The 225,524-nt window shown below is 64.5% G+C and carries 221 protein-coding genes, 1 tRNA gene and 4 pseudogenes (2 of these 226 running past the window's edge); 88 read left to right on the forward strand and 138 right to left on the reverse strand.

The window, feature by feature from the left end; all coding sequences use genetic code 11:
• Together XH90_RS21085 and ndk are read right to left on the reverse strand one after the other, a co-directional pair.
• A protein-coding gene (locus XH90_RS21085; RefSeq protein WP_194476264.1) for a TerC family protein crosses the window boundary here: on the reverse strand, positions 1-381 show its 5' end (the start). 480 nt of this gene lie to the left of the window's left edge; only the first 381 of its 861 coding nucleotides appear in the window; its start codon is at positions 379-381; the stop codon falls past the left edge of the window.
• A 42-nt stretch (positions 382-423) separates the two neighbouring features.
• A complete protein-coding gene (gene ndk, locus XH90_RS21090; RefSeq protein ID WP_018645406.1) occupies positions 424-846 on the reverse strand; it encodes a nucleoside-diphosphate kinase in 423 nt (140 codons plus the stop codon).
• Between the two features lie 319 nt (positions 847-1,165).
• On the opposite strand from ndk, the gene XH90_RS21095 reads away from it, so the two are divergent.
• The 3 genes from XH90_RS21095 (at position 1,166) to XH90_RS21105 (ending at position 3,741) form a co-directional block, all read left to right on the forward strand.
• Positions 1,166-1,426, forward strand: coding sequence for a sulfur globule protein precursor (locus tag XH90_RS21095; protein WP_194476265.1), 261 nt, complete (start codon positions 1,166-1,168; stop codon positions 1,424-1,426).
• Positions 1,427-1,648: 222 nt separating this feature from the next.
• Positions 1,649-1,822 carry a hypothetical protein gene (locus XH90_RS21100; protein WP_194476266.1) on the forward strand — a complete coding sequence of 58 codons (174 nt, stop codon included), beginning with the start codon at positions 1,649-1,651 and terminating at the stop codon, positions 1,820-1,822.
• 56 nt (positions 1,823-1,878) lie between these two features.
• On the forward strand, positions 1,879-3,741 hold the full coding sequence (locus XH90_RS21105; protein ID WP_194476267.1) for an ABC-F family ATP-binding cassette domain-containing protein: 1,863 nt from the start codon (positions 1,879-1,881) through the stop codon (positions 3,739-3,741).
• A 6-nt stretch (positions 3,742-3,747) separates the two neighbouring features.
• Here XH90_RS21105 and XH90_RS21110 read toward each other — a convergent pair whose 3' ends face one another.
• Entirely contained in the window at positions 3,748-4,290 is a 543-nt protein-coding gene (locus tag XH90_RS21110) for an ABC transporter substrate binding protein (protein ID WP_194476268.1), read from the reverse strand.
• An 85-nt stretch (positions 4,291-4,375) separates the two neighbouring features.
• Between XH90_RS21110 and XH90_RS21115 the strand changes: the two genes are divergently transcribed.
• The gene (locus XH90_RS21115) at positions 4,376-5,164 is read left to right on the forward strand and encodes a class I SAM-dependent methyltransferase (protein ID WP_194476269.1); all 789 of its coding nucleotides are present in this window, start codon (positions 4,376-4,378) and stop codon (positions 5,162-5,164) included.
• Between the two features lie 31 nt (positions 5,165-5,195).
• On the opposite strand, the gene XH90_RS21120 is transcribed toward XH90_RS21115, so the two are convergent.
• The 3 genes from XH90_RS21120 to XH90_RS21130 form a co-directional block, all read right to left on the reverse strand.
• Complete coding sequence (locus XH90_RS21120) at positions 5,196-5,696, reverse strand: hypothetical protein (protein ID WP_194482754.1); 501 nt, start codon at positions 5,694-5,696, stop codon at positions 5,196-5,198.
• Positions 5,697-5,862: 166 nt separating this feature from the next.
• Positions 5,863-6,315 carry a DNA polymerase III subunit chi gene (locus XH90_RS21125; protein WP_194476270.1) on the reverse strand — a complete coding sequence of 151 codons (453 nt, stop codon included), beginning with the start codon at positions 6,313-6,315 and terminating at the stop codon, positions 5,863-5,865.
• A 6-nt stretch (positions 6,316-6,321) separates the two neighbouring features.
• Positions 6,322-7,821 carry a leucyl aminopeptidase gene (locus XH90_RS21130; protein ID WP_194476271.1) on the reverse strand — a complete coding sequence of 500 codons (1,500 nt, stop codon included), beginning with the start codon at positions 7,819-7,821 and terminating at the stop codon, positions 6,322-6,324.
• Between the two features lie 338 nt (positions 7,822-8,159).
• On the opposite strand from XH90_RS21130, the gene lptF reads away from it, so the two are divergent.
• The 16 genes from lptF to XH90_RS21210 all read left to right on the forward strand — a co-directional run bounded on the left by lptF (position 8,160) and on the right by XH90_RS21210 (position 23,701).
• Positions 8,160-9,329 carry an LPS export ABC transporter permease LptF gene (lptF, locus tag XH90_RS21135; protein WP_194476272.1) on the forward strand — a complete coding sequence of 390 codons (1,170 nt, stop codon included), beginning with the start codon at positions 8,160-8,162 and terminating at the stop codon, positions 9,327-9,329.
• A complete protein-coding gene (gene lptG / locus XH90_RS21140; protein ID WP_194476273.1) occupies positions 9,326-10,423 on the forward strand; it encodes an LPS export ABC transporter permease LptG in 1,098 nt (365 codons plus the stop codon). Before lptF ends, lptG begins: the two co-directional genes overlap by 4 nt.
• Positions 10,423-12,909 carry an LPS-assembly protein LptD gene (locus XH90_RS21145; RefSeq protein WP_194476274.1) on the forward strand — a complete coding sequence of 829 codons (2,487 nt, stop codon included), beginning with the start codon at positions 10,423-10,425 and terminating at the stop codon, positions 12,907-12,909. The genes lptG and XH90_RS21145 overlap by 1 nt, the downstream gene beginning before the upstream one ends.
• A 69-nt stretch (positions 12,910-12,978) precedes the next feature.
• Positions 12,979-13,911 (forward strand): SurA N-terminal domain-containing protein, encoded by a 933-nt coding sequence (locus tag XH90_RS21150; protein WP_194476275.1) that lies wholly within the window; start codon positions 12,979-12,981, stop codon positions 13,909-13,911.
• On the forward strand, positions 13,911-14,924 hold the full coding sequence (pdxA, locus tag XH90_RS21155; RefSeq protein WP_194476276.1) for a 4-hydroxythreonine-4-phosphate dehydrogenase PdxA: 1,014 nt from the start codon (positions 13,911-13,913) through the stop codon (positions 14,922-14,924). Before XH90_RS21150 ends, pdxA (XH90_RS21155) begins: the two co-directional genes overlap by 1 nt.
• Positions 14,924-15,778 (forward strand): 16S rRNA (adenine(1518)-N(6)/adenine(1519)-N(6))-dimethyltransferase RsmA, encoded by an 855-nt coding sequence (rsmA, locus tag XH90_RS21160; RefSeq protein ID WP_194476277.1) that lies wholly within the window; start codon positions 14,924-14,926, stop codon positions 15,776-15,778. Before pdxA (XH90_RS21155) ends, rsmA begins: the two co-directional genes overlap by 1 nt.
• Before the next feature lie 25 nt (positions 15,779-15,803).
• Positions 15,804-16,862 (forward strand): alcohol dehydrogenase, encoded by a 1,059-nt coding sequence (locus XH90_RS21165; RefSeq protein WP_194476278.1) that lies wholly within the window; start codon positions 15,804-15,806, stop codon positions 16,860-16,862.
• A gap of 74 nt (positions 16,863-16,936) precedes the next feature.
• Complete coding sequence (locus XH90_RS21170; protein WP_194476279.1) at positions 16,937-17,164, forward strand: hypothetical protein; 228 nt, start codon at positions 16,937-16,939, stop codon at positions 17,162-17,164.
• A gap of 135 nt (positions 17,165-17,299) precedes the next feature.
• A complete protein-coding gene (locus XH90_RS21175; protein WP_194476280.1) occupies positions 17,300-18,004 on the forward strand; it encodes a Crp/Fnr family transcriptional regulator in 705 nt (234 codons plus the stop codon).
• A 21-nt stretch (positions 18,005-18,025) separates the two neighbouring features.
• Entirely contained in the window at positions 18,026-18,277 is a 252-nt protein-coding gene (locus XH90_RS21180; RefSeq protein WP_246755541.1) for a tRNA 5-methylaminomethyl-2-thiouridine synthase, read from the forward strand.
• 228 nt (positions 18,278-18,505) lie between these two features.
• Positions 18,506-18,925 (forward strand): phosphonate metabolism protein PhnM, encoded by a 420-nt coding sequence (locus tag XH90_RS21185; protein WP_194476281.1) that lies wholly within the window; start codon positions 18,506-18,508, stop codon positions 18,923-18,925.
• Positions 18,926-19,026: 101 nt separating this feature from the next.
• A complete protein-coding gene (locus XH90_RS21190; protein ID WP_194476282.1) occupies positions 19,027-19,218 on the forward strand; it encodes a hypothetical protein in 192 nt (63 codons plus the stop codon).
• Positions 19,219-19,253: 35 nt separating this feature from the next.
• Positions 19,254-19,430: a hypothetical protein gene (locus XH90_RS21195; RefSeq protein ID WP_194476283.1), complete on the forward strand. Its 177-nt coding sequence runs from the start codon at positions 19,254-19,256 to the stop codon at positions 19,428-19,430.
• A gap of 966 nt (positions 19,431-20,396) precedes the next feature.
• Positions 20,397-21,740 carry a caspase family protein gene (locus tag XH90_RS21200; protein WP_194476284.1) on the forward strand — a complete coding sequence of 448 codons (1,344 nt, stop codon included), beginning with the start codon at positions 20,397-20,399 and terminating at the stop codon, positions 21,738-21,740.
• 36 nt (positions 21,741-21,776) lie between these two features.
• Positions 21,777-22,286 carry a hypothetical protein gene (locus XH90_RS21205; protein WP_194476285.1) on the forward strand — a complete coding sequence of 170 codons (510 nt, stop codon included), beginning with the start codon at positions 21,777-21,779 and terminating at the stop codon, positions 22,284-22,286.
• A 131-nt stretch (positions 22,287-22,417) separates the two neighbouring features.
• Entirely contained in the window at positions 22,418-23,701 is a 1,284-nt protein-coding gene (locus XH90_RS21210) for a hypothetical protein (RefSeq protein ID WP_246755542.1), read from the forward strand.
• Here XH90_RS21210 and gmk read toward each other — a convergent pair.
• The 9 genes from gmk to XH90_RS21255 form a co-directional block, all read right to left on the reverse strand.
• Entirely contained in the window at positions 23,634-24,293 is a 660-nt protein-coding gene (gene gmk / locus XH90_RS21215) for a guanylate kinase (RefSeq protein WP_194476287.1), read from the reverse strand. The two genes, XH90_RS21210 and gmk, sit on opposite strands and share 68 nt — an antisense overlap.
• 3 nt (positions 24,294-24,296) lie before the next feature.
• Entirely contained in the window at positions 24,297-25,184 is an 888-nt protein-coding gene (locus XH90_RS21220) for a YicC/YloC family endoribonuclease (protein WP_194476288.1), read from the reverse strand.
• Between the two features lie 131 nt (positions 25,185-25,315).
• Positions 25,316-26,587 carry an endolytic transglycosylase MltG gene (gene mltG / locus XH90_RS21225; RefSeq protein ID WP_194476289.1) on the reverse strand — a complete coding sequence of 424 codons (1,272 nt, stop codon included), beginning with the start codon at positions 26,585-26,587 and terminating at the stop codon, positions 25,316-25,318.
• A gap of 125 nt (positions 26,588-26,712) precedes the next feature.
• Positions 26,713-27,978: a beta-ketoacyl-ACP synthase II gene (gene fabF, locus XH90_RS21230; RefSeq protein ID WP_194476290.1), complete on the reverse strand. Its 1,266-nt coding sequence runs from the start codon at positions 27,976-27,978 to the stop codon at positions 26,713-26,715.
• Positions 27,979-28,086: 108 nt separating this feature from the next.
• Positions 28,087-28,326, reverse strand: coding sequence for an acyl carrier protein (locus XH90_RS21235; protein WP_008130699.1), 240 nt, complete (start codon positions 28,324-28,326; stop codon positions 28,087-28,089).
• 314 nt (positions 28,327-28,640) lie between these two features.
• Positions 28,641-29,378, reverse strand: a complete 738-nt coding sequence (gene fabG, locus XH90_RS21240) for a 3-oxoacyl-[acyl-carrier-protein] reductase (RefSeq protein ID WP_194476291.1) — start codon at positions 29,376-29,378, stop codon at positions 28,641-28,643.
• A gap of 10 nt (positions 29,379-29,388) precedes the next feature.
• Complete coding sequence (gene fabD, locus XH90_RS21245; protein ID WP_194476292.1) at positions 29,389-30,348, reverse strand: ACP S-malonyltransferase; 960 nt, start codon at positions 30,346-30,348, stop codon at positions 29,389-29,391.
• Positions 30,349-30,522: 174 nt separating this feature from the next.
• On the reverse strand, positions 30,523-31,548 hold the full coding sequence (locus XH90_RS21250; RefSeq protein WP_194476293.1) for a fatty acid desaturase family protein: 1,026 nt from the start codon (positions 31,546-31,548) through the stop codon (positions 30,523-30,525).
• A 3-nt stretch (positions 31,549-31,551) separates the two neighbouring features.
• A complete protein-coding gene (locus XH90_RS21255; protein WP_194476294.1) occupies positions 31,552-32,256 on the reverse strand; it encodes a TetR/AcrR family transcriptional regulator C-terminal domain-containing protein in 705 nt (234 codons plus the stop codon).
• 345 nt (positions 32,257-32,601) lie between these two features.
• Between XH90_RS21255 and rpsF the strand changes: the two genes are divergently transcribed.
• The 4 genes from rpsF (at position 32,602) to rplI (ending at position 35,098) form a co-directional block, all read left to right on the forward strand.
• Positions 32,602-33,099, forward strand: coding sequence for a 30S ribosomal protein S6 (gene rpsF / locus XH90_RS21260; protein ID WP_194476295.1), 498 nt, complete (start codon positions 32,602-32,604; stop codon positions 33,097-33,099).
• A 5-nt stretch (positions 33,100-33,104) separates the two neighbouring features.
• The gene (gene rpsR, locus XH90_RS21265) at positions 33,105-33,344 is read left to right on the forward strand and encodes a 30S ribosomal protein S18 (RefSeq protein WP_007592020.1); all 240 of its coding nucleotides are present in this window, start codon (positions 33,105-33,107) and stop codon (positions 33,342-33,344) included.
• Positions 33,345-33,472: 128 nt separating this feature from the next.
• Entirely contained in the window at positions 33,473-34,450 is a 978-nt protein-coding gene (locus XH90_RS21270; protein ID WP_194476296.1) for a DUF2232 domain-containing protein, read from the forward strand.
• A gap of 48 nt (positions 34,451-34,498) precedes the next feature.
• The gene (rplI, locus tag XH90_RS21275; RefSeq protein ID WP_194476297.1) at positions 34,499-35,098 is read left to right on the forward strand and encodes a 50S ribosomal protein L9; all 600 of its coding nucleotides are present in this window, start codon (positions 34,499-34,501) and stop codon (positions 35,096-35,098) included.
• A 36-nt stretch (positions 35,099-35,134) separates the two neighbouring features.
• Here rplI and XH90_RS21280 read toward each other — a convergent pair whose 3' ends face one another.
• The 3 genes from XH90_RS21280 to XH90_RS21290 form a co-directional block, all read right to left on the reverse strand.
• On the reverse strand, positions 35,135-35,596 hold the full coding sequence (locus tag XH90_RS21280; protein WP_194476298.1) for a PaaI family thioesterase: 462 nt from the start codon (positions 35,594-35,596) through the stop codon (positions 35,135-35,137).
• Positions 35,593-36,204, reverse strand: coding sequence for a TetR/AcrR family transcriptional regulator (locus XH90_RS21285; protein ID WP_194476299.1), 612 nt, complete (start codon positions 36,202-36,204; stop codon positions 35,593-35,595). The genes XH90_RS21280 and XH90_RS21285 overlap by 4 nt, the downstream gene beginning before the upstream one ends.
• Before the next feature lie 103 nt (positions 36,205-36,307).
• Complete coding sequence (locus XH90_RS21290) at positions 36,308-37,333, reverse strand: hypothetical protein (RefSeq protein ID WP_194476300.1); 1,026 nt, start codon at positions 37,331-37,333, stop codon at positions 36,308-36,310.
• Between the two features lie 272 nt (positions 37,334-37,605).
• Between XH90_RS21290 and XH90_RS21295 the strand changes: the two genes are divergently transcribed.
• A complete protein-coding gene (locus XH90_RS21295; RefSeq protein ID WP_194476301.1) occupies positions 37,606-38,856 on the forward strand; it encodes a cyclopropane-fatty-acyl-phospholipid synthase family protein in 1,251 nt (416 codons plus the stop codon).
• Between the two features lie 3 nt (positions 38,857-38,859).
• Here XH90_RS21295 and XH90_RS21300 read toward each other — a convergent pair whose 3' ends face one another.
• A complete protein-coding gene (locus XH90_RS21300; protein WP_194476302.1) occupies positions 38,860-39,066 on the reverse strand; it encodes a transcriptional regulator in 207 nt (68 codons plus the stop codon).
• A gap of 546 nt (positions 39,067-39,612) precedes the next feature.
• Between XH90_RS21300 and XH90_RS21305 the strand changes: the two genes are divergently transcribed.
• Both XH90_RS21305 and alr read left to right on the forward strand, forming a co-directional pair.
• Positions 39,613-41,124 (forward strand): replicative DNA helicase, encoded by a 1,512-nt coding sequence (locus XH90_RS21305; RefSeq protein ID WP_194476303.1) that lies wholly within the window; start codon positions 39,613-39,615, stop codon positions 41,122-41,124.
• A 64-nt stretch (positions 41,125-41,188) separates the two neighbouring features.
• Positions 41,189-42,460, forward strand: a complete 1,272-nt coding sequence (alr, locus tag XH90_RS21310; protein WP_194482756.1) for an alanine racemase — start codon at positions 41,189-41,191, stop codon at positions 42,458-42,460.
• A 12-nt stretch (positions 42,461-42,472) separates the two neighbouring features.
• Here alr and XH90_RS21315 read toward each other — a convergent pair whose 3' ends face one another.
• On the reverse strand, positions 42,473-42,691 hold the full coding sequence (locus tag XH90_RS21315; protein ID WP_194476304.1) for a cysteine rich repeat-containing protein: 219 nt from the start codon (positions 42,689-42,691) through the stop codon (positions 42,473-42,475).
• 40 nt (positions 42,692-42,731) lie between these two features.
• On the opposite strand from XH90_RS21315, the gene XH90_RS21320 reads away from it, so the two are divergent.
• Positions 42,732-43,505, forward strand: coding sequence for an exodeoxyribonuclease III (locus tag XH90_RS21320; protein WP_194476305.1), 774 nt, complete (start codon positions 42,732-42,734; stop codon positions 43,503-43,505).
• Here the strand turns inward: XH90_RS21320 and XH90_RS21325 are convergent, their stop codons facing one another.
• A complete protein-coding gene (locus XH90_RS21325; RefSeq protein WP_194476306.1) occupies positions 43,506-43,874 on the reverse strand; it encodes a GFA family protein in 369 nt (122 codons plus the stop codon).
• Between the two features lie 248 nt (positions 43,875-44,122).
• Between XH90_RS21325 and XH90_RS21330 the strand changes: the two genes are divergently transcribed.
• On the forward strand, positions 44,123-44,848 hold the full coding sequence (locus XH90_RS21330; protein WP_194476307.1) for a sulfite exporter TauE/SafE family protein: 726 nt from the start codon (positions 44,123-44,125) through the stop codon (positions 44,846-44,848).
• Between the two features lie 3 nt (positions 44,849-44,851).
• Here XH90_RS21330 and XH90_RS21335 read toward each other — a convergent pair whose 3' ends face one another.
• Together XH90_RS21335 and XH90_RS21340 are read right to left on the reverse strand one after the other, a co-directional pair.
• Complete coding sequence (locus XH90_RS21335; RefSeq protein WP_246755544.1) at positions 44,852-46,888, reverse strand: bifunctional diguanylate cyclase/phosphodiesterase; 2,037 nt, start codon at positions 46,886-46,888, stop codon at positions 44,852-44,854.
• Positions 46,889-46,905: 17 nt separating this feature from the next.
• A complete protein-coding gene (locus XH90_RS21340) occupies positions 46,906-48,063 on the reverse strand; it encodes an ABC transporter substrate-binding protein (RefSeq protein ID WP_194476308.1) in 1,158 nt (385 codons plus the stop codon).
• Between the two features lie 202 nt (positions 48,064-48,265).
• Between XH90_RS21340 and radA the strand changes: the two genes are divergently transcribed.
• The 5 genes from radA to XH90_RS21365 all read left to right on the forward strand — a co-directional run bounded on the left by radA (position 48,266) and on the right by XH90_RS21365 (position 54,405).
• Entirely contained in the window at positions 48,266-49,714 is a 1,449-nt protein-coding gene (gene radA / locus XH90_RS21345; RefSeq protein WP_194476309.1) for a DNA repair protein RadA, read from the forward strand.
• A gap of 168 nt (positions 49,715-49,882) precedes the next feature.
• Complete coding sequence (locus XH90_RS21350; RefSeq protein WP_194476310.1) at positions 49,883-50,512, forward strand: CvpA family protein; 630 nt, start codon at positions 49,883-49,885, stop codon at positions 50,510-50,512.
• A gap of 28 nt (positions 50,513-50,540) precedes the next feature.
• Positions 50,541-52,052 (forward strand): amidophosphoribosyltransferase, encoded by a 1,512-nt coding sequence (gene purF, locus XH90_RS21355; RefSeq protein WP_194476311.1) that lies wholly within the window; start codon positions 50,541-50,543, stop codon positions 52,050-52,052.
• A 157-nt stretch (positions 52,053-52,209) separates the two neighbouring features.
• Complete coding sequence (locus XH90_RS21360; protein WP_194476312.1) at positions 52,210-52,953, forward strand: SDR family NAD(P)-dependent oxidoreductase; 744 nt, start codon at positions 52,210-52,212, stop codon at positions 52,951-52,953.
• Between the two features lie 225 nt (positions 52,954-53,178).
• Positions 53,179-54,405, forward strand: a complete 1,227-nt coding sequence (locus tag XH90_RS21365; protein ID WP_194476313.1) for an ABC transporter substrate-binding protein — start codon at positions 53,179-53,181, stop codon at positions 54,403-54,405.
• Positions 54,406-54,536: 131 nt separating this feature from the next.
• Here XH90_RS21365 and der read toward each other — a convergent pair whose 3' ends face one another.
• From der to XH90_RS21400, 7 genes are all read right to left on the reverse strand, one after another.
• Positions 54,537-55,919 (reverse strand): ribosome biogenesis GTPase Der, encoded by a 1,383-nt coding sequence (der, locus tag XH90_RS21370; RefSeq protein ID WP_194476314.1) that lies wholly within the window; start codon positions 55,917-55,919, stop codon positions 54,537-54,539.
• Between the two features lie 50 nt (positions 55,920-55,969).
• On the reverse strand, positions 55,970-56,518 hold the full coding sequence (locus XH90_RS21375; protein WP_194476315.1) for a hypothetical protein: 549 nt from the start codon (positions 56,516-56,518) through the stop codon (positions 55,970-55,972).
• A 54-nt stretch (positions 56,519-56,572) separates the two neighbouring features.
• On the reverse strand, positions 56,573-57,226 hold the full coding sequence (locus XH90_RS21380) for a tetratricopeptide repeat protein (protein ID WP_194476316.1): 654 nt from the start codon (positions 57,224-57,226) through the stop codon (positions 56,573-56,575).
• A gap of 171 nt (positions 57,227-57,397) precedes the next feature.
• Positions 57,398-58,993 (reverse strand): class I adenylate-forming enzyme family protein, encoded by a 1,596-nt coding sequence (locus XH90_RS21385; protein WP_194476317.1) that lies wholly within the window; start codon positions 58,991-58,993, stop codon positions 57,398-57,400.
• A gap of 74 nt (positions 58,994-59,067) precedes the next feature.
• Positions 59,068-59,652, reverse strand: a complete 585-nt coding sequence (locus tag XH90_RS21390) for an NnrU family protein (RefSeq protein WP_194476318.1) — start codon at positions 59,650-59,652, stop codon at positions 59,068-59,070.
• A gap of 70 nt (positions 59,653-59,722) precedes the next feature.
• The gene (locus XH90_RS21395; protein WP_194476319.1) at positions 59,723-60,301 is read right to left on the reverse strand and encodes a hypothetical protein; all 579 of its coding nucleotides are present in this window, start codon (positions 60,299-60,301) and stop codon (positions 59,723-59,725) included.
• Positions 60,302-60,404: 103 nt separating this feature from the next.
• On the reverse strand, positions 60,405-62,027 hold the full coding sequence (locus tag XH90_RS21400) for a peptide chain release factor 3 (RefSeq protein WP_194476320.1): 1,623 nt from the start codon (positions 62,025-62,027) through the stop codon (positions 60,405-60,407).
• A 174-nt stretch (positions 62,028-62,201) separates the two neighbouring features.
• Here XH90_RS21400 and sugE point away from each other — a divergent pair, with 174 nt between their 5' ends.
• Positions 62,202-62,516, forward strand: coding sequence for a quaternary ammonium compound efflux SMR transporter SugE (gene sugE / locus XH90_RS21405; protein WP_194476321.1), 315 nt, complete (start codon positions 62,202-62,204; stop codon positions 62,514-62,516).
• On the opposite strand, the gene XH90_RS21410 is transcribed toward sugE, so the two are convergent.
• From XH90_RS21410 to XH90_RS21440, 7 genes are all read right to left on the reverse strand, one after another.
• On the reverse strand, positions 62,509-63,513 hold the full coding sequence (locus XH90_RS21410; protein ID WP_194476322.1) for an inorganic phosphate transporter: 1,005 nt from the start codon (positions 63,511-63,513) through the stop codon (positions 62,509-62,511). The genes sugE and XH90_RS21410 overlap by 8 nt on opposite strands.
• Before the next feature lie 15 nt (positions 63,514-63,528).
• On the reverse strand, positions 63,529-64,173 hold the full coding sequence (locus tag XH90_RS21415) for a DUF47 domain-containing protein (protein ID WP_194476323.1): 645 nt from the start codon (positions 64,171-64,173) through the stop codon (positions 63,529-63,531).
• Between the two features lie 156 nt (positions 64,174-64,329).
• On the reverse strand, positions 64,330-65,298 hold the full coding sequence (locus XH90_RS21420; protein ID WP_194476324.1) for a branched-chain amino acid ABC transporter permease: 969 nt from the start codon (positions 65,296-65,298) through the stop codon (positions 64,330-64,332).
• Position 65,299: 1 nt separating this feature from the next.
• Complete coding sequence (locus XH90_RS21425) at positions 65,300-66,163, reverse strand: branched-chain amino acid ABC transporter permease (protein WP_194476325.1); 864 nt, start codon at positions 66,161-66,163, stop codon at positions 65,300-65,302.
• A 71-nt stretch (positions 66,164-66,234) separates the two neighbouring features.
• Positions 66,235-67,455 carry an ABC transporter substrate-binding protein gene (locus XH90_RS21430; RefSeq protein WP_194476326.1) on the reverse strand — a complete coding sequence of 407 codons (1,221 nt, stop codon included), beginning with the start codon at positions 67,453-67,455 and terminating at the stop codon, positions 66,235-66,237.
• Between the two features lie 60 nt (positions 67,456-67,515).
• Positions 67,516-68,262 carry an ABC transporter ATP-binding protein gene (locus XH90_RS21435; protein ID WP_194476327.1) on the reverse strand — a complete coding sequence of 249 codons (747 nt, stop codon included), beginning with the start codon at positions 68,260-68,262 and terminating at the stop codon, positions 67,516-67,518.
• Positions 68,255-69,010 carry an ABC transporter ATP-binding protein gene (locus XH90_RS21440; RefSeq protein ID WP_063983735.1) on the reverse strand — a complete coding sequence of 252 codons (756 nt, stop codon included), beginning with the start codon at positions 69,008-69,010 and terminating at the stop codon, positions 68,255-68,257. The genes XH90_RS21435 and XH90_RS21440 overlap by 8 nt, the downstream gene beginning before the upstream one ends.
• 337 nt (positions 69,011-69,347) lie before the next feature.
• Here XH90_RS21440 and XH90_RS21445 point away from each other — a divergent pair, with 337 nt between their 5' ends.
• A complete protein-coding gene (locus XH90_RS21445) occupies positions 69,348-69,998 on the forward strand; it encodes a hypothetical protein (protein WP_194476328.1) in 651 nt (216 codons plus the stop codon).
• Here XH90_RS21445 and XH90_RS21450 read toward each other — a convergent pair.
• The gene (locus XH90_RS21450) at positions 69,995-70,360 is read right to left on the reverse strand and encodes an ArsC family reductase (RefSeq protein ID WP_194476329.1); all 366 of its coding nucleotides are present in this window, start codon (positions 70,358-70,360) and stop codon (positions 69,995-69,997) included. The two genes, XH90_RS21445 and XH90_RS21450, sit on opposite strands and share 4 nt — an antisense overlap.
• Positions 70,361-70,467: 107 nt before the next feature.
• Between XH90_RS21450 and XH90_RS21455 the strand changes: the two genes are divergently transcribed.
• From XH90_RS21455 to XH90_RS21465, 3 genes are all read left to right on the forward strand, one after another.
• Positions 70,468-70,839, forward strand: a complete 372-nt coding sequence (locus XH90_RS21455) for a tRNA-binding protein (RefSeq protein WP_194476330.1) — start codon at positions 70,468-70,470, stop codon at positions 70,837-70,839.
• Positions 70,840-71,038: 199 nt separating this feature from the next.
• The gene (locus XH90_RS21460) at positions 71,039-71,671 is read left to right on the forward strand and encodes a TetR/AcrR family transcriptional regulator (protein WP_194476331.1); all 633 of its coding nucleotides are present in this window, start codon (positions 71,039-71,041) and stop codon (positions 71,669-71,671) included.
• 3 nt (positions 71,672-71,674) lie between these two features.
• The gene (locus XH90_RS21465; RefSeq protein ID WP_194476332.1) at positions 71,675-72,457 is read left to right on the forward strand and encodes a sulfite exporter TauE/SafE family protein; all 783 of its coding nucleotides are present in this window, start codon (positions 71,675-71,677) and stop codon (positions 72,455-72,457) included.
• Positions 72,458-72,459: 2 nt separating this feature from the next.
• Here XH90_RS21465 and XH90_RS21470 read toward each other — a convergent pair whose 3' ends face one another.
• The 6 genes from XH90_RS21470 to XH90_RS21495 form a co-directional block, all read right to left on the reverse strand.
• A complete protein-coding gene (locus tag XH90_RS21470) occupies positions 72,460-73,164 on the reverse strand; it encodes a glutathione S-transferase family protein (RefSeq protein ID WP_194476333.1) in 705 nt (234 codons plus the stop codon).
• A gap of 77 nt (positions 73,165-73,241) precedes the next feature.
• Entirely contained in the window at positions 73,242-73,385 is a 144-nt protein-coding gene (locus tag XH90_RS21475) for a hypothetical protein (protein ID WP_194476334.1), read from the reverse strand.
• A gap of 111 nt (positions 73,386-73,496) precedes the next feature.
• The gene (locus tag XH90_RS21480) at positions 73,497-74,162 is read right to left on the reverse strand and encodes a DUF429 domain-containing protein (RefSeq protein WP_194476335.1); all 666 of its coding nucleotides are present in this window, start codon (positions 74,160-74,162) and stop codon (positions 73,497-73,499) included.
• 98 nt (positions 74,163-74,260) lie between these two features.
• Complete coding sequence (locus tag XH90_RS21485; RefSeq protein WP_194476336.1) at positions 74,261-74,782, reverse strand: RNA polymerase sigma factor; 522 nt, start codon at positions 74,780-74,782, stop codon at positions 74,261-74,263.
• Positions 74,779-74,988, reverse strand: a complete 210-nt coding sequence (locus tag XH90_RS21490; protein WP_194476337.1) for a DUF2892 domain-containing protein — start codon at positions 74,986-74,988, stop codon at positions 74,779-74,781. The genes XH90_RS21485 and XH90_RS21490 overlap by 4 nt, the downstream gene beginning before the upstream one ends.
• 95 nt (positions 74,989-75,083) lie before the next feature.
• Positions 75,084-76,268: a serine hydrolase gene (locus tag XH90_RS21495; protein WP_194476338.1), complete on the reverse strand. Its 1,185-nt coding sequence runs from the start codon at positions 76,266-76,268 to the stop codon at positions 75,084-75,086.
• 246 nt (positions 76,269-76,514) lie between these two features.
• Here XH90_RS21495 and XH90_RS21500 point away from each other — a divergent pair, with 246 nt between their 5' ends.
• On the forward strand, positions 76,515-77,078 hold the full coding sequence (locus tag XH90_RS21500; RefSeq protein WP_194476339.1) for a hypothetical protein: 564 nt from the start codon (positions 76,515-76,517) through the stop codon (positions 77,076-77,078).
• Positions 77,079-77,109: 31 nt separating this feature from the next.
• On the opposite strand, the gene XH90_RS21505 is transcribed toward XH90_RS21500, so the two are convergent.
• From XH90_RS21505 to XH90_RS21530, 6 genes are all read right to left on the reverse strand, one after another.
• Positions 77,110-77,799 carry a GNAT family N-acetyltransferase gene (locus tag XH90_RS21505; RefSeq protein WP_194476340.1) on the reverse strand — a complete coding sequence of 230 codons (690 nt, stop codon included), beginning with the start codon at positions 77,797-77,799 and terminating at the stop codon, positions 77,110-77,112.
• Positions 77,800-77,803: 4 nt separating this feature from the next.
• Positions 77,804-78,151: a Lin0512 family protein gene (locus tag XH90_RS21510; protein ID WP_018646107.1), complete on the reverse strand. Its 348-nt coding sequence runs from the start codon at positions 78,149-78,151 to the stop codon at positions 77,804-77,806.
• Between the two features lie 24 nt (positions 78,152-78,175).
• Entirely contained in the window at positions 78,176-80,002 is a 1,827-nt protein-coding gene (locus XH90_RS21515; RefSeq protein ID WP_194476341.1) for a chloride channel protein, read from the reverse strand.
• 106 nt (positions 80,003-80,108) lie between these two features.
• A complete protein-coding gene (locus tag XH90_RS21520) occupies positions 80,109-81,764 on the reverse strand; it encodes an acetolactate synthase large subunit (protein WP_194476342.1) in 1,656 nt (551 codons plus the stop codon).
• Positions 81,765-81,978: 214 nt separating this feature from the next.
• Positions 81,979-82,605 (reverse strand): PadR family transcriptional regulator, encoded by a 627-nt coding sequence (locus tag XH90_RS21525; protein ID WP_194476343.1) that lies wholly within the window; start codon positions 82,603-82,605, stop codon positions 81,979-81,981.
• A gap of 104 nt (positions 82,606-82,709) precedes the next feature.
• On the reverse strand, positions 82,710-83,261 hold the full coding sequence (locus tag XH90_RS21530; protein WP_194476344.1) for a carboxymuconolactone decarboxylase family protein: 552 nt from the start codon (positions 83,259-83,261) through the stop codon (positions 82,710-82,712).
• A 189-nt stretch (positions 83,262-83,450) separates the two neighbouring features.
• On the opposite strand from XH90_RS21530, the gene XH90_RS21535 reads away from it, so the two are divergent.
• Entirely contained in the window at positions 83,451-84,329 is an 879-nt protein-coding gene (locus XH90_RS21535) for a helix-turn-helix domain-containing GNAT family N-acetyltransferase (protein WP_194476345.1), read from the forward strand.
• A gap of 6 nt (positions 84,330-84,335) precedes the next feature.
• On the opposite strand, the gene XH90_RS21540 is transcribed toward XH90_RS21535, so the two are convergent.
• The 4 genes and pseudogenes from XH90_RS21540 to XH90_RS21550 form a co-directional block, all read right to left on the reverse strand.
• A complete protein-coding gene (locus XH90_RS21540) occupies positions 84,336-85,562 on the reverse strand; it encodes an MFS transporter (RefSeq protein WP_194476346.1) in 1,227 nt (408 codons plus the stop codon).
• Between the two features lie 367 nt (positions 85,563-85,929).
• Positions 85,930-86,208: pseudogene (locus XH90_RS39085) on the reverse strand (hypothetical protein); the annotation flags it as partial.
• A gap of 12 nt (positions 86,209-86,220) precedes the next feature.
• Positions 86,221-86,403, reverse strand: a complete 183-nt coding sequence (locus XH90_RS39090; protein WP_246755546.1) for a hypothetical protein — start codon at positions 86,401-86,403, stop codon at positions 86,221-86,223.
• A 19-nt stretch (positions 86,404-86,422) separates the two neighbouring features.
• Positions 86,423-86,956, reverse strand: a complete 534-nt coding sequence (locus tag XH90_RS21550; protein ID WP_194476347.1) for an alpha/beta hydrolase — start codon at positions 86,954-86,956, stop codon at positions 86,423-86,425.
• Positions 86,957-87,093: 137 nt separating this feature from the next.
• Here XH90_RS21550 and XH90_RS21555 point away from each other — a divergent pair, with 137 nt between their 5' ends.
• Together XH90_RS21555 and XH90_RS21560 are read left to right on the forward strand one after the other, a co-directional pair.
• Positions 87,094-87,543, forward strand: a complete 450-nt coding sequence (locus tag XH90_RS21555; protein ID WP_246755547.1) for an Lrp/AsnC family transcriptional regulator — start codon at positions 87,094-87,096, stop codon at positions 87,541-87,543.
• A 10-nt stretch (positions 87,544-87,553) separates the two neighbouring features.
• Positions 87,554-88,051: a peptide deformylase gene (locus XH90_RS21560; RefSeq protein ID WP_194476349.1), complete on the forward strand. Its 498-nt coding sequence runs from the start codon at positions 87,554-87,556 to the stop codon at positions 88,049-88,051.
• Positions 88,052-88,068: 17 nt separating this feature from the next.
• Here XH90_RS21560 and XH90_RS21565 read toward each other — a convergent pair whose 3' ends face one another.
• Both XH90_RS21565 and XH90_RS21570 read right to left on the reverse strand, forming a co-directional pair.
• Positions 88,069-88,749 carry a hypothetical protein gene (locus XH90_RS21565; protein ID WP_194476350.1) on the reverse strand — a complete coding sequence of 227 codons (681 nt, stop codon included), beginning with the start codon at positions 88,747-88,749 and terminating at the stop codon, positions 88,069-88,071.
• A complete protein-coding gene (locus tag XH90_RS21570) occupies positions 88,746-90,005 on the reverse strand; it encodes a serine hydrolase (RefSeq protein ID WP_194476351.1) in 1,260 nt (419 codons plus the stop codon). Before XH90_RS21570 ends, XH90_RS21565 begins: the two co-directional genes overlap by 4 nt.
• Positions 90,006-90,230: 225 nt before the next feature.
• Between XH90_RS21570 and XH90_RS39860 the strand changes: the two are divergent.
• Positions 90,231-90,485 (forward strand): annotated as a pseudogene (locus XH90_RS39860) (hypothetical protein); the annotation flags it as partial.
• Positions 90,486-90,490: 5 nt separating this feature from the next.
• Here the strand turns inward: XH90_RS39860 and XH90_RS39095 are convergent.
• Positions 90,491-91,039, reverse strand: coding sequence for a hypothetical protein (locus tag XH90_RS39095; protein WP_246755548.1), 549 nt, complete (start codon positions 91,037-91,039; stop codon positions 90,491-90,493).
• 12 nt (positions 91,040-91,051) lie between these two features.
• Entirely contained in the window at positions 91,052-92,650 is a 1,599-nt protein-coding gene (guaA, locus tag XH90_RS21580) for a glutamine-hydrolyzing GMP synthase (RefSeq protein WP_194476353.1), read from the reverse strand.
• 149 nt (positions 92,651-92,799) lie between these two features.
• Here guaA and XH90_RS21585 point away from each other — a divergent pair, with 149 nt between their 5' ends.
• From XH90_RS21585 to XH90_RS21595, 3 genes are all read left to right on the forward strand, one after another.
• The gene (locus XH90_RS21585) at positions 92,800-93,171 is read left to right on the forward strand and encodes a nuclear transport factor 2 family protein (protein WP_194476354.1); all 372 of its coding nucleotides are present in this window, start codon (positions 92,800-92,802) and stop codon (positions 93,169-93,171) included.
• Between the two features lie 240 nt (positions 93,172-93,411).
• Positions 93,412-93,744, forward strand: a complete 333-nt coding sequence (locus XH90_RS21590; protein WP_194476355.1) for a DHCW motif cupin fold protein — start codon at positions 93,412-93,414, stop codon at positions 93,742-93,744.
• A gap of 263 nt (positions 93,745-94,007) precedes the next feature.
• The gene (locus XH90_RS21595) at positions 94,008-94,217 is read left to right on the forward strand and encodes a cold-shock protein (protein ID WP_194482758.1); all 210 of its coding nucleotides are present in this window, start codon (positions 94,008-94,010) and stop codon (positions 94,215-94,217) included.
• Positions 94,218-94,372: 155 nt separating this feature from the next.
• On the opposite strand, the gene XH90_RS21600 is transcribed toward XH90_RS21595, so the two are convergent.
• Both XH90_RS21600 and XH90_RS21605 read right to left on the reverse strand, forming a co-directional pair.
• Entirely contained in the window at positions 94,373-95,674 is a 1,302-nt protein-coding gene (locus XH90_RS21600; protein ID WP_194476356.1) for an RsmB/NOP family class I SAM-dependent RNA methyltransferase, read from the reverse strand.
• 34 nt (positions 95,675-95,708) lie between these two features.
• On the reverse strand, positions 95,709-96,131 hold the full coding sequence (locus XH90_RS21605) for an MAPEG family protein (protein ID WP_194476357.1): 423 nt from the start codon (positions 96,129-96,131) through the stop codon (positions 95,709-95,711).
• 164 nt (positions 96,132-96,295) lie between these two features.
• Between XH90_RS21605 and XH90_RS21610 the strand changes: the two genes are divergently transcribed.
• The gene (locus tag XH90_RS21610) at positions 96,296-96,913 is read left to right on the forward strand and encodes an acriflavin resistance protein (protein WP_194476358.1); all 618 of its coding nucleotides are present in this window, start codon (positions 96,296-96,298) and stop codon (positions 96,911-96,913) included.
• Between the two features lie 68 nt (positions 96,914-96,981).
• A complete protein-coding gene (locus tag XH90_RS21615; RefSeq protein WP_194476359.1) occupies positions 96,982-97,824 on the forward strand; it encodes a metallophosphoesterase in 843 nt (280 codons plus the stop codon).
• 16 nt (positions 97,825-97,840) lie between these two features.
• Here the strand turns inward: XH90_RS21615 and XH90_RS21620 are convergent, their stop codons facing one another.
• The 3 genes from XH90_RS21620 to guaB all read right to left on the reverse strand — a co-directional run bounded on the left by XH90_RS21620 (position 97,841) and on the right by guaB (position 101,084).
• On the reverse strand, positions 97,841-98,140 hold the full coding sequence (locus XH90_RS21620; RefSeq protein WP_194476360.1) for a hypothetical protein: 300 nt from the start codon (positions 98,138-98,140) through the stop codon (positions 97,841-97,843).
• Positions 98,141-98,334: 194 nt separating this feature from the next.
• Positions 98,335-99,357: an NADP-dependent oxidoreductase gene (locus XH90_RS21625; RefSeq protein WP_194476361.1), complete on the reverse strand. Its 1,023-nt coding sequence runs from the start codon at positions 99,355-99,357 to the stop codon at positions 98,335-98,337.
• A 233-nt stretch (positions 99,358-99,590) separates the two neighbouring features.
• On the reverse strand, positions 99,591-101,084 hold the full coding sequence (gene guaB, locus XH90_RS21630; RefSeq protein WP_194476362.1) for an IMP dehydrogenase: 1,494 nt from the start codon (positions 101,082-101,084) through the stop codon (positions 99,591-99,593).
• 371 nt (positions 101,085-101,455) lie between these two features.
• Here guaB and XH90_RS21635 point away from each other — a divergent pair, with 371 nt between their 5' ends.
• On the forward strand, positions 101,456-102,946 hold the full coding sequence (locus tag XH90_RS21635; RefSeq protein ID WP_194476363.1) for an MFS transporter: 1,491 nt from the start codon (positions 101,456-101,458) through the stop codon (positions 102,944-102,946).
• Between the two features lie 522 nt (positions 102,947-103,468).
• Here XH90_RS21635 and XH90_RS21640 read toward each other — a convergent pair.
• Positions 103,469-104,284: a class I SAM-dependent methyltransferase gene (locus XH90_RS21640; protein WP_194476364.1), complete on the reverse strand. Its 816-nt coding sequence runs from the start codon at positions 104,282-104,284 to the stop codon at positions 103,469-103,471.
• Positions 104,285-104,480: 196 nt separating this feature from the next.
• On the opposite strand from XH90_RS21640, the gene XH90_RS21645 reads away from it, so the two are divergent.
• Positions 104,481-105,179 (forward strand): helix-turn-helix domain-containing protein, encoded by a 699-nt coding sequence (locus XH90_RS21645; protein ID WP_194476365.1) that lies wholly within the window; start codon positions 104,481-104,483, stop codon positions 105,177-105,179.
• A 48-nt stretch (positions 105,180-105,227) separates the two neighbouring features.
• Here the strand turns inward: XH90_RS21645 and XH90_RS21650 are convergent, their stop codons facing one another.
• Both XH90_RS21650 and XH90_RS21655 read right to left on the reverse strand, forming a co-directional pair.
• Positions 105,228-105,908 carry an RlmE family RNA methyltransferase gene (locus tag XH90_RS21650; protein ID WP_194476366.1) on the reverse strand — a complete coding sequence of 227 codons (681 nt, stop codon included), beginning with the start codon at positions 105,906-105,908 and terminating at the stop codon, positions 105,228-105,230.
• A gap of 1 nt (position 105,909) precedes the next feature.
• Entirely contained in the window at positions 105,910-106,980 is a 1,071-nt protein-coding gene (locus XH90_RS21655) for a Ppx/GppA phosphatase family protein (protein WP_194476367.1), read from the reverse strand.
• Between the two features lie 210 nt (positions 106,981-107,190).
• Here XH90_RS21655 and XH90_RS21660 point away from each other — a divergent pair, with 210 nt between their 5' ends.
• Positions 107,191-109,560, forward strand: coding sequence for a xanthine dehydrogenase family protein molybdopterin-binding subunit (locus tag XH90_RS21660; RefSeq protein WP_194476368.1), 2,370 nt, complete (start codon positions 107,191-107,193; stop codon positions 109,558-109,560).
• Between the two features lie 162 nt (positions 109,561-109,722).
• Here XH90_RS21660 and XH90_RS21665 read toward each other — a convergent pair whose 3' ends face one another.
• Entirely contained in the window at positions 109,723-110,523 is an 801-nt protein-coding gene (locus XH90_RS21665; RefSeq protein WP_194476369.1) for a hypothetical protein, read from the reverse strand.
• Between the two features lie 107 nt (positions 110,524-110,630).
• On the opposite strand from XH90_RS21665, the gene XH90_RS21670 reads away from it, so the two are divergent.
• The 3 genes from XH90_RS21670 to XH90_RS21680 are packed head-to-tail and all read left to right on the forward strand — an operon-like array spanning position 110,631 to position 114,019.
• Complete coding sequence (locus XH90_RS21670; RefSeq protein WP_194476370.1) at positions 110,631-111,122, forward strand: YaiI/YqxD family protein; 492 nt, start codon at positions 110,631-110,633, stop codon at positions 111,120-111,122.
• Between the two features lie 2 nt (positions 111,123-111,124).
• Positions 111,125-112,936, forward strand: a complete 1,812-nt coding sequence (locus XH90_RS21675; RefSeq protein WP_194476371.1) for an ABC-F family ATP-binding cassette domain-containing protein — start codon at positions 111,125-111,127, stop codon at positions 112,934-112,936.
• Positions 112,937-112,939: 3 nt separating this feature from the next.
• Positions 112,940-114,019 carry a D-TA family PLP-dependent enzyme gene (locus XH90_RS21680; protein ID WP_194476372.1) on the forward strand — a complete coding sequence of 360 codons (1,080 nt, stop codon included), beginning with the start codon at positions 112,940-112,942 and terminating at the stop codon, positions 114,017-114,019.
• Between the two features lie 75 nt (positions 114,020-114,094).
• Here the strand turns inward: XH90_RS21680 and XH90_RS21685 are convergent, their stop codons facing one another.
• From XH90_RS21685 to XH90_RS21715, 8 genes and pseudogenes are all read right to left on the reverse strand, one after another.
• Positions 114,095-115,312 (reverse strand): TIGR03862 family flavoprotein, encoded by a 1,218-nt coding sequence (locus XH90_RS21685; protein WP_256442520.1) that lies wholly within the window; start codon positions 115,310-115,312, stop codon positions 114,095-114,097.
• Positions 115,309-116,226, reverse strand: a complete 918-nt coding sequence (locus XH90_RS39100; RefSeq protein WP_246755550.1) for an SDR family NAD(P)-dependent oxidoreductase — start codon at positions 116,224-116,226, stop codon at positions 115,309-115,311. Before XH90_RS39100 ends, XH90_RS21685 begins: the two co-directional genes overlap by 4 nt.
• A 114-nt stretch (positions 116,227-116,340) precedes the next feature.
• The gene (locus XH90_RS21690; protein ID WP_194476374.1) at positions 116,341-116,820 is read right to left on the reverse strand and encodes a MaoC family dehydratase; all 480 of its coding nucleotides are present in this window, start codon (positions 116,818-116,820) and stop codon (positions 116,341-116,343) included.
• A 6-nt stretch (positions 116,821-116,826) separates the two neighbouring features.
• The gene (locus tag XH90_RS21695) at positions 116,827-118,545 is read right to left on the reverse strand and encodes an AMP-binding protein (protein WP_194476375.1); all 1,719 of its coding nucleotides are present in this window, start codon (positions 118,543-118,545) and stop codon (positions 116,827-116,829) included.
• Positions 118,545-119,438 (reverse strand): annotated as a pseudogene (gene mmsB, locus XH90_RS21700) (3-hydroxyisobutyrate dehydrogenase); the annotation flags it as partial. The gene XH90_RS21695 and the pseudogene mmsB, both read right to left, overlap by 1 nt.
• 24 nt (positions 119,439-119,462) lie before the next feature.
• Positions 119,463-120,530 carry an enoyl-CoA hydratase/isomerase family protein gene (locus XH90_RS21705; RefSeq protein WP_194476377.1) on the reverse strand — a complete coding sequence of 356 codons (1,068 nt, stop codon included), beginning with the start codon at positions 120,528-120,530 and terminating at the stop codon, positions 119,463-119,465.
• On the reverse strand, positions 120,527-121,672 hold the full coding sequence (locus XH90_RS21710; protein ID WP_194476378.1) for an isobutyryl-CoA dehydrogenase: 1,146 nt from the start codon (positions 121,670-121,672) through the stop codon (positions 120,527-120,529). Before XH90_RS21710 ends, XH90_RS21705 begins: the two co-directional genes overlap by 4 nt.
• A gap of 22 nt (positions 121,673-121,694) precedes the next feature.
• On the reverse strand, positions 121,695-123,191 hold the full coding sequence (locus XH90_RS21715) for a CoA-acylating methylmalonate-semialdehyde dehydrogenase (RefSeq protein WP_194476379.1): 1,497 nt from the start codon (positions 123,189-123,191) through the stop codon (positions 121,695-121,697).
• A gap of 100 nt (positions 123,192-123,291) precedes the next feature.
• Here XH90_RS21715 and XH90_RS21720 point away from each other — a divergent pair, with 100 nt between their 5' ends.
• Positions 123,292-124,200: a LysR family transcriptional regulator gene (locus XH90_RS21720; protein ID WP_194476380.1), complete on the forward strand. Its 909-nt coding sequence runs from the start codon at positions 123,292-123,294 to the stop codon at positions 124,198-124,200.
• 25 nt (positions 124,201-124,225) lie between these two features.
• Here XH90_RS21720 and XH90_RS21725 read toward each other — a convergent pair whose 3' ends face one another.
• Both XH90_RS21725 and XH90_RS21730 read right to left on the reverse strand, forming a co-directional pair.
• Positions 124,226-124,846: a TetR/AcrR family transcriptional regulator gene (locus XH90_RS21725; protein ID WP_194476381.1), complete on the reverse strand. Its 621-nt coding sequence runs from the start codon at positions 124,844-124,846 to the stop codon at positions 124,226-124,228.
• A gap of 59 nt (positions 124,847-124,905) precedes the next feature.
• Positions 124,906-125,445: a PaaI family thioesterase gene (locus XH90_RS21730; RefSeq protein WP_194476382.1), complete on the reverse strand. Its 540-nt coding sequence runs from the start codon at positions 125,443-125,445 to the stop codon at positions 124,906-124,908.
• A gap of 153 nt (positions 125,446-125,598) precedes the next feature.
• On the opposite strand from XH90_RS21730, the gene XH90_RS21735 reads away from it, so the two are divergent.
• The 4 genes from XH90_RS21735 (at position 125,599) to XH90_RS21750 (ending at position 130,833) form a co-directional block, all read left to right on the forward strand.
• Complete coding sequence (locus XH90_RS21735; protein WP_194476383.1) at positions 125,599-126,369, forward strand: enoyl-CoA hydratase; 771 nt, start codon at positions 125,599-125,601, stop codon at positions 126,367-126,369.
• A gap of 132 nt (positions 126,370-126,501) precedes the next feature.
• On the forward strand, positions 126,502-127,698 hold the full coding sequence (locus XH90_RS21740; protein ID WP_194476384.1) for an acetyl-CoA C-acyltransferase: 1,197 nt from the start codon (positions 126,502-126,504) through the stop codon (positions 127,696-127,698).
• A 111-nt stretch (positions 127,699-127,809) separates the two neighbouring features.
• Positions 127,810-129,105, forward strand: a complete 1,296-nt coding sequence (locus XH90_RS21745; protein ID WP_194476385.1) for an MFS transporter — start codon at positions 127,810-127,812, stop codon at positions 129,103-129,105.
• A gap of 252 nt (positions 129,106-129,357) precedes the next feature.
• The gene (locus XH90_RS21750) at positions 129,358-130,833 is read left to right on the forward strand and encodes an FAD-binding oxidoreductase (protein WP_194476386.1); all 1,476 of its coding nucleotides are present in this window, start codon (positions 129,358-129,360) and stop codon (positions 130,831-130,833) included.
• A 268-nt stretch (positions 130,834-131,101) separates the two neighbouring features.
• Here XH90_RS21750 and XH90_RS21755 read toward each other — a convergent pair whose 3' ends face one another.
• Positions 131,102-131,647, reverse strand: a complete 546-nt coding sequence (locus tag XH90_RS21755; protein WP_194476387.1) for a hypothetical protein — start codon at positions 131,645-131,647, stop codon at positions 131,102-131,104.
• 64 nt (positions 131,648-131,711) lie between these two features.
• Here XH90_RS21755 and XH90_RS21760 point away from each other — a divergent pair, with 64 nt between their 5' ends.
• The gene (locus tag XH90_RS21760; protein ID WP_194476388.1) at positions 131,712-131,924 is read left to right on the forward strand and encodes a hypothetical protein; all 213 of its coding nucleotides are present in this window, start codon (positions 131,712-131,714) and stop codon (positions 131,922-131,924) included.
• A gap of 27 nt (positions 131,925-131,951) precedes the next feature.
• Here the strand turns inward: XH90_RS21760 and XH90_RS21765 are convergent, their stop codons facing one another.
• Positions 131,952-133,511 carry an acyl-CoA carboxylase subunit beta gene (locus XH90_RS21765; RefSeq protein ID WP_194476389.1) on the reverse strand — a complete coding sequence of 520 codons (1,560 nt, stop codon included), beginning with the start codon at positions 133,509-133,511 and terminating at the stop codon, positions 131,952-131,954.
• Positions 133,441-134,415, reverse strand: a complete 975-nt coding sequence (locus XH90_RS21770; RefSeq protein WP_194476390.1) for an IclR family transcriptional regulator — start codon at positions 134,413-134,415, stop codon at positions 133,441-133,443. Before XH90_RS21770 ends, XH90_RS21765 begins: the two co-directional genes overlap by 71 nt.
• A 95-nt stretch (positions 134,416-134,510) precedes the next feature.
• Between XH90_RS21770 and XH90_RS21775 the strand changes: the two are divergent.
• The 4 genes and pseudogenes from XH90_RS21775 to glsA all read left to right on the forward strand — a co-directional run bounded on the left by XH90_RS21775 (position 134,511) and on the right by glsA (position 140,124).
• A pseudogene (locus XH90_RS21775) lies at positions 134,511-134,731 on the forward strand (acetyl-CoA carboxylase biotin carboxyl carrier protein subunit).
• 146 nt (positions 134,732-134,877) lie between these two features.
• Positions 134,878-136,041 (forward strand): TAXI family TRAP transporter solute-binding subunit, encoded by a 1,164-nt coding sequence (locus tag XH90_RS21780; protein WP_194476391.1) that lies wholly within the window; start codon positions 134,878-134,880, stop codon positions 136,039-136,041.
• 144 nt (positions 136,042-136,185) lie between these two features.
• Entirely contained in the window at positions 136,186-138,258 is a 2,073-nt protein-coding gene (locus XH90_RS21785; RefSeq protein WP_194476392.1) for a TRAP transporter permease, read from the forward strand.
• Positions 138,259-138,279: 21 nt separating this feature from the next.
• A complete protein-coding gene (glsA, locus tag XH90_RS21790; RefSeq protein WP_194476393.1) occupies positions 138,280-140,124 on the forward strand; it encodes a glutaminase A in 1,845 nt (614 codons plus the stop codon).
• A gap of 65 nt (positions 140,125-140,189) precedes the next feature.
• On the opposite strand, the gene XH90_RS21795 is transcribed toward glsA, so the two are convergent.
• From XH90_RS21795 to XH90_RS21860, 14 genes are all read right to left on the reverse strand, one after another.
• The gene (locus XH90_RS21795; RefSeq protein ID WP_057759035.1) at positions 140,190-140,492 is read right to left on the reverse strand and encodes a nucleoside triphosphate pyrophosphohydrolase family protein; all 303 of its coding nucleotides are present in this window, start codon (positions 140,490-140,492) and stop codon (positions 140,190-140,192) included.
• A 26-nt stretch (positions 140,493-140,518) separates the two neighbouring features.
• The gene (locus XH90_RS21800; RefSeq protein ID WP_194476394.1) at positions 140,519-141,046 is read right to left on the reverse strand and encodes a carboxymuconolactone decarboxylase family protein; all 528 of its coding nucleotides are present in this window, start codon (positions 141,044-141,046) and stop codon (positions 140,519-140,521) included.
• Between the two features lie 495 nt (positions 141,047-141,541).
• Positions 141,542-141,901: a Zn-ribbon domain-containing OB-fold protein gene (locus XH90_RS21805; protein ID WP_194476395.1), complete on the reverse strand. Its 360-nt coding sequence runs from the start codon at positions 141,899-141,901 to the stop codon at positions 141,542-141,544.
• Complete coding sequence (locus tag XH90_RS21810; protein WP_194476396.1) at positions 141,898-143,034, reverse strand: thiolase family protein; 1,137 nt, start codon at positions 143,032-143,034, stop codon at positions 141,898-141,900. Before XH90_RS21810 ends, XH90_RS21805 begins: the two co-directional genes overlap by 4 nt.
• 50 nt (positions 143,035-143,084) lie before the next feature.
• A complete protein-coding gene (locus XH90_RS21815; RefSeq protein ID WP_194476397.1) occupies positions 143,085-144,284 on the reverse strand; it encodes a CaiB/BaiF CoA-transferase family protein in 1,200 nt (399 codons plus the stop codon).
• 121 nt (positions 144,285-144,405) lie between these two features.
• Positions 144,406-144,612 (reverse strand): hypothetical protein, encoded by a 207-nt coding sequence (locus tag XH90_RS21820; RefSeq protein ID WP_194476398.1) that lies wholly within the window; start codon positions 144,610-144,612, stop codon positions 144,406-144,408.
• Between the two features lie 118 nt (positions 144,613-144,730).
• Entirely contained in the window at positions 144,731-145,900 is a 1,170-nt protein-coding gene (locus tag XH90_RS21825) for an acetyl-CoA acetyltransferase (RefSeq protein WP_194476399.1), read from the reverse strand.
• A 60-nt stretch (positions 145,901-145,960) separates the two neighbouring features.
• Entirely contained in the window at positions 145,961-146,611 is a 651-nt protein-coding gene (gene eda / locus XH90_RS21830) for a bifunctional 4-hydroxy-2-oxoglutarate aldolase/2-dehydro-3-deoxy-phosphogluconate aldolase (RefSeq protein ID WP_194476400.1), read from the reverse strand.
• 16 nt (positions 146,612-146,627) lie between these two features.
• Positions 146,628-147,590 (reverse strand): sugar kinase, encoded by a 963-nt coding sequence (locus tag XH90_RS21835; protein WP_194476401.1) that lies wholly within the window; start codon positions 147,588-147,590, stop codon positions 146,628-146,630.
• Between the two features lie 30 nt (positions 147,591-147,620).
• The gene (denD, locus tag XH90_RS21840; protein ID WP_194476402.1) at positions 147,621-148,607 is read right to left on the reverse strand and encodes a D-erythronate dehydrogenase; all 987 of its coding nucleotides are present in this window, start codon (positions 148,605-148,607) and stop codon (positions 147,621-147,623) included.
• Between the two features lie 77 nt (positions 148,608-148,684).
• Complete coding sequence (locus tag XH90_RS21845) at positions 148,685-149,560, reverse strand: carbohydrate ABC transporter permease (RefSeq protein ID WP_194476403.1); 876 nt, start codon at positions 149,558-149,560, stop codon at positions 148,685-148,687.
• A gap of 2 nt (positions 149,561-149,562) precedes the next feature.
• On the reverse strand, positions 149,563-150,510 hold the full coding sequence (locus XH90_RS21850; RefSeq protein WP_194476404.1) for a carbohydrate ABC transporter permease: 948 nt from the start codon (positions 150,508-150,510) through the stop codon (positions 149,563-149,565).
• Positions 150,511-150,575: 65 nt separating this feature from the next.
• On the reverse strand, positions 150,576-151,889 hold the full coding sequence (locus tag XH90_RS21855; RefSeq protein ID WP_194476405.1) for an ABC transporter substrate-binding protein: 1,314 nt from the start codon (positions 151,887-151,889) through the stop codon (positions 150,576-150,578).
• A 46-nt stretch (positions 151,890-151,935) separates the two neighbouring features.
• A complete protein-coding gene (locus XH90_RS21860; protein WP_194476406.1) occupies positions 151,936-152,997 on the reverse strand; it encodes an ABC transporter ATP-binding protein in 1,062 nt (353 codons plus the stop codon).
• Positions 152,998-153,202: 205 nt separating this feature from the next.
• Between XH90_RS21860 and XH90_RS21865 the strand changes: the two genes are divergently transcribed.
• The 7 genes from XH90_RS21865 to XH90_RS21895 all read left to right on the forward strand — a co-directional run bounded on the left by XH90_RS21865 (position 153,203) and on the right by XH90_RS21895 (position 159,596).
• Positions 153,203-154,300 (forward strand): LacI family DNA-binding transcriptional regulator, encoded by a 1,098-nt coding sequence (locus XH90_RS21865; RefSeq protein ID WP_194476407.1) that lies wholly within the window; start codon positions 153,203-153,205, stop codon positions 154,298-154,300.
• 127 nt (positions 154,301-154,427) lie between these two features.
• Entirely contained in the window at positions 154,428-156,257 is a 1,830-nt protein-coding gene (locus XH90_RS21870; RefSeq protein ID WP_194476408.1) for an IlvD/Edd family dehydratase, read from the forward strand.
• A gap of 129 nt (positions 156,258-156,386) precedes the next feature.
• The gene (locus XH90_RS21875; protein ID WP_194476409.1) at positions 156,387-157,118 is read left to right on the forward strand and encodes an SDR family oxidoreductase; all 732 of its coding nucleotides are present in this window, start codon (positions 156,387-156,389) and stop codon (positions 157,116-157,118) included.
• 30 nt (positions 157,119-157,148) lie between these two features.
• Entirely contained in the window at positions 157,149-157,895 is a 747-nt protein-coding gene (locus tag XH90_RS21880) for an SDR family NAD(P)-dependent oxidoreductase (RefSeq protein ID WP_194476410.1), read from the forward strand.
• 7 nt (positions 157,896-157,902) lie between these two features.
• A complete protein-coding gene (locus tag XH90_RS21885) occupies positions 157,903-158,295 on the forward strand; it encodes a GFA family protein (protein ID WP_194476411.1) in 393 nt (130 codons plus the stop codon).
• Between the two features lie 121 nt (positions 158,296-158,416).
• Positions 158,417-159,097 carry a site-2 protease family protein gene (locus tag XH90_RS21890; protein WP_194482759.1) on the forward strand — a complete coding sequence of 227 codons (681 nt, stop codon included), beginning with the start codon at positions 158,417-158,419 and terminating at the stop codon, positions 159,095-159,097.
• Between the two features lie 76 nt (positions 159,098-159,173).
• Entirely contained in the window at positions 159,174-159,596 is a 423-nt protein-coding gene (locus tag XH90_RS21895; RefSeq protein WP_194482760.1) for a hypothetical protein, read from the forward strand.
• A gap of 7 nt (positions 159,597-159,603) precedes the next feature.
• On the opposite strand, the gene XH90_RS21900 is transcribed toward XH90_RS21895, so the two are convergent.
• The 7 genes from XH90_RS21900 to XH90_RS21930 form a co-directional block, all read right to left on the reverse strand.
• Positions 159,604-160,395, reverse strand: coding sequence for an energy transducer TonB (locus XH90_RS21900; RefSeq protein ID WP_194476412.1), 792 nt, complete (start codon positions 160,393-160,395; stop codon positions 159,604-159,606).
• Positions 160,396-160,405: 10 nt separating this feature from the next.
• Positions 160,406-160,867: a TonB system transport protein ExbD gene (gene exbD, locus XH90_RS21905; RefSeq protein WP_194476413.1), complete on the reverse strand. Its 462-nt coding sequence runs from the start codon at positions 160,865-160,867 to the stop codon at positions 160,406-160,408.
• Between the two features lie 3 nt (positions 160,868-160,870).
• Complete coding sequence (gene exbB, locus XH90_RS21910) at positions 160,871-161,881, reverse strand: tonB-system energizer ExbB (RefSeq protein WP_194476414.1); 1,011 nt, start codon at positions 161,879-161,881, stop codon at positions 160,871-160,873.
• A complete protein-coding gene (locus XH90_RS21915) occupies positions 161,878-162,567 on the reverse strand; it encodes a Fe2+-dependent dioxygenase (RefSeq protein ID WP_194476415.1) in 690 nt (229 codons plus the stop codon). The genes exbB and XH90_RS21915 overlap by 4 nt, the downstream gene beginning before the upstream one ends.
• Positions 162,568-162,587: 20 nt before the next feature.
• A complete protein-coding gene (locus XH90_RS21920; RefSeq protein ID WP_194476416.1) occupies positions 162,588-165,146 on the reverse strand; it encodes a TonB-dependent siderophore receptor in 2,559 nt (852 codons plus the stop codon).
• A 305-nt stretch (positions 165,147-165,451) separates the two neighbouring features.
• Positions 165,452-167,860: a TonB-dependent siderophore receptor gene (locus tag XH90_RS21925; RefSeq protein WP_194476417.1), complete on the reverse strand. Its 2,409-nt coding sequence runs from the start codon at positions 167,858-167,860 to the stop codon at positions 165,452-165,454.
• Positions 167,861-168,093: 233 nt separating this feature from the next.
• Positions 168,094-168,333, reverse strand: a complete 240-nt coding sequence (locus XH90_RS21930) for a hypothetical protein (RefSeq protein ID WP_194476418.1) — start codon at positions 168,331-168,333, stop codon at positions 168,094-168,096.
• 390 nt (positions 168,334-168,723) lie between these two features.
• Here XH90_RS21930 and XH90_RS21935 point away from each other — a divergent pair, with 390 nt between their 5' ends.
• From XH90_RS21935 to XH90_RS21945, 3 genes are all read left to right on the forward strand, one after another.
• Entirely contained in the window at positions 168,724-169,899 is a 1,176-nt protein-coding gene (locus tag XH90_RS21935; RefSeq protein WP_194476419.1) for an efflux RND transporter periplasmic adaptor subunit, read from the forward strand.
• A complete protein-coding gene (locus tag XH90_RS21940; protein WP_194476420.1) occupies positions 169,896-173,033 on the forward strand; it encodes a multidrug efflux RND transporter permease subunit in 3,138 nt (1,045 codons plus the stop codon). Before XH90_RS21935 ends, XH90_RS21940 begins: the two co-directional genes overlap by 4 nt.
• Positions 173,034-173,098: 65 nt before the next feature.
• The gene (locus tag XH90_RS21945; RefSeq protein ID WP_194476421.1) at positions 173,099-173,671 is read left to right on the forward strand and encodes an invasion associated locus B family protein; all 573 of its coding nucleotides are present in this window, start codon (positions 173,099-173,101) and stop codon (positions 173,669-173,671) included.
• Between the two features lie 16 nt (positions 173,672-173,687).
• Here XH90_RS21945 and XH90_RS21950 read toward each other — a convergent pair whose 3' ends face one another.
• On the reverse strand, positions 173,688-175,976 hold the full coding sequence (locus XH90_RS21950) for an arylsulfatase (RefSeq protein WP_194476422.1): 2,289 nt from the start codon (positions 175,974-175,976) through the stop codon (positions 173,688-173,690).
• An 89-nt stretch (positions 175,977-176,065) separates the two neighbouring features.
• Here XH90_RS21950 and XH90_RS21955 point away from each other — a divergent pair, with 89 nt between their 5' ends.
• Positions 176,066-176,731, forward strand: a complete 666-nt coding sequence (locus tag XH90_RS21955; protein ID WP_194476423.1) for a TetR/AcrR family transcriptional regulator — start codon at positions 176,066-176,068, stop codon at positions 176,729-176,731.
• On the opposite strand, the gene XH90_RS21960 is transcribed toward XH90_RS21955, so the two are convergent.
• Together XH90_RS21960 and XH90_RS21965 are read right to left on the reverse strand one after the other, a co-directional pair.
• Positions 176,728-177,087 (reverse strand): DUF1428 domain-containing protein, encoded by a 360-nt coding sequence (locus XH90_RS21960; RefSeq protein ID WP_194476424.1) that lies wholly within the window; start codon positions 177,085-177,087, stop codon positions 176,728-176,730. The genes XH90_RS21955 and XH90_RS21960 overlap by 4 nt on opposite strands.
• A gap of 156 nt (positions 177,088-177,243) precedes the next feature.
• Positions 177,244-177,317, reverse strand: a tRNA-Gln gene (locus XH90_RS21965).
• 238 nt (positions 177,318-177,555) lie between these two features.
• Here XH90_RS21965 and XH90_RS21970 point away from each other — a divergent pair.
• Entirely contained in the window at positions 177,556-178,494 is a 939-nt protein-coding gene (locus XH90_RS21970; RefSeq protein WP_194476425.1) for an IS630 family transposase, read from the forward strand.
• A gap of 12 nt (positions 178,495-178,506) precedes the next feature.
• Here XH90_RS21970 and XH90_RS21975 read toward each other — a convergent pair whose 3' ends face one another.
• The 6 genes from XH90_RS21975 to XH90_RS22000 are packed head-to-tail and all read right to left on the reverse strand — an operon-like array spanning position 178,507 to position 185,204.
• Positions 178,507-179,478, reverse strand: a complete 972-nt coding sequence (locus XH90_RS21975; protein ID WP_194476426.1) for a tripartite tricarboxylate transporter substrate binding protein — start codon at positions 179,476-179,478, stop codon at positions 178,507-178,509.
• 57 nt (positions 179,479-179,535) lie between these two features.
• The gene (locus XH90_RS21980; protein WP_194476427.1) at positions 179,536-180,666 is read right to left on the reverse strand and encodes an iron-containing alcohol dehydrogenase; all 1,131 of its coding nucleotides are present in this window, start codon (positions 180,664-180,666) and stop codon (positions 179,536-179,538) included.
• A gap of 16 nt (positions 180,667-180,682) precedes the next feature.
• A complete protein-coding gene (gene pdxA, locus XH90_RS21985) occupies positions 180,683-181,711 on the reverse strand; it encodes a 4-hydroxythreonine-4-phosphate dehydrogenase PdxA (RefSeq protein WP_194476428.1) in 1,029 nt (342 codons plus the stop codon).
• Positions 181,708-182,814, reverse strand: coding sequence for a four-carbon acid sugar kinase family protein (locus XH90_RS21990; protein WP_194482761.1), 1,107 nt, complete (start codon positions 182,812-182,814; stop codon positions 181,708-181,710). The genes pdxA (XH90_RS21985) and XH90_RS21990 overlap by 4 nt, the downstream gene beginning before the upstream one ends.
• Positions 182,815-182,816: 2 nt before the next feature.
• The gene (locus XH90_RS21995; RefSeq protein WP_194476429.1) at positions 182,817-184,256 is read right to left on the reverse strand and encodes an FAD-binding oxidoreductase; all 1,440 of its coding nucleotides are present in this window, start codon (positions 184,254-184,256) and stop codon (positions 182,817-182,819) included.
• Positions 184,257-184,283: 27 nt separating this feature from the next.
• Positions 184,284-185,204, reverse strand: a complete 921-nt coding sequence (locus XH90_RS22000; RefSeq protein ID WP_194482762.1) for a dihydrodipicolinate synthase family protein — start codon at positions 185,202-185,204, stop codon at positions 184,284-184,286.
• A 139-nt stretch (positions 185,205-185,343) separates the two neighbouring features.
• On the opposite strand from XH90_RS22000, the gene XH90_RS22005 reads away from it, so the two are divergent.
• Positions 185,344-186,192, forward strand: a complete 849-nt coding sequence (locus tag XH90_RS22005) for an IclR family transcriptional regulator (RefSeq protein WP_194476430.1) — start codon at positions 185,344-185,346, stop codon at positions 186,190-186,192.
• Between the two features lie 64 nt (positions 186,193-186,256).
• Here XH90_RS22005 and rnz read toward each other — a convergent pair whose 3' ends face one another.
• Positions 186,257-187,162: a ribonuclease Z gene (rnz, locus tag XH90_RS22010; RefSeq protein WP_194476431.1), complete on the reverse strand. Its 906-nt coding sequence runs from the start codon at positions 187,160-187,162 to the stop codon at positions 186,257-186,259.
• A gap of 174 nt (positions 187,163-187,336) precedes the next feature.
• Positions 187,337-187,945, reverse strand: a complete 609-nt coding sequence (locus XH90_RS22015; protein ID WP_194476432.1) for a TetR/AcrR family transcriptional regulator — start codon at positions 187,943-187,945, stop codon at positions 187,337-187,339.
• A gap of 198 nt (positions 187,946-188,143) precedes the next feature.
• On the opposite strand from XH90_RS22015, the gene XH90_RS22020 reads away from it, so the two are divergent.
• Together XH90_RS22020 and XH90_RS22025 are read left to right on the forward strand one after the other, a co-directional pair.
• Positions 188,144-189,379, forward strand: coding sequence for an efflux RND transporter periplasmic adaptor subunit (locus XH90_RS22020; RefSeq protein WP_194476433.1), 1,236 nt, complete (start codon positions 188,144-188,146; stop codon positions 189,377-189,379).
• A 139-nt stretch (positions 189,380-189,518) separates the two neighbouring features.
• Entirely contained in the window at positions 189,519-192,707 is a 3,189-nt protein-coding gene (locus tag XH90_RS22025; protein ID WP_194476434.1) for an efflux RND transporter permease subunit, read from the forward strand.
• A gap of 106 nt (positions 192,708-192,813) precedes the next feature.
• Here XH90_RS22025 and XH90_RS22030 read toward each other — a convergent pair whose 3' ends face one another.
• From XH90_RS22030 to XH90_RS22055, 6 genes are all read right to left on the reverse strand, one after another.
• Positions 192,814-193,260 (reverse strand): MaoC family dehydratase, encoded by a 447-nt coding sequence (locus tag XH90_RS22030; protein ID WP_194476435.1) that lies wholly within the window; start codon positions 193,258-193,260, stop codon positions 192,814-192,816.
• Positions 193,261-193,645: 385 nt separating this feature from the next.
• Positions 193,646-194,068, reverse strand: coding sequence for a hypothetical protein (locus XH90_RS22035; RefSeq protein ID WP_194476436.1), 423 nt, complete (start codon positions 194,066-194,068; stop codon positions 193,646-193,648).
• Between the two features lie 12 nt (positions 194,069-194,080).
• Entirely contained in the window at positions 194,081-194,302 is a 222-nt protein-coding gene (locus XH90_RS22040) for a hypothetical protein (RefSeq protein ID WP_194476437.1), read from the reverse strand.
• Between the two features lie 111 nt (positions 194,303-194,413).
• Complete coding sequence (locus tag XH90_RS22045) at positions 194,414-195,229, reverse strand: lytic transglycosylase domain-containing protein (protein ID WP_194476438.1); 816 nt, start codon at positions 195,227-195,229, stop codon at positions 194,414-194,416.
• A gap of 127 nt (positions 195,230-195,356) precedes the next feature.
• Positions 195,357-196,163, reverse strand: coding sequence for a shikimate dehydrogenase (locus XH90_RS22050; RefSeq protein WP_194482763.1), 807 nt, complete (start codon positions 196,161-196,163; stop codon positions 195,357-195,359).
• Positions 196,164-196,168: 5 nt separating this feature from the next.
• Entirely contained in the window at positions 196,169-198,028 is a 1,860-nt protein-coding gene (locus tag XH90_RS22055) for an NAD(P)/FAD-dependent oxidoreductase (protein ID WP_194476439.1), read from the reverse strand.
• Positions 198,029-198,218: 190 nt separating this feature from the next.
• On the opposite strand from XH90_RS22055, the gene XH90_RS22060 reads away from it, so the two are divergent.
• Together XH90_RS22060 and XH90_RS22065 are read left to right on the forward strand one after the other, a co-directional pair.
• Positions 198,219-199,844: a long-chain fatty acid--CoA ligase gene (locus XH90_RS22060; protein WP_194476440.1), complete on the forward strand. Its 1,626-nt coding sequence runs from the start codon at positions 198,219-198,221 to the stop codon at positions 199,842-199,844.
• Positions 199,845-199,898: 54 nt separating this feature from the next.
• Positions 199,899-201,110 carry an acyl-CoA dehydrogenase family protein gene (locus tag XH90_RS22065; RefSeq protein ID WP_194476441.1) on the forward strand — a complete coding sequence of 404 codons (1,212 nt, stop codon included), beginning with the start codon at positions 199,899-199,901 and terminating at the stop codon, positions 201,108-201,110.
• 6 nt (positions 201,111-201,116) lie between these two features.
• Here the strand turns inward: XH90_RS22065 and XH90_RS22070 are convergent, their stop codons facing one another.
• Genes XH90_RS22070 through XH90_RS22085 form a run of 4 tightly spaced genes read right to left on the reverse strand, consistent with a single transcriptional unit; the run spans position 201,117 to position 204,710 of the window.
• On the reverse strand, positions 201,117-201,983 hold the full coding sequence (locus tag XH90_RS22070; RefSeq protein WP_194476442.1) for an HlyD family secretion protein: 867 nt from the start codon (positions 201,981-201,983) through the stop codon (positions 201,117-201,119).
• On the reverse strand, positions 201,980-202,186 hold the full coding sequence (locus XH90_RS22075; RefSeq protein WP_194476443.1) for a DUF1656 domain-containing protein: 207 nt from the start codon (positions 202,184-202,186) through the stop codon (positions 201,980-201,982). Before XH90_RS22075 ends, XH90_RS22070 begins: the two co-directional genes overlap by 4 nt.
• On the reverse strand, positions 202,183-204,234 hold the full coding sequence (locus XH90_RS22080) for an FUSC family protein (RefSeq protein ID WP_194476444.1): 2,052 nt from the start codon (positions 204,232-204,234) through the stop codon (positions 202,183-202,185). Before XH90_RS22080 ends, XH90_RS22075 begins: the two co-directional genes overlap by 4 nt.
• 2 nt (positions 204,235-204,236) lie before the next feature.
• Entirely contained in the window at positions 204,237-204,710 is a 474-nt protein-coding gene (locus XH90_RS22085; protein WP_194482764.1) for a MarR family winged helix-turn-helix transcriptional regulator, read from the reverse strand.
• A gap of 345 nt (positions 204,711-205,055) precedes the next feature.
• Between XH90_RS22085 and XH90_RS22090 the strand changes: the two genes are divergently transcribed.
• The 3 genes from XH90_RS22090 (at position 205,056) to XH90_RS22100 (ending at position 208,016) form a co-directional block, all read left to right on the forward strand.
• A complete protein-coding gene (locus XH90_RS22090; protein WP_194476445.1) occupies positions 205,056-206,297 on the forward strand; it encodes an amidohydrolase family protein in 1,242 nt (413 codons plus the stop codon).
• Between the two features lie 39 nt (positions 206,298-206,336).
• A complete protein-coding gene (locus XH90_RS22095) occupies positions 206,337-207,542 on the forward strand; it encodes an amidohydrolase family protein (protein WP_194476446.1) in 1,206 nt (401 codons plus the stop codon).
• Between the two features lie 156 nt (positions 207,543-207,698).
• Complete coding sequence (locus tag XH90_RS22100) at positions 207,699-208,016, forward strand: hypothetical protein (RefSeq protein ID WP_194482765.1); 318 nt, start codon at positions 207,699-207,701, stop codon at positions 208,014-208,016.
• 16 nt (positions 208,017-208,032) lie between these two features.
• Here the strand turns inward: XH90_RS22100 and XH90_RS22105 are convergent, their stop codons facing one another.
• The 8 genes from XH90_RS22105 to XH90_RS22140 all read right to left on the reverse strand — a co-directional run bounded on the left by XH90_RS22105 (position 208,033) and on the right by XH90_RS22140 (position 215,223).
• Positions 208,033-208,947: a DUF1932 domain-containing protein gene (locus XH90_RS22105; protein ID WP_371748258.1), complete on the reverse strand. Its 915-nt coding sequence runs from the start codon at positions 208,945-208,947 to the stop codon at positions 208,033-208,035.
• Entirely contained in the window at positions 208,947-209,816 is an 870-nt protein-coding gene (locus tag XH90_RS22110; RefSeq protein ID WP_194476447.1) for a hypothetical protein, read from the reverse strand. Before XH90_RS22110 ends, XH90_RS22105 begins: the two co-directional genes overlap by 1 nt.
• Positions 209,817-209,836: 20 nt before the next feature.
• Complete coding sequence (locus XH90_RS22115; protein ID WP_194476448.1) at positions 209,837-210,520, reverse strand: 4-carboxy-4-hydroxy-2-oxoadipate aldolase/oxaloacetate decarboxylase; 684 nt, start codon at positions 210,518-210,520, stop codon at positions 209,837-209,839.
• Positions 210,517-211,230 carry a PIG-L deacetylase family protein gene (locus tag XH90_RS22120; protein WP_194476449.1) on the reverse strand — a complete coding sequence of 238 codons (714 nt, stop codon included), beginning with the start codon at positions 211,228-211,230 and terminating at the stop codon, positions 210,517-210,519. The genes XH90_RS22115 and XH90_RS22120 overlap by 4 nt, the downstream gene beginning before the upstream one ends.
• A gap of 67 nt (positions 211,231-211,297) precedes the next feature.
• Positions 211,298-212,599, reverse strand: a complete 1,302-nt coding sequence (gene dctA, locus XH90_RS22125; RefSeq protein ID WP_194476450.1) for a C4-dicarboxylate transporter DctA — start codon at positions 212,597-212,599, stop codon at positions 211,298-211,300.
• Positions 212,596-213,474 (reverse strand): amidohydrolase, encoded by an 879-nt coding sequence (locus tag XH90_RS22130; RefSeq protein WP_194476451.1) that lies wholly within the window; start codon positions 213,472-213,474, stop codon positions 212,596-212,598. Before XH90_RS22130 ends, dctA begins: the two co-directional genes overlap by 4 nt.
• Before the next feature lie 5 nt (positions 213,475-213,479).
• Complete coding sequence (locus XH90_RS22135; protein ID WP_194476452.1) at positions 213,480-214,439, reverse strand: amidohydrolase; 960 nt, start codon at positions 214,437-214,439, stop codon at positions 213,480-213,482.
• Between the two features lie 73 nt (positions 214,440-214,512).
• Positions 214,513-215,223 (reverse strand): TetR/AcrR family transcriptional regulator, encoded by a 711-nt coding sequence (locus XH90_RS22140; protein WP_194476453.1) that lies wholly within the window; start codon positions 215,221-215,223, stop codon positions 214,513-214,515.
• Positions 215,224-215,339: 116 nt separating this feature from the next.
• Here XH90_RS22140 and XH90_RS22145 point away from each other — a divergent pair, with 116 nt between their 5' ends.
• The gene (locus XH90_RS22145) at positions 215,340-216,320 is read left to right on the forward strand and encodes a tripartite tricarboxylate transporter substrate binding protein (protein ID WP_194476454.1); all 981 of its coding nucleotides are present in this window, start codon (positions 215,340-215,342) and stop codon (positions 216,318-216,320) included.
• 39 nt (positions 216,321-216,359) lie between these two features.
• On the opposite strand, the gene XH90_RS22150 is transcribed toward XH90_RS22145, so the two are convergent.
• Positions 216,360-217,505 (reverse strand): mechanosensitive ion channel family protein, encoded by a 1,146-nt coding sequence (locus tag XH90_RS22150; protein ID WP_194476455.1) that lies wholly within the window; start codon positions 217,503-217,505, stop codon positions 216,360-216,362.
• A gap of 127 nt (positions 217,506-217,632) precedes the next feature.
• Between XH90_RS22150 and XH90_RS22155 the strand changes: the two genes are divergently transcribed.
• On the forward strand, positions 217,633-218,883 hold the full coding sequence (locus XH90_RS22155; protein ID WP_194476456.1) for a DUF763 domain-containing protein: 1,251 nt from the start codon (positions 217,633-217,635) through the stop codon (positions 218,881-218,883).
• Here the strand turns inward: XH90_RS22155 and XH90_RS22160 are convergent.
• From XH90_RS22160 to XH90_RS22170, 3 genes are all read right to left on the reverse strand, one after another.
• Positions 218,784-220,091, reverse strand: coding sequence for a cytochrome P450 (locus XH90_RS22160; protein WP_194476457.1), 1,308 nt, complete (start codon positions 220,089-220,091; stop codon positions 218,784-218,786). The genes XH90_RS22155 and XH90_RS22160 overlap by 100 nt on opposite strands.
• A 99-nt stretch (positions 220,092-220,190) precedes the next feature.
• Positions 220,191-220,517, reverse strand: a complete 327-nt coding sequence (locus XH90_RS22165) for a hypothetical protein (RefSeq protein WP_194476458.1) — start codon at positions 220,515-220,517, stop codon at positions 220,191-220,193.
• A gap of 106 nt (positions 220,518-220,623) precedes the next feature.
• Positions 220,624-221,397: a ferredoxin--NADP reductase gene (locus XH90_RS22170; RefSeq protein ID WP_194476459.1), complete on the reverse strand. Its 774-nt coding sequence runs from the start codon at positions 221,395-221,397 to the stop codon at positions 220,624-220,626.
• A gap of 157 nt (positions 221,398-221,554) precedes the next feature.
• Here XH90_RS22170 and XH90_RS22175 point away from each other — a divergent pair, with 157 nt between their 5' ends.
• Positions 221,555-222,751: an amidohydrolase family protein gene (locus tag XH90_RS22175; RefSeq protein ID WP_194476460.1), complete on the forward strand. Its 1,197-nt coding sequence runs from the start codon at positions 221,555-221,557 to the stop codon at positions 222,749-222,751.
• 66 nt (positions 222,752-222,817) lie between these two features.
• Here the strand turns inward: XH90_RS22175 and XH90_RS22180 are convergent, their stop codons facing one another.
• The 4 genes in view from XH90_RS22180 to XH90_RS22195 are tightly spaced (at most 25 nt apart) and all read right to left on the reverse strand, a layout consistent with a single transcriptional unit that may run on beyond the window.
• Positions 222,818-223,273, reverse strand: a complete 456-nt coding sequence (locus XH90_RS22180; protein WP_194476461.1) for a MarR family winged helix-turn-helix transcriptional regulator — start codon at positions 223,271-223,273, stop codon at positions 222,818-222,820.
• Between the two features lie 25 nt (positions 223,274-223,298).
• Positions 223,299-224,003, reverse strand: a complete 705-nt coding sequence (locus tag XH90_RS22185; RefSeq protein ID WP_194476462.1) for an ABC transporter ATP-binding protein — start codon at positions 224,001-224,003, stop codon at positions 223,299-223,301.
• Complete coding sequence (locus XH90_RS22190) at positions 224,000-224,791, reverse strand: ABC transporter ATP-binding protein (protein WP_194476463.1); 792 nt, start codon at positions 224,789-224,791, stop codon at positions 224,000-224,002. Before XH90_RS22190 ends, XH90_RS22185 begins: the two co-directional genes overlap by 4 nt.
• Positions 224,788-225,524, reverse strand: partial view of an ABC transporter permease gene (locus XH90_RS22195; protein ID WP_194476464.1) — the 3' end only. Its footprint extends 1,153 nt past the window's final position; the window shows 737 of its 1,890 coding nt (coding positions 1,154-1,890); the start codon falls outside the window, past its right edge — the gene reads right to left on this strand; its stop codon occupies positions 224,788-224,790. The genes XH90_RS22190 and XH90_RS22195 overlap by 4 nt, the downstream gene beginning before the upstream one ends.

The raw sequence follows: 225,524 nt of genomic DNA on the forward strand, positions 1-225,524 counted from the left end.
CTGCCACAGATGCGAGGCGGACTCGACGCCCTCCTCCTCGTTCTCAGGCACCAGCAGCTTGGCCGCGATCACGATCAGCGCGAGTCCGCCGGCCAGCTTGAGGTACGGCAGAGCCATCAGGCTCGCGACGATACCGGTGAAGACGATCCGCAGCAGCACCGCGGCGCCCGCGCCGAGCACCATGCCCCACAGCCGATGCCGCGGCTTCAGGCCGCGGCAGGCAAGCGCGATGACCAGCGCGTTGTCGCCGGACAAAAGGACGTTGATCCAGATGATCTTGCCGACCGCGATCCAGAAGGTCGGTTCGGCCATCTCATTGCGGAACTGGGTGAAGAATGCCCCGATCGTGGCGGGATCGAAGATCTGCCAGAGCCAGTTCACAATGAGTCCTTATCGCCCCGTCGAATTAGTTCGCCGGCTGGGTCAGCCGACGATCTCGTTGCCCGAGAAGAACTGCGCGATTTCGATCGCGGCGGTTTCCGGAGCGTCCGAGCCGTGCGCGGAGTTCTCGCCGATCGACTTGGCGTAGAGCTTGCGGATGGTGCCCTCGGCCGCCTTCGACGGATCGGTCGCGCCCATCGCATCGCGGTACTTGGCGATGGCGTTTTCGGCTTCCAGCACCTGCACCACGACCGGGCCGGAGGTCATGAACTCGACCAGTTCGCCGAAGAACGGACGCGCCTTGTGGACGGCGTAGAAGGTCTCGGCCTGTTCCTTGGTCATGCGGATGCGCTTCTGCGCGACGATGCGCAGGCCCGCCTTCTCGATCACGGCGTTCACGGCGCCGGTCAGGTTACGCGCGGTGGCGTCGGGCTTGATGATCGAGAAAGTGCGTTCGATGGCCATGATCTTGTCCTTGAAGAGAAAAAGGTGGTTTGGAGTTGCGGGGCTTATATCGGCGCCTTGGCGATCCGGCAAGCGAGTGCCGGGACGCACCGAAGGCTGCTTCGCCGCAGGCCGAGGCCCGAATTCCCGGCCGGATTCCAACATGGATTACAACGATTTCACCCAGATGAACCCAATCTGAAGGCCCTGTCAGGGTTTGGTTCAGCCTCGCCGGCGTAACGTCAGCTCCATCGAAACCAAGCCTTCCCCCGAGGCGGACCGTTTCGGCGGCCTTTCCATCGACGCGATGCCCCGCGCCGGCAGTTCTGAGGAGATCACCATGTTGAGGAAACTTTCGCTCGCTGCAGTCGCCGCGGTCGCGCTGGGTGCCGCACTGGCCCCCACCTCCGCCTCCGCTCACTGGCACGGCGGCGGCTGGGGCTGGCACGGCGGTGGCGGCTGGCATCACGGCGGCTGGGGCTGGGGCGGACCGCGCGTCTACGCCGCCCCCGTGGCCTATGGTTACGGCGGCTGCTACGTGCGCCGGCTGGTCCCGACCCCCTGGGGACCCCGTTGGCGGCTGGTCAACCGCTGCTACTGAGCCCGACAGCGCCTTCCTGAATTACCAGAGGTACCGTTCCCCCTGCGGTACCTTCCAAGAGAGGCCCCGGCGTTCCCCCCGCCGGGGCCTTGTATTTGGGCAGATACGACGAATTCATACAATTTTTACTAGAATGCCAGCCATTCCCCGCGGCCTGCGAAACCATTTCGGGGGCCAATGACTTGGTACCGTGTCGTAACCTTGCACACACGGAACCCCGCGATGGCTGGCCTCTTTGCCAATGACAGCGAACAGATCGACCGGCGTACCAGCCGCTCGATTTGCGATGCCGTAGGCGAGCGGCTCCAGCAGAGCATACGCCCCGAACCGCGCCTCCCGACGCATCTCGAGCGGCTCCTCAACGAGCTGAAACAGCGCGACCGCGACTCGCACTGACGAAGGGTCACGGAAAAACGGGTTGCGTTTGATCTCGCCTGCGGTGACAAGGCCGCATGCTCTCCATCACCGACCTCTCCATCCGCCTCGCCGGACGTCTTCTGATCGATAATAGCTCCGTGCAGATCACGCCCGGCTCGCGCGTCGGCATGGTCGGACGCAACGGCACCGGCAAATCGACGCTGTTCAAGGTGATCCGGGGCGAGCTTTCGGCCGAGCACGGCTCGGTCACCTTGCCGCCGCGCTGGCGGGTCGGCAGCCTGGCGCAGGAGGCGCCGAACGGGCCGGAAAGCCTGATCTCGGTCGTGCTCAAGGCCGACCTCGAGCGCGAAGCGTTGCTCACTGAAGCCGAGAACGCCACTGACCCGCACCGGATCGCCGAGATCCAAACCCGCCTCGTCGACATCGACGCGCATTCAGCGCCGAGCCGCGCCGCCGCGATCCTTTCCGGCCTCGGCTTTTCCGCCGCCGACCAGCTGCGTCCCTGCGCCGAATTCTCCGGCGGCTGGCGCATGCGCGTCGCGCTGGCCGCAACGCTGTTCGCGGCGCCGGATCTCCTGCTGCTCGACGAGCCCACCAACTATCTCGACCTCGAAGGCACGCTGTGGCTGGAGGATCACCTCGCGCATTATCCGCGCACCGTGATCGTGATCAGCCACGACCGCGACCTGCTGGAGAGCTCGGTCGACCAGATTTTGCACCTGGAGCGCGGCAAGCTCACGCTCTACAAGGGCACCTATTCCTCGTTCGAGGAGCAGCGCGCCGCGCGCGAGCTGCTCGATGCCAAGGCCGTCAAACGCCAGGAGGCCGAGCGCGCCCGCCTCCAGGCCTTCGTCGACCGCTTCAAGGCCAAGGCCTCGAAAGCGCGCCAGGCCCAGTCTCGCGTGAAAATGCTGGAGCGGCTGAAGCCGATCACGGCGCTGGTGACGGAGGACGTGCGCGAGATCACTTTTCCGGCGCCGGAAAAACTGCTGTCGCCGCCGATCATCGCCGTCGACAATGCCTCCGTCGGCTATGATCCGGCGACTCCCGTGCTCAGCCGCGTGACGCTGCGCATCGACAACGACGACCGCATCGCGCTTCTCGGCGCCAACGGCAACGGCAAGTCGACCCTCGTCAAGCTGCTCGCTGCCCGTCTTGCGCCCTTCTCGGGCAAGGTGACGCGCGCCGACAAGCTGTCGATCGCCTATTTCGCCCAGCACCAGCTCGACGAGCTGAACGAGGACGCCTCCGCCTACGACCACGTCCGCAAGCTGATGGGCGATGCGCCCGAAGCCAAGGTACGCGCCCGCGCCGGCGCGATCGGCTTCTCCGGCAAGGCGGCCGACACCAAGGCAGGAAAACTATCCGGCGGCGAGAAGGCGCGGCTGTTGCTGGGCCTCGCGACCTTCTTCGGCCCCAACATGATCATCCTGGACGAGCCGACCAACCATCTCGACATCGACAGCCGCGCAGCGCTCGCCGAAGCGATCAACGAGTTTCCCGGCGCGATCATCATGGTCTCGCACGACCGCTATCTGATCGAGGCCTGCGCCGACCAGCTCTGGATCGTCGCCGACCGCACCGTGACCAATTACGACGGCGACCTCGACGAGTACCGCCGCCTGGTGCTGTCCTCGCGCAATGCCGAGCCCGCCCCGCGCGAGCGCAGCGCTCAGATCGAAAAGCCGCAGCGTCCCAAGTCGGACAATCGCGGCTCGCTGAAGAAGCGCATCGCGGAAGCCGAAAGCGAGATCGCCCGCGTCACCGAGATCATCGCCAAGATCGACACCGCGCTCGCCCTGCCCGACATCTTTACGCGTGATCCAAAGCAAGCCGCGCAGCTCTCGAAGGCGCGGGCCAATGCCGCCGATGCGCTGGCGCGCGCGGAAGAACAGTGGCTCGAAGCGAGCGCGCAGTTCGACGAGGCGGCGGGGTAGCTCTTTCTATTCGATCACGCGATCGGCGCGCGCGAGCAGCACGGGCGGCACATCGACGCCGAGCGCCTTCGCCGTCTTCAGGTTGACGACCAGCTCGTAGCGCCGCGGCGCCTGGATCGGCAGATCGCGCGGCGAAGCCCCCTTCAGGATGCGATCGATGTAGTCGACGGGTGCGCTGACCAGTTCGTCCCAGACGAATGTATAGGACATCAGCGCCCCGCTATCGACGGCGCCCAGCACCGAATTAAGTGCCGGCACGCGAAAGTGGGCACATTGCGCGACGATGTGGTCGCGATGCCCGTTGGTGAACGGCTCTGGAATGACGAGCAGGCTGCCGTTGCCCGCACGGCTGAACGCTTCGAGCCGGGCCTCGGTCTCGCCGTCATCGTGCGTCCGCATCTCGACCACCTCGATGCCGGATGCAGCGTCCCTCGCGGCGGCAACGAGGCCAGGCGCATAGGGTGCGGTATCCGGATTGAACAGGATGGCAACGCGGGCAAGCTTCGGATCGAGCTCGCTCAACGGAATTTGTAGCGGCTCGTCGCGCATCGTGCGGCTTTCGTGCTACGAAGCAAGCCCTGACCTTTTCGGCCAGAACAATATTTTGAATAGGCAATCTCGAGGGAAATCGCAGATGCCGTCACCCGAACCAATCAAATTCACCGACGGCGCGGCCTATGAGCGCTTCATGTCCCCCTGGAGCCGATCGGCGGGGACACTTTTCCTGGATTGGCTGACGCCGGGCTCTGGACAGGCCTGGGTTGATGTTGGCGCCGGCAATGGTGCGTTCACCGAGCTCCTGCTTGCGAAATCCGCCCCTTCCTCCGTTTGCGCGATCGACCCCTCCGATGCACAGATTGCGACGGCGCGCCAAAAGTTTGCGGGAAAGCCGGTCGAGTTGTCGATTGGCGATGCGATGGCCCTTCTCTATGACGCCAACCGCTTCGACATCGCCGTGATGGCACTGGTGCTATTCTTCGTCCCCGACGCGCGCAAAGGTGCTTCGGAAATGGTCCGCGTCACCAAGCCCGGCGGCATGGTTGCATCCTACACCTGGGACATTGTGCGCGGCGGCACGCCGACGCAACCGCTGTGGGAGGAGTTGGATGCCCTTGGCATTCCCGCAGCGCGTCCACCGAGCGCGGACATCTCGCGCTTCGAGGCGCTGAAAGCACTCTGGGCGGAGCTTGGTCTGCGCGAGATCGAAACCCGCGAGTTGGTCGTCGAGCGGACATTCGCCGACTTCGACGACTACTGGCTGTCGATGGTCGTCAGCAGCCCGAGCGGCGTGATCGCAAAGCTGTCTGAAAGCCAGGGCGCGGAGCTCAAGAGCCGGCTTCAGGCGCGACTGCCCGCAAGCGCGACCGGAGCGATCACCGTTCATGCCTCGGCCACTGCGATCAAGGGTCGCAAAGCTGCATAGCGATGTCGATGGGTGAAAGGCCGACGGCGCGTTACGTCGCCGCCTTCTTCTTCGCCTTCGGCTTCACGGGCTTCGCAACCACCGGCGGCTCGGGCGTGCCCTCGATTGCGGACAGGCGTCCTGACGTGAAGGTGTAGATGCCGGCACGCGGACCCGCGGTCCAGGTCACCACCGCGACGCGACGGCCGGCGGGATCAGTGGAGAGATTGACGGTAGAGGGTGCGCCGATGCCGCGCACGACGTCGCATTCGGTGTGGCCGAGTGCGACCGTGCCGCCCACGGGCGCCGGCGCCGTCGTCGACGCATTGGCGTCTGCAGGTCCGGGCGGCGGTGCCATGCCGGGGCAAGCACCGTCGGCGCTGACGAGGTCTTCGGCCCTCACGGGCTTGTCAGGGGTCAGCGGCGGCGACTCGATCGAGATGTTCTTGATGAACAGGCGGCTCGGCTTGTTGAACCATTCGGCGTCTTTGGCAGACGCCAGCAGATCAGTTCCGCCCGAGCAGCCCGCGATCAGCGGCGCGACCGCGGCCAACGCAACTATGAGCGACTTTGGAAGCTTTTGATGTCGCACGATAAACTAGGTTCCCAGCATGAAGGAGCAGCCCTAAGCGATTGTCCCAACATCACTTTGCGGCACGAAGGTGGCCGAAACCAGTCTGTCCGCGAAAGTCCAAATTATCATTAATTGCGCGGGGGCGCTAATTCCGCCGCTGCCACCGGCCCCGTTCGTCCGCCTGCCAATAGGTGACCTCAAATCCGCGCGCCTTGCAATCGGTCCAAGTGCTGCGGGCAGATGCAAGCGCGTCCGGATCGTCGCCGTTGAACAGCAGTACCATCCGCTCATAACGTTCCGTGTCCTCCGGCAACGCGGCGTTGTCGACCAGGAAGCGAACATTGGCGCCGTTCGGATTGTCCGCCTCGATCGCCAGCACGATCGGCTGCTCGGCCGCATCGTTCACTCGCCATGTCGCGTGCGGCAGGAAGGAATCGTCGCGATAGGTCCACAAGTGAGCGTCGAGTGCATCGGCGCGCTCCGGCGAGGTCGACTGCACCACGACGCGCCAGCCGCGCTCGAGCGACTTCTCGAGAAGCGGCGGCAAGACGTTCTCAACCGTCATGTTTTGCAGATGGTAGAACAGGACTTCGGTCATCTCACGTCATTTGCGCTCGTAGTGATCGGCCACCAGGCGGTCGAGCAGCCTGACGCCATAGCCGGACCCCCAGCTCTGGTTGATGTCGGTCTTGGGCGCGCCCATCGCGGTGCCGGCGATGTCGAGATGCGCCCAGGGCGTGCCATCGACGAAGCGCTGCAGGAACTGCGCCGCGGTGATCGAGCCGCCGTGACGGCCGCCGGTGTTCTTCATGTCGGCGAACTGGGAATCGATCAGCTTGTCGTATTCGGGACCGAGCGGCAGGCGCCAGACCTTCTCGCCGCTCTCGATGCCGGCCGCGAGCAGGCGCTCGGCGAGTTCGTCATTGTTGGAGAACATGCCGGCGTGATCGGTGCCGAGCGCGACCACGATCGCGCCTGTCAGCGTCGCGAGATCCACCATGAACTTCGGCTTGGTCTTCTTGGCGACGTACCAGAGCACGTCGGCCAGCACGAGGCGGCCTTCCGCGTCGGTGTTGATGATCTCGATGGTCTGGCCCGACATCGAGGTGACGATGTCGCCCGGCCGCTGCGCGTTGCCGTCGGGCATGTTCTCGACAAGGCCGATGGCGCCGACCACGTTGACCTTGGCCTTGCGCGCCGCGAGCGCGTGCATCAGGCCGACGACGCAAGCAGCGCCACCCATGTCGCCCTTCATGTCCTCCATGCTGCCGGCCGGCTTGATCGAGATGCCGCCAGTGTCGAAGCAGACGCCCTTGCCGACGAAGGCGACCGGAGCATCGCCCTTCTTAGCCCCGTCCCAGCGCATGATCACGGTGCGGCTCGGCCGCGCCGAGCCCTGGCCGACGCCGAGCAGCGCGCCCATGCCGAGCTTCTGCATCGCCTTGACGTCTAAAATCTCGATCTTGACGCCGAGCTTGCGCAGCTGACTGGCGCGGCGCGCGAACTCCTCGGGATACAGCACGTTCGGCGGCTCGTTGACGAGATCGCGCGCGATGACCACGCCGTCGACCACCGCGCCGGCGGAGGCAAAGGCCTTCTTCGCAGCGGCAACGTCGTCGACCGCGAGCGAGATGTCGGCGCGCAGCGCGCCCTCCTCGCCGTCCTTCTTCTTGGTCTTGTAGCGGTCGAACTTGTAGGCGCGCAGGCGCAGGCCCGAGGCGATCGCCACCGCCTGCTCGGTGCTCATGGCGCCGCCGGCCATTTCGGCCATGATGGTCATGGCCGCGGAACCCGGCTTGAGCTTGCTGGCGGCCATGCCGCCGAATTTGAGGAAGTCGTTGCCTTTCAGGCTCGAGGCCTTGCCGGTCCCGATCACGATCAGGCGCTCGGCCTTCAGCCCCTCCGGGGCGAGGATGTCCAGGGCGGCGCCGCTTTTGCCCTTGAACGAGGCGGCGGCGGCCGCCCGCTTCACGAGTTCGCTCGCCCCGCCGAGCGCCTTGGCCGTCGCCGGGCCGACCTTCAGAGCGTCGTCACAGAACACGACCAGAATGCCACGGGCGGCGGGCGCCATCGGGACAAAGCCGACCTTGATGGCATCGGACATGGGTAACTCCTCGAAAACGTGGGGCTTTTTGCCGATCAACCGGTGCGGCCGAAGGCCGGAGCTGAACGGCGATTCACTCGTCTCGCCCCACTATGGGCCAGAGGCGCGGTCGATGCCAAGCGCGCCCGTGACCGCGACGCCACATCAAGGGAAATATTAACCATATGGAGAGGGTGCCATGGGTCAGCCATTTTGTTGACGGATCAAAGGGATGGTAGTGAGAAAGTGAGCCTCCGGAAGAGGTGATTGGCCGGCCTTGGGGATCCCTGTCAGGGATTGGTCGGACAGCGCGAATTCCGGAACGCGTTGGGGACTTGGTGGGATTCGTGCGGTAGCGCATGGGGTCGATCGACAGGTATATTTTCCGCACGACGCTGGCGTCGTTTGCGCTGGTCCTGGTCAGCCTCACCGGCGTGATCTGGATTACGCAGGCGTTGCGCGGCATCGACCTGATGACGAGCCAGGGTCAGACCATCATGACCTTTCTCGGCATCACCGGGCTCGTGATCCCGGCGCTGGTGCTGATCATCTCACCGATCGCGCTGATGATCGCGATCTCTCACACGCTGAACAAGCTCGCGACCGATTCCGAGATCATCGTGATGAATGCCGCCGGCTTCTCGCCGTTCCGGCTGTTCTATCCGTTCTTCTACGCCACCTGCGTGGTGGCGCTGCTGGTCGCCTTCATCGCCGCCTATCTGGCGCCCGACGGCATGCGCCGGATCAAGCAGTGGGACGCCGAGATCACCGCGGACGTGCTCACCAACATCCTGCAGCCCGGGCGCTTTGCCCAGCTCGACAAGAACCTCACGATCCGCATCCGCGAACGGCTGCCCGGCGGCATCCTCGCCGGAATCTTCATCGACGACCGCCGCGATCCCAATGAGCGTATCTCGATCGTCGCCGAGCAGGGCGAGGTCGTGAAGAACGAGAACGGCTCGTTCCTGGTGCTGAAGGACGGCAACCTCCAGCGCTTCGAGGCCGGCAAGCGCGATCCCGCGCTGGTGGCGTTCGGCCGCTACGGCTTCGACATGTCGAAGTTCGGCAACCAGGGCCACGACGTCACCCTCGGCATTCGCGAACGCTATCTGTGGGAGCTGTTCTCGCCGTCCGAGGACGACCCCGTCTACAAGCAGATCCCCGGGCAGTTCCGCTCGGCACTGCATGACAGCCTGCTGGCGCCGATCTACCCCTTCGCCTTTGCCGTGCTGACCTTCGCCTTCCTGGGCGCGCCGCGCACCACGCGCCAGAGCCGCAACTTCTCGATCGGCTCGTCGATCCTCGCCGTGTTCGGCCTGCGGATGGCGGGCTTCGCCTGTTCGGTCATGTCCGTGAAATCGTCGGGGCCGGTGCTGGTCCAATACGTGATGGTTCTAGGCGCCATCGGCGTCGGGTTGTGGATGGTCATCGGCGGCATCGTGGTCGAGCCGCCGCCCGGTCTGATGGAAACCGTCAACAGGTCGAATGCGCGCATCGCGCGGCTGTTCGGACGGCCGGCCGCCGCATGAGCATGCTCACCAACACGCTCGGGCGCTATTTTGCCGGCCGCTTCGTGGTTGCCGCACTCGGCGTGTTCGCGAGCATTTTCCTGCTGCTGGTGCTGGTCGATTACATCGAGATGGTGCGCAAGACGTCAGGGCTCGCCTCCGCCTCCGCGATCATGGTGGCCGAAACCTCGCTGTTCCGCGTGCCGCAGTTGCTGGAGAAGCTGACGCCGTTCTGCATGCTGATCGGCGCCATGACCTGCTATCTTGCGCTCTCCCGCCGGCTCGAACTCGTGGTGGCGCGCGCCGCCGGCATCTCGGCCTGGCAATTCATCTCGCCGGCGCTCGGCAGCGCGCTTCTGATCGGCGTGATCGCCACCGTCGCCTACAATCCGATGTCGGCCAATTTGCGCGAACTCTCCAAGCGCATGGAGGCGGAGCTGTTCGGCTCGGCGCCCGGCGGCGGCATCCAGGATGCCTCGGGCTTCTGGCTCAACCAGGTCACCAGCGACGGCCAGACCATCATCAACGCCGCACGCAGCGAACAGCAGGGCGTCCGGCTCACCGGGCTCACGCTGTTCCGGTTTGATACAGAGCAGCACTTCAAGGAACGGGTCGAGGCGCGCGAGGCGACCTTGGAGGCCGGTCACTGGCTATTCAAGGGCGTGCGCCGCTTCTCGCTCGACGCTCCCCCGATCGATCAGGCGAGCCTGGAAATTCCGACGACGCTGACCGAGGCGCAGGTTCGCAACAGCTTTTCCACACCCGAGACTGTGTCCTTTTGGCAACTACCGAGCTACATCCGCTCGTCCGAGAGCTCGGGGTTCGCGACAGCGGGATATCGACTCCAGTATCACAAGTTGCTGGCACAGCCGTTTTTGCTCGCCGCCATGGTGATGCTCGCGGCTTCCGTGTCGCTGCGCTTCTTCCGGATGGGCGGCGTACAGAAGATGGTTTTGAGTGGCGTGGGCGCAGGCTTTCTGCTCTACGTTCTGTCGAAAGTGACTGAAGACTTGAGCAAGGCTGAGTTGATGCATCCGATCGCTGCGGCGTGGTTGCCCGTGGTGGTGGGCGGCCTCACCGGCTTTTTGGCCTTGCTTTATCAGGAGGACGGATAGTGACGGCCGTCCGCCGAGGACAACTGGCTGGCTGGGCGCCGCGCACCCTCGTGCGCGCGAACGGATGTCGGCTGTCCATTCGCAGGCTCGTGCTGGCCGTCATCGCCGTCGCCTCGCTCGCCGGCATGATCGATCTTGCCGCGGTGGCGCCCGCTGCCGCCCAGGGCTTCACCTACAATCCGCTGCCGCCCCGTCCGAAGCCGCCGAAGGCCGCCAATGACGGGCAGATGCTCGTGCAGGCGACCGAGGTCGATTACGACTACAACAATTCGCGCGTCTCCGCGGTCGGCAACGTTCAGCTGTTCTACAACGGCACCAGCGTCGAAGCCGACCGCGTCGTCTACGACCAGAAGACGAAGCGGCTTCATGCCGAAGGCAACATCCGCATGACGGATGCCGACGGCAAGATCACCTATGCGGAGATCCTGGATCTCTCCGACGACTATCGCGACGGTTTCGTCGATTCACTGCGCGTGGACACCGCCGACCAGACCCGCATGGCCGCGACCCGCGCCGACCGCTCCAGCGGCAATTACACGGTGTTCGAGAACGGCGTCTACACGGCCTGCGCGCCGTGCAAGGACGATCCGAAGAAGCCGCCGCTCTGGCAGGTCAAGGGTGCCCGCATCATCCACGACCAGCAGGAGAAGATGCTGTATTTCGAGACGGCGCAGCTCGAATTCTTCGGCGTGCCGCTCGCCTACCTGCCCTACTTCTCGACGCCCGATCCGACTGTGAAGCGCAAGACCGGATTCCTGATGCCGGGCTTCACCTCCTACACGGCGTTCGGCTACGGCGTCGAAGTCCCGTTCTACTGGGCGATCGCGCCTGACATGGACGCGACCTTCAGCCCACGCATCACCTCCAAGCAGGGCGTGCTGTTCCAGGCCGAGTTCCGCCAGCGCCTGATGGACGGCGCCTACCAGGTCCGCGTCTACGGCATCGACCAGCTCAACCCCGACAAGTTCGCGGGCCTGCCGGGCGACCGTCAGTTCCGCGGCGGCGTCGAGACCAAGGGCCAGTTCGCGCTCAACGACAAATGGGTCTGGGGCTGGGACGGCGTCCTGCTCTCCGACTACTACTTCATGTCGGACTACCGCCTGTCGGCCTATCGCGATCCGCTCGGCTCGTTCCTGAACCTGCCGACGGATGCGCTGTCGCAGCTCTATCTGACCGGCGTCGGCAATCGCAGCTTCTTCGATGCGCGCACGATGTACTGGCTGAGCTTCTCGGGCAACCAGCAACAGGTCCCGGTCGTCTATCCCGTCATCGACTACTCGAACGTGCTCAACTATCCGATCTTCGGCGGCGAGGTCTCCTACAAGACGAACTTCGTCAATCTGACCCGCAACGACGCGGTGTTCGACCCGATCACGACGCTCGCCAACACCAACAGCCTGTGCACGACGACGTCGGCCGATCCGCTCGCGCGCACGCCGTCACAGTGCCTGCTGCGCGGCTTCCCCGGCACCTACACCCACCTGACGGCGGAGGCGCAGTGGCGCAAGTCCTACACCGATCCGTTCGGCGAGATCTGGACGCCGTTCGCGATCCTGCGCGCCGACGCGATCAACGCCGACGTCTCCAACCAGCCGGGCGTGTCGAACTACCTGCCCACCGGCAACACTCAGGCGCTCCGCCTGATGCCGACCGTTGGCCTCGAATATCGCTACCCCTTCATCAACGTGCAGCCCTGGGGCTCGACCACCATCGAGCCGATCGCGCAGGTCATCATCCGCCCGAACGAGACCTATGCCGGCAGGTTCCCGAACGAGGACGCCCAGAGCATGGTGTTCGACACCTCGAACCTGTTCAGCGTCGACAAGTTCTCCGGCTACGACCGCGTCGAGGGCGGCGGCCGCGCCAATGTCGGCGTGCAGGCCACCACGCAGTTCGACAAGGGCGGCGCGGTCAAGGTGCTGTTCGGACAGTCCTACCAGCTGTTCGGCATGAACTCCTACGCGGTCCAGGATTCGATCAACACGGGCCTGGATTCCGGCCTCGACAAGCCGCGCTCCGATTACGTCGCGAGCGTCGCCTACTCGCCGAACAGCACCTATACGTTCAGCGTTCGCTCCCGCATGGACGAGCAGACTTGGAACGTCCAGCGCTTCGAGGCGGAGGGCCGCGCCAACTTCAATCGCTGGTCGGTCAGCATGATGTACGGCAATTACGCGCCGCAGCCGGAACTCGGCTACCTGACCAGGCGCGAGGGCATCCTGACCTCGGGCTCGATCAAGGTCGCGACCAACTGGGTGGTGACGGGCTCGGCGCGCTGGGACCTCGAGGCCAACAAGATCAACCAATATGTGCTCGGCGCCGGCTATGTCGACGATTGCTTCGTGCTGGCGGCGAACTATGTAACTTCGTATAGCTATTCCGCGGGCACCACGCCGCCCGTGCTGAGCCACGCGTTCATGTTCCAGATCGGCTTGCGCACGCTGGCAACCTCGTCGGGGACCAGCAGTTCCGCCGGCATCCAGTGAACCCGTCTGAATTGCCGGCCGCCTGTTCCCCGTTGCGGGATCATCCCGGCTGACATGCGAGCGAAAACCATGACGACCCGATTGCCTGTCTTCCGCCTCCTCCCCCTCATCCTCGTCGTCGTGCTGACGTTTGTCGGCGCGCCGGCGCGGGCGCAGAACATCGTGGTCATGGTCAATGGCGATCCCATCACCGATTTCGACATCGAGCAGCGCACCAAGCTCGACACGCTGACGACGCAGAAGACTCCGAGCCGGCAGGACGTCATCAACACGCTGATCGACGACAAGCTCAAGATCAAGGAAGGCAAGAAATACGGCGTCGAACCCACCGCTTCCGACATCAACCAGTCCTACGAGGGGATGGCGCAGCGCATGCGCATCTCGCCGGAGATGCTGACCAAGTCGCTCGAGGTCAAGGGCGTGCGCCCCGACACGCTCAAGAGCCGCATGAGGTCCGAGATGGTCTGGACCAGCCTCGTGCGCGGCCGCTTCAAGGAGAAGCTGATCGTCGGCGAGAAGGACGTCGCCGACAAGGTGCGGGAAAGCGGTGATGCAAAGCTCCAGATCGAGGGCACCGAATACAAGATGCAGCCGATCGTCCTGATCGTGCCGCGCGGCTCGTCCGCCGCTTTCCAGGAGACGCGGATGAAGGAGGCCGAACAATATCGCGCGCGTGTCGGAAGCTGCGACGAAGCCAATTCGCTGTTCCGTTCGACCCCGAACGCCACCATCCGCGACAGCGTCACCAAGACCACCGCCGACCTGCCGGAAGCGCTCCGCAAGGTGCTCGACGACACCCCGATCGGCCACCTCACGGCGCCCGAAGTGACCAGGTCAGGCATCGAGATGGTCGTGCTTTGCTCGCGCAAGCCGACCACGATCGATACGCCGAAGAAGCGCGAGATTCGCGACAAGATGTACCAGGAGAAGTACGAGAAGACCCAGCGGGCCTATCTCGACGACCTCCGCAAGGCGGCGATGATCGAATATCACAACCGCTGATGGCCACCGCTCCCGCAAAACCTCTCGCGCTCACGCTCGGAGAACCCGCCGGCATCGGCCCCGACATCACCATCGCAGCCTGGCTCAGGCGCCGCGAGCTGGGACTGCCTGCCTTCTATCTGCTCGGCGACGAAGCGTTGATCGCGCAGCGCGCCAGGATGCTCGAAGCCGAGATCAGGATCGCTGCGGTGAGCCCGGGCGAGGCCGCAACTGCCTTCGCCGACGCCCTGCCCGTGGTTGCGACCGGGGAGCGTGCGACCGCCGTATCAGGCAAGCCGGACGCGTCGAGCGCGCCGGCAGCGCTCGCCTCGATCCGCCAGGCCGTCAGCGACGTGCGCGCTGGATTCGCCAGCGCCGTCGTCACCAACCCGATCGCCAAGAGCGTGCTCTACCGCGCGGGCTTCCGCCATCCCGGCCACACCGAATTCCTCGCCGAACTCGCAGCCACGCAGGCCGGCGTTCCGCAGCCGGTGATGATGCTGTGGTCGCCGCGTCTCGCCGTGGTGCCGGTGACGATCCACGTGTCCTTGCGGGATGCTCTCGCCGAACTCACCAGCGACCTCATCGTCTCGACCGTGCGCATCGTCGCAGCCGAGCTCACGTCCCGCTTCGGCATTGCCCGTCCCCGCATCGCGATATCGGGCCTCAATCCCCATGCCGGCGAGGACGGCTCGCTCGGCCATGAGGAGCAGACCGTGATCGCGCCGGCGCTCAAGGTTCTGCGCAACGACGGCATCGACGCCAGGGGGCCGCTGCCCGCCGACACCATGTTCCACGAAGCCGCACGGCAAACCTATGACTGCGCGGTTTGCATGTACCACGACCAGGCGCTGATTCCGATCAAGACGGTCGCGTTCGACGATGCCGTCAACGTCACGCTCGGCCTGCCCTTCATCCGCACCTCGCCCGATCACGGCACCGCCTTCGACATCGCCGGCACCGGCAAGGCCAATCCGGCGAGCCTTGTTGCTGCGCTCAAGCTGGCGAGCCGCATGGCGGCTGCAAACAGCTGATGGGCGCGATCGACGACCTCCCGCCGCTTCGCGAGGTCATTCGCCAGCACGCGCTGTCGGCCCGCAAATCGCTGGGCCAGAACTTTCTGCTCGATCTCAATCTCACCGCGCGCATCGCGCGTGCGGCAGCGCCGCTCGAAGACAGCGTCATCGTCGAGGTCGGCCCTGGGCCCGGTGGACTGACCCGCGCGCTGCTCGCGCTCGGCGCCAAACGCGTCATCGCGATCGAGCATGACGAGCGCGCGATCCCGGCGTTGAAAGACATCTCAGCGCGCTACCCCGACCGGCTCGAGATCGTGCATGGCGATGCCATGACCTTCGATCCGCGTCCGCTGCTCGCGGGCGAGCGCGCCAAGATCGTCGCCAACCTGCCCTACAACATCGCGACCCAGCTCCTGATCAACTGGCTCACCGTGGAGCCCTGGCCGCCCTGGTACGACATGATGGTGCTGATGTTTCAGCGCGAGGTCGGCGAGCGCATCGTCGCGCGCGAGGACGAGGAGGCCTATGGCCGTCTCGGCGTGCTCGCCAACTGGCGCGCTGAGACGAAAATCCTGTTCGACATTTCGCCGTCCGCCTTCGTGCCGCCGCCGAAAGTCACGTCGTCCGTCGTGCGCCTGGTGCCGCGCGCGGAGCCGCTGCCCTGCGATCGCAAGCTGCTCGAACAGGTCGCGGCCGCTGCCTTCGGCCAGCGCCGGAAAATGCTGCGCCAGAGCCTGAAATCGCTTCAAGCGGACCCCGTGCGACTTGCCGCCGCCGCAGGCGTCGATGCGACGCGGCGCGCCGAGACCATTCCCATCTCGGGCTTTGTTGCCATGGCGCGTGAATTGGCCGATATACGCAACGAAGCGTGACAATTCATATTCCGGAGGAAAGAAAATGGCGTTGATGCGTCGGCAGTCCCTGGTCAAGTTCGATGCGCCGCTGTGCGAGACCATCGTCGACACACCAAGACCGCAGGGCGCCGAGGTGCTGGTGCGCATCGAGCGCTGCGGGCTGTGCCATTCCGACCTGCACATCCAGGACGGCTATGCCGATCTCGGCGGCGGCAAGAAACTCGACACCACGCGCGGCATGACGCTGCCCTTCACGCTCGGCCACGAGATCGCCGGCGTCGTCGACGAAGTGGGCCCCGACGTGCCGGCGAGCCTGGTCGGATCCAAGAAGGCGGTGTTTCCCTGGATCGGTTGCGGCCAGTGCCGCGACTGCAAGAACGGCGACGAGAACCTTTGCGTCAAGCAGCGCTTCCTCGGCGTCTCCATCGACGGCGGCTTCGCCACCCACGTGCTGGTGCCCGACGCGAAATATCTGCTCGATTACGATCCGCTGCCCGTCAACCAGGCCGCGACGCTGATGTGCTCCGGCGTCACCGCCTATGGCGCTCTCAAGCGCCTGGTCGATCGTCCGCGCCAGCGCAACCTGCTGCTGGTCGGTCTCGGCGGCGTCGGCATGATGGGCCTGTCGTTCGCGCAGGCGATGTTCAAGCAGCCGATCACGGTCGCCGATCTCTCGCCGGCCGCGCGCGATACCGCGCTCAAGAACGGCGCAGCCGTCGCCTACGATCCGTCCGAGCCCGACGTGATCAAGCGCATCCTGAAGGAGACCGACGGCGGCTTCGACGAGGTGGTGGATTTCGCCGGCAACGAGAAGTCGATGGCGTTTGCCGTCGCCGTCGCCGCGCGCGGCGGCAAGGTCGTGGTCTCCGGCCTGATGGGCGGACAGTTCACGCTGCCGATGGTGCAGTGGGTCTACAAGCGCCTCACCGTCGAAGGCTTCATGGTCGGCACGCTGGCAGAAGCCCACGAGCTCATGGCGCTCGCCCGCGCCGGCAAGATCAAGCCGACGCCGATGCGCGAAGAGCCGATGGGCGATGTCCAGAAATGGATCGACGAGCTGCGCGCCGGCAAGGTGGTCGGCCGCATCGTGCTGAAGAACTGAGTTTTGATCGGCGGCGGGACAATGGTCTTGCCGCCGCTTACGGAACGGCTGCGGCCGCACTGCGTTGGCAGCGCATGTCCATTCGCTGCACGGTCGAGAGCGCATTCTTCATCGCCTGGAGCTTCCTCGAGAAGACCGGCGAGCTGGGCGCGCCCGACATCTCCGCAAACATCATTCTCGATGCGATCGAGGCACAGCTCAAAACCGGCGAGCGCCGGCCGCTGATGCTCGCCAACAGGGCGATCGACGCCTACCGGCATGCGAGCCGGCTGTCATCCGCGTGCGAGGCGCGCCGCGGCTAGAGGGCTCCCTCGCGTTCGGCGCTGATCTTTTTCGATTTTCCGTAAGCGCTTGTGTGCACTTTGGAACCGTCTGTTCCTGCGCGGAAACGTAGGGTCTCGTCGGTTGCCGATTCCCGGCAGGTAAGAGAAACACGCGTGACCCGCCGGCCCGATAACGAACTCCTCCAGAGGCTCAGCAACCAGGATTTCGAGCTGCTCGCCCCTCATTTGCAATCGATCGACCTCGCTGCGAACCACGTCCTGCATCATGCCGGTGACAGCATCGCCGTTGTTCATTTCCCCTGTGGCCCCGCCTTCGTATCGTTCGCGGTCCCGGTCGAAGATGATCGCGAGGTCGAAAGCCTGCTGGTCGGTCGCGAGGGAGCGGTTGGTCTTCCCTTCGGCCGCGGCCCGTCGCTGGCCTATGCACGCATCGTCGCGAAGGTGGGCGGCACGGTGCTACGCCTGCCGTTGCGCGCGCTCGAACAGGCGCTGCAGAGATCGGCGACCCTCCAGGATCTGTTCGCACGCTACGCCACCTGTCAGCTCACTCAGCTGCTCCAGACCGCAGCATGCAATGCCGCGCATTCGATCGAGCAGCGCGCAGCGAAATGGATCATCGCGGCGCAGGAGCACATCGGCGGCGACGAAATCCCCCTCACCCATGAGCAACTCGCCGGCATGCTCGGCGTCTCCCGCAGCTATGCCAGCCGCGTCATCCAGATGCTGAAGGCAAGGCGCATCCTTGCAACGCGTCGCGGTGCCATCCTGATCCTCGACGCACCAGCGCTTTCCGCCAGCGCCTGCGCCTGCAACCGCGCCGTCAAACGGTATTTCGGCAGAGTGTTGGGCGCGCGCTGACGGCGCTGCCGATCCGCGCGAATGCGGAACATATCGACCTCGCCCGCATTGTCCGACATGCGGCGGTACTTTTTCCATTTCGAGGGGCAGCAGCCTCACACCGACACGACAGGCGAATCGCTCCCCGACGATGAGGCTGCCTGGCGCGAAGCGCTCCGCCTCTCCCGCGACGTCGAGCATGCGCTGCGTCCCGGCGACAGCTGGACGCTCAGCGTGTTCGACGGTACCGAACCGGTCTTCGTACTGGCGATGGTGACGCGGCGGTTTCGGTAGCGGGCTGATCTCGGCACCGGGAGGCAGAATCGGTCCAAGCCGAACCCTCGTTTCGGTTCCTGGGATGGAGCCGGTGCACGCGTCCTTTGGCATCCATTCCTGCCGAATTCCGATAGCAGCTCGCGCTGAAACTCGGGTCTCGTCGAAAGCACGACTTGCATTGGCGCGCGAACGGCCGTTCAATATCCACTTGAATCACCAGCACATTTCTTAACCTTTGGTTTATCGATGCGGACTGTTCTCATCATCCTGGGCATCTGGCTCCTGATCAACGTGCTCTTCGTCGTGATCATGATTCCGCCGCGCAAGCCGCGGAAAGCGGATCAGACGCGATCCGGGAGCGGGCTCGCGCCTGTCCGGATCGGCCGGAATGTCTACGCCTACGATGAAGACGAGAAGGTCTCGCTGCGCCACACCATCATCGCCATTGCGATGGGGACGGTGCTCTCGCTGACGCCGCCCTTGCTGGAGGCCGTCGACGACATCAAGCGGATGATCCGGAAATACCGCAAGCCACCACCACCTGCCGGGGCTGCGGGCGGCGACGGACACCCCCTCGAGACGGCCTTGAGCGAGCTCCGCGCCCGGGAGAACGAGCCCGTCTCCGACCGCTCGTCATCCGGCGGCCACGACGGCGCGAAGCACTAGCGCGCTTCGCATCGCCGCAATTACGTCAGACCCGATCTTGGAACGCCCTGCGCGTCCACCGCGTTGACCCTTCGTCGAGGCAACGACGGAGTCTGAACGATATGACGAAGCCGCTGACAAAGATCGTGCAGCCTGTGCCGGATCAGAACCAAAGCCACAAAGGCGCCGGCAGCACGCCGACTGTTCCCGTCGATACGACCAAAGGCCATCGCGACGACGAGAAACAGAACATCCGTGAGCAGGCCGCCCACGGCAACCTCACCCAAAACACCAGCAACCGGCGCACGGGATAGGCGCAGAACCAGGGGGATGAAGAGGAGATACGAACTTGGTGACGCCCAGCAAATGGTACGATCCGATCTCGGAACGCTGGATCGCACCGCGCGAACTCCACGCCGCAGCTCCCTGCCCCCATGCCAGCGAGAACCACGTGCTCGAGATGCAGAGGTCCATCGAGATCCAGCGCATCTGGCGCTTGCTGGTCGATTGCTGCGCAGGCAAGTGATGCTCCTGCGCGTGCGTGACGGCGGTGACGCGCGCCGTCCGGCGCATTCTTGTTCTCCTGCATGACCGATCCGTCATCCCCAGCAAGGCCCGCCACCATCGCGATCCGCCACCTCGCGATCATCGTCGGCTGCGCCTGCCCGCTCCCACCGCGATCTGCCTTGCCAGCGCATGTCAGGTCTTCATCCAGACCGGCGAGCAGAGATAAGGGCAGCCGGGCAAAACACCAAAACACCGTCAACCCCTTTGCGCAAAAATATTCTCCTTTCCAGAATTTCGGATTTATGGCATAAGCACCCCCATCCCGGCCCTTGCCAAAGGGGCGCTTCGCGATCGTCACGAGATGCGGGCCGGGTTGCGGTGGACGCGGTAGCGCCGGCGCGATTGCGCGATGACAGGGCGGGCAACCGTGAGACGTCACGCAACGCGGCACGACACGGCGCGGTCACAGCGGGTTCGTCGGCGGTCCGGGTGAGCACACGCAAGCCCCGAACGATCAGGCGAAACCGTCCGCGGACGGAGAAGTCGTGTGGTCCTGGCGCCCGGAGCCTGTGCGTCAAGCCTTGCGGTGATGTGGCGGCCCGACCGGGTGCGCGCGTCAGCCATCTGCAAAGCGACGGGGGCAATAGTGCATCGCTCCCCGAGGAGAGCGCGAAGGACACCGTTAAAACCATCCGCGCAGGGAAGGCCGGGCGTTCGGCCAACCTGTGGTCCACCCCGTGTGCATTTCCTGGAGCGCACGGACTTGCGGGTGCCGCCGGCGCCCGGCCTTCCCTGCGCCCTCTGGCTTTCATAGGGCGATGAACGGCAGCAAGGCCCGGACAAACCTGTCGCGGGAACGCGAACCTGTGCGCCTCTCCGATCGCGAGACGTGGCGGGCTCGTTCCGGCCATCCGGCCAAAGTGCCGCACCGCTTTTCGGCCGTGCATCTAGCTGGTAGATTGGCGCCATTATTTGGGGAATTTTGATGCGCGCGAGGATTTTCAATCGCGTCCTGATGCTGGCGGCGTTCGTCGTCGCCACGCTCAACGTCGCGCAGCCGGCGGCGGCCGAGAAGCGCATTGCGCTGGTGGTTGGCAACTCCGCTTACAAGAACATCACGCCGCTCGACAATCCCGCCAAGGACGCCAGCCTGATGGCGCAGACGCTCGGCTCGCTCGGCTTCGTACTGGTCGGCGGCGGCGCACAGCTCGATCTCGACAAGGCCGCGATGGACATTGCGGTACAAAGCTTCGGCCGGCAGGTGCAGGGCGCCGACGTCGCACTGTTCTATTATGCCGGTCACGGTGTGCAGGTGGCGGGCTCGAACTATCTGGTACCTGTCGGCGCCAATCCAACGCGCGAAGCCGACGTCGATTTCCAGATGACCGACGTCAATCTCGTGCTGCGCCAAATGCAGGGTTCGGGCACGCGGCTCAACCTCGTCATCCTCGATGCCTGCCGCAACAACCCATTCGGTTCGCGCGGCTTGCGCTCCTCCGACGGCGGCCTCGCGCAGATGCGTGCGCCCGAGGGCACGCTGATTTCCTACGCGACGCAACCGGGCAACGTCGCGCAGGATGGCAGCGACGGCCACAGCCCCTACACCAAGGCGCTCGCGGCGACGATCCGCACCGCGGGCCTCGACGTCTTCCAGACCTTCAACCAGGTCGGCCTCGCCGTGAAGCGCGCCACCTCGGGCGCACAGCAACCATGGGTGTCGTCCTCGCCGATCGACGGCACATTCTACTTCGTACCCCCGACGCAAGCCGCGCCGCCGCAGGTCGCGGCGATGCAGCCCGATCCGCTGCCGGCGGATCGCCTGCGTGCCGATCCTGACCGAGTGCCGCTGCGCGATGCCGCGCTGCTCAGCGAATTGAGCGAGCGGCTCTACGAGCTCAATTTCGATCCTGATACGCCCGACGGGCTCACGCGCGCGATCACGAAGCTTCAGCAACGGATTTCCATGGCGCCAACGGGTGAAGCGACCGAGGGCCTGCTGCTGCGGATGCGCAAGATGGAGGACCTCAAGCCCTGGGGCTCGATCGTCTACGGCCCCGACAGCAGCAAATGGGGCATCTCGTGGAACCATGCCTCACGGCGCGCGGCGGTCGCGGATGCGCGCGGCAATTGCGGGGGCGCCAAATGCCCGATCGAACTCTCCTTCTACGGCAGAAGCTGCGGCGCGTTCGCAATCTCGGACAAATCCTGGTCGCTGGTCCAGCGCGACAGCGTGGAGCGCGCGAAGGATGCCGCGCTTGACGATTGCGGCAAGGCCGGCAAAGCTTGCCGCATTATTGGAGCCGTCTGTGCCGACGGCTCTGGTCGTTGATTCTGCCGCTGATTTTTCATGATGGATTTCTGGCTCATGTCGAACACCTCAAGCCGCCATTTTGCCCTCGCCTCGCTTCTCCTCACACTCGTCTCGCCATCGGCCTTCGCGCAATCCGGCAGCGCCGGCGGCTCGATCGGCAATGACGAAAAATCGCTGTCCGGCTCGCGCCAGGATGGTTCTTCAGGCCGTTCCGCAGAACCCGCGCCATCGGCGCGCCGGAGCAAGCCGGCCACGGACGAACAACGCTCGTCGGCACGGCGCGGCGGCGGAAGTGGTGGCGGCGGCAGTTTCGACGGTGCCTGGGCCGTCACCAGCGTCGGCTGCGGCGGCACGTCCAGTGGCGCGACCGTCGTGACCTCCGGCCGCGTGATCGGCCAAGGCGTCAGTGGGACGGTCAGCGCAAACGGCTCGGTGCACACGTTCGGACAGGGTGATGGCGGCATCACCTATACCGGCGCCGGCCGCCTGTCCGCGCGCAGCGGGTCCGGCACGTTCCGCCGCTCCGACGGCTGCTCGGGAACCTGGACCGCGAGCAAGCAGTAACGCGCTCGAAATTGCCTCATTCGCGGCGGAACGAACGCCCCGCAGGCCCGATTCAAGCCACATCCTCTCCGGATTTGCGGCTCATTGCCACCCAACTCTTTGCTGAGAAGGGGAAGGTAACGAGTTGCGTCATGCGTAATCGGGAGACCAGGATGGGCAACCGCACCGCAAAGTTCACATCTGCATTGATCGGCAGCATCATCGCCGGCGTACCCCTGGCTGCCGTCTCGCAGAACGCGCCGGTTGCCCCCGGCGCTGCCAGCACGGTGAATCCCGCGAGCGACTGTCTCACCTCGCCGAAGGGCGGCGCACCGCAGGGACAACACTGGCACTATCGCGTGGAGCGCGGGACGAAGCGGCAATGCTGGTATCTGCGCGCTGAAGGCGTCAAGGAACCCGCCAAGGCTGCCACGACCGCGCAGATGGCGAGCAGCACGGCGCAGCCGGATTCACCGCCGCCGCAATCGGTGCAGAATGCGCACGCCGAATACGTCGCGCCGCAGAGCGCCGCCCCGCAGGCAGCGCCCACGGCCGCGACCGCAGTTCCGGTCACTCAGCCTGCGCCCGCTGCGAACGGCGATCCGCAACAGCCGGCCGTCGCCACACGTTGGCCCGACGCTGCACCGGCAGCCGCCTCACCCGCACCGCAGCCGTCGCCTGCAACGACCGACGCACCTGCAGCACCGTCAACCGAGACGAGCGCAACGCCGGCCGCATCCCCCGCCCCGGTGGCGCTCGCCGCAGCCGACGCGCCTGCCGAGAAGCCGACCGGTTCGCTCCAGATGCTTCTGCTCGTCGTCGGCGGCGCGCTGGCGCTCGCTGGCGTCCTCGCCAGCCTGATCTACCGCTTCGCGGGCGGACGCGCGCGCATGCAGACAGCCGATCGCCGCGTCAACTGGGACACCAGGCAAGATTGCGATGACAGCCGCGCACCGTGGCACGGCGAGCCCGTTCCGGCGCCGCGCGTCGAGCGGCCGCTTCCGATCGACTTCGACGCCGTGCGTCCGCAAGCCCGTCAGATCGCCGCTTTCAGCGACGCGATCGGCCGGATCGCAGCGCAAGGCCGTCCCGCCGCCGAGGTTACGGTGGAAGAACCTGACGAGACCGAGATCGACTGTTTCGAGGGCGAATTCGAGATCGAGGCGCCAGCGCCTCAACTCGCGGCCGAGGCTCATCACGAAGAGACGGCCGATCACGATGAGGACGCGCATCAAGAGCACGTCCGCGACGCAGATTCGCATGAGGGGCCCGCGCGCAACGACAATGCGATCGACATCGACATCATCACGGCGATGCTGGAACGGCTCGCGGCCGAAGGGCCGCGGCTGACGCAGCCGAGCTTCGACGCTACCCTTGAAGCTGACCTTGCAGCCCTCGCACGAAGCTCACGAGGCCGGTCCGCCGCTCGCGCTTGAGGCGCTCGGCCTTCAGGATCGACTGGACCTCCGCGAAGGCATCATCGACATTGTGGTTGATGACGATGTAGTCGTACTCGGCCCAATGGCTCATCTCGTGGCTGGCGCGGCTCATGCGCTTGCGGATGACCTCGTCGGAATCCTGCGCGCGTGAATGCAGTCGCTTCTCGAGATCGCCTGCCGAAGGCGGCAGGATGAAGACGCTGACGACGTCGGCGCGGGCCTTCTCGCGGAGCTGCTGCGTGCCCTGCCAGTCGATGTCGAACAGCACGTCCTGCCCGGCCGACAGCGCGGCCTCGACCGGCGCGCGCGGCGTACCGTAGCTGTTGTCGAATACGGTCGCCCATTCCAGCAGCTCGTCACCCTTCACCATCGCGTCGAACCTGGCCTTGTCGACGAACAGATAGTCGCGGCCATCGACCTCGCCGGGCCGCATCGCGCGCGTGGTCGCCGACACCGACATGCGAAGGCCCGGCATGCGGTCGATCAACATCCGCGACAGCGTCGTCTTGCCCGCGCCCGATGGCGAGGACAGTACGAACATCAGTCCGCGCCGCTCGACACCGTCAGTTCCGTGACCGCTCGTCGTCATCGATCACTCCAGATTCTGGACCTGCTCGCGGAATTGCTCGACCACGTTCTTCATGGCGAGCCCGGTATTGGTCAGCTCGATGTCGTTCGACTTCGAGCAGCAGGTGTTGACCTCACGGTGAAACTCCTGCGCCAGGAAATCTAGCTTTCGGCCGATCGGGCCGCCCTTGCCGATCAGTTCGCGCGCCTGTGCGACGTGCGAGGCGATGCGGTCGAGCTCCTCGCGGATGTCGGCCTTGGTGGCGATCAGGATCGCCTCCTGCATCAGACGGTCGGAATCGAAACGGTCCGACGTGTCCAGCAACGCTGCGATCTGCTCGGCGAGCTTCGCCTTGATCGCCTCCGGCCTGCGGCCCGGCGAGCCTTCCGCCTTCTTGGCGAGCTGCTCGATCTCGTCGACCCGCTGGGTCAGTATCTGGCCGAGCGAGGAGCCCTCGCGCTTGCGCATCGCCACGAGTTCGTCGAGCGCCTTGTCGAAAGCCTCCGCTGCGGCAGCGCGCGCGGCCTTGTCCTCCTCTTCGTCGCCCTCGGGCTCGGCAACCTCGACGACGCCCTTGATGGCGAGCAGGCCGTCGATGCTCGGCGCGACGGCGTCGATCTTGCCGGAGATGACGGCGGCCGCCTTCAGCACCGCGTTGAGCACGTCCTCATTGACGCGGACGGTGGCGGCCGCGTTGGCGCGCTTGACGTTGAGATTGGCGTAGACGGTGCCGCGCGACAAAAGCTCGCCCGCGCGCTTCTTGGCGTAGGCCTCGAGCTCGTCGAACCCTTGCGGCAGCCGCACCCTGAGGTCAAAGCCCTTGGCGTTGACCGACTTCAATTCCCATTCGAACGTATACGGCCCGCTTGCGCCGTGGCTTCGGGCAAAGCCGGTCATGGACGACAGCGCCATCAGGTCAAGTTCTCCGACATCATGGGATTCGCAAGGCCATCAGGCCACGCGAAACTTAAGACTATTTTGCAGGAAAGTGGAATCCGCAAAGTCCGCAGGCAGGTCTGCGTGGGCCTGACGCCGGACCGGGCCTAGCGCTGGATTACCGGCGGCGAGGGCTGCACTGCGCCCTGGCGAGCTGGAGCTGCGGGCCGCGCCGGCGGCTTCTTCTGCTGGGTCGGGCGCGCCGGCGGCGTGGTCGCGGTCGGCGCTGTATCTGCGCCAGCGGGCGCGGCGGCGGCCGGCGCCGGCGCATCGTCGGCCGGCTCGACCGTGTCGTTCTGGATCTGCTTCTCCATCGCGCGGAGTTTCGCGACGTTCTTCTGGTGCGCGTCGTAGGTCTCGGTGAACGCATGCCCGCCCGAGCCGTCGGCGACGAAATAGAGGTCGCGGGTGCGGGCCGGGTTGGCGGCGGCCTCCAGCGAGGCGCGGCCGGGATTGGAGATCGGGCCCGGCGGCAGGCCCTCGATCACATAGGTATTGTAGGGCGAAGGCTGGGTGATCTCGCTGCGCTTGATCGGGCGGCCCAGCGTGCCCTTGCCGCCGACGAGGCCGTAAATGATGGTCGGGTCGGACTGGAGCTTGATCTTCTGCTTGAGGCGATTGACGAACACCGCGGCGACGCGGCTGCGCTCGTCCGGCTTGCCGGTCTCCTTCTCGACGATCGAGGCCAGCGTCACCAGTTGCTCCGGCGTCTTGACCGGCAGATCCTGGCTGCGGCGCTCCCAGATCTCCGCGAGCACGCGCTTGTGCGCCTGCTGCATGCGCTGGATCACCTGGTCGCGCGGGGTCCCGCGCGGGAACTTGTAGGTCTCGGGCAGCAGCGTCCCTTCACGCGGCACTTCGCGCACGCTGCCGGTGAAGATGTCGTTGTCGCTCAATCGCGCCACGATCTGCTCGGAGGTCAGCCCTTCCGGAATCGTGACGGCATGCTGCACCACCTTGCCCTCGACGATGGTGGCGATGACGTCGCGCAAGCTCGCGTTCTTCTGGAACGAATATTCACCCGGCTTGAGATCCGAGCTCGCCTTCAGCGCAGCCACGGCGCCGATGAAGATCCATGGATTGACGTCGGTCACGCCTTCCCGGTTCAGGGTCTCGGCGATGTCGCGCTTCCCGGCGCGCTGGGGAATGTTGACGACCTTGTCTTCCTTCAGCGGCCCGGGCGACTCCAGCACCTGCCGGCCGTAATAATAGGCAACACCCGCGCCGATCATGCCGATCAGGAGCAAGGTGATGATGGCGTTGCCGACTACGACGAAGGGATTGCGCGCCCGCTCCGAACGCTTCGGCGGCGGCGGGACCTGCTCCGGCTCGAGCGCTGCCCGCGGACTCCTGGGCGAAATGGGCGGCCTTTCACTCATCGAAGCAACCTGAATCCTGCCGGTTCAATCGCGGCCTGACAATCGCTTGCCGAGCCAAATGCACGCGCCCACAGACATGACTATCGCCGAATACGGCAAAACGGTGGATTCGTCTCAAACGCAAACTATTGGGCCAGGCGCCGGACGATCACCGACGCATTGGTACCGCCGAAACCAAAAGAATTCGACAACGCGACATTGACCTCGCGCTGCTTCGCCTTGTGCGGCACGAGATCGATCGCGGTCTCCACCGACGGGTTGTCCAGGTTGATGGTCGGCGGCACGATATTATCGCGAATCGCGAGGACGGCGAAGATCGCCTCGATCGCGCCGGCCGCACCGAGCAGATGGCCGGTCGACGATTTGGTCGAGGACATCGCAACCTTGGAGGCGGCATTGCCGAGCAGGCGTTCCACGGCCCCGAGCTCGATCTCGTCACCGAGCGGCGTCGAGGTGCCGTGCGCGTTGATGTAGTCGAGATCGGACGCGGTCAGGCCGGCACGCTTGAGCGCAGCCGACATGCTGCGGAAACCGCCATCGCCATCGGGCGACGGCGACGTAATGTGATAGGCATCACCGGACAGACCGTAGCCGATCACCTCGGCATAGATCTTCGCGCCGCGGCGCTGGGCGTGCTCCAGTTCCTCCAGAACGAGGACGCCGGCGCCCTCGCCCATGACAAACCCGTCGCGATCCTTGTCATAGGGACGCGATGCCTTCTCGGGCGTCTCGTTGAAGCCGGTCGAAAGCGCACGCGCGGCGTTGAAGCCGGCGATACCGATGCGGCTGATCGGCGACTCCGCGCCGCCGGCGACCATCACGTCTGCATCGCCGAGCGCGATCAGGCGTGCGGCATCGCCGACCGCGTGAGCGCCGGTCGAGCAGGCCGTGACCACCGAATGGTTCGGCCCCTTCAGCCCATGTGCGATCGAGACGTAGCCGGACGCAAGATTGATCAGGCGGCCGGGAATGAAGAACGGCGACACCCGGCGCGGGCCACGTTCCTTGAGCAGGATCGCGGTGTCGGCGATACCGTTGAGGCCACCGATGCCGGAACCGATCATGGTGCCGGTCGCGCATTTGTCCTCTTCGGTCTCGGGATGCCAATTGGCGTCGTCGAGCGCCTGGCCGGCTGCGGCCATGCCGAAGATGATGAAGTCGTCGACCTTGCGCTGGTCCTTCGGCTCCATCCACTTGTCGGGATTGAAGCTGTCGTTGCTGCCGTCGCCGCGCACGACGGTGCAGGCGATCTTGGTCTGCAGATCGGAGACATCGAAGCTCTCGATCCTGCGCGCACCGCTTTCGCCGTTGAGGATGCGTTTCCAGGTTGGCTCGACGCCGCAGCCGAGTGGCGACACCATGCCGAGACCAGTGACGACAACCCGCCTCATGTCCGAAAACTCCGCATCGAAAGATTCACGGCCAATAACAAGAAACCGGCTGACCGCTGGGAAGCGGCCCGTCCGGTTTCAATGTTGTCCCCGCGAAAATGAAGAGCCTTAGCTCTTCGCGTTCTTCTCGAGAAACTTCGTGGCGTCGCCGACGGTGAGAATCGTCTCGGCGGCGTCATCAGGAATCTCGCACCCGAATTCTTCTTCGAACGCCATCACCAATTCGACGGTGTCCAGACTGTCGGCGCCGAGGTCGTCGATGAAGCTCGCTGCGTCGACAACCTTCTCGGGTTCAACACCAAGGTGTTCGACCACGATCTTCTTAACCCGCTCGCCAATGTCACTCATTGCATAACCTCGTGTTGTTCCCTGTAGACCCGACCCCCCGGGACGATACGAGCCGTCGTGGTCGTGTTACTTGCCTTAATACTTACGAACTTGATTTGGCCCCATCCAAACCGATCCAGGGCCCGGCGAACGACGGCCAAGGCTCCGCATCGCCAATATACAGGGTTTCAAAAACCTGCAATGGCGTTCTTTGCCCATCCGTTGAAGGTCCGGTTATCATACTTCAACTGCCTTGACTACAAGCCTCATTTCGCTCTGGAAACGGCCGTTTGCCGCATCCCGCCCCGCCCATGTGGGCAATGCGGAACGCCGCGTCAGATCATGGCCATGCCGCCGTTGACGTGGATGGTTTGGCCGGTCACGTAGGCCGCTTCGTTCGAACTGAGGTAGACGGCGGCGGCCGCGATGTCCTCGGGCGTGCCCAGGCGGTTGGCCGGAACCTTGCTCAAAATCGTCTCGCGCTGCTTGTCGTTGAGCGCATCGGTCATCGGCGTCTTGATGAAGCCGGGCGCAATGCAATTCGCGGTGACGCCGCGCTTGGCGTATTCGGCGCCCAGCGTCTTGATCATGCCGATCAGCCCGGCCTTCGACGCGGTGTAATTGCCCTGCCCGGGATTCCCTGTCACGCCGACCACCGAGGTAATGGCGATGATGCGGCCGAAGCGCTTGCGCATCATTAATTTGGTGGCGGCGCGCGCCAGGCGGAAGGTCGCCGTCAGGTTGACGTTGATGACCTCGTCCCAGTCCTCGTCGCGCAGCTGAACGAACAGGTTGTCCCGCGTAATGCCGGCGTTCGCGACGAGAATGTCGACCTGGCCCATCGCAGCTTCCGCGGCGGGAACAAGCGCCTCGACTTCATCGGCCTTGGAGAGGTTGCAGGGCAGCACATGGGTACGCTCGCCGAGCTTGCCGGCGAGCTCATCCAGCACTTCCTTGCGCGTTCCGGAGATCGCGACGGTGGCGCCTTGCGCATGCAGCGCCTGCGCGATCGCGCCGCCGATGCCGCCGGTCGCGCCGGTGACGAGCGCCTTTTTGCCAGTCAGATCGAACATCGATAGCTCCTCAACCCTGCTTCGCCGCAGCCAAGGCGTCTTTGGCAGCGGCAATATCGTTCGGTCCGCCGACGGCAACGCCGACGGCGCCGTCGGCGATGCGCTTGACGAGGCCCGTCAACACCTTGCCCGCCCCGATCTCGAAGAAACGGGTGACGCCCTGGCCCGCCATGTAGGCAACCGACTCGCGCCAGCGCACCGTCCCGGTGACCTGCTCAACAAGGCGGCGGCGGATTTCGTCGGGATCGGTGATGGCGCTTGCCAGCACGTTGGAGACCAGCGGCGCTGCCGGCGCCTTGATCGTGACCTTGGACAGCGCTTCCGCCATCGCGTCGGCCGCCGGCTGCATCAGCTGGCAATGGAACGGGGCGGATACCGGCAGCAGCATCGCGCGCTTGGCGCCCTTGGTCTTGGCGATCTCGACGGCGCGATCCACCGCCGCCTTGTCGCCGGAGACGACCACCTGCCCGCCGCCGTTATCATTGGCAGCCTGGCAGACCTGGCCCTGCGCGGCCTCCTTGGCGACCTCCATGGCCGCCTCGTAATCGAGGCCGAGCAGCGCAGCCATGGCGCCGGCTCCAACCGGCACGGCCTTTTGCATTGCGAGACCGCGGGTACGAAGCAGCCGCGCGGTGTCCGAAATCGTCAGACTGCCGGCCGCTGCCAGCGCCGAATATTCGCCGAGCGAGTGACCGGCGACGAAGGCGGCATCCCGCCCCACGGAAAATCCGGCTTCAGCCTCAAGCACCCGCAGAGTGGCCACGGACACTGCCATCAGGGCCGGCTGGGCGTTTTCAGTGAGCTGAAGGGTTTCGGCCGGACCGTCCCAGATCGTGGCCGTCAGCTTCTCTCCAAGTGCGGCATCGACCTCGTCGAACACTGCGCGAGCCGCCGGAAAAGCGTCGGCGAGGGCCTTGCCCATACCGACTGCCTGGGAACCTTGTCCTGGAAATGTGAATGCTGCCGTCATCGGCGCTCCCTGGATCGCTCGAGTCGTGTGCTTCGAGAACCCGGCAGCCGATGACGTCCGGCCCGAGCCTTGGTTCTCGACCATGCTCCGAAAGGGGCCGTAGACACTGTCCGGGGCCGGAATGTCAAGCCAAGATAGGAACTTCGGCCTGCATTCACCTGGGGATGCGGCCCCCTAAAATCCACCATTGGTCTGGTTGGCATCGACCGCCGCCCCCGCATGCGCGCGGCGCGCGCTGTTCACGAGTTGGCCCGGGCGGTCGTCACGATCGGGCTTTGTGGTCGCAAGCCGCAGCACCGCCGCGTAGCCCGGCTGCACCTCCATCCGGCCGGCATGCCGGCTCGCGCTGAGCAGACGATGCACCTTCGGCAGATTGTAGCAAGGCACGTAGAACAGCAGATGATGTTCGAGGTGATAGTTCACGTAGTACGGCGCGATGAACAGACGCTCGAGGACATTGGCGTGCGTGGTGCGCGTGTTGCGCAAGGGATCGCTGCTGTCAGGCACGACAGCATGCTCGGCTATGTTGCGGATGCGAGTAATGACCATCATCCAGGTGAGCAGCGGCACCAGCCAGAGCAACGGGTACGCCCACCACACGCCGGCCGCCGCGAGACCGGCAAACATCGCGGCGTTGAGGAGGCATTGCGGACCGAGCTTCTCCCAGAAATGGGCGGCGCGCTGACGCCACGGCCGGTCCTTCGGTCCGAGCGCGTTGAGGAGTTGCGCCCTGCGCTGCTGGTAGCCGGTCTGCCCGGTAATGTCGCGGATGAACTTGCGGCGGTAGCTCAGCTTCGTGATTGGAAATGGTGCCGACAGCACCAGATCAGGATCATCCTCCTGCTGCGTGCGCGCATGGTGCTGCAGATGATAGCGCCGATAGCTGCGCGTCTCGGCAAACAAAGGATAGGCGCAGAGCCACTGGCTCAGGGCCAGATTGGTCTTCTCGTCAGCGGACAGACACCCATGCGCGCCGTCATGCATGAGAATTGCGAGCCCAAGCTGGCGCGAGCCAATGATGGCAACCGCAAGAACATAGGTAATCGGATTGGGCCACCACGCGACCAGCACGATCGCACCAATGATGAGCGCCCAGGCGTGCGCGATCATCGCGACGCCCTTCCAGGTCACGCGTTGGCGCACATCGGCGAGTTGATCGTCGGTCAGGAAATCGCGGGCACGCATGCGAAGCGCGGTCATGGCCTACCCCTCTCCGTCCGAATGGCTTAATCCATCATTTTCATCGACGAGACGCAGCCGCGCGGTGTCGCCAGTAGACTTCGCCTGCTCGCCGAGCACGCGCAGCATCTCGGCACACAGCGCCTCTGGCGAGCGACCCATGGCGTAGCCTTCGAGAATGACGCCGATAGCGACGGCCCAGAACCGCCGCGAGCTTTCGTCGGGCGCGCGCAGCGAGCGCCAGCCATGGCGCGCCACCTGGCCCGCATAGGCGCGCGCGCCTTCAGCGTGCAGGCGCTCAATCGTGCGCTCGACCAGCGGCGCCAGATCCTGGCGACGCCGCGTCAGCGTCAATGCCTCGGCGAAGAATGCGATCGAATCGCCGGCGGTCACGGTCTCGGCCAGCGCGCGGGTGTACTCCCGTGGCGTGCGCGCCTTCAGCGCCGCCTGCTCGGTCGCACGGCCCAGATAGAGGAGATCGCGGCAGGCACATTCGACGAACAGCGCCTCCTTGGTGCGGAAGTAATAGGTGATCTGGCTCGGGAACGCGTTCGCGGCGGCCGCGATCTCGGTGATCGCAGTGCCCGGCAGCCCCCGCTCCCGAAACAGCGGGCTCGCTGCGTCCAGCAGCAGGGAGCGCATCTTGCGCCCGGCCGAACGCGTCGCCCGCGCGGCATGTTTGGGGTCGCCTGCCGCCTCAAACGGCTCCTGGGCCGGCTTTTCCGCCACTGGGTCCTCTCCTTCATTTATTTGTATGACATACAAACAAATAGATCAAGCCGGATTGTGGTATGGGAGGATCGGTCCCCGCCCCCGGCGCCGCAACGATCCGGGCCGAAACCACGGCCCCAAACCTTGCAAACCCGTCCAAAATCCGTATAACGCGCGCATCCGCAGACCCCGGCCGGGAGCTGAACGGACGGTCTCAGCAAATCCTCAGTGATTTTGGTGTGGCAGGGCCAGTCGGCCCGTCGTCCCGTGTTTCCGCCTTCTGAGCTTGATCCCAGAGTCCTTTCCGAAGGTCTCTTAAGGGCTTGACGCCGGGCAATGCGCCAACACGAGGAAAGGACGACAATGGCTCTCTATGAGCATGTTTTTCTCGCGCGCCAGGACGCGAGCACGCAGCAGGTCGAAGAGCTGACTGCGCAGATGACCGGCATCGTCGAGAGTCTCGGCGGCAAGGTCACCAAGACCGAGAATTGGGGCGTTCGCTCCCTCACCTACCGCATGAACAAGAACCGCAAGGCGCACTTCGTGCTGCTCAACATCGACGCGCCGTCCGCGGCGATCGCCGAGATCGAGCGCCAGGAGCGCATCAGCGAAGACGTGATCCGCTATCTCAGCGTCCGCGTCGAGGAGCTCGAGGAAGGTCCGTCCGCGATGATGCGCAAGGCTGACCGCGATCGCGAGCGTGACGACCGCGGTGGCGGTTTCCGCGGTGAGCGCGAAGGCGGTTTCCGCGGCGACCGTGAAGGCGGTTTCCGTGGTGGCGATCGTGACGGTGGTGGCTTCCGCGGCGATCGCGGCCCGCGCCGTCCGCGCGACGAAGCTGAAACGACGGATGGGGAGTAAGAACAATGGCTGAAGCTGGTGCACGCCGCCCGTTTTTCCGTCGCCGCAAGAGCTGCCCGTTCACGGGAGCCAATGCGCCGAAGATCGACTACAAGGACTCCAAGCTGCTGATGCGTTACGTCTCCGAGCGCGGCAAGATCGTGCCGAGCCGCATCACCGCGGTGTCCGCGAAGAAGCAGCGTGAACTCGCCCGCGCCATCAAGCGCGCGCGGTTCCTGGGCCTGCTGCCCTACGTCATTCGCTAAGACGAATCCGGCCGGCGGCATTCAGGCCGCCGGTCGCGACTTTCTGAACTCATAAGGCTTCCGGGTCGTCCGGTCGCCGATGGTTGGGGCGAAGCGCCTCTAACCGCTCGAAGGGAGCGGGACAGCTGATGATGGTATTTGGACTGATAGCCCTGATCGCCGGCGCTGCGTCGGCCCTGATGTTCGCCTCGATCGTGTCGGGCGCGCTGATCTCGCTCGTCCTGTTCTATCTCGCGCCGCTGCCGCTGATGGTCGCCGCGATCGGCTGGGGGCCGCTCTACGCTAGCCTGGGCGGTATCGCCGCCGCGATCGGCCTCGGCGCCATCTTTGGCCTGCCCTATTGCCTCGCCTTTGCCGTCACCGTCGCACTGCCGGCCTGGTGGCTGGGCCATCTTGTCTTGCTCGGTCGGCACGTCGAGAACACGACGTCTGCCACGGCGGTCGCTGCGCCGGCCGAACCCGACATCGAATGGTATCCCGTCGGCCGCATCCTGTTGTGGATCGCCGGCTTTGCCGCGCTGACCACGATCGCCGCCCTCCTCACGCTCGGTAGCGACGCCGAGACCATCACGGGAACGCTGCGGCGTGGCCTGATGCGTATCCTGCGTGCCGCCGATCCGCAGGCGTCCGGCGAAGCCGACCAGTTTATCGACGCATTGATCCACATCGCTCCGGCTGCTGCCGCCATCGTCTCGATGATGACGCTCACGCTCAATCTTTGGCTCAGCGCCAAAGTGACGGCGACATCGGGCCGGCTGCGGCGCCCATGGCCGGATCTGAAGACGGCCCAACTGCCGGCGATGACGCTAGCGGTGCTCTGCATCGCACTCGCCTTCTGCTTCACCAGTGGCTTGCTCGCGATCGTCGCGCAGATCGCCACGGCGGCGTTGATGATGGCTTACGCGCTGACCGGATTCGCCGTGCTGCATACGCTGACGCTCGCGCTGAAGAGCCGCGCCTTCTGGCTTAGCTCGACCTATGCTGTCGTCCTGGTCTTCGGCTGGCCTGTCATCGCGATGGTGATCCTTGGGCTCGCTGACGCCGTGTTCGGCGTCCGCGAGCGCTTCTTGCGCAATCGGCAACCGCCGCCATTGCCGACATCTTGAGTTCAACCCGAAACCTGAAAACCCAAAGCACTTCAAAGGAGAACGAATATGGAAGTCATTTTGCTGGAACGCGTGAGCAAGCTCGGCCAGATGGGCGAAGTCGTGAAGGTTCGCGACGGCTACGCCCGCAATTTCCTGCTCAAGCGCGGCAAGGCGCTGCGCGCCACCGCGGACAACCGCGCCAAGTACGACGGCATGAAGGCCGACCTCGAAGCTCGCAACCTTGCCTCGAAGGGCGAGGCGTCCAAGGTCGCCGAGAAGATCGAGGGCAAGAACATCATCGTGATCCGTCAGGCTTCTGAAGCCGGCCAGCTGTTCGGTTCGGTCACGGTGCGCGACGTGGTTGCCGCCTTCGAGGCCGACGGCGTTTCGCTGGCTCGTCCGCAGGTTCAGCTCGACGCGCCGATCAAGACCATTGGCAAGCACTCGATCACCGTCGCCGTCCACCCCGAGGTCGAGGTCGAGGTCACCGTCACCGTTGCGCGCAGCCAGGACGAGGCCGAGCGCATCAACCGCGGCGAGGACATCTCGACCCGCAACGAGGACCGCGACGCGGCCGCCGAGGCGATCGCCGCCGCCGGCGAGTTCTTCGATCCGGAAGCCCAGCACGACGACGTCGAGCCGGCTCCGGCTGTGGAAGAGAAGTAAGCCTCGCGCTCAGGCGCAACGCGAAGCCCGGCTGCCTCAGGCAGCCGGGTTTTTCGTTTTCGCACCCACATCCTCGCTCAGCATCGCGATCGAGGCGAGCGCCGTCGCCGTATGTTTCTCGACGCCGTCGTTGACGCAGAACACGTCGGCCGCGACCACGGAAACCTGGCGGCCCGGCTTGATCACCCTCGCCCGGCAAATCAGTTTGTCGCCGACCGCGGGCGACAGCAGATTGAGCTTGTACTCTGCCGTCAGCGCCGGCTGGCCGCGCGAGGTCGCCGCCGCGATGGTCGTGGCGTTGTCGACCAGGAAAGCGGTGACCCCGCCATGGAAGAAGCCGTGCTGCTGCAGCAACTCCGGCCGGCGCTCGACCGCAATCGTGCAGCTGCCCCGCGATATCTCCGACAGCTCCGCGCCGACCAGGTTCATGAAACCCTGGCGGCCGACATTGGCGTGGATTCGTTCGGCGATCTGGGCGAAATCGGGATCGTTGCTCATGACGCACCTCTTTCCTGCTTGTCGACGCGTCCGGGCGGAACCAGCGCGCGGGTGGCGCAAGCGATCAGCGTATCCGCCTCGCCGCGTGGATCGGCGCGGTCGCGTCCGGAGAGAAAGGCGCGGCAGTAGATCTGCGCTGGGCCGATCAGCTGGCTGACGAACATCACCGGTGTCATCGGCCAAAGCTCGCCGCGCGCAACGAGCGGCGCGCGCCAGCGTTCGACGCCTTCGGCGAGCCGCGCATTCTGCGCGCGCTGAGCATCGCGAACATCGTCACCCCACTCATTGCGCGAGATCTCGAAGAGATAACGCGCCTCGCGGCGGCTCAGCACGACCCAGTCGAGATGGGCGCGGATCAGGCCGCCGATCCCCTGCTCCGCATCCAGCGCCGGATCGAGCGCGGCCAGCATTGCGGCGTGATAGTGCCGCAGCACCTCCAGGAATAGCGCGCCCGCAAGCTCCCTCTTCGAGCCGAACACATGGAAGAAGCTGCCATTGGAAGCACGCGCCTTGGCGCGGATCGCGGCCACCGTCGCGCCCTCGAAGCCCAACCGGTCGAACACCGCAAGCCCTGCCACCAACAGATCGTCGCGCATGCCAGATGACATGGATCTCTCCTAGAGTATTACTCTAGAGTAATACTCTAAAATTGGTCAAGACGAGAGAAGGCCGCGCAGGGCGCGGCCTCCAGAGATCGACGAGATGATCTGCCTATCGCGAGATCGGCGGCGCCGGCGGGCCGGAGGACTCGGCGGCTGCAGGTGATGGCGCAGCGACGGGCGCCGACGGCGCGGGCTCAGCGGGCTTGGTCGCCGGCTCGGCGCTGGGCGCGGGCTCGGCTGGTTTGGAGACGGCTGCTTCCGCGGGCTTGGGCGCAGCAGGTTCAGCCGGCTTCGCGACCGCCGGCATGGCTGGTGTCACCTGAGGCACCGGATCGGGGCGCAGCGCCGGCGTCTCGCTGGCGCTCGGCTCGGCCTTGGCGCTCTCCGGCTTGGCCTCTGCAGGCTTCTCGGCAGGCTTGGAGCTGTCTGATTTGCCGCTGTCGGGCTTGGACTCGGAATCGACCTTGGCGCTCTCGCTCTTTGGTTCAGCCTTCGATTCGGCCTTGGGCTCGGTCTTCGGTTCAGTCCTGGACTCGACCTTCGGCGCAGCGGTCTCGTCTGTCTCCGGCTTGCCACGCTTGCTTATGCGCTTGCCCTTGCGGCCCTCGGGCAGTTGTTCGGTGGTCGCCTCCGGCTTCGCACCTTCCTTCGCGCCTTCCTCGCTTGGTCGGGCCGCGCGCTTGTGACGGCCTTCAGCCGCAGGCGCTGAACCCTCGCCCTCGGGCCTCGCGGCCTCCTGTGAGCGCTGGCGGCGCCCCTGATGCTCCAGCGAATGTCCCGGAGGCGTGTTGGCCTCCTTGTCCTTGGCGCCGTCCTTCTTCTCCTTGCCGTCCTTCCCGTCCTTGGCCTGGTAACGGGTATCCGTGGCGCCGTTGGAGATCAGGTAGGAGGCCAGCACGCCAGCCATGTCCGGGCTGGTGGTGTAGTGCTGACGCAGGAAGCCCGGCAGCGAGCCCGGCGACACCGTCTTCAACAGTCCGCGCGGGCTCTTGTGGCAGGCGTTGCAGGTCTGCGCGAACAGCTGGGAAGGGGCCTTGCCGGCCTCGAGGTTCGTCGCCTGCGCCAGGACGGCATCGGTGGCGCCGAAGCCAATCAGAAACAGCACCGTGGCGAGGCTAAGCGCTCGGCTCGACATTCCCATCATCTCCATGAAATCCGACAGATACGGCCGGCATCCGGCGCGGCGGCGGTCACCTTTTAGCCGATTGCGCTGCGAATGGAAGCGCGCTCCACAAGCATGTGAACACGCGATTTTCGAATATCGGGTTTGAACACAACGCATTAGCGGGGCGGGAATTGGCCGCCTAGATTTACATGCGCACGCATTGGAACCAATATACTTCCCAGGTGTCGGTGTGACGGCCGGGTAGTCGCATCTTTTCGGGTTCGCTCGAGAGGTTGGTGCCTATGGACCGCTTGTTGCGTAAGTTCTTGTCCCAATTCATCCGCCGCGGGTCGTTGACGGTGACCTCGGCCGACGGATTGAAATTCAGCGTCGGTGACGGCTCCGGTCAGCCGGTCGAGGTCCGCTTCGTCACGGCCGACGCACAAAGGAAAGTTCTCGTCAATCCCGAGCTCGGGCTTGGCGAGGCGTTTATGAACGGCGAGTTCGTTGTCGAGCGCGGCAGCATCGCTGATGCCCTCGCAATCCTGCTCGATCAATCAGACCTGTTGCCGCACTGGGCAAAACCCTGGTGGCACCTGCGCTATCTCGTCCGCCACCTGAGGCAGTTCAACCCGCGGACGCGCTCGCGCAGCAATGTCGCACATCATTACGATCTCGATGCGCGGCTCTATTCGCTGTTTCTCGACGCGGACAAGCAATATAGCTGCGCCTATTTCGAGACGCCGGACGCCACGCTCGACGACGCGCAGATGGCCAAGAAACGGCACGTCACCGCAAAACTGCGGGTCGACCGCGGCCAGAGCGTGCTCGACATCGGCTCGGGCTGGGGCGGGCTCGGCCTCTATCTCGCCGAGTTCGCAGGCGCCGACGTCACCGGCGTGACGCTATCGACGGAGCAGTTGCAGGTCGCCAACGCGCGTGCCGTTGAAAAGGGACTGACGCGACAGGCGCGCTTCCTGCTCCAGGATTACCGCGACATCGATGGCCCGTTCGACCGCATCGTCTCGGTGGGCATGTTCGAGCATGTCGGAGCCAGATTTTACGACACCTATTTCAAGCGCTGCGCCGAGCTGCTCAGCGACGACGGCGTCATGCTGCTGCATTCGATCGGCCGCTCCCAGGGGCCGGATTCGACCAATCCCTGGATCGCCAAATACATCTTCCCCGGCGGCTACATTCCCTCCCTCTCGGAGGTGCTGCCGTCGATCGAGGACGCCGGCCTGCTGGTCTGCGACATCGAGATCCTGCGCCTGCACTACGCCGAGACGTTGAAGGCATGGAGGGAACGCTTCATGGCGCGTCGCGAGGAGGCCGTGCAGCTCTATGACGAGCGCTTTGCGCTGATGTGGGAGTTTTATCTCGCCGCCTGCGAGATGACGTTCCGCAAGCAGGGCATGATGAACTTCCAAATTCAGCTCACCAAGCGCCAGGGCGTGGTCCCCATGACCCGCGACTATATCGCGCACGAGGAAGCCCGGTTGCGCGGCCTCGAAAGTGGCGCCAAGCCGAAGCTGAAGCTTGCTGGTGAATAGGGTCTAGTGGCGCAAGGTCGATATCTGGGAGGCGCGGTAAGACGCAGTTAACGCCAGTTGAGCCCTCAGTTCGACGACGACCTCGGGCGCGACCGGCTGACGCCGGATTTCGGGCCGCTCGGCATGCTGCATCGCGGCGATCAGCCCGGACAGCCAAAGCCGGCTGCCTGCCTCGCTTCGCCAATTCTGGAGCTGCCGTTCCGGCCGCATCGCTTGCCTCGTTCCCTGCCGGCGGGTCGTGGGAGACAATTCCCGGTCCGCCCGCCTGTTCCCTATCCTACCCCCGAAAGAATCCGGGGAGATGTGATCTGGTTCACATATCTCTCGACGGCCGTGCCGTAGACCGTCGACATGAGCAAAGAGACCCGAACCTCCTTCGACGTGCAGGACGACCTCCGCACCGATTACGCCCTGATCGCCACCGGCGTGGGCGCCGCGCTGGTTGCGCTGGTCTACCTCCTGCTGGTCTGAACCCGCCCCGGAAGCGCCAGCGCGCCATTTCGCGCGCCTTCAAATACGTCTGCACTCAATTCATTAGGTTCATCGTTTCCGGATTATTCCGTGGCGCGATCGCGGCCGCTTCCGGTCCGCCGTGAGTTTCGCGGAAATCCGTCAAGCGCGGCGCATGCTGCGGCAGCTAATCATCCACCGCTTTTAAGATCGGTTGATAGCGACGAGCTTTTGCTTCCGCTTTGGCTTGAGGCGGCGCTTTATCCCGGCCCCGCATCCGCCGCAGAAACTTGCTATCGCTCGACCATGGCCCCGACTGATTCGAACGTCCTCAAACTCGCGCCCGAGCCCGGAACCCCCGCGTATCGGAGCGCGCCACACAACATCGAGGCGGAACAGAGCCTTCTGGGCGCGATCCTGGTCAACAACGATGCTTTCTACCGCGTCTCCGACTTCCTGGAGCCGAAGCACTATTTCGAGCCGCTGCACCAGACGATCTACGAGACCGCCGGCAGCCTGATCCGGATGGGCAAGATCGCCACGCCCGTGACGCTGAAGACCTTCCTGCCCGCCGATACCGACGTCGGCGGCATGACCATCGGCCAATATCTGGCGCGGCTCGCGGCCGAGGCGACCACCATCATCAACGCCCAGGACTACGGTCGCACCATCTACGATCTCGCGCTGCGCCGCGATCTCATCGGCATCGGCGAGGACATGGTGAATGTCGCCTATGACGCGCCGGTCGACTTCGCGCCACGGGCGCAGATCGAGGACGCCGAGCGGCGCCTCTACGAACTCGCCGAGTCCGGCCGCTATGACGGCGGCTTCCAGAAATTCTCGCAGGCACTGGCGGTCGCGGTCGACCTCGCTGCAAAGGCATTCCAGCGCGACGGCAAGCTGTCGGGCATCTCGACGGGCATGCGCGACCTCGACACCAAAATGGGCGGCCTGCAACACTCCGACCTCATCATCGTCGCGGGCCGTCCCGGCATGGGCAAGACATCGCTTGCGACCAACATCGCCTACAATGTCGCACGAGCCTATGTTCCGGAGCTCCAGGCCGACGGCACCACGAAGGCCGCCAATGGCGGCGTGATCGGCTTCTTCTCCTGCGAAATGTCGGCCGACCAGCTCGCCACGCGTATCGTGGCCGAGCGCACCGGCGTTCCCTCCTCCCACATCCGGCGCGGCGGCATCTCGGAAGCCGATTTCGACAAGATCCGGGAGGTCTCGATCGAGCTGCAATCGCTGCCTTTTTATGTCGACGCGACCGGCGGCCTGTCGATCGCGCAGCTGATGGCGCGCGCGCGCCGGCTGAAGCGACAGAAGGGCCTCGACCTGCTCGTGATCGACTACATCCAGCTGTTGTCAGGCTCGGGCAAGCGCGCCAGTGACAGCCGCGTGCAGGAAATCACGGAGATCACGACCAGCCTGAAGGCGCTCGCCAAGGAGCTCAACGTTCCGGTCATCGCGCTGTCCCAGCTCTCGCGCCAGGTCGAATCCCGCGACGACAAACGGCCGCAGCTCTCCGACCTGCGTGAATCCGGATCGATCGAGCAGGACGCCGACGTCGTGCTGTTCGTGTATCGCGAGGAATATTACCTCGCGATGAAGGAGCCGCGCCCGGGCACGCCCGAACACGAGAAGTGGCAGCTTGACATGAGCCTTGCGCATGGCAAAGCCGAGGTCATCATCGGCAAGCAGCGCCACGGCCCGACCGGCACCGTCGATCTGGCGTTCGAAGCCTCGGTCACGCGGTTCGGCGACCTAGCGCCTGACAGTCAGCTGCCGGCTCGCAGCGGCAACGACTACTGAGTTCCTTGAGCCAGCAGAGTTCCTTGAACAGTATCTGCCTCTTGCGTAAAACGGCGCCATGACAATGGCGTCCGACCCGAACATGATCCCGCAATCCGGCCTTCTCTCCGCGGAGGCCAGTCAGGCTGCCGCGCTCGCTGCCTTCGGCGGCGTGCTCACCGTCGATCTCGACGCCATCATCGCCAACTGGCGCAAGCTCGAGAAGACCGCGGTGCCGGCCGAATGCTCGGCGGTGATCAAGGCCGACGCCTATGGCTGCGGCGCCGCGCAGGTCGCGCAGGCGCTGAACAAGGCCGGCTGCAAGACCTTCTTCGTCGCCACCATCGAGGAAGCGCGGACCGCGCGCGCGGCGGTGCCGGACGCTGCGATCTACGTACTCGGCGGCTATTTCCAGAATACCGGCGAGCACTACGCCAAGATCAACTGCCGTCCCGTGATCGGCGACCTCAACGAACTCGCCGAATGGGACGTGTTCTGCCGCCGCACCGGCTGGTCCGGCGGCGCGGCAATCCATATCGACACCGGCATGAACCGGCTCGGGCTGACGCTCCAGGAGGCGCAAGCCATCATCCCCCGCATCAATGCCGGCGATCACGGCATCACGCTGGTGATGAGCCATCTGGTCTCGGCCGAGCAGCTCAACAGTCCCGTCAACGCCAGGCAGCTGGCCGCCTTCCGCGCCATCGCCAGCGAGTTCGCCGGCGTGCCGGCGGCGCTCGCCAATTCCTCAGGTATCTTCCTCGGCGCGCCCTTCCAGTTCGACTTGGTGCGGCCGGGTGCCGCGCTCTACGGCGTCAATCCGACGCCGGAGGCCGACAATCCAATGCAGCCGGTGGTCGACCTCAAGGCGCGCATCGTGCAGATCCGCTCCATCGAGCGCGGTGAGACCGTCGGCTATGGCGGCACCTGGAGCGCACGGCGGCCGACCAAACTCGCGATCATCGCGGTCGGCTATGCCGACGGCTATTTCCGCGCCGCCAGCTCCAACGACGGCACGCGCGGCGCCGAGGTCATCGTCGCCGGCAAGCGCTGCCCGGTCGCGGGCCGCATCTCCATGGACCTGATCGCAATCGACATTACCGATCTTCCGCCCAACTCAGCGCGGCGCGGCCACATGGTGACGCTGCTCGGCGAAGGCATCACCGTCGACGAGCTCGCGCATCATTTCGGCACGATCGGCTACGAGGTGCTGACCAGCCTCGGACATCGCTACGCCCGCGTCTACAAGGGCGGCAATTTCGTCGAGCCGCTGGTGAAGCCGGAGCCCGCGGAGGCCGCCGAACAGCCCCCCTCCCCGCCACCGCTCGAGCAGAAGGCGGCTCCGCCGCCGAGCTGAGCGTCTCGCCGCTTACTTCTTCCGGCTGTCCAGCGCCGCCTTGCAGGTCGCGCTGAGCTGGTCGCGCTTGGCATTGAGGCAGGCGATGATCTTGCCGCCGCCCGGAGCGATGCCGGCGCAGAATTTGTCGTAATCCGCCTTGCACGCACCGCGCGGATCGGCCGATTGTGCCGAAGCGGTCCCGGAGAACCCGACGACGAGTGCGAGAACGGCAAAGCTCAACTTGGACATGGTATCTCCGGATACGAAAGGCGAGAGCCGGTAGCTCTACATGAAGATTGCGACATTCAACATCAACAACATCAATCGCCGCCTGCCCAATCTGCTCGCATGGTTGCGCGCGGCGAAGCCCGATGTCGTCGCGCTTCAGGAATTGAAGGTAAGTGATGGCGAATTTCCGGCGGCGGCGATCGAAAAAGCCGGCTATGGCGCGGTCTGGCGTGGACAGAAGACCTGGAACGGCGTTGCCATTCTCGCCCGCAACGCCGAGCCCATCCTGACGCGCGACCGGCTCCCGGGGCGGCCCGACGACCACGAGGCGCGCTACATCGAGGCTGCCGTGCGCGGCATCATCGTCACCAGCATCTACCTGCCGAACGGCAATCCGCAGCCGGGACCGAAATTCGACTACAAGCTCGACTGGTTTGCGCGGCTGAAACGCCACGCCAGGACCTTCCTCAAGCAGGATCTGCCCGTCGTGCTGGCGGGCGACTACAACGTCGCGCCTGATGAGATCGACATCTATCCGACGCGCTCATGGGACAAGGACGCGCTGATCCAGCCGAAGAGCCGCGCGGCGTTCGCCTCGCTCGTCGAACAAGGCTGGTGCGATGCGATCCGCGAACTGCACGGCGAGGAGCGCATCTACACCTTCTGGGACTACAAGCGGAACCGCTGGCCGCGCGACGCGGGCCTCAGGCTCGACCACCTGCTGCTGAGCCCTGCGCTCGTCTCGCGCCTGTCCAGGGCCGGCGTCGACAAGAAGATTCGCGGCGAAGAGGGCGCGAGCGATCATGCGCCGGCGTGGGTGGTGCTGAGGCGATAGTCACCACAAATTCTTGCCATCGATCATGTTGACCGGCACGGCGTCCAGATCGAAATCGTCGAACAGGCGCGCGTTCACCGCGACCTTGGGATTGTCGAAATCAGGCTTGCCGGTCGACCAATCCGGCGACTCCGAATAGGTGCCGCAGCCGCAATTCGCGCAGTAATGATGCTTGACGGTGCGGCTCCCCCAGAGATAGGTCGCGACGCTGTCGGCGGGCGACAGCAGGCGAAATTGCGCTGGCGCATAATAGGCCCAGAGCGCGCCGCGCTTGGCGCAGAGCGAGCAGGTGCAGCGCGTCACGCTCTCTGGTGCCTCGGTCACCTCGAACACCGTCTCACCGCAATGACAGCTTGCCTCGACCGGCATGATCCGCTCTCCGTTTTGTCAGGAGATGGTCGTAGCCCGCCCCTGCTGCCAACATGCTGTCAGCAGCCTGCTTCCGATGGAGCGCGCCCCAGCGAGCGGGCCATCTGGGCAAAACTTGAAAACAACCCCATGCACAGTAGCCAGCCCCCGCTCGATCCACGCTTTACGCGGATCAAGCAAAGAGCCGTTTGACACGTCGGGCAAAACAGCTGCACCATGCCACCCTTGGAAAATTGCGCCCTGTTCCCTTGGCCTTCCTTTTTGTCCTCAGCGTCGGCCTGATCGCAGGCACCATTTCCGGCATCGTCGGCACGGGCTCGTCGATCATGCTGATGCCGGTCCTGGTCTATGCCTATGGACCGAAGGAGGCCGTGCCGATCATGGCGGTCGCGTCCGTCATGGCGAATTTTTCGCGGATTCTGGCGTGGTGGCGCGAGGTCGACTGGCGGGCCTGCGTGGCCTATTCGGTCACGGGCATTCCGGCCGCGGCGCTGGGCGCCCGGACGCTGCTCGCCCTGCCCTCGCACGCTGTCGATCTCGCCATCGGCATCTTCCTGATCGCGATGGTACCGGTCCGGCACTGGCTGGCGCGGCATGACCTCAAGGCCAATCTCTGGCATCTTGCGATCGGCGGCGCGATCATCGGCTATCTCACCGGCATCGTGGTCTCGACCGGGCCGCTCAGCGTGCCGCTGTTCCTGTTCTACGGCCTCTCCAGGGGCGCCTTTCTCGCGACCGAAGCCGCCGCCTCGCTCGGCCTCTACTTCGCCAAATCAGTGACGTTCGAGCGCTTTGGCGCGCTGACACTGGAAGTCTTCGTCAAGGGCTTGATCGCAGGCTCCTCGCTGATGTCGGGCGCTTTCGTCGCCAAGCGCTTCGTGTTGCACCTGAAGCCGGAGATGTTCCGCCAGGTGATGGATGCGATCATGATCGCGGCCGGGCTCTCGATGCTGTGGAACGCGACGCAGCCTTAGCGCTCAGGCAGCGAATTCCGGTGCGATCGACGGACTGTCGGCCAGCACGCGATCTTCGCCTCCGCCGGCCCTCGCGAGCCCGCGCAGCACGGCATGAAGCGGCTGCGGCTTGTGATAGAGAAAGCCCTGGCCGAGCCTCACGCCCATCTCGCGCATCGCCTGCGCCTGCTCGGCGCGCTCGATGCCTTCCGCGACCAGAGTGAGCTCCAGCGTACCCGCGAGCGAAGCGATGACGCCGACGATCGCCTTGTCCTCGGCGCTTGCAGGGATTTCGCGAATGAACGCCTTGTCGATCTTGACCTTGTCGAGCGGAAAGCGCCTGAGATGCGCCAGCGAGCTGTAGCCCGTGCCGAAATCGTCGAGCGCGATGGTCGCCCCTAGGCGCCGCAACCGGCGCAGCGTGTCGGATGCGCTGGCGATGTTGTTGATCAGCGAGCCCTCCGTGATCTCGAGCTCGAGCAATGCGGGCGCGACGCCGAAGCGCTCGCAGGTCTCCCGCAGTTCGGCCGCGAGAGAGTGATCGGCGAGCTCGGACGGCGGCAGATTGATCGCGATCCTGATCTGCGGCCGGCCGGCAGCGGCCAGTTGTTGCAGCGCGCGGCAGGCGTCGGTCAGCACGTAGCGAGTCAGACGTGCGTTGCTGCCGCTGCGCTCGATCAGCGGCAGGAATTCGCCAGGGCTGATCACGCCGTGTTCGGGATGACGCCAGCGAATGAGCGCCTCGAGGCCAACGACGTCCTGGGTCACCAGATCGACCTGGCTCTGATACCAGACCTCGAACTGGCCCTCGGAGAAACCTGTAGGAATGGCGAGCTCCAGGTCTCTGCGGCGGCGATAGTCGCGCTGGAGCGCTTCGTCCAGCACGGCAACGGTGCCGGGCGCCTTGCTCTTGGCATGATAGAGCGCGATGTCGGCCAGCGCCGGCAAGTGGGACAGTTCAGGATCGCCGGCACGGCGCACCGCAAGGCCGATGCTGGCGCGTGGCACGACCTGCTTGTCATGCAGCAGGATCGGCGCCGAAATCGCCTCCAGCAATTGCCGTGCAAAGGTCCGCGCGGCCGCTTCATTGCTGACCTCAGGGCGAATGACCACGAACTCGTCGCCACCGAGCCGCGCGACCCAATCCTGCGGTTCGACCGTGTTACGAAGCCGCTCAGAGATGTGGACCAGGAATCTGTCGCCGGCATCGTGACCGAAGGTGTCGTTGATACCCTTGAAGTCGTCGAGATCGATGAAATTGAAAGCGATCAGCGCGTCAGGCGAACCGGCATTCCTGCTCAAGGTCACGAGACGCTCGGACAGCGAACGGCGGTTGGGCAGCCCCGTAAGCGGATCGTGCGAGGCCATGTGGCCGAGCCGGTCGAGCGCGCCCGACGTCGTGTGTTGCATCGCATTGAAGGCGTTCGCGAGCTGGCCGAATTCGTTCGACGATTTGACGTCCGCCGGATAGGCGCGGCCGTCCTGCTTGCTTCGCTGGATCGCCGACATCATCGCGGCCAACGGCTTGCCGATGAAGATGTTGGCGGAGATCCGCATCGCGATCACGGTCGCAAGCGTCCCGAGCAAGCCGACGACGAGAAGCAGCCCCAGCCTGCTGCCGGCGCCGACATAGAGCGAGGCGGAAGAATAGGCGATCACGATGCGGCCGGCCTGAACGGCGATGTTGCCGTTGCGGTAGGCGATCGGACGCGAGACCTCGGTGAGAGCCTGAGCCGTCGGCCGCGCCACCACGCGGGCGATCGCGACGCCCGTATCGTCGTAGACGGCGGCGGCTGCGATGGTCTCGTCGTGCATGATCTCGTTGAGCACGCTCGTGACCTGGTCGTAGCGCATTTTCCAGAGCGGCTCGGCAATCAGTTCGGCGCGACTCTCGGCGACACGGGCGATGCGGGCATCGAGCTGCTTGATCTGAGACCAGAAGCTCGAGACCTCGACGCCGGCGGAAGCAAGCAGTTGTACCAGCAGCAGCACGGGCACGGTGGCCCAGATCATGGCGCGGACAACCGAGCGCGATGGCGTCGGCTTCGTCGAATCGTTCATCTCGTCAGCGCCCGGCATCATTCACCGGCGTCGCCCGGCGGCGCTAGCGACGAGATCAGCGTGTCCACCGAGAAGTCGTATCGGCCGCAATGGTCCGGCTTGGCCCTGAACCGCGCAAAATCGATCCGGTCGAAGGCCCGGGTCTTGATCAGCCCGGCAACGGAGCCGAGATTGTCTCGCGTGATCGCCGACGTCTTGACCTCGATGTGCGGCGAAGTGGCTGCGAAGTCGCAACCGTCGGCGTAGTCGCGCAGCAGCACGATCGACCAGCCGCCAAGCAGGAAGTGACCGCCGTCGGTCAGCAGCATGCGGCCGGCCTTGATTTCGCGTAAGGCATCCTCCGACCAGTTGAGGCCGACCACCTGGATATCCTCGCCGGGCGTGATGCCGGCGGCCGCGACAGCCTTGAGTGCGCCGAGCGCCATCGGATCGTTGCCGGCCCAGATCCCTGCGGGACGGATGCCCTTGCGCTGCGCCCAGCTCAGATAGTTTGCAGCGACCTGCTCCGCTTCCGACTGCGTCCAGTTCGCGAAGAGCAATCGGTCCACCACAACGTCGGGCGCAGCCGCGACCGCGAGCTGGAGGCCGGCATTGCGGGCGATCGATGCCGGCGTGGTTTCGTCGCCGCCGATCCCGAGCAGATGGATCTTGCCGTCAGGGCTTTGCCATTTTTCGTTGCGTGCCGCACCGATCAGGGCATTCGCCATCCGCGCGCCGGCGGTCGTCAGATCGGTCGTGATGTCGCCGAGCCAGTTCTTCAGCGTAGCTCGCGGCGGTCCGAGGCGCACCGCATCTTCGCCGATCAGCGTGTTCGACAGCAGCAGCGTCTTGATGCCCGCGACCTCCGCCGCCTCCAGGATCGGAACGGCGGCGGACTCCTCGTTCGAGAGAATGAGGAAGTCGGGCTTGTCGGCGCGCGCGACCACGCCGAGACCGAGCTCCTGCATGGTGCGGTAGTTGCGCTCGCTGGTCAGCACCTCGACATGGGCGTTGAGCTTGCGGCCAGCGGCCTGCATGGTCTGCGCGACCATGTCCCAGTAGACCTCGCCGGTCTTGCCGGGGTTCACGAAGACGATGTTGAGCGGTTTTGCGTCAGCCGCAACGGCGTGGCCGGCTGGCGCGAGAGCGCCAATGGCCATGCCGACAGCGAGCAATATGCGTAAGAGGATCGTCATTCGTTTCGCCACCCCGTCCTGGTTCCGAAGCTGGACCTGCGTCCGCTAACATTTGGCAAAGTCCGGCGCGCCAGGGCGGCGTAGAGCTAACAAAGGGTGTATCGGCCACACGAAATCGGGCTAATGGGAGCGCTCACGGACGCCCGCGCAGCTCACCATTCCGTGCTATCAGCGCATTTGAAACCTCCGACTCACCATACCCATGGCCAAGAACACGCTTTCCTTCGTCTGCCAGAACTGCGGCGCCGCCTATAACCGCTGGCAGGGCAAGTGCGAGTCCTGTGGCGAATGGAATACGCTGGCCGAGGAAGACACCAGCGGCAGCGTGCCGGTCTCGATCCGCTCCAAGCGCAAGGGCCGGACGTTTGCGCTGGAGAGCCTCGCGGGCAAAAGCCCGGATGCACCGCGCATGTCGTCAGGCATGACCGAGCTCGACCGCGTCACCGGCGGCGGCTTCGTCCGCGGCTCGGTGCTGCTGGTCGGTGGCGATCCCGGCATCGGCAAGTCGACGCTGCTGACGCAGGCCACCAGCATGATGGCGCGCGCCGGCCACCGCATCGTCTACATCTCCGGCGAAGAAGCCATCGCCCAGGTGCGCTTGCGCGCCGAGCGACTCGGGCTGTCGGATGCGCCGGTCCAGCTCGCGGCCGAGACTTCAGTCGAGGACATAATCTCGACGCTGTCGGAAGGCGCTGTCCCCCGGCTCATCGTGATCGACTCGATTCAGACCATGTGGACCGACACGGTGGAATCGGCGCCCGGCACGGTGACGCAGGTGCGCGCCTCGGCGCAGGCGCTCATCCGCTTCGCCAAGAAATCAGGTGCGGCCATCATCCTGGTCGGTCACGTCACCAAGGACGGCCAGATCGCGGGCCCCCGCGTCGTCGAGCACATGGTCGATGCCGTGATGTCGTTCGAGGGCGAAGGTTCGCAACAATTCCGCATCCTGCGCGCCGTCAAAAACCGGTTCGGCCCGACCGACGAGATCGGCGTGTTCGAGATGACCGGCCTCGGCCTGCGCGAGGTCACGAACCCCTCCGAATTGTTCCTGTCCGAGCGCGATCTCGGTACGCCCGGCACCGCCGTCTTCGCGGGCATCGAGGGCACAAGGCCGGTTCTGGTCGAATTGCAGGCGCTGGTGGCGCCGACCTCGCTCGGCACTCCGCGGCGGGCCGTGGTCGGCTGGGACCAGAGCCGGCTCTCGATGGTGCTGGCGGTGCTGGAGGCCCATTGCGGGGTCAAGCTGTCCGGCCACGACGTCTATCTGAACGTCGCGGGCGGCCTGCGCATCCACGAGCCGGCGGCCGACATGGCCGCCGCGGCCGCGCTGGTGTCTTCGCTGGTTAATGCGCAGTTACCCACCGATGCCGTTTATTTCGGCGAGATTTCGCTCTCCGGCGTCATCCGTCCGGTGGCGCAGACCCCGGCCCGACTCAAGGAAGCTGCAAAACTCGGCTTCAAGCGCGCCGTCCTGCCCGAATCGGCCCGCGGCGGCGATGCCGGCGGTGACGCCGGATTGACCCTGAACGCGGTCAACAGCCTCACGACCCTGGTCGCTGAAATCGCCGCCAAGGGCTCCCGTCGCGGCGATCAGACCCCGCCGGCGGAGAAAAATGCCACACCGGCAAGATTCCGCCGTGGAGAGGGGTAGCTGGAGGTGACGCCAAGCGTCCCCACCGCTATACAGCCGTCACAAAAGCAGCATGGGATTGCGTGGTTGCGGCCTTGCCGGGAACGTCGTCTGGCCTTCAGTTAGGGCGGCGGCAAAACACCGATTCGCTGAGCACCCTTTGAGCGTACGAGCGGACCAGACCAGCCGATGCCAGTAACACTCCTCGACCTGATCCTGCTCGGTGTGATGCTGATCTCGGGCCTGCTTGCCATGGTCCGCGGCTTCATGCGCGAAATCCTCTCGATCGCGGCCTGGGGCACCGCGGCGATCGTGACGCTGTACTCGTTCTCCAAGCTGCTGCCGACCGCAAAGACCTATTTCAACAACGACACGGTCGCGAGCGTGGTCGTGGTCGCCGGCGTCTTCATCGGCACCCTGGTCGTGGTCTCCGTGATCACGGTCCGGATCTCCGACATGATCCTGGACTCGCGCATCGGCGCGCTGGACCGCACCCTGGGGTTCCTGTTTGGCCTCGCTCGCGGGCTTTTGATCGTGGTGGTCGCCTTCCTGTTCTTCACCTGGCTGGTGCCGGACAAGCAGCGCCCGGACTGGGTCAGCGGGGCCAAGTCCCGCGTGGTGCTCCAGGGAACCGGGGATTGGCTGATGTCCCTCTTGCCTGATGACCCCGAGAACACCATCTTGAAGAGATTCAAGAAAAACAAACCAGATGATGATCAAGCTGACACCGACCAGCAGCCTTCGGGCAGTGGCGACGGCTACAGCAAACCGGCTCGTGACAGCCTGAAGAAGCTGATCGAGAAACCTGCGGCGCGTTGATTGAGCCCTAAAGAGAGGCGCGGACGAGATGCGACACCCTGACCAGGACGCCCATACTGAACTCGATCCCGGCTCCGCCGCGCTAGAGCTTCAGGACGACCTGGAGGGAGATACGGTCCGCGAGGAATGCGGCGTATTCGGCATTTACGGACATCCTGATGCAGCCGCCATCACGGCGCTCGGCCTGCACGCACTCCAACACCGCGGCCAGGAAGCCGCCGGCATCGTCTCCTACGACGGCAGCCGCTTTCACTCCGAACGCCGCCTCGGTCTCGTCGGCGACACCTTTTCCCGCCGCGAGGTGATCGATCGCCTGCCCGGCACCATGGCGGTCGGCCATGTCCGCTACGCCACGACGGGCGCCACCATCCTGCGCAACGTGCAGCCGCTGTTCGCAGAGCTCAATGCCGGCGGCCTCGCGGTCGCTCACAACGGCAACCTCTCCAACGGCCTGACGCTGCGCCGCGAGCTCGTCAAGAACGGCGCGATGATGCAGTCGACCTCCGACACCGAGGTGATCCTGCACCTTGTGGCGCGCTCCAGGCGCGCCCGTTTCATCGAGCGCTATATCGACGCGCTACGCGAGATCGAAGGCGCCTATGCGCTGGTCTCGCTGACCAACAAGAAGCTGGTCGGCGCGCGCGATCCGCGCGGCATCCGCCCCCTGGTGCTCGGCGAACTCGACGGCTGCCCGATCCTGACGTCGGAGACCTGCGCGCTCGACATCATCGGCGCGCGTTTCGTGCGCGACATCGAGCCCGGCGAAGTCATCGTGTTCGACGAGCACGGACAGGACATCCACAAGCCGTTCCCGCCGATGGCGCCACGCCCCTGCATCTTCGAGTACATCTATTTCTCGCGTCCGGATTCCATCGTCCACGGCCGCTCGGTCTACGAGGTGCGCAAGGCCTTTGGCGCGCAGCTGGCGCGCGAGAGCCATGTGCCCGTCGACGTCGTGGTGCCGGTGCCGGATTCCGGCGTGCCCGCAGCGGTCGGCTACAGCCAGCATTCGGGCGTGCCGTTCGAGCTCGGCATCATCCGCAACCACTATGTCGGCCGCACCTTCATCCAGCCGACGCAGGCGATCCGCGAATCCGGCGTGCGCATGAAGCACTCGGCCAACCGCGCCGCGATCGAAGGCAAGCGCATCATCCTGATCGACGACTCGCTGGTGCGCGGGACCACGTCGAAGAAGATCGTGCGCATGATGCGCGATGCCGGCGCCAAGGAAGTGCACTTCCGCCTCGCTTCGCCCCCGATCCTCTACCCTGACTATTACGGCATCGACCTGCCCGACCGCGGCGGCCTGCTGGCCGCAACGCATTCGCTGGAGGAGATGCGCGAGCTCATCGGCGCCGACTCGCTCGCCTTCCTGTCGATCGACGGCATGTACCGTGCGATGGGCGAACCGGGCCGCGACCCCGCCAATCCGAAGTTTGCGGATCACTGCTTCACCGGCGCCTATCCGACCCACCTCACCGACCAGACCCAGACGGAGCCGCAGCCGCGGCAGTTGTCGCTGCTGGCGGAGGCAAGCTGACGGCGCGGGCGTCATTCCGGGGCGGTCCGCAGGACCGAACCCGGGATATCGACGTTGTCTTTCAATCTCCGGATTCCGGGCTCGATGCTTCGCATCGCCCCGGAATGACGGGCACGCGGGGGCTTGTCCCGGCCATCCACGCCTGTAAAACCCCGCCATGACAAAGCCCCTCGCGGACCGCATCGCTCTCGTCACCGGCGCCTCGCGCGGCATCGGTTTTGCCACGGCACTCGCGCTCGCCAGGGCCGGCGCGCATATCGTTGCCACCGCGCGCACGCAGGGCGGGCTGGAGGAGCTCGACGACGAGATCCGGAAAGAGGGCGGCAGCGGCGCCACTCTGGTACCGCTCAACCTCACCGATACCGACGGCATCGCGCGGCTTGGCGCGGGCCTGCACGAGCGTTACGGCAAGCTCGACATTCTCGTCGGCAATGCCGGCGTGCTCGGCCCCTCCTCGCCGGTCGGCCATATCGAGCTGAAGACGTTCAACGATGTCTTGGCAGTCAACGTCTCGGCGAACTTCCAGCTGATCCGTTGCATGGAGCCGCTGCTCAAGCAGTCCGACGCCGGCCGCGCCGTGTTCATCACCTCGGGCGCCGCCAACAAGGCGACCGCCTATGTCAGCCCCTATGCCGCCTCCAAGGCCGCACTGGAGACGCTGGCGCGCGCCTGGGCGCACGAGACCGCGAACACGGCCATCCGCGTCAATCTGTTCAACCCGGGCCCGATCCGCACCCGCATGCGCGCAACCCTGATGCCGGGCGAGGATCCCGCCACGCTCGACACGCCCGAGCAGGTCGCCGAATTCATCGTCCCGATGTGCGCACCCGACTGGACCGAGACCGGAAAGTTCTACGACTACAGGACCCGCAGCCTGATGAGCTTCCGCGCACCGGCGTGATGACCTCGCCTGAACGGCGAATCCAGAGGTTCAAGCAGACCTCGGGCACGCTGAAATAGCGCCTCAACGCATCTTGCCCAGAAGTTAACCAACCGATGACGCTACGACGCAGCATCATCCGGCTTTAAGTGCATTGCCGCCGTCTCTGGGACAGGCTACGGAATTCGCCGGACGAGGCTCCGCAAGAGAGCCGTCCGCATATTTTGACAATGGAGGAAACCTTTTATGACGACGACGTTCGCACGCCGCTCCGCGGCACTTCTGGCCTGCGCCGCTTTCGGTTTTGCCACATCAGCCTACGCCCAGGACAAGACCGTCACGATCGGCGTGCTCAACGACATGTCCAGCCTCTACGCCGATATCGGCGGTCCCAACTCCGTGGTGGCGGTCAAGATGGCGGTTGAGGATTCCGGCCTGCTTGCCAAGGGCTGGAAGATCGAGGTCGTCAGCGGCGATCACCAGAACAAGCCTGACATCGGGGTCAACATCGCGCGGCAGTGGATCGACACCCAGAAGGTCGACATGATCACCGACACGCCGAACTCCGGCGTGGCGCTGGCGGTCAGCAACGTCGCCAAGGAGAAGAACGTCGTCCTGCTCAACAATGGCGGTGCCAGCGCCGACCTCACCGGCAAGGCCTGCAACGCCAACACCATCTCCTACACCTACGACACCTACATGCTGGCCAACGGCACCGGCAAGGCGCTGACCAAGGCGGGCGGCGACAGCTGGTTCTTCCTGACCGCCGACTACGCCTTCGGCGCCGCGCTCGAGCGCGACACCAGTGCCGTCGTCACCGCCAACGGCGGCAAGGTGCTGGGTGGCGTCAAGCATCCGCTCAACACGTCGGACTTCTCGTCCTTCCTGCTCCAGGCGCAGAACTCCAAGGCGAAGATCGTCGGCCTTGCCAACGCCGGCGGCGACACCACCAACGCGATCAAGCAGGCGGCCGAGTTCGGCATCGTCGAAGGCGGCCAGAAGCTCGCAGCGTTGTTGCTCTTCATCAACGACGTCCACTCGCTCGGCCTCAAGACCGCGCATGGCCTGACCTTCACCGAATCCTTCTACTGGGATCTGAACGACAACACCCGCGCCTGGTCCAAGCGCTTCCAGGAGAAGGTGAGCAACCACGCGATGCCGTCGATGACCCAGGCCGGCAACTATGCGGGCGTGATCCATTACCTCAAGGCGCTCGAGGCGCTCGGCGGCAATCCGCATGACGGCGCCAAGGTCGTCGCCAAGATGAAGGAAATCCCGACCGACGATCCGCTGTTCGGCAAGGGCCCGCTCCGCGTGGACGGCCGCCGCATCATCCCGGCCTATCTGTTCGAGGTGAAGAAGCCGGAGGAATCGAAGGGACCGTGGGACTATTACAAGCTGGTCGCGACCATCCCGGCGGAAGATGCCGCCAGGCCGCTCAAGGACAGCGAGTGTCCGCTGGTGAAGAAGTGACCGCGTAGCGGTTTCGCGCTGCTCTGCGACGACGTCATGCCCGGGCTTGTCCCGGGCATCGACGTTTCGGGCTCAGGAAACGCTGCTGCAGGTGGACGAAGCCAAGCGTGCCACCAGTTTCCTGATGTCGCTCAGGACGGCCGCTTGCGCTTGTGCGCGAAGGGATTGGCTTTCTCGCGCAGGGTGATGCGCACCGGCGTGCCCGGCAGGTCGAAGGCTTCACGCATCGAGTTGATGAGGTAGCGCAAATAGGATTGCGGCACGGCGTCCGCACGCGAGCAGAACAGCACGAAGCTCGGCGGGCGCGCCTTGGTCTGGGTGATGTAGTTGAGCTTCAGACGGCGGCCCGAGACGGCCGGCGGCGGATTGGCCTGGATCGCCTGCTCGAACCAGCGATTGAGCGCTGCGGTCGGCACGCGCCTGTTCCAGAGCGCATAGGCGTCCTGGATCGCCTGCATCAGGCGGTCGATGCCCTCGCCCATCAGGCCGGAGACGGCGACGATCGGCACGCCCTTGAGCTGCGGCAGCCAATGGTCGGCATCGCGGCGCAGCCCCGAGATCGCGCCGCCGCCCTTGGTCTCCATCAGATCCCATTTGTTGACGGCGAGCACGACCGCGCGGCCCTCGCGCTCGATCAGGTCGGCAATGCGCAGATCCTGCTCCTCGAAGCGATTCTGCGAATCCATCATCATCACGACGACTTCGGCAAAGCGCACGGCGCGCAGTGCATCCGCCACCGAGAGCTTCTCCAGCTTCTCCTCGATGCGCGAGCGCCGGCGGAGACCGGCGGTGTCGAACACGCGAAAATCGCGGCCCTTCCAGTTGATCTCGACCGCAATGGAATCGCGCGTGGTGCCCGCCTCCGGGCTCGTCAGCAGGCGCTCCTCGCCGAGCAGATGGTTGATCAACGTCGACTTGCCGGCATTGGGACGGCCGACGATGGCCACCCGGATCGGGCGCGTCGCGGCCTCTTCCTCGGAGATCGGCTCGTCGTCCTCGGCCTCATCCTCCTCGACCGGCTCCGGCATCAGCTTGGCGAGCGCGTCGTAGAGCTCACCCATGCCCTCGCCGTGCTCGGCGGAGATCTGGATGGGATCGCCGAGACCAAGCGCAAAGGATTCCATCGCGCCGGCATCGCCGTGCTTGCCCTCGCTCTTGTTGGCGACCAGCAGCACCGGCTTGTTGGCCTTGCGGGCGAAATCGGCGAAGGCGCGGTCGGTCGGCGTGAGGCCGACGCGGGCGTCGATCACGAAGAAGAGCGCATCGGCCTGCGCGATCGCGGTCTCGGTCTGCTCCTGCATGCGCGCCGTCAGCGAGCCCTTGGCGCCCTCGTCGAGACCGGCGGTATCGATGATGGTGAATTCGAGATCACCGAGCCTGGCCTCACCTTCGCGGCGGTCGCGGGTGACGCCGGGCAGATCGTCGACGAGCGCGAGCTTCTGCCCGACCAGACGGTTGAACAGCGTCGACTTGCCGACATTGGGTCGGCCGATGATGGCGATCGTAAAGGACATCGGTCATACGTGCGCTGCGGATGCCGCGCCTGTCAATTCAGTGAAAAATATCAGCGCGAGAAAGTGCCGCTGGGCAGCGGCGCCGGGAAGGCTCCCGGCGTCTGCTGTTGCTGGGTGGTCTGCGCCGGTTGGGCCGGCTGTGCGGATTGCTGGTCCGGCGGAGGCGCGGTGGTGCGCTTGCGGACGATCTTGTGCTTCGGCGGCGGGGCGGCCGGTGCCGGTGCCGCCTCGGGCTGGGCCTCGCCGTCGACCTCGCCGGCCGGCGCTTCAGCGGTGGGAGCCGGCTGCCTGGCCTTCTTGCCCTTGGCGGATTTCGACGATTTCGCGGGCTCGGCGGGCGGCGGCTCGGCCGGCAGTGTGGCTACGTCGGGCGCATCCTGCTGTTGCTGCGCGCCCTTGTACATCTCCTTCGGCACGCCCTGTTCGAGGCCCGGCACGCCTTCGGGAAACACCGGCTTGCGCTCGCCCGGCAGCTTCTTCTTGGTGTCGAGGAAGTCGAGCAGATCGCTCGGATCGAATCCGCCGCTGGAGCAGCCGCCCAGGAGGCCCGTAAAGGCGATCAGGACAGCGGCTGCGATCAAACGTGACGTACGGCGCATATCGGTATCTCGTCTGGGCACTCGGGACCGTCAGCTCGCTCGGCTGCTCTCGGTTCAGCTCTTGGCGACGGGCGGCAGCAGGGCCTGGAGCGCCTCGGCGCGCGAGCGCAGGCCCGGCGGGGTTTCGCCGTCCTCGGCAATGGCGTCGACCCATTTGCGGGCGGCGGTGATGTCGTTGTTGCGCCAGGCCGACAGCGCCAGCAACTCCCGCGCGCTGTGACGGAAGGTCGATTTGGCCTCGGCGGATGTCTCCAGCCGCTGCTGGATGTCGGTGTAGCTCGCGCTGTCCACCAGCAGGCTGGCCGCGCGGATCTTCGCCAGATCCTGCCATTCGCTACCGACACTGCGGTCGGCGGCAATGTCGTCATACATCTTGGCCGCGGCCTTGGGATCGCCGGCCGACGCCTCCGCCGCGGCGCGGAGCCGCGACAGGATGCGGTAGCCAGACGGGGCCTTCGCAGCGAGATCGGCAAAGGCGGTCTCGGCCTCGGCGTGCTTGCCCTGCTCCGACAGTTCGACGGCCTTCTCGAAGGTCGCGCCGGCCTCGGCGGCCTTCTTGGCCTCCAGGTACTGGTAGCCGCGCCAGCCGCCGACGGCCGCAACGATCAGCACCATCAGGGCGATGAAGTAGAGCGAATATTTGTCCCACAGCTTCTTGAGCTGCTCGCGACGTACTTCCTCGTCGACTTCGTCAAATAATTCAGACACTTATGACAATCCCATGCCCGGCCGGGAGCGCGCGCCAGATCGTGCGCGTCTAAAGCCCGTCCCCACGTGGCGGCGGCGATACCCTATCGATATGGCGGTGGCAAGGCAAAGCAAGGCCGATCAAGGCGTTAACGTATGATCCGGGATATCCCGGTACTCGCCCCGGCCCGTTCAGGCCCCGACCAGCAGCTCCCGCAGCTGTCGCTTCACCACCTTGCCATTGGCGTTGCGCGGCAGCGGCTCGGCGGTAACAGTCATGGTCTCCGGCACCTTGTAGTCGGAGAGGCGTTCCGCGCACCAAGCCCGCAGATCGTCGCTGCCGACCTGCACGCGCGTGACCACGACCGCATGGACGCGCTCGCCCAGCACCGGGCACGGCTTGGCGATGATCGCGCTCTCGACCACGGCGGGATGACCGGCCAGCACCGATTCGACCTCGGCCGAATAGATCTTGAGGCCGCCCCGGTTGATCATGTCCTTCTGCCGGTCGAACACGCGGACGAATCCTTCGGCGTCGACCGAGCCGAGATCGCCGGAATGCCAGAAGCCGGCGGTAAAACTCTCCGCCGTGGCCTTCGGGTTGTTCCAATAGCCCTTGATGACGGAGGCGCTGCCGATCCAGAGCTCGCCGATCTCGCCGGGGGGCAGCTCACGCCCATCCGCCCCCATCGCGATGATCCGCGCCCCCGGACATGGCAGGCCGACACTGTCGATATGACTCCCCGTCAACTCGCCCGGCATGATGGTAGACGGCGACGTCGTCTCCGTCGCGCCATAGCAGTTCGCGAGCTTCAGGCCCGGAATCGTCGCCTTCAGCTTCTCGATGGTCGCGACCGGCATCGGCGCGCCGCCAAAGCCGCCGATGCGCCAGCTCGAGAGATCGTAGCTCTCGAAGTCGGGCTGGAGCAGGCAGAGATTGTACATCGCCGGCACCATCACCGTGTAGGTGACGCGCTCGCGCGCGGCGAGCTTGAGATAGTCGGCCGCCTTGAACTCCGGCATGATGATCAGCGCACCACCGCAGCAGATCATCGTCGTGATGTTGGCGACGACGCCCGTGACGTGCCCGAGCGGGACGGCCGCAATCGAACGATCGGCGGCGGTCAACTGCAGGCAGGACACGAACACCATCGAGGAATGCACGATGTTGCAATGGGCGAGCATCGCGCCCTTCGGCTTGCCCGTCGTGCCCGATGTGTAGAGGATCATCGCGGTGTCCTCCTCGCCCACCTCGACCGGCGTTGGCGCCGGGGCGTTGTCGGCGAGCACCGCGAAGCGCGACAGAGCCTGATCATTGTCGATGGCGATGCGATGGGTCACATCGGGGACATCCTGCGCATCGGGCAGCCGTTCGGCGAGCGCAGCCTCGTGGATCAATATCCTGGCGCCGCAATCGGCGAGCACATAGGCGATCTCCGGCTTCTGCTGGCGCGTGCTGAGCAGCACCGTGACCAGCCCCTCATGCGCGGCGGCAAACAGCAGCAGCGGAAATTCAATGCGGTTGCCGAGCAGGATGGCGACACGGTCGCCGCGTTGCAGGCCGAGCTTGCGAAAGCCCGAGGCAATCCGCGCGGCCTGCTCGACCGCCTGCCGCCAGCTCAGCCTGGCACTACCGCAGACGAGCGCTTCGCTGTCACCGCTCCGCGCGGACGCCTCGGCAATCATCGCCCAGACGCTGGCCGGCCGCTCTGCGAAGGCCGGCACCACCCGATCACCAAAACGCGCCTCGCACCGCATCGGCGGAATCTGAGATTGCGACCAGTTCATCGGGTGGCCCTCGTGTTGTTGCTCTTGTCGCCTTCCGCGCATGGGCACGGAGGTGATGCCTCTCGCCGATCCGGCTAGCCGCCCATCACGGGAACACCGATCACGACAGGATGGAACGCAAACGCCAGCGCCAGATAGGCAACGATGCCGACCGCGACCGCGATCAGATCGTTGGTGACGCCGCCCACCGGAATCGGCGGACCGCCGGCATCCTTGCGATGCTTCAGCGAAATGCGGTCATAGACGCCCCAGCCCAGGAATGAGCCGAACAGGATGATGGAGCCGAGATCGCCATTGGCGAGCAGATGCGCAAACGCCCACAGCTTGATGCCGGCGAGCATCGGATGTTTCAGCGTCGCATAGATGCGGCCGCGCAGATAGGACGCGACAACCAGGATGACGGCAGGCAGCATCAGGGCGACCGTGATGTGCTTCATGGCCTTCGGCGGATACCAGACGTCGATCCAGCCGGTCGCACGATAGTGCGCAAAGCCCCAGACGATCAGCGCCAGACCCGCGAGCGAAACCAGCGAATAGAGGATCTTGTAGGTCCCCTCGCCCAGCCGCGCGATCGCCTGCGCACGGGCGTCACGTTTCGTTGTGAAAACATGGGCAGCGAAAAACAGCACCAGCCCCAGGATCATGACCAGCAGACCCACGACATACTCCCCTTAACGAGCGCCCCGCCACTGAGGTATCATCGATTGGCCGCCGCTCGCAACTGACGGGCTACTTTCCGGGCTCCCGATTGTCGACATAGCGGATCGCAATTGGCCGTCCGGCCAAGGCGCCACCAAGGCCGCTGGTGAATTTCAGCGGGAGACAGGCGTTCAAAGATGAATTGATCGCGTTGAGGTAGGTGGTGCGCGTTTCGGCGGGGACGCCCGCAGTCGCAAAGGTCAGCCGCGGCGGGCCGATCAGGCGGCCGGCTTTATTGAAACTGAAGCGAACGGCCACCTGCATGCCCGCGTGCGCATTGTCCGATGGCGGTGACCAGCAAGCGCGCAGCTCGGCAAAGAGATCACCGATCGTATCGAGATCGTGATCCGGCTTTTGATACTTGGCCCGATCAGCCTCCGCCGGCACGCTCTCGATCGTGAGCTGGAGGTTCTGGCCATAGGGATAGTCCATCTCGGGAATGCAGGGACCGGGCTCGAGCGGACTGCAATAGGACGGCGTGCAGGGCCTGTTGTCGAGCACGCTACACGGCTCGTGCGCAAACGGGATCGGATTGATCTGGCGACGCTGCGCGTCGGCGGCAACGGTCGATATCGCCAACAGTGTGAGAAGGAGAATGCCGCGCCGCATGCTTTGAGCTCGCGATATCACGTCGATGAAACGTGGCATCGTTCGTGACAGCGTCAAGCCTGCGCGCGTTCACATGCTCGCGCTCAAGCGGCCGGGCTCCGCCCTACCCCTTCTTCTTGACATCCTTGACGTTGGTGAACTCGATGCCTTCGGCGCGCTCTTTGGTGTAGCCGAGATAGAATTCATTCCGGGCCAGATACACGGGATCGCCATCGACGTCGTCGGCGATGCTCGACGTGTTGGCGGCGATGAAGGTGTCGAGCTTCTTCCGATCATCCGATGAAACCCAGCGCGCGAGCTGGAACTCGCTCACCTCGAATTCGACCGGCAGCGAATATTCCGCTTCGAGCCGTGCCTTCAGCACGTCGAGCTGGAGCGCGCCGACCACGCCGACCAATGCCGGCGCGCCGTCGCGCGGACGGAACACCTGGACGACGCCCTCTTCCGACATCTGCTGAAGCGCTTCCTTCAGCTTCTTGGCCTTCATCGCGTCGGTAAGACGGACACGGCGAACGATTTCAGGGGCAAAACTCGGCACGCCGACGAAGTTGAAATCCTCGCCCTCGGTCAGCGTATCGCCGATGCGCAGCGTGCCGTGATTGGGAATGCCGACGACGTCGCCGGCAAAGGCTTCGTCAGCGACCGAGCGGTCCTGGGCGAAGAAGAATTGCGGGCTCGACAGCGGCATGCTCTTGCCGGTGCGCACCAGCTTCGCCTTCATGCCGCGGCTGAGCCTGCCGGAGCAGAGGCGCGCGAAGGCGATGCGGTCGCGGTGGTTCGGATCCATGTTGGCCTGGATCTTGAATACGAAGGCGCTCATGCGCGGATCGGTCGCCTCGACCTTGCGCTGGTCGCTGTCCTGCGCGCGCGGTTCGGGCGCAAACTTGCCGAGGCCCTCGAGCAGGTCGCCGACGCCGAAATTGCGCAGCGCGCTGCCGAAATAAACCGGCGTCAGATGCCCCTCACGGAACGCTTCGAGCTCGAACGGTTTTGAGGCCTCGGTGACGAGCTCGAGTTCGTCCTTCACCGCGAACACGTCAAGGTTCGCACTGAGCTTGGCCAGTTCTTCGATCTCGATCTGCTGCGCAGCCCCCGTCTTGGCGCCACCGCCTTCGAGCAGGCGCACGCCGCCATTGACGACGTCGTAGGTTCCGAGGAAGTCGCGGCCCCGGCCGACCGGCCAGGTCATCGGCGTCGTGTCGAGCGCCAGCGTCTTCTCGATCTCGTCGAGCAGTTCGAACACGTCGCGGCTCTCGCGGTCCATCTTGTTGATGAACGTGATGATCGGAATGTCGCGCAGGCGGCAAACCTCGAACAGCTTTCGCGTCCGCGCCTCGATGCCCTTGGCGGCGTCGATCACCATGACGGCGGAATCCACCGCCGTCAGGGTGCGATAGGTGTCTTCCGAAAAGTCCTCGTGGCCCGGCGTGTCCAGCAGGTTGAAGACAAGGCCTTCGAACTCGAACGTCATCACCGAGGTCACGACCGAGATGCCGCGCTCGCGCTCGATCTTCATCCAGTCCGAACGGGTGTTGCGCCGCTCACCCTTGGCCTTGACCTGGCCGGCGAGATTGATGGCGCCGCCGAATAACAGGAGCTTTTCGGTCAGCGTGGTCTTGCCGGCGTCCGGGTGCGAGATGATCGCAAAGGTGCGTCGCCGCGACACTTCTGCGGCAAGCGGGGAACGGGCCGGCGATTCGGCTGTGGTGGCGGCAATATCGGACATGGCGGGAGCGTTTGGCAGGGAAAATGGGCTGGATCAAGCCTCATTTGGTGATTGCGGAGCCTCTCGGCCAGCCCCATATCGGCCTTGGCCATGCTGGCCTTGGGGGAGGACGACCTCCCTGCTCATCAGCCTATTGCCTAGCGGGGACGGCCCTGCCTTGAAGGGAGGGTCGTCATGGCCTGGAGCATCCTGTTCGTCGCCGGTCTTCTCGAGATCACCTGGGCGATCGGCCTGAAATATACCGAGGGATTTACCAGGCTTGTTCCATCCGCGATCACGCTCGCGGCCATGGCGGGCAGCGTGGTCCTGCTCGGACTCGCGCTCAAGTCCCTGCCCGTCGGAACCGCCTATGCGGTCTGGACCGGGATCGGGGCAGTCGGCACCGCAACGCTCGGCATCTACCTGTTCGGCGAGCCCGCCACCGCGTTGCGCCTCGCCAGCATCGGGCTGATCGTGGCCGGCATCGTCGGATTGAAGCTGGTTACTTGAAGATCTGCACCGCCCACCAGCTCAGCGCGGCGACGATGGCCGACGCCGGAATCGTGATCACCCAGGCATAGACGATCGAGCTCGCCACGTTCCAGCGCACCGCCGAGACACGGCGGGCAGCGCCGACACCGACGATTGCGCCGGTGATGGTGTGGGTGGTCGAGACGGGGACGCCGAGGAAGGTCGCCATGAACAAGGTCGCCGCGCCGCCGGTCTCGGCGCAAAAACCCTGCATCGGCGTCAATTTGGTGATGCGCAGGCCCATGGTGCGGACGATGCGCCAGCCGCCCATCAGCGTACCCAGCGCCATCGCCGTCTGGCAGGACAGGACCACCCAGAACGGCACCGTGAATTCGCTGCCGAGCTGGCCCTGCGAATAGAGCAGCACGGCGATGATTCCCATCGTCTTCTGCGCGTCATTGCCGCCATGGCCGAGCGAATAGAGCGAGGCCGAGGCGAATTGCAGGATGCGGAAGGCGCGGTCGACCGCGAACGGCGTCGAACGCACCGAGAGCCAGGACACGATCGCGACCAGCATCATCGCGAGCAGGAAACCGACCAGCGGCGACAGCACGATCGCCAACACCGCCTTGGTAAGGCCGCTCCAGACCGCCGCCGAAATTCCGGCCTTGGCCATGCCGCCACCGACAAGGCCGCCGATCAGCGCATGCGAGGAGGAGGACGGAATGCCCAGCCCCCAGGTCACGAGATTCCAGACGATGGCGCCGACCAGTGCGGCGAAGATCACCTGGGCGTCGACGATCGCGGGGTCGATGATGCCGGTGCCGATGGTCTGGGCGACGTGAAGCCCGAACACCATGAAGGCGACGAAATTGAAGAATGCGGCCCAGAACACCGCGAATTGCGGCCGCAGCACCCGTGTCGAGACGATGGTCGCAATCGAATTGGCGGCGTCGTGCAGGCCGTTCAGGAAGTCGAACAGCAGCGCGACGGCGATCAGTCCGACCAGGACGGGAAAACCCAACGCAGCATCCACGGCGCGGCCCCTGCCCTACACTTGCTCGATGACGATGCTGTTGATCTCGTTCGCAACGTCGTCGAAGCGATCCGCCACCTTTTCGAGGTGGTCGTAGATCTCGACGCCGACGATGAAATCCATCGCGTTGCCGTCGCGGTGCTTGAGGAACAACTCCTTCAGGCCAATGTCGTGGAGATCGTCGACGCGGCCCTCGAGCTTGGTCAGTTCCTCCGTGATCGCGGTGAGCATCGCGACGTTCTTGCCGATCTGCTGCATCAAGGGCAGTGCGCGTCCGACCAGGTTGGCGCATTCGATCAGGAGCGCGCCGATTTCGCGCATCGGCGGCTCGAAGGTGCGCACCTCGAACAGCATCACGGCCTTGGCCGTCTGCTGCATCTGGTCGATGGCATCATCCAGCGACGTGATGAGGTTCTTGATGTCGCCCCTATCGAACGGCGTAATGAAAGTGCGGCGCACCGCCGTCAGCACCTCGCGGGTGACGTTATCTGCGTCGTTCTCGAACTGGCTGACGCGCTGGCAATAGACCGGCGTCTCCTCGCCGCCGTTCAGCACGCCCTGGAGCGCGATCGCGCCCTGGATCACGGTCTGGGCGTGGCGGTCGAACAGGTCGAAGAACCGTTCTTCCTTGGGCAGGAAAGCGCGAAACCAACGCATCATGGAAATGGTCTACCGGTTGGAAATCCCCCGGTCCGTACGGACCGTCACAAAACCGTCATAGACCATTTTCGCTCTGCGTGCGTGTCATCTCACGCCCGCGGAGCGGGATCATCCACCGGATTCGCACATCAATTAAATTGATGTGATATCAATGATTTAGAGCGATCGCCGGAAGTAATGGGCGATTTCGCCGATGACGCCGCGGCGGAAGGTGAGCACGCAGATCACGAAGATCGAGCCCTGGATCACCGTCACCCATTGGCCGAAGCCCGCCAGATATTGCTGCATGGCGATGATGACGAAGGCGCCGATCACGGGACCGAAAATGGTGCCGAGACCGCCGACCAGCGTCATCAGTACGACCTCACCCGACATCGACCAATGCACGTCGGTGAGCGAGGCGTTCTGCGCCACGAACACTTTCAGCGCGCCGGCAAAGCCCGCCAACGTCCCCGACAGGACAAACGCCAGGAACTTGTACTGGTCAGTCCGGTAGCCGAGCGAGATGGCGCGCGGCTCGTTCTCGCGGATCGACTTCAGCACCTCACCGAACGGCGAATTGATGATGCGGTAGATCAGCAGGAAGCCCGCGAGGAATCCGGCCAGCACGACGTAATAGAGCACGGTCGCATTGGACAGGTCGAGCACGCCGAACATGTGCCCCTGCGGAATGCCCTGGATGCCGTCCTCGCCATGCGTGAACGGTGCCTGGAGGTAGATGAAGTACAGCAGCTGTGACAGCGCCAGCGTAATCATCGAGAAGTAGATGCCCTGGCGGCGGATCGAGATGTAGCCGGTGATGAGGGACAGCACGAACGCCGCCGCGATGCCGACGAGGACGCCGAGTTCGGGCGGGAGCGCCCAGACCTTCAGTGCATGCGCGCTGCAATAACCGGCAGTGCCCATGAACATGGCGTGACCGAACGACAACAGGCCACCATAGCCGATCAGGAGATTGAAGGCGCACGCAAGCAGCGCAAAGCACAGCGCCTGCATCACGAAGAACGGATAGACTCCCGTGAAAGGCACCGACGCCAGCAGCAGCGCCATCACCACAAACGCGATCATCTCGTCGCGCATCGCGCGCGGGGTTACCGGCAGCGTGTCGTCCGTCAAGGCTGTCATGTCAGGCCGCCCTTCCCGTCAATCCCGTTGGCTTCACCAAGAGCACCAGCACCATCAGCACGAACACGACGGTGTTGGAGGCCTCGGGGTAGAAATATTTGGTCAGGCCTTCGATCACACCGAGCGCGAAGCCGGTGATGATGGAGCCCATGATCGATCCCATGCCGCCGATCACCACCACCGCGAACACGACGATGATGAGGTCGGCGCCCATCAGCGGCCGGACCTGATTGATCGGCGCCGAGAGCACGCCGGCCAGCGCGGCAAGACCGACGCCGAGACCATAGGTCAGCGTGATCATGCGGGGCACGTTGATGCCGAAGGCGCGCACCAGAGTCGGGTTTTCGGTGGCGGCGCGCAGGTAGGCGCCCAGCCGCGTCTTCTCAATCAGGTACCAGGTCGCCAGACACACGACCAGCGAGAAGATCACGACCCAGCCGCGATAGATCGGCAGGAACATGAAGCCGAGATTCATGCCGCCCCTGAGCTGATCCGGAATGGCGTAAGGCAGGCCGGAGGAGCCGAAATAGTTCTGGAACACGCCCTGCACGATCAGTGCGATGCCGAAGGTGAGCAGCAGGCCGTAGAGATGATCGAGGCCGGTCAGCCACTGCAACATGGTCCGTTCCAGGATCATGCCGAAGATGCCGACGATGATCGGCGCCAGCAGCAGCGCCCACCAGTAGTTGATGCCGCCGAGGTTCAGCAGGAAATACGCCATGAAGGCGCCCATCATGTAGAGCGCGCCATGGGCGAAATTGATGATGTTGAGCATGCCGAAGATGACGGCGAGCCCGAGACTGAGCAGCGCGTAAAACGAGCCGTTGATCAGTCCCACAAGTAGCTGTGCGTAGAGAGCCTGCATCGATCCAGCACCCAGTCCCTTCGGCGTTCCCAAAGTTTGCCCGCCGGCTCGAGGCCGGCAGGCTGTTGGTCCTACTTCTTAAGCAGCGCGCACTTGCTCTCGGAGAGCGGCGTGAACGCCTGATCGCCGGGCACCGTGCCGACGAGCTTGTAGAAGTCCCACGGTCCCTTGGACTCGGAGGGCTTCTTCACCTCGAACAGATAGGCGTTGTGGATGGTGCGGCCGTTCGGCTGGATCTCGCCCTTGCCGAACAGATCGTCTTCCGTGGGCATCGACTTCATCTTGTCGACGACCTTGACGCCATCATGCGGATTGCCGCCGAGTGCTTCCAGCGCCTTGAGATAGTGGCGCACACCTGCATAGACGCCCGCCTGTACCATGGTCGGCGGGGCGCTGTTCTTCATCTTTTCGGCGAAGCGCTTGGAGAACGCACGGGTCTTGTCGTTCATGTCCCAGTAGAACGTCTCGGTGAAGTTCAGGCCCTGCGCGGTCTCGAGCCCGATCGCCTTGACGTCGGTGAGGAACAGCAGCAGCGCGGCGAGCTTCTGGCCGCCCTTGACGATGCCGAATTCGGCCGCCTGCTTGATCGTATTGGTGGTGTCGCCGCCGGCATTGGCGAGGCCGATGATCTTGGCCTTGGAAGCCTGCGCCTGGAGCAGGAACGACGAGAAATCCGGCGTATTGAGCGGATGCTTGACGCCGCCGACGACCTTGCCGCCATTGGCGTTGATGACGGCCGTGGTGTCGCGCTCGAGCGCCGCACCGAAGGCATAGTCGGCAGTGAGGAAGAACCAGGTGTCGCCGCCGGCCTTCACCAGCGCCTGGCCCGTGGTGTGGGCCAGCATGTAGGTATCGTAGGTCCAGTGCACGGTGTTTGGCGAGCACTGCGCGTTGGTGAGGTCGGAGGTCGCCGCGCCCGAGTTGATGTAGACGCCGTTCTTTTCCTTGACGACGTTGTTGACCGCGAGCGCCACGCCGGAGTTCGGCACGTCGACGATGGCGTCGACCTTGTCGACGTCGAACCATTGCCGCGCGATCGCGGTGCCGATGTCGGGCTTGTTCTGGTGGTCGCCAGAGATGATGTCGATCTTCCACCCCTTTGCGGCGAGGCCGGAGTCCTCGACGGCCATCTGGGCTGCGAGCGTCGAACCGGGTCCACCGAGGTCGGCATAGAGGCCGGACTGATCGGACAGCGCACCGATCTTGACCGTCTTGTCCTGTGCGAAGGCGACGCCGGCGGCGGTCGCGGCCAACGCCGTGCCGAGCAACAACGATGCAATCGACTTGTTCATACTACTTCCTCGTCAAATCTCTCTTCGTCTTTTCTGTAAGCCGTCCCACTCCGGGCCAGGCTAGACGCCGAGATAGGTGTGGAGCTTGTCCATGTTGGCGGCAAGCTCCGCATTGGAAAATCCGTCAATGATCTTGCCGTGCTCGACGACATAATAACGGTCGGCGACGGTGGATGCGAAGCGGAAGTTCTGCTCGACCAGCAGAATCGTGAACCCTTCCTTCTTGAGCCGCGCAATGGTGTGGCCGATCTGCTGGATGATGACGGGCGCAAGACCTTCGGTCGGCTCGTCCAGCATCAGGAAGCTCGCGCCCGTGCGCAGGATGCGCGCGATCGCGAGCATCTGCTGCTCGCCGCCGGAGAGCTTGGTGCCCTGGCTGCTCAGCCGCTCTTTCAGGTTCGGAAACAGATCGAAAATCTGCTCGAGCGGCAATCCGCCTGCACGAACCACCGGCGGCAGCAGCAAATTCTCCTTCACGTCGAGGCTCGAGAAAATTCCCCGTTCCTCGGGGCAGAACGCGATGCCCATGCGGGCGATCTTGTCGGAGGTCGCGCGGATGATCTCCTGATCGTTGAATTTGATCGAGCCGGCGCGCTTGCCGATGATGCCCATGATCGACTTCAGCGTGGTCGTCTTGCCGGCGCCGTTCCGCCCGAGCAGCGTAACGACCTCGCCCGCATTCACGTCGAAATTGATCCCGTGCAGGATGTGGGACTCGCCGTACCAGGCCTCGAGGTTGCGGACCTGGAGGATGTTGCCGCCGGTTGCGGCCTTCACCGGCGCCTCGGCCATTGCAGTCTCAGGCATGACCGGCTCCCAGATAGGCTTCCTTGACGCGCTCGTCCTTGGTGAGCTCGCTGTAATGGCCCTGCGCGAGCACCTGCCCGCGCGTCAGCACGGTGATGATATCGGAGAGATTGGCGACGACGCTCAAATTATGCTCGACCATCAGGATGGTGTATTTCGCGGAGATCCGCTTGATCAGCGCCGCGATCTTGTCGATATCCTCGTGGCCCATGCCGGCCATCGGCTCGTCCAGAAGCATCATTTCCGGATCGAGTGCGAGCGTGGTCGCGATCTCGAGCGCACGCTTGCGCCCATAGGCCATCTCGACCGCCGGCGTATTCGCAAACTCGCTGAGGCCGACGTCGTTCAACAGTTCGCGCGCACGGTCGTTGAAGCGGTTGAGCACGGACTTGGAGCGCCAGAAATCGAACGAGCTGCCGTGCTGGCGCTGGAGGGCGACACGAACGTTCTCCAGCGCAGTGAGATGCGGAAACACCGCCGAGATCTGGAATGAACGCACCAGTCCCAGGCGCGCGACATCGGCGGGCGCCATCGCGGTGATGTCCTGTCCCTTGTACAGGATTTTTCCGGCAGACGGTTTGAGGAACTTGGTCAGAAGATTGAAGCACGTCGTCTTGCCGGCGCCGTTCGGGCCGATCAACGCGTGAATACTCCCACGGCGAACCTTGAGCGCAACGTCGCGGACGGCGAAGAAGCCCGCGAACTCCTTGGTCAAGCCTTCCGTTTCGAGAATGAACTCATCGGCCAAACAGATTTCCCCCTGCCCGCATCCTGCGCGTGGCTGTCCTTGTTAATTCGGCTTTCCGGAGGCCCTGGAGCCCGTCCCGGACGCCGCCTCCGGGCGCGGAATATGCCGGAGGTGACGGGGGTTAGGCAAGGCGGAAAGCTGAGCAGGTCAGGCCTCCGGCCGGGAGTCTTATGCTCCCTTAGTTGGAGGTTTTACGATGTCGCCTGCCGGCTTCCCGGTTCGCAAGACACCGGTCATCAAGTCGTCGTTAACGGTCTTTGGTCCCGCGCACCAGCCTTCATCAAAAATTTTCCCGCCGCGACGATCATGCGCGGGTTCATTTGCCGGGAATAATGTTTTGGATTTCGCAAGCGCCGCTCCTTCTGTCGTCAAGTCGATCAGGCAGCGTGACCTCCTGAACACGTGGCTGCGACTTTATGCGCGCCAGCAGCTTGCACCGGCGATCTGGGAGTACCAGCCCGACCGACTCGAGGAAGAATTGTCCGATCTCATCTACTACACGGTGGACAATTCGGGGCCGACGCCGAGCCTGACCATCCAGAGCGAGGGCACCCGCATCTCGCGCGCCTACGGCCATACGGGCAAGGGAATCCTGCTGGAGGATTATGTCGGGCCCCGGCTCGCGCCCTTCGTGATGCCGATCTATCATGAATGCGTGGCGCGCGGGCTTCCGGTCTACAGCGTTGCCGACGTCGACGACATCTATGGCCGAGTCGTCGCCTATGAACGGCTGCTGCTGCCTTTCCTGACCGACGATAGGGTCAGCCACGTCATCGCCTCGCTCAAGACCTTCTGCGAGGATGGTGGCTTCGAGATCAAGAATCTGCTGCGCGGAAATGACGCGCTGCCGCGGCCGAAACTGCGCACGGTGATCGATCGCGACCTGTTTCACCGCACACCCGGCCGCATCGTGGCCGCCGGAATCGTCGAATCCGCCGATCAGGCCGGTGGGCCTGACGTGACCGCCGAGATCATCGAGCTGAACTAGCTCTTGCGCGCTTTCGCGCCGACTTCCTTGTCGTAGATATCGGGCTTGAAGCCGACCAGGAGCTTGCCGCCGATTTCGAGCACCGGCCGCTTGATCATCGATGGTTGCGCTAGCATCAGCGCCAGCGCCTTCTTCTCGGTCAGGCCTTCCTTGTCGGCATCGGGCAGCTTCTTGAAGGTGGTGCCGGCGCGATTGAGCAGCATCTCCCAGCCGAGCTTGTCGCTCCATTGCTTGAGCTTGTCCTTCTCCACGCCAGCGGCCTTGTAGTCGTGGAACTCGTAGGCCACGCCATGGGTATCGAGCCAGGCTCGCGCCTTCTTCATGGTGTCGCAGTTCTTGATGCCGTAGATGATGTTGGGCAAGACGGTCCTCGCGCATGCGTCGTGACGTGCCGTGGCGTTGTACGAAACTCCCGATCACGCGACAATATTGCGAACGACGCTTTCGACTTCTTCCGGACGGACACACCATGCACGTCACCCACGATCCCACCGCTGCCGCCTCACCGACCATCGACTTCAACGCGTTCCTTGCGGTCGATATCCGCGTCGGCACCATCGTCGATGCCAAGCCGTTTCCCGAGGCGCGCAAGCCGGCGTGGCGGCTGTGGATCGACTTCGGCCCGGCCATCGGCGTGCGCAAGAGTTCGGCGCAGATCACCGAGAACCATCCGCTCGAGACGCTGGTCGGACAGCAGGTCGCCGCAGTCGTCAATTTCCCGCCGCGCCAGATCGGGCCTGTCGTCTCCGATGTGCTGACGCTCGGCTTCCCCGATGCAGACGGCAAGGTCGTGCTGATGCAGCCCAGCAAGCCGGTGCCGAACGGCGGTCGGCTGTTCTAGACTAGCGTCCTCGCGAGCGGATCTCCCATCACCCGATCCCCTTTGTCCGTCGAGCCAGGGCGCTCGGGACTTGACCCGCATCCGTTCTGCCAATAAAAATGACTGACTGATCGTTTTTTATATAGTCCTGGCTTAGGTCGTGCCGTTTCCGGCTTTCCTCTAAAACGATCGATCTGTCAGCTATTTATGGACGGGACGGATGCCCAAAATCAGCGACAAGAAGCGTGAAGACCGGCGTCAGCAGATCCTCGAAGCCGCGCTCGCCTGCTTTTCCGACGACGGATTTCACCAGACCGGCATGGCCGACATCGTCAAGCGGTCGGGCCTGAGCCACGGCGCGGTCTATCTCTATTTTCAGAGCAAGGACGATCTGATCGAGGCCCTCGCCGATGACCGGCATCGCCGCGAGTCCGTGCTCAACTCGGTGGCGCAGGGATCCGGCGATCCCATCGGGGGACTGCACGCGCTGGTCCGCGTCTACACGCAATGGCTCACCGATCCCGCCGGCGAAGCACGGCGCCGGGTCGGCATCCATGGCTGGTCCGAGGCGCTGCGCAACCGCCGCGTCCGCACCAGCGTCGTCGAGGGCATCGACATGCCGCGCGCGCTGATCGTCGCGCTGGTCGAGCGCGGCCAGCACGACGGCCTGATCAAGCGCGACATCGGCGCCGATGCGATCGCGCGCGTGCTGATCGCGATCTTCCAGGGCTTCGTGCTGCAAAAATGCTGGGGCGAGGATTTTGACGTCGCTGCCTGCATGGCGACTGTCACCACTGTGATCGACGGCTTTCGTACGGCCAAACCCGACGTCAAACGACGGACGAGGACATAAGCGATGTCGGGGATCCACGAGCTCCTCGCCGGCGCCGGCGTCGGTCTCGTCGGCGGACTGACCTCGGGCTTCATGGGGACGAGCCCCGGCGGCGGCCTCGTCATCTTCAGCGTGCTGCTGCTCGGCGCCGAGCAACATGTCGCACAGGGCACCTCGCTGATCACGCAGATCCCGCCGACCGGCCTCGCCGGCGTGCGCCGCTACCGGGAGCATGGCAACCGCAGCCCACTGCTCTGGATCCTCTGGATCGGCCTCGGATTTCTGATCGGTGGCGCCGGCGGCGGCTATGCCGCGGCCGCGGTGACCGACGCGGTGCTGCAATGGACCTACGTCGTCTATCTCGTCGCGCTGATCGCCCTGCTGGTCCTGCGTCGCGACCGCAAGGACAGCGGCAGCGGCGGCGGCGATCAGGACCGCCGGCCCTGGTTCCCCCTGCTCCTCATCGGCGTACTCGCCGGCTTCTCCTCGGGCTTCATGGGCATCGGCGGCGGGCTCGCAATCACGGTCGGCCTCGCTGCCGGCTTGCGCGTGCCGCAGCATCAGGCGCAGCTCGTCAGCCTCGTTTTCTCGGTCATTCCCACCAACATCCCGGCGGCCTGGATCTACTGGAGCAAGGGATTGATGGTCGGCTGGCCGGCCATCCTCGGCATCGTCGCCGGCCTCTGGGTCGGCACCGATCTCGGCGCCCGCGCGGCCAACGGCGTCAGCAAAGCCGTGCTGCGTCGAACCATGATTGGGCTGGTCGCCTTGATGGCGATCTACATGAGCTACAAAGCGCTGGGCTAGCTTCAAGGACGCTTCGGAATGTTGAGCCCACGCTGCACGGCCGGACGCGCAAGCCCGCGTTCGAGCCAGGCGCCGACCGACTTGAACTGGCTGAATGCGACGAGATCGCCGGCTCCATAGAAGCCGATGAGATTGCGCACCCAGCCGAGCATCGAGATGTCGGCGATGGTGTAGTCGTCATCCATGAACCATTGGCGGCCCGCAAGATGCGCCTCCATCACGCCGAGCAGACGCTTGGATTCGCCGACGTAACGCTCGAGCGGACGCTTGTCCTCGAAATCCTTGCCGGCGAATTTGTGGAAGAAGCCGACCTGGCCGAACATCGGCCCGATTCCGCCCATCTGGAAATGCACCCACTGGATGGTCTGGTAGCGCCGCGCGGCATCCTGGGGCAGCAGCTTGCCGGTCTTCTCCGCGAGATATTGCAGGATCGCACCGGATTCGAACAGCGGCAGCGGCTTGCCGCCGGGACCGTTGGGATCGAGGATCGCCGGGATCTTGCCGTTGGGATTGAGCGAGAGGAACTCCGCCGTCTTCTGATCGTCCTTGCCGAAATCGACGAGATGGACCTCATAGGGCAACCCGATCTCCTCCAGCATGATCGAGACCTTCACGCCGTTCGGCGTCGGCAGCGAATAGAGCTGAAGCAATTCGGGATGTTTGGCGGGCCAACGCTTGGTGATCGCAAAGGCGGACAAATCAGACATCAGGACTCCGGCCTCGTTCGTGAGATGCCGCATAATCTAGGCGAGCCATCGCACGGCGCAAGGCCAGACCATTTCGACTACAATGGACGCAGCAGATGGTTCAGCGCGTAGAGCGCTTCGCTCTGGGCGCGCTGCTCGATGAAGAGTTGCCCCGTGACGAGCAATGCTCCGGTGAAAACGAGCGCGAGCATCGCTGTCGCGAACTGGCTGGCATCATTCATCGCACGAACTCTCTCAATTCGGTTCGCACGGGGAACGCGCGCCGGCCATTGTCGGTTCCGGCATGGCTCAAATAATTTGCCTGTTTTTCCCGGACGCCGCACCCGCCGCCCTCAATAGTTGATCTCCATCCGCAGTCCGCGCGGATCGATTTCGTCTCCACCGACACGCTGCGTGCTGTCCCGCGCCGCCACCGCACAGGCGCAGGCATCAATGAGATCGTCGCGGCCGATGCCGGTGCCGTGGCGCCGCGTCAGCCATTTCGGCAGGCGCGTGAAGCCACGTTGTGCCAGTAGTGCAATGCGCTGCTCCCGGCCCTCCGCCGACGTCTTCCTGGCAAGCCGGACTTGTCCCGCGAGATTCCAGAAGATCAATTCCGGATGCGCCTCGCCGATTGTTGCCTGCTGTGCCGGCGTCATGATCTGGTCGACGTCTTTGATCTTGTCTCTGATGTTCCAGAGCTGCGCCGACACGCCCCTGCCCTTGCCTTCCTGCTCCCAGTAGTGGCTGTTGGCCGCGGTCATGTCGGGAAACGTCCAGAGGTCGCGGCGGGCGCCGAGGAATACCGCGGGGCCCACCATCTCGCGCGCCCGCAAGTCGCAGATCCGATAGCCGCTCGGCTTCAACCCGATCGGCATGTCGATCATCGCGCGCGCATGCGGCATCGCGAGCAGGCGCGTCAGACCCGGCGAATAGTCGAATCCATGCTGGCCGCGATCATCGATCCACGCGGCGACCCAGCCGAAACGAAAGCCGTCGAGACCGAGATAATTCTTCACACGTCCCGCCGTGCCTCCAATGAACGCTCGCTCATCTCTCACCCCCATGCCGCGGGGAATCGACTTCCGATCGTCAGAGCTTGACAACAGCTCGTGACTCACCTCGTCAGATACTCGCGCAACAAGGCGCGGGCGCGATGCAGGCGCGCTTTCACGGTCTGCCGCGTGGCCCCAAGCGCCTCGGCAATTTCGTCGATCGTCATCTCCTCGACGTCGCGCATCAGCGCGACATCGCGGTAATGCGGCGGCAGCGCCTCGAAGGCTGCGGCGACGTCTAGCCGCAAATCGGCCTCGGGACGCGACAGCAGCGCAGCCTCCGCTTCGGTATCGTCGATCGACGGCGCAAGGCCCGCCTTGCGGGCGAGCCGGAGGCATTCGCGACGGACCACGCTGAACAGCCAAGCGGACATTGCAAGCAGCGAGCGGATCGTGCCGACATGACGGAACAGGATCCACAGCGCTTCCTGCGCGGCATCCTCGGCATCCGCCGAACTCCGGCAGGTGGCTCGTGCGTAGCGGCGGATGTCCGGCTGCGCCGTTTCGAGCAGGCCGGCGATCGCCTCGATATCGCCGAGCCGCGCTGCCTCGAACTGGTCCAGCGAGATCGCAGCCGCGTTCACGACACGCCTCCCCTGCCGATGCCGGCCATCGCGCACATCGGACAATAGCCGACGAGACCGGTCAGCGCGAAGCCGGCGCCGCCAAGCGCGACCAACCATGCCGCCGGACCAGCGAGATAGACCAATGCCACGACCGCCACCGCGATCCCTGCTGCAACCCGCACCGCCTGGTGCATGCCGCCGATATTCTTCCTGTAAAACGCCATCGCATCCTCCGAGACGAGCCGAGGCTGATAGCCTCGACCACAGAGAGAGCGCGATGGCCAAAAAGGATTCGCCAGGCTGGGCATTTTTTTCGCGGTCAGCCTCCGACGGCCTGGTAGGCAATGCGCTTGAACTCGAAGAAGAACGGGTTCCAGAAGCCCATATGGCGCTGGGCCATCAGGACGCCTGCAGTATTTGCCTGCGGGCAGATCCACCAATGGGTGCCGGCAAGGCCCCCCCACTGGAATTCGCCGGTGGAGTGCGGGGGATCGAACGGCGTCGGCGCGAAGGTCACGGCGCCGCCGAGGCCAAAGCCCTTGCCGGGTATCGGGCCGAGATTGGCGAAACGGATGGTCTGGCCTGCCGGTAGCTGGTTGGTCATCATCTGCCGCAAGGTCTCAGGCTTCAGCAGCGAATCCGGCCCAGGCACCAGCGCCTTCACCAAGGCCAGCATATCCGGCAAGGTCGAGACCAGACCGCCGCCCCCCGACAGCCGCGGGAACGGCCGCCGATAGGCCTGCGGATACGGCAGATTGTCAGCGCGCGTCAGGCCCGGCTTCATCGGATCGAGCACATCCGTCCCGGTGTAATGCGCGACCAGCCTGTCCTGCTGCGCCTCAGGCACGGAGAAGCCGGTATCGGTCATGCCGAGCGGATCGAAGATGCGCACCTTGAGGAAGACATCGAGCGGCTTGCCCGAGACAACCTCCACGACACGGCCGAGCACGTCGGTCGCCACCGAATATTCCCAGGACATGCCGGGATGATAGGACAGCGGCAGATCTGCGAGCTGGTCGATCATGTCGGGCAGCGGCGTCAGCGGATTGAGCACACGCGCGTCGTTGTAGCCCTTGAACAGCACAGTGCCGGGATCGAAGATGCCGTAGCTGAGGCCGGACGTATGGGTCAGCAGGTGCCGGATCGTGATCGGGCTTTTCGCCGGCTCGACATCGGCGAGGCTCGACGCACCCTGCTTCAGCACCTTCCGATTGCCGAGTTGCGGCAGGAATTTCTCGACCGGATCATCGAGCCCGATGCGGCCCTCCTCGACCAGCAGCATGATCGCCGAGGTCACGAAGATCTTGGTGTTGGAGAACGCGCGAAAAATATGGTCGGGCCGCAGCGCCGTCTTCGCCTCGCGATCGGCAAAGCCGACGCATTGCTGATCGACCACCTCGCGCCCGCGCAGCACCGCCCAGGACACGCCGGGAATGATCTCCTGGTCCACGTAGCGCTGCATCGCCGTCCGTGCAGCGGAAAAATCTTGCGTTCTGGCATCCATGGACTGGTCTCTCCCCGACATGATTGCGATGGATATAGCAACGAATCGGCTGCGGGGAAGCCTGTTCGCGTCAGGCGTGGACCGCACCGGCCAGACCCGGATTTTTGTTTCACCGCGTGTTCGTCCCGGCGCGAGCAACACAACGAAAACGCCAGCAATCCCTGCGGCAAGACCTCGTTAAGCGCGCGACCTTTAGCCTCACACCCATGTTCAGCGTATCCACAACTTCACCAGGGGTGACCGGCAATGACCTCGATTTCTGCAACGACCAGCAATTCCTACTCTCCACTCGACCGCCTCAAGAGCGAACTCACCAAGGAAGTCTCGGCGGGCACCATCTCGTCGAGTGATGAATCCGCGCTGTCGTCCGCGCTTGACGACATCGATTCGGCGATGAAGAGCGGCGCATCGAGCACGAGCTCCTCGTCGCCGCCCTCCTCCGACGAGATGCAATCCAAGATCGACGATCTCATCCAGAGCGAAGTGTCGAGCGGCAAGCTGACCAGCGACCAGGCGAGCGAGTTGAAGAACGTGTTCGCCAACACCTTCTCCGGCAGCGCCGATGGCCCAGGTGGACCGCCGCCCCCACCACCGACGGATGGGACCAGCGACTCATCGAGCACGAGCAGTACCGACTCAACCTCCTCGTCCGATTCCTCCTCCAGCTCGTCCTCGACCACCACCGCGGAGCTGATGAAGGAACTGATCTCGCTGCTTCAGAACGCAACCAGCCAGTCGACTTCCTATGGCTCCAGCGGCAATTCCAACTCGTCTTCGGCGAGTTCGCTGCTCGTCGACTACAAGACCTGATCGCAATGGCCCGGCGGACGCCGCCGGGCCATCATTCCTTCATGAAGGCCGTGACGTGCAGGCGGCGGCGGATGCGCATGCCCTGCCGCTCGTACAGCGCGATCGCAGACGTGTTGCTCGAAAACACGTGCAGGAACGGAATTTCGCCACGCGCCTCGATCCGGCGCGCGACGGCCGCGAGCAGCGCCTGCGCATAACCGCGCCCGCGGTAGTCAGGGTGGACGCAGACCGCCGTCATCTCGACGAACTTGCCGGGCTTCATCCGCTCGCCCGTCATCGCGACCAATTCGCCTCCGGCGCGAATGCCGAGGAACGTACCCAGTTCGTGCGTTCGCGCGGCAAACGGCCCCGGCTTGGTCAGCGTCGTCAGCGCCGTCATCGCAGGAACGTCGGCCTTGCCGAGCGTGACGACCTCGGCGTCGCGCAGCGGGCAATCGGCGGGTGAGCCGATCATCTGCTCGCCACTCTCCGCGATCACGACCTTGAATCCAGCGGGAACGTCGACCGGCTCCGGCGTGAACAGCGCGACAACCTGCGACGGCAACATGAGTTCGCCGAGCGCGGCGAAACTCGCCGCGGACAGGTCGACCATGTCGGCGAACGGCGTCATGTCCACGGGATAACGCAGCGCGCGCGGCCCGCCCTCCGCCAGATGCTTCTGGCTCGTCGTCAGTGCACTCCAGATCGGACGATCCAGCAGCGCCTCATCGCTGTCGGACACCGGCTCAGTCCTTGTCGAAGCTGACGATCACGGCCGCATTGGCGATCAGGATGGGGTCGTTGGCTACCTCCGTGGCCGACGGAATCTCCAGCCCGCCCTTGACCGCGGTGACGGTCACGGTGCCGTAGGGCAGCTCCTTCGCGACGGCCTCCTTGTCAACCGCCTCCGGGTTCGGCACCCCGATGGTAACATCGACGAACATGTCGTTCGCGGTCTTGCCGATCATCCGGAAGAAGCCGAGGCTCGAATGCCTGATGGCATCAGAAACGGCACGCTTCGCCGCCTTGGTCGCGTCCCGGCCGTGAACGTCGACGCCCATGCCCATCTCGGTAACACAACGAACGCGAGTCATGTTCATTCCTGTCGGTGCTGGAGTTCAGAGGGGCAGACCTTCCGCGATCCGCGCCTCCGGCACAAGCGCCTTTTCGCGCAGGAAATAGGCGTTGCGGTCCTCCTCCTGCGCGTTCACGACTGCGCGAATTCGCAGCAAATCCTTGCGAGCGACGAGGCCAACGACGCGATGGCTGGCACGATCGACCACCGGCAGCCGCCCGAGATCGGAGGCGACCATGAGATCGGCAACCCGCCCGAGCACGTCGTCGGGATGCGCGACCACGCTGGAGCTGTCCGAGACGACGTCATCCAGCGTCGCCGCCTGATGATTACCCTCGGTGCGCCAGCGCAGCACGTCGGCGCGGGTGACCATGCCGCTCAATCGTCCATCGGCAGCCACGACAGGATAGGATTTGTGACGGCGCTGGTCCGACGTGAAGAAAGCCACGGCCGCGTCGACCGACATGTCGACCGGCAGTGTGTCGACTCTCGTGACCATGACATCGGCCGTGCGCATCAGCTCGAACGGGTCGATCGCGTATTCGCGGGTGATGTGCTGGCCGCGGCGCGCGATCTTCTCGGTCAGGATCGAGCGCTTGAGCAACAGTACCGTGACGGCGTGCGCCGCGCCGGTCGCCGCCAGCAGCGGCAGCAGCATGTCGATATTGCCGGTCAGCTCGATCGCGAACATCACGCCGGTCAGCGGCGAACGCATCGTGCCGCCCATCATCGCCGCCATGCCGACCAGCGCCCAGAACGATGCGCCACCGGGAAGCAACAGCCCCTCCATCCAGCCGGCCGTGCCGCCGAGAATGAGCAGCGGCGCCAGCACGCCGCCCGACGTGCCCGAGCTGAGCGCGACCACCCAGATCACGGACTTCACCAACAAGAGCCGGATCGCCTCGTCGCGCACCATGTGACCGGACAACAGATCCGCAATGACGTCGTAGCCGACGCCGAGCGCGCGGGGATCGATGAGCCCGCCGAGGCCGACGACAAGGCCGCCGAGCATCGGCCACCACATCCAGTGCATCGGCAGATGATCGAACAAATCCTCGATCGCGTAGAGCAGCCGCGTCATCAGGCCGGATTGCAGGCCGGCGACGACGCCGACGCCGATTGCGGCGGCAAGCCCCCACCAGGGCAGATCCGGCCGCTCCGCGAAGGGAAACAGCGGTCCGGTCCCGAACAGCAGCGGGCGCCACGCCGCCGAGACCACCGCTCCCGTCACCACGGGGAGGAAGCTGCGCGGCTTCCATTCGAACAGCAGCAGCTCGACCGCGAGCAGCACCGCCGCAATCGGCGTACCGAAGATCGCCGTCATGCCGGCGGCCGCGCCGGCGACCAGCAGCGTCTTGCGTTCGGCCGCGGTGAGATGGAAGCACTGGGCGAAGATCGAACCGATCGCGCCGCCCGTCATGATGATCGGTCCCTCGGCGCCGAACGGACCGCCGCTTCCGATCGACACCGCCGAGGACAGCGGCTTCAGGATCGCGACCTTCGGCTGCATCCGGCTGCCGCCGATCAGGATCGCCTCGATCGCCTCGGGGATGCCGTGGCCCCGGATCTTCTCCGAGCCGAACCGCGCCATCAATCCGATCACGAGACCGCCGAGCGCTGGTGCCAGCACCATCCATATCCCGGGATGGGCATTGGCCAGCGAGACGTTCCCGGTGCTGACATGGCCGAACCAGACCAGATTGGTCACCAGCGCAATCAGCTTCAGCAGCACCCAGGAGGCCCCAGCACTGATGCTGCCGACCAGCAGCGCCATGCCGATCAGGACCAGCACGCGGCGGTCGGCGGTAAAATCTCCGGGCTTGCCGCGATGACGCGGGAGGCCACCGGTCATGTCGGGAGGCTGGCGCATGAATTGCTCTTGTCGGGAGGATTCTTCGCGCCTGCAATATATCGTAGCACGATATATATCAAGGAATGTCTGGTATGATCCTCCCGGCAATTTCTGAGAGTTTCCCTTATTTCTGCCGCGCCCGCAGCTCGTCGACCAGCACTCGTACGTTCTCCGAATAGTCGATCGGAATCGAAACCAGGTGCACGCCGCCTTCCTTGAATGCCGCGTCGAGGGTCGGACCAAAGCTGTCGATGCTTTCGATACGGTGACCCTTGGCGCCATAGGCCTTGGCATAGAGCGCAAAATCGGGGTTGCCGAACGTCATGCCATAATCGGCAAAGTGGTCGACGGCCTGCTTCCAGCGGATCATGCCGTAAGCGTTGTCCTCCAGCACCAGCACCACCAGATTCAGCTTGAGGCGGACGGCGGTCTCCATCTCCTGGCTGTTCATCATGAAGCCGCCGTCGCCGGCGACCGCGAGCACGCGGCGGTTGGGATAAAGCATTGCGGCCATCATCGCCGACGGCAGGCCGGCACCCATCGTCGCAAGCGCGTTGTCGAGCAAGAGCGTGTTGGCGACACGGGTGCGATAGTTGCGCGCGAACCAGATCTTGTACATCCCGTTGTCGAGCGCGACGATGCCGTTCTCGGGGATGATCTGGCGGATGTCGTGCACGATCCGCTGCGGCGTCGGCGGCCAGCGCGTCTCGGTGGCGCGGTCGGCGATGTGGTTGAGGATCTCTTCGCGGAGCGGCAACAGCGCGGCCGCCTGCGGCAGCTTGCCTTCGAGGCGATCGGCCAGAAGCTCCAGGCTCGGGCCGACATCGCCGACCACCTCGGCATCGGGGAAGTAGACCAGCTCGACGCTGGCGGAAGTGTAGCTGACGTGGATGACCTTCGGCCCCGACGGCCCCATGATGAAGGGCGGCTTCTCGATCGGATCATGGCCGATCGCCACGATCAGGTCGGCGGCGTCGATGGCGTCGTGAACGTAGTCGCGCTCGGACAGCGCCGCGGTGCCCATGTAGAGATTGGTGCCGCCGGGAACGGTGCCCTTGCCCATTTGCGTCGTGAAGAACGGGATGCCGGTTCGCCGCACGAAGCTGGCGATGCCGTGTGTCGAGCGAGGCCGGCTGGTCGCGGCGCCCATCATCACCAGCGGACGCTTTGCGGCCAAGATCATCTCGGCGGCGCGATCGAGCGCGGCACGGTGGGCGACGGGGATCTCGATCGGATGGATCGGGATCACGGGAACAGCTTCGACTTCGTCGCCGGCGATGTCCTCGGGCAGTTCGAGATGCACCGGTCCCGGCCGCTCCTCCATTGCAACGCGAAAGGCGTCGCGCACCACCGTCGGAATTGATGAGGCGCTGACGATCTGCCGCGACAGCTTCGTCAGCGGCTTCATCGTCGCGACCACGTCCACGATCTGGAAACGCGCCTGCCGGCTGCTCATGATCGGCTTCTGGCCGGTGATGAGGATCATCGGCATCGCGCCGAGATGCGCGTAGGCCGCGCCGGTCGACAGGTTGAGCGCGCCGGGGCCGAGGGTCGAGAGACACACTCCGGGCTTGCCGGTCAGCCTTCCGTGGGTCGCCGCCATGAAGGCGGCGGCCTGCTCGTGGCGCGTCAGGACCAGCTCGATCTTGGACGTGCGCAGCGATTCGACGAGGTCGAGGTTCTCCTCGCCGGGCACACCGAAAATGCGGTCGACGCCCTCGTTCTCCAGCGCAGCGACGAACAGGTCCGATCCTTTGACTTTGCGTTCCTGCCCGCTCATGTCGCCTCCGCGGTCGTTAGCTCCCGCTTCCGCCGGGAACCTCGCTCGCATCGTAACCGCGCGGCGCTCGGGCACAACTCACAATGCAGGTGGCTTTTCAGGGTGCACGAATTTTCCGCTGCCGCTCGCCTTGCAGGCGCGCGATCACGGCGTTGACGCGCGGATCTTGAACCGGGCTGTGCGGCCGATCAGTCATTTCCACGCATTCGTATCGTCACTTGCCCATGATTTCCGCTGCCGCGCGCTCCAGGATGCCGGCGATGCGACGTGCTTCGGCGGAGTCGCTGCCGTGCTTGGTCCGCAGCGCGCGCTTGAGGTTGTGGCGGGCGCGATGAAGCTCGTCGGAGGCATCGGCATCGAGATCGCTGACGCCGGCAAAGGCCTCGCGCACCTCGTCCATGCGGCGTCCGATCCGCGACAGCGCCTGGAGGATCGCATCCGCGGTGCCGCGCTGCTCGGCCAAATAAGCCTCGCCCTGCGGCGTGATGCTGTAGAGCTTGCGGCCGCCATCCTGCGCGACGTTCGCGTTGCCGACCTCTTCGAGATAGGTCAGCGCCGGATAGATCACGCCGGGGCTCGGCGTGTAGAATCCCTCCGAGCGCTCCTCGATGATCTTGATCAGTTCGTAGCCATGCGCCGGCTTGTCGGCGAGCAACGCCAGGATCACGAGCTGGAGATCCTGCGAGGATAGCCGCCTTGCGCCCGGAAAGTCGTCGCCGCCCCGCCCAAAAAAGCCATGCCCGCCGCGGCCGAAACGATGCCGTCCGCCGTGCCGACCCATGGCGAAATGGGCGAAGTGCCCGAAGTGGAAGTCTCTGTGGTCTCGGTGCTTACCAAACATATCTTATGTCTCCTTCTCAAAACATATCTTACGATATAATTTGCGATAGTCTCCGCGCAAATCACGGATCCGTGATCGCCGGCCGAAGCAGCGACCGCCGGCCGCTATTCGGCGGCTTCGCTGTGGGGGACGCCCTGCTCGACCTCCAGCTGGAGAATGTCGTTGAAGCGGTTGAAGGCGCCGCACAGCGCGATGCGCCAGGTCAGCTCGACGATCTGGGCTTCCGAGAAGTGCGCGCGCAGGCGCGCAAAGATCTCGTCGCGCGTCCTGTTCCAGACGTTGGTGACGGCGATCGAATACTCGACGACGAGCTTGTCGAGCTCGTCGAGCTCAGGATGATCCTTGTAATCGACGAGGCGCGCTGCGCCTTCCTCCGATACGCCCTGCACCGCAAGTTTCGGCGCGTGGTGCGAGACGCAGTAGTCGCATTTGTTGAGCAGCGACACCGTGACCAGGGCAAGCTCGAGATGGCGCTTCGAGATCATGCCTTCGCTGGCGAGATCGACCAGCAGCGACCACATGTGCTTGAAGATCGGCGCGCGATGCGCCATCACACCGGCCTGGTTCTCGAACGCGCCATAGGTCGTCATCTTGTCCCACAGCGGTCTCAGCGTCTCCGGCAGATCGTTCCTTGTCTTGATCGAAACGCGCGACATGGCCTGTCACCCCCTGTTGGACGATGCATGCTGCCACACGGGCGGGCCCGCGCGCTACCTTTCGATCGCAAACGCATGACACCCAAGACAAGGGCGTCGGCGACGGCGGATGGACAATTTTCATCCTCTTATCGGGAAAATGCCGTGCGGCAATTGACGTCAAACGTAATATCTGACTAAAGTCAGACAATGTTCGATCCAGTCTCCCGCGTCCGCCGCTTCAACCGCGCCGTAACCTCCGCCGTCGGCGCGCTCGACACGTCCTTCCTCGGGCGCGGGCGGCCGCTCGGGGCGGCGCGTGTGCTCAATGCGATCGGCCATGGCCGCTCCGACGTCGGCGAAATCCGCGACTATCTCGGCCTCGATTCCGGGCTGATGAGCCGGCTGTTGCGCAGCCTGGAGGATGAAGGCCTGATCGAGACGCAAGCGCATGAGGACGATGCGCGGCGCCGCGTGGCGCGCCTGACGCGCGCGGGCAAGCGCGAATTCGCAGCCTATGAGGCGATGTCGAACGAGCAAGCCGAAGGCTTCCTCGCTCGAAACTCGCAAGCCGAGGCGCTGCTGGCGGCGATGGATCTGATCGCCTCGGCGCTGACGCGGGATCGTATCGCGCTCACCGACATGGATCCGCGCAGCGACGAGGCGCGCCATTGCCTCGGCGAGTACTACGCCGAGCTCGGCCGCCGCTTCAAACAGGGCTTTGACGTTTCGCTGTCGCGCGATCCTGACGCCAAGGACATGCGCCGGCCGCGCGGAAGCTTCATCGTCGCGATGTCGGACACGCTGCCGATCGGCTGCGTCGGCCTGAAGGGCACCGATCACGGCTATGCCGAGATCAAGCGCCTGTGGGTCGCGCCGGCCGCGCGGGGATTGGGACTCGGCAAGCGCCTGATGGACGTGGCCGAGGATGCCGCGCGCTCGCTCGGCATCGCCCTGTTGCGGCTCGACACCAACAGCGCGCTGCCGGAGGCCGGCCGGCTGTACCGCACCACCGGATGGCGCGAGATCCCGCGCTTCAACGACGATCCGTACCCGGATCTGTTCTTCGAAAAACAGATCCGGGCCTAGGTTCCGTCAGGCCGCAACCGGGGCTGGCGCCGGCTGGCTTTGCGGCTTCGGGAACGGACGGAACGTCATCGCCATCAGGAACGCGCCGAGGCCCATCGCCCAGGAGCCGATATAGAGCCAGGCGTAGCTGGAGAAGGCGTCGTAGATCATGCCGCCGGCGAGCGGGCCGGTCGCCATGCCGAGGCTGCCGGCCATCGCCGTGCCGCCGATCACGGTGCCCATCATGCGCAGCGGAAAGTTCTCGCGGATGATCACCGCGTAGAGCGGCATGGTGCCGGCATAGATGAAGCCGAACACCATCGCGACCGCGTAGAAGGTGGTGAGCTGATGGGCGAAGACGTAGGCGAGCGCGCCGAAGGCCTGCGCGAGCAGGCCCGAGACCAGCACGCGCTTGGCCCCCAGGCGATCGCCCATCAGGCCGAAGGCGATGCGGCCGCCGAGACCGGCGAGGCCCTCGACGCTGTAGATCGTCACCGCGGAGATCAGCGGGATGCCGCAGCTCACGGCATAGCTGACGGTGTGGATGATCGGGCCGGAATGGGTGGCGCAGCAGAAGAAATTGGTGGCGAGCAGGATCAGGAATTGCGGCGAGCGCAGCGCTTCGCTCCTGGACATCTCGGCTTGCGCGCCGCCCTCGCCCATCGCCGCCACCGGCGGATTCGCAAGCGCCGGCGGCCGGCGCACCAAGAGCGCGACCGGGATCATGATGGCGCCGACCACCAGCGCCACGATCTGCATCGACGTACGCCAGTCATGATGAGAGACGAGCCAGGCCGCGAACGGCGACATCGTCATCGGCGCCACGCCCATGCCGGCCGACACCAGTGACACCGCGAGACCGCGATGGGTGTCGAACCAGCCGGTGACGGTTGCCATCATCGGCGCGAAGATCGCGGCGCAGGAGGCGCCGGTCATGAGCCCGAACACGAACTGGAAGGCGATCAGCGAGGTCGCATGGCTCGCGGCGAACAGGCTCAGCGCCAGCACCGTCGATCCCGTCAGCACCACCGGCAGCGGCCCGAACTTGTCCGTCAGCGTGCCCCAGATCATGCTGCTGCAGGCCATCGCAAGAAAGCCGATCGTCATCGCGCTGGAGATGCCGGTCACCGACCAGCCGGTGTCCTTGGCGATCGGCTGCAGGAACACCGGCAGCGAAAACATGCCGCCGATGGCGACGCAGCCGAGCAGGCCGCCGGCGGCGACGATCACCCAGCGATATCTGGAAGCAGGCATTTTTGTCTCCCGTCAGGTCTGTCTCACATGGAAGACGAATGGGAATGCTGGAGACCGACACGCTCGCGTCATTTTTCGTAGCAGGCTTTTGCGGCCCGCCAGGAAAAATATCGAAAACAACCCCATGCACAGTAGCCGGCCCCGCGCGATCAATGACTTACGGGGCGGCCAAATCACATGACTCGGAACTCGCGAGACCACAGCAAATTTGACACGTCGGGCAAAACACTGGCATCCTGTCATGATCCCGAAAGCCTCGTCGCACAAGGACGGCACGCCCTATCCGGACAAGTGTCGCGAGCGATTGACGCCTTCGAAACAGCCAAGTGACCATTGCTCTGGATCGGGTAGCATTGCGGCGCGCGGATCATGATTCTTCCTGCGCTTCTTCGACGACCCGCTTCAGAACCGGAAGGGTCATCCGCCAATAGAATTCGACATGCTTAGCTCCGGAGTCCTCGCCGATCTCCCAATCCGGTCCCCTGCGCACCGGTGACGACGGCACCACTTGCTCCACCGTCAAAATCGTCTCCGCGCCGCTGGCCTCCAGCGTCATGGTGATGGTCGAATGGAATTCGGGATGATCGGGCAGACCTGACACGCTGGACCAATAGGTGTATTGCAGCAATTGGTGCCGCTGAACCTCAACAACCTGCCCTTAGTCGCGGTAGCGCCTCGCTCCGATGTTCGCCTCGATCTCAATGAGGTCACCGGCCTGCCAGCCCGTCCTGAAATGGGCGTTGCGCCAGAGCTCCCCGGCATCGGGACTGATCAGAGCCTCCCACACATCACGCGGTTCGGCTGCAATGCCGATCGACTGAAATACCCTATGAAACGACACGGATTGACCTGCTCATCACCTAGATCCGCGCACAAAACGCTGTGAGAATCTGGCGTCCGTCCGGCCAGTCACCGAGATTGCTCGCACCGTTGATGTGCCCCTTCGCGCCGATATTGACCAGCTCGCTGCCCCACTGCCCTGCCCTTGCCTGCACATAGGGCAGCGACGCGTAGGGATCATTGGTGCTGGCCACGATCATCGAGGGAAAGCGAAAGTGCTCTTCCGGCACGGACGTAAACGCCGCAGCCTCGACCGGGAACGCCGGAGACTGCGGATCGGGCACTGCAACCAGAAGCGCGCCCTGCACCGGCGCAGTCGCTTGCTTCTGCCAATGCGCGACAAGCAGACAGGCCAAACTGTGGGCCACGAGCACCGGCGGCGTTGTTGCCGCGCCGACAGCCCGATCCAACGCCGCGATCCAGTCGGCCAGGTCAGGTCGATCCCAGCTCGCCGGACTGAACCTGCGGATGGTGGGATCCGCGAGCTCCCAGTGGCTTTGCCAATGCGCTTCGCCGGAGTTGCCGATCCCGGGCAAATGGATGAATTGCGTCACACCTGACCTCTCGTCTGTCGCCATGCAGGCGCGGAGCATGGCGATTTACATCGACAAACGGAATTGGCATTCATCGGAAAGCGCAGCGCAATTCCGATAGATTAGAGGTCATGACGCGAAGCCAGGATTTCCAGCCCATGCTCGACCCGACCGATGTTGCAATCATCGAGACGCTTCAGGACGATGGCCGCATCAGCGTCTCGGAGTTAGGACGCAAGGTCGGCCTGTCCCAGCCCGCCACCTCGGAGCGGCTGAAGCGGCTGGAGGAGCGCGGGATCATCAGGGCCTATCGCGCGGTGATCGACCCGGCCTCGGTCGGCCTCAACATGATGGCGGTCATCCGCCTGCGGACGACGCACGAGCACATCAAGGCGTGCCTGAAGCAGTTTGCCGAGATGCCCGAGATCATCGAAGTCCTGAGGCTGACGGGCGAGGATTGCTTTCATCTCAAGGTGATCGTGCCCTCACCCGCGGATCTCGAGAGCATCGTCGATGCGATTGCCCGATACGGCTCCGTCACGACCGCCATCGTCTTGCGGAGCGAGCCGCCGAAGCGGATCGGGCGCGAACTGATCCAGAGGGGCTAGCGCGCCATTCATGACCATTCGTCCCATCGTCCGCTATCCCGACCGCCGGCTCGCGATGCCGGCCCGCCCCGTCACCGCCTTCGACGACGGCTTGCGGGAGCTTGCGGCGGACCTGCTGGAGACCATGCGCGCCGCGCCCGGCATCGGCATCACGGCGCCGCATATCGGCGTGCCGTTGCGGCTCGTCGTGCTCGAGCTCGATGCCGTCGCGGGTCCGCAGACCTACGTCAACCCGCAGATCGAGTGGGCTTCGCCCGAGATGATCATGCACAAGGAGGGCAGCGTCTCGATGCCCGGCGTCAACGACGAGGTGCAGCGCCACGCCCGCGTGCGGATCAGCTATCAGGACCTGGAAGGTGTTGCGCAAAGCGAGGAGTCCGAGGCTCTGCGCGCCGTCTGCCATCAGCACGAGATCGACCAGCTCGACGGGATGTTCTGGATCCAGCGGCTGTCGCGGCTGAAGCGGGATCGGCTGGTGAAGAAGTTCGAGAAGATGGGGCGACCGTAGAGGGAGCTCAACGGATTTCAATGCAACTGCTTGCCGCGCCGCCAGGTCGGCTCCAGGCGCAGAAGACGGCCCTGGCTGCCCCGCTTTTCCGGCGGAAGCCAACGCTTGAAATATTGATCGCGGAAACGGAACGGAATGATCGCTTCGGTGCGGTCGATGAAGTCCCGCACGCGCTCCGCGTCCCAGGGCCCCGGATAGACGAAGAGCGGTTGAAGGAAGAGGCGTTGCTGACCGAGTATGAGGCCTAGCCTCGACATAATTGGTCGCGTCTCCGTTTGTGCCGGCAATGCATCGTCAAACTCGGGCCAGCAAAACTGATATCCGAAAGTGAACCAACAGGGACCCAATTCCTGCTTCGGGAATTTGTCGTCATCGAGTGCGAAATCAATTGCGGCGGGAACCTGCGCTTCGCTCAAGGACCAGCTCGGGTGCGTGCGGTAGGGACCGTTCTGCTGGGCCTCCGCACCGAAGATGCCTCGCGCCTCCTCGACCCTCGACGTCGCACCAGCAAGATTCAGCAGCCCGGGCTCATGACATGTGAGCTGAATGTAGTGGCCGAAGGTCGATCGGGTCAGCTCGGCCAGGAACCTTTGCACCGATGGCCAGGCGCGCCGTGGATCCCGAAGCCGGGATTGATGGCCGAAGGACACGGATTTAGGGGCGCGATAGACCACCCACTCGCTGTGACCGGCACTCATCCGCCCGCCACCAGCGCCTTCGCCAGCGCCATGTAGGCCGGCAGCGTCACCGGATCGTTGGCGGCGTTGCCTGCGACGGGGTGCGAAGCGTAGCGCGCGATCACCATCTCGGCCTTGGGATCGACGTAGATGCCCTGCCCGTGCACGCCGCGCGCCATGTAGGCGCCGTGCGCGTTGTGCGTGACCCACCATTGATTGTGGTAGGACGCGCCTGGGAGCGTCGTGTAGCCGGCCGGCTTGAATTTTTCGGGGTCGCCGCCGCGCGCGATGTCCTCGACGACGGACGACGGCACGATCTGGCGGCCATTGAAGCGGCCGTGATTGCGGATGGTCTCGCCGAAACGGGCGAGATCGCGGAGCGTCGTGGAAAGACCGCCACCGCCGCTCTCGGTGCCGATGCGATCGACGTGATAATGCGCGTCTTCCTCCGCGCCCATCGGTTGCCAGATGCGTTCGGAGAGCAGGTCGGACAGCGTCATCCCGCTGGCGCGCCTGATGATCCAGGCCAGCACGTCGGTGTTGACGGTCTTGTAGGAGAAAGCCTTGCCGTGCTCGCCCTGCTTTGTCTGCGACACCAGGAAATCGAAGATCGTGGTCGGGCCGTCATAGTCGGGCGGGATCGGCGCCATGCCGTTGGCGCGGCGCAGGCCCCAGACGTGCGAGTTCTTGTCGGTGTAGACCTCGGTGTATTCGAGGCCCGTGGTCATATCCATGGCCTCGTGCACGCGCGCATCGCCGAACGCGCTCGCCTTCAGCTCCGGCACATACTCTGTGATCGGCGCCTGCGGATCGATCTTGCCTTCGTTGACAAGAATGCCGGCGAGCACGCCGGTGAACGACTTTGTCACCGACATCGCGATATGCGGCTTGTGCGGCTTCAACGCACCAAAGTAGCGCTCATAGATCAGCTTGCCCCGATGCAGCACCGCGATCCCGTCGGTGTAGGTCTCTTCCAGCATCTTTGCGAACGTCATGGGCCGCCCGTCCATCGTGGTCGAAGCGATCGCGCCGATGTCCTGCTCCGCGCGCGGCAACACCGACGCCGGCTCCGCCCCGCGCCAGACGTTCACGGTGGGCACCAGCTGGCGGATGTTGCTCCAGGCCCAGCGGAGTTCGGGGAAGCTGCGGAAGGAGCCGTCCTGGAAGGTGATGAGGCGGTCAGGAGACGGCGGGAAGCCGTGCATATAGCCGAGGGCTTCGGGGTTGGATGAGATGGAGGTTACGGGCGACTGGATAGAGATGGGTGGGACGGACATCGAAGCGGGCTCCGGCGGGCGATTTGGAGGTCGTAGCACGGAGAACGCGGCCGAGATCCCACGATTGTGCTGGATGCCCCTTGACGGTGCAGCAACTGATCCAACGTAGCTCGATCGTTGCTGATGAACACGATCCAGCCAGACTTCGTGAGCAATCCTTTGCCACCCCTCCTAGGTTGTTGTAGATTACGGGTATACTTTAACGTGTTTTCGAAAGGGGAAAGTATGACGATTGAGGAACTGGTAAAATTCATAGAAAACAGTACGCAGCACCAGTCGCTCTACCATTTCACTGATGAAGCAAACTTACCTTCAATCTCGCAACACGGAATCCTGTCGAAGCAACAGTTGCGCGCACAAGGACTCTGGCCGCCCGCAGCCACCGGCGGGAATGAATTAAGCTGGCAACTCGACCAACACCGTGGCATCGATCCTTACGTGAGCCTATGTATGACTCGAAACCATGGCATGAAATTTCGGGCTCATCAGGACGGAAGGCTTCCTAATCCAAGGTATTTGGCTATTAAACCTGAGATAATGTACTTGGCGCGAATGAGTTCGGTCGCATCAGCGATTCCATGCATGCGACCATCAGGCATGAAACCACAATGCGCCTCAAAGTATGCGTTGAGCGTATTAATCGCTGCTCGCGGGTTGTCCGGCAGGAGATCGAGAACCCAAGTTACCCCTTCCCAAGGAGGCGGAATTTGCTTCTGAGCTAAAGCTCCGAGCAACATAGCCTTTGCGTACAAGATAAGTCGTCTCTGAAATTCGGTGAGCCGCCTAAGTTCACCTTTACTAGCCAGGTGAGCTAGCCAAGAAAACGTGGACTGATCGGCGCCTAGAGAGCCGGACGGAATCAAGAACCGCCTGATTAGATCGATGACTTCTTCATCGGGTCTTTCGGCAATCTCTCCAACATACTCATCTCTCAACTCATCGGTTGGAAATGAAAAATCGATAACGTTGGGCTTCTTGACCTTGAGATCTCCTAGCCAATCTTCAAGAGATTGCTCGGCATCATCTATCGGCACCGGAGCCTCCCCTTACTCCCACTCAATCGTCCCGGGCGGCTTGCTGGTCACGTCGTACACCACCCGGTTCACGCCCTTCACCTCGTTGATGATGCGCGTGGCGGTCTCGCCCAGGAACTTCATATCGAACTGGTAGAAGTCGGCGGTCATGCCGTCGGTGGAGGTGACGGCGCGGAGGCCCACGACGTAGTCGTAGGTGCGGCCGTCGCCCATGACGCCGACGGTCTTGACGGGGAGCAGCACGGCGAAGGCCTGCCAGATGTCGTCGTAGAGGCCGTGCTTGCGGATCTGGTCGATGTAGACGGCATCGGCCTTGCGCAGGATGTCGAGCTTGTCCTTGGTGATGTCGCCGGGGCAGCGGATGGCGAGGCCGGGGCCGGGGAACGGGTGGCGGCCGACGAAGATCTCGGGAAGCCCGAGCTCGTAGCCGAGCTTGCGGACCTCGTCCTTGAACAGCTCGCGCAGGGGCTCGACGAGCTTCATGTTCATGCGCTCGGGCAGACCGCCGACATTGTGGTGCGACTTGATCGTCACCGAGGGGCCGCCGGTGAAGGAGACGCTTTCGATCACGTCAGGATAGAGCGTGCCCTGCGCGAGGAAGTCGGCGCCGCCGATCTTCCTGGCCTCCTGCTCGAACACCTCGATGAAGAGGCGGCCGATGGTCTTGCGCTTCACTTCCGGATCGGTGACGCCTTCGAGTTCGCCGAGGAATTGCTTCGAAGCGTCCACGTGCACGAGCGGGATGTTGTAGTGGTGGCGGAACAGGTCGACGACGGTCTTGGCTTCGTCGAGACGCAGCATGCCGTGATCGACGAACACGCAGGTGAGCTGGTCGCCGATGGCTTCGTGGATCAGCACGGCCGCGACGGCGGAATCGACGCCGCCGGAGAGGCCGCAGATCACCTTGCCCTTGCCGACCTGCGCGCGGATCTTGGCGATCTCTTCCTCGCGGAAGGCGCGCATGGTCCAGTCGCCGGTGAGGCCGGCGATCTTGCGGACGAAATTGCGGATCAGCTTGGCGCCGTCGGGCGTGTGCACCACTTCGGGGTGGAACATCAGGCCGTAGTACTTGCGCGTCTCGTCCTGGATGATCGCGAAGGGGGCGTTCGGCGAGGTGCCGGCGACGGAGAAACCCGGCGGCATCTTGGTGATGCGATCGCCATGGCTCATCCAGACCTGGTTCTTGCTGCCTGACGACCAGACGTCCTCGAACAGCTTGCTGTCGGCTTTCACCTCGACATCGGCGCGGCCGAATTCGCGGTGATGACCGCCCTCGACCTCGCCCCCTAACTGGGCCGCCATGGTCATCTGGCCGTAGCAGATGCCCATCACGGGCACGCCGGAGGCGAAGATCAGCTGCGGGGCGCGGGGCGAGCCGGCCTCATGCACCGACTCGGGACCGCCGGAGAGAATCACCGCTTTCGGCTTCATCTCCTTGAAGGCCTCTTCGGCCTTGTTGAACGGGACGATCTCGCAATAGACGCCGTCCTCGCGCACGCGACGCGCAATCAGCTGCGTCACCTGGCTGCCGAAGTCGACGATGAGAATCTTGTCGTGCGCCGAGGCCACTGAAGGCGTCGACGCGAAGCGGTCGTTCTGTGCTGCTGTCATGGCAAGCAGATACGCGATGAGCCCCCTGCCCGCAACCGCGCAGGTTTGCGCGCCCACATGCTTCTTTGGGCATGGACATCTGGATATAGGTAAGTATTATTGACATAATATGCCCCGCCAACAATCGGGGGCCGATCAGGGAGAACGCCATGTCGAAATTCCATCAGCCATCAACGCTTGCCGCGCTCGGACGGACCTGGGTCGAGGCCTGGAACGCACGCGATCTCGAGCGCGTGCTGACGCTTTACGACAATGCCACGGTGATGACGTCCGACCGCATCCCGGCGATAGGGTTCGATGCCAGCGGGACCGTGCGCGGCAAGGACGAGTTGCGCGCCTATTGGGGCAAGGCGCTCGGGCTTTTGCCGGAGTTGCACTTCACGTTGATCGATGTGTTCGTCAGTCCTGACAGCCTGGTGGTTTTTTACGAGAACGAGCGCGGGAAGAAGATTTGCGAGTATCTGCGCGTGAATGATGCGGGGTTGATCGTGCAGGGCTCGGCGAACCATTTGCCGCATTGAGAGCGTCGTCCACCGCTGTCATTCCCCGCCTTGTGCGCAATTGCGCACTGGAGCGGGGAATCCAGTACGCCGCGGCTCCTCGATGAATCACCGCTGCCTCGGAGTACTGGATCGCCCGATCAAGTCGGGCGATGACAGCGAGAGTGTGTGATACGCGTGCCCCGAGGGCGCAATGACGGAGACTGGTAAGACAGCGTGCGCTAACAACTCTCCGCCGGCACCGACACAGGACCTCTCCCCATGAAACTCCCCACCTCGCCCTTCACCGTCACCGACTGGAGCAAGGTCGAAGCCACCACGCATCCAGGCGAGACCGGGCACGCGCTGTGGCGGACGCTCAACATCGGCGATCTCCGGGTGCGGATGGTGGAGTATTCGCCGGGCTATCTCGCCGATCATTGGTGCGATCGCGGCCACGTGCTCTACGTGCTCGCGGGCGAGCTCGACAGCGAGCTGCGCGACGGGCGCAGGTTCAAGCTGACGCCGGGCATGAGCTATCAGGTATCGGATTTCGGCGACGCTGCGCATCGCTCCTCGACGACGGGGGGTGCGACGCTCTTCATCGTGGATTGACGGAACCATCCTTCGGACGAGGTTTGCAGCGCAAAATAGAAAACTGCTGCCAGCTCGCTGTCAGCGCGTGCCGCCTTGAAGTTGCCCCAAAAAATCGCTAGATTGTGAACATCGATCCTTGGCCGAACGACTGGGCCGCTGCGCCTCATTTTCAATGGGCGAGCACGTTTCAGGTATTTCTCCAAAATCGACCAATCGGGACGTGGGCGCCGACAAGGCGCATTTGTCCCCCTGAGTGCATCGTCAATTGAAAGGACATGACTATGGCAATGGGCACCGTGAAGTGGTTCAACAACCAAAAGGGCTTCGGCTTCATCCAGCCGGATGACGGCGACAAGGACGTGTTCGTCCACATCAGCGCCGTCGAGCGCGCGGGTCTGTCGACCCTCAACGAGGGCCAGAAGGTGTCGTTCGACATCGTCGCGGACCGCCGCAGCGGCAAGTCCGCGGCCGACAACCTCCGCGCCGGCTAGCCAGCCACGCCATTCACGATCTGACCGCGGACGTACCGGCGGATCGTCGAGTTCAGAAACCCCGCGACCGGGATCCGGTTCGCGGGGTTTTTGTTTGAGCCATGCTTCATTCCGCGGTTCGCGCCGCGAAAGCCCGAAACGACGGCGGAACGAGATCAGCCGCCCTTCTTCAGAACCGAGACGAAGAACCCGTCCGTCCCCGTTCGGCGCGGGGTCATCAGCCAGCCCTCAGGCGATTGCAGCGCGGCCTTGGCAAAGTCCTCGGCCTTGTCCCAGAGCACGCTTGCGGTCTGCTCCGGCGGCAGCGTCGAAAACTCCGGATGTTTTGCGACGAACGCCCTTACCTGCTCGTTGTTCTCTTCGGACAGCACCGAGCAGGTGATGTAGGCGATGCGGCCGCCGGTCTTGACCAGCGGAACCGCGCGCTCCAGCACCTCAGCCTGGTCCTTCAGGCGAACCTCCAGCGCGCCTGGCCGCATGCGCCATTTGGCGTCGGGGTTGCGGCGCCAGGTGCCGGTTCCCGTGCAGGGCGCGTCGATCACGACGAGGTCGGCGGTGGCGCTGATGTCGGCGAGCGGATCCGCTTCGCCCTTGGGCGTGCGGACGTCGGCATTGTGGACGCCGGCGCGCGACAGGCGCTCGTGGATCGGGGCAAGCTGGCGCTTGTCGCGGTCGGTCGCGATCAGCCGCCCCTTGCCCTGCATCAGCGCGGCGAGCGCCAGCGTCTTGCCGCCGGCGCCGGCACAGAGATCGATCACCTGCTCGCCGGGTTTGGCCGCGGTGAACAGAGCCGCAAGCTGCGATCCCTCATCCTGCACTTCAATGCCGCCCTTGATGAAATCCTCCTCGGCCTGGATGCCCGGGTTGCGCGCATCCGCCGAAAGCTCGATACGCAGGCCGTTTGGCGACCAGGGCGTCGGTTTCGCATGAAGATGAGCAAGCGCCTTCAGCACCTTGTCGCGATTGGATTTTAGCGTGTTGACGCGCAGATCGAGCGGCGCCCGGCTCGCCATTGCCGCGGCCTCCGCCGCGCGGTCCTCGCCGAACACTTTGGCCAGATGGGAATCGAGCCATTCCGGATAGTCGCCGGCAATCACGGCGGGCGCGTCCTTCAGCGAGCGACGGCTGAGCGCTGCCTCCTCTGCTGCAGTCAGCGGCTCCGGCGCAAACCGGCTGCCGTCGAACATCGCGGCCATGGTCGCGATGTCCATGTTCCGCTCGAGGCGGAGCATGCCGATCAGCCGCGCCCGCGCGCTGTCACCGTCCATGAGGTAGGCGCTCGAGGCATAGCGGCGCAGCACGTCCCAGACGAGGCCGGCAATGGCGGCGCGGTCGCCGGAGCCGGCGAAGCGGTGCGCGGTGCCCCACTCCTTCAGCGCCTTGGCCGCGGGCACGCGGTCGCGTTCGATGATGTCGATCAGTTCGATGGCTGCGGACAGCCGGGCAGCGGGAGTCATTTGAATCTTTCAGATCAAATCGGACCAGCAAGGATCAGATCAGCAACAGGATTTTCAATGCGAAGTAGATCCACATCACCAGCAGCACGAGCACGCCGGCGAGCCAGACCGACGAGCGGTAGCCGAGATCGTTCGAGGTGACGAACACGCCGGCATGGGCAAAGCGGCTCACCACGAACACCCAGGACATCAGCACGATGAGGAGATCGGCATGGCGGAGCGGCAGCGCCAGTGCGATCAGGGCGTAGAACAGTACCGGCAGCTCGAACTGGTTGCGGTAGCAATTGGCGATTTGCGTGGGACCCTTCGGCCAGTTCGGCTCGCCCAGCGCAATGTCGCGAATCCTGGTCTCGCCCGAGACCAGCGCCTTCCGCCGCCCGAACACCATGCCGATCAGCAGCGCGAAGGTGAGGCCGATCTGCACGAAGACCGGCAGCAGGACCATTTGAACGGACATCGGATCTTTCCCGTAAGGCGGATTGCCGCAGACCGTCATTAGCCGCGACTTCTGGCGCTGACAATCAACGAGTTGAACCGGCGTTCCCGCATCTGCGACCAACTGCCGATCGTCAAAGCGATTTCGGCCCCTGGAGCCCGGCGGGATAGCGCCAGGAGAACACCATGAACACCCTGTCCAGCCTTTGGACCGAATCCGCCGACGGCCAGCTCGGCATCTGGATGTCGGCGCTGTCAGGGATCGCGGCGGCCCTCGCCGTCGCTCTGGCGCTGACGGTGTATTTCCGCCTGGGCTACCGAACCTCGCGCGACGTGTTCCGGCACGGTCTGGCCGTGCTGGCTGCCGTCGCCCTGCTCGCCTTCGCCGGCTACGACATGCGCCACGCCGCGCTCGCCTATCTCGGCCTCAACCCCTCCAGGCCCGCGGTCGAGTTCGAGATCCGGATGCCGCGCGAAACGCTCAACGCCGTGTCGGCCGACACCCAGATCGAGCTGCACACCGACCGCAACCAGACCCTCGCCCTGGTCGACGGCGTGACCGACCTTGCCGACGGACGCGCGCTGCTGCGCGGCGCGGTGGCGCTGAACCACCGCACCGCCGACCGGGTGCTGGTGCTGAGCCTGCCCGGCAAGGGCACGTTCGAGTTCCGTCTGCGCCTGCCCGCCGAGCCGCATCGCACCGAGCAGTTCGGCCCCTGGCACCTCGCCGACCGCATCGCCTCGCCGATCGCAAGCGGCGTCGCGCAGCAGGACGCCTACACGATCCGCTATCGCGTGCTTTAAACTTTGTTTCATCGCACGTTTTGCGCACGCGTCATCGTTCCGACGTTTGCGCGCGCGATAGTTTGCGCATGTCCGAATTTCGCCTCACCCAGATTTCCGACACGCATCTCGGCCGGCGCTTTCCGGGCCTGATCGCGAACTTCCATCGCGTCAGCGAGCATATCGACGCCGACAGGCCCGATCTCGTCGTCAACACGGGCGATGTGTCCTTCGACGGGCCAACGAGCCGCGACGATATCGCGTTTGCGAAAAGCCTGCACGCAGCCCTCCCCGTCGCCTGCCGCTACATTCCCGGAAATCACGACATCGGCGACAACCCGACCGCGCTCGGGCCGGCGCCCAAGCCGCCGATCGCGGAAGCGCACCGCCGGCAGTTTTGCGACATCATCGGCGAGGACCATTGGTCGTTCGAGGCCGCCGGCTGGCGCTTCATCGGCATCAACTCGCTGGTGATGAATTCAGGGCTCGCGTTCGAGGCCGAGCAGTTCGACTGGCTCGCCTCCGAGATCTCACGCGCGAACGGCAGGCCGGTCGCGCTGTTCATCCACAAGCCGCTGTTTCTCAACCTGCCCGACGATGCTGAAACACCGGAGACCTCGATCCGCTACGTGCCGCAGCCGGCGCGTGCGCGGTTGATCGAGATGTTTGGCGGGGTGGATCTCCGCCTCATCGCCAGCGGCCACGTGCACCAGCGCCGCGACTTCACGTTCCGCCACGTCAGGCACGTCTGGGCGCCGTCGGCAGGCTTCAGGATCAACGATGCCCGCCAGGACCGGATCGCGATCAAGGAGACCGGCCTCGTCGAATACCGCTTCGCCCCAGACAATTTCGAAGTCCGCCACGTCCGCGCGGCGGGCCAGGTCGATATCGACATCGAAGAGCTGTTCGCCCAGATGGGCGGCGAGCACTAAGCGGCCGCGTCGCCTCTCAGGCGACGCTCTTGAGATCCTGCTGGATTGCAGCCAGCAGCGACTGCAGCGCTTCGCTGGTCACCGGCTGAGCGACCGGAGCATTGGCCGGCACAATGTTGGCGGGCTGGGTCGCGTGCACCGGACGCTTGGGAAAGCGTGGCGGCGGCGCCGGCATCGGAGGCTGCACGAACGCCTCTTCATCCTCGCTATGCACGAACTTGCCATGGATGACGTCATCATGGCGGCCCATGACAAACATCGCCGCCCAATAGCCGGCAGCCAGAAGGATTATGCAGAAAATACCGATCTCAAACATCGCAGCACCTGAAATATGCGCGATGATTCAATGCCTTCGCCCAGACGTCAATGAACCGCCGGTCACACCTTGCGCCTTTTACGGGCAGGTGTGGCCGATCGGTAACTCTTTGTTAACCAATGACGCCCGGGATGTGGCGCCGGGGCAACTTCGCGGCGCCCCAGGCCACCAGCAGACGCTCCAGGCCTTGAAAGTTAAGCCTTATCCGGCCCGACCCGGACGAGCTGCTTGCCGAAATTCGCCCCCTTCAGGAGCCCGATGAAGGCGCCGGGGGCGCTCTCCAGGCCATCGGTGACGAACTCCTTGTACTTCACCTTGCCGTCGCGGACCCATCCCGACATGTCGCGCAGGAAGTCGCCATGGCGGCTGGCGAAGTCGGAGACGATGAAGCCGCGGAAGGTCAGCCGCTTGGTCAGCGTCGCGCGCATCATGGATGCGGCCCATTTCGGCGGCTTGGCCTCGGTGTCGTTGTAATGGGCGATCAGGCCGCAGACCGGCACGCGCGCGAACGGATTGAGCAGCGGGAACACCGCCTCGAACACGGCGCCGCCGACATTCTCGAAATAAACGTCGATGCCTTTAGGGCAGGCGTCCTTCAGCTTCGCAGGCAAATCAGGATCGCGGTGATCGATGCAGGCATCGAAGCCGAGCTCCTTCACCACGTAGTCGCACTTGTCCTTGCCGCCGGCGATGCCGACCGCGCGTGCGCCCTTGATCTTCGCGATCTGGCCGACGGCAGAGCCGACCGCGCCGGAAGCGCCGGCGACGACGACGGTCTCGCCGGCTTGCGGCTTGCCGATATCGAGCAGGCCCGTATAGGCGGTCATGCCGGGCATGCCGAGCACGCCGATCGAGGTCGAGATCGGGCCGAGCCTGGGATCGACCTTGATCAGACCCTTGCCGTTCGAGATCGCATGCGTCTGCCAGCCTGTGCGTGCACGAACGATGTCGCCCACCGCGAAATCAGGATTGCTGGAGGCCGCAACCTCGCTCACCGCCTCGCCTTCCATCACGCCGCCGACCGGCACCGGCGCGGCGTAGGACGGACCGTCGCTCATGCGCCCGCGCATGTAGGGATCGAGCGACAGCCAGATCGTGCGCAGCAGAACTTCGCCGGCGCCGGGCGTCGGCGCCGCGAATTCCTCCAGGCGAAAATCAGACGATTTGGGTTCGCCGACGGGACGCGCGGCGAGAACGATGCGTTTTGCTTGGGACATGATGGCTTCCTCCTGACTGCTTGTTGCAGTCATTTAGGAGGTGCGCGGGAATGAAGCAAATCCACACGCTCGGTGTCATCGCCCGCGAAGGCGGGCGATCCAGTATCCCAGAGACAGCAGTGATTGAACCGAAGGACCGCGGCGTACTGGATGCCCCGCCTTCGCGGGGCATGACACCGTCATTTTGGCGGGCGCGTCGCAATCCGACGCGCAGCCGAAAACAGAGCGGAGAACTAGCCGCCGCCCGGATAGTTCGGGCTCTCGCGCGTGATGGTCACGTCGTGGACGTGGCTTTCGCGCAGGCCCGCGCCGGTGATGCGGACGAACTGTGCCTTGGCGTGCAGCTCGTTCATGTCCTTGGCGCCGACATAGCCCATCGCGGCGCGGAGGCCACCGGCGAGCTGGTGCATGACGTTGCCGACCGGGCCCTTGTACGGCACCTGGCCCTCGATGCCTTCAGGCACGAGCTTGAGCGAATCCTTGATGTCCTGCTGGAAGTAGCGGTCGGCAGATCCCCGCGCCATCGCGCCGACCGAGCCCATGCCGCGATAGGCCTTGTAGGAACGGCCCTGCCACAGGAAGACTTCGCCCGGTGTCTCGTCGGTGCCCGCGAGCAGCGAGCCGACCATCGCGATGTCGGCACCGGCGGCGAGCGCCTTGGCGAGGTCGCCGGAGAACTTGATGCCGCCGTCGGCGATGACGGGGATGTCGGACTTCTTCGCGGCCTCGACCGCATCCATGATCGCGGTGAGTTGCGGCACGCCGACACCGGCGACGATGCGCGTGGTGCAGATCGAACCCGGACCGATGCCGACCTTGATGCAATCAGCGCCCGCATCGATCAGCGCCTGCGCGCCTTCCGACGTCGCGACGTTGCCGGCGACGACCTGCACGGAGTTGGAGAGACGCTTGATGCGGTTGACCGCATGCAGCACGTGACGGGAATGGCCGTGCGCGGTGTCGACGACGACGAGATCGACGCCGGCGTCGATCAGCCGCTCGGTACGCTCGAAGCCGGTGTCACCGACGGTGGTGGCGGCGGCGACGCGGAGGCGGCCCTGCGCGTCCTTGCAGGCGAGCGGATGGGCGACCGCCTTCTCCATGTCCTTCACGGTGATGAGGCCGACGCAGCGATACTGGTCGTCGACGACGAGCAGCTTCTCGATGCGATGCTGGTGCAGCATCCGCCGAGCCTCGTCCTGGCTGACATTCTCCCGCACCGTGACGAGCTTTTCATGCGTCATCAGCTCGGAGACTTTTTGCCGGCGGTCGGTGGCAAACCGCACGTCGCGGTTGGTGAGGATGCCGACCAGCTTGCCTGGCGTGTTCTTGCCGGCGCCGGTGACGACGGGAATGCCGGAGATGCCGTGGTCGCTCATCAGCTTGAGCGCATCGTCGAGCGTGGCCTCGGGGCTGATGGTGAGCGGGTTCACCACCATGCCCGACTCGTAGCGCTTGACCTGCCGGACCTGGGCGGCCTGCCCTTCGGGATCGAAATTGCGGTGGATGACGCCGAGGCCGCCGGCCTGGGCCATGGCGATCGCCATGCGGGCCTCGGTGACGGTGTCCATGGCGGAGGCCATGATCGGGATGTTGAGCGGAATGGCGCGGGTGACGCGGGAGCGGATGTCGACCTCGCCCGGCATGACGTCGGACAGGCCCGGCTTCAACAGCACGTCGTCGAACGTAAAGGCTTCGCGGATGCCTTGAAGTTGCACCGTGGCCATATGCCAACTCCTTCCTGCGGCCCTGCCGCAAATGAGTATGGATGAGCGCCGCCCTCGGCGTACCTTGCGGCATCGCCGGAGAATCGGAGCCCATCGGTGGGGTTGACGCGGGTCGATAGCACGGCCGCGTGACGAATCAAAGCAAATCGGACCGCTGGCCAGCCATGCACAGGCTTTTTTACGTGAATTTCAGCGGGGAAAGCCCATTCCCACCGTCATTCCGGGGCGCGCCGACAGGCGCAAGCCCGGAATGACGAGGGAGTGTCGCGCAGCATTTAGGTGCTATGCGCCGATCCACAATGGTCCGCCGCCGGTGGCGGTGATAAGCCGCAATTCTCGCCCTTCCCACTGATTTCCATTACCAATCCGTCATGGTCGACAAGCAACGCATCATTCCGCTGATCGTGGCCACCGCGCTCTTCATGGAGAACATGGACTCCACGGTGATCGCCACTTCGCTGCCGGCGATCGCGGCCGACATCGGCACCAGCCCGCTGACGCTGAAGCTTGCGATCACCTCGTACCTGCTGTCGCTCGCGGTGTTCATCCCGGCGAGCGGCTGGACCGCCGACCGGTTCGGCGCACGCATGGTGTTCGCGATCGCGGTCGGCGTGTTCATGATCGGCTCGGTCGGCTGCGCGCTCTCGGGGTCGGTGACCGACTTCGTGTTCGCACGCATCCTTCAGGGCATGGGCGGCGCGATGATGACGCCGGTCGGGCGTCTCGTGCTGCTGCGCTCGGTCGACAAGAGCGCGCTCGTCAACGCGATGGCCTGGGTGACGGTGCCTGCCCTGATAGGTCCCGTGATCGGCCCCCCGCTCGGCGGCTTCATCACGACGTATGCGTCGTGGCACTGGATCTTCCTGATCAACATTCCGATCGGGCTGCTCGGCATCTTCATGGCGTTGAAGTTCATCGATCCCATCAAGAGCGAGACGCAGGAGAAGTTCGATCTCTACGGCATGGTGCTCGCCGGCATCGGCCTTGCGGGCATCGCGTTCGGCCTGTCGGTTGCCGGCCTCAATCTGTTGCCCTGGAGCACGGTGGCAGGCCTGGTTGCCGGCGGCGCGATCTCGATGACGCTCTACGTCATTCACGCCCGCCGGACCGGATCGCCGGTGCTGGACTTCTCGCTGCTGCGGCTGCCGACGTTGCGGGCGGCCATCGTCGGCGGCTTCATGTTCCGGCTCGGCATCGGTGCCCTGCCCTTCCTGCTGCCGCTGTTGATGCAGATCGGCTTCGGGCTGTCGCCGTTTCATTCGGGCCTCGTCACCTTCTCCTCCTCGCTCGGCGCGATGGGCATGAAGACGCTGGCGGCGCGTCTCATCCGCGCCTTCGGCTTCCGCAATCTGATGACGGTGAACGCGATCGTCAGCGCGTTCTTCCTCGGCGTCTGTGCGCTGTTCACGGTGACGACCCCGCTCCTGATCATCATGGTCATCCTGGTGGTCGGCGGCTTCTTCCGTTCGCTGGAGTTCACCGCTATCAACACGGTGGCCTATGCCGACGTCGAGAGCCCGCAGATGAGCCGCGCGACCACGCTCGTCAGCGTCAACCAGCAGCTCGCCGTCTCAGCCGGCGTCGCGGTCGGTGCCGCCTCCGTGGAGACGACGATGTGGCTGAACCACGTCAACGAGCTCAACGCCACCGTGTTCATGCCGGCCTTTATCGTGGTGGCGCTGACCTCGGCGGCGTCGAGCTGGTTCTTCTGGCAGATGCCCGCCGACGCCGGCCACGAGATCTCGGGCCGCAAGGCGATCGAGGTCGCAAGCCGCAAGGGCGCGGCCAAGAGCGCCGCAACCGCCGCCGTCAAGACGGCGACGGAAGACACGCAGGACATGCGGGATCAGCGATTGGGGTAGCCCACGATGCCAATCCCTCAAATTCAGGAGCGCGGAAGCCGTTGCGCAATCCACGCCAGGCTCTGAAAAGGGGTTACTCGCCTTTGACCGAGCGACCTCCACGGTGCTCGAACCGAATGGTCATGTCTTGCTTGCCGCAATCTGCTGGATAGGTTGCTTGCCGCATCTGCCTCGCGAGGCTGCCAAACTGCTTGGCGCTTTCCGACATGCGGCGCATCTGAAGTTGAAGATGTGCCAGACCATCCTCAAGCAGAGCGAATTGTTCGAGAAAGCGTTCCCCGATACGTTCTTGTTCAGTGAGACACCTTTGGTTCGTGTCGCGAACGTCAGCACAACATCTCATAGAGTCACTCCTGCGTAGACCATGGATCTGCATGGTCCGAAACGTGACGGTTGCGTAGAGGCCGCTGCCCGTCTGCAGCGAGGCCTCTACCGGTTCGATCCAACGATCACTCAACCCGCCGGGACCTTCGTCAGGCCCACGGACCGGAAGATGTGGTGGCCCCGCCGTTCACCCAGCACTCACGCAATCGTAACGACCACCTCGAGATAAGTGCTGGGAACGACGAGGTCGCCGCGATCGCCCCAATTCGATTTCTCCAGCAGATCGAGAATGTCGGCCTCCAGCGCCGCTGCCTTGTCCGCGTCCAGCGCGGCGAACGCGCGGTTGGTGGGACCGTAGTATGAACGAAACACGTCAAGCCAATGGGCCGGCGACCGGTACCGGAAAGTGAACGTCTGCTCCGAGGCATCGATCTGGTGACGCGGAAACAGCTCGCCGAGCCGCGCGACGGTGCCCCATAGGGTCGGCGACCTAACCCCGGATGGCGGCGGCGCATATTTTCCGACGAGCTTGAGGAGCTGACCGATGAATCCGTCCGGCGTCCAGTTAGCGAGCCCTATCTTTCCACCGCGTCGCACCACACGCACGAGCTCGGCCGCCGCCTTGTCCTGATCCGGGGTGAACATGACGCCGAATGTAGACAACGCAGTATCGAAGCTGACGTCGGGAAACGGCAGCGCCTCGGCATCGGCCTCCTGGAAATCGACGGCGACGCGTTCCGCGGCGGCGCGCTCCCGACCCCGCTCGAGAAGCGCGCCGACATAGTCGGTGGACGTGACTTGCGCGAAGCGGCGCGCGGCGGCGAGCGTCGCGTTTCCATTGCCGGCGGCGACGTCGAGCACACGGCTTCCGGCCCGAAGATCGAGAGTCTCGCACAGCCGCTCGCCCACGATCTGAAGCGTGGTCCCAATCATTGCATAGTCGCCTGCCGACCAGACTGCGCGCTGTCGTTGCTTGATGGAGGTATAGTCGAGGGGGAGCGTCGTCACTGACATCAGTCATCTCCTGTTGCCCGGCAACCCGCCGGAAGCGGCATCGCTTCTCGCGATTGGACGACAGCGAGCCATGACTGCACGAAGGCATCCAGTTCCGTATCTGAACCCCAGCGGTACAGATTCTGTACTGGCCAATCCATCGACTTCCTCCTAGCCTCACGAGCTCGGAAATGACTGGCCGAAAGGAAGCGATCGAATGTCGGATGGCGGCTACAATCAGTTCTGCCCAGTTTCGATGGCAGCCGAGGTCATTTGCTCTCGCTGGACGCTGCTTGTCGTGCGCGAGCTGGTGATGGGATCGACCCGGTTCAACGAGCTGCGGCGAGGCGTGCCCAGCATGTCGCCTGCCCTTCTGTCCAAGCGGCTCAAAGAGCTCGAAGCCGCGGGCATCGTCACCCGCGTCGCCGCCGAGCGCGAGTCCGGCGTCCACGAATATCATCTCACCGAAGCGGGGACCGAGCTGCGTCCAATCATCGAAGCCATCGGCGCCTGGGGCCACAGATGGGTGACGACAGAAGCAACCTTGAAGAACCTCGATGCCAACCTCTTGATGTGGGACGTCAGGCGAACTCTCAATACCGATCCGATGCCGCCACGCCGCAACACCATCCAGTTCATTTTCAAGGACAGACCCAATTCGGAGCGCAACTATTGGCTGATCGTGGAGCCGAACAGGGACGTCGACCTCTGCCTCGTCGATCCAGGCTTCGATGTCGATCTCTACGTGTCAACGGATCTTCAATCGATGACCGAGATTTGGCTTGGATACGCAACTGCCGACCAGATGTCGGATGATGGTCGGCTTGTCCTGACCGGGAGCAGCAAGCTGGCCACAAACCTCCGCGCTTGGTTGAAGCTCAGCGTGTACGCCAATTTCGAGAAGAAAGTGGCCTAAGGCTGGGGCTTTCCGGACGAGTTGCAGCGCCGATGATCGCTGCGCGTCCTAACCGCGCCCCCGAAATCCCGTCGCCAGCACGTAACGCTCGGACGAATCCTGCCGGCTCGCCGCCGGCTTCACATGGCGTACCGTCGCAAAATCGCGCTTGAGCTGCGCGAGCAGATCGGCATCGGCGCCGCTCTGGAACGTCTTGGCGAGGAACGTGCCGCCGGGCTTGAGCACATCGCAGGCAAACGCAGCCGCGGTCTCGACCAGGCCGACGATGCGGAGTTGGTCGGTCTTTCGGTGGCCGGTGGTATTGGCGGCCATGTCGGACATCACGATATCGGCGCCGCCGCCCAGCATGGCTGTAAGCTTTTCCGGCGCGTCGTTGTCCATGAAGTCGAGCTGCGCAAAGTCGACGCCGGGAATCCCGGGCATCTCCAGCAGGTCGATCGCGACGACCTTGCCCTTGCCATCGACCGAGCCGACGCGCTTGGCGGCGATCTGGCTCCAGCCGCCGGGGGCTGCGCCGAGATCGACCACGGCCATGCCGGGCTTGAGCAGGCGGAACTTGTCGTCGATCTCGAGCAGCTTGAACGCTGCGCGCGAGCGATAGCCCGCGGCCTTGGCCTTGGCCACATAGGGATCGTTGAGCTGCCGCTCCAGCCAGAGCTTGGACGACAATTTGCGCTTGCCGCCGGTCTTGACCTGGACGTGCAAGCGGCCGGTGGTGTCTTTCGCCATCTCACCAGCTCCTGAGTGCGCCGTCCTCGCGCATCATCTCGACCAGCATGCCCTCGCGCAGGCCGCGATCGGCGACGCGCAGGCGCGGCAGCGGGAACGCGCGCCTGATCGCATCGAGGATGGCGCAGCCGGCCAGAACGAGATCGGCGCGCTCGACGCTGATGCAGCTGTTGTTGGCGCGGTCCTCATAGCTCATGCCGAGCAGCTTGTTGATGGTCGCGGTGATGTCGGTATCGTTCATCCAGATGCTGTCGATGCGGCGGCGGTCGTAGCGCAGGAGATTGAGATGGATACCGGCGAGCGTCGTCACGGTGCCTGACGTGCCGAGCAGATGCATGTCGGTGAGATCGCGGCCGTGTTGCTCAGCGAAGGGCGCGACGTGGCTTGCGACCGCGCGCTCCATCGCAGTGTAGATTTCGGGCGTCACGTCGCGGCCGCCGAACTGTTCGGCGAGGGTGACCACACCGTAGGGGATCGACATCCATGCCTTGATGCGCGGCTCCGGATTTTGCGGGTCGCGCTCGATCCGCACCAGCTCGGTCGAGCCGCCGCCGATGTCGAACAGGATCGCGCCGCGGCCCTTCGGATCGACCAGCGGCGAGCAGCCGAGCATGGCGAGCGAGGCTTCGGTCTCGCGGTCGATCACCTCGAGCTCGATGCCGGTCTCGGCCGCGACGCGGCTGCGGAAGCCTTCCGCGTTCGAGGCGGCGCGGCAGGCTTCGGTCGCGATCAGCCGCAAACGCTTGGCCTTGCGCAGGTTGATCTTGTCCCGGCAAATGCTGAGCGCGGCGATGGCGCGATCGATAGCAGCCTCGCTGATGCACCCCGTCGCCGAGACGCCCTCGCCGAGCCGGATGATCCGCGAGAAGGAATCGACCACGCGAAAGCCATCGTGGGTCGGACAGGCGATCAGGAGCCTGCAATTGTTGGTGCCGAGGTCCAGCGCCGCATAGACGCCGGTTCCCGCTTGCGCGGGGACGGCCGGTTCAGTGGCCAATGCCACCGCCGCCATCGACCCCTCCAGCTCACCGTGCGGCCCATGGCCGTCGCGGAGCCGCGTGTGGTCATTCATACAAACTGTCTTTCCACGACCCTAAGGGTCGATCCGGAATTGCTTTTTCGCCTGAAACATTAGCAGCGCGGCTGACATGCGCAACAACGCATCACAATGGGACCATGTCCATTCGTGCGTTGTCGTGAACGCGGTGGCGGGTTATCTGAGAGATCCCGGTCTCGAAGGCGCCCATAAAACGCGCAATTGCCGGCTTTTCAGGTCATTTCCATGCAAGAACACACCAAATCCTCGACGCTCGAAAACGCTATTGCACTGCAAAAATACGGCGTCGGGCAGCCGGTCCGCCGCAAGGAAGACGACACGCTGGTGCGCGGCAAGGGCCGCTACACCGACGATTTCAACCTGCCCGGCCAGGCCTATGCCGTGATCGTCCGCTCGACCCACGCTCACGGAATCATCCGCGGCATCGGCACCGACGCCGCCAAGGCAATGCCGGGCGTGCTGGGCGTGTGGACCGGCAAGGACATCGATGCCGCCGGCTATGGCCCCTTCACCTGCGGCCTGCCGCTGAAGAACCGTGACGGCTCACCCCTGCTCCAGACCAACCGCCACCCGCTGGCAACCGACAAGGTCCGCTTCGTCGGCGACCCCGTCGCCTTCGTCGTGGCGGAGACGCTGGCGCAGGCCCGCGATGCGGCCGAAGCCGTCGAGCTCGACATCGAGCCGCTGCCGGCGGTGACCGATCCCGAGGAAGCCGCCAAGCCCGGCGCGCCGCAGCTCTACGACCACATCCCGAACAATGTCGCGCTCGACTATCACTATGGCGACATGGAGAAGGTGAACGCCGCCTTCGCCAGCGCCGCCCACGTCACCAGGATCGACATCGAGAACACCCGCGTCGCCGTGGTCTCGATGGAGCCGCGGGTCGGTCTTGCCTCCTACGACAAGGCCACCGAGCGCTACACCATCCAGATGCCGACGCAGGGCGTCGCGGGCAACCGCGCCAACCTCGCCAAGAACCTGAAAGTGCCGAACGAGAAAGTGCGGATCCTCACCGCCAATGTCGGCGGCTCCTTCGGCATGAAGAACGTCAACTACCCCGAATACATGTGCATCCTGTATGCGGCGAAGGCGCTGGGACGCCCGGTGAAATGGCTCGACGAGCGCTCCACCAGCTTTCTTTCCGACAGCCACGGTCGCGCGCAGAAAATCCATGCCGAGCTCGCGCTCGATGCCGAGGGGCATTTCCTCGCGGCGAAACTCTCCGGCTACGGCAATCTCGGCGCCTACATCACCGGCGTTGCGCCGGGGCCGCTGTCGCTCAACACCGGCAAGAACTTTTCCAGCGTCTACCGCACGCCGCTGATGGGCGTCGACATCAAGACGGTGCTGACCAACACCACGCTGATGGGCGCCTATCGCGGCGCCGGCCGGCCCGAGGCCAACTACTACATGGAGCGGTTGATCGACCGTGCCGCCGACGAGATGGGCATCAACCGGCTGACGATGCGCAAGCGCAACTTCATCAAGCCGAACCAGATGCCGTTTCCGGCGTCATCAGGCGTCACCTATGACAGCGGTGACTTCCAGTCCGTGTTCAACAAGGCGCTGGAAATCTCCGACCACGAGAACTTTGCCAAGCGCAAGAAGGAGAGCAAGAAGGCCGGCAAGCTGCGCGGCATCGCGGTCGGCTCCTATCTCGAGGTCACCGCGCCGCCGAGCCCCGAACTCGGCAAGATCGTGTTCGACCCCGACGGCAGCGTGCAGCTGATCACCGGCACGCTGGATTACGGCCAGGGCCACGCGACGCCGTTCGCGCAGGTGCTGTGCGCACAGCTTGGCGTTCCCTTCGAGAGCGTGAAGCTGGTGCAGGGCGACAGCGACATCGTGCACACCGGCAACGGCACCGGCGGCTCGCGCTCGATCACCGCGACCGGGCAAGCCATCGTGGAATCCTCGAAGCTCGTCATCGAGAAGGGCAAGCGCGCCGCCGCGCACATGCTGGAGGCATCCGAAGCCGACATCGAGTTTGCCGACGGCAGCTTCACCATCGCCGGCACCGACCGCAGCATCGACATCATGGAGCTCGCCAAGAAGCTGCATGACGGCAAGGTGCCGGACGGCGTGCCTGACTCGCTCGACGTCGATCACACCAGCGAGCCGATTCCGTCGGCCTTCCCGAACGGCTGCCACGTCGCCGAGGTCGAGGTCGATCCCGAGACCGGCGTGGTGCAGATCGTGCGTTACAGCGCGGTCAACGACTTCGGCACCGTCATCAACCCGATGCTGGTCGCTGGCCAGCTTCACGGCGGCGTCGTCCAGGGCATCGGCCAGGCGCTGATGGAGCATGTCCGCTACGACGAGAGCGGCCAACCGATCACGGGCTCCCTGATGGACTATGCGCTGCCCCGCGCCGAGGACGTCCCGTTCATGGAGGTCGGTGACCATCCGGTGCCGGCCAAGAGCAATCCCCTGGGCACCAAGGGCTGCGGCGAAGCCGGCTGCGCCGGCAGCCTGTCCACGGTGGTGAACGCGGTGGTGGATGCACTCTCGGACTACGGCATCAAGCACATCGACATGCCGCTGACCCCGGAGCGCGTCTGGCGCGCGATCCAGGATGCGAAGGGCGCGGCGTAAGCGACTGCTGTCTCCAACGCCACACTGTCATCGCCCGCGAAGGCGGGCGATCCAGTACTCCGAGACAGTCATGATCGACCGAGAAGCCGCGGCGTACTGGATTCCCCGCCTTCGCGGGGAATGACACCGAGTGTGCGTGCGGGGTGTGCCCCTTCCGGCGCGCTACGCCGCAGCCTGCTCGCGCGGCTGGTAGATCGCGGTGTGCTGGCAATGTGCAATCGGCGTCGTTCCATTGGCCACGACCAGCGCGTCGAGCTCGACGAAGCGGTGCCCCTTCTTCTCGTAATTCGCAGCGACCTTCGCTCGCGCGGTGATCTCATCGCCGGTGCGCGCGGCGGACAAGAGCTGCATGCGGCTGCCGACGTGAATCCAAGGGCCCAGAATGGTGTTGTCGACCAGCACGCGGTTCATCACGCGCTGGATCAGTCCGGGATGGCCGAGCCCTTCGCGCGCGAAGACCGGATCGGTCTCCCTGACATCGGCAAGATAGTCGGTGGCCGCCTGCCCGGCCCAGCGGCGCGGCGTGGTGCCCAGCCATTTGCCTGTCTCGAACGTCGCGGGGCTGACCGGTTTGCGCTCGGCGACGGCGGGGACCTCGACATAGTCACTCAGTGACACCGCCGGCGCAGCCGCCGGCAGCGACGCAGTCCCGGTCGCGCACAGCTCGGTGCGACTGAAAACCTCGATCGTGAGCAGGCCGTTGTGCTCGGTGGCGTCGACATCGGCGGTCTCGCCATCATAGACCGGCTTGATGAAGCGGGCTTCGATCAGCCCGCGCGACAGGAAATCGCGGCCCCAGCGGGCCACCGGCACGTGCATCATGTAGGCGAAGACATCGACGCCCGGGACCAGCCCGCCGGAGAAGCCGAAGCGGCGCGCCACCGTGTCGTCGTGCATCTTGTTTTCGGACTGTTTGGCGGTGTTGTAGGCCTCGACGCGCCAGGTTTCGAGCCGGTTCGGCATGGCTTGGCTTCCCCTCAGTTCTTGTTGTTTCAGAGCTGATCGTAGGCCCCGGGGAACACCGGTCAATCCCCTCGCCTTTGCGGCCCGAATGGGGTACCACGCGGCGAATGACTGACACCCCCACCCGCATCTATGTCGATGCCGACGCCTGCCCGGTGAAGGACGAGATTTATCGCGTCGCGCTCCGGCACGGCGTGCCCGTCAGCGTGGTCGCCGGCAATTTTATCCGCGTGCCGCAGGACCCGCTGATCGAGCGCATCGCCGCGGGCGCTGGGATGGACGCGGCCGACGACTGGATCGCCGAACGGGCGAGGCCCGGCGACGTCGTTGTCACGTCGGACATTCCGCTGGCGAGCCGCTGCGTGAAAGCCGGAGCCGACGTGATCGCGCCGAACGGCAAGCCGTTTACGGAAGAGTCGATCGGCATGACGCTGGCCGTGCGCAACCTGATGACGGATTTGCGCTCGGCCGGCGAAGTCACCGGCGGCCCGCGCTCGTTCTCGCCCCGGGACCGCTCCGCCTTCCTCTCGGCGCTCGATCAGACGCTGCGCCGGATCCAGCGCCGCCGTGCCGACCAGGCCGCCACGAGTCAGGGCTAGTCATGGCACCCCCGCTGATCCAACTGAAAGACATCAAGCTGACCTTTGGCGGCACGCCGCTGCTGTCGGGCGTCGAGCTCAATGTCGCGCCGTCCGAACGCGTCTGCCTGATCGGCCGCAACGGCTCCGGTAAATCGACGCTGCTCAGAATTGCAGCCGGCCTGGTCGAGCCCGATGACGGTACGCGCTTCGTGCAGCCCGGCGCGACGGTCCGCTATCTGCCGCAGGAGCCCGACTTCGGCGAGTACAAGACCACGCTGGCCTACGTCGAATCCGGGCTCGCCCCCGGCGACGATCAGCACCAGGCGCGCTATCTGCTCGAGCAGCTCGGCCTGACCGGCGAGGAGAACCCGCATAATCTCTCCGGCGGCGAGGCGCGCCGCGCAGCGTTGGCCTATGTGCTCGCGCCCTCGCCCGACATCCTGCTGCTGGACGAGCCGACCAACCATCTCGATCTCTCCACCATCGAATGGCTGGAAAAGGAGCTCGACTCCCGGCGCAGCGCGCTTGTCATCATCAGCCACGACCGCCGCTTCCTCACCAATCTCTCGCGCTCCACCGCCTGGCTCGACCGCGGCAAGATCAAGCAGATCGATCGCGGCTTTGCCTCGTTCGAGACCTGGCGCGACGAGGTGCTGGCGGAGGAGGAACGCGATCAGCACAAGCTCGACCGCAAGATCGTCGACGAGGAGCACTGGCTGCGCCACGGCGTCTCCGGCCGCCGCAAGCGCAACGTCAAGCGGCTCGCCAATCTGCATGCGCTACGCGACCAGCGCCGCAATTATCGCGGCACCGCCGGCACCGCCAGTCTCGCAGCCGCTGAAGCCGAGCAATCCGGCAAGCTGGTGATCGAGGCCAAGGGCATCAGCAAGGCCTATGGCGATCGCGTGATCGTCGACAATTTCTCCACCCGCATCCAGCGCGGCGACCGGCTCGGCATCATCGGCCCGAACGGCGCCGGCAAGACCACGCTGGTCAATCTCTTGACCGGTGCTGCGCAACCAGATTCCGGCACGGTACGGTTAGGAGCCAATCTCGAGACCGCCACGCTCGACCAGCATCGTGAAAGCCTCGATCCCAAGTCGACGCTGGCCGAGGCGCTGACCGGCGGTCGTGGCGATCAAATCATGGTCGGCGGCAAGCCGAAGCACGTCGTCGGCTACATGAAGGACTTCCTGTTCGGCCAGGAGCAGCGTGGCACGCCGGTGGAGGTGCTCTCTGGCGGTGAGCGCGGTCGGCTGATGCTGGCGCGCGCGCTGGCGAAGCCCTCGAACCTCCTGGTGCTGGACGAGCCGACCAACGATCTCGATCTCGAGACGCTCGACGTGCTCGAGGAGATGCTCGGCGACTACGAGGGCACGGTCATCCTGATCAGCCACGACCGCGACTTCCTCGATCGCGTCGTCACCTCCGTGATCGCGCCGGAGGGCAACGGCAAGTGGATCGAATATGCCGGCGGCTACAGCGACATGCTGGCGCAACGCGGCACGGACCTCAAGCGCGAGACCACGAAAGCGCAGCCGACCGCAGAGAAAAAGGAGGAGCGCGTTGCTGCGCCCGCCTCCGCGCCGAAGCGCAAGCTGAGCTTCAACGAGAAGCACGCGCTGGAAACGCTGCCGCAGAAGATGGAATCGTTGCAGGCCGACATCGCCAAGCTGCAGCGCGTGCTTGACGATCCCAATCTCTATGCAAAAGATCGCAAGAAATTCGACGATACCTCGGCCGCCATCGCCAGGGCACATGAAGACCTGTCCGCAGCCGAAGAGCGCTGGCTCGAACTCGAAATGCTCCGCGAAGAGATAGAACAGGCTTGACCCATGACCACTCCCCTCGCCGCAAAAATCGCCCGCGAATACGGCACGCCCTGCGCCGTCATCGACATGGACAGGGTCGAGCGCAACATTGCGCGCATCCAGAAGGCCTGCGACGACGCCGGCATCGCCAACCGGCCGCATATCAAGACGCACAAGAACCCGACGATCGCAAAGATGCAGGTCGCGGCCGGCGCCAAGGGCATCACCTGCCAGAAGATCGGCGAGGCCGAGATCATGGCCAATGCCGGCATCGACGACATCCTGATCAGCTACAATCTGCTCGGCGAGGAAAAGATGGCGCGGCTCGGCGCGCTCAATGCCAAGACCAGGATGACGGTCGCCGCCGACAATTCGACCGTCGTTGCCGGACTGCCCAAGGCCGCCGCGGCCTCGGGCCGTCCGCTCTCGGTCGTGGTCGAATGCGATACGGGGCGCAAGCGCGCGGGCGTCGAGACGCCGGCGGAAGCGATCGCGCTGGCGCGCGAGATCGCCGCGTCGAAGGGGCTCGAATTTGCCGGCTTCATGCTCTACCCGACCGAGACTGGCTGGGGCGATGCGCAGAAATTCTTCGACGAGGCACTGGCCGGCGTGCGCGCGCACGGGCTGGACGCCAAGATCGTCTCGACCGGCGGCACACCGAACCTGGTCAACATCGGCAAGCTCAGGGGCGGCACCGAGCATCGCTTCGGAACCTATATTTACAACGACCGCATGCAGGTCGCAGCCGGCTCCGCCACCTGGGACGATTGCGCGCTGCACGTCTATTCGACGGTGGTGAGCCGCGCCGCCCCCGAGCGCGGCATTCTCGATGCCGGCTCGAAGACATTGACGACCGACACCGGCGGCCTCGACGGCCACGGCCTGATCCTCGAGCACCCCGAGGCCAAGATCGCCAAATTCGCAGAGGAGCACGGCTTCCTCGACCTCTCCCGCAGCAACACACGCCCGAATGTCGGCGATGTCGTCCGCATCGTGCCGAACCACGTCTGCGTCGTCGTCAACATGATGGACGAGGTGGTGATGGTCCGCGGCGATGAGATCATCGGCACGCTTCCGGTGGCGGCGCGCGGGAAGTTGCGATAGCGCACCGGTCTCTCTCCGTCATTGCGAGGCGCCCTTGTGACGAAGCAATCCAGTCTGGATTGCGTCGCTGCGCGGTTAGCGGCTGAGCCACTCCAGCACGCCCCTGCCTGCAGCCGCCCCCGTCGCGAACGATGCTTGGAGCAGATAGCCGCCGGTCGGGGCTTCCCAATCCAGCATCTCGCCGGCGGCGAACACGCCGGGCAATTTGCGCAGCATGAAGCGGTCGTCGAGCTCGTCGAAGGCGATCCCGCCCGCCGTCGAGATCGCGCGATCGATCGGCGCGATGCCGGTGAGCTGAACCGGAATCGCATTCGCCAGGTGCGCAAGCTCCGTCGGTGAGAACGCCGCCAGCGATCGGCCTGAGGCAATGGTCGCCTCCTGCATCAGGCCAATGCCGACCGGCGACAATTGCGCGGCCTTGCGCAGGAAATTTGCGAGCGATTGCTTGCCGCGTGTCCCTGATAGCCGCGTGGTCAGCGCGTCGGCGGTGAGATCCGGCCGCAACGCGATCGTCAAGGTCGCCTGCCCGATCCCGAGCACCGCCTCGCGCAGCTCCGCCGACAACGCGTAGATCGCACCGCCTTCGATGCCGCTGCGGGTGATCATCGCTTCGCCGCGCACCGTGTGCGCGCCGACCGTCAGCGCCACGCCCTTGAGCGGCTGGCCTTCGAAGCGGTCGCGAAAAACGTCGGACCATGCGACCGTGAAGGCGGAATTGGCGGGCCTCAGCTTGGAGATGGCAACACCCTTCGCGGCGAGGCAATCGACCCACGCACCGTCCGAGCCCAATCGCGGCCAGCTCGCACCACCAAGCGCGAGCACGGTTGCCTTGGCCTCGATCGCAAGCAGGCTCTCGGGCGTATGGAATTGCAGCCGCCCCTCCGCATCCCAGCCGGTCCAGCGGTGCCGAAACGCGAACCGCACACCAGATGCATCGAGCCGCCGCAGCCAGGCGCGCAGCAGGGGCGAGGCCTTGAACGTCCTTGGAAACACCCGTCCGCTGCTGCCAACGAAGGTCAGCTGCCCAAGGCCTGCGCTCCAGTCGCGCAGCGCGTCGGGTGGAAACGCTTCGACCGCGGCGCGCAGATGCGGCATCGCTTCGCGATAGCGCTCGAGGAAACCCGCCAGCGGCTCGCTGTGGGTAAGATTGAGGCCACCACGTCCGGCCATCAGGAATTTGCGGCCGGCTGACGGCATCGCATCGTAGACGGTGACGCGGGCCCCGCCCGACGCGAGCACCTCCGCCGCCATCAGCCCGGCGGGACCGGCACCGATGACGGCGATGTCAGTCAGAGCTTGATCCCCGCCCGTGCCGCGGCCTGCGCCACGTATTTCTGCGTCTGCTCGAAAGCACCCGCCAGCGCCTTGGCCTTCGACATGTCGCTGATCTCGGCGAAATGCGCGGCGACCGCATCGGGCGTCCATTCGGACTCCGGCAGGTTGATGCCCTCGCTCTCCAGGATCTTGATTACCGCGAAGGAGCCGGCGCCGGCACCCATGATGGTGCGGGTCGGCGCGTCCTCGCTCAGCATATACTCGACCGCGGGCGTGATCGCGTTCGGCTTCATCAATTGCAGCGCCTGCGGCGGCAGCAGCTCTTCGGTCATGCGGGTCGCCGCCGTCGGCGAGATGATGTTGACGCGGATGTCGTTCTTGCGGCCCTCTTCCGCCAGCACGTTCATCAGGCCGACCATGCCTGATTTCGCCGCGCCGTAATTGGCCTGACCGAAATTGCCGTAGAGGCCGGAGGACGAGGTCGTCAGCACGATGCGGCCGTAATTGCGGTCGCGCATGCCGGCCCAGACCGCCTTGCAGCAGTAGAAGGTGCCGACGAGATGCACGTCGAGCACCTTCTGGAAATCGGCCGCTTCCATCTTGCCGAACGACTTGTCGCGCAGGATGCCGGCATTGGCGCACATGATGTCGACACTGCCCCACTCCTTGGTGGCGCGCTCGACCATGGCGGTGACCTGCTCGAAATTCGAGACGTCGGCGCCGTCGGCCATCGCGGTGCCGCCGGCCTTGCGGATCTCCTCGACCACGGCTTCGGCCGGTGAGAGCGAGGCGCCGGTGCCGTCGCGCGCGCCGCCGAAATCGTTGACCACGACTTTCGCGCCGCGGCTCGCAAGGCCCAGCGCATGCGCCTTGCCGAGACCATTGCCCGCGCCGGTGACGATGGCGACGCGTCCGTCGAACCTGATTGCCATGAAAGCTTTCCTTTCTTCCTTCTCCGCTTGTGGGAGAGGGTGAAATCCGCGAAAATTCGTCAGCTTTTGAGCAGCGATGGATCGCCGGGTCAAGCCCGGCCACGGCGGACGGACTTACGCGAAGTAAGTCAGGCCGAGCCACTCCGCGACCAGCGCGGGCTTGTCCTCGCCTTCGATCTCCACCGTCACGTTGGTACGGGTCTGCAATTCGTTAGGCTTGCGCAGCTTGGCTTCCGCCAGCACGAAGCGGCCACGGACGCGCTTGCCCGAGCGCACCGGCGAGATGAAGCGCAGCTTGTCGAACCCGTAGTTCACGCCCATCGTGGCGCCTGCAACCGCCGGCATCACCTCATAGGACATGATCGACAGCAGCGACATCGTGAGGAATCCGTGCGCGATGGTGGAGCCGAACGCGGTCTCCTTCTTCGCCCTTTCAGGATCGACGTGGATGAATTGGTGATCCTCGATCACGTCGGCATAGGTGTCGATGCGGGGCTGGTCGATCAGGTGCCAGGACGATACGCCGATCTCCTTGCCGACCATGGCCTGATAGGCCTCGAGCGTGATCGGCGGCTTCTTCCAGATTTCGTTCATGTCGCTTCAGGTCTCGCTTCTCGTTTTAGGCAGCTCCGGAAAATCCTCCTCGCGGAATTCCCGGCCACGCAGCGGATCGTCGCGATCGTTGTCGCGTTCGAGCCGTCGTAGCTGCACGCGCCGGATTTTGCCAGAGATCGTCTTCGGCAATTCGGTGACGATTTCGATCCGCCGGATGCGCTTGAAGGGCGCAAGGCGCGTATGCAGGTGCTTGAAGATCGAGAGCGCCGTCTCCGGCGAGCGCTCCGCGCCCGAGGTCAGCAGCACGAAGGCCTTGGGGATCGCGAGCCGGATGGGATCGGGACTCGGCACCACCGCGGCTTCCGCGACAAGTTCGTGCTCCAGCAGCACGCTCTCCAGCTCGAACGGGCTGATGCGATAGTCGGAGGATTTGAACACGTCGTCGGAGCGGCCGACGAAGGTGAGATAGCCATCTTCGTCCGCGAAGACCACGTCGCCGCTGCGATAGAGCTCGCCTTCGGCGCCGGACAGCTTGCCGTCGTCGCCCTGATAGCCCTGCATCAAGCCGGCGGGACGGTCGGCACCCAGCAGCAGCGCCACCTCGCCCTCCTTGGCCGGGTGGCCGTCGGCGTCGCTGACCTGCACGCGATAGCCCGGCAGCGGCCGGCCCATCGAGCCGACCTTGATCTTCTGGCCCGGCGAGTTGCCGGCAAGCGCGGTGGTCTCGGTCTGGCCGTAGCCGTCGCGGATGGTGAGTCCCCAGGCGGCCTGCACCTGGTCGATCACTTCAGGGTTGAGCGGCTCGCCTGCGCCGCAGACCTCACGCAAGCTCATTTTGAACGAGGCCAGGTTCTCCTGAATGAACAGCCGCCACACGGTCGGCGGCGCGCACAACGTGGTGACGCCACAACGGCCGATGGTGGCGAGCAGGCCCTTGGCATCGAAGCGCGGCTGGTTGACCACGAACACCGTCGCGCCGGCATTCCACGGCGCGAAGAAGCAGCTCCAGGCATGCTTGGCCCAGCCGGGCGATGAGATGTTCAGATGGACGTCGCCGGGCTTCAGCCCGATCCAGTACATGGTGGAGAGGTGGCCTACGGGATAGCTGCGCTGGCTGTGCCGCACCAGCTTCGGTTTGGCCGTCGTGCCCGAAGTGAAATAGAGCAGCATCGGGTCGTCGGCGTTGGTCGGACCATCAGGCGTAAAACTCTCCGAAGCTTTGGCCGCCTCGTCATAGGCAAGCCAGCCATCGGACGCCTCGCCCACGACGATCCGCGCGATACCGTCGACGCCAAGACTTGCGAACTTCGCGACCTGGTCCTGCGCGGCCACCACGGCCTTCGCTCTGCCGCGATCAAGCCGGTCGCGCAGTTCCTCGGCCGTCAGGAGCGTGGTCGCGGGGATCACGACGACGCCGAGTTTTATTGCCGCCAGCATGGTCTCCCACAGCGGAACCACATTGCCGAGCAGCAGCAGGAGATGGTCGCCGCGCTTGAGGCCCTGCGCGCGGAGAAAATTGGCAACCTGGTTGGAGCGCAGCGAGAGCGCGGCGAAGGACAGCTTTGTCTGCTTGTCCTGCGCAGCATCGACAATCCAGAGCGCGGGCCGATCCTTGCTCTCCGCATTCGTCGCCAGCTCGGCGTCGAACCAATCGAGCGCCCAGTTGAAGGGGTCGGGATCGGGCCAGCGGAAATTCCTAACCGCTGTCTCGTAATCCGTGCGGTGTGCGAGAAGAAACGCGCGCGCGTCCTGAAATGTCGTCATCAAGCTTTCCCGGCTAACGCCCTAACGTGCTTGATAATTCCGGAAAAATCCACCCCGCCCTGGCCTGCTGCGTCGAAAGACTGATAGATCTCCTGCGCATGCTTGCCGAGCGGCGTCGCCGCCCCCGCAGCCTTCGCGGCGTCCTGCGCCAGCGTCAGGTCCTTCACCATCAGCGCCGAGGCAAAACCCGGCTTGTAGTCGTTGTTGGCCGGTGAAGTCGGCACCGGACCGGGAACCGGGCAATAGGTGGTCAGCGACCAGCACTGGCCCGACGAGGTCGAGGCGACGTCGAACAGCGCCTGATGCGAGAGTCCGAGCTTTTCGCCGAGCGCGAAGGCTTCGCTCACCGCGATCATGGAAATACCGAGGATCATGTTGTTGCAGATTTTTGCGGCCTGGCCGGCGCCGGCGCCGCCGCAATGCACGATCTTCTTGCCCATTTTCTCCAGCACGGGCTTGGCCGCCGCAAAGGCGCCCTCCTCGCCGCCGCACATGAAGGTGAGCGTTGCGCCCTTGGCACCACCGGTGCCGCCGGAGACCGGCGCGTCGACCGAGAGCACGCCGTTCTTCGCCGCCAGCGCATGAGCCTGACGCGCGCTTTCCACGTCGATAGTGGAGCTATCGATAATCAGGGTGCCCTTGGCCATGGCGGGAACGACCTCGTTCCAGACGCCGAGCACATGCTTGCCTGCGGGCAGCATGGTGACGACGACATCGGCGCCCTTCACAGCACCCGCGGCGCTGTCCGCGATGCCGGCGCCGTCGGCCTTGGCCTGATTGCGCGAGGCTTCGACGAGATCGAACGCCACCACCTTGTGGCCGGCCTTGACCAGATTGGCCGCCATCGGGCCGCCCATGTTGCCGAGACCGATGAATGCGATCGTGGCCATTGTCGTTTCCTCCGCTCGTTTCGTTGATTAGTTGAACTTCAGCTCATCCGCGCCGATCTCGGCGAGATACGGCGCCAGCATTTGCGGCGTCACATCCTCGATCCGCGGCGGCGACCAGGTCGGGTTGCGATCCTTGTCGATCACGGCGGCGCGCACGCCCTCGCGGAAATCGTCGCTGCGGAACACTTCGCACGCCGCGCGATATTCGCGCACCAGGCACTCTTCCAGGCTCGGCGCAGTACGCGCGAGCCGCAGCAGTTTCAGCGTCACCACCATGCCGCGCGGCGATTTCTCGTTCAGCGTCTTCAGCGTCGCCAGCGCGAACTCGGAGCCGTCGCGCTTGAGCGCGGCGAAAATGTCTTCCATCCGGTCGAAGCCGAACAGCGCATCGATGACGGGCTCTTTCGCTGCCACCGGACCCGCGGTCTCACCGGTGGCAAAACCGTCGATGAGCTTGCTAACATCGGCCGCGGTCACACCCGGGCGAACCTTGGTCAGCGCCTCGCGTAACGCAGGCAGCTTCACCGCCTGAACCACCCAATCGGCGAACTTCGCATGAATCGCGTCCGGTCCGTTCATGGTCTGGCCGGTCAGGCCGAAGAACGTGCCGATCTCGCCCGGCGAGCGCGACAACAACCAAGTGCCGCCGACATCGGGGAAGAAGCCGAGCCCGACCTCGGGCATCGCAAGTTTCGTCCGATCCGTAACCACGCGGTGGCTCGCATGCGCGGACAGGCCGACACCACCGCCCATCACGATGCCGTCCATGAAGGCGACATACGGCTTTGGAAACTTCTTGATCCGGGCGTTGAGGATGTATTCCTCGCGCCACAGGATCCTGCCGAGATCACCGTTGACCTTCGAACTCTCCCAGAGCGCGCGGATGTCGCCGCCGGCGCACAGGCCGCGCTCGCCGGCGCCTTCCAGCAGGATCACAGCGACGGCGGAATCGGCCTCGAAGCGGTCGAGTGCCTTCTCGATGTCGCGAAACATCTCCAGCGTCACGGCATTGATCGCCTTGGGGCGATTGAGCCTGACAATGCCGGCCGCGCCCTCGACACGGGCGACGAGATCGCCCTCTTCCACCGAACTCATCGCGCGCCCTCGATCAATTTGCGCGCCACGATGAGCCGCATGATTTCATTGGTGCCTTCGAGAATCTGGTGCACGCGCAGATCGCGCACGATCTTTTCGATTCCGTATTCGCTGAGATAGCCGTAGCCGCCGTGCAGTTGCAGCGCATGGTTGGCGACCTCGAAGCCGACATCGGTACCGAAGCGTTTTGCCATCGCACAGAGCATGGTGGCGTCGGGGTCCTTGCGGTCGAGCGCAGCCGCCGCGCGCCAGAGGAAGGTGCGTGCCGCCTCCAGCTCGATCGCCATGTCGGCAAGCTTGAATTGAAGCGCCTGGAACTCGTCGAGGCGCTTTCCGAAAGCCTTGCGATCCTTCATGTAGGCGCGCGCCTTGTCGAGCGCAGTCTGCGCGCCGCCGAGCGAACATGCCGTGATGTTGAGTCGGCCGCCGTCGAGGCCGGCCATGGCGATCTTGAAACCGACGCCCTCCTCGCTCAGCCGGTTGGCGACGGGCACGCGGGCATTTTCGAACATCACCGCGCGGGTCGGCTGCGCGTTCCAGCCCATCTTGCGCTCATTGGCGCCGAAGGAGACACCCGGCGTCTTGCCGTCGATGACGAGGGTCGAGATGCCGCCGGGGCCGTCGCCGCCGGTGCGCACCATCGCGACCAGCAGGTCGGTGCCGCCGGCGCCGGAGATGAACTGCTTCTGACCGTCGAGGACGTAGTGATCGCCGTCGCGCACCGCGCGCGTGCGAAGGGCCGCCGCATCGGAGCCGGCGCCCGGCTCGGTCAGGCAATAGCTCGCGATCAGCTCCATCGTGCAGAGCTTTGGCAGCCATTGATGGCGCTGGGTGTCGCTGCCGAAGGCATCGATCATCCAGCTCGCCATGTTGTGAATGGAGATGAACGCCGAAGTGGTCGGGCAGCCCGTCGCGAGCGCCTCGAAGATCAGCGCCGCGTCGAACCGCGTCATGGCAGAGCCACCGACATCCTCGCGGATGTAGATGCCGCCCATGCCGAGCGTTGCGGCCTCGCGCATCACGTCGACGGGGAAATGCTTCTCCTCGTCCCAGCGCAACGCGTGCGGCGCGATCCGCGAAGCCGCAAACGCCAACGCCATGTCGCGAACCGCGACCTGATCCTCGTTCAGAGCGAACTGCATCGTGCCCTCGCTCCTGGGAGGCTTACTTCATCAGCGGGATCGAGAACTCCGCACCTTCCTTGACGCCGGACGGCCAGCGCGAGGTCACGGTCTTGGTCTTGGTGTAGAAGCGGACCGAGTCCGGGCCGTGCTGGTTGAGATCGCCGAATCCGGACTTCTTCCAGCCGCCGAAGGTGTAATAGGCGATCGGCACCGGGATCGGCACGTTGATGCCGACCATGCCGACATTGACCTTGGCCGCGAAGTCGCGGGCGGCGTCGCCGTCACGAGTGAAGATGGCAACGCCGTTGCCGTAATCATGCTCGGACGGCAGCGCCAGCGCTTCCTTGTAGTCGTGCGCGCGCACGACCGAGAGCACCGGGCCGAAAATCTCTTCCTTGTAGATCCGCATGTCCCTGGTGACGTTGTCGAACAGCGAACCGCCGAGATAGAAGCCCTTCTCGTAGCCCTGCATCTTGAAGCCGCGGCCGTCGACGGCAAGTGTCGCACCTTCCTTGATGCCGATGTCGATGTAGCTCTTGACCTTCTCGACCGCCTCGCGTGTCACCAGCGGACCATAATCGGCCGACGGATCGATCGAGGTGCCGATCTTGAGGCTCTCGACGCGCGGGATCAGCTTGTCCATCAGACGGTCGGCGGTGGTCTTGCCGACGGGAACAGCGACCGAGACGGCCATGCAGCGCTCGCCGGCCGAGCCGTAGCCCGCCCCGATCAGCGCGTCGACAGCCTGGTCCATGTCGGCATCCGGCATGATGATGGCGTGATTCTTGGCGCCACCGAAGCACTGGCAGCGCTTGCCGGTCTGGGCGGCGCGCTCATAGATGTATTGCGCGATCGGCGTCGAGCCGACGAAGCCGACGGCCTTGATATCGGGGTCGTCGAGGATGGCATCGACCGCTTCCTTGTCGCCGTTGACGACGTTGAGGATGCCGGCCGGCAGGCCCGCCTCGATCATCAACTCGGCAAGCTTCATCGGCACGCCGGGATCGCGCTCGGACGGCTTCAGGATGAAGGCGTTGCCGCAGGCGATCGCAGGCGCGAACTTCCACATCGGGATCATTGCCGGAAAGTTGAACGGCGTGATGCCGGCAACGACGCCGAGCGGCTGGCGCATGGAATAGATGTCGATGCCGGGGCCGGCACCTTCGGTGTATTCGCCCTTCATCAGATGAGGAATGCCGCAGGCGAACTCGGCGACTTCGAGGCCGCGCTGGATGTCGCCCTTGGCGTCGGGCACGGTCTTGCCGTGCTCGCGCGCGAGCAGCTCGGCGAGCTTGTCGTAGTCGCGCTGCACCAGTTCGACGAATTTCGTCATGACGCGGGCGCGGCGCTGCGGATTGGTCGCGGCCCATTCGGGCTGCGCGGCGCGGGCGTTCTCGACGGCGGCACGGACTTCGGCCTTGGAGGCCAGCGCGACCTTGGCCTGGACGTCACCGGTCATCGGCTCGAAGACGTCGGCGGTACGGCCCGACTTACCCTTGACTTCCTTGCCACCGATGAAGTGCCCGACGTCGCGCATGAATACCTCCCACAGGACGGGTTAGATCGCTTTGACAAATCCTATCGACCTGCATTTTATAGGATTCAAGTCTGAGATATTGCACCATAGATGTGCGAAAATGCTGGATCAAGGCGCTATCGATTGGGACGACTTTCGTTTCGTGCTGGCCATCGTGCGGGGCGGCTCGGTGTCGGCTGCGGCAAAACAGCTCGGCGTCGACCATGCCACGGTGATCCGCCGCGTCGACCGGCTGGAAAAGCACCTCTCGGCAAAGCTGTTTGACCGGCGCAAGACCGGCTACCTCCTCACCGACGCCGGCCAGCGCGTCGCCGACAGCGCCGAAGCAATGGAATCCACCATCGTCGCCAACCAGGAGCAGGTCGGCGGCTCCGTGGCGCGATTGACCGGTACGGTGCGGATCGGGGCGCCCGACGGGTTCGGCACCGCCTTCCTGGCGCCACGCCTGGCGCCCTTCGCCGATCGCTATCCCGACCTCGATCTGCAACTTGTAGCGACCGCACGGCTGTTCAGCCTCTCCAAACGCGAGGCAGACATCGCGATCAGCCTGACCATGCCGAAAGAGGGCCGCATCGTCGGCCGCAAGCTGCTCGATTATCGGCTCGGCTTGTACGCCGCCGCGGCCTATCTCGACCGCTTCCCGAAAATCGCCTCGCGGCAGGACCTGCCGCAGCATCGCTTCGTCGGCTACATCGAGGAGCTGCTTTTCACGCCGGAGCTCGATTATCTGCCCCAGGTGTCACCGCGGATCTCGGCACGCTTCCGCAGCGCCAACCTGATCGCGCAGCTCAATGCCACGCTCTCGGGGTTCGGCATCGCGGTGCTGCCGCACTTCATGGCGAGCGACTACCCGCAGCTCGTGGCGGTGCTGCCCGAGGAAGTGTCGATTGTCAGGACGTTCTGGATGCTGATGCACGCAGACAGCAAGGATCTCGCGCGGATCAGGGCGGTGGCGGATTACATCTCGGAAATTGTCGAGCGTGAGCGGGCGTTGTTCGCGGGGCGATAGCGCTGCTCTGGTACGGCACCTCGCCTTAACTCTGCTTCGCCTTCTTCGCTGCCGCCGCCTTTGGCTCGCGCTTTGCCCCCTCCAGCGCGCTGTCCTTGCCCGCCTTCAGCACCTCATCCGACAGTTCGCTCGAGCCGGCGATGCGTGCCAGCAGCATGGTGCCGGCCATCGTCGCCAACGTCGCGATCGCCTGCTTGCGCGCGGCCTTGCGCGGAACGTTCGGGATGAAATTGGTCATCATCTCGACCATCTCGTCGAGCTTGCCGGCAAACGCCTTGCGTGTCTTCGGGCTCTCGCGGGCGATCTCGGCCCCAAGCGCGGGGATCGAGCAGCCATGGCCGGGATTGTCGCGATGGAGCGCCGAGAGGTAAGTCTCGACGATCTGGCCAAGCTGCTTCTCGGGCGCGACCTGATCGGACTGCTTGCGCCAGTGCTCCATCGAACGGTTCATGGCGTAATCGAAGGCCTCGATCACCAGGGCCTCGCGCGAGTCGAAATGCGCATAGAAGCCGCCATGGGTCAGGCCTGCCTCCTTCATCAGGTCGGCGACGCCGATGCCATGGGCCCCCTTTTCGCGTAGCCGCACGGACGCCTTCTTGACGATGCGGTCGTGGGTTTCCTGCTTGTGTTCCCGAGAATAGCGCATGCGGCTCTCATTGGATGTCGGAAGTCATCTCATAGCACGGATACCCGCCAAGCGGCGCATTAATTCCCGGTAAAATTGTTACCGACCATGGAAAAGGTTGCAGTTGCATGGACCGCGAGTGCCCCCTTACCGTCGCGGACGAAGCCTTCGGTGTAGCTGGTCTGGCGCCCGAGCTTGACGACCTTGCCTTCCGCCGAGATCAGGCCTGACCTGACGGAGAGCGGCCGCAGGAAAGTCATCTTCAGGTCGAGCGTCACCGACGACTGCCCGGCCTCCAGCCGCGTCGAAATCGCGCAGCCCATGGCGGTATCGAGGAGCGCGGCGGCGGTCGCCCCGTGCAGGAGCCCGATGGTGTTTTCGAGATCCTCGCGCGGTTCGAGTTCCATCACGATACGGCCGGGCTCGACCACTCCAACAGTGAAGCCAATCAGTTTCGCGAAGGGCGGCGGCGGCAACCGGCCGTCGCGGATGCCCAGCATGGCGTCCATGCCGGACAAGCCCATCGCCACCTTCGCAACCGGCGCGGGCACCTGCCAGTCCACCACGCGCTCGCGCCGCTGCGCCGGTGAGAACAGGTCGAGTTGAGCAGGTTCGATCATGGGCACCTTCTTTATATGATTTGCATCATACTATACGACGGACTTCGCGCTGGCAACGCCACATCCACCGCTTGACAAGCCGGGCATTTCGTCCCGGAAGTGATCCCGTCCGGCGCGCCTCGCGCAGGTCCACGAAACCTTCGAGATCACACGATGGAAATGCTCAACAACCACTGCGGCGTGACGCGCGATGAGCGCGGCGTCGTTCATGTCGCGATCTGCAACGCCGGCTCGCTCAACATCCTCGGCTCGCCCGTGACCGACGCGGTCCGGGAGGGGCTGCAGCAGCTCTCGTCCGACCGCAGCATCCGCGTCGTGGTGCTGCGCGGCCAGAGCGAGAAGAGCATGATCGGCGGCGCCGATATCAAGGAGATGGCCAAGCTCGACCAGAAGTCGGCCGAGGCCTTCATCAGCCGCCTGCGCGATCTCTGCGAAGCCGTGCGCCAATTCCCGGCGCCCATGATCGCGCGCATGCCCGGCTGGTGCCTCGGTGGCGGGCTCGAAGTGGCGGCTGCCTGCGACTTCCGGATCGCCGCGCATGATGCACATTTCGGCATGCCGGAGGTGCGCGTCGGCATTCCCTCGGTGATCCACGCCGCGCTGCTGCCGCGCCTGATCGGCTGGGCTCGCGCGCGCTGGCTGGTGATGACGGCCGAGAACATCGACGCCCCGACCGCCCTGGCCTGGGGCCTGGTCGACAAGATCGCGCCGGCAGGCGGACTGGATGCGGCCGTCGAGCACCTCGTGACCGCGCTGCTCGAATGCGGCCCCGAGGCGCTGCGCTCGCAGAAGGCGCTGCTGCGGCAATGGGAGGAACTGCCGCTGACGGAGTCGGTGAATCTCAGCGTCAAGGTGTTCGGCGAGTCGTTCCTGACGGACGAGCCCACACGGCTGATGGGCGCATTCGCGAACAGGAAGCGGTAATCGCGCCACCTCCCCTCCGCGGACCGGTTCTCATCCGATCCACGACAATTTCTCATGCCGGGCGCGGTTGCATTTTTTGCGCTGCATCATATGATGGATATAATCTTATCCATCATCGCAGGGAGTTCTGTCATGGCCGAAGCCGCCGATCCCGTCGTCATCGTCTCCGCCGCCCGCACCCCGCTCGGCCGCTTCATGGGCGAGCTGTCACCGCTCGCCGCTCACAAGCTCGGATCGCATGTCATCAATGCGGCGCTGGAACGCGCCAGACTTGCGCCCGAGAAGGTCGACGAGGTCTTCATGGGCTGCGTGCTGCCGGCCGGCCAGGGCCAGGCACCGGCACGCCAGGCGGCGCGTAGCGCCGGCCTGCCCGATGCGACTGGTGCCACCACGATCAACAAGGTCTGCGGTTCCGGCATGAAGGCGACCATGCTGGCGCACGACATCATTCGCGCCGGCTCGGCCGAGATCGTCGTATCCGGCGGCATGGAGAGCATGAGCAACGCACCCTATCTCCTGCAGAAGGCACGTGGCGGCTATCGCGCCGGCCATGACCGCATCATCGACCACATGATGATGGATGGCCTCGAGGACGCCTACGAAACCGGCCGCTCCATGGGCGATTTCGGCGAGGCCACCGCCGAAGCCTATCAGTTCACCCGCAAGGACCAGGACGCCTATGCGATGGAGACGCTGAGCCGCGCACGCAAGGCGGTCGAGGGCGGCGCGTTCAAGGCCGAGATCGCGCCGATCACGCTGGCTGAGAAGGCAGGCCCGCGCATCATCGCCAATGACGAGCATCCGCTGAAGGTCGATCCCGCAAAGATCCCCGGCCTGAAGCCGGCGTTCCGCGCCAACGGCACCATCACGCCGGCGGCTTCCTCCGCCAATGCCGACGGTGCCGCGGCGCTCGTGCTGACCAAGCGCTCGCTCGCCGATCACAACGGCCTTCCCGCCATCGCCGAGATCAAGGGCCACACGACCCACAGCCAGGAGCCGCAATGGTTCACCACGGCGCCGATCCCGGCGATCAGAAAACTGCTCGACAAGGTCGGCTGGAGCGCTGATGACGTCGATCTGTTCGAGATCAACGAGGCCTTCGCCGTAGTGGCGATGGCGGCGCAGCGCGATCTCGGCATTCCTCGCGAGAAGCTGAACATCAACGGCGGTGCCTGCGCGCTCGGCCATCCCATCGGTGCCACCGGCGCGCGTCTGATCGTGACGCTGCTGCATGCGCTCGAGGCCAACAATCTCAGGCGTGGTGTTGCGGCACTCTGCATCGGCGGTGGTGAAGCCACTGCGATCGCAGTGGAGCGCCTCGCGCACTGACGTTCAAGTCAGAAAATGAGGGAAGTCTGTCATTTCAGACTTCCCTCATCCATGCCAGACTACAACGATGACGCGGGTCTCCCGGAGCCCGCCAACCTGGATTGAGTCGCGATGATTTCGAACTGGCTTTCGGCTGCGCTCGGCCGCCGCAACATCCATTACGGCTGGGTGATGGTCGGCGTCACCTTTTTTGCAGCGCTGATCAGCGCCGGCACGGTCGGCGCGCCCGGCGTGTTCATCGTTCCGCTACAAAAGGAGTTCGGCTGGAGCACGGCGGAGATCTCGTCTGCGCTGTCGATACGCTTCATCCTGTTCGGGCTGATGGCACCGTTCGCCGCCGCTCTCCTCAACCGCTACGGCTTACGCAACGTCACGCTGACCGCGCAGCTCATCGTCGTCTCCGCGCTCGTCCTCTCACTCGGCATGACGCAGGTCTGGCAGCTCGTGGCGCTGTGGGGCGTGGTGATCGGCATCGGCACCGGCATGACCGCGCTGGTGCTCGGCGCCACCATCGCGACGCGCTGGTTCGCCGCAAGACGCGGCCTCGTCATCGGCATCATGACCGCGAGCGTGGCAACCGGTCAACTCGTGTTCCTGCCGCTGCTGGCAAGCCTGACCGAACGCTTCGGCTGGCGCCCCGCGCTCGGCTTCGTCTGCATCATGCTCGGCGTCTCCGCCGCGGCGGTCCTGCTCGTCATGCGCGACCGCCCCAGCGATCTGGGTCTGCGTCCCTTCGGCGACGAAGGTACCGAGCCCCTGCCCGCGCCGCCCCTGAGCCACGGCTCGATCACGGCCGTCGCGCTCGGCACGCTGCGCGACGCCTCGAAGTCGAGCGCGTTCTGGATCCTGTTTGCGACCTTCTTCGTCTGCGGCGCCTCGACCAACGGCCTCGTGCAAGTACATCTGATTCCGATGTGCCTCGATTTCGGCATTCCGCAGGTGCAGGCCGCGAGCCTGTTGGCGGCGATGGGCATCTTCGACTTCTTCGGCACCATCATGTCAGGCTGGCTGTCGGACCGTTACGATAACCGCTTCCTGCTGTTCTGGTACTACGGTCTGCGCGGGCTCTCGCTGATCTTCCTGCCCTTCAGCGACTTCTCGTTCTACGGCTTGTCGATCTTCGCAATGTTCTATGGTCTGGACTGGATCGCGACCGTGCCGCCGACGGTGCGCCTCACCGCGCAAAAGTTCGGACCGGAACGTGCGAACCTGGTGTTCGGCTGGATCTTCGCCGGCCATCAGCTCGGCGCCGGCACCGCCGCGTTCGGCGCGGGCCTGTCGCGGACGCTGCTGCAGAGCTACCTGCCCGCCTTCTTCGTCGCCGGCGCGCTCTGCGTGTTCGCCTCGCTGATCGTGCTGGCACTGTCGCGGCAGCCGAAGCCGCAACCAAAGCCCGCGATGGCCTAGTACCGGATCGCGCGGCGGTTCTAGCGAGAAGCCGTTCGCGACGCATCCTCGCCGAGTTGCAGGCCCTGTGCGAGCCTCTGCTTGATCATACCCATGACGGCGCTCAGTCGAAGGCTCCGGAGTGGGACTCGTCGAGATGTTGCGGAACATGGTCCGGGTGTTGCCGATAGACTTCACGGGCCAAACGTGGACAATGGGTCCCAAGCGCTTCGCGCGCGCAGTGCACACCAAGATGCGCCAGAGGGAAACAACATGCCGACTGCCTTCCCGTCGCCCGTCCCCACCATTCCAACTGCTCCCTTGACTGCCGAGCTACGCGATGCGTTGCGCGCGATCGTGGGCGAGAAGGGTCTCATCGAGGACGCGCACGGCATGCAGCCGTTCGTGACGGACTGGCGCGGACTGCTGCTTGGCGGCGCCGGCGCCGTCGTTCGCCCTGGAAGCACCGGGGAAGTCTCTGATGTGGTCCGGCTTTGCCATCAGCACGGCGTCGCGATCGTGCCGCAGGGCGGCAACACCGGATTGATGGGCGGCGCAACTCCCTGGCCGGCACACACCGGCATCGTGCTGTCGCTCGGCCGGATGAACCGCGTGCTCGACGTCGATCCCGTCGGTTATGCGATGACGGTCGAGGCCGGCTGCGTGCTGCAAACGCTTCAGGAGACCGCGGCCGCGAACGACAGGTTCCTGCCGCTCAGCCTCGGCGCCCAGGGCTCCTGCATGATCGGCGGCAACCTCTCGACCAACGCCGGCGGCGTGCAGGTGCTGCGCTATGGCAATGCCCGCAATCTCGTGCTCGGGCTCGAGGTCGTGCTGCCCAATGGCGACGTCTGGGACGGATTGCGTGCGCTGAAGAAGGACAACACCGGCTACGACCTCAAGCATCTCTTCATGGGCGCCGAGGGAACGCTCGGGATCATCACCAAGGCCGTGCTCAAGCTGTGGCCCGCGCCGAAGGACGTCAGCACGGCGTGGCTCGCGGTTCGCGATCCACGCGCGGCGCTGGAAATCCTGTCGGAAGCGCATGCGGCCTCCGAGGACAATGTCGGGTCCTGCGAGCTGCTGAGCCGCGCGGCTGTCGACCTCGTGATGCGTCACATTCCCGGCGTCCAGGATCCGCTCAGGGCGGATACGCCGTGGTACCTGCTGCTTGAATGGTCGTCCTCGCGCCCACGGCAGGACGGGGCCGACGGCATGTCGGAGAAGCTGGAGGCGTTTCTCGCCGACCAGCTCGAAGCCGGTCGCGTGCTCGACGCGGTTATCGCGCAGACCGTCGGTCAATCGCGCAACATGTGGCGCATCCGGGAAGCGATGGCCGAGGCTTCTCGCGCCGAGGGCCCGGGGATCAGCTACGACATCTCGGTGGCGATCTCCAAGATCCCCGAGTTCATCGACAAGGGGCTCAAGGCCGCGCTCGACATTCTCCCGGGCATTCGCCCCTATCCACTCGGGCATATCGGCGACGGCAATCTGCATTTCTCGTTCATGGGGCCCCTCGGCATGGATCAGCAGACGCTGAACCAATACACCGCCGCGATCACGCGCGCCGTGAACGATCTCGTCACCTCCATGGGCGGATCGATCTCGGCCGAGCACGGCATCGGCATCGAAAAGCTCGACGAGCTCAGCCACTACCGCTCCAAGACCGAGCTCGACATCATGCGCACCATCAAGCGCGCGCTCGACCCGCAGAACATCATGAATCCAGGTAAAGTGCTGAGGGTATGACGGGGCGCGAGCCTGTCCCTGATCGAGCTTCTCAGGCGAGATCGTTGAACTTCCGGATTCGTTTCCCACGTTCTCAATGCGCTCGCGACAGTCTGCTTTTCATGTCATGCGAGCACATTCGCCATTGCAGCCGAAAGGTATTCGGCGAATGAACGCGAACAATTCACCCTTGGTCGGATGGCTCGCCAGCAAATGTTAAGGCGTGGCCCGTAAGCACCGCACACTCCGCAACACGTGCGTTGCGGAGTGTCGCACTGGCGCTTGTCGTTCAACCCATCGCGCCGCGCGGGTTGACGATCGTGTAACCCCGCAGCGAACGCGCGTGCATGCGCGTGGCGTGACCGCCCGAATTGGCGTCATAGGCCATCCACATGTCGCCACCGAGCGGCTGCTCCAGAACGAAGACATGTCCGCGCCGCGCGGCGACCATTCCCGGCGCCGGCGCCGCGCGCGGAAAGCGCAGCCAGTTTGAAGCGAGATTCAACTCCGGCACGACATGACCGAACACGCGCAGTGCCGCGCCGCAGCCGCAGAACGACGACGGGCATCCGGCCGGACGGCCGCCGATGACGCGATCGCCGGAGACGCTGACCGTCGTGGCGGCGTAACCCGCGTTGCTCACGGTCATCTGTGTCGTGCGGTAGGCCCGCAACGACGCCCTGGGATCACGCTCGCGGCGCGTCGGCGCATACGAGAAGTCGCAGGGCATGGTGACATTGCATTCGGGCGCTTGAAAAGTGCGAAAAGGCCGCGCGTCGGCGACGGCCGAACTGGCGACAATAGCGAGACACGCAGAAACAACTTGCTTGATCATTTGCAGGACTCCGAGTTGGAGGGTCCTGCCCCGGCCGCGAGAGACCAATATTGGTTTGGCTGAAATGAGCCTGAAGCGCGGCGGAAAATGGTTGCCTATTCACCGTATTGACGTGGGCAAATGTCGCGCGAGCGGAACTGGTCGCGAGGACTCGAGCCAGGTCCGCCATTGCGGCGAGCCCGCGATGAAATTGCGAAGCATTCTTGCGCTGAAGAGCGAAGCAATCCAGGCTGTCTCCGCGGTGGGTTTCTGGATTGCTTCGCTACGCTTGAAATGACGGCGATGGTCGCCGCGACGGCTCGGCCTACGGACGGATCGTCATGTTCTCTGGCGGTCCCGCTTTGCGCAGCGGTTCGGCGAGGCGCGCGAACTCGCACAAGAGCGAGCGGGTCTTGCGGGGATCGATGATCTCCTCGACCCAGAACTTTTCGGCCGAGCGGAACGGCGAACGGAGCTTGTTCAGGCGTTCCTCGATCTCCTTCAGCTTCGCCGCCTTGTCCTCGGCCGCGTCGATGTCGGCGCGGTAGGCGGCTTCGATGCCGCCTTCGAGCGGCAGCGAGCCCCAATAGGCCGACGGCCAGGCGTAGCGCATCGAGAACCGATCGGCCGGCTGGTGCACGACGCCGGCCACGCCGAAGGCGTTGCGCAGGATCACGGTGCACCAGGGCACCGTGGTCTGGTTGACCGCGGCCATGGCGCGGACGCCGTGACGGATGGTCGCCGCCTTCTCGGCATCGAGGCCGATCATGAAGCCCGGACAGTCCATGAGATAGACGATCGGCAGATGGAAGGTTTCCGCGAAGTCGACCCAGCGCACCACCTTCTGGCAGGCATCCGCCGTCCACGAGCCGCCATAGTGAAAACTGTCGCTGGCAAGCAGCATCACCGCCCGGCCCTCGAGCCGCGCGAGGCCGACGATGATGGGCTTGCCGAAATTGGATGCGACCTCGAAGAACGAACCCTTGTCGACGACGGACTCGATGATGGGCCTGACCTTGTAGACCTGCTTGCGGTTGCGCGGCACCGCTTTCATCAGCGCTTCTTCCGTGCGCTCGGGATTGTCTATGCAAGGCAGCGTCGGCGGCAGCTCGTAGACCGATGACGGCAAATACGAGAGGAAGCGACGAGCGCAGGCAAAGGCTTCCTCCTCGGTGTCGACGGCATGATCGACCGCGCCGGCACGGGTCTGGATATCGGCGCCGCCGAGCTCTTCCTTCGAGAGGTTCTGGCCCAGCGCCTTCACGACAGGCGGGCCCGCAACGAACATCGCGGATTTGCGCGTCATGATGGAATAGTGGCTGGCGGCAAGGCGCGCGGCGCCGAGGCCCGCGACCGAGCCGAGGCCGAGCGCGACGACAGGCACGCGCGACAGATTCTCCGTCGTGAAGCGGTACCAGCGCGTGCCGCCGATGCCGCCCGGCAGGTTGGCCGCGCCCTTGGTTTCGATGGTCTTGACCGAACCGCCGCCGCCGGAGCCTTCGATGATGCGAACGATGGGCAGACGGAAGTCGTGCGCCATCTCCTCCGCCATCAAGGGCTTCGCCGAGATCGACGCATCCGCCGAGCCGCCGCGCACGGTGAAGTCGTCGCCGACGACGACCACCGTACGGCCATCGACGCGCGCGCGGCCGAATACGCAGTTCGCCGGCGTCACGGCCTTCAGCTCGCCCGTTCGATCGTACTCGCCGATGCCGGAGACGGCACCGATCTCGTGAAAGCTATTCTTGTCGATCAGCCTGTCGATGCGCTCCCGAACAGTCAGCCGGCCCTGGTCATGCTGTCGCTTGACCTTGTCAACGCCGCCCATCTCCCGCGCGAAGGCTTCGCGCCGGGCGAGCTCGTCGAGTTCCGGCTTCCAGTTCATTCACTCCCTCCGAACTCATCGGCTTGTTATTGTTGTGCACGGCCATTGCGACCGGTTTGCGCGAGATGCGGTTGTTGAAGGCGTCGCCTTCGGCGCCCTCCATCAAGCTGCCGAGCGAACGGCCGAGCGCCAACATCAGCGGCGCGGCTTCCGCCTGCAGACGCTCCTCGTCATACATCGCCGAGAGCAGACCGATCGTGACCACGACGAAGGTCTGGTACTGCGGCGACCAGATCGGCACCGCGAGGCCATTGATGTGCGGGCTCCACAGGCCGCAAGCCGTGACATAGCCGCGCTCGCGCAGCGACTGCCTGTTGGCCTCGATGCGCGGCCGCAGAATCTTTACAGCCTCGGGCGCTTCGCGCTCCATGTCGTTGATGAAGGCATCACCGACCTCCGGCGCCAGCGCCGCGGTGTAGGCCGCGCCTGCGGCAGTCGAGGCCATCGAGATGCGGCTGCCGGTGCCCTCGTGCAAACCGAGCGCAGAGGGCGAGCGCGCGAACTGGAGATAGACCAGATGGAAGCGATCGGGCACGACGAAGCCGACGGTGCCCGGAAGCTGCTCGGCGACTTCTTGAAGCCGCTGCCGGATCATGCTGCGCAGCTGCGCGCCCTTCATCATCGAGGCGCTCATCGCCACCGCGCTCGGACCGATGCGATACTTCTGGTCACGCGGCAGATAGACCAACTGTCCCATGCGGGTCAGGGTGTGCGTGAGACGCGACACCGTCGAGCGCGGCAGGCCGCAGCGATTTGAAATCTCGAGATTGCCGAGCCGCGCCTCGTGGCCCTCGAAGCATCGCAACACGTCGAACGCGCGCGACACCACCTGGATGACATCACCCTCACCGGCATCGCCAGCGAGCGCACCTTGCCTGCTTAACCGCTCCGAACGTCGTCCCATGATCCCTACCGGTTTGTTCCGCTGTGCGGAATTAAATTCCACTTGCAGACGACGCTACCTCAGGCGTTTTGCGACGACAACAAAAAGGCGATGGCATGCCAGAAATTAAGATTGTCACCGAGGTCGCCGGTCGCATCTGCGCAACTCCCGTGCAAGTTGGAGGAACCGTCGCCGATGGCGGCGACGTGTGGTCGTCGAAGCCATGAAGATGAAGATACCGGTGTCCTCGCCTGCGTCGGGCACGCTCACATCGCTGCTCGTGAAGATCGATCATCTCGCTGCCGAAGGCCAGGCGATCGCGATCGTCGCGAGGTAGTCGCATAATCAATCGATTCCGCGACAATCTGCCTTCTTGCTGCATGCACGGACCGACGTTGTCATTGCCCGACCACGGTGACGTGATCTGTTTTAAACAAAGAAAGAAACTCTTCGCGGCCGAAGCGAGGACATCGGGAGGAAAATATGCGTCGTGGGCTGATCATGCTCGCGCCTGCCATGGTTGCGGGCTCATTTGCGTCTACTAGCTATGCATTCGCCGACGAGGCCAAGTTGCCGGCGACATTGACGTTCACCGCCTATGACACCGGCACCGCGGGCTTCAACATCGCAGTCGGCGTCGGCAAGATGATGAAGGACAAGTTCGGCACCGACGTGCGCGTGCTTCCCGCCGGCAACGACGTCGCCCGGCTTGCGCCGCTCCGCGCCAAGCGTGCGGCGTCGTCTGCGATGGGATCTGGCACCTATTTCGCGCAGGAAGGCGTGTTCGAGTTCGGCGCGAGGGAATGGGGCCCGCAAGCGCTTCAGATCATGCTCTCCAGCGTCGATTGCAATTGCGGTTCGCTTGGCGTCGCAGCCGACACAGGCGTGAAAGATCTGAAAGACCTGAAAGGCAAGCGCGTCGGCTTCGTCGTCGGCTCGCCCGCGCTGAACCAGAACTCGCTCGCGGTGCTCGCTTTCGCGGGGCTGACGCAGAAGGACGTCAAGGTCGTCGAGTTCGCCAGCTACGGCGCGATGTGGAAGGGCCTCGTCAACAACGACACCGATGCCGCGTTCGGCACCACCATCACCGGCCCCGCCAAGGAAGCCGAGACCTCGCCGCGCGGCCTGATCTGGCCGCCGCTGCCGGCCGGCGACAAGGACGGCTGGGCACGGATGCACAAGGTCGGCTCGTTCTTCTTCCCGCAGCTTGCGACCTGCGGCGCCGGCATCTCGCCCGAGAAACCAATCGAGCTCGGCAACTACCCCTACCCGATCTTCGTCGCCTATGCTTCGCAACCGGCCGACCAGGTCTATGCGATGACCAAGGCGATGATCGTGAACTACGACGCCTACAAGGATTCCGCACCCGGCGCCGGTGGCCTTGCCGCCGATCGCCAGACCAAGAACTGGGTGGTGCCGGTGCATTCCGGCGCCGTGAAGGCCTTGAAAGAAGCCGGGCAATGGTCCGATGCGCAGGAGGCGTACAACAACAAGCTGTTCAAGCGCCAGGAGGTGCTCGGTGCGGCATGGGCGGAGTACGGCAAATCAAACCCGCCTGCGGATGACAAGGCGTTCCTCGAAGGCTGGATGAAAGCCCGCGCGGTCGCGCTCGCGAAAGCCGGCATGCCGAACGGATTCGAGGACTAGGGCGCGATGGGCTTCGTTGCCACGCACGAGGTGCGCCTCCTCTCCTGCTTGCGGGAGAGGTTGAAGAGCCCGCGGCTCGACCGCTTCAACCGACAACCATTCGCCTAGTCAGTCGTTTGCCAGCCCACGCGCGCGGGGTCGATCATGTCTGCTTCAACCTCCACCGGCCCCGACAGCGAGGCCAAGCGAATTGTGTTCGACGATCCGCACGGCGCCGCCGGCAACATGCAGGAGGCGGAGGTGACGCGTGTCCGCTCGCTTCGCGGCGCCTGGCGCTGGACGTTGGTGACGGCGACTGCCGCCACGATCCTTCTCTGCATCAACCAGCAATTCTCGCTGCGTTTCTTCATCGGCTACACCCAGCTGAACACGGAATATTTCTATCTTCTGATCGCCTTGATGCTGCCGTTCACCTTCCTGATCTTCCCTGGGAGCGAGCGCGCCCCGCTCAACCGCATTCCCTGGTACGACCTCGTCTTCTTCGTTGCGACCATCGCTGCCGCGCTGCTCTTGATGTCGAACGTGCGCAAGGCGGCCGAGGCCGGCTGGGAATTCGGCGGCGCGCCGACCGGCGTGATCGCCGCGGGCCTCGTGATGTGGGTGATGCTGATGGAGGCGCTGCGCCGCACCGGCGGCTGGAGCCTGCTGCTCAGCGTGCTTCCCTTCACTGTCTATCCGCTGTTCGCGGAATCCGCCTGGCTCGGCCCGTTCCGCGGCACGCAGTCGACCCTGGAACAGGCGACCGCCTATCACGTGCTGTCAGGCGAAAGCCTGCTCGGCATTCCCATCCAGGCCTTCGCCGACACCGTGATCGGCTTCCTCGTATTCGGCACCGCGCTGATGATGACCGGCGCCGGAAAATTCTTCATCAACCTCGCCTTCGCGCTGTGCGGCACGTTCCGCGGCGGCGCCGCGAAGGTTTGCATCTTCGCCAGCGGCCTGCTCGGCATGATGTCCGGCTCGATCATCTCCAACGTGCTGACCGCGGGCACCATGACCATTCCCGTGATGAAGAAGAGCGGCTTCCGCGCCTCCTATGCCGGCGCGATCGAGGCCTGCGCTTCGACCGGCGCGGTTCTGGCGCCGCCGGTGATGGGCGCAACCGCCTTCGTGATCGCCCAATTCCTCAATGTCAGCTACGCCGAGGTCGCGGTCGCCGCGATCATACCGGCCGCGCTCTACTACGTCGGTCTGTTCATGCAGGTCGACGCCTATGCTGCGCGTCACGGCCTGAAGGGGATTCCGCGCGCCGAGCTGCCGCGGGTCATGGATACGATCAAGGACGGCTGGTACTACGTCTTCGTGATCGCGCTGTTGATCGTGATGCTGCTCTACTTCAAGCGCGAGAGCCACGCACCTTTCTATGCGACCGCGCTGCTGCTGGTGCTCAACCAGTTCTTCTCCAGGGACACGCGCTGGACGCTGGCGACGATCGGCAAATTCCTGGAGGTCAACGGACGCACCTTCGTCGAGCTGGTCGGGATTCTTGCCGGCTGCGGCCTGCTGATCGGGGCGTTCTCGATGACCGGCGTGGTCTCCAGCCTCGCCAACGATCTGCTGCATATTGCAGGCGACAATGCGTTCCTTCTGCTGGCGATGTGCGCCCTCACCAGCCTGATCCTCGGCCTCGGGCTGACGACGACGGCCTGCTACATCTTCCTCGCCATCCTGGTCGCACCAGCACTTGAAAAGCTCGGGCTCAACAAGATGGCCGTGCATATGTTCATCTTCTACTGGGGCATGCTGTCGTCGATCACGCCGCCGGTCGCGATCGCCTCTTTCGCGGCCGCCGGCATCGCGGGCTCGCCGGCGATGAAGACCGGCTGGGAATCGATGTGGGTCGGCAGCATCATCTATTTCATCCCGTTCTTCTTCGTGCTCAACCCGGCGCTGGTGCTGCAGGGACCGAGCCCCTATCTCGCCGGTCTCGGCCTGATGGGCATGGCCGCCTTCGGCACGCTCTTCATCTGCGGCGGCATCCAGGGCTACCAGCCGTTCGTCGGCGATCTCCGCCGCGCAGGCGTATTGGAATGGCCGATCCGCGTTCTGCTGGTGACCGGCGGCTTCGTCGTGGCCACCCCCGGCGGCGGGATCATGCCGCTGTCGCAGATGCAGGTGACGCTGCTCGGGCTTGCCGTGCTGGTGCCCACTTTCCTCGTTGCCCTGCTGCTGGTTCGCAGACAGACCGTGGTGCCGGACGGGTTGCGCATGCCTTGATTGCGTTGCACAAGGGAGGCGATGACAGCGCAACCGCCCGCCTCGGCCTGGACCCGCTCGAAGCCGCCCTTGCTGCGGTTTCTCGACACATGCCTCAATGAATTCTCCGCGGAGACCTCCGGCCATGTCGCGGATTACATTCCCGAACTGAGCAAGGCCGACCCTGCCTATTTTGGCATCAGCCTCGCAACGCTCGACGGCCATGTCTACGAAGTCGGCGACTCCAGGGTGCCCTTCACCATCCAGTCGATGTCGAAGCCTTTCGTGTTCGCGCTGGCGCTCGACCTGCTCGGCGCAGGCCATGTCGAGAGCGCGATCGGCGTCGAGCCCTCGGGCGATCCCTTCAACTCGATCCGGCTAAACTCGGAAAACCATCCGTTCAATCCGATGGTCAATGCCGGCGCGATCGCCTGCACCGGGCTGATCCATGCGAGCAGGGGTGCCGAGGCATTCGAGCAGATCCGGCTCGCGCTGAGCCGTTTTGCCGGGCGCGACCTCGCCGTCGACGAGGCCGTCTACACCTCGGAGAGCCAGACCGGCGATCGCAACCGCGCCATCGCCTATCTGCTCAAGACCAATGCCGTGATCTCGGACAATGTTGCCGGCGTGCTCGACGTCTATTTCCGGCAATGCGCGGTGTTGGTGACCGCGCGCGACATCGCGATCATGGCGGCGACGCTCGCCAATCGCGGCGTCAATCCCGTGACGGGCGAGCAGGTGCTGAGCGCATACGCGATCTCGCGCACGCTGTCGGTGATGACGTCGTCGGGCATGTACGACTATGCCGGCGAGTGGATCTATCGCATCGGCATCCCAGCCAAGAGCGGCGTCGGCGGCGGCATTCTGGCGGCGCTCCCTGCCCGCCTCGGGCTCGGCAGCTATTCGCCGAAGCTCGACAAGCACGGCAACAGCGTGCGCGGCATCAAGGTCTGCGAGGCGCTGTCCTCGCACTACGACCTGCACATGCTCAACCGCAGCGACGACGCCCGCAACGCGGTCATCGCCGACTACGACATCGGCAAGAGCCCGTCACGTCGCGTCCGCCGCCAGCAGGAACGCGACATCCTCGCCGCCCACGAGCAGGCAGTGCGCGTGATCGAGCTGGTCGGCGTGCTGTCGCTGTCGGCGGTCGACTATGTGACGCGCCGGCTCGCGGGACAGGCCCGACCGCAAATCGTCGTGTTCGACCTGCACCGCGTCACCTCCACCACGCGCGCCGGCGCGCGGCTGATCGCGGAGGCTTTTGAGGAGCTCGCAGCGCTGAACGTCACCGTGGTCCTGTCGGGCGTCAGGCGCGCCTCCAGGGAATGGGACAGCTTGAGAGAGTGGACCGCGGAGCTGAAGAACGTCCGCGACTTCTATCTGCTCGATACCGCGATCGAATGGGCCGAAGACCAGATCGTCTACCGTTACGGCGGCTCGATCGACTTTCACGAGACCACGGATCTATCCGAACAACCGCTGCTCGACGGCCTCGGCGCCGAAGAGCTGACCGATCTCGCCTCGATCTGCACCGTCAGAACCTATCAGTCCGGCGCCAAGATCCTCACCACGGGCGATCCTGCCGATGCGCTGTTCTTCCTGCGCAGCGGCGCGGTGCATGTCACCCTGCCCGACGGCATCCGCCTGGCGACGCTGACCGCCGGCATGGCCTTCGGCGAGATGGCGCTGATCGAGACCACCCGCTCCGCCGACGTGTTCGCGGACATGGCGGCGACGGCGTTCGAGGTTCCGCTGAAGGATTTCGAGCGCTTTCGCAAACAGCACCCGCGCGCGAGCGAACGCATCATGCGCAACCTGGCGCAGCTGCTGGCCGACCGGCTGATCGTCGCCAACACCAAGGTGGATATCCTGACATCGACGTGAGCGAATGAGGTTCTTCATCTCACCCCGACGGGAGAGATGATCCCGTTCCCAACGCGTACCTTGCTTTACCGACTTGCCGCCTCGCTGATCCGACGCTTGATCTTGGCGGCGCTGGCCTTCAGCAATTCGGATGGCTGCTGTCCGGTTGCGGCGCACAGGCAGGCCCAGTAGTAGATGACGTCGCCGAGCTCTTCGACGAGACCGGCCTTGTCGAGCCAGTCGTCACGCAAGAGCTTCTTGATGTGTTCGGCGACCTCGCCCGCTTCACCGGCAAGGCCAAGCCCGAGATAGGACAGTCGCTCGTTCGAGGGATGCTCATCGACTTTCGCAATAGTCGCGGCCCAGGCCGCATATTCATCGATCGTCATGACCCTCCCTCATAGCTCGCGCGTGATCAGCCCACCACGTCGGTGACGGGCTGGAGATCGATCTCAAACGTCTCCAGGAACTTCGACGTCATGATGTAGAAGCCCACCGACAACTGGAGCTCGACGAGCGCGGCCGGCGTCAGCTTCGACGCGATCGCCTTGAAGGTCGCGTCCGTCGGCTTCTTCAGCTTGACGGTCTCGTCGGTGAAGGCGAGCGCCGCGCGCTGGGTCTCGTCGAAGCAGTCAGCTGCCTGCCAGTTTTCCAGCGCCTCGTTCTGCGCCTCGGTGACGCCGACATTCCTGCCGATGCGCTTGTGCGCGACGATCTCGTATGGCGCTTCGCACAAAATGCCGGTGCGCGTGATCGCGAGCTCGCGCACGACGGGATCCAGTTCGCCCTTGTGCCTGATGGCGCCGCCGAGCCGGCAGTACTGTTCAAAATAGCTCGGCGAATGCGCCATCATCCGGAAGATGTTGGCGTTGCGATTTTTGTCGAGGATTTCGCGGGTGCGGTCGGACGCCCTGGAGGGATCGCTGTAGTCGATGCGGGCCATGATTTACCTTGAGTTTTTCCTGAGATTTTTCTTGCGATTTTGATGCTTGTTGTCGTTACCGGAATAAGTTCCCAAAAACTGTATTCTTGCGGAGACGCAGGAGCAACATCATCGAGTCAAATTGCCGCCGCATTGCTGATCGACCTTGGTACAGTCGATATTCGCCGCGTGGGGACACATGGTGGCGAATGCTCGATGTGGGGTGTTCCGAGTAGAAACAATTGGCCGTCGGGTGCGCAGAGCGCGCAACGATGAGTCACGCCCAAGTCTAGGGAGAAAACGGCATGAAGGAAGCCTCCAAGGGGGCGGCCTCGGAAGCGCTCGCGCACATGCTGGCGGTGATGGCAATGCTCGTCATCGCCAGCATCCTGTTCTACGCGCGTTAGTTGAGTTCTTGAGTTTTCGTCATTCCGGGGTGGCCCTCGCACAGGCCAGGCCCAGAATACCCGTTCCAGGCTCGGTCCCTCCGGACCGCCCCCGAATGGCGAAATCCCCTCAGGCTTCCTTCGTGAAGAACGGCACGAGCTTACCGGCAAAGGGTTTGAAGCTCACCTTGACCGCATCGCCAATGGCAAGATCATGGTCGCCATGGGCCATCATGCGAAAACCCTCGGCGCAATCGACCAGCAGGATGTTGTAGGGCACGTGGGCGCGCGTCTCAGGCGTGGCGGCTCGGCAGACCAGCGAGGTCGCATAGACCTTGCCCTTGCCACTGGCGCGTGCCTCGCGCGGAGCTGCGGCCCCGCACGCGGCGCAGAAGGCGCGATGGAAATACTGCACGTGGCCGCATGCGGCGCAGGTCTGGTAGGTGATGGCCTGTTCGCCCTTGGTCCAGTCCGCGATTCGTTCGCTCATCGCACCTGCTCCAGAAACATGCTGACATGGGACGACAGCACGCCGCCGTCGCCATGCAACAGCGCAATCGAGGCGTCCCGCACCTGACGATTCGCCGCCCGCCCCGTCATCTGCAAATGCGCCTCGACCAGATGCGCCATGGCGCCACCGACGCCACAATGGCCGTAGCTGAGCAGGCCACCATGGGTGTTGAGCGGCATCGCGCCGTCGCGGCTGAAATGGCCTGCACGCACACGAGCGGCCGCCTCGCCGCGGCCGGCCAGGCCGAGGTCTTCCAGCAGCATGGCAAGCGTGATGGTAAAGCTGTCGTAGATCGCGGCATAACGCACGTCGGAGATCGCAAGGCCGGTGGCTTCCTTCGCGCGGGCGATCGAGATTTCCGCGCCGAGCTCGCTCAGTGCCGGCGCGGCCGTGACGTGCTGATGGGTGTGGGCCTGGGCGCAGCCGCGAATGCGAACACCGGCCTCGCCGGTCAGCTCGCGGCTGATGACGAAGGCCGCGCCGCCATCGGACACCGGGCAGCAGTCGAGCAGTTTCAACGGCATCGCCACCGGCTTCGAGGCCATGACGTCGGCAACCGTGATGGGATCGCGGAATTGCGCACCGGGATGGGTGCAGGCGTGCGCGCGCATCAGCACCGCGAATTCGGCAAGGTCCTCTTCGGTCACGCCGTATTGGTGCATGTAGCGCGTGGCGACCAGGCCGTAATAGGCGGGAATGGTCGGCCCGAGCGGCACCTCGTAGTCGGGATGGCCGACCTGTGCCAGCGCCTGGATCGAGGCGTCGCGGCTCTGCCCGGTGAGACGGTTCTCACCGGCGACGACGAGCACGTTGCGGCAGACACCCGATGCGACGAGGTGATGCGCCAGCATGGTCATTGCAAGGCCGGTGGCACCACCGACCTGTACGGCATGGGCGTAGGACGGGCGGATACCAAAATGCTCGGCGAACACCGTCGCCAGCATGATGTGCGGCGAGACGGTGGAATAGCCGCAAAGGATCCCGTCGATTTCCGCCCGCTTCAGCCCGGCATCGTCGAGCGCTTCTTGCGCGGCCTCGCTCATCAGGTCGAGCGAGGATGAGCCTTCGTGCTTGCCATAAGATGTGAGGCCGACGCCGGTGATGAAGCTCATCTCGCTACCTCTCCGCTGTCATGAGACATTCGTTCTCATTACTGCTTGCCCTACTCCTGCGCCGAGCGCGTGACGCCGTCGCGCACCATGGCGGCAATCTCGTCGGAAGAATATCCGATCTCACGCAGGATCTCCGCGCCGTGCTCGTTGAGCCGTGGCGCCAGGCGCACCGGTTCGGCCCCGGTTTCCGACCAGGTCGCCGTCACTTTCATGCTGCGGATCGGGCCTTCGGTCGGATGGTTGACGACCGGGAAGAAGCCGGTCGCCTCGAGGTGCTCGTCGTGCAGGATCGAGGCAAGATCGTGCATCGGCATCACGGGCACGTCGGCCTTGGTCAGCAGCGTGATCCACTCCGTCGTGGTGCGCGTCTCGAAGATGCGCGCGAGCTCGGCATAGACGACGTCGATATTGGCCGCGCGGCCGGCAAAGGTCGCGAATTTGGGATCGGCGCGCAGGTCGTCGCGCCCTGTGGCCTTGAAGAAGTTCTCCCACTGCTTGTCGTTGTAGACGATCACGCTGAGATAGCCGTCCGAGGTCTTGTAGGGTCGACGGTCGCGCGAGAGGTGGCGGGCATAGCCGCCCTTGTCGAGCGGCGGCTCATAGGTGAGCCCGCCCATGTGGTCGCCCATGACGAAGCCGGCCATGGTCTCGAACATCGGGATGTCGACGCGCTGGCCGCGGCCGGTGCGGTCACGATGCACGAGGCTGGCGCAGATCGCACCGACGGCGGTGAGGCCGACGATGCGATCGACCAGCGCGTTCGGCACGTAGCGCGGCACGCCGTCGCCGGTCTGCGCCATCAGCGCGGGCAGCGCGGTGGCGCCCTGGATCAGATCGTCGTAAGCGGGCTTTGCGGCATAGGGCCCGTCCTGGCCGAAGCCGAACACCCCGGCATAGACGAGGCGCGGGTTGATTGCGGAGACGACGTCGTAACCGAGCTGAAGCCGCGCCATCGCCTGCGGACGGACGTTGTAGACGAGCACGTCGGCGTCCTGCAGCAGCCGCAACACGGCGTCGCGGCCGGCGGGCTTCTTCAGATCGAGGCAGATCGAGCGCTTGCTGCGGTTGGTGTTGAGGAACACCGGGCCCATGCCGGTGTGCCGCATCGGGCCGATCAGGCGGGTGACGTCTCCGTCGAGCGATTCCACCTTGATCACGTCGGCACCGTAGTCGCCGAGCATCTGGGTCGCGTAAGGCCCCATCAGCACGGTGGTCATGTCGACGACCTTGATGCCCTTCAGCGGCCCCATCCGTTCGCTCCCGATTGCGCGGGCTCAACTCGGCACCGCGATTTCGGTCCAGCTAAGGGTAGTCACGCCGGGCGCGCAAGGGCGGCCGGGGTATGGCCGCATGCGCAGGCCGACGCGACCGCTATTTCTTCTGGCGGGATTCGCGGATCTTCATGAGACGGTCGAGCTCGTCGTTCTGCTGGTTGATGCGATCGGCGATACGCGACTCGTTCTGCTCGCCGGAGGCGGCGGCGGCCTGCTCGATCAGCTGGCGGATGTTGTCCTCGAGGATCGCGATGCGATCGTTGAGGGCGTCCAGCGACAGTGAGTCTTCGTAGTCAGTGCTCATGATGCATTCCCTGCAAATCAATCAGGAGCATTAAGGCGAACCGGAACCGGCCCACCATGATCTAGCGCAAGAAAAAGGTGGGCACGGCGCATGGCGCCCCTGCCCACCCGACGCAAGCTTACTTCAGCGGCTCCAGCACGGAGACGTAGTTGGCAACGGCAGCGCCGCCCATGTTGAAGATGCCGCCGAGCTTGGCGTTCTTGAGCTGCATGCCTTCGGGCGCCTGGCCGGCGAGTTGCATCGCGGTCATCACATGCATGGAGACGCCGGTGGCGCCGATCGGGTGGCCCTTGGCCTTCAGCCCGCCGGACGGATTGACCGGCAGCTTGCCGTCCTTGAGGGTCCAGCCTTCCTTGATGGCGCGAGCGCCCTGCCCCTTCGGCGTCAGGCCCATCGCTTCGTACTCGATCAACTCGGCGACGGTGAAGCAGTCATGGGTCTCGACGAAGGAGAGATCGCTCAGCGTCACGCCCGCCTTCTCCAGCGCGCGCTGCCAGGCGACCGTGCAGCCTTCGAACTGGAGGATGTCGCGCTTGGACATCGGCAGGAAATCCTGGGCATGCGCGGTGGCGCGGAAGCCGATCGACTTGCTCATGCCCTTGGCGGTCTCGGCATCGGCCAGCACCAACGCAGCCGCGCCGTCGGAGACCAGCGAGCAATCGGTGCGCTTCAGGGGACCTGCCACATAAGGGTTCTTCTCGCTCTCGGCGCGGCAGAAGTCGAAGCCGAAATCCTTGCGCATCTGGGCGAAAGGATTGGCGACGCCGTTCTTGTGGTTCTTGGCCGCGATCAGCGCCAGCGCATCGGACTGGTCGCCGTATTTCTGGAAATAGGAGCTGGCGATCTTGCCGAACACGCCGGCGAAGCCGCCGACCGTGTCGCCGTCCTCGGGCAGATAGGACGCCTTGAGCAGGTTCTTGCCGATCTCGGGGCCCGGCGTGCGGGTCATCTGCTCGACGCCGACGACCAGCACGATCTTGGCCGCGCCTGCGGCGATCGCGCGCAGGCCCTGGTGCACCGCGGCCGAGCCGGTGGCGCAGGCGTTCTCGACGCGGGTCGCCGGCTTGAAGCGCAGCTTCGGGTCGGCCTGGAGCACCAGCGAGGCGGTAAAATCCTGCGCCGAGAAGCCGGCGTTGAAATGGCCGAGCACGATCTCGTCGACGTCGGAGGCCGAAATGCCGGCATCGGCCATCGCCTCGTTGGCGACGCGGGTGACGAGGCTTTCGACGGTTTCGGTGTCGAACTTGCCGAACGGCGTATGCGCCCATCCGACGATGCTGGCAGTCATGGTCTTGTCTCCCTGGCGGTCTCTTGCTGACCTAAGTCTTAGCTCAGGGATGGCAAGACTTCACGCGGCTTTCAACGCCTGGAGGGTGCGCTGGCAGATGGCAGTTATGCCGGCCCAGTTCCCGGCCCTGATCTCCGCCGTCGGGCACAACCAGGAACCGCCCACCGCAACGACGTTGGGCTCGGCGAGCCAGGTCGCCGCATTGGCCTCGCCCACCCCGCCGGTCGGGCAGAACCGCACGTTCGGGAACGGGCCGCCCAGCGCGCGCAGGCCCTTGATGCCGCCGGCCTGCTCGGCCGGGAAGAACTTTGCGACGTCGAAGCCGTAGGACAGCGCCATCATCAGTTCGGACGCCGTGGCGATACCCGGGGCGAACGGCAAGGAGCTGTGCGTGGCGGCCTTGAGCAAATCCGGGGTCAGGCCCGGGCTGATGCCGAATGCGACACCGAGCTTCTCGACGCGGGTGAAGTCGGCCGGATTGAGAATGGTACCGATGCCGACCACGGCGTCGGGGACCTCGGACATGATCGCCCTCGCCGCCTCGATCGCGACAGGGGTGCGCAGGGTAACCTCAAGCGTGCGGACCCCGCCGGCCACCAGGGCTTGCGCCAGCGGTACGGCATCCTGGATCCTCTCGATGGTGAGCACGGGAATGACAGTCGCGGCCTTGAACAGGGCGACGAGGTGGTTCTGTTGGGCAGCAGTGGGCATCTTGGGATCTTTTCGTTCATTTGGTCGCTTGACGCGTGGGCGCCAGCCGGTGCCGCTTCTTCGGCGGCATGGCATAGCCCGGAATGATGGCGCCGGAATAGCAGATCACGAGGCTGGCGAGGCGATGCCCTGACTGGGCCGCCTCGACCGGATCGGCTCCCCCGAGCCGCGCCGCGATATAGGCCGCCGCAAAGCTGTCGCCGGCCGCAGTGGTGTCGACCACGGGCCTTGTCATGGGTTCGGCGCGGACCTCACTGGTGCCGGCCGGGAAGCGTAAGAGGCTGACGGGCTCGGCAAGACGGAACACCAGCTCGGGCGTCGGGATGCGCACCATCAATTGATCGGGGCTCTCGCCGGGATAGAGCGCGAGGAGGTCCTCGGCCGAGGTCAGCACAATGTCGGCAGCCGCAAAGGCCGCCGCGAACACGTCGCGCGCGACATCGCGATCGGGCCAGCCGCGTGCGCGGAAATTGGTGTCGAACACGAAGCGCGTGCCGAGCAGGCGCGCGCGCTTGATTGCCGCAAACAAACGCTCCCGTCCGGCCGCGTCGTAGATCGAGAGCGTGATCGCGGAGAGATAGACGATGTCGTAGCTCGTCAGCGAGTTGAGCAGTTCGTCGGTCTCCGGCAGGCTCATCAGCTGCCGCGCCGCTGCGCTGTCGCGCCAGTGGAAGAACTGGCGCTCGCCATTGGCATCGAGCTGGATCATGTAGAGACCGGGCAGCTTGCCCGGCAGCCGCACGACGCGTCGCGTGCCGACGCCCTCGGCATTCCAGGCCGCGATCATCTCCTCGCTCATGCCGTCGTCGCCGAGCGCGGTGAGATAGTCGACCTTGACCTCGAGCCGCGCCAGATACACCGCCGTGTTGAGGGTGTCGCCGCCGAAGCCGCGCGAGAACAGGCCGTGCCCGGCGGAATGGCTACTCTGAGCCTGCCGGAGCTCGACCATGCATTCACCGATGCAAGCGACGCTCGCCATCGTCATATCCACGCTGTTCATCTCACACGATCAGGCGACGAAATTGCCGCCGAGCTCGTCCTCGATGTGAATGCGGATGATATCGTCGAAGGTCTTTTCAGCCGTCGTGAAACCGAGCTCGAGCGACCGCTTGGCGTTGAAGTTGCGCGGCCAGCCGCCGACGATGCCGACGATGAAGGGATCGGGCTCGTGCTTGATGCGGGCAGCAACCTTTTCGCCCGCAACGCGCCTCAAGGCTGCGATTTGCTCGCCGACAGTTGCCGACAGGCCCGGCATCGTGAGATTGCGGCGCGGACCGACCGCGGCAAGGTCCATGGTGCCGGCATGCAGCAGGAAGCCGACAGCCGAGCGCGGCGTGGCGTGCCAGTGGCGGACATCCTCGGAGACCGGGAGCACCGCTTCCTTGCCGGCCAGCGGCTCGCGCAGGATGTTTGAGAAGAACCCCGACGCCGCCTTGTTGGGCAGGCCCGGCCGGATGCAGATGGTCGGCAGACGGATGCCGATGCCGTCGAGGAAGCCGCGGCGCGAATAGTCGGCCAGCAGGAGTTCTCCGATCGCCTTCTGGGTGCCGTAGCTGAGCAGCGGGGTATGGAAGAACTCGTCGCCGATGGCGTCGGGGAACGGCGCGCCGAACACCGCGATCGAGGAGGTGAACACCACACGCGGCTTGTAGCCGCCGCCGACGAGCCTGATCGCATCGAGCAGCATCCGCGTGCCGTCGAGATTGATGCGGTACCCCTTGTCGAAATCGAGCTCGGCCTCGCCCGAGACGATGGCGGCGAGATGAAAGATCACGTCGGGACGGCCGGCGATCAGCTTTTCGGCCGCGCCGGGCACGGCGAAATCGCCCGAGACCGTTTCGACGGGGAAACCGGCCTTCTCCGGCTTCTTGGGCTCGACCACGTCGTGCATGGTCAATTTGGTGATGTCGTTCTTGCCGAGCCGGCCGTCGCGCAACAGACGTTCGCACAATTTGCGGCCGACCATGCCTGCGGCACCCAGAACCAGAATGTGCAAGAGCCTACTCCTTCTTACGTATTGGCCGGAACGCGCCGCTCTTGAAATGTTGGCGCGTTCTCAGGCAGGCCCCGCGATCATTCCTTTACGGCGCCGGTCATCGCCGACACATAGTACTCTACGAAGAAGGAATAAAGGATAACTACGGGGACCGAGCCGGTCAGGGCCGCCGCCATCAGGGCGCCCCAATGATAGACGTCGCCGTTGACGAGCTCGGTAATGGCGCCGACGGGGATCGTCTTGTTCTCCGAAGAGGAGATGAAGGTGAGCGCGTAGATGAACTCGTTCCAGGACAAGGTGAAGGCGAAGATGCCGGCCGAAATCACCCCCGGCAGCGACAGCGGCAGCGTGATCTTGACCAGAATCTGAAGCCGCGTCGCCCCGTCGATCAGGGCGCATTCCTCCAGCTCATAGGGAATGGTGCGGAAATAGCCCATCAGGAGCCAGGTGCAGAACGGGATCAGGAAGGTCGGATAGGTCAGGATCAGCGCCAGATTGCCGTCGAACAGACCGAGCTGGAACACGATCGCCGCCAGCGGAATGAACAGGATCGAGGGCGGCACGAGGTAGCCGAGGAAGATCGCAAGGCCGACATAGCGCGAGCCGGTATAGCGCAGGCGTTCAATCGCATAGGCCGCGCAGACACTCGCGAACAGCGAAATGAAGGTCGACGACACCGACACGATCACCGTGTTCCACATCCACAGCGGATAGTCGGTGTCGAAGAACAGCTTCTTGATGTGCTCCAGCGTCGGATGCGCGATCAGGAACGGATTGTACTTCTCGTAGTCGTACATCTCCGCGTCGGGTTTGAACGTCGTCACCGCCATCCAGTAGAACGGAAACAGCAGGAAGACGATGATCAGGCCGAGCGGGAGGTAAACCCGGAGAAACTTCTTCGGGAAGCTCTCCAGATAGTCCATTCCGACGCTTTGGTCTTCCATGGTCGTCATGGTCAGTCCCTCCCGCCCTGCTGCCAGCGTGAGCGCTGAAGCCCGAAGAAGCTAAGCAGGATCGCGGCAACCAGGAACGGGATCATCGCATTCGAGATCGCCGCGCCCTCGCCGAGATTGCCGCCGGTGATGGCACGCTGGAACGACAGCGTCGCCATCAGATGCGTGGCGTTGATCGGCCCGCCGCGCGTGATGGTGTAGATCAGCTGGAAGTCGGTGAACGTCATCAGCACCGAGAAGGTCATCACGACGGCGATGATCGGCGACAGCATCGGCAGCGTGATGTGGCGGAATCGCTGCAAGTTGGTGGCGCCGTCGAGATTGGCGGCCTCGTAGAGCGAGGGCGAGATCGTCTGCAACCCCGCCAGCAGCGTGATCGCCACAAACGGCACGCCGCGCCAGATATTGGCAAGCACGACCGACCAGCGCGCATTCCAGGGCTCGCCGAGGAATTCGATGTAGCTCGTGATCAGGCCGGCCTTGATCAGCACCCAGGAGATGATCGAGAACTGGCTGTCATAGATCCACCAGAACGCGATCGCCGACAGCACGGTCGGCACCACGAAGGGCAACAGCACGATGGCGCGGACCATCGACTTGAACGGCAGCCGCTCGTTGAGCAGCAGGGCCAGATAGAGTCCGATCGCGAATTTCACGATGCTCGCGAACACCGTGTAGAAGATGGTGTTGAACACCGAGAGCCAGAACACGCTGTCCTTGGACAGCGAGACGAAGTTCTGGAAACCGATGAAGCGGCCGACGCCGCCGATCTTGGTGTCGGTCATGCCGAGCCAGAAGCCGAGCGCCAACGGGTAAGCCAGAAACAGGATCAGGATGGCGATCGCCGGCACCATGAACATGGCGCCGAGAAAATTCCGGCTTTCGAAAGCCCTGCTCCACAGGCTGCTGCGCTTGAGCTGCACCGCGACGGGCTCGGCAATGACTGCCATGTCGGATTCCCCTAGAGAACGACGACGGCGGCGCCCAGCAAAGTGGACGCCGCCGTGCGTGCGGATCAGACCTGGTAGTAGCGCTTGGCACGCTCAGCAGCGCGCTTGGCTGCTTCCTGCGGCGTGGCCGAGCCGGAGGCGGCTTCAGCGAACATGTCGACCACGACGAAGTCGCCCATTACGGCGGCCGAGGCGTAGCCGAGATCGCCGGCATAACCGTTGTCGCGGCAGCGCTTCAGGCAGTCGCGATACGGCGTGATCTTGGGATCGGAGGTCCACACCGGGTTGTTGTTGTAGGCCGGGAGCGGCGGCGAGACGTAGCCGTTGGAGGCGACCTCCCACGCGTCGTAGTTCTCCTTGTCCATCATGAACTTGATGTATTCCTTGACCGCCTTCGGATACTTCGAGTGCTTGTAGCCGTAGTAGACGAGGACGTTCTGCTGCTCGGTCGCCACGCCCACGGGGCCGATCGGCATCGGCGCGTGGTCCATGTCCTTGGCGATCTCCTGCTGCTTCGGATCAGGCGAGGTCTTGCCCACGGTCCAGATCGAGATGCCGTTCAAGGTGAGGCTGAGCTCGCCGTTGAGGAACGCCTTGTTGTTGTTCGAGTCGTTCCACGACAACACGCCCGGAATGAAGGTCGCATAGAGCTGCTTGACGTATTCGATCGCGGCGATCGTCTCGGGCGAGTCGATAACGACCTCGTTCTTCTCGTTGACGACCTTGCCGCCGAACGCCCACAGAGCCCACTGGCACCAGCCGTTGGCATCGCCCGTGGCATGACCGAGCGCGAAGCCGGCCGGCGTATTGTTCTTCTTCAGCGCCTGGCAGAGCTTGAGGAAGCCGTCGGTATCCTTGGGAAACTGCTCGAAGCCTGCCGCCTTCATATGGCTGATGCGGTAGTTGAGGCAGCCGCCAGTCGCGCCTTGCGGAATGGCGATCCAGCTGTCGCCCTTCCTGCCGTAGCGCTCCGCCACCGGGTACCAGCCGCCATACTGCGCGCCGAGATAGGTGGCGACGTCGGTCACGTCAATCAGCTTCTCGGGGAATTTGAAGGGATCGTCGAGCGTACCGATGATGAGGTCGGGACCGGCACCGACATTGGCGGCGACCGCCGCCTTCGGCCGGATATCCTCCCAGCTCTCGGCCTCGAGCTTCACCTTGATGCCGGTCTTCTCGGAGAACTTCTTGGTCTGCTCCGCGAACTTGTCGAACTCGGCCTGGATGAACTGCTTCCAGCGCAGCACGCGGATGGAGGCATTCGGCTCCGGCGTGTTGGTCCACTCCGCCGCACGGACGGGGACGATACCTGGGCCAGCCAGCAACGCTGCACCGCCCAGGCCGGCTTTAAGCACACTTCGCCTGTCGAAATCGCTCATCATTCTCTCCCTGATTTTTTGATTGTATTTGGTCGTTCTGAAGTCGCTACAGACGTTTGCCTGTCGCCTCGTCAAACAGGTGAACCACGGTCGGATCCGGCTTCAACTTGACCTTGTCGCCCGGATTGAACTGGTGGCGCTCGCGGAAGACCGCGACGACCTGCTCGCCACCGACCTTCGCAAACACCTGCGTCTCCGAGCCGGTCGGCTCGACCACGACGATCTCGGCGTCGGCGCCGTCGTCGGCAATCGTGAAATGCTCGGGACGGACGCCGTAAACCACGGGCTTGCCGTCCGAGGCAGCCGGCGCGCTCTTGAGCGGCAGCTTGACGCCGTTCGGTCCCTCGAAGGTCGCAACGCCGTTGACGCGGATGTGCCCCTTCAGGAAATTCATGGCCGGCGAGCCAATGAAGCCGGCGACGAACTGGTTTTCCGGCCTGTCATAGAGTTCGAGCGGCGTGCCCATCTGCTCGACGATTCCGTCATGCATCACGACGATCTTGTCGGCCATGGTCATGGCCTCGATCTGGTCGTGGGTGACGTAGACGGTCGTGGTCTTGAGCCGCTGGTGCAGCTCCTTGATCTCCGTGCGCATGGCTACGCGCAGCTTGGCGTCGAGATTCGACAAGGGCTCGTCGAACAGGAACACCTGCGGATCGCGCACGATGGCACGGCCCATGGCGACGCGCTGGCGCTGACCGCCCGAAAGCTGACGCGGATAACGATCGAGCAGCGGCGACAGCGCGAGGATTTCGGCGGCGCGCTTGACGCGCTTGCCGATCTCGTCCGAGCCGGCATTCCGCAGCTTCAGCGAGAAGCCCATGTTCTCGGCGACGGTCATGTGCGGATAGAGCGCGTAGTTCTGGAACACCATCGCAATGTCCCGCTCCTTCGGCTGGACATTGTTGACGACGCGGTCGCCGATCGAAATCGTGCCCGACGTGATGTTCTCGAGACCGGCGAGCATGCGCAGAAGCGTCGACTTGCCGCAACCGGAAGGGCCAACCAGGACGACGAACTGGCCGTCCTCGATCGGGATCGACACGCCGTGCAGGACTTCAAAATTGCCGAACGATTTCCGCACGTCGCGGATTTGCACAGACGACATCTAGCTCCCTCCTCAGACCCGACGACGCAAACCTGGCGCCGCCACCGTCTTGTTTTTTCTGAACTTCGCCGACCCGAAGCCCCTCTTTAACAGGCGACATTGTCAGCAGTTTGCGCGGCTTTGGCAATTTCTCTTTGGTTAGTCGTTGCTGGTAGCGCTGTCAACGTTCCTTTGTTTGCGGGAGTGACTGTGTTAAGAGCAACAAATGGGTCGAAAGCGCACCAAGTCTGGCAAGATTCGGTTGGCGGAAGTGGCCGAGCTGGCCGGCGTCAGCCCGATTACCGCATCCCGCTTCTTCCGGAATCCCGAGGCGCTGTCGGTCGCCAAGCGGACGCGGGTCGAAAGCGCGGCGCGGGAGCTCGGCTATGTGCCCAACCTTGCGGCACGCGCGCTGGCCTCGCAGCGCACCGAGGTGATCGGTGTCTTGATTCCGTCACTGACCAACAACGTGTTTTCGGACGTGCTGCGCGGCATCTATGACGCCTCCGAAGGCAGCCGCTACTCGATCCAGCTCTCCAACACACGCTACAGCATTCTCCAGGAGGAGAAATTGCTGCGGCTGTTTCTGGCGCAGAAGCCGGCGGGACTCATCGTCACAGGCATCGACCAGACCGCGGAATCGCGCGCGATGCTGGAGGCGGCCGACTGCCCGATCGTGCAGATCATGGAAATCGGTCCCAACCCGGTCGACATGATGATCGGCTTTTCCCATTATGATGCAGCACGCGCGGCAATTGCCCATTTGTTCGCGCAGGGTCATCGCAGAATCGGCTTCGTCGGCGCCCGCATGGACCCCCGGGTCCAGCGCCGGCTCGACGGCTATGCCGCCGCCGTGAAAGACGCCGGCCTGTTCGACCAGAGGTTGATCGTGACGACGGCAACGCCGACTTCGGTGACGCTCGGCGGTGCGCTGTTCGCCGATCTGCTCGCGCGCGAGCCCGATATCGACGCGGTCTTCTGCGCCAATGACGACCTCGCGCTCGGCGTTCTCTTCGAATGCCGTCGCCGGGAGATCGCTGTCCCCGATCAGATCGCGATAGTCGGCTTCAACGACCTCGAATTCATGGCCTCTTCGGTGCCGACGCTCACGAGCGTAAGGACCAATCGTTACGAGATGGGCAGCACTGCTGCCGCGATGCTGATCGAGGCGATCGAAGGCAAGCGCCCCGAGGAGCCCGTGCTGGATCTCGGCTTTACCGTGATCGAGCGGCAGAGCTCGCAGACACAGCGGTCGGCAGCCAGCCCTCGCGCACCGGAATGGGTGCCAGCCGTACAAAATGATAGCGTTACCAACGACCCATGAGTAGTATCGCAATCGTGAGGAAACGTTCGCCAGCAGGCGGGCCGTCAAGACATGCTCGCGCTGCCGGGCATCGCACCGACCGACATCCGGGACGTCGATCCGTGCGTTTGCATTGAAGGAGAATCCAGTGACAAAAAAGCCAACCAATGGGCACGCGCCTGCCGGCAACGGCGCCCGCCGCCACCTTCGCTCGCAGGACTGGTTCAACAACCCGCATAATCCGGGCATGACCGCGCTCTATATGGAGCGCTATCTGAACTTCGGCCTCACCCGCGCCGAGCTCCAGTCCGGCAAGCCGATCATCGGCATCGCGCAGACCGGCAACGACCTCTCCCCTTGCAATCGTCACCATATCGAGCTGGCCCATCGCGTCCGCGAAGGCATCCGCGAGGCCGGCGGCATTGCGATGGAATTCCCGACCCACCCGATCCAGGAGACCGGCAAGCGCCCGACCGCGGCGCTCGACCGCAACCTCGCCTATCTCGGCCTGGTCGAGGTCCTCTACGGCTATCCGCTCGACGGCGTGGTCCTCACCACCGGCTGCGACAAGACCACACCCGCCTTGATGATGGCGGCGGCGACCGTCAACCTGCCGGCGATCGTGCTGTCGGGTGGCCCGATGCTCAATGGTTGGCACAATGGCGAGCGCACCGGCTCCGGCACCATCGTCTGGAAGTCGCGCGAGCGGCTTGCTGCCGGCGAGATCGACTATGAAGAGTTCATGGAGATCGTGGCGTCCTCGGCGCCTTCGGTCGGCCATTGCAACACCATGGGCACGGCCTCGACCATGAATGGCCTCGCCGAAGCGCTCGGCTTCTCGCTGCCGGGCTGCGCGGCGATCCCCGCCCCCTACCGTGAGCGCGGCCAGATCGCCTACGAGACCGGAAAACGCGCCGTCGAGATGGTCTGGGAAGATCTCAAGCCTTCGGACATCCTGACCCGCAAGGCGTTCGAGAACTGCATCGTCATCAATTCGGCGATCGGCGGCTCGACCAACGCGCCGATCCACATCAACGCGCTCGCCCGCCATATCGGCGTGGAACTGTCGATCGACGACTGGCAGAAGTTCGGCCACGACGTGCCGCTCTTGGTCAACATGCAGCCGGCCGGCTTCTATCTCGGCGAGGAATTCCACCGCGCCGGCGGCGTGCCGGCGGTGGTGCGCGAACTGATGAAGCACAAGCGCATCCACGAGGATGCGATCACCGTCAACGGCCGCGGCATCGGCGAGAACTGCAAGAACGCGGCCCAGCCCGACAACGACGTGATCTGGACTTACGACAAGCCGCTGGTGAAGGACGCCGGCTTCCTGGTGCTGAGGGGCAATCTGTTCGATTCCGCGATCATGAAGACGAGCGTGATCTCCAAGGAATTCCGCGATCGCTATCTCAACAACCCGAAGGATCTGAACGCCTTCGAGGGCCGCGCCGTCGTGTTCGAAGGCCCGGAGGACTATCACGAGCGGATCGACGATGCCTCGCTCGACATCGATGAGCACTGCGTGCTGTTCATCCGCGGCACCGGCCCGATCGGCTACCCCGGTGGCGCCGAGGTCGTGAACATGCAGCCGCCGGCGGCGCTGATCAAACGCGGCATCCTGTCCCTGCCCTGCATCGGCGACGGCCGCCAGTCCGGCACCTCGGGCTCGCCGTCGATCCTCAACGCCTCGCCGGAAGCCGCCGCCAACGGCGGGCTCGCGATCCTGAAGACCGGCGACAAGGTGCGTATCGACCTCAACAAGGGCAGCGCCAACATCCTGATCTCGGACGAGGAGCTGAAGAAGCGCCATGCCGGGCTCAAGGCCGCCGGCGGCTTCAAGCATCCGCCGAACCAGACGCCTTGGCAGGAGATCTATCGCAACACCGTCGGCCAGCAATCGACCGGCGCCTGCATGGAGCTCGCCACGCGCTACCAGAACGTCGCCTCGGCGTTTGGCGTGCCGCGGGATAATCACTAGCAACAACTGTCATTCCGGGGCGCGACGACGTCGCGAGCCCGGAATCCATAACCACCATCGTGATTATGGATTCCGGGCTCGCGCCAAGAGGCGCGCCCCGGGATGACGAACTCAAAGGAGAACAAGAACATGGCAGACCGCCTCAAGGGAAAGCGCGCCGTCATCACGGCTGCTGCGGCAGGCATCGGGCGCGCATGCGCGCTCGCGTTCGCGCGTGAGGGCGCAACCGTCATCGCCACCGACATCAACGAGGCCGGCATCGCCGGCCTGACCAAGGAAGGCATCGCCGAGGTCGCCAAGCTCGACGTCCGCAACACCGCCGACGTCAACGCCTTCGCCAAGCGCGTCGGCAAGATCGACATCCTGCTCAACGCGGCCGGTTTCGTCCACCACGGCACTATCCTGGAGTGCTCGGAAGAGGATTTTGACTTTTCGTTCGACCTCAACGTCAAGTCGATGCACCGGACCATCAAGGCGTTCCTGCCCGACATGCTCGCGGGCGGCGGCGGCAGCATCGTCAACATCTCGTCCTGCGCGGCGCTGCGGCCGCCAGCGAACCGCTACGTCTACAGCTCGTCGAAAGCCGCGGTGTCGCTGCTGACGCGTGCGGTCGCGCTCGACTTCATCACCAAGGGCATCCGCTGCAATTCGATCTGCCCGGGCACCGTCGAGACCCCCTCGATGCTCGATCGCGCTGCCGCGCAAGGCCCCCAGGGCAAGGAGATGTTCATCTCCCGCCAGAAAATGGGCCGGCTCGGCACCGCCGACGAAATCGCCAACATGGCGATCTATCTCGGCAGCGACGAGAGCGCCTTCACCACCGGTGTCGACCTCGTCGTCGACGGCGGCTACATGCTCTGACGCCCAAGGGTTCGGACAGGATCACATCTCATGAACAAGATTGATCTCAACGGCCGCGTCGCCGTCGTCACCGGCGGCGCGCAGGGCTTCGGCCGCGCCATCGCCGAGCGCTTCGTCGCCTCCGGCGCCAAGGTCGCGATCTGGGACTTTGACTCGATGCTGGCCGAGAAGACGGCGAAAGAGATCGGCGACAACGTCCGGGTATTCAAGGTCGACGTCACCGACACGGCGGGTGTCGAGCAGGCCCGCGATGCGACGCTCAAAGCCTTCGGCAAGATCGACATCCTTGTCAACAACGCCGGCATCGCCGGCGTCAACAAGCCGGTCTGGGAGACCGATCTCGAGGAATGGCGCAAGGTGCTGCGCATCAACCTCGACGGTCCCTTCATCGTCTGCAAGGCCATCGTGCCCGTGATGCTCGAGCAGAAATACGGACGCATCGTGAACATCGCCTCGATCGCCGGCAAGGAAGGCAATCCGAACGCCTCGCACTATTCAGCGTCCAAGGCCGGCCTGATCGCGCTGACGAAGTCGCTCGGCAAGGAGCTCGCCGCGCATGACATTCTCGTGAATGCGGTGACGCCGGCGGCGGCCAAGACCGCGATCTTCGACCAGATGACGCAGCAGCATATCGATTTCATGTTGTCGAAAATCCCCAAGGCCCGCTTCGTGCTGGTGGAGGAGCTCGCCGCGATGGTGAGCTGGCTTGCATCCGAAGACTGCGCGTTCTCGACCGGCGCCGTTTTCGACATCTCCGGCGGACGCGCAACCTATTGAGACTGCCATGATCCGGCAAGGTGGATGTCTGTGCGGCGCGGTGCGGTTCAAGGCGGAGGGCGAGCCGCTGAACGTGCGCATCTGCCATTGTCGCATGTGCCAGAAGGCGATGGGCTCACCTTATTTCGCCCGCGCCCAGTTCGACCAGAAAGCCTTGAGCGTCGAGGGTGACACCGGTCGATACGCATCGTCCGAAAACATCGATCGCGTGTTCTGCAAGACATGCGGCACGCGGCTGTTCTCCTGGCGACGCAACGGCACGCTGGCGGGCGTCGCGCTCGCGACCTTCGACGACCGCAACGCGTTCGCGCCGACAGAGCACATATGGGTCTCGGAAAAGCTCGCCTGGGTGAAGCTCGACGACGGCCTGAAGCAATATCAGGGGACGATTCCGGCCTGACGCCGATCATTTGCAGCGTGGCAATTCGGAACCGGCCACCCTATGCTGGCCTGAAGCGTTGCTGCACCGCCGGTTTGGCCAGGTCGTCTGCAAGGCAACAGGCAGAACCGGGACAGCCGACGTGAACATTTCCTTCTATGACCTCTCGGTGTGGGTGCTGCCGCTGGTGCTCGCCATCACCCTCCACGAGGCCGCGCACGGCTTCGTCGCGCACCGGCTCGGCGACAACACCGCCTGGCAGCTCGGCCGCGTCAGCTTCAATCCGCTCCGCCACATCGATCCGTTCGGCACCCTGATCCTGCCGGCGATGCTGCTGTTTGCGCATTCGCCGTTCCTGTTCGGCTATGCCAAGCCGGTGCCGGTGAATTTTCGCAACCTCAACAATCCCAGGCTGGACATGGTCTGGGTTGCCCTGGCCGGTCCCATCACCAACATCCTGCTGGCGTTGTTGGCCGGTCTCGCGCTCCACGCCTTACCTTTGGCGCCGGCGGGCTCGGCGCAATGGATCTTCGACAACCTCAAGAATGCGCTGCTGATCAACGCCGTGCTGGCGGTCTTCAACATGATGCCGATCCCACCGCTCGACGGCGGGCGGGTCGCGGTCGGGCTGCTGCCCCGGCCGCTTGCTCTGCCTCTGGCGCGGCTCGAGCCGTTCGGCATGATGATCCTGATCGCGCTGTTGATCCTGCTGCCGCTGGCCGGTTCCCGGTTCGGTCTAAATCTTGATGTTATTTCAGCAATACTGCGAACGTTGACCGGTTATGTGATTCAAGCTGTTCTCTTAGCTACAGGCAATGCGTAGTTGAATCCGTACCCCGCCACAGACACTTGAAGACAAAGCCGAAGGGCCAGAGGCCAACTTGGTCAAAGCTGCCGATATGCTGATCGCGCGACGCGCCGACACCCGTGCCCGCGCCGATTTCGCCACCTGGAAGATGATGGCGAAGCTCAACGGGCTGTCGGCGCTGCCTCCGGACGCACAGGGCTTCCTCGACGGCTACAAGAAGCTGCTGGAGCGGATGAGCGAGGACGAGGCCTCCGAGGCCACCATCGCCGAGGTCTACAAATCCTACTATCTGGAGATGGGCGGCGGTGGGAACCCGCCCGACGTCCGCACCCGGCCAGCCGAACCGGGGACGGACAATGTTACCGCCTTCCGGCGCCCCGCGCCCAAGGCGAAGAAGGCCGCGATGTTCGGGGCGACCATGTTCGGCGGAACCGAGAAGCGGCCCCTCCCGGTGGCCCTGATCTTCGCCTGCCTGGTCGTGGTCTACGTCTCGATCAAGTTCTACTGGCGCTGACGGCCGGCTATTTCGCCGGCTTCTTGAAATTCACCGGCAGGCTGAAGGCGAACTGATCTTCCGTGAGTTCTGCCGGCGGCGCCGGGACGGGATCCGAGCGGCGCACCATCGAGATGGCTTCATTGTCGAAGGCGGGGTCGCCCGAGGATTGCGACACATCGACGGACACGACATTGCCGCGACGGTTCAGGACCAGGCTGAGCTTGACCGTCGTCGTCTTGCTCTTGTCCTTGGGATAGCGCTTGTGCAACTCGAAATAGGCGCTGATGCGCTTGCCCCATTCGGCCGTCAGCTTGCGGATATCCTTGCCGATGCCCTGATGCGGGGCAGCCGCCTTCTCGTCCTCGCGCGCGTTCTCGTTCAGCGCCTGCCGCGCCGATTCCTGGGCGTTCGGCATCTCCTCGACGGCCTGGGTTTCGACCTTGGCCACCTTCGTGGTCTCCTCGACCGGCTTCTTGGAGTCGTTCTCGGTGACGAGGCGATCCGGGTCCTCGGCCTCTTGAGGGATTTCCTTCGGCAGGTCGGTTTCTTTCACCTCGGCCTGCTGCTGCATCTGCTGCGGCTGGTACTGCGAGGCCTCGCTGTCCGGCCCCGGCGGCAGATCCGTCTCGGGGAGCTTTGGCGAGGTCATTTCGACGGCGTATTCCGCGCCGTTGGCACCGAGGCCATCGTCACCGTCATCGGGGCGGAGGTTGGCGAGCGCCAGCGCGGCCCCGCCAAGATGCAGGCCAACCGCCACCACGGCGGCCAGGATCCACAACGGCCGCGAGGATTTTGCCTCGAACACAGGGTCGGTCATCGCGCCGCCATCAGGGTTGGACTGCCCCTTGCGCCGGCCCCGCCGCCGCAGGAGGTGCCTCGAGCGCCACCAGCTTGATCCGAGAATAGCCGCCGGCGCGGAGGATTTCCATGACGCCCATCAACTCGCCGTAAGGCACGACCTTGTCGGCGCGCAGGAACACGTATTTGTCCTTGCTCATGTCGGCGAGTGCGTCGAGCGAGCTGACGAGATCGGCGCGCTTGACCGCATTTTCGCCGATCGCCAGCGTCAGATCGGGCTTGATGCTGACATAGGTCGGCTTGTCCGGCTTTTTCTGCGGCGTCGCGCTCGAGGTCGGCAAATCGATCGGCAGATCGACCGTCGACAACGGTGCCGCGACCATGAAGATGATCAGCAGCACCAGAATGACGTCGATGAACGGCGTGACGTTGATGTCATGCGTTTCCGAGAAATCGTCGTCGTCATCGTTGTCGGTGAGCGAAACAGCCATGGCCTACTCCGCCGCGCGCGAATGCGCGCTGCCGTGGCTGCGATCGAGATCGCGCGACAACAGCCGAGCTGCCGCCCCCGAGGCGCGGCTGACGAGTTCGAGATAGCCCTTCGTGACGCGCGAGAAGTGATTGTAGATGATGACGGCAGGGATTGCCGCGACGAGGCCGATGGCGGTGGCGAGCAGCGCCTCGGCGATGCCGGGGGCGACGACAGCAAGATTGGTCGTCTGCGACTTCGAAATGCCGATAAAACTGTTCATGATACCCCACACGGTGCCGAACAGGCCGACGAAGGGCGACGTCGAGCCGATGGTCGCGAGGAAGCCCATGCCGATGCGGATGCGGCGCTGTTCGGCTCGCATGATCTCGGCGAAGCTCGACGCCGCACGCTCCTTGATGCCGATGTCGCTGGAGAGCCCGGCCGACATCCGTGCCTCACGCAGTGCCGCTGCGAGGAAGGACGGAAGGATGCCCTGCTTGGTGCCGAGCGCCATCTGCGCTTCCGCGAGCGAGCGCACCTCGGCAATCTTCTTCAGCGCCGAGCGCAGCTTGGCCGACGCGACCGACAGCTCGATCGACTTCGCGATGAAGACAGTCCAGGTCACGAGCGAAGCGAAAGCAAGCCCGATCATCACCGCCTTCACGATGACGTCCGCCGACATGAACATCACCCAGGGCGACAATTCCTTCATGGCCGGCGCGATGCCGGCCTTCGGAGCCGCCTCGGATGCCGGGGCCACGGCAACGTTAGTCGCAGGCGCACCGGGCGTCGCGGCGACAGGCGCAGCAGCGGGAGCCGTCGTCGATGGTGCAGGCGCGGCAACCGCGCTTGGTTGCACCGTGGCAGCGGGAGCGGCCGGCGCCGGCTGGGCCGCCACAGGCGCCGATGCGGCCGCAGGTCGGGCCGGCGCGACCGGCTGGGTTTGTGTTTGGGCAGAAACGGGGACTGCGAGCCAGGTGGCCGTCAGCAGCACGGCTGCAGCGAGGCTAGCTCGGAAAGATGTGATCTTCATACTTCGGCCCAGGTGCGAATGAGATTGTGATAGATACCCGTCAATTTGACCGTTTCGGGATCGTCACGCCCGAGCCGTGTCACCAGCGCCTGAATGGCGGTGTCGAGGTCGAAGATCATGCTGCGGGCTTGATCGTCCCGTATCATGCTCTGGAGCCAGAAGAAAGACGCAACCCGCGCCCCCCTGCTCACCGGAGTGACCAGATGCAGGCTGGTCGAGGGATAGAGCACGCAGTCCCCGGCTGGCAACTTGACTTCGTGCGAGCCGTAGGTGTCCTCGATCACAAGTTCGCCACCGTCGTAATCCTCGGGCTCGCTGAGGAACAGCGTGACCGACAGATCGGTGCGGATGCGGAGGCCGGTCAGGCGGTCGCCGCGGATCGCGTTGTCGACATGCAGGCCGAAATGGTGGCCGCTGCTGGCCGCATAGCGGTTGAACAGCGGCGGAAAGATCTGGAGCGGGATGGCCGCTGCCAGAAATCGCGGGTTCGCGGTCAACGCCGAGATGATGCGATTGCCGAGCTTGCGCGCGACCTCGCTGTCTGGCGGCAATTGTTCGTTGCGCTTGACCATCGCCGACTGCGCGCCCGCCGTGGAGCGGCCGTCTTCCCATTCGGCGGCGTCCATGACGCGGCGGAACTCCGTTACGTCATCCTTGCTCAGGACGCCTTCTATGCATGTCAGCATGGCACCTCGTCGTTACTCCATCAGTAGCGTGCAGAGATCGTCAGATAGGCGGCACGTCCCGGTGCTTCCAGCACGAAGGGTGCAGCGCTCTGGTACAATGCGTCGTAATAGCGCTTGTCGAAGATGTTGTTCACATACACCTTCAGCCGCCAGTTCTTGTTGATCTTCGCTTCCGCGAATGCATCGAAGCGCCAATAGCTCGGAATCGACGTGCCCTGGTTGGCCGCAAGCAAGGTGCCGCCGTAGATCTTCGAGCGGTACACCGCCTGCCCGCCAAGCTCCCAGGTGTCGTTGAACTGGTACTTCGTGAGCATGCTGAAGGACTGATGTGCGATGTTGGCGAGCGGCAGCCCGACATTCGACGCAAAGAGCGTCGAATTGGCGGGCGGTGCCAGCGATTTCGTGACCTCCGATTGCATCAGCACGAGGCCGCCGAACACGCTCCACTTGTCCGTGATCTTTCCGCCCACGCCGAGATCGATGCCGCGGACACGATAGGCCGCGCCAGCGGTGACGCAGGAGACGGTGGTTGCCGGAGCGACGGGCGCATAGGTGCAGCCCAGCGCCGCAGCGGCGGCCGCGCTGCCGACATTCTGCGCCTCGCGCGCGTTCTCCTTGGTCGTCTGGAACAGCGCAGCTGTCAGAAGGAGGTGACGGTCGAACAGCTCCCACTTGGTGCCGAGTTCGATCGCCTTGTTCTTCTCGGGCCCGAAGATCTGGTTGTTGCCTCCGGCGAGGTTCGGATTGATGCCGCCATAGGCCGTGCTGGTGCCGTCGAACTCGGAGCCCACCGGGTTGGCTGAAGTCGCATAGGCCACATAGACGCTGCCATTCGGCAGCGGCTTCAGCGTGAGGCCGAGGTTGAAATCCGGGACCAGGAACTCCGCCGACTGCTGACCGAAGGCGCCGGCCGCCGTGTAGGCCGACGTCTTGATGCTGTAATCGTCATAGCGGAAGCCGCCATTGAGGATCAGGACGTCGCGATAATTCGCGCTGTCCACCACGTAGCCGCTGACGGTATCAATCTTGATCTTGGTCGGTCTGCCCGTCAGGCCTGACGGGATCCCGAACGGAATGTCTGTATACTGCGGCCAGAAGACACTGACACCGGGCAGCGAACCAGTACCGGTGAAACTTGTCGTTCCGGTCGTGATCTCGGAGCCAAGCCCCGTGTAGCTGTCGATCGACGATCGCTCGTTGTTGTATTCAATGCCTGCAAGCAGCGTGTGCTTGAAGCCGGTGTAGTCGTCGAACTTGTACGTCGCCTCGGTCTGATTGGCGAACACATCCGTGGCTTGGTATCGGCTCTGGGGGTTGGCAGAAAGCGTCCACAATGCCGGACTGTTGCTGGTGATGACCGGCGATTCCGGCAGGGTACCTATGTAGTTCTGCGTCGAGTGCGATTCCCGAATCTTGTTTGTCAGCGACAGATCTGGCGTGATCTGGATCTCGGCATTGATGGTACCGATGTCCTGGCCGGTCCTGTAGAAGTCGCGATTGACGAAGCCGTAGAAATTGTTGCGGTTGACGCCGAAGTCGGGGAACGGCCCGCCGGCAGTGCTCGCCGTGCTTGGCCGATAATAGGGCACGCCGAAATCCGGAATACCGGTCAGTTCGGTGTGGACGTAGTTTGTCGTGATCTTGATGGCGTCGGTCGGCTTCCAGGTGGTCGCGACAAACGCGCCGTCGCGGTTGTCCTTGATGCGGTCCCTTCCCGCAACGTCCGCATCCTGGAACAGGCCGCCGGCACGAACGGCCAGCGTCGGCGAGATCACCTGGTTGACGTCGAGGGTCACACGCTTGGTCTGGTCCGTGCCAAACGTGGTGTCCATGTCGTAGAAACTCTTTTCCGTCGTGGCCTGCTTGGTCACGATGTTGATCGCGCCACCTGCGGTACCGCGACCGGAGAAGGACGAGGCCGGGCCACGCAGGATCTCGACCTGCTCGGTGAAGAAATTCTCGCGGACGCTGACACCGGCGTCGCGCACACCGTCGATGAAGATGTCGTTGCGCGCGTCGAAACCGCGGATGAAGAAGCGGTCGCCAAAGGCGTTGCCGCCCTCGCCCGAGCCGAGCGTGACGCCGGCCGTGCTCAGAATCGCCTGCTTCAACGACGTGGCGCCCTTGTCTTCCAGAACCTCTTTCGACAGCACCGTCACCGACCTCGGCGTGTCGACCAGCTTCTCCGGAAACTTGCCGCTGGCCTGCACGTGATCGACCTTGTAGGGCGCGGCGGGATCCGCATAGGGATTGCGATCGGCAGCCGGTGCATTCGCATCGACGATGGGGGCACTCGCGGCCTGTTGACGTTGCTGGGCGGCACGGCGCAGCGCGTTTCGGGCGCGGACCTGGTCGGACGTCGGTTTCGCCGTGGTGGACCGCGGCCGCTCCTTCGGCGCGTCGACGTTCACGGGTGGTAGAGATGTTTGCTGGGCCTGGGCTCCACTCGAGACAGATGCGACCGCAATCAGGCTGGCAACCGTCGAAACAGTCTTGCCGGTCGCGGCCTCGAAATTGCCGCCCGATGCTCGCCGTGCCGCGCTCGAACGCAACGACCGCGGAGTCCTCGCCGTACCCATCCTACGCCCCATTCCGTTTCTGCAATGTGTCGCATTGCGACAATGCGACACATTGGTCGTATCGAGCGCAGCAATGAGGGTCAACGAAGTCACGGCTACAGCAACTTTGAATCGATCCAGATCAAAACGATTCTAAACTCGAGTTTGAAATGGTTCTAAACTTGATCTTGTAAGCGTTCTAAACTGGAGCCGATGTTCGTCCTTGCGATGCAGATTGTCCGCGCATCGCGATCGGTCCTTCGGAAGCTGCGGGACGCCTGCCGTGGCAGGCATCCCCGATTTGAAGCGGCGCAATCAGAACTTCATCAGAACTTGGCCGTCGTGATGATGTAGAACGCGCGCCCCGGCGCGACCGCGACGAACGGCACCGCGCTGCGATAGAGCGTGTCGTAATAGAGCTTGTTGGTGAGGTTCTGCGCGTAGAACTTCATCGTCCAGTTCTTGTCGATCTTCTTCTCGACGAACGCATCGAAACGCCAATAGCTCGGCAGAAGGTTGCCGGTGTTCGCCGCGAAGGTGCCGCCATAGACCTTCGAGCGGTACACCGCCTGGCCACCGACTTCCCAATCGCCGTCGAACTTGTATTTGGTCAGCATGCTGAACGACTGGTGCGCGACGTTGGCGAGCTGAAGGCCGATGTTGGACGCAATGTTGCTCTGTGTGACCTTGGACTGCATCAGCACCAGGCCGCCGAACACGCTCCAGCGATCGGTGATCCTGCCCTCGGCCTCGATGTCGATGCCCTGGATGCGGTAGGCCGCGTTCGAGGTGAGCACGCCCGAAGCGTTCGTCTCGCGTGCATTGTCCTTGGTGGTCTGGAACAGCGCCGCTGTGACCAGCAGATGACGATCGGCGAGCTCCCATTTGGTGCCGAATTCGGCCGCCTTGTTGCGCTCGGGCCCGAGCAGGACGGCGGTGTTGGCGGGAACGCCGCCGTAGTCGGTACCGGTCGCGTCGAGCTCCGAGCCGAACGGATTGGCCGAGGTCGCATAGGCCGCATAGATGCTGCCGATCGACGTCGGCTTGTAGACCAGGCCGACATTGTAGTTGACCAGATCGGAGTTCATTTTCAGATAGGCCGAATTGGTCGACGAGCTCATGTTGTAGCCGTCGTAGCGGACGCCACCGTTCAGGATGATGGTGTCCTGCCAGTTCGCGGTGTCCATCACGTAGATGCTGCTGGTGTTGACGCCATAGCGCGTCGGATTGCCCGTCAGCGACGGCGTCCCGAAGGGAGCGTAGGTGTATTGCGGCGAGTAGAGATTGACCCCCGAAACGGCGCCGTTGCTGGTAAACCCCGCGCCCGCCAATTCCGACGAGAGACCCGCATAGCGGTCGATCGAGACGTTCTCGTTGGTGTATTCGACACCGAACACCGCGGTGTGCTTGACCCCGCCGGTATCGAGCTTGAACGTGGCCTCGTTCTGGTTCGCCCACACGTCCACGGTCTGGTAGCGGCTCTGCGCGCTCGCCGTCGTGGTCCATAGCAGCGGGTTGGAATTGGTCGTGACCGGGTTCTGCGGCAGCGTGCCGATGTAGTTGAGCAGCGAATGCTCGCCGCGTACCTTGCTGGTCAGAGTGATGGCTTCGTTGACCTTGTACTCCGCCGTCCCGGTGCCGAAATCCTGCCGCGCGGTCTGGAAATCGCGGTTGAGGAAGCCGTACCAGGTCTCGCGCGGAATGCCGGCCGACGTCACCGGCACGTTGCCTTGCTTGTAATAGGGCACGCCGAAATCGGGATAGCCGCTGAGATCGGTGTGGACGTAGTTCGTCGTGATCTTGATGTCGTTGGTCGGGGTGTACTTGGTCGACAGGAAGGTGCCCCAGCGATCGTCGGTCACGTAGTTGCGGCCGGCGACATTGGCATCCTGGAACAGACCTCCGGTGCGCACCGAGAAGGTCGGGTCGACGACCTGGTTGACGTCAAGCGTGATGCGCTTGGTCATGTCGGTGCCGAACTCGGTGTCCATTCGCTTGAAGTTGACGTCGCCGGCCTGCTTGGTGACGATGTTGATGGCGCCGCCGGCGGTGCCGCGACCGGCATAGGACGACGCCGGGCCGCGCAGGATCTCGATCTGCTCGGTGAAGAAATTCTCGCGGATCGACACGGCGGGATCGCGGATGCCGTCGATGAAGACGTCGTTGCGCGCGTCGAAGCCGCGGATGAAGAAACGGTCGCCGAAGGCGTTGCCGCCTTCGCCCGACCCCAGCGTCACGCCCGCGGTCGAGCGCCCGATCTCCTTCAGCGTCGTCGCGTTCTTGTCCTCGAGCACTTCCTTGCTGAGCACCGTGATCGTCTTAGGCGTGTTGAGCATCGGCTCGGGAAACTTGCCGGAAGCCTGGACGTGATCGACCTTGTAGGGCGCGGCCGGATCGGCATAGGGATTGCGATCGACGGCGCCGGCCGGGGCCGGCGCCGCAGCAGCGGCCTGCTGCGCCTGCTGGCGCTGCGCAGCACGCCGAAGCGCGTCGCGCGCACGCACCTGCTCCGGTGTCGGCTTCGAGGCTGACGGGCGCGGACGCTCGACAGGGGCATCGACGTTCACCGGCGGCAGGCTCGACTGCTGCGCCTGCGCACCGCTCGACACCGAGGCCACCGCGATCAGACCAGCGACGACTGAGGTCGCCTTGCCGGAATTGCCATCGAGCTTCTCTTCAACCGAATTTCTTGCCGCGATCGCACGCAGCGATCGCGGAGCCACCACGAGCCCCATTCCAACACACCCCATTCCAAATTCGTCGATACGCAACATGCGCGACGAACGATGAGGCGGTGCTATCGACCGCAAAAAATCAGGTCAATGCAACGAGGGCCGCAAGAGCGCTTGAATACGTCTAGATCAAATCGATTCTAAACTTCGATTTTGGAATCGCTGAAATGTAGCGCGACACATTGATGCAGATAGACATCGAAGCGCTTGCCTTCCCGCAACATCTCGCGCAGCCGTCAGTCGCCGCTCGGCGGCTTCATCAGCGAGAACAATTCGTCGACGGTGCGCTGCGCCGTCGCGCGGACGCGATCGGTATCGTCCATGCCGGCGATGTTGACGCCGTTGACGACGGCCTTGATCTCGTCGCGGAAGTCGGTGAGGAAACGCAAGGGATCGCGCTGCTCGTTGGCGACGCGCGCGATCAGCCCCGTGATCAAGATCTGGCACGCGATCAGCTTACCGTTCAATTCGTCCATTCCGCACTCCTGATGTGGCGGCGCTGATATGGACGAGGCTGATTTTGCTGACAACCGAAACGCCGCCTGGCCGGTTTAGAACCGTTCTCGCGAGCCTGGTTCGCTCGCCTCGCGGCCAGGCGCCGCCTCCACCTCTCGTTGCCTCGCCCACGCCGCCCGCGAGCACTGCCTATCTTTTGCACGCTCTTTGCTCGTCAGGGAAAAATGCAGCACTGCACACCGCTGCGTCACCCGCCTGCCTACGGGGTGCAAAGCTTTCCAATTGTTTAGGTTTCTCAACGGATAGTGCTGTTTACACTGGAACTTGGCGTGTATTATACAAGCTGTGCTGGAACCCTTTGATAGCCCCGCAATTCGTTGTTTCGGGCATACAAGCCGATACGCTCACATATGAAAAAGTCGCGGCCGATCCTGTGGATTGTCATCATCGCAGCCGTGGCCGGGGGCGGCTATTACGGCTGGAAGCGATTCTCGGCCTCCGAAGCCGGGAAAACCCAGACCGCCCTGAAGGGTGCGCCGCGAGCCCCCGCGGTGCCCGTCAGCATCGCTCCGGTTCAGAAGGTCGACTTCCCGGTCTACCTCACCGGTCTTGGCACCGTTCAGGGCTTCAACACCGTCCAGGTCCGCACGCGTGTCGACGGCCAGATCGACAAGGTCGCCTTCACCGAAGGCCAGATGGTCAAGCAAGGCGATCTCCTGGTCGAGATCGACCCGCGCCCGTTCCAGGCCGCCCTCGATCAGGCCAAGGCCAAGAAGGCGCAGGACGAAGCCAGTCTCGCCAACGCCAATCTCGATCTCCAGCGCTATACCAAGCTCGGTGAATTCGCGACGCGGCAGCAGACCGATACGCAACGTTCCACCGTTGCCCAGCTCACCGCCCAGATCGCCGCCGACGAAGCCGCGATCGCCAACGCCCAGACCCAGCTCGACTACACCCAGGTCAAGTCGCCGATCACCGGCGTCGCCGGCCTGCGCCAGGTCGACATCGGCAACATCGTCAACGCCTCGAGCCAGACCGGCGTCGTCAGCATCGCGCAGGTCGAGCCGATCACGGTGATCTTCACCGCACCGGAAGATCAGCTGCCCTATATCAGCGAGGGCCAGAAGTCCGGTGAGCTCAAGGTGATCGCGTTCACCACCGACGGCAAGAAGACGCTTGCGCAGGGCAAGCTTGCCGTCATCAACAACCAGGTCGACACGACCAGCGGGACGATCAGGCTCAAGGCAGTGTTCGACAACAAGGAACACACGCTGTGGCCGGGACAATCGGTATCGACCCGCCTCTTGGTGCGGACGCTGAAAGACGCGACCATCGTTCCCGATGACGCGGTCCAGCATTCGACCAACGGCCTCTACGCTTATACCGTCGGCCAGGACAACAAGGCCGAGGTGCACAAGATCAAGGTCAGCTACTCCATCGACGGACGTTCGGTCGTCGATGAGGGATTGAGCCCCGGCCAGCAAGTAATCACCGGCGGTCAGTACAAGGTGCAGCCCGGCAGTCTCGTCTCGACGACTGTCGCGAGTTCGGATCCGGTCCAGAAAAACAAGGTTCAGCAGGAATGACCGAAGGCGGGATTTCGGCACCTTTCATCCGTTATCCCATCGGCACGTCGCTGCTGATGGCCGGCATTCTTTTTGTCGGCCTCGTTGCCTATCCCCTGCTGCCGGTCGCGCCGCTGCCGCAGGTGGACTTCCCGACCATCCAGATCACGGCCAACCTGCCGGGCGGCAGCCCGGAGACGATGGCCTCGTCGGTTGCGCAGCCGCTGGAGCGCCAGTTCGCCCAGATTCCCGGTATCGCGCAGATGACCTCGACGAGCTATCTGGGCACCGCCTCGATCACCATCCAGTTCGACCTCAACCGCAGCATCGACGGCGCCGCCAACGACGTGCAGGGCGCCATTAACGCCGCCAGCGGCCAGCTGCCGAAGAGCCTGCCGTCGCCGCCGACCTACCGCAAGGTCAATCCCGCCGACGCCCCGATCCTGCTCTTGTCGGCGACATCGGAGACGCTGCCGCTGACCAGCGTCAGCGACGCGGTCGATGCCCAGCTTGCGCAGCAGATCAGCCAGCTCTCGGGGGTAGCGCAGGTCTTCATCGGCGGCCAGCAGAAGCCCTCGGTGCGCGTGCAGATCGATCCGGGCAAGCTCGTCGCCAAGGGCCTGTCGCTGGAGGACGTCCGCAGCGCGATCGGCATCACCACCGTCGACAGCCCCAAGGGCAACATCGACGGCGACAAGCGCGCTTACACGATCTATGCGAACGACCAGCTGACCCAGTCCAAGGACTGGAACGACGTCATCATCGCGTACCGCAACGGCGGTCCCTTGCGGATCAAGGACATCGGTCAGGCGGTCACCGGACCCGAGGACGCCAAGCAGGCCGCCTGGGCCAACGGCAAGCGCGGCGTCTTCCTGGTCGTGTTCAAGCAGCCGGGTGCCAACGTCATCGAGACCGTCGACCGGATCAAGGCGACCCTGCCCCGGCTCGTGGCGGCGATCCCGCCGGCGATCAAGATCGAGGTCATCAGCGACCGCACCACGACCATCCGCGCCGCGGTCGAGGACGTGCAGTACACGCTGCTCCTGACCATCGCCCTCGTGGTCATGGTCATCTTCGTCTTCCTGCGCAGCTTCTGGGCGACCGTCATTCCCACCGTCACGGTTCCGCTGGCGCTGCTGGGCGCCTGCGCGCTGATGTGGGTGTTCGGCTATTCGCTCGACAATCTCTCGCTGATGGCGCTGACGATCGCCGTCGGCTTCGTGGTCGACGACGCCATCGTGATGCTCGAGAACATCACGCGCTACATCGAGGAAGGCGAAAAGCCGCTCGCCGCAGCCTTCAGAGGCTCGAAGGAAATCGGCTTCACCATCGTCTCGATCTCGATCTCGCTGGTCGCGGTGCTGATCCCGCTGCTCCTGATGGGCGGCATCATCGGGCGCCTGTTCCGCGAATTCGCGGTCGTGCTGGCGATGACGATCTTCGTATCGATGTTCGTGTCGCTGACCCTGACGCCGATGATGGCATCTCGCTTCCTTCGCGCCCATGGCGAGGTCACCCACGGCAAGTTCTACCGGTGGAGCGAGAGCGCCTTCGACGCGATGCTGCGCGGCTACGAATATGTGCTCGACCACGCGCTGAGCTGGAAGCGAACGACGCTCTTCATCTTCTTTGCGACACTCGCACTGTCGATCTACCTCTTCGTCCTGATTCCGAAGGGCTTCTTCCCGCAACAGGACGTGGGCCTGATCACCGCCACGTCGGAAGCCTCGCAGGACATCTCCTTCAAGGAAATGGTCAAGCGCCAGGAGCAACTCGGCAAGATCATCCTGGCCGATCCGGACGTCGCCAGCGTCGCCATGTCGATCGGCGGCAGCGGCCGAGCCGGCAACAACGGCAACCTCTTCATCACGCTGAAGCCTCGCGACCAGCGCAAGGCTTCGGCCCAGCAGATCATCGGGCGGCTGCGCCCGCAGTTCGACAAGGTCGAGGGCGCCCGCCTCTACATGCAGGCAGCGCAGGACGTTCGCCTCGGCGGCCGTCCGACCCGCACCCAGTTTGAATTCACCTTGCAGGACGCCGATCTCGGCGAGCTCAACGAATGGGCGCCGAAGATTCTCGCCAAGATGCAGACGCTGCCGGAGCTGCGCGACGTCGCGACCGACCAGCAGACCCAGGGCACCACGGTCCAGCTCAAGATCAACCGCGACACCGCCTCGCGCTACGGCATCCAGCCGCAGCTGATCGACGACACGCTCTATGACGCGTTCGGCCAGCGCCAGGTCGCCCAGTACTTTACACAGCTCAACAGCTATCACGTGATCCTGGAGATCCTGCCGGAGATGCAGGGCAACCTCGATTCACTGAACAAACTTTACCTGAAGTCGCCGCTCACCGGCGATCAGGTGCCGCTGTCGACCTTTGCGACCTGGACCACTGACCCGGTCCGCCCGCTTTCGATCAGCCATCAGGGCCAGTTCCCAGCGATCACGATCAGCTTCAACCTCGCGCAGGGTGTGGCGCTGGGCCAGGCCACCCAGTCCGTACAAAAGGCGATGGCCGATCTCGGCGCACCGGCGACGCTGAACTCGAGCTTCCAGGGCACCGCGCAGGCGTTCCAGCAATCACTCGGCACCGTGCCGCTGTTGATCCTCGCGGCGCTGGTCGTGGTCTATCTGATCCTCGGCATCCTCTACGAGAGCTACATCCACCCCATCACGATTCTGTCGACCCTGCCCTCGGCCGGCGTCGGCGCATTGCTCATCCTGATGGCGGCCGGGTTCGACTTCAGCCTCATCGCACTGATCGGCATCATTCTGCTGATCGGCATCGTCAAGAAGAACGGCATCATGATGGTCGACTTCGCCATCGCGGCCGAACGCGATCAGAACAAGACGCCGGAGGAATCGATCCGCCAGGCCGCGCTGCTGCGCTTCCGTCCGATCATGATGACGACGATGGCAGCATTGCTCGGCGGCGTACCGCTGATGCTCGGCCACGGCACCGGCGCCGAGATCCGCCAGCCGCTCGGCTACGCCATGGTCGGCGGCCTGATCGTCAGCCAGGCGCTGACGCTGTTCACCACGCCGGTGGTTTATCTCTATCTCGACAAGTTCTCGAACCTGTTCAAGGGCAGCTCCGGCGAGGACGAGCACGAGACGACCGGGCACGGCACCGTCAAGGAAGCCGCCGAGTAAGCTTGCGCCGCGGCTGCCGCGACGCTACAGCGGGGGCCCTCGGTTCACGCCAACGCGGTCTTGCCATGTCCATGCAATCCAGACTTGTCGCTCTTGCCGCTGCTGCCCTGCTATCGACGGGCATCGCGCATGCCCAGCAGGGCGCCAAGAAGAACGCAGCTCCTCCCGCCCCGGCCGCGCAGCCCGCGCCGGCGCCGACCCAGCCGCAGGCCGAGGGCACGCCTCCGCAACAACCCGGCTGGATCGCGCGCTGCACCAGCGCAAGTCGCGAGGCGCCCCTCGAATGCGCGATCGAGCAGAACGCGGTCCTGACAAAGACCGGCCAGACCATCGTCCTCGTCAATGTCCGCATCGCCCCCGACACCCGCACGCCGGTCGCGCTGCTCCAGCTGCCGCTCGGCCTCAACCTGCCGCTGGGCGCCAAACTCCAGGTCGACGAGGGCAAGACGGTCGATCTCCAGATCCAGACCTGCGAGAATCGCGGCTGCTACGCCTCGACGCCCATTGCGCCCGACCTGCTCGCTTCCTTGCGCACGGGCAAGCAGTTGAAGGTCTCCTTCCAGAACATGGCGAAGGAAACGATCGCAATCCCGATGCCGCTGAACGACTTCGCGGCGGCGTACGACAAGATCAAATAGCGCAGCTCCCGCTTCGCTACTGTCGCGCCATCTGCGCGTTGCCGACGGCCTCGCCGTCGAGCCTTTGGTCGTTGTGCATCGTGACCGTTACACGCAGCAGCCGCCCCTCGAACTCGAACGGCGACTCGTAGTGCGACACCGGGCTGCCGCGATCGCGGCCGATGTCGAGGCCCGACCACGAGATCAGCGTGTGGAAGCCGAGCTGGGTCTGGAGCGAGCCGGCCGGCTCGCCGTCGATCAGCAGCGTGTAGTCGGTGACGCCGGTGCGCGAGCCCTTGGCCGGCGGCTCCTTGCGCACGAGACGCTCGACGTGAACGCCGAGCCGCCGGGCGCCAGGCGGCACCTTGCGGTCGGAGCGCACGATCTGGTGGCTGCCGCCGATGTTGAGGTCGTGCACGAGGTAACCGTCCTTGACGTAGAGGCTGTAGCCAGACGTTGCATCGCCATGCGAGATCAGCACGCCGTCGGCACTCGCCTCCTCTATCTCGACATGCGCCTCGATCGTGTAGCTGCGGCTGCGCACGTCCGGCGCAACGTCGGTCGGCACATGGCCCATGCCATGGTGAAAAACGAAATGGTGGCGCGCACCGTGGAAGCGCGCCGCATTCTCGGCGAAGCGCGGCCCGAAGCGATCGTCGAGCGGCAGCACGTTGTGCTTCTCGGCCTCGCCCCACCACGCCGCGATCATCTCAGCGAGCCGCTCCGGCTCCTTCACCGCAAGATCGTCGGTCTCGGAGAAATCGCGATCGAGATGAAACAGCTCCCATTTGTCGTTCTCGAACGGCGTGCCCGGCGGATGGTAGGCGACGGCCTTCCAGCCGCCCTGCCAGAGGCCGCGATGGCCGAACATCTCGAAATACTGTGCTGAAGTCTTCGACGGCGCCGAGGCATCGGTGATCGAGCCAGCAAAGCTTTCGCCTTCGAGCGGCATCTGCGGGCAACCGGCGATCGTCGACGGTGCATCGATCCCGATCAACTCCAGCAGCGTCGGTGTCAGGTCGCAGGCGTGCACGAACTGATGGCGCAGCTCGCCTTTGGCTGCAATGCGCTTCGGCCAGTTGATGACGAAGGGATCGCGGATGCCGCCGCCATGGGTGTTCTGCTTGTAGCGGCGCAGAGGCGTGTTGGACGCCATGGCCCAGCCGTGCGGGAAATTGCTGTGGGTGTCGGGCCCGCCGATATCGTCGATGCGGGCGAGCTTCTCCGCGATCGGTTCCGGCTTGAAGTTGAACGGCCCCATCGCGTTGACGAAGCCGAGTGGGCCGCCCTCCTGGCTCGCACCATTGTCGGACATCACGATGATCACGGTGTTGTCGCGAATGCTGGCCGTCTCCAGGAATGCGACCAGACGCGCAAGATGCCGATCGGAATGGTCGAGCATGCCGGCAAAGGCCGCCTGCAGCCGCGTGAAGACCCGGCGCTCGTCGATGGAATGATCCTCCCACGCCTTCACGCCGTCGTTGCGCGCCGGCATCCGCGTCTCCGGCGGCACCAGCCCCATCGCCTTCTGACGTCCCAGCCGCCGCTCGCGCTCGACGTCCCAGCCGTGCACGAATTCGGCGTCGTAGCTTCGGATGATATCCGCCGGTGCCTGATGCGGCGCGTGGCAGGCGCCCAGCGCGACCCAGGTCAGCCACGGGACGTCAGGGCGATCGGCCTGGTGATCGCCGATGAAGCGGATCGCCTGGTCGATTAGATCCTCGGTCAGATGATAGCCGTCGGCATAGGTGCCGGGAGGATCGATGTGCGTGTTGTCGGAGACGAGCTCGGGCGCGTATTGGTCGGTCTCGGCATCGAGGAAGCCGTAGAAGCGGTCGAAGCCGCGTCCCAGCGGCCAGCCGTCGAACGGTCCCGTGGCGCCACTCTCGGTCAGCGGCGTGACGTGCCATTTGCCGACCATGTAATTGCGATAGCCGTGCACGCGCAGCATCTCGGCGAGCGTCCCCGCCTCGCGCGCGATCTTGCCGCGATACCCAGGATAGCCGGAATCGAAATTGGCGAGGCACCCGACGCCGACCGAATGATGGTTGCGCCCGGTCAGCAATGCGGCGCGCGTCGTCGAGCACATCGCGGTGGTATGGAAGCCGGAATAGCGCAGGCCTTCCGCGGCAAGCTTGTCGATGGTCGGCGTCCTGATCGTCGAGCCGTAGCAGCCGAAGTCGGAAAAGCCGACATCGTCGAACAGCACGACGAGAATGTTCGGCGCGCCCGCGGGCGGCCTCACGGCCTCCGGCCACCAGGGTTTTGACTCCGCAACCGTCTTGCCGACGGTGCCGCGGAACGGCATGCCGCTGCCTGCGCTCATCTGTTTCTCCCTGCACGTTCCATCGCGGTTGACCCGCGGCGCGTTCGATCTTGAATTATAATCCGAATTATGATTATGATTTAAACCGAATGCAAGCACGACCACGTCCATCATCCGACGAGCCCGGCTCTCTCGATCTGCCGGGCGTCGCCCCGTCACGCCAGAAGCGCAGCCGCGAAATGACGCTGGCGCTTCTGCGCACCGGCGCCGACATGCTGCGAACGCGAAGCCTTGCCGAGCTCTCGATCGAGACGCTCTGCACCGAGGTCGGTGTCACCGTCGGCGCCTTCTACAGCCGCTTCGAGAGCAAGGAGGCCTATTTCAACGCACTGATGGCGCTGGCCGCACGCGACGGCGAGCAACGCCTCGGCGAGATCAAGCGGCCCTCACCCGCGACCAATCTCGACAAGCTCTGCCCCATCATCGTCAGCGGCATCGTCGCCTGGATGCGCCGCCACGAGGGCGTGCTGCGCGCCGCGCTCCAGCATGACGACACCCGCCCGGACAAATGGACGCCCTTCAAGGCGCTGGCCAAGGCGACCACGGAACGCGCCACCCCTCTCCTGCTGCCCGCCATGGGCAAGGGACACGCGGCAGCAAGGACTCGCGCCATCGCGTTCGGCTTGCAGGTTGTGCTGGGCACGCTGGTGAACGCGATCCTCAACGATCCCGGACCGTTGTCGCTCCGCTCGAAAGAGATGGAAACGCGGCTTGCAGACTGCCTGCTGCTGCTGCTTCAGGCCGAAGCCGCCTAGTCCCGATCACTCGCCCGCAGCAGCGTCGCGAAGCCGCCATAGATCATGCGCTTGCCGTCGAACGGCATGTCGGAACCCTTGAGCCTGGGATCGGCCATCACCTTTGCGTTGACGGCATCGCGGCTCTCCCTGTTACGGTAGACGACCCAGGAAAACACCACGACCTCGTCCTCGCTCGCCATCACCGCGCGCGGAAACGAGGTGAGCGTGCCATAGGGGACGTCATCGCCGATACATTCAACGTAGTCGAGCGCACCATGCCCCATCCAAACCGCGCAGGCCGTCCGCGCCAGCGCCTTGTAGGCCTCGATCTTGTCCTTCGGCACGGCCAGCACGAAACCATCGACATAAGACATCACGGATCTCCTCGGGGTTGTGTGCCCCGAAGGACGATCCAGCGCGTCGCAAGCCGACCGGCGGTGATGATGTTCTGGTGAGGCAAACCGCCGCGAGCCGTCGCGCGGCGGTTGGCCGGACATGAGGCAATTCAGGCCTTAGGAAGCGCCTGGAATTGGCTGGGGAACCTGGATTCGAACCAAGACAAACAGAGTCAGAGTCTGTTGTGCTACCGTTACACCATTCCCCAACGGAATAGTCGAACAAATTCAATATCTTACTGATCTGTCCGACTGTGGCCGGAAGCGCTGACAGCGCAAATCACGGCTCAGGCGTGCAGCCTTCTACCTGCTCGTCCCCGGGCTGGCAAGCGCTGCGGTGGATCGATCGCCCCCTAAAGCGGGATGAGGTTAGGTTGAATCGATTTGGGATTCCCAAATCAGTGTGTTTCTGATTCACCATGCTGGCTGGATAGGAGGCCAGCATGGATGGGCAAGCCTTATTCTCTGGATCTTCGCAAGCGCGTGGTGGCGGCAATCGAGGGCGGGATGTCCCGCAATCGAGCCGCCAAGCAGTTTGGGGTGGCGATCAGCACGGCCATCGGCTGGATGAAGCGGGTCGATAAGACCGGCAGCGTCGAGCCTGGCCAGATCGGTGGCTACAAGCCGAAGGCAATTTCGGGCGAGCACGCGATCTGGCTGTCGCAGCGGATCAAGGACGGCGATTTCACCATACGGGGTCTCGTCGCCGAGCTTGGCGGACGCGGCCTGAAGGTCGACTACCACTCGGTGTGGGATTTCGTGCATGCCGAGAAGCTCAGCTTCAAAAAAAGCGTGGCGGCTGGCGAACGCGATCGACCGGAGGTCGCACGGCGGCGAGCCCAGTGGGCAAAGTATCAAGGTCGCGTCGAAGCTGAGCGGCTGGTCTTCATCGACGAGACCTGGACCAGGACCGATATGGCGCCCTTGCGGGGCTGGGCGCCGCGCGGACACAGACTTCACGCCAAGGTTCCCCACGGCCGCTGGAAGACCATGACTTTCCTGGCGGCCCTGCGCCATGACCGGATTGATGCGCCATGGTTCATCGAGGGGCCGATCGATGGCGTGAGCTTTCGCACCTATGTCGAGAAGGTTCTTCTGCCCGTTCTGCGACCCGGCGATATCGTCATCCTGGATAACCTCGGCAGCCACAGGAGCAAAGCAGTGCGCCAGCTCATCCGTTCGGTCGGCGCCAAGCTCTTCTTCCTGCCAAAATACTCGCCCGACCTGAACCCGATCGAACAGGTCTTCGCCAAGCTCAAGCACCTCGTCCGCAAAGCTGCCGCGCGAACCGTCGACACCGTCTGCGCCGCAATCGGCCACGCACTCGATGCCTTCACATCCGAGGAATGCGCCAACTACCTGAAAAACTCAGGCTATCGAACTTAATGCCATCATGCTTTAGTCCATTTTGATATTCGCCGCCTCGATCACCTTCTTCCACCGCTCCGTTTCGGAGGCGATGTAGGCGGCGAACGGCTCGGAATCCACGGCGACGGCGGTAGCACCGAGTTCGGCCATCTTCTGCACCGTGTCGGGCTGCTGCATGTAGGCGCGGATCTCGGCCGAGAGCCTTTCGACGATCGGCTTCGGCGTCGCAGCAGGAACGAAGAAGCCGTGCCAGGCGACAGCCTCGAAGCCCGGCAGGAATTCGGCTACCGCCGGCACGTCCGGGTCGAAGGCGGCGCGCTTCGGTGTAGCGGTTGCCAGCATCGCGAGCTGGCCGGTCTTCACCTGCGGCAGCAGCAACGGCACGTTGTCGAAGGCGAGATCGATCTGGCCGCTGAGGAGATCCGTCAGCATCTGGCTCGAGCCCTTGTAGGGCACGTGCACCATCTTGGTGCCGGTCATCTGCTGAAACAGTTCGCCGGCAAGATGCTGCGAGGTGCCGACACCCGCCGAGCCGAACGAGACCTTGTCCGGATTCGCCTTGAGGTAGGCGATCAGCTCCGGCACGGTCCGCGCCTTGATCTTGTTTGGATTGACGACGAGCACGTTGGGCACGACGCTGATCTGAGCGACCGGCGCGAGATCCCTACCCGGCCGATAGCTGAGCTTCGCACCGTAAAGCGACGGGTTGATCGCCAGCGCCGAGGTGCTGGCAAGGCCGAGCGTGATGCCATCAGGGGCAGACTTTGCCAGCCGCGTCACGCCGAGGATCGAGCCGGCACCGCCGACATTCTCGACCACGAACGGCTTGCCGAGCTTCATCTGCAGATGGTTGGAGACCATGCGCGCAAAGATGTCAGCGGTGCCGCCGGCGGCAAATGGCACGATCACCGTCACCTGCTTGGACGGATAGCCGTCCTGCGCATGCGCGGGAGACATCGCCAGCAGAATTGCGGACGCAAGACCAAGCCACATCGATCTCATCGAAGTTTCCTCTACCTTTGGTATTGTTGATTGGTTGCCGCAAGCGCGCGGCGGAGGTTAAAACGCGAGCTCGTACATGCCGAGAATCGCGTCCCGGCTCAGGTCCCGCGGATTGTTGTCGAGCAGGCGGCGGATGGCGTGCGCCTCGTCGGCCATCACGCCGAGATCGTTCCTGGGCACGCCGAGCGCCGACAGCCGCATCTCGACGCCGAGGTTCTTGCAGAACGCGTAGGTCGCATCGAATGCAGATTTCGGATCGTTCTGCTCTTGAAGACCAAGCGCTCCGAGCACCGCGACCGTCTTTTCCTCGACCGCGGGCATGTTGAACGCCAGCGTGTGCGGAAAGATCATCGCGCAGGCCAAGCCATGGGCGATGTGATGACGCGTGCCGAGCGGATAAGCCACCGCGTGGCCAGCGGTGGTGTTCACCGGCCCCAGGCAATAGCCGCCATAGAGCGAGGCCAGCGAAAGACCGGCGCGAGCCTCGCGATCGCCGCCATCGGTCACCGCGCGCTCGAGATAGCGCCCGACCAGTCGCGCGCCTTCGAGCGCGTAGAGGTCGATCGTCGGATGCGCCTTGCGGCTGGTAAAGGCCTCGACGCAGTGCGCCAGCGCATCGACGCCGGTAGCAGCGGTGATCTCCTTCGGCACGGTGATCGTCAGATCTGGGTCGACGATGGCGATATCGGCCAGCATGAAGCGGCTCTGCACCGCCTGCTTGTTCTGGCTGACGGGATCGGTGACGAGCGCGCGGGTGCCGGCCTCGCTGCCGGTGCCCGACGTGGTCGGGATCTGCATCAGCGCGACGCTGCGGCCGACGACCTTCTCCGGTCCGACGATGTCGGCAAAGGCGACGTCCCCGGTGCACATCACCGCGACCAGCTTGGCGAGATCCATGGCGCTGCCGCCGCCGAAGCCGACGACGAGATCCGGCTTGGCCTCTTTCGCCATCGCCACCGCCTTCTCGAGATTGGGCAGATCCGGCTCCGGCTTGACCTCGCCGAACAGCTTGACTGCGCCCGGCAGCGCCAGCGCATCGACGCGGCGTGCATTGAAGGGGTCGGAAATGACAAGCGGCCGCTTGGCACCGATCCGCTCAGCGAAGCGTGCGGCAGCCGTGATCGTGCCGTTGCCGAACTCGAGGATGGTCGGACGGAGGATTTCGATGGGCGTGAAGGCGTTGGTCATCGTGGGCTCGGTCTCGTTACATGGAAGCGCCGGCGGCCAAGCGCTCGGCATAGTCGATGGCCTCGATCAGGCTGTGCTCGTTGGCGATGCCCTTGCCGGCGATGTCGAAGGCGGTGCCGTGGTCGACGGAGGTCCGGATGATCGGCAGGCCCAGCGTGATGTTGACGCCGGAGAGCTCCTGCCAACGGCCTGTGGCGGGATCGACCTGGAAGCCGAGCAGTTTTACGGGAATGTGCCCCTGATCGTGATACATCGCGACGGCCGCATCGTACTGGCCGGCGCGCAGCTTGACGAAGATGGTGTCGCCGGGCACGGGACCGACGACGTCGAGACCGTCGGCGACCGCCCTGGCAATCGTGGGCGCCGAGACGTCGATATCCTGCCGGCCGAACAAACCGCCTTCACCCGCATGCGGATTGAGCGCGGCGATCGCGATCTTGGGTTTTGCAATGCCGAGACGGCGCAGCGCATCGTTGGTGAGATCGATCACCATGCGCAGCCGCTCCGGCGTCAGACGCTTCGGCACGTCCTCCAGCGCCACATGGGTCGAGACGTGGCTGACGCGCATGTTGCCGTGGGCGAGCAGCATCACCGAGCCGCGCACGCCGGTGAGATGCGCCAGCATCTCGGTATGGCCGGGGAAATGATAGCCGGCCTTGTTGAGCGCTTCCTTGTTGAGCGGGGCTGTGACGATCGCCGCGGTGCGACCGGCCTGCGTCAGGCGCACGCCCTGCTCGATCGCCTTGTACGCAAAGCGGCCGCCATCGGCGCTCAGCACGCCGGGCTTGATCGGATCGCCCTCGGCGTCGGCCTGCAGGTAGCAGAGATTGGGCCAGTTGCGATCGTCGGCGGTGACTTGCGGGATCGCGACATTGGCGCCGAGCGCCGCCCTGGCGCCGTCCAGCGCAGTACCGCTGCCGATGATCAGCAATCGCAGATCGCCGGAGGCGATCCGGTCCTTCAATCCGACGCAAGCCTTGACGATGATCTCCGGCCCGATCCCGGCGGGATCGCCCATGGTGATGGCAAGATGACGAGAGGTCATGTCGGACTCTCCATATTGAGCAGATGATTGTCCCGGAGCAGATCGCGCCAGAGGTCGCGCGCGCCGAATGCTCCGGATTTCGAGATGACATCGACGCCGGCCCAACGGCCACCTTGCAACGTCGAGCGCGGCAGGCCCGGCACGATGCGCCCCGTCACCTCAAGCGCATGGGCGCCGAGGGCAAGGCATACGGCCTTGAGCGTCTCGCCGCCAGCAACGATCAGGGTTCCGGGTGGATCGAGCGCCGCGGTCAGCGTCGTCAACTCGCGCGCGATCCGCTGCGCTGCTTCGGAACGCGACAGGCCATCGGAAAGTCTAAAATTGACGAGGGCCACATCATCGTCGGCCAGCTTGCGCTGAACGGTCGCGCCGCCCTCGCCCTCAGCCAGCGCGAGCGTTGCCTCGCCGCAGGCCGCGAGCTGGGATGCCGTGGCGGGCTGGTCGGAGCCGAACAGCCCGAGCACCGGCCGTTTCAGGTCAGGCGACGTATCGGCCCGATGATTGCGGGCGAGCGCGCCGGCGAGGCCGCCGCTGCCGCACCAGAGCACTGGTCCCGGCATGCGTCGTCCCATCTCGACGACGCGATCGAGACAGACGTCGCTCTCGGCGTCGAACACCTGGACGCCGCCCTGCGTCAACGTATCGGCATCGGCCAGTCGCGCCACGATGCCGTCCAGCTTCAATTGATCGAGTAGATTGTCGCCGACCCGATGCCAATCGCCCTGCTGCGTCCGCGCGAAATGTTGACCACCGACAGTGCGACGGCCCTGATAGTCGAAAGCAGGCGCAACGACACATGACGCCCAGTGGCCGGTGGCCAGGCAGGCGCCGAGCTCGGCGGCCCATGCGCCGCGGAGCAGGCTGTCCACTTTTTTGTAGGCGATTTCTCCCTCGGGCAGCAGCGGCGCCAGCCGGGCAACGATCTCGACACTCTCGGCTTTCGAACGCTCGCGGGTGCCACTGTCGATCGCCAGGCTCCCAGAGCCTGACGCCACAGGCCCATCCGCCCAGATCACGTCGAACGGTCCAGACAGCCCGACGAACTCCGCTGCGGTGTCGAGCGCACCGGTGAGATCATCGGCAAGCATGCGGACGCACGTCATCGTCATGCCGCTCCCACGCCAAAGATCTTGCCGGGGTTCATCAGACCGTGCGGATCGAGCAACTGCTTGATGCCGCGCATCAACTCGATGTCGAGGGGATCGGCGACGCGGGCGAGCCGGCCGCGATTGGTGATGCCGACGCCGTGCTCGGCGCTGATCGCCCCGCCCTGCGCCGCGGTCTCGTCGTCGACGATCTCGTTGATTTGCGCTACCAGCGCGGCCGCCGCTTTCGGATCCTGGCAGCGCGCACGATCGATCAGGGCGATCACGTGGATATTGCCGTCACCGATATGGCCGTGCATCACGACGTTCGCATGCGGCACGGCCGACTTGATCCGGGCTTCGACATTGGTGACGAAAGCCGCCTGTCGCTCCAGCGGCACCACGCTGTCATGCGAGACGACATAGCCGCTGCGCTTGTTGCCCTCGGATACGCTGTGCCTGACGGCCCAGATCGCCTTCGCCTGCGCGAGATTGGAGGCGAGGATGGCGTCTTCAGCGAGCCCAGCCTCCATGGCGTCCGCAAGCACCGCAGCAAGCGGTTCATTGAGGTCGACGCCCGCCAGCGTGTCGGTCAGTTCGACGATCAGATACCACGGCGTCGTCAGCGCAAAGGGAATCGTGACATCAGGCACGGTCGCGGCGATCACCTCGATCTGCGACCGCGACATGATCTCGAGGCTGCCGAGCCGGTCACCGACCGCACCGCGCAGGCGCGCCATGATCTCGAGCGCCCGCCCGGCGCTCCGCAATTTGAGCAGCGCCAGCGCCGAGCTGCGGGGCTGCGCGAACAGTTTCAGCACCGCCGCAGTAATGATGCCGAGCGTGCCTTCCGCGCCGATGAAGAGCTGCTTGAGTGCATAACCCGTATTGTCCTTGCGCAGCGCGCGCAGGCCATTGAAGACGCGGCCATCAGGGAGCACGACCTCGAGGCCAAGCACGAGATCGCGCGTCGGCCCATAGCGAAGCACGGCCGTGCCGCCGGCATTGGTCGAGATGTTGCCGCCGATCTGGCAGGAGCCCTCGGCACCCAGGCTCAAGGGAAAATAGCGATCGACGTCGCGGGCCGCGGCCTGCACGTCCGCGAGGATGCAGCCGGCCTCAACCGTGATCGTGTTGGCGAGCGGGCTGACGTCGCGCAACGCTCGCATACGATCCAGCCGGATCACGACATTGCAGGCAGCATCGTCGGGCGTTGCCGCTCCGCACATGCCGGTGTTGCCACCCTGCGGCACGATCGCGAGCCGCTTTTCCGCGCAATATCTGACCACGGATGCGACCTCGGCCGTCGAGCCGGGCTTCACCACCGCAACTGCGCGGCCGTGATAGCGCCCGCGCCAATCCGTCACATAGGGGTCCTGCTCCGGCCCGGACGCGATGACATGCTTGTCGCCGACGATCGCGGCGAGCCCGGCCAACGCATCCTGAAAAGAGTCGGACATCGGATCGCCTCGTCGTCCGCCGCGGCCTTAAGCGGCCGCCGCAAATGCCGCGGCACTCGCCAGCAGCTCTGTCCGTTGAGCCGCCGGCAGGATCTCCAGCGGCGGCCGCAGGCGCTCCCAACCCGCGTGGCCGGTGCGCGCGGCGACCAGGGCCTTCAGGGACGGCATCTGCGCGAAACGCGAAACGAGTTCGCGCGCCGTCACGATGCGCGCCTGCGCGGCCTTCAACGCCGCGTCCTCGTCGCTGTCGCGGAAATGCTTGAAGACATAGGCAAGATCGCGCGCGACGAGATTCGAGGTCGCGGTGATGCAGCCCGCGCCGCCCTTGCGGAGCAGCGGAAGCAGCAGCGGGTCGGCGCCGGTCAGCACCGAAAAGCCCTCGAAGCGCTCGACCATCGCGGTCATGTTGGCGAAATCGCCCGAGGAGTCCTTGATGCCGACGATGGTCGACGGATAGGCCTTGCGCAGCCGTTCGATCAGTGCATGCGAGATCGGCTGCATCGACATCTGGGGAATGTGATAGAGCACGATCTTGAGGCGCGCATCGCCGATGCGCTGGATGATCTCGCTGTAAGCCGCGTAAACGCCGTCGTCGCTGACGTTCTTGTAGTAGAACGGCGGCAGCATCACCACGGTCTCGACGCCGACCGACAAGGCATGGCGCGTCAGCGCAATGGTCTCGGTGAACGCGGCAACGCCGGTGCCCGGCAGCAGCTGCTTCGGCTTGATGCCGCCCGCGATCACGGCCTCGAGCAACGCCGTGCGTTCGGCGACCGAGAAGGAATTCGCCTCCCCCGTGGTGCCGAGCATCGCGATGGCGTCGCAGCCTTCGTCCAGGAGGTAGCGGCAATGCGCGATGAAGCGCGCATGATCGGGTGCGAGTCCGGCGTCGAGCGGCGTCAGCGCGGCGGAGAACACGCCATGTGGGTGCAAGGACTGGGGGTGCAGCGAGGATGTCGACAAAGCTTCCTCCGATCGTCAGATCGATATTGTTCGGAATGCGAACATTTGTTATATTCTGATCCGTTGGTAAGAGCAGGCTGCCGCCGCGTCAAGGGCTGCGGCTGTCATGGCAGGACATACAGGCATGGCCAAGGTCGAAAAGAAGGCTGCAAAGCGCGCACCGGAATCTACCCCGAAAAACGCGGGAGACAAGAATCCCAAGAATTTCGTCGCCTCCGTCGGCAAGGCCTTCGCCGTGCTCAGGAGTTTCACCAGCGAGACCTTTGAACTGACGCTGAGTGAAGTTGCCGCACGCGCCGATCTCGACCGCGGCACGGCGTTCCGGCTAATCCAGACCTTGATCGAACTCGGCTATCTCCAGGCGGTGCCGCAGAGCCGCCGGTTCCGTCTCGGCGTCGCCTGCCTCGACCTCGGTTACACCGTGTTGTCGCGCGGATCGCTGCGCAGCATCGTCGAACCCCTGTTGCGCGACCTCGTGCCCGAGGTCGGCGATGCGGCCTCGCTCGGCATTCTCGATGGCGGCGACGTGATCTATCTCGCGCGCGTCGGCGCCGGCCTCGACCGTCACAAGATGGACCGTCGGCCGGGCACGCGCATCCCCGCCTACAGCGCCGCGCTCGGCCATGCCATGCTGGCGCATCTTCAAAGGGACGATCAGATCCAGCGGCTGGAGTCGCGGCCCCGCGTCAAATTGTCGGAGCGAACGCTCACCGATCTCGATGCCCTGCTCGCCCGGCTCGACCAGGTTAAGAGGAAGGGCCATGCCGTTTCCGACGGCGAGAATGCCTATGGCCTGCGCACGCTTGCGACACCGATCCTCGATGCCCGGGGCTTCGTGATCGCGGGATTGAGCGTCACGGTGGACGCGATGCGCATGGACATGCCGACCTTTCGCGACCAGGCACTGCCAAGGCTGATGCAGCTGACAGGCACGGTGCAGGAGCTCGCGATCAAATCGGGCCTGTCGAGCTGAGCGTTTCCAGCCGCAGCGCGCCCCTTACGGCTTCTAGGAACGAGCATCGTAAACAACGCGCCGCCTAAACAACGATACGATCGAAGTCGGCGGCGATCCGGACGTTCGGAAAGATCGTTGCCGCCTCGGCCAGAATCTCGTCGTCCTCATAGCGGCCCGACAGGTGCGTCAGCATGAGCTGCCGGACGTTGGTCTCGGCCGCGAACCTGGCCGCTTCCGCTGCGGTGAGATGGCCGTAATCCCGCGCGGTCGGCGCGTCGCGAGCCAGGAATGTCGCCTCGATCACCAGCAGGTCGGCGTCCGCGACGTGGCTGGCGAGTCCCTCGGTCGTCTCGGTGTCGCCGATCACGACCACCTTCTTGCCGCCGCTTGGCGGCCCCAGAACATCCTCCGGATCGATCGTCCGGCCGCCTTCGATCGTGATGGACCGCCCCGCGGCCAGCTCACCGCGCACGGGACCATCAGGCACACCAAACGCAGCCAGGCGATCGGACAACAGGTGGCGGCGCGCACGTTTCTGGAAAGAGAATCCAAAACTGTCGGTGTCGCGGTGGCGAACCGGAAAGCAGTCGATGGTGAAATCGCCGGCGTCGATGACCTGTCCTTCCGAGAGCGGGGCGAACTGCACCGAAATCGGCGCCCGCCCCTCACCCCACAGACCTGCCAGCATGCGGATGACGAGGTCGAGCGTGCCAGGCCCGCCATGGATGGTCATCATTTCGGACGTCTGTCGCAGTCCCAATGTCGAGAACAGGCCGGGGATGCCGAGCACATGATCGAGATGACCATGCGTCAGCAGGATGCGATCAAGCCGCCGAAAGCCCGCGCCACTCCGCAGCAGCTGGCGCTGCGTGCCCTCGCCGCAATCGATCAGCATACGCCCAACCGCGGCCTCCAGGAGGAGCGCCGGATGGTTGCGCTCTGCGGATGGAACGCTGGCCGAGGTGCCGAGAAATGTCAGGGCGAACATTGCCTACTCTGGTGCGAGGTCGCAGGGTTGATCCGCCCTTATAGCTGCTATTGGCTACCCGGCCCGTATCTGGAAGACCGGACAACGATCGCATTGGCCGGGCTGATCGAACGCGAGTTCGGCGGCTTCGTGCCGCCGCCGTCACTGCCGGCACGCTAACGGAGGCCCGTGACGCTACTGCGTCCTGTCAGCCGACTGCGCCTCGACCGCCTGCACCGCGACGCTTGCGACCTGCCGCAGCGCTTCGCGGTCGCAGCCAGAAGATGCCATCACGCCCATGCCGACCGACACCGCCGAGACATACCGCGCAAGTGCTGCGGGATCCGACGTCGGCTTGAGATCGCCTTCCGCCTTGGCGCGAACAAAACGATCGCGGAGCTGGTCTTCGTTCTGGGCGCGGCGCGATGCGAGCTCGAAGGGGACGTTCTCGGAGCCGGTGCCGCAGGCGATGCCCCCCTGTACTAGCAGGCAGCCGGGCGGATTGGCGGGATCGGTCTGCTTTTCGGCGATGCCCATCAGCATTCGTTCGGCGACCTCGCGGGCGGTGGATGCGGCCACCACCTCATCCATCCAGGCACCGCGCAATTTGGTGTAGCGGTCGAGCGCGGCCTTCAGCAGGCCTTCCTTGTTGCCGAAGCAGGCGTAAAGGCTCGGCGGGTTGATGCCCATGGCCTCCGTGAGCTGGGCAATCGTGGCGCCCTCGTAGCCATGGCGCCAAAATACTTCCATCGCCTGATCAAGCGCGATTTCAGTATCGAATTCGCGGGGGCGTCCCATGCCCATCTGCCTGTCTCCTTGGACCAGCGTCATCCCTCAGCCAACGCCTAATCCTATCTATTTGTTCTGTCTTTCTTTTCTGTTCCGCCTTCCCATTCTTGCGGTAAGCGGCTACAATTTTCTTAGCGAACAGTACATAAGTATCTTGCGCTGCGGTATCCAGCTCCACATCTGTAGTGAACACTACATATCTGGAGCGCGCAAATGCCCCCCTCCCAAAAGACCTCTCGGCCCCGCCGTATCCGCCGTCTTCTCGGCGGCGTTGCGATCGTTGGCGCCCTCGCCGTGGCCGGTTCGATCGCGACCGGCCACTACTTCCGTTCAGCCCAGGCGACTGCGGCCGCGGCCGAGCAGGCCGTCTCCGTGACGGTTGCGATGATCGAGCCAAAGCAGACCGTGTTGTGGGACGACTTCTCGGGCCGGCTTGAAGCCATCCAACGCGTCGAGCTTCGTCCGCGCGTGGCCGGCGCAATCCTGTCGACCAACTTTACCGAGGGGGCTCTGGTGAAGGCGGGTGACGTCCTGTTCAAGATCGACCCCGCGCCTTACGAGGCCGAGGTCGACAAGGCGAACGCGCAGCTTGAAGCCGCGAAAGCGCGCGTGGTCTTTACCCAGAGCGAACTCGAGCGCGGCGCGCAGTTGGTCGGCAACGCCGTGGTCACGCGGCGCGACTACGATCAGCGCGACAACGCCAATCGCGAAGCCATCGCCAATGTGAAGGCGGCCGAAGCGACGCTGCAGACCGCCAGGCTCAATCTCGACTACACCGAAGTGCGCGCGCCCGTCGACGGCCGCGTCGGCAGGATCGAAGTCACCGTCGGCAATCTCGTCGCCGCCGGCACCGCCTCCCCGGTGCTGACCTCGCTGGTGTCGGTCAATCCGATCTACGCCTCGTTCGATGCGGATGAAGAGGTAGTGCTGCGCGCGCTGAACTCGATTGCGGATGCTTCCGGCAAGCGCGGCAATCTCGACCAGATCCCGGTGGAGATGGCGACATCAGGCGGTCTCTCGGCCAAGGGTCACATCCAGCTCATCGACAACCAGGTCAACGGCTCGAGCGGCACCATCCGTGTCCGCGCGGTATTTCCCAACGACGACGGGCGTCTCATCCCCGGCCAGTTCGCCCGCGTACGGATGGGCCAGCCGAAGCAACAGACGCTGGTGATGATCGACGAGCGCGCGATCGGCACCGACCAGGACAAGAAGTTCGTGATGGCCGTTGGCGACGACAGCCGTGCGGTCTACCGGCCGATTACGCTCGGTAGCTCCGTCGACGGCCTGCGCATCGTGACGGCAGGCCTGAAGTCCGGCGACCGGATCGTCGTCAACGGCCTCCAGCGCGTGCGCCCGGGCGCCCTCCTCAAGACCGAGGTGGCAACGATGGGCGCACGCGGACAGCAGGCCTCAAACCACAGCAACCAGGACGTGGTGCAGCGCTAGTGACTTCGTTCCGGGCTACGCAGAGTGTGCCCGGAACAACGACGACCTAACGACCAAGACATCGCATCCCAATTCCGGGCACGCAGCAGGTCTGCGTCCCGGCTCACGGGAGAGCTGTCTCTCTTGCAGGGGCAAAGCCATGAATCTCTCGAAGTTCTTCATTGATCGTCCGATTTTCGCCGGCGTGCTGTCGGTGCTGATTTTCCTCGCGGGGCTGATCTCGCTGTTCGCGATGCCGATCTCGGAATATCCCGATGTCGTGCCGCCCTCCGTCGTGGTGCGCGCGACCTATCCCGGCGCCAATCCCAAGGTGATAGCGGAGACGGTGGCGACGCCGATCGAGGAGCAGATCAACGGCGTCGAGAACATGCTCTACATGTCGAGCCAGGCGACAACCGACGGCGCGATGACGCTGACGGTGACGTTCCGCCTCGGCACCGATCCCGACAAGGCGACGCAGCTGGTGCAGAACCGCGTGCAGCAGGCCGAGCCGCGCCTGCCGGCGGTGGTGCGCCAGCTCGGCATCATCACCAAGAAATCGTCGCCCGACCTCACCATGGTCGTCCACTTGCTGTCACCGAACAACCGCTACGACATGACGTACTTGCGCAACTACGCGGTGCTCAACGTTAGGGATCGCCTGGCGCGGATCGACGGCGTCGGCGATGTCCAGCTCTATGGCGCGGGCGACTATTCGATGCGGGTCTGGGTCGATCCGCAGAAGGCGGCCGAGCACGGCCTGACCGCCAGCGATATCGTCAAGGCCATTCAGGCGCAGAACGTCGAGGCCGCCGCCGGCGTGGTCGGCTCGTCGCCGAACGTCAAGGGCATCGACCTGCAGCTGTCGGTCAATGCCGAGGGGCGCCTCGCCAACGAAGAGCAGTTCGGCGACATCGTGGTCAAGACAGGCACGCGAGGCGAAGTTGTGCGGCTGCGCGACGTCGCGCGTATCGAGCTCGGCGCGTCCGAGTACGGCCTGCGCTCGCTGCTCGACAACAAGCAGGCGGTGGCGATCCCGATTTTCCAGGCGCCGGGCTCCAACGCGCTCGAGATTTCCGACCACGTCCGCGCCACCATGGCCGAGATCAAGAAGAACATGCCGGAGGGCGTGTCCTATCAGATCGTCTACGATCCGACCCAGTTCGTGCGCTCCTCCATCGAGGCCGTGATCCACACGCTGCTGGAGGCCGTCGCGCTGGTGGTACTGGTGGTGATCCTGTTCCTGCAGACCTGGCGCGCGTCGATCATCCCGCTGCTCGCCGTGCCGGTGTCGATCGTCGGCACCTTCGCCGTGATGCACGTGTTCGGCTTCTCCATCAACGCGCTCAGCCTGTTCGGCCTCGTGCTCGCCATCGGCATCGTCGTCGACGACGCTATCGTCGTGGTCGAGAACGTCGAACGCAACATCGAGGGCGGGCTGTCGCCGCGCGATGCCACATATCAGGCGATGCGCGAGGTCTCGGGGCCGATCATCGCGATCGCGATGGTGCTGATCGCGGTGTTCGTGCCGCTCGCCTTCATCTCCGGCCTCACCGGACAATTCTACAAGCAATTCGCGCTGACGATTGCGATCTCGACCGTAATCTCCGCCGTCAACTCGCTGACGCTGTCGCCGGCTTTGTCGGCCCTGCTGCTGAAGGGCCATCATGAACCGAAGGACCGGTTGACGATCATCCTTGAAAAGGGCTTCGGCTGGTTCTTCCGCCGCTTCAATCACGCCTTCACCTATTCCTCGGAGAACTACAGCGGCACCGTTACCAAGGTGATTTCGGGCAAAGCCGCCGTAATGGGTCTCTATGTGGTGCTGGTCGGCATCACCGCCTTCCTGTTCCATCAGGTGCCGAGCGGGTTCGTGCCGGGCCAGGACAAGCAATACCTCGTTGGATTCGCCCGCTTGCCCGATGGCGCGACGCTCGACCGCTCCGAGGAGGTGATCCGCAGGATGAGCGACATCGCACTGACCCAGCCCGGTGTCGAGAGTTCGGTCGCCTTCCCGGGCCTGTCGATCTCCGGCTTCACCAACTCGTCCAACGCCGGCATCGTGTTCTCGACGCTGAAGCCGTTCGACGAGCGCAAGGGCATGGCGCTGAGCGGGAACGCGATCGCGGCGGACCTCAACAAGAAATACGCCGGCATCCAGGAAGCCTTCATCGCCATGTTCCCGCCACCGCCGGTCAACGGCCTCGGCACCATCGGCGGTTTCAAGCTGCAGATAGAGGACCGCGCTGGCCTCGGTTATGAGGCGTTGAACGAGGCCACCAAGGCGTTCATGGCAGCGATGCAGAAGGCGCCGGAGATCGCTGGCGTGTTCTCGAGCTTCCAGGTCAACGTGCCCCAGCTGTTCGCCGATATCGATCGCACCAAGGCGCTCCAGCTCGGTGTGCCCGTGACCGAGGTCTTCAACACGCTCCAGATTTATCTCGGCTCCTACTACGTCAACGACTTCAACAAGTTTGGCCGCACCTACTCCGTCTATGTCCAGGCCGACGCGCCGTTCCGCGCCCGCGCCGACGACATCAGGCAGTTGAAGGTGCGTTCGTCCTCCGGCGACATGGTGCCGCTGTCGGCGCTGCTCACGATCCGCCAGAGCGCGGGGCCGGAGCGCGCGATCCGCTACAACGGCTTCTTGTCCTCCGACATCAATGCGGCGGCGGCGCCGGGCTACTCGTCCGGCCAGGCGCAGGAGGCAGCTACGCGCATTGCCGCGGAGGTGCTGCCGCCGGGCTTTGCCTTCGAATGGACCGACCTGACCTATCAGGAGTTCATCGCCGGCAATTCCGGCCTGTGGGTCTTCCCGCTGGCGATTCTGCTCGTGTTCCTGGTGCTGGCCGCGCTCTATGAGAGCCTGACCCTGCCGCTGTCGATCATCATGATCGTGCCGATGGGCCTGCTGGCTGCGATGTTCGGCGTCTGGCTCTCGAAGGGCGACAACAACGTCTTCACCCAGATCGGCTTGATCGTGCTCGTGGGCCTCTCGGCCAAAAACGCGATCCTGATCGTCGAATTCGCGCGCGAGCTCGAATTCGCCGGCCGCACGCCGATCCGGGCCGCGATTGAGGCGAGCCGCTTGCGGCTTCGGCCGATCCTGATGACGTCGATGGCGTTCATCATGGGCGTGCTGCCGCTGGTGCTCTCGACCGGTGCCGGCTCGGAGATGCGGCGCGCGATGGGCGTTGCGGTGTTCTCCGGCATGATCGGCGTCACCGTGTTCGGCCTGTTCCTGACGCCGGTGTTCTATGTGCTGCTGCGAACCGTAACCGGCATGAAGCCGCTGGTGCATCATGGCAGCGACATCAGTGCGGCACCGGTTCAGGGCACCGGGCACTAGGTCAAAGAAGACCCCATCGCGTTGCGCGCGCGGCGGGGGCAAACGATCGTATCGCGCGTCGACCTATTTCCGGTTCTCCTCACGGAACTTCAGCGCGGCGAGCGCCTTACCCGCGCCGCGGCACGATCGCGATCGGGGTGAAGGTGTAAACCTCCTCGCCGTTCTGGTTGAACATGGTCCATTTCACCAGCGCGATGCCTTGCGGCTTCGACTTCGACGGCGTCAGGCTCATGACCTCGCCGACCAGATGCAGGCGGTCGTTCGGCCGCACCGGGATCGTCCAGCGCAGCCCATCGACGCCGGCGCCGATCAGCGGGTGAGGTCCGAACGGACGGGTCTGGATCGCAAGGTTCATGGCAATCGCCGCGGTGTGCCATCCCGATGCAGCCAGGCCGTTGAACAGGGTCGCCTTGGCCGCCTCGTGGTCGAGATGCATCGGCTGCGGGTCGAACTCGGCGGCAAACCGTTTGATATCGGCCTCGGTGACCACGACCTCAGGGGATTTGAAACCCATGCCGACGGTGAGATCGTCGAACCAGGCGACCTGTGCCATGATTTTACCTCGAAATGTGACGCGCCGTGCGTCCATTGCGCACGGCCAAAAGGACGGATCAGTCATCGGATGTAGCGGCTCGGCCGCTCGCAGGCCAGGTCCCGGTTCCCCGCGAAACCCCTTTCCCAAATCGACGAAACACCCCTGAAACAGAGGACCGGTTAACTGACCGTCAAAATCATACAGGGACGTGCGTCATGCAATTCATTCTCGACCTGATCAGCGAATATGCCCGTTGCCAGCATCTCGTCGCCCAACCGCTTGGGGAGGACGAACAATGATCGAGTTGATCTCAGCCCTCCTCGTCCTTTGCAGCATCGGCGTCTTCGCAGCGCATGCGCTGGACGCCTATCGGACCACGCACTCCTGACCAGCGCCGGCGCCGCTAGAACGGTCGCCGGTAAAAGTGCTCCGAATGCGTTGCCGGTGGAAACCGGTTGGCGAGTGCGAGCGCGCCTTTCTCGTCCGTCTCGAGTGCGATCTTCTGCGCCAGCATCACGTCGCCCGGCACGAGGAAACCCGAGGGGACGAAGCACCACCCCATCGTCGCATTTCCGGCATCGTCGATCTCGTGGACATTGGCGGCGGTGCCGTAGTGAATGCGATAGCGCTTGCCGCTATCGCACCCGATGACATCAAAATGCCGGTGCTGCGCGAATTGGGCGCGCTGCTCTTCGGACAGCCATTCAGACAACAGCCGTCGGCCGCGCGCCTCGGGCGTATTCTCGCCGAAGAAGCGGCGGTAGAGCTCGCGGAGCGCGTGCAGACGCGCTCGCGCGGGCGCGCGAAGCCTGAAGACCGCGATCATCGGCCGTTCAGATCAGCCGCCGACCAGGCGGGGATAGAACAGCGTTTCGTGCGCGGTCGGGTCGAACGATTTGATACGCGTGACTTCGCCGGGCCCGGTCCGGTACGCCGCGGTAAAGCCCGCGCCGGTCAACTCCCGAAAGCGCTGTTCGGCCCGCGCCAACGCTTCGGCATTTTCGGGATCAAACTCGTGGCGTGTATCGCCAGTCTGATCCATCACGATCTGGGTAGCCATGTTGAGTTCTCCTCATGCCCAGCCCTGAACTTGATCTAAGCAAACCTCGTGCCGTCGGTTCCTGAAAGCAACAACTTTCTCTGACAAACAAGTCACGCCTTGCGGAGCGCCTCAGCGTACCGCGGCCGCCCCACCCCCGTCGATCTGCCGGCCCATCAGCGCAATGGCCTTCTGATAGACGCCCGCCGCATTCCAGGCCTGAATGGCGGCGAAATTCGGCTCGCCCGGCTGGTAACCGGCTCCCGCCCGCCAGCCATTGGCCTTCAGGAAATTCGCGGTCGAGCTCAGCGCGTTGGCGGCAACGTCGAGATTGCCGGTGCCATAGGCCAGGATGTTCTTGGGCATGAACTGGGTCTGGCCGACCTCACCATGCATGGAGCCGCGGGTTGCCCCCGACAGCACGCCGCGGTCGACCAGCTTCAGCGCCGCATAGAGCTGCTCGGTGAAGAATTCAGGACGCCGGCAGTCATAGGCCAGCGTCGCGATCGACGAGAGCATGTTCTGGTTACCGCGCTGGCTGCCGAAACCGGTCTCCATGCCCCAGATCGCGATCAACGGCCCCGGCGGCACGCCATAGCGCTGCTCGATCGAGGCGAACATCGCCGCCTGCGATTGCTTCAGCGACCGGCCGCGCGCGACGATCGTGGTGGCGCCGCGCTTGGCCAGGAACTGGTCGAGGGACAGCGAGAAACTGTGCTGGCTGCGATCAGCATTGATGGTGGCGCTGGCGTAACCGGTCTGCATCAAGGCCGAGATCGCGGTCTGGCCGATGCCCTTGCCCTGCGCCTCGGCGCTGAACTCGCGCTTCCAGGCCTCGAAGCCGCCGGGCCCATTGCCGCATTGCGCTGCATCGGCGCCGGGCATCAGGGACAACAGTAGCGCGGCCGCGCCGATCATCGCCGTCGCAACGGTCCTGCCCTCAGTCATTCCTGCCTATCCTTCTCTCAAATTGCGCGATCGGCTCGCGCGCTGCATGATCCTACGTCAGGCGCGCCCGCTCAAGCCCCGACCGATGCAATCAATGCAAGCAATGCGCTTGACATGAATTAAAGGCTTATCGTCCCCTCTCGGTTCCGAGCAGGAAATCCACCATGATGCCCTGGTGCTGCCGATACATGTCGGTCCCGGTCGCGGTGACGCAGCCGCGCTTGCGGGCTTCGGCGATGAACGGCGATATCTCGGGCTTGGTGATAACACAGCCGCAATAGGCCGATGGCGCCAGCCTGATAACATCGACCGGCAGCGGATCGCCATCCTTCATTCCGGCCGGCGTGGCATTGGCGACGAAATCGAAGCCTGTCGGGTCGGATGTGCCCGCCCGCACGGGCGCTTTGCCGAGCCCGTTGAGCCGGCCGATCAGCGCGCCGCGGCGCTCGGTTGCGCTGTCGTGAATGGCAAGCGCGCTCACACCGGCCTCGACCAGGGCCAGCGCGATGGCCGAGCCTGCCCCACCCGCCCCGACGAGCAGCGCCCGCATCCCCTTGGGATCGATCCCTTTCGCCCGCGCCGCTCCGATGAAACCGAGACCGTCCACCATGTCGCCGTGCCACGAACCGTCGGCCTGCCGGCGCATCAAATTAACGGTGCGCAGGAAGTGCGCTCGATCGGTCGCGCCGGCGCAGGCCTGATAGCAGGCGAATTTGTGCGGGATGGTCACGACGATGCCGTCGAGGTTCTTCAACCGGCTCGCGACCGAGAGAAAATCGGCCAGATCGGCGGTCGCGACCTGAACCGGAACGAGAATGGCATCATGACCACGCGCCGCGAACTCCGCGGAAACACCCGCAGGCGAGCGCACCTGCGCGATGGGATCACCGACGATGACGTAGAGCCGCGTCGCGCCCGTAGGAGCCGGCATCATGTCGTTCATGCCGAGACCGAAGCGCCGTCGCTCATCGCATCCGCACCATAAGTCAGCTCCAATCCGTCCAGATTGCCCTCACTCCGCCATTTGCCGAGCAGGCGCAGGAACGCCATTGGCCCGCGCCAATATTGGCTGTTACGCGCCGCGATCGGATCGAACACGCCTTCATTGTTGTAGTAGCCGGGCGTGCATTCGGCCAGATAAGCCTGGCGGCCGACCGCTGCCTTCACGACCTCGTCGACCCACGCGTTCTCGGCGGCGAGCGTCGGCTCCAAGGTCCTCGCGCCACGCTTCCGAGCCTCGGCGATCACATAGGCGATGTGCTGCGATTGCTCGTCGATGATGTGTGGAAAATTTGCGCTCTGGCCGGCCTGCACCGTCACGATCAGGAAGCAGTTCGGGAAGCCACGGGTGTAGAAGCCGTGCATCGTCTTGACGCCATCGCGCCATCGCTCGGACAGGCTCATGCCGTCGCGGCCATAGAGCTCAAACCCCATACGGCGCGCATAGTCGGTGCCGACCTCGAAACCACTGGCGTAGATCAGGCAGTCGAGCTCGTAGGCTTTGCCGTCGACGACGACCGCATTCTCGGTAATGCGATCGACGCCTCTGCCCTTGGTGTCGACGAGATGCACGTTGGGACGATTGAAGGTGTCGAGATATTCGTCGTGAAAACACGGCCGCTTGCAGAACGCCTTGTACCAGGGTTTGAGCGCGGCCGCGGCCGCCTCGTCCTTCACGACCGCATCGACGCGGGCCCGGATCTCCTCCATCTTGCGATAGTCGGCCTGCTCGATCACCTTCAGCGCCTCTTCCATCGAGGTCACCGGCTGCGGCTGGCGGCGCGGCGCCAGCAGGATCTCGCCGAGCAGGCCCGTCCAGCCGTCCTGCACGAGATCCTGCTCGAACGGCTCGCCCGAGATCACCGCGGTAAAATTGTCCATCCGCTCGCGCTGCCAGCCGGACTTGAGGCTGTCCGCCCAGGCATGGTCCGTCGGACGGTCGTCGCGCACGCCGATCGCGGAGGGCGTGCGCTGGAAAACATAGAGCTCCTTCGCCGAACGGCCGAGATGCGGCACGCATTGCACGGCGGTGGCGCCGGTGCCGATGATGCCTACGCGCTTGCCGGCAAGTCCGGTCAGACCACCTTCGGCGGTGCCGCCGGTGTACGCATAGTCCCAGCGGCTGGTGTGGAAGCTGTGACCTTTGAAGCTCTCGATGCCGGGAATGCCCGGCAGCTTCGGCCGGCTGAGTGGACCGCCTGCGAGGATCACGAAGCGCGCCTGGATGCGATCGCCCCGATCGGTCTCGACCAGCCAGCGTCCCTCCTGCTCATGCCATTCCATGCGTGAGATGACGGTCTGAAACAGCGCGCGATCATAAAGACCGAAGTGACGGCCGATGCGGCGCGAGTGTTCGTAGATCTCGGGAGCGCGCGCATATTTGCGCACCGGCATGTAGCCGGTTTCTTCCAGCAGCGGCAGATAGATGTAGCTCTCGGTATCGCAGGCCGCACCAGGATAGCGATTCCAGTACCAGGTGCCGCCGAAATCGGCAGCCTTTTCCACGATGCGGAAATCGGTAATTCCGGCCGCGCGCAGGCGCGCGCCACACAGCAAGCCGCCGAAACCGCCACCGACGATCAGCACTTCAGTTTCTTCGGCAATCGGCGCGCGTGCAAAACCGGGAGCGGCCCAGGGATCGTCGAGGTAGCGCGCAAAGCCGCCCGTCGCCTCGACATATTGCGCCTTGCCTTCGGAGCGCAAACGCAGGTCGCGCTCGTCGCGATAGCGCGCACGCAAGGCCTCGACGTCGATGCTAGGCGCGCCGGCTGTACCGGTCTTGTGTCTTTCCGCTGACATCGATCTCCTCCACGGCGGCACTGCTTCGGTCTGCGATTTGCGTCAGTTAGCCCTGAAAAAGTGACGCACGCAATCACGTCCGCCGCCTTTTTACGTGGACGTCGCGCGACGTTCGGCTACCTTGCACGCAAGCGCGAACGCGTCATGCAACGACATGATCTTAAGGCGCACGGCCTTTTCGGAGGGGACAATGCAGGGATTGATGATGGACATGCCGCTGCTGATCAGCGGCCTGATCCAATACGCAGCCGACTATCATGGCGAGGCGGAGATCGTCGCGCGCGAGATCGAGGGCGACATCCATCGCTACACCTATGCCGACGCGCATCCGCGCATTAAACGCATGGCGCTGGCGCTCGATCGGCTCGGCATGAAACAAGGCGACCGCGTCGGCACGCTGGCCTGGAATACGCATCGTCACTTCGAAATGTTCTATGCGGCGCCAGGGATGGGCTATGTGCTGCACACCGTCAATCCGCGGCTGTTTCCCGAACAGCTCGTCTACATCATCAACCACGCCGAAGACCGAATCCTCTTCGTCGATCGCGCCACGCTGCCGATCGTCGAGGCGATCGCGCCGCAGCTGAAGACCGTCGAAGCCTATGTGATGATGTCATCGCGCGAACGCATGCCCGAGACGAAGCTTGCGAACGTACACTGCTACGAGGAGTTGCTGGAGAAGGAGAGCGACGCAGGCTTCGCCTGGCCGGAGTTCGACGAGAAATCAGCTTCCACCATCTGCTACACCTCGGGCACGACGGGGAATCCCAAGGGCGTGATCTATTCGCACCGCGCCGCCATCCTGCAGACCATGACCTGCTGCAACTTCGATTTCATTCCCGGGCATCTCGAAGGGGTGCGTGAGGTCATGATGCCGATGGCGCCGCTGTTCCACGGCAACGGCTGGAATATGCCGTTTACTGCGCCCTATACCGGCTCGAAACTGGTGCTGCCCGGCCGCAACTACGAGCCCGACAAGCTCTATGAACTGCTGGAGGGCGAGAAGGTGACGCTCTCGGCGGGTGTGCCTAGCTTCTGGCTCATCCTGCTCGACTGGCTCGGCCGAACCGGCAAAAAGTTCTCGACGCTGCGTGCAACGCTGTCCTCGGGCTCGGCGCCGCCGCGCGCGATGGTCGAGAAGCTCAAGCGCGACTTTGCCGTCGACTATATCCAGGCCTGGGGCATGACGGAGGCGCTGGGCTGCTCGATGCCGGGCTTGCGGCCGGGCTCGGAGCATCTCAGCGAAACCGAGATCTTCGACCGGCGGCAGGTCTCGGGCCGCGCCTGCTTCGGCACGACCTTGCGCATCGTCGACGACGGCGGCAATGAGCTGCCGCGCGACGGCAAGACCGTCGGCCATCTGCGCGCCCGCGGCCCCTGGGTCGCCTCCGGCTACATGAAGCTCGACGAAGGCCTCGACAGCGACGGCTGGCTGATCACCGGCGACATGGCCGTGATCGACCAGCACGGCCATGTGACGCTCACCGACCGCTCCAAGGACGTGATCAAGTCGGGCGGCGAGTGGATCTCCTCGATTCAGCTCGAGGACATCGCGCTTTCCCACCCCGACGTGCTGCAGGCGGCCGTGGTCGCCATCGCGCACGAGAAGTGGCAGGAACGCCCTCTCCTTCTCGTCGTCCGCAAGAAGGGCGCGACCGTGGACGGCAAGACGTTGCTCGACCATATGCGACCCAGGATCGCGAGCTGGTGGATGCCTGATGCAGTCGAATTCCTCGACGAATTCCCGATGACCGGGACCGGCAAGGTGCTCAAATCGGCGTTGCGCGAGAAGTTCAGGGCATATCGCATCGGCTGAGCCGGCACACAACCTCCAAACCTTCGCGCCGTCCACCGATCAAGGAGACGACAAATGATCTATCCGATGTCGCCAAAAGTCGTCGAGCTCAAGCGCAAGCTGGAAAGCTTCATGGATCGGCTCATCTATCCGAACGAGGAACGGTTTTATCGCGAAGCAGAAGAGCTCGGGCCGTGGAAGGTCTATCCCGTCGTCGAGGAGCTGAAGCCGCTCGCGCGCGCGGAAGGCCTGTGGAACCTGTTCCTGCCGGAGTCCAGCCGCGGCGCAGGCCTCACCAATCTCGAATATGCTCCGCTCTGCGAGGTGATGGGCCGCGCGCATCTGGCGCCCGAGGTGTTCAACTGCTCGGCGCCCGACACCGGAAACATGGAGGTGTTGGAGCGCTATGGCTCGGAGAAAGACAAGGAACGCTGGCTGAAGCCGCTGCTCGCGGGCGAAATCCGCTCCTGCTTCGCCATGACCGAACCTGCAGTCGCATCATCCGATGCAACCAACATCGAGAGCTCGATCGTGCGCGACGGCGACCACTACGTGGTCAACGGCCGCAAATGGTACACGACCAACGCGACCGATCCGCGCTGCAAGATCTGCATCTTCATGGGCAAGACCGATCCAGACAATGCGGATCGTCACAAGCAGCAATCCATGATCCTGGTGCCGATGGACACCGCTGGCATCGAGGTGAAGCGGCCCCTGCCCGTATTCGGCTTCTACGGCGTGCCCGACCGTGCCTCGGAGGTCATCTTCACCAACGTCCGCGTGCCGAAGGAAAACATGCTGCTCGGCGAGGGCCGCGGATTCGAGATCGCGCAAGGACGTCTCGGCCCCGGCCGCATCCACCATTGCATGCGCCTGATTGGGCTTGCGGAACGTACGCTGGAAAAGATGTGCCGACGCGTCCGCAGCCGTGTCGCCTTCGGCAAGCCGGTGTCCGAACAGACGGTGACGCAGGAGCGCATCGCCGAGGCCCGCATCATGATCGAGCAGGCCCGGCTGCTGACACTGAACGCCGCTTACGCGATGGACACCGTCGGCAACAAGGTGGCGAAAGCCGAGATCGCGATGATCAAGGTCGCGGTGCCCAACATGGCCTGCCAGATCATCGACTGGGCGATTCAGGCTCATGGTGGCGGCGGCACCTCGAACGATTTCGGCCTGACTCAGGCCTACGCCACCGCACGCCTGCTGCGTCTCGCCGACGGGCCCGACGAGGTGCACAGGAACCAGATCGCGCGGTTCGAGCTGAAGAAATATTCGAACGCATAGAGACGGCTAGTTCAATACCTCGACCGTCGCCGAGCGTCCTGCGACCAGCGATACGTTGTCCGGCACCGGGTCCAGCGCGATGCGTACCGGCACGCGCTGGGCGAGCCGCACCCAGCTGAAGGTCGGATTGACGTTGGCAAGCAGGCTCGCACCCTCGGCACGGTCGCGATCCTCGATGCCGGCGGCGATGCTCTCGACATGGCCGGTGAGCCTGTTCTTCTCGCCCATCAAACGGACCTTGACCTTGTCGCCCACACGGATGCGCGGGAGTTTCGTCTCCTCGAAATAGCCCTCGACATGCAGCGTGTCGCTGTCGACCAGCGCCATCACGCCCTTGCCGGCGGAGACGTACGTGCCGGGCCGCAGATCCATGTTGGTGATCACGCCGTTCACGGAGGCACGCACCTCGCTCCGGTCGAGATTGAGCTGGGCGACCGCACGGTCGGCGACGGCCTGATCGAAGGCCGCCTTGGCCTGGAGCTGGGTGGCGAGCACCTGCTCCTGCTTCTGTTGGGAAACCGCGTCCGTCGTCAATGTGCTGTAGCGTTTCAGATCGGCGTTGGCCTGATCGAGCGTGGCTTGGTGACCAGCCACCGACGCATCGGCCTGCCGCAGCGCCAGCGCGAAGCGCTGCCGGTCGATCCGAAACAGCACGTCGCCGTGATGGACCTTCTGATTGTCCTTCACCAGCACGTCGGTGACGAAGCCGGACACATCGGGCGCGACCTGCACCACGTCGGCGCGCACGCGACCATCACGCGTCCAGGGCGACTCCATGTAATAGACCCACAGCTCGCGGCCGACGCCGAGCGCCGCGACGACGACAAGGACCGTCAGCGCAAGCCGGCCGAGCCAGGCAAAATTCCCTTTCATGAGAGATACTCCGAGAGATAGACGACGCCGCCGAGCAGGCAGATGAAAATGGCGAAATCGAACAGCGCGCGGTGCCAGACCAGCCGGTAGAGGTCGAAGCGCTGCATAAGCCGGCGCAGCAGCGCACTCAGCACATAGGCGACGACGATCCAGAGCAGCAGCGCCGGCACGAACACGCCGTAGATGTCGATCACATATCTCATGCCGCTACACTCGCCTCTGCGCGCGGCCGGTAGGCCGGTGCATCCGGGAACAGGCCGCGGCGGATGCCGACGAGGCCGATCAGGGCGTCTTCGCGCGCGCTGTCATTGGAATCCTTCACCGCCTGGGCCAGCGCCCGATCGAGGCTGGTCAGAAGCTCGCGCGGCATGCCACCGCCCGCGTGATTGCGGCAGGCAATGGCGAGTTGGTCGAGCATGTCGTCGATGACCGAGATGGTCGAAACTGCAAGCCCGTAGCGCGCGCGGCGCAGATCGATGATGTTGATGCCGATGCGAAGCTGCACGAGGCTGTCGGCATCGCGCCGGTCGCTCTCCGACAGGAAAGCGATGCGTTGCACGAGGAGCCCGAGACGGTGCAGCATGAGGCCCGCGAACTCCGCGCGGTCGCGTTTCCCCCGCCGTTCGGCGGCAACCGCAATCGTGATCCAGCTCGACAGCACCAGCCGATTGGCGATCCACTCGGCGCCCACCCCGCGCGCAATCCGCGTGACCAGCTCGGCGATGAGGACCCCGACGAAGAAGGCCACGGCGGAATTGGCGTAGGAGGCGAAATCGGCGATGTAGGTCGATTGCAGCGCCAGCAGCGTCGCGGTATTGGCCGCGAGCGCCATGCCTGTGCCCGCCGTTGCCGGTCGTGCGATCAGGAAACCATAGAGCAGGAAAGTCGGCGCCAGCGCGAGGACCAGTACCTCGATATGAGAGATCGCAGGCACCAGCGCGAACAGGTAGATCGCGACGACGACGATGGCGACCAGCGACCACAGGCCAAAACTGCGGATGAAGCGCGCGGGCTCGTCCTGGGCCGCGAAGAAAGAACAGGCCACCGCCGCCATCATCGGCGCGGAGGCGCCGTCCGGCCAGCCCGTCCCGATCCAGAACGCGCAGCAGATCAGAATGGCCGCGGCCGCGCCCGCCGCCGACCAGAGCGCCATGCCGCGATCGCGGTGGCGCACCGGGGCAGCGCCGGCCTCTGAGTGGAACGCCAAGTCGAGGGTCGAGATGTCGCGGTTCTCGGCGACCGCCTCGGTCAACTCCCGGCAATCGCGCGAGAGATCGACGAGTTCGCGCAGGCGCGACAGCAGGCTGGTGATGATGATCCGTTCCCAGGAAGAATCGTCGTCCAGCACCGACTGCCGCTCCGTGATCATGGCGCGGATCCGCTCGGCCGGCTGCCGCGCACCGACGTCGCTGAGGATCCATTGCGCGAGATCTTCCAACAATCGCTTCAGCTCCGGCTGCCGCCGCAGGGCCTCCTCCCCCAATGCCGCCAGCCGATCCTCCAGCGAGGCGATCACCGGCAGCAGCATCAGCATGCGCAGCCGGATCTCGCCGAGACCGGTCACCGCATTGCGATCGGTCAACCGGTCGTAGGCAAGATGAGTGGAGAGCGTGTCGATTTCGACGATGTCGGTCGCGAGCTTGAGGCGCTTGCCGCGCCGCGTTTCGTTGGTGCCCTCACGCAACAGGACGACCTGGCTGAGGCGGCGCGCGTCCAAAAGCCAGCTGTCGATGCGACCGGCGACGGCCGGCGCAACGCTGCGGGGAAACATGATGGTCGAGACCAGGCTGGCGCAGATGATGCCCAGCGAGATTTCCTCCAGGCGTGCAACTGCGGTGTCGAAGATCGCACCGGGATCGGACACCGAGGGAAAGCCGATCAGGGCGACCGTGTATCCGGCCAGCATGAAGACGTAGCTGCGCGGCGTGCCGTCCAGCAGCGACAGATAGAGGCAGAGCCCGACCCAGAGCGCGATGGCGAGGCACAGAAGCTCGGGCGCGTTGATCAGGTTCGGCACCAGGGCCACCGTCATGGTCGCGCCGGCCAGCGTGCCCATGACGCGGAAGAAGGCCTTCGAGCTGGTCGCGCCCGCGAGCGGCTGCGAGGTGATATAGACGGTCGCCATCGCCCAATAGGGCCGCGGCAGGTCCATGGCGAGCGCAATGACGAGCGCGAGCATCGACGCGGCAAACGTCTTCAGGGCAAAAATCAGGTCCGCATGTCGGACCAGGAACGGCTCATCTGCGCGCATAGCTACTTCGCCTCTGGACCGGCCTTGGCGTCCTGTAACCGGCTGGCCCGTTGTTCGATGCGCTGAAGCGTGTCGAAAGTTATCGCAAGTTCGTCTGCGCCGATATCCTTCAGCAGACTCGCCCGCACGCGCCGCAAGATCCGATTGGTCTCCTCGACCTTGGCCTCGCCGGCTTTGGTGAGGTGGAGCGTTTTGGCACGCCGGTCCGTCGGGTCCTCGCGGCGCTCCACCAGCCCCTCCGCCTGGAGCAGGTCGATCAGCCGCACCAGCGACGGCCCTTCGATGCCGAGCTCGTCGGCCAGCACGCCCTGGCGCACGTTTTCACCCTGGCGCGACAATACCAAGAGTGGAATCGCGGTCGCATAGGATAGGCCGTGATCGGACAGCGCCTGATCCGACTCGCGCCGCCAGATGCGGGCGAGGCGCGTGATCAGCCTGCCGATTTCGCCGTGGATGTAGCCTTGCGAGGGTGCCATGCACATTAGATAGGACACGAACTATTAGCCTACAACTATATAGTCCGGCGTGTTCAGACCGATCACGCAAAAGCGAACGAGGACAATGTGACAATGGGCCCGGGTTCCACGGCAGAGACTCAATCAGTCGCTGATGTCGGGCGCGATTATCAGCGCACCGCGCCTGAGCGGCGCGCCGATCGGTCACCGCTTGTCAGTGCCGTAGGCGCTTGCGATGGCCGCGATCGCGTCAATCGGCGCGGCGCTGCCAGGCAATTTGCTCGACACGCCGCGGGCGCGCTAAGATCAAACTGAGCCTGTTACGTTGCCGTCACCCAACCCCGCGGACTGCTGTAAGCCCACTAGATGACCACCCAGACCGCCTTCGACCTGATCTTCCGCAACACCCTGTTACGATCGTCCCCGATACCCGTCGATATCGGCGTGAAGGCGGGACGTATCGTTGCGATCGAACCAAAACTCGCCTGCGAGGCTATCGAGGTCGACATCGCCGGGCGGCTGGCCTTGCCCGGCTTCGTCGACACCCACATTCATCTCGACAAGGCCTGCCTGCTCGAGCGTTGCGGGCATATCCACGGCACACTCGGCGATGCGATCCGCGCAGTCTCGGCGATGAAGCGGGATTTCAGCACCGACGACGTCCATGCACGCGGCGCCAAGGTGCTCGAGCGCGCCATCGTGCACGGTACGACACGGATGCGCACCCATGTCGAGATCGATCCGCGCATCGGCCTGCGCAGCTTCGAGGCGATCAAGGCGCTCAAGCGCGATTATGCCTGGGCGATCGATCTGTCGCTGTGCGTTTTCCCGCAGGAAGGCCTGACCAACGATCCCGGCGCCGACGAGCTACTGGTCCAGGCCCTGCGTGACGGTGCCGATGCGATCGGCGGCTGCCCCTATACCGACACCGATCCGAACGCGCATCTCGCCCGCATCTTCGACCTCGCCCAGGAGTTCGACTTCGACGTCGACCTCCATCTCGACTTCGATCTCGATCCCTCCTGGTCGCATCTGGACGAGGTCTGCCGGCAGACCGAGCGACGCAACTACGGAGGCCGCGTCGCGATCGGCCATGCCACAAAGCTTTCGGCTATGCCGCCGGAACCGCTGAAGGCGGCGATTGCGCAATTGGCGGGGGCCGGTGTCGCCGTCACCGTGCTGCCGGCGACCGACCTCTATTTGATGGGCCGCGATGCCAGCCACAACGCGCCGCGCGGGTTGACGCTCGCGCACAAGCTCGCCGCGGACGGCATCGTCTGCTCGGTCGCGACCAATAACGTGCTCAATCCCTTCACCCCCTTCGGCGATGCCTCGCTGCTGCGGATGGCGAACTTCTACGCCAATGTCGCCCATGCCGCCGTCGGTGATTTCGACACCTGCCTCGATCTCGTCACCGAGCTGCCGGCGCGGCTGATGAATCTCGACGACTACGGGATTGCAGTCGGCAGGCCCGCCGATTTGGTCGTGCTCGACATCAAGGACAGTCGTTTTGCCATTGCCGAACTGCCTGACATCCTGATGGGGTTCAAAAATGGAAGGCAGACTTTTGAGCGAAAGCCGGCCAAGCTGCTGGCTCCGCGAAACTGAGCAGCTCGCGCAACAACATCAGACCAACGGAGCAACCGGATGGCCTTCGACAAGATCTTCCTGAACGCGCGCTTTGACGGCGGAGCGATGCATCATATCGCGGTCAAGGACGGCCGCATCGCCGCGCTTCTGCCGGCTGACGCGCCCACAGGCGGCGCAGAAACTGTGGACCTCGGCAATGCCCTCGTCGTTCCCGGTTTCGTCGAGGGCCACATCCATCTCGACACCAGCTTCTATGGCGACGCCTGGCGTCCGCATAAACCCTGCACCGCCGGTTTCAACGTGCACGAACGCGTCGCCTTCCAAGCCCAGAACATGGCGGAAGCCGCGCCGATGGATGTGCGGGCACGCAACCAGCTCGATCTCTGCATCGGACACGGCACCACGCAGATGCGCAGTCATGTCATGGTCGACGGCTCGGTCGGCTTGAAATCGCTGGAGACGATCTTGCGTGTGCGGGAGGAATATCGCGACCTGATCGACATCCAGCTCGTCGCCTTCCCCCAGAGCGGCATCTTGACGAGCCCGGGCACACCACAATTGCTGAACGACGCCATCGGACTCGGCGCGAACCTCATCGGCGGGCTCGACCCTGCGAGTTTCGACCGCGACGTCGAGAAGCACCTCGACGTCGTGTTCGGCGTCGCCGAGAAGCACGGCGTCGACGTCGACATTCATCTGCACGACATGGGCACGCTCGGCGCCTTCGAGATCGAGCAGATCGCGGCGCGCACGCGCGCGCTCGGCATGGAAGGCCATGTCGCGATCAGCCACGCTTACGGACTTGGCGATATCACGGCGGATCAGCTCAAGAGCGTCGCCGACATCCTCGCCCGCTCCGGCGTCGCGATCATGACCAATGCGCCGGGCGCCCGGAACTTCCCGCCGATCCTGCCCCTGCGCAACGCCGGCGTCACCGTGTTCAGCGGCAACGACAACATCCGCGATTCCTGGTGGCCCTATGGCGACGGCGACATGCTGCGCCGGGCAACGACACTCGGCTATCGCTCGGGCTTCAACATCGACGAGGAATTGCGCGTCGCATTCGATGTCGTCACCGCATCAGGGGCCAAGGCGTTGCGCCTCGAAGGCTACGGCCTGCGTGTCGGCGCCAAGGCCGATTTCGTGACGCTGGACGCTGAGCACGTTCCTGAGGCCGTGGTCGCGGTGCCGCAGGGCCGCGCTGTGTACAAGGCAGGTATGCTCGTTGCGCTCGACGGTAAGATGGTCGGGAAGCATCGCTGATTGCGGGCCTTTCGAGCCCGATTTGCCGCCAATTCCCGCAGAAATCCCGGACCGGTAAAATCCCGGACCGTAGCTCCCCGCGTTGCGACGCCGGCTGCGCTCATCCTATTTGGACACGCGCACTGACCATCTGCGTTCTCTGGGGAAGTCATGGATATGTTCAGCGCATTCAGCAGCATTGACTACCAGTCGATCCGGGCCAACACGCCCGCGGAGACCGCCGTCAAGCGTTTGAATGGCATCGGCGAAGTGCTCTCCGGCCTCGATATTTCGGCGATCCATTCGCACGACGACTTGGCGCGCGCGCTTTGGACGCTCGACACCGCCGACAAGTGCATTCGCATGATCCTGACCGAGTTCAGGACCGAGTGCACCAAGGACGTTGTCCGCAAGGCCAAGAGCCTGATCGATTTGATCGAAGCCGCCCGCGATGAAGTCTCGGGCTATCGCGATGGCAAAGTGCCCCTGAGCTGAGTGATCGCGCCCGGCGCTAACGTTTGATCCTCGCCAGAATCCGATCCGCCTCGGTGCGCCAATCGGCGCTGCGGGCAAACTCTTTCGTACCCTTCGTGCCGAACAGGCCTTCGTCGGCGAGATCGGCGACCCAGGCTTGGCGTTCGGCGGTGCCCTCCGCCGACCACGGCGTCAGCCCGGCTTCGCGCACGGTTTCGGCAACCTCACGCACCTCTTCGGCGCGACGACGACCATGCTCGATCACGCGCTGGAAGAAATAGGCGCCCTGCTTCTCCCAGTCGATGGCGGGAAAGGTCTCCGCGAGCGACGCCAGAACTGCATCCTCGACGCCATAGGCGCGTGCGGTCGTAAAACTCTCGATGACCATGGCCTCCAGGCCCTTGATCATAATGCTGCGGCACATTTTTACAGCGGAGGACACACCGAGCTTGTCGCTCGCGACCTTGGCCGCAAAGCCGATCGTATTCAGCAGCGGCTCCAGCTCTCTTGCGCCGGGCCCACCGAGCAGCAGCGGCACCTTGATGCGATAAGGCGGCACCGAGGTCATCACCGCGCCCTCGACATAGCGGCCCGCGACGCCGTCGATCAGAGCCGCCGCACGCTGCTTGGCACCTGGAGAAGCCGAATTGAAATCGAGGAACCAGGTGCCCTGGTTGATCGCAGCCGCGCAGGCTTTTGCCACCGGCACGGCCTGGCTCGCGGTGACCGCCGAGATAATGAAATCGGATTTCATCGTCAGCTCGGCATGAGAGGCTGCGAGCATCACGCCGAACTCGGCCGCATGGTCCTTCAGCGCAGCGCCCTGCTCGCCGCCAAGCTTGATGTCGTAGGCGGCGACCTTGACGTCCTGCCGGCGCAGATCCTCGGCCAGGATCCGGCCGACCTCGCCATAGCCAACCAGCCCGATCTGCCAGCGCTTGGGATCCGCCATCAGTTCAGCCCTCGTGTCGTCGCGTCGAACAGCTCCTCGACCGCATAGCGGCGCGGTATCAATCCCTGCTGGAATGCGTAATCGACGATCAGGTCCAGCGGCTTTCGGTTCGCCTCGATCCCGAAGGGCACGAGGTCGGGAATCGCCGCTGGTCCCGCCTGATCCTTGTTCCGCTTGAGTAGATCATAAACGCCCGCGACCACATCGGGACGCGATTTCGCAAGGCGCGCAGTCACGACCACCAGATGATTGACCGGCACGACGCCGCGCCGCGCGTACCATTTCGCGGCCTCCGCGGCAGGATCGGGAAACAGCGACTTCAGCTTGGGATGGTCAGAGGTCTCGCCGAGGACGGCGTTCAGCTCGCCGTCGATCAGCATCTGCAAGACCTTCTTGTCCTTCGGCGCGCGCTCGGTGGTGTCGACATATTCGGCGACGTGCGGATCCTCGAAGGTAACCCAGCGGATCTTGTCGAGATTGACGCCATAGTCGTTGGCGAGGATACCGCGGATCCAGGCGCCCGTCGTCGTCGTGAACGAGCGGATGCCGACACGCTTGCCTTCGAGATCGGACGGCCCGAGCGCCCCGTGCGCCGGGTTGTAGAGCGCGTAGGCATGCTGGAAGCGGCCGAGCATGGTTGCCGGCAGCAGCACCAGCGGCTTGCCGTGCGCCTTCGCCATCAGGTAGGTGACGATCGCCATCTCGCAGACGTCGAAAGCCTGTTCGCGCACCATCGGCTTGAACGCCGTGTTGGTCGGCGTGTACTCGATGAAGTCGAGCTCGAACAGGTCGGAGCGAAGCGCGCCGCTCTTCACCGCCTTGACGTGAGGGTGACTGCCGAGCACGGCCTTCAGCTTGAGACGATCCATCCGCCCGCTCCGCTTGCTGTTCAGACGTCCTCGGGATTGTCGACATAGACGAGCCCGGCCTTCGCCAGAGCCTCGCGCATGCTGTACATGTCGAGGCCCAGTTCGCCCGAGGCGAGGCGCGTGCGCTTGCCGCCCTCGTCGGCGTTACGCTTCTTGGCCTTCTCGGCGACCTCGGCCGCGTAGCGTTTCGGCACCACCACGACACCGTCGTCATCGGCGACGATGATGTCGCCGGGATCGACGTTGACGCCGGCACAGACCACGGGGATGTTGACCGAGCCGAGCGTCGCCTTCACAGTGCCCTTGGCCGAGACCGCGCGCGACCACACCGGAAAATTCATCCCGTGCAGCGCTTTGACGTCGCGGCAGCCGGCATCGATGATCAGCCCCTGCACGCCGCGCGCCTTGAGCGAGGTCGCCAGCAGCTCGCCGAACATGCCGTCGGTATTGTCGGTCGTGCAACCTACCACGAGTATGTCGCCCTTCCTGCACTGCTCGACCGCGACATGGATCATCCAGTTGTCACCCGGCTGAGCCAGCACGGTGACGGCGGGACCGGCAATCGACGCACCGGCCCAGACCGGGCGCAAATACGTCTTCATCAGGCCGAGGCGGCCGTAGGCCTCGTGCACGGTCGAGACGCCGTACTCGGCCATTCCGGCGGGATCGGCGCGCTTGATATTGCGAACGACGACGGGCTTCATGACAATTCCTCCGCAACGGTCGGGAACAGGCGCTGATAGGCCTCGCCATAGGTCATGGGCACGCCGGTGTTGCGGCTGCCCTGAATGCCGCGGTTGAGCGCGACGCGCTCGTAATAGCCCCAGAGATGCTTTTGCGCGGCCAGGATCTGGAACGCCTCGTACTTCTCCTTCCAGACCTCGTCGATCTTGAGCAGCAGGTCCGGCTTGTAATTGCACTGCTCGGGCTGGTGCGGCTCGAACAGGAACACCGGCGGCGCCGAATATTTGTACTGCGCGCCGGGCTTGTGACCCATGGCCTGCGCGACCACGCGGGTCTCCTGGGCGAAATGCGCCGCGTTCGGGTGGTCGAAATTATAGGGATCTTCCAGCGCGTGCGTCAGCACGAAGCTCGGATTGAGCTCGCGGTAGATGTCGACCATGCGGTCGAAATGCGCCTCTGTCAGCTTCAGCGGATAGTCGCCGCAGTCGAAGAACTCGATCTCGGCCCCTAACAGCTTTGCGGCTCGCTCCGCCTCGTCCTTGCGGCCGGCCTTGACGGACTCCAGCGTCGCACCCTTCTCCTTCCAGGCGAACTGGCTCTCGCCGCGCTCGCCGAAGGACATGCACACGATCTTCATGCGATAGCCCTTCTTGGCATGCAGCGCGATGGCGCCACCGGCGCGCCAGACGAAATCGCCGGGATGGGCGGTGATCACGAGACCTGTTTTCATGGGACAAACTCCCTTCTTTCGTTCGTAAGCATTCTAGACCGCCTGCCTCGTGCGGGCAGCCAATTCATCAAGCAGCAGTAGCCGCGGGTTCCTCACCATCGAGCACGCGCTTCAGGCGCTCGCTATCGAGCGCGCCTTCCCATTTGGCAATGGCGATGGTCGCGACCGCGTTCCCGATCAGATTGGTCGGCGTCAACCCCTGCGACATCAGGCGATGGATGCCGAGCACCAGCGCGACACTCGTCACCGGAATCGTCCCTGTGGCCGACAGCGTCGCCGCCAGAACGACAAAGGCCGCGCCCGCGATGCCCGCCGCGCCCTTGGAGGTCACGAGCAGGATCAGCAGCAGCTCGATCTGCTCGGCGAGGCCAAACGGCGTGTTGGTTGCCTGAGCCAAGAACACCGAGGCGGCAGCGAGATACAGACAGGTGCCGTCGAGATTGAAGGAATAGCCGGTCGGGATCACCAGCCCGACCACGCTCCTCTCGCAGCCGGCCTTCTCCAGCTTGGTCAGCATCCGCGGCAACACCGTCTCGGACGACGTCGTAGCGATGCAGATCAAAAGCTCTTCCCAGATGTAGCGGATCAGCTTGAGCAGCGAGAAGCCGCAGAGCCGTGCGACCGGACCGAGCGCCACGATGATGAAGATCGCGCAGGTCAGATAGAAGCCGCCGAGTAGCTTGCCGAGCGAGGCAAGTGATCCCACTCCGAACTTGCCGACGGTAAAGGCAATGGCGCCAAACGCGCCGATCGGCGCGGCCCACATCACGAAGCCGACCACGGCGAACACCATCTTGGCGGCAAGATCGATCAGGCCGACCAGCGGCGCGGCGCGCTCGCCGAGTTGCACCAGTGCAAAGCCACAAAGCACGGAAATGAACAGCACCTGGAGGATGTTGCCCTCGGCAAAGGCGCCGATGAAGGTTCCCGGCACGATGTTCATCAGGAACGGAACGAAGCCTATGACCGCGGTCTGCTTGACATAGGGCTCGACCGCGCTGGCATTGATGCTGGCTGGATCGATGTTCATGCCGGCGCCGGGCTTGAGCACGTTCACCGCGACGAGACCGATGATCAGCGCGATCGTGGTCATGATTTCGAAATAGATGATCGCTTTGACCGCGACGCGCCCAACCCTCGCCATGTCCGCCATATGGGCGATGCCATGCACGACGGTGCAGAAGATGATCGGCGCGATCAGCATCCGGATCGCCTTGATGAAGGCGTCGCCGAGCGGCTGCATCTTCGCACCCGCCTCGGGGCTGACGATCCCGAGCGCGACGCCGGCCGCCATTGCGATGAGCACCTGAATCCAGAGCTCCTTCCACCAGGCGCGCCTGCGCGGCTTGTCGATCGCCATCGCGGTCATCGGTTGAACTCGAACAGGCGCGCGGGATTGTCGACCAGGATCTTCTGCTGGTACTCCGTTTCAGGCGCGAACAGCGGGATCAGATCGACGAGGTCGCCGTCATTCGGCATCACCTTGACATTGGGATGCGGCCAGTCGGTGCCCCAGATGACACGGTCCGGCGCGGTTTCGACGATTTTTCGCGCGAACGGCATCGCGTCCGTGAACGGCGGACCGGCCGAGGAGACCCGCTCCGAGCCGCAGATCTTGACCCAGCATTTCTCGTCGCGCTGCATCAGCCCGATCAGGATCCTGAACGGAAGCTGGTCGAGCCCCTCCGAGGCCTTCACCCGTCCCATATGGTCGATGGTGTAGCTCAGCGGCAGTTTTGCGAGCATGTCGGCATATTCAGGCAGATCGATCGCATCGAAATGCAGGTCGATATGCCAGCCGAGCGGTGCGACCATTGCGATGACGCGATCGAACACGCTCTTGTCGGGGACGCCGCCCAGATGGCGGACGAAATTGAAACGGCAGCCGCGAAAACCGCCCTCGTGCAGCACCCGAAGCCCGCGCTCGGTGATGGTGTCGTCGATATTGGCGACGGCGCGATAGGCGCCGTTGCTCTGCGCGATCGCATCGAGCGCCACCGTGTTGTCAGTGCCGTGCACGCTGGCATTGACGATGACCGCGCGCTCCACGCCGAGCCTGGCGTGCAGCGCTCTGAAATCTTCGAGCGGCGCGTCGGGCGGCGTGTAGGAACGGTCCGGCGCGTAAGGGTATTTCGCACCAGGGCCGAAGATGTGGCAATGCGCGTCGCAGGACAGCTTTGGCAGCTTGAATTTCGGCGTGCGCGTATTCGGATCGGGCGGTGGAATGGTGGGCGTGTACATCATCGTCGTCAGCCGAACTTGAAGAGACGCGCGGGGTTGTCGACCAGCAGCTTCTGCTGGATCGCCTTGTCGGGCGCGTAGAGGGGGATCAGATCAACGATCTCGCCGTCATTCGGCATGATCTTGACGTTGGGATGCGGCCAGTCGGTGCCCCAGATGACGCGATCGGGCGCGTTGTCGATCAGCGCCTTCGCGAACCGAACGGCGTCGTGGAACGGCTTGCCGGCGGCGGACGCGCGTTCGAGGCCGGTGATCTTGACCCAGCACTTCTCGTCCTTCTTCTGGAGGTCGAGCAGCGCCGTGAAGCCGGGATCATCGAGACCTTTCGCGGCCTGAACCGTGCCCATGTGGTCGATCACATAAGGCGTCGGCAGCGCGGCGAGAACAGGCGCGAATTCGGGAACAGTGCCCGGCTCGAAATAGACGTCGATGTGCCAGCCGAGTTCGGCGACCCGGTGCACGATGCGCTGGAACTTGTTCATGTCGCCGACGCCGCCGAGGCGCTTCAAGAAGGCAAAACGGCAGCCGCAGATTCCGCTCTTGTCGAGCGCAGCCAGCTCCTTCTCGGTCATCTCGTCGCTGACATTTGCGATGCCCTTGTAGGCGCCCTCGCTCTGAGCGATCGCATCGGTGACGACGCGATTGTCGGTGCCGTGCACGGTGGCGTTCACGATCACGCAGCGCTCGACGCCGATTTTCTCGTGCACGCTGCGAAATGTCTCCAGCGGAGCGTCAGCCGTGTTGTAGGGACGCTTCTCCGAGAAGGGGTAGCGCGACGCCGGCCCGAAAATGTGGGTGTGGCTGTCGCAGGATTTCGGTGGCAGCTTGAACGACGGCGTCTTGGGGTTTGGGTCCGGCGGTGCGATCGTCGGGATCGACCTCGGTTCAGCCGCCTGCCCGCGCGCTTCGCCCGCGAGCGCGGCGCCGGCCAGTCCGGTCAAGAGATGCAAACACTCCCGCCTGTTCATTTCCTCATCACTCCATCACATGTCCGCTTGCGAGCGGAAGCGCTGTTGCGCGCCTCCGCTCGGGCGGTTTCTTTCAAGTCTTGCTGCTTGCAGGAGTTCGCCGCCGTGCCGGAACGACCTGATCCAGAGCGGGCGCCTGGAACGCTGCAACGGTGGCCTGCACCAGCTGCTCGATCGCCGTTGCGGCGTCGCTGCCGTCGGCCTCGCCGCGCGACAGGCGCGAGACGCGGTCCGGCGTCACGAGCGAATAATAGAGTGCGCCGAGCAGGAAATGGCTGCGCCAGACGATGTCGGTGCGCGGAATGTGCGGCAGGCTCTCGTGAATTGCATCGATGAAGGCGTGGCTGGTGTCGTCGAAGGTCTGCGCGATGATTTTTCGCGCGACCTCGTTGCCTTCGGCGGACATCACGGCGCGGAGCCGCGTGAAGCGCGCCCCGCCCCCTGCAAGATCGCTGCCCGAGGTGAAGGCCGGCACCACATAGGCCCGCACGATCGCTTCCAGCCGGTCCTGGAGATCGCGCACGCGCCTGGCGGCGGCGAGCAGCTCCGAGCGGCGAAGGTTCATCGGCCCGCAATGGCGCCGGTAGATCTCCAGCAGCAGGCCGTCCTTGGTCTTGAAATGATAGGTCACGCTGCCGGGATTGGCGCCGGCGGCCTGCGCGATGTCGCGCACCGAGACGGCGTTGAAGCCGTTGGTGGCGAACAGTTCCTCGGCCGCGGCGAGGATTGCCTCGCGCATGTTCGGCTTGCGGGCCGTTTCCTTGCTGGTGGGCTTGCGTACCATGTGATTTGTACTATCGTACAAAAGATCAGGTCTCGTCAACAAAAACCACGGGCAAGGTCCGGAAGCGGCTCGAAGACCACCGCACGGACCTAACTGCCTTCAGGGAGTGCTGAAATATGCTGGGTTTGAACACGAAGGCTGCCGCTTGGATGCTCGGCGCCGGTCTGATGCTCGCGGGCAGCGTCGCGCAGGCCGCCGACACTTTTCCGAGCAAGCCGGTCCACATCCTCGTGCCTTATGCGGCCGGCGGCGCGGTCGACGTGCTCGCGCGCACGCTCGGCCAGGCTCTCGCAAAAACCTGGGGCCAGCAGCCGGTGATCGACAACCGGCCTGGCGCCGGCGGCATCGTCGCCTCGCAGGCGCTGACGCAGGCCGCCCCCGACGGCTACACGCTGATCCTGGTCGCGAGCGGTCACCCGCTCAACCAGTTCATCTATCCGAGCATGCCTTACGACACCTTCAAGGATTTTACGGCGATCTCGGAAGTCGCCTCCTCGCCGCTTGCGATCGTGGTGGCCAAGGACAGTCCCTACAAGACGCTGGGCGATCTCCTCGCCGCCGCAAAGAAGGAGCCGGACAAGCTCTCCTACGGCATGTCCGGCAACGGCACCTCGGCGCATCTCGCCGGCGAGCTCCTGAAATACATGTCCGGCACCAAGATGGTCGCGATCCCCTACAAGGGCGGCGCACCGGCCCTGACCGCGGTGATCGCAGGCGAAATCCCGCTCAGCATCAATCCACTCGCGGAAGCCATCGGCCAGCTCGAAGGCGGCCCGGTGCGCGCACTCGCGGTGACTTCGGCCGGGCGCTCCAAGGCGCTGCCTGATGTGCCAACCGTCGCGGAGTCCGGCGTATCAGGCTACGACGTCTCGGTCTGGTGGGGCGTGCTTGGGCCGGCAAAAATGCCGCCGGAGATCGTCGCGAAGCTCGAAGCCGACCTGAAGGCGGCGCTGCAGGATCCGGGCGTGCAGTCGACGCTCGGCAAGATCGGCGCAGCCCCGGTCGGCTCCTCCTCCAAGGAGTTTGACGCCTACATGCACGCCGAGGCGACCAAATGGGAGCCGGTGCTGAAGGCCGCCGACATCCGCGCGCAGTGAGGTCTCCAAGCGATGGGCAATAGGGGCCTCGCGCGCCGGTCAATTGTGCGCAGGCGCCCTCGTCTTCTCCGACGACGCAGCACGTCGCAAGAATTCATCATCGTCGCCTCCGCCCTGCGGGATCAGGATCGCGCGTTCGCGTGGCAGGGCTTCCGGCATCTCGTCGCGGATGAAGGCAATCAGCTTCTCGCGCATCTCGCAGCGCAGGTCCCAGGATTGCGGCGCATTCCGTGCGCTGACCAGTGCGCGCAGCTCGATGGTGCGTGAATCCGCGTCTATCACCTGCAGATTGACCACCGCGCCATCCCAGAGCCTTGACTCTTTCACCGCTCCCTCCAGCCAACGACGAATACGCGGCACGTCGGCGCGGTAGTCGACATGCAGCGCGATGACGCCGATCAGGGACGCGGTGTCGCGGGTCCAGTTCTGGAACGGCTTTTCGATGAAATAGGACAGCGGCACCACCATGCGTCGCCAGTCCCATAGGCGGATCACCACATAGGTCGCGGCGATGTCCTCGACCCAGCCCCATTCGTTCTCGATGATGACGGCATCCTCGATGCGGATCGGCTGGGTGATGGCGATCTGCACGCCCGCAATCAGATTGCTGAGCAGCGGCCGCGCGGCGAGACCGACGATGATGCCGGCGGCGCCGGCGGAGGCGAACAGGCTGACGCCGTATTGCCTGACCGAGTCGAACGTCATCAGCGCGGTCGACACCGTGATGATGACGATGATGATGTCGGTAATGCGCTTGAACACGCGGACTTGCGTGACGTGCTTGCGCGCGACGAAATTCTCGGTGACATCGCGAAAATTCTGCAGGTAGCGCGCCGCACTCATATCGACGATGCGGATCGAGATCCAGCCGATCAGCGCGATGAAGGCGACGACGAACAGGCTCGTCAGCGGGGAGCGGAATGCATCGTTCAGCGGTGCAAGCGGCAGGACCAGCGCGACAGCGGCAAGACACAGCGCCAGCTGCGCCGGTCCGGACGTGCGCGCGATGAACACGCCCATCAGCGGAAGCCGGGTTCCGAACGCCCGATTGAGCAGCCAGACCGCGAATCGGTAGAAGGTCAGCGCGAGCAGGATCGCTCCGGCAACGAGGCCGAGGCCGATGATCCATGACGGGATCCACCCGAACATCTTGTCGAGATCGGCCATGAGGGCCTGCCTGGTCATTCACATCCCCGGACTTGTATTCGCATCTCGCGCTCAACGCCTTGCGCCGGGCTTCGCTCCCCCGCTCCGTGCAACGCAGCATTCCGCTGGTGCAACCGTCGGCGGATTGCGCTAGCTTGAGGAACTCATGACCAGACGAACCGGCAGCGCCGATCTTCCTCTCCACACCGGGCGGGTTCCGCCATGGCTGGCGAGCCGCATGGCCTCGCTGGGCGCGATCGTCACGCAGGCGATTGTGCTTCATTACGGCCGCGATGCCTTCATGCAGCGGCTATCGCATCCATTCTGGTTCCAATCGTTCGGCGCCGTGATGGGAATGGACTGGCATTCCTCCGGCATCACGACATCAGTGATCGGCGCGCTGAAGCGCGGGCTCGGGCCACTCCGGGACGAGCTCGGCATCTATGTCTGCGGCGGCCGCGGCCAGCATTCGCGCAAAACACCGGACGAGCTGATGCAACTCGGCGACCGCGTCGGATTCGACGGCGCAAAGCTTACGCGTGCGAGCCGGCTGGTGGCGAAGGTCGACAGTGCCGCCGTGCAGGACGGCTTTGATCTCTATCTGCACGGCTTCTTCGTCACCACCGAGGGCAAGTGGACCGTGGTGCAGCAAGGCATGAACGGCGACAAGCGGCAGGCCCGCCGCTATCACTGGCATTCCGACGCGCTGAAGAGCTTTGTCGATACGCCTCACAGCGCGATCGACGGCCCGCAGCAGGGCGAGATCGTCAATCTCACCGACCATCGCGCCGACGTCTCGCGTAGCGCGCAGCTCGAACTGCTCTCCGATCTCGGCCCCGACCGCATCCTCTCCGAATTCGAGCGGCTCACGGGCGCTGCGCCCGAACCGGCGCAAGCGATGCTGCCGCACCTGATCATGCCCGCGCATCACGACGTGCGGCCGAAGGACGTGTTCGCCCGGCGACTGCACGGCACCCTCGCCGCGGCCGCTGAGCGCGGCCCCGTCGACTTCCCCGAGCTGTTGCTGACGCCGGGCGTCGGCGCCCGCACCGTGCGCTCGCTCGCAATGGTCGCCGAGGTCGTGCACGGTGCGCCCTATCGCTTCAAGGACCCGGCGCGCTTCTCGCTCGCCCATGGCGGCAAGGACCGGCATCCCTACCCCGTTCCGATCAAGGTCTATGACGAGACCATCCGCGTGCTGAAGGGCGCGATCCAGAACGCCAAGCTCGGGCGTGAGGAAGAGATGCAGGCGATCAAGCGCCTCGACGACCAGGCGCGTCGCCTGGAGCGCACGGCGAGCGGACCGTCGGTCGAGGCCTATATCGCGGGCGAACGTGCGGCCTCGCCCGATCTCGACGGCCGCTCGGTGTTCGGCTGGGAGCGCGACCTTGCATCATCAGGTAAGTCGACGGCCTGAAGCGTCGCAGCGACGACGGGGAGCTTCGCGATCATTCTGATGCCCGGTCGCCGACGCCAGCGTATCTCGGACGGAGCGACTGCGAGGCTGAGTTTCGGCCATCGCGTGAAAAGGGCCTGAAGCGCGCAGGCCGCTTCGATGCGCGCGAGCTGGTGGCCCAGGCAGAAATGGATTCCTGTTCCGAACGAGAGGTGGCGGTTCGGCTTGCGCTCAGGATCGAGCCGCTCGGGCTGGTCATGCACTGCCGGGTCCACGTTCGCCGCGGCCAGCATCACCATGACACGATCGCCCTTCTTCAGGCGCACGCCTTCGACCTCGACGTCGCGCCGCACGTAGCGCGGCTTGGAGAATTGAACCGGCGACACGAAGCGCAAGAACTCCTCCACCGCAAGCCCGGCGCGGCTCCAGTCCTGCTCCAGCCAGTCGCGCAAGGCCGGATTCCTGAGCAGTTCGTAGACGGAACCGCTGATGAGATGCGTGGTCGTCTCCGATCCCGCCGCGAGCAGCAGAAACACCATAGACACCATCTCCTCCGGCGTAATTTCACCGCCCTCGCGTTCAACCTGGACCAGCTCGGCAATCAAGCCCTCGCCGCCCTGCACACGCGCGATCTGCAACTGCTGCTCGAGGTAGGCTCGCATCTTGCGGAACGCGAACATCAGGCGGAAGAAGCTGACGAAATTCGTCACCGAGGACATGGCGTTGCCCCAGGCGATGAATTTGGGACGATCCGCCAAGGGCAGACCAAGAAGCTCTGAGATCACCGACAGCGGCAGGATGCGCGCGTAACGCTGGACGAGGTCGGCCGTGCCACCGTTCGCGAACAGTTCCTCGGCTAGGCCGTCGGCAATGGCGCGAATGCGCGGCTCCATCGCAACGATCGCGCGGCGCCGGAACGCCTCGTCAACGATGCTGCGCAGCCTTGTATGATCCGGCTCGTCCATGGTCAGCATGTTGTTGGCGATGGTGCTGACGAACGCCGGCATCCACCAGCGCAGGCCCGCGATGTCACCATCCTCCTTGCGCAGCGTGAAGGTGGTGCTGTCCTTCAGAACTTGTGCGGTGGCGTCATGGGTCGTGGTGATCCAGACGTTGCCGACGAGAGGAAACCGCGTCGCGACCACAGGGCCGGACAGACGCAACGTCGCAATGGTCTTGGGGGGATCGCGAAAGAAGTCCTCGCTGGTGAAATCGAGGCGCGATGTCATGGGATTCCCGGAGCGGTTGGTGGCGTCTCGCTCACATGGTGCATGGTGCCGCCGGCGCAAGGGGCGGAACGTGCGCCTCTCTGACGCGGAGAGACGAGCCTACCCCCGCCCCGGCGAGCGCGGTCCGGTCTTGCGCTGCTGCTGGTTGGTATAGGCGTCCCAATGGCTCCAGCTGCCGTTGCTGAGGCTTTGCAGATCGGTGCCGAGCGGACGTCGCGTGCGCTTGTCATGGTCGGCGATGGCGCGCTCGGACTGCGCAATCTTGCGCTTGAGGTCCGCGATCGCCTTCTGCGTCTGACCGTTGCGCTTCGAGGACGCGATCTCGCCCATCGTGAAGCGCGCAGTCTCCAGCGCCTTCAACTCGGCGCGGTTTTTCTTCAACTGAACCCGGTGCCAGGCGATGTTGCTGTCGCTGTCCGCAACCATGTGGGAACTCCGCTGATTCGCTCCCACAGTGTATCAAGCGCCGAATCGGCGCCGCAACGCCCGCCCGAGGGCGAAAATGCGACCTTAATGCGCAGAAATTCCGCGTTTAGCGCTCGGCAAACGCCTTCTCGACCACGAACTGGGCCGGCTCACCGTGGTTGCCTTCGACAAAACCACGCTCGCCGAGGAGGACGCGGGTGTCGGCGACCAGCGCCGGGCTGCCGCAGATCATGACGCGGTCATGGGCCGCCTCGATCGCCGGCAGGCCGATGTCGTCGAACAGCTTGCCCGAGGTGATGAGGTCGGTGATGCGGCCGCGGTTGCGGAAGGGATCGCGCGTCACGGTCGGGTAGTAGATCAGCTGGTTCTGGATGTATTCGCCGAGCATCTCGTCCTTGGGCAGGTGCTCGGTGATCATCTCGCCATAGGCGAGCTCCTTGACGTGCCGGCAGCCGTGCAGCAGCACGACCTTCTCGAACCGCTCGTAGGTCTCGGGATCCTTGATCACGCTCAGGAACGGCGCGAGGCCCGTGCCGGTGCCGATAAGGTAGAGGTTGCGGCCCGCTTCCAGGTTGTCGATGACAAGCGTGCCGGTGGCCTTGCGGCTGACGATGACCTCATCGCCCTCCTTCAGGTGCTGGAGCCGGGAGGTCAGCGGACCATCGGGCACCTTGATCGAGAAGAACTCGAGGGTGTCCTCGTAATTGGCGCTGGCGACGCTGTAGGCCCGCAGCAGCGGCTTCTCGCCGACCTTGAGCCCGATCATGGTGAACTCGCCGTTGCGGAAGCGGAAGGTCGGGCTGCGGGTGGTCTTGAAGGAGAACAGCGTGTCGGTCCAGTGGTGGACGCTCAAAACGCTTTCCTGATTGAAATTGCTCATCTCACCCTTCCGTTTCGTTTCCAGCGGTTTCCGAGGCGGCCAGCTATGCGTCGTTTGTACACGATCATTCGTATACTAATGAATAATCCTGCTTGATCCCGCGGTCAAGGCTGCCCAAGATCGAAAGCGTTGCAGTTAGAAATTAGGAGCCCTTTCCATGGCGCATGACGCACCCCAGGCCGCCGGACCCTCGAAGCTGGTAATCCGCAATATCGGCCTGATCCTGTCCGGCGCGCTGGAAAAGCCGATCCTGGACGGCGACACCATCGTCGCCGAGAACGGCAAGATCACCGCGATCGGCCGCTTCAAGGACCTCGATACGGAAGGCGCCACCACCATCGTCGATGCCAACGGCACGACGGTGACCCCGGGCCTGATCGACAGCCACGTCCATCCTGTCGCCGGCGACTGGACGCCGCGGCAGAACCAGATCAACTGGATCGACAGCTCGCTCCATGGCGGCATCACCACCATGATCTCGGCCGGCGAAGTGCACATGCCCGGCCGCCCCCGCGACGTCGTCGGGCTGAAGGCGATGGCGATCTTCGCCCAGCGCGCGTTCTGGACGCTTCGTCCGGGCGGCGTGAAGGTTCACGCCGGCGCGCCCGTGATCGAATGCGAGATGGTCGAGGAAGACTTCAAGGAGATGGCCGCCGCCGGCGTCAAGCTGCTCGGCGAAGTCGGCCTTGGCGGCGTCAAGGACGGCCCGACCGCGCGCAAGATGGTCGGCTGGGCGCGCAAATACGGCATCCAGAGCACCATCCACACCGGCGGCCCCTCGATCCCCGGCTCCGGCCTGATCGACAAGGACGTGGTGCTGGAAGCCGACACCGACGTGGTCGGCCACATCAACGGCGGCCACACCGCGCTGCCCGACGACCAGATCCGCTGCATCTGCGAGGGCTGCAAGCGCGGCCTCGAGATCGTTCACAACGGCAATGAGCGCTCGGCGCTCTACACGCTGCGCATCGCACGCGAGATGGGCGATCTGCACCGCGTCATCCTCGGCACCGACGGGCCGGCGGGCTCCGGCGTGCAGCCGCTCGGCATTTTGCGCATGGTCTCGATGCTGTCCTCGATCGGCGAACTGCCGGCCGAGCTCGCGTTCTGCCTTGCCACCGGCAACACCGCGCGAATGCGGCAGCTCGATTGCGGCCTGATCGAGGTCGGCCGCGCCGCCGATTTCGTCATCATGGACAAGGCTCAGCACTCGCCCGGCAAGAACATCCTGGAGAGCGTTCAGCTCGGCGATCTCCCCGGCATCGGCATGACCATCATCGACGGCATCGTGCGGACGCAGCGCAGCCGCAACACGCCGCCGGCGGGAAGAGTGCCGGAAGTGGTGGGGAAGTAGGCGCCGCAAACACAGCCGTCATTCCGGGCTCGCGACTTCGTCGCGCCCCGGAATGACGGCTTCAATTCATCGCAGCTTGTTCAACAGCGCCATCAGCAGCTCGCGCTCCTTGGCGTCGAGCGGCGCCAGCGTCTCGCGCGTGATCGCGATCGCATTCGGCGCGAGCTTTTCGGCAAGCTGCTGACCGGCGCGCGTCAGGCTCACCAGGAGGCGCCGTCCATCCTCTGGATCCTGGCTCGTCTCGGTCAGGCCGCGCGCCGTCAGGCGATCGATCACGCCCTTGATGGTGGCGACGTCCATCGCGGTCAGACGTCCGAGCTGGTTCTGCGAGCACGGCCCGGTCTCGGCGAGCTTCGACAGCGCGGCCCACTGCGTCGGCGTCAGGTTGGTGCCGATGTCGCGGGAGAAGATCGCGCTGTGGCGCTGCCAGACCTGGCGCAGGATGAAGCCGACCTGCTCGTCGAGCACGTAAGGAGGCTTGCCTTGCTTGACGCTTTTCTTCGCCGTGACGCTTCTTGCCATTCCTACGCTGCCCTTCCCTTTGCCCTCACAACGACAGATGCGCGTCGCGGATATCCGGACGCGCGTCGAGTTCGGCCATCGTGCCGCCAAAACAGATGCGACCGCGCTCGATGATATAGGCACGATCGGAAATCAGCCGCGCAAAATGCAAATTCTGCTCGGAGACGACGATGCTGACGCCCTCCTTCTTCATGGTCAGGATGGCGTCGACCATCTGCTCCACGATCTTTGGCGACAGGCCCTCCGAGGGCTCGTCGAGCAGCACCAGCGACGGATTGCCCATCAACGTGCGCGCGATGGTCAGCATCTGCTGCTCGCCGCCGCTCATGCGGCCGCCGGGGCGGCCCTTCATCTCGCCGAGATTGGGAAACAGCGTGAACAGTTTTTCGCGCGTCCAGTATGGCGCGTTCGGCCGCTTCGGCTGGCGGCCGACCTCTAGATTCTCTTCGACCGTCAGGTCCGTGAAGATGCGTCGCTCCTCCGGCACATAGCCGAGCCCCTCGCGCACGATCTCGTGCGTCGGTTTCGTCGAGACGTCCTTGCCCTCGAACGTGATGCGGCCGGTCCGCTGCGCCACGAGACCGACGATCGAGCGGAACGTCGTCGACTTGCCGGCGCCGTTGCGCCCGAGCAGCGCCACCACCTCGCCCTCGCCGACCTCGAAACCGATGTCGAACAGAATATGCGCGGGGCCGTAATGGCTGTTCAGGTCCTGCACCGTGAGCTTCATACTGATGCTCCCTCGCGATGCCCGCCCTCGTAAAGCAGCCCCTCGCCGAGATAGATCGCCTGCACCTGCGGATTGCCTCGTACCTCGGCCGGCGAGCCCTCTGCGATCAACGTGCCGCGATTGAGCACGATGATGCGGTCGGCATGTTCGAACACCACGTCCATGTCGTGTTCGGTGAAGAGCACGCCGATCGCCTTTTCCTTCGCGATCTGAGCCGTGAGCCGCATCAGCTCGACACGCTCGCGCGGCGCCATGCCGGCGGTCGGCTCGTCCATCAAGAGCAGTTTTGGATCATTGGCGAGCGCGACCGCGAGCTCGAGCCGCTTGAGATCGCCATAGGCGAGTTCGCCGCAGGGACGATCCGCATAGCCGCCCATGCCGACCAACTCGAGCAGCCGTCCGGCCTCGTTGCGGTCGACATCAGGCGCCGAGCCCCAGAGATTGAACAGTTGCCTGCCGTGCGAAATCAGCGCGACCTGCACGTTTTCACGCACCGTCATGGTGGCGAAGGTCGCCGTGATCTGGAAGGTGCGTCCCACGCCCATGCGCCAGATATCGCGCGGCTTCTTGCCTGTGGTCTCTTCGCCGAGCAGGCGGACGTGCCCGCTATCCGGCTTGTTCTGGCCGTTGAGCATGTCGAAGCAGGTGCTCTTGCCCGCGCCGTTCGGACCGATCAGCGCCAGGATCTCGCCTGATCGCAGCGAGAACGAGACGCCTCGCACGGCATGAATGCCACCGTAGGATTTGGTCAAGCCTTCGACCGCGAGAAGTGGGGGCGTAACGCTCATTCGGCGGACTCGATCGGCTTGGCGAGCAAAGATGATCCCGGCGGCGATGATTTTCTGCGCCGCTGCGTGAGAATCTCCAGCATGCCGACGATGCCCTTGGGGAAGACGACGACGATCAGCACGATGAAGCCGCCGAGCACCAGCTTTGACAGATCGGTCTGGCTCACCAGCCAGATGTTGAGGGCCTTGTAGACAATGGCGCCAATCACCCCGCCCGACACCGTCTCGACGCCGCCGAGCAGCACCATGACCAGCGCATCGACCGAGAGCGAGATGCCGAGATTGTCGGGGAAGACGCTCCCTTTGAGATAAGCGAACAGCGCGCCGCCGATGCCGGCGGTCGTGCCCGCGATCACGAAGGCGGTCCACTGGATGCGCTTGGCATTGATACCGACGGCTTCGCTGCGGAGCAGCGAGTCGCGCGTGGCGCGAAGCGCGTAACCGAACGGCGAGAACAACGCGATCCGCAGCGCAGTGGTGACGAGCGCTGCGACGCCGAGCGCCAGCCAGTAGAAATGCGACGGGCTCGCCGCCCAGCTCGCAGGCCAGACGCCCAGAATGCCGTTGTCGCCGCCCGTGACGCTCACCCACTGGAACGCGATCGACCAGACGATCTGCGCGAAGGCGAGCGTCAGCATGGCAAAATAGACACCGGAGAGCTGCACCGCGAAGAAGCCGAACACGGCGGCGCCCATGCAGCCGAGCAGCGGACCGAGCAAGAGACAGACGATCA

This window comes from Bradyrhizobium sp. CCBAU 53338 (assembly GCF_015291665.1).
Classification (GTDB): Bacteria; Pseudomonadota; Alphaproteobacteria; order Rhizobiales; family Xanthobacteraceae; genus Bradyrhizobium.

Excerpts from the sequence above, each read along its gene's own strand:
- ndk (WP_018645406.1), bottom strand. The coding sequence starts at position 846 with ATGGCCATCGAACGCACTTTCTCGATCATCAAGCCCGACGCCACCGCG.
- XH90_RS21095 (WP_194476265.1), top strand. The coding sequence starts at position 1,166 with ATGTTGAGGAAACTTTCGCTCGCTGCAGTCGCCGCGGTCGCGCTGGGT.
- XH90_RS21100 (WP_194476266.1), top strand. The coding sequence starts at position 1,649 with ATGGCTGGCCTCTTTGCCAATGACAGCGAACAGATCGACCGGCGTACC.
- XH90_RS21105 (WP_194476267.1), top strand. The coding sequence starts at position 1,879 with ATGCTCTCCATCACCGACCTCTCCATCCGCCTCGCCGGACGTCTTCTG.
- XH90_RS21110 (WP_194476268.1), bottom strand. The coding sequence starts at position 4,290 with ATGCGCGACGAGCCGCTACAAATTCCGTTGAGCGAGCTCGATCCGAAG.
- XH90_RS21115 (WP_194476269.1), top strand. The coding sequence starts at position 4,376 with ATGCCGTCACCCGAACCAATCAAATTCACCGACGGCGCGGCCTATGAG.
- XH90_RS21125 (WP_194476270.1), bottom strand. The coding sequence starts at position 6,315 with ATGACCGAAGTCCTGTTCTACCATCTGCAAAACATGACGGTTGAGAAC.
- XH90_RS21130 (WP_194476271.1), bottom strand. The coding sequence starts at position 7,821 with ATGTCCGATGCCATCAAGGTCGGCTTTGTCCCGATGGCGCCCGCCGCC.
- lptF (WP_194476272.1), top strand. The coding sequence starts at position 8,160 with ATGGGGTCGATCGACAGGTATATTTTCCGCACGACGCTGGCGTCGTTT.
- lptG (WP_194476273.1), top strand. The coding sequence starts at position 9,326 with ATGAGCATGCTCACCAACACGCTCGGGCGCTATTTTGCCGGCCGCTTC.
- XH90_RS21150 (WP_194476275.1), top strand. The coding sequence starts at position 12,979 with ATGACGACCCGATTGCCTGTCTTCCGCCTCCTCCCCCTCATCCTCGTC.
- pdxA (WP_194476276.1), top strand. The coding sequence starts at position 13,911 with ATGGCCACCGCTCCCGCAAAACCTCTCGCGCTCACGCTCGGAGAACCC.
- rsmA (WP_194476277.1), top strand. The coding sequence starts at position 14,924 with ATGGGCGCGATCGACGACCTCCCGCCGCTTCGCGAGGTCATTCGCCAG.
- XH90_RS21165 (WP_194476278.1), top strand. The coding sequence starts at position 15,804 with ATGGCGTTGATGCGTCGGCAGTCCCTGGTCAAGTTCGATGCGCCGCTG.
- XH90_RS21170 (WP_194476279.1), top strand. The coding sequence starts at position 16,937 with ATGTCCATTCGCTGCACGGTCGAGAGCGCATTCTTCATCGCCTGGAGC.
- XH90_RS21180 (WP_246755541.1), top strand. The coding sequence starts at position 18,026 with ATGCGGAACATATCGACCTCGCCCGCATTGTCCGACATGCGGCGGTAC.
- XH90_RS21185 (WP_194476281.1), top strand. The coding sequence starts at position 18,506 with ATGCGGACTGTTCTCATCATCCTGGGCATCTGGCTCCTGATCAACGTG.
- XH90_RS21190 (WP_194476282.1), top strand. The coding sequence starts at position 19,027 with ATGACGAAGCCGCTGACAAAGATCGTGCAGCCTGTGCCGGATCAGAAC.
- XH90_RS21200 (WP_194476284.1), top strand. The coding sequence starts at position 20,397 with ATGCGCGCGAGGATTTTCAATCGCGTCCTGATGCTGGCGGCGTTCGTC.
- XH90_RS21205 (WP_194476285.1), top strand. The coding sequence starts at position 21,777 with ATGTCGAACACCTCAAGCCGCCATTTTGCCCTCGCCTCGCTTCTCCTC.
- XH90_RS21210 (WP_246755542.1), top strand. The coding sequence starts at position 22,418 with ATGCGTAATCGGGAGACCAGGATGGGCAACCGCACCGCAAAGTTCACA.
- gmk (WP_194476287.1), bottom strand. The coding sequence starts at position 24,293 with ATGACGACGAGCGGTCACGGAACTGACGGTGTCGAGCGGCGCGGACTG.
- XH90_RS21220 (WP_194476288.1), bottom strand. The coding sequence starts at position 25,184 with ATGGCGCTGTCGTCCATGACCGGCTTTGCCCGAAGCCACGGCGCAAGC.
- mltG (WP_194476289.1), bottom strand. The coding sequence starts at position 26,587 with ATGAGTGAAAGGCCGCCCATTTCGCCCAGGAGTCCGCGGGCAGCGCTC.
- fabF (WP_194476290.1), bottom strand. The coding sequence starts at position 27,978 with ATGAGGCGGGTTGTCGTCACTGGTCTCGGCATGGTGTCGCCACTCGGC.
- XH90_RS21235 (WP_008130699.1), bottom strand. The coding sequence starts at position 28,326 with ATGAGTGACATTGGCGAGCGGGTTAAGAAGATCGTGGTCGAACACCTT.
- fabG (WP_194476291.1), bottom strand. The coding sequence starts at position 29,378 with ATGTTCGATCTGACTGGCAAAAAGGCGCTCGTCACCGGCGCGACCGGC.
- fabD (WP_194476292.1), bottom strand. The coding sequence starts at position 30,348 with ATGACGGCAGCATTCACATTTCCAGGACAAGGTTCCCAGGCAGTCGGT.
- XH90_RS21250 (WP_194476293.1), bottom strand. The coding sequence starts at position 31,548 with ATGACCGCGCTTCGCATGCGTGCCCGCGATTTCCTGACCGACGATCAA.
- rpsF (WP_194476295.1), top strand. The coding sequence starts at position 32,602 with ATGGCTCTCTATGAGCATGTTTTTCTCGCGCGCCAGGACGCGAGCACG.
- rpsR (WP_007592020.1), top strand. The coding sequence starts at position 33,105 with ATGGCTGAAGCTGGTGCACGCCGCCCGTTTTTCCGTCGCCGCAAGAGC.
- XH90_RS21270 (WP_194476296.1), top strand. The coding sequence starts at position 33,473 with ATGATGGTATTTGGACTGATAGCCCTGATCGCCGGCGCTGCGTCGGCC.
- rplI (WP_194476297.1), top strand. The coding sequence starts at position 34,499 with ATGGAAGTCATTTTGCTGGAACGCGTGAGCAAGCTCGGCCAGATGGGC.
- XH90_RS21280 (WP_194476298.1), bottom strand. The coding sequence starts at position 35,596 with ATGAGCAACGATCCCGATTTCGCCCAGATCGCCGAACGAATCCACGCC.
- XH90_RS21285 (WP_194476299.1), bottom strand. The coding sequence starts at position 36,204 with ATGTCATCTGGCATGCGCGACGATCTGTTGGTGGCAGGGCTTGCGGTG.
- XH90_RS21290 (WP_194476300.1), bottom strand. The coding sequence starts at position 37,333 with ATGTCGAGCCGAGCGCTTAGCCTCGCCACGGTGCTGTTTCTGATTGGC.
- XH90_RS21295 (WP_194476301.1), top strand. The coding sequence starts at position 37,606 with ATGGACCGCTTGTTGCGTAAGTTCTTGTCCCAATTCATCCGCCGCGGG.
- XH90_RS21300 (WP_194476302.1), bottom strand. The coding sequence starts at position 39,066 with ATGCGGCCGGAACGGCAGCTCCAGAATTGGCGAAGCGAGGCAGGCAGC.
- XH90_RS21305 (WP_194476303.1), top strand. The coding sequence starts at position 39,613 with ATGGCCCCGACTGATTCGAACGTCCTCAAACTCGCGCCCGAGCCCGGA.
- alr (WP_194482756.1), top strand. The coding sequence starts at position 41,189 with ATGGCGTCCGACCCGAACATGATCCCGCAATCCGGCCTTCTCTCCGCG.
- XH90_RS21315 (WP_194476304.1), bottom strand. The coding sequence starts at position 42,691 with ATGTCCAAGTTGAGCTTTGCCGTTCTCGCACTCGTCGTCGGGTTCTCC.
- XH90_RS21320 (WP_194476305.1), top strand. The coding sequence starts at position 42,732 with ATGAAGATTGCGACATTCAACATCAACAACATCAATCGCCGCCTGCCC.
- XH90_RS21325 (WP_194476306.1), bottom strand. The coding sequence starts at position 43,874 with ATGCCGGTCGAGGCAAGCTGTCATTGCGGTGAGACGGTGTTCGAGGTG.
- XH90_RS21335 (WP_246755544.1), bottom strand. The coding sequence starts at position 46,888 with ATGAACGATTCGACGAAGCCGACGCCATCGCGCTCGGTTGTCCGCGCC.
- XH90_RS21340 (WP_194476308.1), bottom strand. The coding sequence starts at position 48,063 with ATGACGATCCTCTTACGCATATTGCTCGCTGTCGGCATGGCCATTGGC.
- radA (WP_194476309.1), top strand. The coding sequence starts at position 48,266 with ATGGCCAAGAACACGCTTTCCTTCGTCTGCCAGAACTGCGGCGCCGCC.
- XH90_RS21350 (WP_194476310.1), top strand. The coding sequence starts at position 49,883 with ATGCCAGTAACACTCCTCGACCTGATCCTGCTCGGTGTGATGCTGATC.
- purF (WP_194476311.1), top strand. The coding sequence starts at position 50,541 with ATGCGACACCCTGACCAGGACGCCCATACTGAACTCGATCCCGGCTCC.
- XH90_RS21360 (WP_194476312.1), top strand. The coding sequence starts at position 52,210 with ATGACAAAGCCCCTCGCGGACCGCATCGCTCTCGTCACCGGCGCCTCG.
- XH90_RS21365 (WP_194476313.1), top strand. The coding sequence starts at position 53,179 with ATGACGACGACGTTCGCACGCCGCTCCGCGGCACTTCTGGCCTGCGCC.
- der (WP_194476314.1), bottom strand. The coding sequence starts at position 55,919 with ATGTCCTTTACGATCGCCATCATCGGCCGACCCAATGTCGGCAAGTCG.
- XH90_RS21375 (WP_194476315.1), bottom strand. The coding sequence starts at position 56,518 with ATGCGCCGTACGTCACGTTTGATCGCAGCCGCTGTCCTGATCGCCTTT.
- XH90_RS21385 (WP_194476317.1), bottom strand. The coding sequence starts at position 58,993 with ATGAACTGGTCGCAATCTCAGATTCCGCCGATGCGGTGCGAGGCGCGT.
- XH90_RS21395 (WP_194476319.1), bottom strand. The coding sequence starts at position 60,301 with ATGCGGCGCGGCATTCTCCTTCTCACACTGTTGGCGATATCGACCGTT.
- XH90_RS21400 (WP_194476320.1), bottom strand. The coding sequence starts at position 62,027 with ATGTCCGATATTGCCGCCACCACAGCCGAATCGCCGGCCCGTTCCCCG.
- sugE (WP_194476321.1), top strand. The coding sequence starts at position 62,202 with ATGGCCTGGAGCATCCTGTTCGTCGCCGGTCTTCTCGAGATCACCTGG.
- XH90_RS21415 (WP_194476323.1), bottom strand. The coding sequence starts at position 64,173 with ATGATGCGTTGGTTTCGCGCTTTCCTGCCCAAGGAAGAACGGTTCTTC.
- XH90_RS21420 (WP_194476324.1), bottom strand. The coding sequence starts at position 65,298 with ATGACAGCCTTGACGGACGACACGCTGCCGGTAACCCCGCGCGCGATG.
- XH90_RS21425 (WP_194476325.1), bottom strand. The coding sequence starts at position 66,163 with ATGCAGGCTCTCTACGCACAGCTACTTGTGGGACTGATCAACGGCTCG.
- XH90_RS21430 (WP_194476326.1), bottom strand. The coding sequence starts at position 67,455 with ATGAACAAGTCGATTGCATCGTTGTTGCTCGGCACGGCGTTGGCCGCG.
- XH90_RS21435 (WP_194476327.1), bottom strand. The coding sequence starts at position 68,262 with ATGCCTGAGACTGCAATGGCCGAGGCGCCGGTGAAGGCCGCAACCGGC.
- XH90_RS21455 (WP_194476330.1), top strand. The coding sequence starts at position 70,468 with ATGCACGTCACCCACGATCCCACCGCTGCCGCCTCACCGACCATCGAC.
- XH90_RS21460 (WP_194476331.1), top strand. The coding sequence starts at position 71,039 with ATGCCCAAAATCAGCGACAAGAAGCGTGAAGACCGGCGTCAGCAGATC.
- XH90_RS21465 (WP_194476332.1), top strand. The coding sequence starts at position 71,675 with ATGTCGGGGATCCACGAGCTCCTCGCCGGCGCCGGCGTCGGTCTCGTC.
- XH90_RS21470 (WP_194476333.1), bottom strand. The coding sequence starts at position 73,164 with ATGTCTGATTTGTCCGCCTTTGCGATCACCAAGCGTTGGCCCGCCAAA.
- XH90_RS21475 (WP_194476334.1), bottom strand. The coding sequence starts at position 73,385 with ATGAATGATGCCAGCCAGTTCGCGACAGCGATGCTCGCGCTCGTTTTC.
- XH90_RS21490 (WP_194476337.1), bottom strand. The coding sequence starts at position 74,988 with ATGGCGTTTTACAGGAAGAATATCGGCGGCATGCACCAGGCGGTGCGG.
- XH90_RS21495 (WP_194476338.1), bottom strand. The coding sequence starts at position 76,268 with ATGGATGCCAGAACGCAAGATTTTTCCGCTGCACGGACGGCGATGCAG.
- XH90_RS21500 (WP_194476339.1), top strand. The coding sequence starts at position 76,515 with ATGACCTCGATTTCTGCAACGACCAGCAATTCCTACTCTCCACTCGAC.
- XH90_RS21510 (WP_018646107.1), bottom strand. The coding sequence starts at position 78,151 with ATGACTCGCGTTCGTTGTGTTACCGAGATGGGCATGGGCGTCGACGTT.
- XH90_RS21515 (WP_194476341.1), bottom strand. The coding sequence starts at position 80,002 with ATGCGCCAGCCTCCCGACATGACCGGTGGCCTCCCGCGTCATCGCGGC.
- XH90_RS21520 (WP_194476342.1), bottom strand. The coding sequence starts at position 81,764 with ATGAGCGGGCAGGAACGCAAAGTCAAAGGATCGGACCTGTTCGTCGCT.
- XH90_RS21525 (WP_194476343.1), bottom strand. The coding sequence starts at position 82,605 with ATGTTTGGTAAGCACCGAGACCACAGAGACTTCCACTTCGGGCACTTC.
- XH90_RS21530 (WP_194476344.1), bottom strand. The coding sequence starts at position 83,261 with ATGTCGCGCGTTTCGATCAAGACAAGGAACGATCTGCCGGAGACGCTG.
- XH90_RS21535 (WP_194476345.1), top strand. The coding sequence starts at position 83,451 with ATGTTCGATCCAGTCTCCCGCGTCCGCCGCTTCAACCGCGCCGTAACC.
- XH90_RS21540 (WP_194476346.1), bottom strand. The coding sequence starts at position 85,562 with ATGCCTGCTTCCAGATATCGCTGGGTGATCGTCGCCGCCGGCGGCCTG.
- XH90_RS21555 (WP_246755547.1), top strand. The coding sequence starts at position 87,094 with ATGCTCGACCCGACCGATGTTGCAATCATCGAGACGCTTCAGGACGAT.
- XH90_RS21560 (WP_194476349.1), top strand. The coding sequence starts at position 87,554 with ATGACCATTCGTCCCATCGTCCGCTATCCCGACCGCCGGCTCGCGATG.
- XH90_RS21565 (WP_194476350.1), bottom strand. The coding sequence starts at position 88,749 with ATGAGTGCCGGTCACAGCGAGTGGGTGGTCTATCGCGCCCCTAAATCC.
- XH90_RS21570 (WP_194476351.1), bottom strand. The coding sequence starts at position 90,005 with ATGTCCGTCCCACCCATCTCTATCCAGTCGCCCGTAACCTCCATCTCA.
- guaA (WP_194476353.1), bottom strand. The coding sequence starts at position 92,650 with ATGACAGCAGCACAGAACGACCGCTTCGCGTCGACGCCTTCAGTGGCC.
- XH90_RS21585 (WP_194476354.1), top strand. The coding sequence starts at position 92,800 with ATGTCGAAATTCCATCAGCCATCAACGCTTGCCGCGCTCGGACGGACC.
- XH90_RS21590 (WP_194476355.1), top strand. The coding sequence starts at position 93,412 with ATGAAACTCCCCACCTCGCCCTTCACCGTCACCGACTGGAGCAAGGTC.
- XH90_RS21595 (WP_194482758.1), top strand. The coding sequence starts at position 94,008 with ATGGCAATGGGCACCGTGAAGTGGTTCAACAACCAAAAGGGCTTCGGC.
- XH90_RS21600 (WP_194476356.1), bottom strand. The coding sequence starts at position 95,674 with ATGACTCCCGCTGCCCGGCTGTCCGCAGCCATCGAACTGATCGACATC.
- XH90_RS21605 (WP_194476357.1), bottom strand. The coding sequence starts at position 96,131 with ATGTCCGTTCAAATGGTCCTGCTGCCGGTCTTCGTGCAGATCGGCCTC.
- XH90_RS21610 (WP_194476358.1), top strand. The coding sequence starts at position 96,296 with ATGAACACCCTGTCCAGCCTTTGGACCGAATCCGCCGACGGCCAGCTC.
- XH90_RS21615 (WP_194476359.1), top strand. The coding sequence starts at position 96,982 with ATGTCCGAATTTCGCCTCACCCAGATTTCCGACACGCATCTCGGCCGG.
- XH90_RS21620 (WP_194476360.1), bottom strand. The coding sequence starts at position 98,140 with ATGTTTGAGATCGGTATTTTCTGCATAATCCTTCTGGCTGCCGGCTAT.
- XH90_RS21625 (WP_194476361.1), bottom strand. The coding sequence starts at position 99,357 with ATGTCCCAAGCAAAACGCATCGTTCTCGCCGCGCGTCCCGTCGGCGAA.
- guaB (WP_194476362.1), bottom strand. The coding sequence starts at position 101,084 with ATGGCCACGGTGCAACTTCAAGGCATCCGCGAAGCCTTTACGTTCGAC.
- XH90_RS21635 (WP_194476363.1), top strand. The coding sequence starts at position 101,456 with ATGGTCGACAAGCAACGCATCATTCCGCTGATCGTGGCCACCGCGCTC.
- XH90_RS21640 (WP_194476364.1), bottom strand. The coding sequence starts at position 104,284 with ATGTCAGTGACGACGCTCCCCCTCGACTATACCTCCATCAAGCAACGA.
- XH90_RS21645 (WP_194476365.1), top strand. The coding sequence starts at position 104,481 with ATGTCGGATGGCGGCTACAATCAGTTCTGCCCAGTTTCGATGGCAGCC.
- XH90_RS21650 (WP_194476366.1), bottom strand. The coding sequence starts at position 105,908 with ATGGCGAAAGACACCACCGGCCGCTTGCACGTCCAGGTCAAGACCGGC.
- XH90_RS21655 (WP_194476367.1), bottom strand. The coding sequence starts at position 106,980 with ATGAATGACCACACGCGGCTCCGCGACGGCCATGGGCCGCACGGTGAG.
- XH90_RS21660 (WP_194476368.1), top strand. The coding sequence starts at position 107,191 with ATGCAAGAACACACCAAATCCTCGACGCTCGAAAACGCTATTGCACTG.
- XH90_RS21665 (WP_194476369.1), bottom strand. The coding sequence starts at position 110,523 with ATGCCGAACCGGCTCGAAACCTGGCGCGTCGAGGCCTACAACACCGCC.
- XH90_RS21670 (WP_194476370.1), top strand. The coding sequence starts at position 110,631 with ATGACTGACACCCCCACCCGCATCTATGTCGATGCCGACGCCTGCCCG.
- XH90_RS21675 (WP_194476371.1), top strand. The coding sequence starts at position 111,125 with ATGGCACCCCCGCTGATCCAACTGAAAGACATCAAGCTGACCTTTGGC.
- XH90_RS21680 (WP_194476372.1), top strand. The coding sequence starts at position 112,940 with ATGACCACTCCCCTCGCCGCAAAAATCGCCCGCGAATACGGCACGCCC.
- XH90_RS39100 (WP_246755550.1), bottom strand. The coding sequence starts at position 116,226 with ATGGCAATCAGGTTCGACGGACGCGTCGCCATCGTCACCGGCGCGGGC.
- XH90_RS21690 (WP_194476374.1), bottom strand. The coding sequence starts at position 116,820 with ATGAACGAAATCTGGAAGAAGCCGCCGATCACGCTCGAGGCCTATCAG.
- XH90_RS21695 (WP_194476375.1), bottom strand. The coding sequence starts at position 118,545 with ATGACGACATTTCAGGACGCGCGCGCGTTTCTTCTCGCACACCGCACG.
- XH90_RS21705 (WP_194476377.1), bottom strand. The coding sequence starts at position 120,530 with ATGAGTTCGGTGGAAGAGGGCGATCTCGTCGCCCGTGTCGAGGGCGCG.
- XH90_RS21710 (WP_194476378.1), bottom strand. The coding sequence starts at position 121,672 with ATGCAGTTCGCTCTGAACGAGGATCAGGTCGCGGTTCGCGACATGGCG.
- XH90_RS21715 (WP_194476379.1), bottom strand. The coding sequence starts at position 123,191 with ATGCGCGACGTCGGGCACTTCATCGGTGGCAAGGAAGTCAAGGGTAAG.
- XH90_RS21720 (WP_194476380.1), top strand. The coding sequence starts at position 123,292 with ATGCTGGATCAAGGCGCTATCGATTGGGACGACTTTCGTTTCGTGCTG.
- XH90_RS21725 (WP_194476381.1), bottom strand. The coding sequence starts at position 124,846 with ATGCGCTATTCTCGGGAACACAAGCAGGAAACCCACGACCGCATCGTC.
- XH90_RS21730 (WP_194476382.1), bottom strand. The coding sequence starts at position 125,445 with ATGATCGAACCTGCTCAACTCGACCTGTTCTCACCGGCGCAGCGGCGC.
- XH90_RS21735 (WP_194476383.1), top strand. The coding sequence starts at position 125,599 with ATGGAAATGCTCAACAACCACTGCGGCGTGACGCGCGATGAGCGCGGC.
- XH90_RS21740 (WP_194476384.1), top strand. The coding sequence starts at position 126,502 with ATGGCCGAAGCCGCCGATCCCGTCGTCATCGTCTCCGCCGCCCGCACC.
- XH90_RS21745 (WP_194476385.1), top strand. The coding sequence starts at position 127,810 with ATGATTTCGAACTGGCTTTCGGCTGCGCTCGGCCGCCGCAACATCCAT.
- XH90_RS21750 (WP_194476386.1), top strand. The coding sequence starts at position 129,358 with ATGCCGACTGCCTTCCCGTCGCCCGTCCCCACCATTCCAACTGCTCCC.
- XH90_RS21755 (WP_194476387.1), bottom strand. The coding sequence starts at position 131,647 with ATGATCAAGCAAGTTGTTTCTGCGTGTCTCGCTATTGTCGCCAGTTCG.
- XH90_RS21760 (WP_194476388.1), top strand. The coding sequence starts at position 131,712 with ATGAGCCTGAAGCGCGGCGGAAAATGGTTGCCTATTCACCGTATTGAC.
- XH90_RS21765 (WP_194476389.1), bottom strand. The coding sequence starts at position 133,511 with ATGAACTGGAAGCCGGAACTCGACGAGCTCGCCCGGCGCGAAGCCTTC.
- XH90_RS21770 (WP_194476390.1), bottom strand. The coding sequence starts at position 134,415 with ATGGGACGACGTTCGGAGCGGTTAAGCAGGCAAGGTGCGCTCGCTGGC.
- XH90_RS21780 (WP_194476391.1), top strand. The coding sequence starts at position 134,878 with ATGCGTCGTGGGCTGATCATGCTCGCGCCTGCCATGGTTGCGGGCTCA.
- XH90_RS21785 (WP_194476392.1), top strand. The coding sequence starts at position 136,186 with ATGTCTGCTTCAACCTCCACCGGCCCCGACAGCGAGGCCAAGCGAATT.
- glsA (WP_194476393.1), top strand. The coding sequence starts at position 138,280 with ATGACAGCGCAACCGCCCGCCTCGGCCTGGACCCGCTCGAAGCCGCCC.
- XH90_RS21795 (WP_057759035.1), bottom strand. The coding sequence starts at position 140,492 with ATGACGATCGATGAATATGCGGCCTGGGCCGCGACTATTGCGAAAGTC.
- XH90_RS21800 (WP_194476394.1), bottom strand. The coding sequence starts at position 141,046 with ATGGCCCGCATCGACTACAGCGATCCCTCCAGGGCGTCCGACCGCACC.
- XH90_RS21805 (WP_194476395.1), bottom strand. The coding sequence starts at position 141,901 with ATGAGCGAACGAATCGCGGACTGGACCAAGGGCGAACAGGCCATCACC.
- XH90_RS21810 (WP_194476396.1), bottom strand. The coding sequence starts at position 143,034 with ATGAGCTTCATCACCGGCGTCGGCCTCACATCTTATGGCAAGCACGAA.
- XH90_RS21815 (WP_194476397.1), bottom strand. The coding sequence starts at position 144,284 with ATGGGGCCGCTGAAGGGCATCAAGGTCGTCGACATGACCACCGTGCTG.
- XH90_RS21820 (WP_194476398.1), bottom strand. The coding sequence starts at position 144,612 with ATGAGCACTGACTACGAAGACTCACTGTCGCTGGACGCCCTCAACGAT.
- XH90_RS21825 (WP_194476399.1), bottom strand. The coding sequence starts at position 145,900 with ATGACTGCCAGCATCGTCGGATGGGCGCATACGCCGTTCGGCAAGTTC.
- eda (WP_194476400.1), bottom strand. The coding sequence starts at position 146,611 with ATGCCCACTGCTGCCCAACAGAACCACCTCGTCGCCCTGTTCAAGGCC.
- XH90_RS21835 (WP_194476401.1), bottom strand. The coding sequence starts at position 147,590 with ATGGCGAGCGTCGCTTGCATCGGTGAATGCATGGTCGAGCTCCGGCAG.
- XH90_RS21845 (WP_194476403.1), bottom strand. The coding sequence starts at position 149,560 with ATGACGACCATGGAAGACCAAAGCGTCGGAATGGACTATCTGGAGAGC.
- XH90_RS21850 (WP_194476404.1), bottom strand. The coding sequence starts at position 150,510 with ATGGCAGTCATTGCCGAGCCCGTCGCGGTGCAGCTCAAGCGCAGCAGC.
- XH90_RS21855 (WP_194476405.1), bottom strand. The coding sequence starts at position 151,889 with ATGAGCGATTTCGACAGGCGAAGTGTGCTTAAAGCCGGCCTGGGCGGT.
- XH90_RS21860 (WP_194476406.1), bottom strand. The coding sequence starts at position 152,997 with ATGTCGTCTGTGCAAATCCGCGACGTGCGGAAATCGTTCGGCAATTTT.
- XH90_RS21865 (WP_194476407.1), top strand. The coding sequence starts at position 153,203 with ATGGGTCGAAAGCGCACCAAGTCTGGCAAGATTCGGTTGGCGGAAGTG.
- XH90_RS21875 (WP_194476409.1), top strand. The coding sequence starts at position 156,387 with ATGGCAGACCGCCTCAAGGGAAAGCGCGCCGTCATCACGGCTGCTGCG.
- XH90_RS21880 (WP_194476410.1), top strand. The coding sequence starts at position 157,149 with ATGAACAAGATTGATCTCAACGGCCGCGTCGCCGTCGTCACCGGCGGC.
- XH90_RS21885 (WP_194476411.1), top strand. The coding sequence starts at position 157,903 with ATGATCCGGCAAGGTGGATGTCTGTGCGGCGCGGTGCGGTTCAAGGCG.
- XH90_RS21895 (WP_194482760.1), top strand. The coding sequence starts at position 159,174 with ATGCTGATCGCGCGACGCGCCGACACCCGTGCCCGCGCCGATTTCGCC.
- XH90_RS21900 (WP_194476412.1), bottom strand. The coding sequence starts at position 160,395 with ATGACCGACCCTGTGTTCGAGGCAAAATCCTCGCGGCCGTTGTGGATC.
- exbD (WP_194476413.1), bottom strand. The coding sequence starts at position 160,867 with ATGGCTGTTTCGCTCACCGACAACGATGACGACGACGATTTCTCGGAA.
- exbB (WP_194476414.1), bottom strand. The coding sequence starts at position 161,881 with ATGAAGATCACATCTTTCCGAGCTAGCCTCGCTGCAGCCGTGCTGCTG.
- XH90_RS21915 (WP_194476415.1), bottom strand. The coding sequence starts at position 162,567 with ATGCTGACATGCATAGAAGGCGTCCTGAGCAAGGATGACGTAACGGAG.
- XH90_RS21920 (WP_194476416.1), bottom strand. The coding sequence starts at position 165,146 with ATGGGTACGGCGAGGACTCCGCGGTCGTTGCGTTCGAGCGCGGCACGG.
- XH90_RS21925 (WP_194476417.1), bottom strand. The coding sequence starts at position 167,860 with ATGGGGCTCGTGGTGGCTCCGCGATCGCTGCGTGCGATCGCGGCAAGA.
- XH90_RS21930 (WP_194476418.1), bottom strand. The coding sequence starts at position 168,333 with ATGGACGAATTGAACGGTAAGCTGATCGCGTGCCAGATCTTGATCACG.
- XH90_RS21935 (WP_194476419.1), top strand. The coding sequence starts at position 168,724 with ATGAAAAAGTCGCGGCCGATCCTGTGGATTGTCATCATCGCAGCCGTG.
- XH90_RS21940 (WP_194476420.1), top strand. The coding sequence starts at position 169,896 with ATGACCGAAGGCGGGATTTCGGCACCTTTCATCCGTTATCCCATCGGC.
- XH90_RS21945 (WP_194476421.1), top strand. The coding sequence starts at position 173,099 with ATGTCCATGCAATCCAGACTTGTCGCTCTTGCCGCTGCTGCCCTGCTA.
- XH90_RS21950 (WP_194476422.1), bottom strand. The coding sequence starts at position 175,976 with ATGAGCGCAGGCAGCGGCATGCCGTTCCGCGGCACCGTCGGCAAGACG.
- XH90_RS21955 (WP_194476423.1), top strand. The coding sequence starts at position 176,066 with ATGCAAGCACGACCACGTCCATCATCCGACGAGCCCGGCTCTCTCGAT.
- XH90_RS21960 (WP_194476424.1), bottom strand. The coding sequence starts at position 177,087 with ATGTCTTATGTCGATGGTTTCGTGCTGGCCGTGCCGAAGGACAAGATC.
- XH90_RS21970 (WP_194476425.1), top strand. The coding sequence starts at position 177,556 with ATGGGCAAGCCTTATTCTCTGGATCTTCGCAAGCGCGTGGTGGCGGCA.
- XH90_RS21975 (WP_194476426.1), bottom strand. The coding sequence starts at position 179,478 with ATGAGATCGATGTGGCTTGGTCTTGCGTCCGCAATTCTGCTGGCGATG.
- XH90_RS21980 (WP_194476427.1), bottom strand. The coding sequence starts at position 180,666 with ATGACCAACGCCTTCACGCCCATCGAAATCCTCCGTCCGACCATCCTC.
- pdxA (WP_194476428.1), bottom strand. The coding sequence starts at position 181,711 with ATGACCTCTCGTCATCTTGCCATCACCATGGGCGATCCCGCCGGGATC.
- XH90_RS21990 (WP_194482761.1), bottom strand. The coding sequence starts at position 182,814 with ATGACGTGCGTCCGCATGCTTGCCGATGATCTCACCGGTGCGCTCGAC.
- XH90_RS21995 (WP_194476429.1), bottom strand. The coding sequence starts at position 184,256 with ATGTCCGACTCTTTTCAGGATGCGTTGGCCGGGCTCGCCGCGATCGTC.
- XH90_RS22005 (WP_194476430.1), top strand. The coding sequence starts at position 185,344 with ATGGCCAAGGTCGAAAAGAAGGCTGCAAAGCGCGCACCGGAATCTACC.
- rnz (WP_194476431.1), bottom strand. The coding sequence starts at position 187,162 with ATGTTCGCCCTGACATTTCTCGGCACCTCGGCCAGCGTTCCATCCGCA.
- XH90_RS22015 (WP_194476432.1), bottom strand. The coding sequence starts at position 187,945 with ATGGGCATGGGACGCCCCCGCGAATTCGATACTGAAATCGCGCTTGAT.
- XH90_RS22020 (WP_194476433.1), top strand. The coding sequence starts at position 188,144 with ATGCCCCCCTCCCAAAAGACCTCTCGGCCCCGCCGTATCCGCCGTCTT.
- XH90_RS22025 (WP_194476434.1), top strand. The coding sequence starts at position 189,519 with ATGAATCTCTCGAAGTTCTTCATTGATCGTCCGATTTTCGCCGGCGTG.
- XH90_RS22030 (WP_194476435.1), bottom strand. The coding sequence starts at position 193,260 with ATGGCACAGGTCGCCTGGTTCGACGATCTCACCGTCGGCATGGGTTTC.
- XH90_RS22035 (WP_194476436.1), bottom strand. The coding sequence starts at position 194,068 with ATGATCGCGGTCTTCAGGCTTCGCGCGCCCGCGCGAGCGCGTCTGCAC.
- XH90_RS22040 (WP_194476437.1), bottom strand. The coding sequence starts at position 194,302 with ATGGCTACCCAGATCGTGATGGATCAGACTGGCGATACACGCCACGAG.
- XH90_RS22045 (WP_194476438.1), bottom strand. The coding sequence starts at position 195,229 with ATGACTGAGGGCAGGACCGTTGCGACGGCGATGATCGGCGCGGCCGCG.
- XH90_RS22050 (WP_194482763.1), bottom strand. The coding sequence starts at position 196,163 with ATGATGCCGGCTCCTACGGGCGCGACGCGGCTCTACGTCATCGTCGGT.
- XH90_RS22055 (WP_194476439.1), bottom strand. The coding sequence starts at position 198,028 with ATGTCAGCGGAAAGACACAAGACCGGTACAGCCGGCGCGCCTAGCATC.
- XH90_RS22060 (WP_194476440.1), top strand. The coding sequence starts at position 198,219 with ATGCAGGGATTGATGATGGACATGCCGCTGCTGATCAGCGGCCTGATC.
- XH90_RS22065 (WP_194476441.1), top strand. The coding sequence starts at position 199,899 with ATGATCTATCCGATGTCGCCAAAAGTCGTCGAGCTCAAGCGCAAGCTG.
- XH90_RS22070 (WP_194476442.1), bottom strand. The coding sequence starts at position 201,983 with ATGAAAGGGAATTTTGCCTGGCTCGGCCGGCTTGCGCTGACGGTCCTT.
- XH90_RS22075 (WP_194476443.1), bottom strand. The coding sequence starts at position 202,186 with ATGAGATATGTGATCGACATCTACGGCGTGTTCGTGCCGGCGCTGCTG.
- XH90_RS22080 (WP_194476444.1), bottom strand. The coding sequence starts at position 204,234 with ATGCGCGCAGATGAGCCGTTCCTGGTCCGACATGCGGACCTGATTTTT.
- XH90_RS22085 (WP_194482764.1), bottom strand. The coding sequence starts at position 204,710 with ATGGCACCCTCGCAAGGCTACATCCACGGCGAAATCGGCAGGCTGATC.
- XH90_RS22090 (WP_194476445.1), top strand. The coding sequence starts at position 205,056 with ATGACCACCCAGACCGCCTTCGACCTGATCTTCCGCAACACCCTGTTA.
- XH90_RS22095 (WP_194476446.1), top strand. The coding sequence starts at position 206,337 with ATGGCCTTCGACAAGATCTTCCTGAACGCGCGCTTTGACGGCGGAGCG.
- XH90_RS22100 (WP_194482765.1), top strand. The coding sequence starts at position 207,699 with ATGTTCAGCGCATTCAGCAGCATTGACTACCAGTCGATCCGGGCCAAC.
- XH90_RS22105 (WP_371748258.1), bottom strand. The coding sequence starts at position 208,947 with ATGGCGGATCCCAAGCGCTGGCAGATCGGGCTGGTTGGCTATGGCGAG.
- XH90_RS22110 (WP_194476447.1), bottom strand. The coding sequence starts at position 209,816 with ATGGATCGTCTCAAGCTGAAGGCCGTGCTCGGCAGTCACCCTCACGTC.
- XH90_RS22115 (WP_194476448.1), bottom strand. The coding sequence starts at position 210,520 with ATGAAGCCCGTCGTCGTTCGCAATATCAAGCGCGCCGATCCCGCCGGA.
- XH90_RS22120 (WP_194476449.1), bottom strand. The coding sequence starts at position 211,230 with ATGAAAACAGGTCTCGTGATCACCGCCCATCCCGGCGATTTCGTCTGG.
- dctA (WP_194476450.1), bottom strand. The coding sequence starts at position 212,599 with ATGACCGCGATGGCGATCGACAAGCCGCGCAGGCGCGCCTGGTGGAAG.
- XH90_RS22130 (WP_194476451.1), bottom strand. The coding sequence starts at position 213,474 with ATGATGTACACGCCCACCATTCCACCGCCCGATCCGAATACGCGCACG.
- XH90_RS22135 (WP_194476452.1), bottom strand. The coding sequence starts at position 214,439 with ATGAACAGGCGGGAGTGTTTGCATCTCTTGACCGGACTGGCCGGCGCC.
- XH90_RS22140 (WP_194476453.1), bottom strand. The coding sequence starts at position 215,223 with ATGGTACGCAAGCCCACCAGCAAGGAAACGGCCCGCAAGCCGAACATG.
- XH90_RS22145 (WP_194476454.1), top strand. The coding sequence starts at position 215,340 with ATGCTGGGTTTGAACACGAAGGCTGCCGCTTGGATGCTCGGCGCCGGT.
- XH90_RS22150 (WP_194476455.1), bottom strand. The coding sequence starts at position 217,505 with ATGACCAGGCAGGCCCTCATGGCCGATCTCGACAAGATGTTCGGGTGG.
- XH90_RS22155 (WP_194476456.1), top strand. The coding sequence starts at position 217,633 with ATGACCAGACGAACCGGCAGCGCCGATCTTCCTCTCCACACCGGGCGG.
- XH90_RS22160 (WP_194476457.1), bottom strand. The coding sequence starts at position 220,091 with ATGACATCGCGCCTCGATTTCACCAGCGAGGACTTCTTTCGCGATCCC.
- XH90_RS22165 (WP_194476458.1), bottom strand. The coding sequence starts at position 220,517 with ATGGTTGCGGACAGCGACAGCAACATCGCCTGGCACCGGGTTCAGTTG.
- XH90_RS22170 (WP_194476459.1), bottom strand. The coding sequence starts at position 221,397 with ATGAGCAATTTCAATCAGGAAAGCGTTTTGAGCGTCCACCACTGGACC.
- XH90_RS22175 (WP_194476460.1), top strand. The coding sequence starts at position 221,555 with ATGGCGCATGACGCACCCCAGGCCGCCGGACCCTCGAAGCTGGTAATC.
- XH90_RS22180 (WP_194476461.1), bottom strand. The coding sequence starts at position 223,273 with ATGGCAAGAAGCGTCACGGCGAAGAAAAGCGTCAAGCAAGGCAAGCCT.
- XH90_RS22185 (WP_194476462.1), bottom strand. The coding sequence starts at position 224,003 with ATGAAGCTCACGGTGCAGGACCTGAACAGCCATTACGGCCCCGCGCAT.
- XH90_RS22190 (WP_194476463.1), bottom strand. The coding sequence starts at position 224,791 with ATGAGCGTTACGCCCCCACTTCTCGCGGTCGAAGGCTTGACCAAATCC.